The sequence below is a fragment of the Actinorectispora metalli genome (genome assembly GCF_056323685.1).
On sequence record NZ_JBREYE010000001.1, the window covers coordinates 854349 to 1085034 of the forward strand.

General features: G+C 67.7%; 199 protein-coding genes, 6 tRNA genes and 1 pseudogene (1 of these 206 running past the window's edge). 120 read left to right on the top strand and 86 right to left on the bottom strand.

Annotation, left to right across the window (positions count from 1 at the left end; all coding sequences use genetic code 11):
- The first annotated feature begins 153 nt into the window (after window positions 1-153).
- On the top strand, window positions 154-831 hold the full coding sequence (locus ACU6XJ_RS03980; protein WP_476306946.1) for a S1 family peptidase: 678 nt from the start codon (window positions 154-156) through the stop codon (window positions 829-831).
- A 282-nt stretch (window positions 832-1113) separates the two neighbouring features.
- On the top strand, window positions 1114-1797 hold the full coding sequence (locus tag ACU6XJ_RS03985; protein WP_476306948.1) for a S1 family peptidase: 684 nt from the start codon (window positions 1114-1116) through the stop codon (window positions 1795-1797).
- A 57-nt stretch (window positions 1798-1854) separates the two neighbouring features.
- Here ACU6XJ_RS03985 and ACU6XJ_RS03990 read toward each other — a convergent pair whose 3' ends face one another.
- The 7 genes from ACU6XJ_RS03990 to ACU6XJ_RS04020 all read right to left on the bottom strand — a co-directional run bounded on the left by ACU6XJ_RS03990 (window position 1855) and on the right by ACU6XJ_RS04020 (window position 9586).
- On the bottom strand, window positions 1855-2643 hold the full coding sequence (locus ACU6XJ_RS03990; protein ID WP_476306950.1) for an ESX secretion-associated protein EspG: 789 nt from the start codon (window positions 2641-2643) through the stop codon (window positions 1855-1857).
- Between the two features lie 170 nt (window positions 2644-2813).
- Window positions 2814-4079: a PPE domain-containing protein gene (locus tag ACU6XJ_RS03995; protein ID WP_476306952.1), complete on the bottom strand. Its 1266-nt coding sequence runs from the start codon at window positions 4077-4079 to the stop codon at window positions 2814-2816.
- On the bottom strand, window positions 4079-4675 hold the full coding sequence (locus tag ACU6XJ_RS04000) for a DUF3558 domain-containing protein (RefSeq protein WP_476306954.1): 597 nt from the start codon (window positions 4673-4675) through the stop codon (window positions 4079-4081). Before ACU6XJ_RS04000 ends, ACU6XJ_RS03995 begins: the two co-directional genes overlap by 1 nt.
- On the bottom strand, window positions 4672-5031 hold the full coding sequence (locus ACU6XJ_RS04005) for a hypothetical protein (protein ID WP_476306956.1): 360 nt from the start codon (window positions 5029-5031) through the stop codon (window positions 4672-4674). The genes ACU6XJ_RS04000 and ACU6XJ_RS04005 overlap by 4 nt, the downstream gene beginning before the upstream one ends.
- A gap of 192 nt (window positions 5032-5223) precedes the next feature.
- A complete protein-coding gene (locus tag ACU6XJ_RS04010; RefSeq protein ID WP_476306958.1) occupies window positions 5224-5592 on the bottom strand; it encodes a DUF4233 domain-containing protein in 369 nt (122 codons plus the stop codon).
- On the bottom strand, window positions 5589-6947 hold the full coding sequence (gene folC / locus ACU6XJ_RS04015; RefSeq protein ID WP_476306960.1) for a bifunctional tetrahydrofolate synthase/dihydrofolate synthase: 1359 nt from the start codon (window positions 6945-6947) through the stop codon (window positions 5589-5591). Before folC ends, ACU6XJ_RS04010 begins: the two co-directional genes overlap by 4 nt.
- Window positions 6944-9586 carry a valine--tRNA ligase gene (locus ACU6XJ_RS04020; protein WP_476306961.1) on the bottom strand — a complete coding sequence of 881 codons (2643 nt, stop codon included), beginning with the start codon at window positions 9584-9586 and terminating at the stop codon, window positions 6944-6946. Before ACU6XJ_RS04020 ends, folC begins: the two co-directional genes overlap by 4 nt.
- A gap of 286 nt (window positions 9587-9872) precedes the next feature.
- Between ACU6XJ_RS04020 and ACU6XJ_RS04025 the strand changes: the two genes are divergently transcribed.
- Window positions 9873-11258: a hypothetical protein gene (locus tag ACU6XJ_RS04025; protein ID WP_476306962.1), complete on the top strand. Its 1386-nt coding sequence runs from the start codon at window positions 9873-9875 to the stop codon at window positions 11256-11258.
- 5 nt (window positions 11259-11263) lie between these two features.
- Here ACU6XJ_RS04025 and ACU6XJ_RS04030 read toward each other — a convergent pair whose 3' ends face one another.
- Window positions 11264-11758, bottom strand: coding sequence for a GtrA family protein (locus tag ACU6XJ_RS04030; protein WP_476306963.1), 495 nt, complete (start codon window positions 11756-11758; stop codon window positions 11264-11266).
- 386 nt (window positions 11759-12144) lie between these two features.
- Between ACU6XJ_RS04030 and ACU6XJ_RS04035 the strand changes: the two genes are divergently transcribed.
- The 7 genes from ACU6XJ_RS04035 to ACU6XJ_RS04065 all read left to right on the top strand — a co-directional run bounded on the left by ACU6XJ_RS04035 (window position 12145) and on the right by ACU6XJ_RS04065 (window position 18890).
- Window positions 12145-12816 (top strand): hypothetical protein, encoded by a 672-nt coding sequence (locus ACU6XJ_RS04035; RefSeq protein ID WP_476306964.1) that lies wholly within the window; start codon window positions 12145-12147, stop codon window positions 12814-12816.
- Window positions 12817-12846: 30 nt separating this feature from the next.
- Window positions 12847-13365 (top strand): hypothetical protein, encoded by a 519-nt coding sequence (locus tag ACU6XJ_RS04040; protein WP_476306965.1) that lies wholly within the window; start codon window positions 12847-12849, stop codon window positions 13363-13365.
- A gap of 144 nt (window positions 13366-13509) precedes the next feature.
- Entirely contained in the window at window positions 13510-14109 is a 600-nt protein-coding gene (locus ACU6XJ_RS04045; RefSeq protein ID WP_476306967.1) for a hypothetical protein, read from the top strand.
- A 210-nt stretch (window positions 14110-14319) separates the two neighbouring features.
- Window positions 14320-14703, top strand: a complete 384-nt coding sequence (locus tag ACU6XJ_RS04050; RefSeq protein WP_476306968.1) for a hypothetical protein — start codon at window positions 14320-14322, stop codon at window positions 14701-14703.
- A gap of 180 nt (window positions 14704-14883) precedes the next feature.
- Window positions 14884-15582 carry a hypothetical protein gene (locus tag ACU6XJ_RS04055; protein ID WP_476306969.1) on the top strand — a complete coding sequence of 233 codons (699 nt, stop codon included), beginning with the start codon at window positions 14884-14886 and terminating at the stop codon, window positions 15580-15582.
- A gap of 290 nt (window positions 15583-15872) precedes the next feature.
- The gene (locus tag ACU6XJ_RS04060) at window positions 15873-16547 is read left to right on the top strand and encodes a hypothetical protein (protein ID WP_476306970.1); all 675 of its coding nucleotides are present in this window, start codon (window positions 15873-15875) and stop codon (window positions 16545-16547) included.
- Window positions 16548-16595: 48 nt separating this feature from the next.
- Window positions 16596-18890, top strand: coding sequence for an FdhF/YdeP family oxidoreductase (locus ACU6XJ_RS04065; RefSeq protein ID WP_476306971.1), 2295 nt, complete (start codon window positions 16596-16598; stop codon window positions 18888-18890).
- Between the two features lie 4 nt (window positions 18891-18894).
- On the opposite strand, the gene ACU6XJ_RS04070 is transcribed toward ACU6XJ_RS04065, so the two are convergent.
- Together ACU6XJ_RS04070 and ACU6XJ_RS04075 are read right to left on the bottom strand one after the other, a co-directional pair.
- Entirely contained in the window at window positions 18895-19677 is a 783-nt protein-coding gene (locus ACU6XJ_RS04070; RefSeq protein WP_476306972.1) for a lytic polysaccharide monooxygenase auxiliary activity family 9 protein, read from the bottom strand.
- Between the two features lie 19 nt (window positions 19678-19696).
- Window positions 19697-20440: a lytic polysaccharide monooxygenase auxiliary activity family 9 protein gene (locus ACU6XJ_RS04075; protein WP_476306973.1), complete on the bottom strand. Its 744-nt coding sequence runs from the start codon at window positions 20438-20440 to the stop codon at window positions 19697-19699.
- A gap of 320 nt (window positions 20441-20760) precedes the next feature.
- Between ACU6XJ_RS04075 and ACU6XJ_RS04080 the strand changes: the two genes are divergently transcribed.
- Together ACU6XJ_RS04080 and ACU6XJ_RS04085 are read left to right on the top strand one after the other, a co-directional pair.
- Entirely contained in the window at window positions 20761-24759 is a 3999-nt protein-coding gene (locus ACU6XJ_RS04080; RefSeq protein ID WP_476306974.1) for a polymorphic toxin-type HINT domain-containing protein, read from the top strand.
- Window positions 24756-25244, top strand: coding sequence for a hypothetical protein (locus ACU6XJ_RS04085; protein WP_476306975.1), 489 nt, complete (start codon window positions 24756-24758; stop codon window positions 25242-25244). Before ACU6XJ_RS04080 ends, ACU6XJ_RS04085 begins: the two co-directional genes overlap by 4 nt.
- Window positions 25245-25284: 40 nt before the next feature.
- Here ACU6XJ_RS04085 and ACU6XJ_RS04090 read toward each other — a convergent pair whose 3' ends face one another.
- Entirely contained in the window at window positions 25285-26640 is a 1356-nt protein-coding gene (locus tag ACU6XJ_RS04090; protein ID WP_476306977.1) for a cytochrome P450, read from the bottom strand.
- Between the two features lie 79 nt (window positions 26641-26719).
- Between ACU6XJ_RS04090 and ACU6XJ_RS04095 the strand changes: the two genes are divergently transcribed.
- From ACU6XJ_RS04095 to ACU6XJ_RS04110, 4 genes are all read left to right on the top strand, one after another.
- Window positions 26720-27289, top strand: coding sequence for a TetR/AcrR family transcriptional regulator (locus ACU6XJ_RS04095; RefSeq protein WP_476306978.1), 570 nt, complete (start codon window positions 26720-26722; stop codon window positions 27287-27289).
- Between the two features lie 22 nt (window positions 27290-27311).
- A complete protein-coding gene (fdhD, locus tag ACU6XJ_RS04100) occupies window positions 27312-28133 on the top strand; it encodes a formate dehydrogenase accessory sulfurtransferase FdhD (protein WP_476306979.1) in 822 nt (273 codons plus the stop codon).
- Window positions 28134-28137: 4 nt separating this feature from the next.
- A complete protein-coding gene (locus tag ACU6XJ_RS04105) occupies window positions 28138-29307 on the top strand; it encodes a CaiB/BaiF CoA transferase family protein (RefSeq protein ID WP_476313801.1) in 1170 nt (389 codons plus the stop codon).
- Between the two features lie 137 nt (window positions 29308-29444).
- Complete coding sequence (locus ACU6XJ_RS04110; RefSeq protein ID WP_476306980.1) at window positions 29445-30344, top strand: alpha/beta hydrolase; 900 nt, start codon at window positions 29445-29447, stop codon at window positions 30342-30344.
- Here the strand turns inward: ACU6XJ_RS04110 and ACU6XJ_RS04115 are convergent.
- From ACU6XJ_RS04115 to tig, 6 genes are all read right to left on the bottom strand, one after another.
- A complete protein-coding gene (locus tag ACU6XJ_RS04115; protein WP_476306981.1) occupies window positions 30334-30717 on the bottom strand; it encodes a protealysin inhibitor emfourin in 384 nt (127 codons plus the stop codon). The two genes, ACU6XJ_RS04110 and ACU6XJ_RS04115, sit on opposite strands and share 11 nt — an antisense overlap.
- Window positions 30718-30754: 37 nt before the next feature.
- Window positions 30755-31351, bottom strand: coding sequence for an RBBP9/YdeN family alpha/beta hydrolase (locus ACU6XJ_RS04120; RefSeq protein ID WP_476306982.1), 597 nt, complete (start codon window positions 31349-31351; stop codon window positions 30755-30757).
- A 46-nt stretch (window positions 31352-31397) separates the two neighbouring features.
- Complete coding sequence (gene clpX, locus ACU6XJ_RS04125; RefSeq protein ID WP_476306983.1) at window positions 31398-32678, bottom strand: ATP-dependent Clp protease ATP-binding subunit ClpX; 1281 nt, start codon at window positions 32676-32678, stop codon at window positions 31398-31400.
- Between the two features lie 274 nt (window positions 32679-32952).
- A complete protein-coding gene (locus ACU6XJ_RS04130) occupies window positions 32953-33585 on the bottom strand; it encodes an ATP-dependent Clp protease proteolytic subunit (protein ID WP_476306985.1) in 633 nt (210 codons plus the stop codon).
- A 19-nt stretch (window positions 33586-33604) separates the two neighbouring features.
- The gene (locus tag ACU6XJ_RS04135) at window positions 33605-34186 is read right to left on the bottom strand and encodes an ATP-dependent Clp protease proteolytic subunit (RefSeq protein WP_476313803.1); all 582 of its coding nucleotides are present in this window, start codon (window positions 34184-34186) and stop codon (window positions 33605-33607) included.
- Window positions 34187-34403: 217 nt separating this feature from the next.
- Complete coding sequence (tig, locus tag ACU6XJ_RS04140; RefSeq protein ID WP_476306986.1) at window positions 34404-35783, bottom strand: trigger factor; 1380 nt, start codon at window positions 35781-35783, stop codon at window positions 34404-34406.
- Window positions 35784-36051: 268 nt separating this feature from the next.
- Here tig and ACU6XJ_RS04145 point away from each other — a divergent pair, with 268 nt between their 5' ends.
- Complete coding sequence (locus ACU6XJ_RS04145; RefSeq protein ID WP_476306987.1) at window positions 36052-36426, top strand: hypothetical protein; 375 nt, start codon at window positions 36052-36054, stop codon at window positions 36424-36426.
- 58 nt (window positions 36427-36484) lie between these two features.
- Here the strand turns inward: ACU6XJ_RS04145 and ACU6XJ_RS04150 are convergent.
- Window positions 36485-36558: transfer RNA gene (locus tag ACU6XJ_RS04150), tRNA-Pro, on the bottom strand.
- Between the two features lie 80 nt (window positions 36559-36638).
- On the opposite strand from ACU6XJ_RS04150, the gene ACU6XJ_RS04155 reads away from it, so the two are divergent.
- The 4 genes from ACU6XJ_RS04155 (at window position 36639) to ACU6XJ_RS04170 (ending at window position 39317) form a co-directional block, all read left to right on the top strand.
- Window positions 36639-36712, top strand: a tRNA-Gly gene (locus ACU6XJ_RS04155).
- A gap of 270 nt (window positions 36713-36982) precedes the next feature.
- Window positions 36983-38212: a GNAT family N-acetyltransferase gene (locus ACU6XJ_RS04160; protein WP_476306989.1), complete on the top strand. Its 1230-nt coding sequence runs from the start codon at window positions 36983-36985 to the stop codon at window positions 38210-38212.
- Window positions 38213-38239: 27 nt separating this feature from the next.
- Window positions 38240-38500, top strand: coding sequence for a hypothetical protein (locus tag ACU6XJ_RS04165; RefSeq protein ID WP_476306990.1), 261 nt, complete (start codon window positions 38240-38242; stop codon window positions 38498-38500).
- A gap of 82 nt (window positions 38501-38582) precedes the next feature.
- Window positions 38583-39317, top strand: a complete 735-nt coding sequence (locus ACU6XJ_RS04170; protein WP_476306991.1) for a hypothetical protein — start codon at window positions 38583-38585, stop codon at window positions 39315-39317.
- Here ACU6XJ_RS04170 and ACU6XJ_RS04175 read toward each other — a convergent pair.
- The 3 genes from ACU6XJ_RS04175 to ACU6XJ_RS04185 are packed head-to-tail and all read right to left on the bottom strand — an operon-like array spanning window position 39314 to window position 41007.
- Window positions 39314-40123 (bottom strand): Fpg/Nei family DNA glycosylase, encoded by an 810-nt coding sequence (locus ACU6XJ_RS04175; RefSeq protein WP_476306993.1) that lies wholly within the window; start codon window positions 40121-40123, stop codon window positions 39314-39316. The genes ACU6XJ_RS04170 and ACU6XJ_RS04175 overlap by 4 nt on opposite strands.
- 18 nt (window positions 40124-40141) lie before the next feature.
- Complete coding sequence (locus tag ACU6XJ_RS04180; RefSeq protein ID WP_476306994.1) at window positions 40142-40486, bottom strand: hypothetical protein; 345 nt, start codon at window positions 40484-40486, stop codon at window positions 40142-40144.
- Between the two features lie 35 nt (window positions 40487-40521).
- A complete protein-coding gene (locus ACU6XJ_RS04185) occupies window positions 40522-41007 on the bottom strand; it encodes a ribose-5-phosphate isomerase (RefSeq protein ID WP_476306995.1) in 486 nt (161 codons plus the stop codon).
- A 298-nt stretch (window positions 41008-41305) separates the two neighbouring features.
- Between ACU6XJ_RS04185 and ACU6XJ_RS04190 the strand changes: the two genes are divergently transcribed.
- The 4 genes from ACU6XJ_RS04190 to ACU6XJ_RS04205 all read left to right on the top strand — a co-directional run bounded on the left by ACU6XJ_RS04190 (window position 41306) and on the right by ACU6XJ_RS04205 (window position 45213).
- A complete protein-coding gene (locus tag ACU6XJ_RS04190) occupies window positions 41306-42103 on the top strand; it encodes an MBL fold metallo-hydrolase (protein ID WP_476306996.1) in 798 nt (265 codons plus the stop codon).
- Window positions 42104-42485: 382 nt separating this feature from the next.
- A complete protein-coding gene (locus ACU6XJ_RS04195; protein WP_476306998.1) occupies window positions 42486-44183 on the top strand; it encodes an NAD(P)/FAD-dependent oxidoreductase in 1698 nt (565 codons plus the stop codon).
- Window positions 44184-44380: 197 nt separating this feature from the next.
- Entirely contained in the window at window positions 44381-44992 is a 612-nt protein-coding gene (locus ACU6XJ_RS04200; RefSeq protein WP_476307000.1) for a ferric reductase-like transmembrane domain-containing protein, read from the top strand.
- On the top strand, window positions 44989-45213 hold the full coding sequence (locus ACU6XJ_RS04205; RefSeq protein WP_476307001.1) for a ferredoxin: 225 nt from the start codon (window positions 44989-44991) through the stop codon (window positions 45211-45213). The genes ACU6XJ_RS04200 and ACU6XJ_RS04205 overlap by 4 nt, the downstream gene beginning before the upstream one ends.
- A 50-nt stretch (window positions 45214-45263) precedes the next feature.
- Here the strand turns inward: ACU6XJ_RS04205 and ACU6XJ_RS04210 are convergent, their stop codons facing one another.
- Window positions 45264-45884 (bottom strand): mycothiol-dependent nitroreductase Rv2466c family protein, encoded by a 621-nt coding sequence (locus ACU6XJ_RS04210; RefSeq protein ID WP_476307002.1) that lies wholly within the window; start codon window positions 45882-45884, stop codon window positions 45264-45266.
- Between the two features lie 186 nt (window positions 45885-46070).
- Here ACU6XJ_RS04210 and pepN point away from each other — a divergent pair, with 186 nt between their 5' ends.
- Window positions 46071-48635, top strand: coding sequence for an aminopeptidase N (gene pepN, locus ACU6XJ_RS04215; RefSeq protein ID WP_476307003.1), 2565 nt, complete (start codon window positions 46071-46073; stop codon window positions 48633-48635).
- Between the two features lie 82 nt (window positions 48636-48717).
- Here the strand turns inward: pepN and ACU6XJ_RS04220 are convergent, their stop codons facing one another.
- Both ACU6XJ_RS04220 and ctaJ read right to left on the bottom strand, forming a co-directional pair.
- On the bottom strand, window positions 48718-49197 hold the full coding sequence (locus ACU6XJ_RS04220) for a DUF5130 family protein (protein ID WP_476307004.1): 480 nt from the start codon (window positions 49195-49197) through the stop codon (window positions 48718-48720).
- The gene (gene ctaJ / locus ACU6XJ_RS04225) at window positions 49184-49438 is read right to left on the bottom strand and encodes an aa3-type cytochrome oxidase subunit CtaJ (protein WP_476307005.1); all 255 of its coding nucleotides are present in this window, start codon (window positions 49436-49438) and stop codon (window positions 49184-49186) included. Before ctaJ ends, ACU6XJ_RS04220 begins: the two co-directional genes overlap by 14 nt.
- An 859-nt stretch (window positions 49439-50297) precedes the next feature.
- Between ctaJ and ACU6XJ_RS04230 the strand changes: the two genes are divergently transcribed.
- The gene (locus ACU6XJ_RS04230) at window positions 50298-51302 is read left to right on the top strand and encodes a hypothetical protein (protein ID WP_476307006.1); all 1005 of its coding nucleotides are present in this window, start codon (window positions 50298-50300) and stop codon (window positions 51300-51302) included.
- Window positions 51303-51315: 13 nt separating this feature from the next.
- Here ACU6XJ_RS04230 and ACU6XJ_RS04235 read toward each other — a convergent pair whose 3' ends face one another.
- Window positions 51316-51969, bottom strand: coding sequence for an HNH endonuclease (locus ACU6XJ_RS04235; protein WP_476307008.1), 654 nt, complete (start codon window positions 51967-51969; stop codon window positions 51316-51318).
- A gap of 251 nt (window positions 51970-52220) precedes the next feature.
- Between ACU6XJ_RS04235 and ACU6XJ_RS04240 the strand changes: the two genes are divergently transcribed.
- From ACU6XJ_RS04240 to ACU6XJ_RS04265, 6 genes are all read left to right on the top strand, one after another.
- Entirely contained in the window at window positions 52221-54317 is a 2097-nt protein-coding gene (locus tag ACU6XJ_RS04240) for a prolyl oligopeptidase family serine peptidase (RefSeq protein WP_476307009.1), read from the top strand.
- 82 nt (window positions 54318-54399) lie between these two features.
- Window positions 54400-55407, top strand: coding sequence for a mechanosensitive ion channel family protein (locus ACU6XJ_RS04245; RefSeq protein WP_476307010.1), 1008 nt, complete (start codon window positions 54400-54402; stop codon window positions 55405-55407).
- Window positions 55408-55505: 98 nt separating this feature from the next.
- A complete protein-coding gene (locus ACU6XJ_RS04250; protein WP_476307011.1) occupies window positions 55506-56219 on the top strand; it encodes a S1 family peptidase in 714 nt (237 codons plus the stop codon).
- A 115-nt stretch (window positions 56220-56334) separates the two neighbouring features.
- The gene (locus tag ACU6XJ_RS04255) at window positions 56335-56718 is read left to right on the top strand and encodes a globin (RefSeq protein ID WP_476307012.1); all 384 of its coding nucleotides are present in this window, start codon (window positions 56335-56337) and stop codon (window positions 56716-56718) included.
- Window positions 56719-56860: 142 nt separating this feature from the next.
- A complete protein-coding gene (locus ACU6XJ_RS04260; protein WP_476307013.1) occupies window positions 56861-58459 on the top strand; it encodes a glycoside hydrolase family 13 protein in 1599 nt (532 codons plus the stop codon).
- A gap of 121 nt (window positions 58460-58580) precedes the next feature.
- A complete protein-coding gene (locus ACU6XJ_RS04265; RefSeq protein WP_476307015.1) occupies window positions 58581-58949 on the top strand; it encodes a hypothetical protein in 369 nt (122 codons plus the stop codon).
- On the opposite strand, the gene ACU6XJ_RS04270 is transcribed toward ACU6XJ_RS04265, so the two are convergent.
- The 7 genes from ACU6XJ_RS04270 to ACU6XJ_RS04300 form a co-directional block, all read right to left on the bottom strand.
- Window positions 58946-59599 (bottom strand): DUF8185 domain-containing protein, encoded by a 654-nt coding sequence (locus ACU6XJ_RS04270; protein ID WP_476307016.1) that lies wholly within the window; start codon window positions 59597-59599, stop codon window positions 58946-58948. The two genes, ACU6XJ_RS04265 and ACU6XJ_RS04270, sit on opposite strands and share 4 nt — an antisense overlap.
- Window positions 59592-60020, bottom strand: coding sequence for an acyl-CoA thioesterase (locus tag ACU6XJ_RS04275; RefSeq protein ID WP_476307017.1), 429 nt, complete (start codon window positions 60018-60020; stop codon window positions 59592-59594). The genes ACU6XJ_RS04270 and ACU6XJ_RS04275 overlap by 8 nt, the downstream gene beginning before the upstream one ends.
- Window positions 60021-60022: 2 nt before the next feature.
- Window positions 60023-65008, bottom strand: coding sequence for an NAD-glutamate dehydrogenase (locus ACU6XJ_RS04280; RefSeq protein WP_476307018.1), 4986 nt, complete (start codon window positions 65006-65008; stop codon window positions 60023-60025).
- Window positions 65009-65200: 192 nt separating this feature from the next.
- Complete coding sequence (locus tag ACU6XJ_RS04285; RefSeq protein ID WP_476307019.1) at window positions 65201-70483, bottom strand: hypothetical protein; 5283 nt, start codon at window positions 70481-70483, stop codon at window positions 65201-65203.
- A gap of 14 nt (window positions 70484-70497) precedes the next feature.
- Window positions 70498-72174: an energy-dependent translational throttle protein EttA gene (gene ettA / locus ACU6XJ_RS04290; protein ID WP_476307020.1), complete on the bottom strand. Its 1677-nt coding sequence runs from the start codon at window positions 72172-72174 to the stop codon at window positions 70498-70500.
- 325 nt (window positions 72175-72499) lie between these two features.
- Complete coding sequence (locus ACU6XJ_RS04295; protein WP_476307021.1) at window positions 72500-72757, bottom strand: DUF7218 family protein; 258 nt, start codon at window positions 72755-72757, stop codon at window positions 72500-72502.
- Between the two features lie 161 nt (window positions 72758-72918).
- Entirely contained in the window at window positions 72919-73338 is a 420-nt protein-coding gene (locus ACU6XJ_RS04300) for a single-stranded DNA-binding protein (protein WP_476307022.1), read from the bottom strand.
- A 270-nt stretch (window positions 73339-73608) separates the two neighbouring features.
- Between ACU6XJ_RS04300 and ACU6XJ_RS04305 the strand changes: the two genes are divergently transcribed.
- The 3 genes from ACU6XJ_RS04305 to ACU6XJ_RS04315 all read left to right on the top strand — a co-directional run bounded on the left by ACU6XJ_RS04305 (window position 73609) and on the right by ACU6XJ_RS04315 (window position 75976).
- Window positions 73609-74208 carry a TetR/AcrR family transcriptional regulator gene (locus ACU6XJ_RS04305; protein WP_476307023.1) on the top strand — a complete coding sequence of 200 codons (600 nt, stop codon included), beginning with the start codon at window positions 73609-73611 and terminating at the stop codon, window positions 74206-74208.
- Between the two features lie 85 nt (window positions 74209-74293).
- Window positions 74294-75151: an ATP-binding cassette domain-containing protein gene (locus ACU6XJ_RS04310; protein ID WP_476307024.1), complete on the top strand. Its 858-nt coding sequence runs from the start codon at window positions 74294-74296 to the stop codon at window positions 75149-75151.
- A 12-nt stretch (window positions 75152-75163) separates the two neighbouring features.
- A complete protein-coding gene (locus tag ACU6XJ_RS04315) occupies window positions 75164-75976 on the top strand; it encodes an ABC transporter permease (protein WP_476307025.1) in 813 nt (270 codons plus the stop codon).
- A 107-nt stretch (window positions 75977-76083) separates the two neighbouring features.
- On the opposite strand, the gene ACU6XJ_RS04320 is transcribed toward ACU6XJ_RS04315, so the two are convergent.
- On the bottom strand, window positions 76084-78096 hold the full coding sequence (locus ACU6XJ_RS04320) for a bifunctional copper resistance protein CopD/cytochrome c oxidase assembly protein (RefSeq protein WP_476307026.1): 2013 nt from the start codon (window positions 78094-78096) through the stop codon (window positions 76084-76086).
- Between the two features lie 116 nt (window positions 78097-78212).
- Here ACU6XJ_RS04320 and ACU6XJ_RS04325 point away from each other — a divergent pair, with 116 nt between their 5' ends.
- From ACU6XJ_RS04325 to ACU6XJ_RS04345, 5 genes are all read left to right on the top strand, one after another.
- Window positions 78213-78845, top strand: a complete 633-nt coding sequence (locus ACU6XJ_RS04325; protein ID WP_476307027.1) for a DUF3558 family protein — start codon at window positions 78213-78215, stop codon at window positions 78843-78845.
- Between the two features lie 88 nt (window positions 78846-78933).
- Window positions 78934-79010, top strand: a tRNA-Arg gene (locus tag ACU6XJ_RS04330).
- A gap of 629 nt (window positions 79011-79639) precedes the next feature.
- Complete coding sequence (locus ACU6XJ_RS04335; protein WP_476307028.1) at window positions 79640-80539, top strand: hypothetical protein; 900 nt, start codon at window positions 79640-79642, stop codon at window positions 80537-80539.
- A gap of 513 nt (window positions 80540-81052) precedes the next feature.
- Entirely contained in the window at window positions 81053-81958 is a 906-nt protein-coding gene (locus tag ACU6XJ_RS04340; protein ID WP_476307030.1) for a hypothetical protein, read from the top strand.
- A 43-nt stretch (window positions 81959-82001) separates the two neighbouring features.
- Window positions 82002-82487 carry an N-acetyltransferase family protein gene (locus ACU6XJ_RS04345; protein ID WP_476307031.1) on the top strand — a complete coding sequence of 162 codons (486 nt, stop codon included), beginning with the start codon at window positions 82002-82004 and terminating at the stop codon, window positions 82485-82487.
- 1131 nt (window positions 82488-83618) lie between these two features.
- On the opposite strand, the gene ACU6XJ_RS04350 is transcribed toward ACU6XJ_RS04345, so the two are convergent.
- Window positions 83619-85073 (bottom strand): carotenoid oxygenase family protein, encoded by a 1455-nt coding sequence (locus ACU6XJ_RS04350; RefSeq protein WP_476307032.1) that lies wholly within the window; start codon window positions 85071-85073, stop codon window positions 83619-83621.
- 80 nt (window positions 85074-85153) lie between these two features.
- Between ACU6XJ_RS04350 and ACU6XJ_RS04355 the strand changes: the two genes are divergently transcribed.
- Window positions 85154-85333, top strand: a complete 180-nt coding sequence (locus ACU6XJ_RS04355) for a TetR family transcriptional regulator (protein ID WP_476307033.1) — start codon at window positions 85154-85156, stop codon at window positions 85331-85333.
- A 260-nt stretch (window positions 85334-85593) separates the two neighbouring features.
- Here the strand turns inward: ACU6XJ_RS04355 and ACU6XJ_RS04360 are convergent, their stop codons facing one another.
- Entirely contained in the window at window positions 85594-85809 is a 216-nt protein-coding gene (locus ACU6XJ_RS04360; protein WP_476307035.1) for a hypothetical protein, read from the bottom strand.
- A 120-nt stretch (window positions 85810-85929) separates the two neighbouring features.
- Between ACU6XJ_RS04360 and ACU6XJ_RS04365 the strand changes: the two genes are divergently transcribed.
- From ACU6XJ_RS04365 to ACU6XJ_RS04375, 3 genes are all read left to right on the top strand, one after another.
- The gene (locus ACU6XJ_RS04365; protein WP_476307036.1) at window positions 85930-86916 is read left to right on the top strand and encodes a DUF418 domain-containing protein; all 987 of its coding nucleotides are present in this window, start codon (window positions 85930-85932) and stop codon (window positions 86914-86916) included.
- A 150-nt stretch (window positions 86917-87066) separates the two neighbouring features.
- Window positions 87067-87972: a helix-turn-helix domain-containing protein gene (locus tag ACU6XJ_RS04370; RefSeq protein ID WP_476307037.1), complete on the top strand. Its 906-nt coding sequence runs from the start codon at window positions 87067-87069 to the stop codon at window positions 87970-87972.
- A complete protein-coding gene (locus ACU6XJ_RS04375; RefSeq protein WP_476307039.1) occupies window positions 87935-88123 on the top strand; it encodes a DUF397 domain-containing protein in 189 nt (62 codons plus the stop codon). The genes ACU6XJ_RS04370 and ACU6XJ_RS04375 overlap by 38 nt, the downstream gene beginning before the upstream one ends.
- On the opposite strand, the gene ACU6XJ_RS04380 is transcribed toward ACU6XJ_RS04375, so the two are convergent.
- Window positions 88104-89096 carry a LacI family DNA-binding transcriptional regulator gene (locus ACU6XJ_RS04380; RefSeq protein WP_476307041.1) on the bottom strand — a complete coding sequence of 331 codons (993 nt, stop codon included), beginning with the start codon at window positions 89094-89096 and terminating at the stop codon, window positions 88104-88106. The genes ACU6XJ_RS04375 and ACU6XJ_RS04380 overlap by 20 nt on opposite strands.
- A gap of 133 nt (window positions 89097-89229) precedes the next feature.
- Between ACU6XJ_RS04380 and ACU6XJ_RS04385 the strand changes: the two genes are divergently transcribed.
- The 13 genes from ACU6XJ_RS04385 to ACU6XJ_RS04445 all read left to right on the top strand — a co-directional run bounded on the left by ACU6XJ_RS04385 (window position 89230) and on the right by ACU6XJ_RS04445 (window position 102692).
- Entirely contained in the window at window positions 89230-90246 is a 1017-nt protein-coding gene (locus ACU6XJ_RS04385; RefSeq protein ID WP_476307042.1) for a Gfo/Idh/MocA family protein, read from the top strand.
- Window positions 90233-91138: a TIM barrel protein gene (locus ACU6XJ_RS04390; RefSeq protein ID WP_476307044.1), complete on the top strand. Its 906-nt coding sequence runs from the start codon at window positions 90233-90235 to the stop codon at window positions 91136-91138. Before ACU6XJ_RS04385 ends, ACU6XJ_RS04390 begins: the two co-directional genes overlap by 14 nt.
- Window positions 91135-92097, top strand: coding sequence for a sugar ABC transporter substrate-binding protein (locus tag ACU6XJ_RS04395; protein ID WP_476307046.1), 963 nt, complete (start codon window positions 91135-91137; stop codon window positions 92095-92097). Before ACU6XJ_RS04390 ends, ACU6XJ_RS04395 begins: the two co-directional genes overlap by 4 nt.
- Window positions 92094-93128, top strand: coding sequence for an ABC transporter permease (locus ACU6XJ_RS04400; protein ID WP_476307048.1), 1035 nt, complete (start codon window positions 92094-92096; stop codon window positions 93126-93128). The genes ACU6XJ_RS04395 and ACU6XJ_RS04400 overlap by 4 nt, the downstream gene beginning before the upstream one ends.
- Window positions 93125-93895, top strand: coding sequence for an ATP-binding cassette domain-containing protein (locus ACU6XJ_RS04405; protein ID WP_476307049.1), 771 nt, complete (start codon window positions 93125-93127; stop codon window positions 93893-93895). Before ACU6XJ_RS04400 ends, ACU6XJ_RS04405 begins: the two co-directional genes overlap by 4 nt.
- On the top strand, window positions 93895-94833 hold the full coding sequence (gene iolC, locus ACU6XJ_RS04410) for a 5-dehydro-2-deoxygluconokinase (RefSeq protein WP_476307050.1): 939 nt from the start codon (window positions 93895-93897) through the stop codon (window positions 94831-94833). The genes ACU6XJ_RS04405 and iolC overlap by 1 nt, the downstream gene beginning before the upstream one ends.
- A gap of 111 nt (window positions 94834-94944) precedes the next feature.
- The gene (locus tag ACU6XJ_RS04415; RefSeq protein ID WP_476307051.1) at window positions 94945-95892 is read left to right on the top strand and encodes a Cgl0159 family (beta/alpha)8-fold protein; all 948 of its coding nucleotides are present in this window, start codon (window positions 94945-94947) and stop codon (window positions 95890-95892) included.
- Entirely contained in the window at window positions 95889-96776 is an 888-nt protein-coding gene (iolB, locus tag ACU6XJ_RS04420) for a 5-deoxy-glucuronate isomerase (RefSeq protein WP_476307052.1), read from the top strand. Before ACU6XJ_RS04415 ends, iolB begins: the two co-directional genes overlap by 4 nt.
- A complete protein-coding gene (gene iolD / locus ACU6XJ_RS04425; protein ID WP_476307053.1) occupies window positions 96773-98620 on the top strand; it encodes a 3D-(3,5/4)-trihydroxycyclohexane-1,2-dione acylhydrolase (decyclizing) in 1848 nt (615 codons plus the stop codon). Before iolB ends, iolD begins: the two co-directional genes overlap by 4 nt.
- A gap of 103 nt (window positions 98621-98723) precedes the next feature.
- Window positions 98724-99707, top strand: coding sequence for a Bug family tripartite tricarboxylate transporter substrate binding protein (locus ACU6XJ_RS04430; RefSeq protein ID WP_476307054.1), 984 nt, complete (start codon window positions 98724-98726; stop codon window positions 99705-99707).
- Window positions 99704-100195 (top strand): tripartite tricarboxylate transporter TctB family protein, encoded by a 492-nt coding sequence (locus ACU6XJ_RS04435; protein WP_476307055.1) that lies wholly within the window; start codon window positions 99704-99706, stop codon window positions 100193-100195. The genes ACU6XJ_RS04430 and ACU6XJ_RS04435 overlap by 4 nt, the downstream gene beginning before the upstream one ends.
- A complete protein-coding gene (locus ACU6XJ_RS04440) occupies window positions 100196-101698 on the top strand; it encodes a tripartite tricarboxylate transporter permease (RefSeq protein ID WP_476307057.1) in 1503 nt (500 codons plus the stop codon).
- Window positions 101699-101810: 112 nt separating this feature from the next.
- Window positions 101811-102692, top strand: a complete 882-nt coding sequence (locus ACU6XJ_RS04445) for an XRE family transcriptional regulator (RefSeq protein ID WP_476307059.1) — start codon at window positions 101811-101813, stop codon at window positions 102690-102692.
- A 150-nt stretch (window positions 102693-102842) separates the two neighbouring features.
- Here the strand turns inward: ACU6XJ_RS04445 and ACU6XJ_RS04450 are convergent, their stop codons facing one another.
- A complete protein-coding gene (locus ACU6XJ_RS04450) occupies window positions 102843-103061 on the bottom strand; it encodes a hypothetical protein (protein ID WP_476307060.1) in 219 nt (72 codons plus the stop codon).
- 149 nt (window positions 103062-103210) lie between these two features.
- Between ACU6XJ_RS04450 and ACU6XJ_RS04455 the strand changes: the two genes are divergently transcribed.
- On the top strand, window positions 103211-103534 hold the full coding sequence (locus ACU6XJ_RS04455) for a DUF6209 family protein (protein WP_476307061.1): 324 nt from the start codon (window positions 103211-103213) through the stop codon (window positions 103532-103534).
- A gap of 49 nt (window positions 103535-103583) precedes the next feature.
- On the opposite strand, the gene ACU6XJ_RS04460 is transcribed toward ACU6XJ_RS04455, so the two are convergent.
- From ACU6XJ_RS04460 to ACU6XJ_RS04490, 7 genes are all read right to left on the bottom strand, one after another.
- A complete protein-coding gene (locus tag ACU6XJ_RS04460; protein ID WP_476307062.1) occupies window positions 103584-104234 on the bottom strand; it encodes a hypothetical protein in 651 nt (216 codons plus the stop codon).
- A 274-nt stretch (window positions 104235-104508) separates the two neighbouring features.
- A complete protein-coding gene (locus tag ACU6XJ_RS04465; protein WP_476307063.1) occupies window positions 104509-104874 on the bottom strand; it encodes an ArsR/SmtB family transcription factor in 366 nt (121 codons plus the stop codon).
- A 360-nt stretch (window positions 104875-105234) separates the two neighbouring features.
- Window positions 105235-106938: a M14 family zinc carboxypeptidase gene (locus ACU6XJ_RS04470; protein ID WP_476307064.1), complete on the bottom strand. Its 1704-nt coding sequence runs from the start codon at window positions 106936-106938 to the stop codon at window positions 105235-105237.
- 444 nt (window positions 106939-107382) lie between these two features.
- Window positions 107383-108192 carry an SAM-dependent methyltransferase gene (locus ACU6XJ_RS04475; RefSeq protein WP_476307065.1) on the bottom strand — a complete coding sequence of 270 codons (810 nt, stop codon included), beginning with the start codon at window positions 108190-108192 and terminating at the stop codon, window positions 107383-107385.
- Between the two features lie 66 nt (window positions 108193-108258).
- A complete protein-coding gene (locus ACU6XJ_RS04480) occupies window positions 108259-109464 on the bottom strand; it encodes an MFS transporter (protein WP_476307066.1) in 1206 nt (401 codons plus the stop codon).
- The gene (locus tag ACU6XJ_RS04485; RefSeq protein WP_476307067.1) at window positions 109434-110759 is read right to left on the bottom strand and encodes a GH1 family beta-glucosidase; all 1326 of its coding nucleotides are present in this window, start codon (window positions 110757-110759) and stop codon (window positions 109434-109436) included. The genes ACU6XJ_RS04480 and ACU6XJ_RS04485 overlap by 31 nt, the downstream gene beginning before the upstream one ends.
- 12 nt (window positions 110760-110771) lie before the next feature.
- Complete coding sequence (locus tag ACU6XJ_RS04490) at window positions 110772-113468, bottom strand: penicillin acylase family protein (protein WP_476307069.1); 2697 nt, start codon at window positions 113466-113468, stop codon at window positions 110772-110774.
- Between the two features lie 88 nt (window positions 113469-113556).
- On the opposite strand from ACU6XJ_RS04490, the gene ACU6XJ_RS04495 reads away from it, so the two are divergent.
- From ACU6XJ_RS04495 to ACU6XJ_RS04515, 5 genes are all read left to right on the top strand, one after another.
- A complete protein-coding gene (locus ACU6XJ_RS04495) occupies window positions 113557-114171 on the top strand; it encodes a TetR/AcrR family transcriptional regulator (RefSeq protein ID WP_476307070.1) in 615 nt (204 codons plus the stop codon).
- A 64-nt stretch (window positions 114172-114235) separates the two neighbouring features.
- Window positions 114236-115726, top strand: a complete 1491-nt coding sequence (locus ACU6XJ_RS04500; protein WP_476307072.1) for an MDR family MFS transporter — start codon at window positions 114236-114238, stop codon at window positions 115724-115726.
- Window positions 115727-115767: 41 nt separating this feature from the next.
- On the top strand, window positions 115768-116535 hold the full coding sequence (locus tag ACU6XJ_RS04505; RefSeq protein ID WP_476307074.1) for a crotonase/enoyl-CoA hydratase family protein: 768 nt from the start codon (window positions 115768-115770) through the stop codon (window positions 116533-116535).
- A gap of 76 nt (window positions 116536-116611) precedes the next feature.
- The gene (locus tag ACU6XJ_RS04510; RefSeq protein WP_476307076.1) at window positions 116612-117466 is read left to right on the top strand and encodes an SAM-dependent methyltransferase; all 855 of its coding nucleotides are present in this window, start codon (window positions 116612-116614) and stop codon (window positions 117464-117466) included.
- Between the two features lie 107 nt (window positions 117467-117573).
- Entirely contained in the window at window positions 117574-118584 is a 1011-nt protein-coding gene (locus ACU6XJ_RS04515; protein WP_476307077.1) for an SGNH/GDSL hydrolase family protein, read from the top strand.
- Window positions 118585-118908: 324 nt separating this feature from the next.
- Here the strand turns inward: ACU6XJ_RS04515 and ACU6XJ_RS04520 are convergent, their stop codons facing one another.
- Window positions 118909-121080 (bottom strand): diguanylate cyclase domain-containing protein, encoded by a 2172-nt coding sequence (locus ACU6XJ_RS04520; RefSeq protein ID WP_476307078.1) that lies wholly within the window; start codon window positions 121078-121080, stop codon window positions 118909-118911.
- 100 nt (window positions 121081-121180) lie between these two features.
- Window positions 121181-122005 (bottom strand): SAM-dependent methyltransferase, encoded by an 825-nt coding sequence (locus tag ACU6XJ_RS04525; protein ID WP_476307079.1) that lies wholly within the window; start codon window positions 122003-122005, stop codon window positions 121181-121183.
- 477 nt (window positions 122006-122482) lie between these two features.
- Here ACU6XJ_RS04525 and ACU6XJ_RS04530 point away from each other — a divergent pair, with 477 nt between their 5' ends.
- The 3 genes from ACU6XJ_RS04530 to ACU6XJ_RS04540 are packed head-to-tail and all read left to right on the top strand — an operon-like array spanning window position 122483 to window position 125023.
- Window positions 122483-122938 (top strand): flavodoxin family protein, encoded by a 456-nt coding sequence (locus ACU6XJ_RS04530; protein ID WP_476307080.1) that lies wholly within the window; start codon window positions 122483-122485, stop codon window positions 122936-122938.
- A 46-nt stretch (window positions 122939-122984) separates the two neighbouring features.
- Window positions 122985-124382: a fumarylacetoacetate hydrolase family protein gene (locus ACU6XJ_RS04535; protein ID WP_476307081.1), complete on the top strand. Its 1398-nt coding sequence runs from the start codon at window positions 122985-122987 to the stop codon at window positions 124380-124382.
- On the top strand, window positions 124379-125023 hold the full coding sequence (locus ACU6XJ_RS04540; protein ID WP_476307083.1) for a GntR family transcriptional regulator: 645 nt from the start codon (window positions 124379-124381) through the stop codon (window positions 125021-125023). The genes ACU6XJ_RS04535 and ACU6XJ_RS04540 overlap by 4 nt, the downstream gene beginning before the upstream one ends.
- Before the next feature lie 548 nt (window positions 125024-125571).
- On the opposite strand, the gene ACU6XJ_RS04545 is transcribed toward ACU6XJ_RS04540, so the two are convergent.
- From ACU6XJ_RS04545 to ACU6XJ_RS04555, 3 genes are all read right to left on the bottom strand, one after another.
- Window positions 125572-126270: a helix-turn-helix domain-containing protein gene (locus ACU6XJ_RS04545; protein ID WP_476307084.1), complete on the bottom strand. Its 699-nt coding sequence runs from the start codon at window positions 126268-126270 to the stop codon at window positions 125572-125574.
- A 185-nt stretch (window positions 126271-126455) separates the two neighbouring features.
- Window positions 126456-127220, bottom strand: a complete 765-nt coding sequence (locus ACU6XJ_RS04550; protein WP_476307085.1) for a S1 family peptidase — start codon at window positions 127218-127220, stop codon at window positions 126456-126458.
- Between the two features lie 329 nt (window positions 127221-127549).
- The gene (locus tag ACU6XJ_RS04555) at window positions 127550-128560 is read right to left on the bottom strand and encodes a tetratricopeptide repeat protein (protein ID WP_476307086.1); all 1011 of its coding nucleotides are present in this window, start codon (window positions 128558-128560) and stop codon (window positions 127550-127552) included.
- 903 nt (window positions 128561-129463) lie between these two features.
- On the opposite strand from ACU6XJ_RS04555, the gene ACU6XJ_RS04560 reads away from it, so the two are divergent.
- The 9 genes from ACU6XJ_RS04560 to ACU6XJ_RS04600 all read left to right on the top strand — a co-directional run bounded on the left by ACU6XJ_RS04560 (window position 129464) and on the right by ACU6XJ_RS04600 (window position 141838).
- On the top strand, window positions 129464-130681 hold the full coding sequence (locus ACU6XJ_RS04560; protein ID WP_476307087.1) for a S8 family peptidase: 1218 nt from the start codon (window positions 129464-129466) through the stop codon (window positions 130679-130681).
- Window positions 130682-130945: 264 nt separating this feature from the next.
- The gene (locus tag ACU6XJ_RS04565) at window positions 130946-132424 is read left to right on the top strand and encodes a S8 family serine peptidase (RefSeq protein WP_476307088.1); all 1479 of its coding nucleotides are present in this window, start codon (window positions 130946-130948) and stop codon (window positions 132422-132424) included.
- A gap of 225 nt (window positions 132425-132649) precedes the next feature.
- Window positions 132650-134314 carry an AMP-binding protein gene (locus ACU6XJ_RS04570; protein ID WP_476307089.1) on the top strand — a complete coding sequence of 555 codons (1665 nt, stop codon included), beginning with the start codon at window positions 132650-132652 and terminating at the stop codon, window positions 134312-134314.
- Between the two features lie 376 nt (window positions 134315-134690).
- Window positions 134691-134888: a hypothetical protein gene (locus tag ACU6XJ_RS04575; protein WP_476307090.1), complete on the top strand. Its 198-nt coding sequence runs from the start codon at window positions 134691-134693 to the stop codon at window positions 134886-134888.
- Between the two features lie 230 nt (window positions 134889-135118).
- Complete coding sequence (locus ACU6XJ_RS04580) at window positions 135119-137095, top strand: SDR family oxidoreductase (RefSeq protein ID WP_476307091.1); 1977 nt, start codon at window positions 135119-135121, stop codon at window positions 137093-137095.
- A complete protein-coding gene (locus ACU6XJ_RS04585; RefSeq protein WP_476307092.1) occupies window positions 137092-138687 on the top strand; it encodes an AMP-binding protein in 1596 nt (531 codons plus the stop codon). The genes ACU6XJ_RS04580 and ACU6XJ_RS04585 overlap by 4 nt, the downstream gene beginning before the upstream one ends.
- 84 nt (window positions 138688-138771) lie before the next feature.
- A complete protein-coding gene (gene sph / locus ACU6XJ_RS04590; protein WP_476307093.1) occupies window positions 138772-139683 on the top strand; it encodes a sphingomyelin phosphodiesterase in 912 nt (303 codons plus the stop codon).
- Window positions 139684-139823: 140 nt separating this feature from the next.
- Window positions 139824-140327 (top strand): PH domain-containing protein, encoded by a 504-nt coding sequence (locus ACU6XJ_RS04595; RefSeq protein WP_476307094.1) that lies wholly within the window; start codon window positions 139824-139826, stop codon window positions 140325-140327.
- The gene (locus ACU6XJ_RS04600) at window positions 140324-141838 is read left to right on the top strand and encodes a PH domain-containing protein (RefSeq protein WP_476307095.1); all 1515 of its coding nucleotides are present in this window, start codon (window positions 140324-140326) and stop codon (window positions 141836-141838) included. The genes ACU6XJ_RS04595 and ACU6XJ_RS04600 overlap by 4 nt, the downstream gene beginning before the upstream one ends.
- Before the next feature lie 521 nt (window positions 141839-142359).
- Here ACU6XJ_RS04600 and ACU6XJ_RS04605 read toward each other — a convergent pair.
- Entirely contained in the window at window positions 142360-143901 is a 1542-nt protein-coding gene (locus ACU6XJ_RS04605) for a helicase HerA-like domain-containing protein (protein WP_476307096.1), read from the bottom strand.
- A gap of 107 nt (window positions 143902-144008) precedes the next feature.
- On the opposite strand from ACU6XJ_RS04605, the gene orn reads away from it, so the two are divergent.
- Window positions 144009-144659 carry an oligoribonuclease gene (orn, locus tag ACU6XJ_RS04610; RefSeq protein ID WP_476307097.1) on the top strand — a complete coding sequence of 217 codons (651 nt, stop codon included), beginning with the start codon at window positions 144009-144011 and terminating at the stop codon, window positions 144657-144659.
- A gap of 72 nt (window positions 144660-144731) precedes the next feature.
- Window positions 144732-144807 (top strand) — tRNA-His (locus ACU6XJ_RS04615).
- A gap of 211 nt (window positions 144808-145018) precedes the next feature.
- Here the strand turns inward: ACU6XJ_RS04615 and ACU6XJ_RS04620 are convergent.
- A complete protein-coding gene (locus tag ACU6XJ_RS04620; protein WP_476307098.1) occupies window positions 145019-146188 on the bottom strand; it encodes a L,D-transpeptidase in 1170 nt (389 codons plus the stop codon).
- A gap of 348 nt (window positions 146189-146536) precedes the next feature.
- Here ACU6XJ_RS04620 and ACU6XJ_RS04625 point away from each other — a divergent pair.
- The 5 genes from ACU6XJ_RS04625 to ACU6XJ_RS04645 all read left to right on the top strand — a co-directional run bounded on the left by ACU6XJ_RS04625 (window position 146537) and on the right by ACU6XJ_RS04645 (window position 150177).
- A tRNA-Lys gene (locus tag ACU6XJ_RS04625) sits at window positions 146537-146609 on the top strand.
- 509 nt (window positions 146610-147118) lie between these two features.
- Window positions 147119-147454: a PadR family transcriptional regulator gene (locus ACU6XJ_RS04630; protein WP_476307100.1), complete on the top strand. Its 336-nt coding sequence runs from the start codon at window positions 147119-147121 to the stop codon at window positions 147452-147454.
- Window positions 147451-148041 (top strand): hypothetical protein, encoded by a 591-nt coding sequence (locus ACU6XJ_RS04635; RefSeq protein WP_476307101.1) that lies wholly within the window; start codon window positions 147451-147453, stop codon window positions 148039-148041. Before ACU6XJ_RS04630 ends, ACU6XJ_RS04635 begins: the two co-directional genes overlap by 4 nt.
- A gap of 1285 nt (window positions 148042-149326) precedes the next feature.
- Window positions 149327-149824: a hypothetical protein gene (locus tag ACU6XJ_RS04640; RefSeq protein WP_476307102.1), complete on the top strand. Its 498-nt coding sequence runs from the start codon at window positions 149327-149329 to the stop codon at window positions 149822-149824.
- 110 nt (window positions 149825-149934) lie between these two features.
- Window positions 149935-150177 (top strand): hypothetical protein, encoded by a 243-nt coding sequence (locus tag ACU6XJ_RS04645; RefSeq protein ID WP_476307103.1) that lies wholly within the window; start codon window positions 149935-149937, stop codon window positions 150175-150177.
- Window positions 150178-150352: 175 nt separating this feature from the next.
- Here ACU6XJ_RS04645 and ACU6XJ_RS04650 read toward each other — a convergent pair whose 3' ends face one another.
- The 5 genes from ACU6XJ_RS04650 to ACU6XJ_RS04670 form a co-directional block, all read right to left on the bottom strand.
- Complete coding sequence (locus ACU6XJ_RS04650) at window positions 150353-150613, bottom strand: DUF397 domain-containing protein (RefSeq protein ID WP_476307104.1); 261 nt, start codon at window positions 150611-150613, stop codon at window positions 150353-150355.
- 266 nt (window positions 150614-150879) lie between these two features.
- On the bottom strand, window positions 150880-151062 hold the full coding sequence (locus ACU6XJ_RS04655; protein ID WP_476307106.1) for a hypothetical protein: 183 nt from the start codon (window positions 151060-151062) through the stop codon (window positions 150880-150882).
- A 191-nt stretch (window positions 151063-151253) separates the two neighbouring features.
- Window positions 151254-151436, bottom strand: coding sequence for a YegP family protein (locus ACU6XJ_RS04660; RefSeq protein WP_476307107.1), 183 nt, complete (start codon window positions 151434-151436; stop codon window positions 151254-151256).
- Window positions 151437-151871: 435 nt separating this feature from the next.
- The gene (locus ACU6XJ_RS04665) at window positions 151872-152399 is read right to left on the bottom strand and encodes a hypothetical protein (RefSeq protein WP_476307109.1); all 528 of its coding nucleotides are present in this window, start codon (window positions 152397-152399) and stop codon (window positions 151872-151874) included.
- 93 nt (window positions 152400-152492) lie between these two features.
- Window positions 152493-153365: a NucA/NucB deoxyribonuclease domain-containing protein gene (locus ACU6XJ_RS04670; protein ID WP_476307110.1), complete on the bottom strand. Its 873-nt coding sequence runs from the start codon at window positions 153363-153365 to the stop codon at window positions 152493-152495.
- A 2221-nt stretch (window positions 153366-155586) separates the two neighbouring features.
- Here ACU6XJ_RS04670 and ACU6XJ_RS04675 point away from each other — a divergent pair.
- Complete coding sequence (locus tag ACU6XJ_RS04675; protein WP_476307111.1) at window positions 155587-156960, top strand: pentapeptide repeat-containing protein; 1374 nt, start codon at window positions 155587-155589, stop codon at window positions 156958-156960.
- Window positions 156961-157295: 335 nt separating this feature from the next.
- On the opposite strand, the gene ACU6XJ_RS04680 is transcribed toward ACU6XJ_RS04675, so the two are convergent.
- From ACU6XJ_RS04680 to ACU6XJ_RS04710, 7 genes are all read right to left on the bottom strand, one after another.
- Window positions 157296-158237 carry a hypothetical protein gene (locus ACU6XJ_RS04680; RefSeq protein ID WP_476307112.1) on the bottom strand — a complete coding sequence of 314 codons (942 nt, stop codon included), beginning with the start codon at window positions 158235-158237 and terminating at the stop codon, window positions 157296-157298.
- Window positions 158225-158686, bottom strand: a complete 462-nt coding sequence (locus tag ACU6XJ_RS04685) for a hypothetical protein (protein WP_476307113.1) — start codon at window positions 158684-158686, stop codon at window positions 158225-158227. Before ACU6XJ_RS04685 ends, ACU6XJ_RS04680 begins: the two co-directional genes overlap by 13 nt.
- Before the next feature lie 89 nt (window positions 158687-158775).
- Window positions 158776-159312 (bottom strand): DUF3558 family protein, encoded by a 537-nt coding sequence (locus ACU6XJ_RS04690; RefSeq protein WP_476307114.1) that lies wholly within the window; start codon window positions 159310-159312, stop codon window positions 158776-158778.
- A 120-nt stretch (window positions 159313-159432) separates the two neighbouring features.
- Window positions 159433-159903, bottom strand: a complete 471-nt coding sequence (locus ACU6XJ_RS04695; protein WP_476307116.1) for a hypothetical protein — start codon at window positions 159901-159903, stop codon at window positions 159433-159435.
- Window positions 159900-160607 carry a hypothetical protein gene (locus ACU6XJ_RS04700; RefSeq protein WP_476307118.1) on the bottom strand — a complete coding sequence of 236 codons (708 nt, stop codon included), beginning with the start codon at window positions 160605-160607 and terminating at the stop codon, window positions 159900-159902. The genes ACU6XJ_RS04695 and ACU6XJ_RS04700 overlap by 4 nt, the downstream gene beginning before the upstream one ends.
- On the bottom strand, window positions 160604-161116 hold the full coding sequence (locus ACU6XJ_RS04705; protein WP_476307120.1) for a hypothetical protein: 513 nt from the start codon (window positions 161114-161116) through the stop codon (window positions 160604-160606). The genes ACU6XJ_RS04700 and ACU6XJ_RS04705 overlap by 4 nt, the downstream gene beginning before the upstream one ends.
- Before the next feature lie 318 nt (window positions 161117-161434).
- On the bottom strand, window positions 161435-161698 hold the full coding sequence (locus ACU6XJ_RS04710; protein WP_476307122.1) for a hypothetical protein: 264 nt from the start codon (window positions 161696-161698) through the stop codon (window positions 161435-161437).
- Between the two features lie 1108 nt (window positions 161699-162806).
- On the opposite strand from ACU6XJ_RS04710, the gene ACU6XJ_RS04715 reads away from it, so the two are divergent.
- From ACU6XJ_RS04715 to ACU6XJ_RS04730, 4 genes are all read left to right on the top strand, one after another.
- Window positions 162807-163559, top strand: coding sequence for a nuclear transport factor 2 family protein (locus ACU6XJ_RS04715; RefSeq protein ID WP_476307123.1), 753 nt, complete (start codon window positions 162807-162809; stop codon window positions 163557-163559).
- A gap of 249 nt (window positions 163560-163808) precedes the next feature.
- Window positions 163809-165626 (top strand): hypothetical protein, encoded by a 1818-nt coding sequence (locus ACU6XJ_RS04720; protein ID WP_476307124.1) that lies wholly within the window; start codon window positions 163809-163811, stop codon window positions 165624-165626.
- Between the two features lie 824 nt (window positions 165627-166450).
- Window positions 166451-166654: a hypothetical protein gene (locus ACU6XJ_RS04725; RefSeq protein ID WP_476307125.1), complete on the top strand. Its 204-nt coding sequence runs from the start codon at window positions 166451-166453 to the stop codon at window positions 166652-166654.
- 408 nt (window positions 166655-167062) lie between these two features.
- Window positions 167063-168904, top strand: coding sequence for an NACHT domain-containing protein (locus ACU6XJ_RS04730; protein ID WP_476307126.1), 1842 nt, complete (start codon window positions 167063-167065; stop codon window positions 168902-168904).
- 802 nt (window positions 168905-169706) lie between these two features.
- Here the strand turns inward: ACU6XJ_RS04730 and ACU6XJ_RS04735 are convergent.
- Window positions 169707-170402 carry an SDR family NAD(P)-dependent oxidoreductase gene (locus tag ACU6XJ_RS04735; protein WP_476307127.1) on the bottom strand — a complete coding sequence of 232 codons (696 nt, stop codon included), beginning with the start codon at window positions 170400-170402 and terminating at the stop codon, window positions 169707-169709.
- A gap of 108 nt (window positions 170403-170510) precedes the next feature.
- Between ACU6XJ_RS04735 and ACU6XJ_RS04740 the strand changes: the two genes are divergently transcribed.
- A complete protein-coding gene (locus ACU6XJ_RS04740; RefSeq protein WP_476307128.1) occupies window positions 170511-171062 on the top strand; it encodes a TetR/AcrR family transcriptional regulator in 552 nt (183 codons plus the stop codon).
- A gap of 552 nt (window positions 171063-171614) precedes the next feature.
- A complete protein-coding gene (locus ACU6XJ_RS04745; RefSeq protein ID WP_476307129.1) occupies window positions 171615-172550 on the top strand; it encodes a class I SAM-dependent methyltransferase in 936 nt (311 codons plus the stop codon).
- 334 nt (window positions 172551-172884) lie between these two features.
- On the opposite strand, the gene ACU6XJ_RS04750 is transcribed toward ACU6XJ_RS04745, so the two are convergent.
- The 3 genes from ACU6XJ_RS04750 to ACU6XJ_RS04760 are packed head-to-tail and all read right to left on the bottom strand — an operon-like array spanning window position 172885 to window position 180045.
- Complete coding sequence (locus tag ACU6XJ_RS04750) at window positions 172885-175614, bottom strand: RNaseH domain-containing protein (protein ID WP_476307131.1); 2730 nt, start codon at window positions 175612-175614, stop codon at window positions 172885-172887.
- 4 nt (window positions 175615-175618) lie between these two features.
- A complete protein-coding gene (locus ACU6XJ_RS04755) occupies window positions 175619-178984 on the bottom strand; it encodes a pPIWI_RE_Z domain-containing protein (RefSeq protein ID WP_476307132.1) in 3366 nt (1121 codons plus the stop codon).
- The gene (locus tag ACU6XJ_RS04760; protein WP_476307133.1) at window positions 178981-180045 is read right to left on the bottom strand and encodes a restriction endonuclease-related protein; all 1065 of its coding nucleotides are present in this window, start codon (window positions 180043-180045) and stop codon (window positions 178981-178983) included. Before ACU6XJ_RS04760 ends, ACU6XJ_RS04755 begins: the two co-directional genes overlap by 4 nt.
- Before the next feature lie 401 nt (window positions 180046-180446).
- Between ACU6XJ_RS04760 and ACU6XJ_RS04765 the strand changes: the two genes are divergently transcribed.
- Genes ACU6XJ_RS04765 through ACU6XJ_RS04775 form a run of 3 tightly spaced genes read left to right on the top strand, consistent with a single transcriptional unit; the run spans window position 180447 to window position 185945 of the window.
- Window positions 180447-183200: a type I restriction endonuclease subunit R gene (locus ACU6XJ_RS04765; RefSeq protein WP_476307134.1), complete on the top strand. Its 2754-nt coding sequence runs from the start codon at window positions 180447-180449 to the stop codon at window positions 183198-183200.
- Window positions 183197-184465, top strand: coding sequence for a restriction endonuclease subunit S (locus ACU6XJ_RS04770; protein ID WP_476307135.1), 1269 nt, complete (start codon window positions 183197-183199; stop codon window positions 184463-184465). The genes ACU6XJ_RS04765 and ACU6XJ_RS04770 overlap by 4 nt, the downstream gene beginning before the upstream one ends.
- On the top strand, window positions 184458-185945 hold the full coding sequence (locus ACU6XJ_RS04775; RefSeq protein ID WP_476307136.1) for a class I SAM-dependent DNA methyltransferase: 1488 nt from the start codon (window positions 184458-184460) through the stop codon (window positions 185943-185945). Before ACU6XJ_RS04770 ends, ACU6XJ_RS04775 begins: the two co-directional genes overlap by 8 nt.
- 115 nt (window positions 185946-186060) lie before the next feature.
- Here the strand turns inward: ACU6XJ_RS04775 and ACU6XJ_RS04780 are convergent, their stop codons facing one another.
- From ACU6XJ_RS04780 to ACU6XJ_RS04795, 4 genes are all read right to left on the bottom strand, one after another.
- Entirely contained in the window at window positions 186061-186525 is a 465-nt protein-coding gene (locus ACU6XJ_RS04780; RefSeq protein WP_476307137.1) for a hypothetical protein, read from the bottom strand.
- A gap of 232 nt (window positions 186526-186757) precedes the next feature.
- Window positions 186758-187027 carry a hypothetical protein gene (locus ACU6XJ_RS04785; protein ID WP_476307138.1) on the bottom strand — a complete coding sequence of 90 codons (270 nt, stop codon included), beginning with the start codon at window positions 187025-187027 and terminating at the stop codon, window positions 186758-186760.
- A complete protein-coding gene (locus ACU6XJ_RS04790) occupies window positions 187024-188187 on the bottom strand; it encodes a putative T7SS-secreted protein (protein WP_476307139.1) in 1164 nt (387 codons plus the stop codon). Before ACU6XJ_RS04790 ends, ACU6XJ_RS04785 begins: the two co-directional genes overlap by 4 nt.
- Window positions 188180-188509: a hypothetical protein gene (locus ACU6XJ_RS04795; protein WP_476307140.1), complete on the bottom strand. Its 330-nt coding sequence runs from the start codon at window positions 188507-188509 to the stop codon at window positions 188180-188182. The genes ACU6XJ_RS04790 and ACU6XJ_RS04795 overlap by 8 nt, the downstream gene beginning before the upstream one ends.
- Window positions 188510-189488: 979 nt before the next feature.
- Between ACU6XJ_RS04795 and ACU6XJ_RS04800 the strand changes: the two genes are divergently transcribed.
- A complete protein-coding gene (locus tag ACU6XJ_RS04800) occupies window positions 189489-192887 on the top strand; it encodes a pPIWI_RE module domain-containing protein (protein WP_476307141.1) in 3399 nt (1132 codons plus the stop codon).
- Between the two features lie 328 nt (window positions 192888-193215).
- Window positions 193216-193289: transfer RNA gene (locus tag ACU6XJ_RS04805), tRNA-Lys, on the top strand.
- A 638-nt stretch (window positions 193290-193927) separates the two neighbouring features.
- On the opposite strand, the gene ACU6XJ_RS04810 is transcribed toward ACU6XJ_RS04805, so the two are convergent.
- Window positions 193928-194233 (bottom strand): hypothetical protein, encoded by a 306-nt coding sequence (locus ACU6XJ_RS04810; protein ID WP_476307142.1) that lies wholly within the window; start codon window positions 194231-194233, stop codon window positions 193928-193930.
- Window positions 194234-194541: 308 nt separating this feature from the next.
- Between ACU6XJ_RS04810 and ACU6XJ_RS04815 the strand changes: the two are divergent.
- The 3 genes and pseudogenes from ACU6XJ_RS04815 to ACU6XJ_RS04825 form a co-directional block, all read left to right on the top strand.
- Window positions 194542-194931 (top strand): annotated as a pseudogene (locus tag ACU6XJ_RS04815) (IS982 family transposase); the annotation flags it as partial.
- 157 nt (window positions 194932-195088) lie between these two features.
- A complete protein-coding gene (locus ACU6XJ_RS04820; RefSeq protein ID WP_476307143.1) occupies window positions 195089-195646 on the top strand; it encodes an IS110 family transposase in 558 nt (185 codons plus the stop codon).
- On the top strand, window positions 195647-196192 hold the full coding sequence (locus ACU6XJ_RS04825; RefSeq protein ID WP_476307144.1) for a transposase: 546 nt from the start codon (window positions 195647-195649) through the stop codon (window positions 196190-196192).
- A 547-nt stretch (window positions 196193-196739) separates the two neighbouring features.
- Here the strand turns inward: ACU6XJ_RS04825 and ACU6XJ_RS04830 are convergent.
- On the bottom strand, window positions 196740-197507 hold the full coding sequence (locus tag ACU6XJ_RS04830; protein ID WP_476307145.1) for a hypothetical protein: 768 nt from the start codon (window positions 197505-197507) through the stop codon (window positions 196740-196742).
- Between the two features lie 647 nt (window positions 197508-198154).
- On the opposite strand from ACU6XJ_RS04830, the gene ACU6XJ_RS04835 reads away from it, so the two are divergent.
- Entirely contained in the window at window positions 198155-199018 is an 864-nt protein-coding gene (locus ACU6XJ_RS04835; protein WP_476307147.1) for an alpha/beta fold hydrolase, read from the top strand.
- A gap of 365 nt (window positions 199019-199383) precedes the next feature.
- On the opposite strand, the gene ACU6XJ_RS04840 is transcribed toward ACU6XJ_RS04835, so the two are convergent.
- Window positions 199384-200166 (bottom strand): substrate-binding periplasmic protein, encoded by a 783-nt coding sequence (locus ACU6XJ_RS04840; RefSeq protein ID WP_476307148.1) that lies wholly within the window; start codon window positions 200164-200166, stop codon window positions 199384-199386.
- 415 nt (window positions 200167-200581) lie between these two features.
- Between ACU6XJ_RS04840 and ACU6XJ_RS04845 the strand changes: the two genes are divergently transcribed.
- Together ACU6XJ_RS04845 and ACU6XJ_RS04850 are read left to right on the top strand one after the other, a co-directional pair.
- Window positions 200582-201625, top strand: coding sequence for an endonuclease/exonuclease/phosphatase family protein (locus tag ACU6XJ_RS04845; protein ID WP_476307149.1), 1044 nt, complete (start codon window positions 200582-200584; stop codon window positions 201623-201625).
- Window positions 201626-201726: 101 nt separating this feature from the next.
- Window positions 201727-202602 carry a trypsin-like serine peptidase gene (locus ACU6XJ_RS04850; protein WP_476307150.1) on the top strand — a complete coding sequence of 292 codons (876 nt, stop codon included), beginning with the start codon at window positions 201727-201729 and terminating at the stop codon, window positions 202600-202602.
- Between the two features lie 76 nt (window positions 202603-202678).
- Here ACU6XJ_RS04850 and ACU6XJ_RS04855 read toward each other — a convergent pair whose 3' ends face one another.
- Window positions 202679-203056 carry a hypothetical protein gene (locus ACU6XJ_RS04855; RefSeq protein ID WP_476307151.1) on the bottom strand — a complete coding sequence of 126 codons (378 nt, stop codon included), beginning with the start codon at window positions 203054-203056 and terminating at the stop codon, window positions 202679-202681.
- Between the two features lie 161 nt (window positions 203057-203217).
- Window positions 203218-203787, bottom strand: a complete 570-nt coding sequence (locus ACU6XJ_RS04860; protein WP_476307152.1) for a glycosyltransferase — start codon at window positions 203785-203787, stop codon at window positions 203218-203220.
- A 458-nt stretch (window positions 203788-204245) separates the two neighbouring features.
- Between ACU6XJ_RS04860 and ACU6XJ_RS04865 the strand changes: the two genes are divergently transcribed.
- Window positions 204246-204464, top strand: coding sequence for a hypothetical protein (locus ACU6XJ_RS04865; protein WP_476307153.1), 219 nt, complete (start codon window positions 204246-204248; stop codon window positions 204462-204464).
- Here the strand turns inward: ACU6XJ_RS04865 and ACU6XJ_RS04870 are convergent.
- Window positions 204461-204775, bottom strand: a complete 315-nt coding sequence (locus ACU6XJ_RS04870; protein ID WP_476313805.1) for a DUF6192 family protein — start codon at window positions 204773-204775, stop codon at window positions 204461-204463. The two genes, ACU6XJ_RS04865 and ACU6XJ_RS04870, sit on opposite strands and share 4 nt — an antisense overlap.
- Before the next feature lie 576 nt (window positions 204776-205351).
- On the bottom strand, window positions 205352-206602 hold the full coding sequence (gene aroA, locus ACU6XJ_RS04875) for a 3-phosphoshikimate 1-carboxyvinyltransferase (protein ID WP_476307154.1): 1251 nt from the start codon (window positions 206600-206602) through the stop codon (window positions 205352-205354).
- Between the two features lie 598 nt (window positions 206603-207200).
- Here aroA and ACU6XJ_RS04880 point away from each other — a divergent pair.
- The 8 genes from ACU6XJ_RS04880 (at window position 207201) to ACU6XJ_RS04915 (ending at window position 213607) form a co-directional block, all read left to right on the top strand.
- Window positions 207201-207500 carry a hypothetical protein gene (locus ACU6XJ_RS04880; RefSeq protein WP_476307156.1) on the top strand — a complete coding sequence of 100 codons (300 nt, stop codon included), beginning with the start codon at window positions 207201-207203 and terminating at the stop codon, window positions 207498-207500.
- Between the two features lie 94 nt (window positions 207501-207594).
- Window positions 207595-208050 (top strand): hypothetical protein, encoded by a 456-nt coding sequence (locus ACU6XJ_RS04885; RefSeq protein WP_476307157.1) that lies wholly within the window; start codon window positions 207595-207597, stop codon window positions 208048-208050.
- An 85-nt stretch (window positions 208051-208135) separates the two neighbouring features.
- The gene (locus ACU6XJ_RS04890; RefSeq protein ID WP_476307158.1) at window positions 208136-208750 is read left to right on the top strand and encodes a DUF4360 domain-containing protein; all 615 of its coding nucleotides are present in this window, start codon (window positions 208136-208138) and stop codon (window positions 208748-208750) included.
- A gap of 113 nt (window positions 208751-208863) precedes the next feature.
- Window positions 208864-209616, top strand: a complete 753-nt coding sequence (fabG, locus tag ACU6XJ_RS04895; protein ID WP_476307159.1) for a 3-oxoacyl-ACP reductase FabG — start codon at window positions 208864-208866, stop codon at window positions 209614-209616.
- Window position 209617: 1 nt separating this feature from the next.
- A complete protein-coding gene (locus ACU6XJ_RS04900) occupies window positions 209618-210076 on the top strand; it encodes a MaoC family dehydratase (protein ID WP_476307160.1) in 459 nt (152 codons plus the stop codon).
- A gap of 12 nt (window positions 210077-210088) precedes the next feature.
- Window positions 210089-211306 (top strand): acyl-CoA dehydrogenase family protein, encoded by a 1218-nt coding sequence (locus tag ACU6XJ_RS04905; protein ID WP_476307161.1) that lies wholly within the window; start codon window positions 210089-210091, stop codon window positions 211304-211306.
- A gap of 31 nt (window positions 211307-211337) precedes the next feature.
- Complete coding sequence (locus tag ACU6XJ_RS04910; protein WP_476307162.1) at window positions 211338-212516, top strand: acyl-CoA dehydrogenase family protein; 1179 nt, start codon at window positions 211338-211340, stop codon at window positions 212514-212516.
- The gene (locus ACU6XJ_RS04915) at window positions 212513-213607 is read left to right on the top strand and encodes an acyl-CoA dehydrogenase family protein (protein ID WP_476307164.1); all 1095 of its coding nucleotides are present in this window, start codon (window positions 212513-212515) and stop codon (window positions 213605-213607) included. The genes ACU6XJ_RS04910 and ACU6XJ_RS04915 overlap by 4 nt, the downstream gene beginning before the upstream one ends.
- Before the next feature lie 48 nt (window positions 213608-213655).
- Here ACU6XJ_RS04915 and ACU6XJ_RS04920 read toward each other — a convergent pair whose 3' ends face one another.
- The gene (locus ACU6XJ_RS04920; protein ID WP_476307166.1) at window positions 213656-214414 is read right to left on the bottom strand and encodes an SDR family oxidoreductase; all 759 of its coding nucleotides are present in this window, start codon (window positions 214412-214414) and stop codon (window positions 213656-213658) included.
- A 96-nt stretch (window positions 214415-214510) separates the two neighbouring features.
- On the opposite strand from ACU6XJ_RS04920, the gene ACU6XJ_RS04925 reads away from it, so the two are divergent.
- Window positions 214511-215119, top strand: a complete 609-nt coding sequence (locus tag ACU6XJ_RS04925) for a TetR/AcrR family transcriptional regulator (protein WP_476307167.1) — start codon at window positions 214511-214513, stop codon at window positions 215117-215119.
- On the opposite strand, the gene ACU6XJ_RS04930 is transcribed toward ACU6XJ_RS04925, so the two are convergent.
- Window positions 215044-216081 carry a helix-turn-helix transcriptional regulator gene (locus ACU6XJ_RS04930; RefSeq protein WP_476307168.1) on the bottom strand — a complete coding sequence of 346 codons (1038 nt, stop codon included), beginning with the start codon at window positions 216079-216081 and terminating at the stop codon, window positions 215044-215046. The genes ACU6XJ_RS04925 and ACU6XJ_RS04930 overlap by 76 nt on opposite strands.
- Before the next feature lie 55 nt (window positions 216082-216136).
- Between ACU6XJ_RS04930 and ACU6XJ_RS04935 the strand changes: the two genes are divergently transcribed.
- Both ACU6XJ_RS04935 and ACU6XJ_RS04940 read left to right on the top strand, forming a co-directional pair.
- Complete coding sequence (locus tag ACU6XJ_RS04935) at window positions 216137-216457, top strand: NIPSNAP family protein (protein WP_476307169.1); 321 nt, start codon at window positions 216137-216139, stop codon at window positions 216455-216457.
- Between the two features lie 117 nt (window positions 216458-216574).
- Window positions 216575-217522 (top strand): endonuclease/exonuclease/phosphatase family protein, encoded by a 948-nt coding sequence (locus ACU6XJ_RS04940; RefSeq protein ID WP_476307170.1) that lies wholly within the window; start codon window positions 216575-216577, stop codon window positions 217520-217522.
- Window positions 217523-217688: 166 nt separating this feature from the next.
- On the opposite strand, the gene ACU6XJ_RS04945 is transcribed toward ACU6XJ_RS04940, so the two are convergent.
- From ACU6XJ_RS04945 to ACU6XJ_RS04955, 3 genes are all read right to left on the bottom strand, one after another.
- Entirely contained in the window at window positions 217689-217964 is a 276-nt protein-coding gene (locus tag ACU6XJ_RS04945; RefSeq protein WP_476307171.1) for a WhiB family transcriptional regulator, read from the bottom strand.
- Window positions 217965-218056: 92 nt separating this feature from the next.
- On the bottom strand, window positions 218057-218623 hold the full coding sequence (locus ACU6XJ_RS04950) for a flavoprotein (RefSeq protein ID WP_476307172.1): 567 nt from the start codon (window positions 218621-218623) through the stop codon (window positions 218057-218059).
- A 30-nt stretch (window positions 218624-218653) separates the two neighbouring features.
- Complete coding sequence (locus ACU6XJ_RS04955; RefSeq protein WP_476307173.1) at window positions 218654-219718, bottom strand: helix-turn-helix domain-containing protein; 1065 nt, start codon at window positions 219716-219718, stop codon at window positions 218654-218656.
- Window positions 219719-219876: 158 nt separating this feature from the next.
- Here ACU6XJ_RS04955 and ACU6XJ_RS04960 point away from each other — a divergent pair, with 158 nt between their 5' ends.
- From ACU6XJ_RS04960 to ACU6XJ_RS04975, 4 genes are all read left to right on the top strand, one after another.
- Window positions 219877-220092 carry a hypothetical protein gene (locus tag ACU6XJ_RS04960; protein WP_476307174.1) on the top strand — a complete coding sequence of 72 codons (216 nt, stop codon included), beginning with the start codon at window positions 219877-219879 and terminating at the stop codon, window positions 220090-220092.
- Window positions 220070-220327, top strand: a complete 258-nt coding sequence (locus ACU6XJ_RS04965) for a hypothetical protein (protein ID WP_476307175.1) — start codon at window positions 220070-220072, stop codon at window positions 220325-220327. Before ACU6XJ_RS04960 ends, ACU6XJ_RS04965 begins: the two co-directional genes overlap by 23 nt.
- 42 nt (window positions 220328-220369) lie before the next feature.
- Window positions 220370-220807: a DUF6319 family protein gene (locus tag ACU6XJ_RS04970; RefSeq protein ID WP_476307176.1), complete on the top strand. Its 438-nt coding sequence runs from the start codon at window positions 220370-220372 to the stop codon at window positions 220805-220807.
- A 141-nt stretch (window positions 220808-220948) separates the two neighbouring features.
- Window positions 220949-221389: an SRPBCC family protein gene (locus ACU6XJ_RS04975; protein WP_476307177.1), complete on the top strand. Its 441-nt coding sequence runs from the start codon at window positions 220949-220951 to the stop codon at window positions 221387-221389.
- Here the strand turns inward: ACU6XJ_RS04975 and ACU6XJ_RS04980 are convergent, their stop codons facing one another.
- Both ACU6XJ_RS04980 and ACU6XJ_RS04985 read right to left on the bottom strand, forming a co-directional pair.
- A complete protein-coding gene (locus ACU6XJ_RS04980; RefSeq protein ID WP_476307179.1) occupies window positions 221390-223807 on the bottom strand; it encodes a GH92 family glycosyl hydrolase in 2418 nt (805 codons plus the stop codon).
- A 158-nt stretch (window positions 223808-223965) separates the two neighbouring features.
- Window positions 223966-225558, bottom strand: coding sequence for a phytoene desaturase family protein (locus ACU6XJ_RS04985; protein WP_476307180.1), 1593 nt, complete (start codon window positions 225556-225558; stop codon window positions 223966-223968).
- An 821-nt stretch (window positions 225559-226379) separates the two neighbouring features.
- Here ACU6XJ_RS04985 and ACU6XJ_RS04990 point away from each other — a divergent pair.
- The 3 genes from ACU6XJ_RS04990 to ACU6XJ_RS05000 all read left to right on the top strand — a co-directional run bounded on the left by ACU6XJ_RS04990 (window position 226380) and on the right by ACU6XJ_RS05000 (window position 229287).
- Window positions 226380-227351, top strand: a complete 972-nt coding sequence (locus ACU6XJ_RS04990; RefSeq protein WP_476307181.1) for a LuxR C-terminal-related transcriptional regulator — start codon at window positions 226380-226382, stop codon at window positions 227349-227351.
- Window positions 227352-227719: 368 nt separating this feature from the next.
- Window positions 227720-228364 carry a nicotinamide riboside transporter PnuC gene (gene pnuC / locus ACU6XJ_RS04995; protein ID WP_476307182.1) on the top strand — a complete coding sequence of 215 codons (645 nt, stop codon included), beginning with the start codon at window positions 227720-227722 and terminating at the stop codon, window positions 228362-228364.
- A gap of 140 nt (window positions 228365-228504) precedes the next feature.
- Window positions 228505-229287, top strand: coding sequence for a DUF899 family protein (locus tag ACU6XJ_RS05000; RefSeq protein WP_476307183.1), 783 nt, complete (start codon window positions 228505-228507; stop codon window positions 229285-229287).
- Between the two features lie 24 nt (window positions 229288-229311).
- Here ACU6XJ_RS05000 and ACU6XJ_RS05005 read toward each other — a convergent pair whose 3' ends face one another.
- A protein-coding gene (locus tag ACU6XJ_RS05005) for a penicillin acylase family protein (RefSeq protein WP_476307184.1) crosses the window boundary here: on the bottom strand, window positions 229312-230686 show its 3' portion. Its footprint extends 908 nt past the window's final position; the window shows 1375 of its 2283 coding nt (coding positions 909-2283); its start codon lies beyond the right edge, outside the window; the stop codon is at window positions 229312-229314.

Genomic DNA, 230686 nt, shown 5'->3' on the forward strand with positions numbered 1-230686 from the left:
GCTTGTGCCGCAGACGAACTTGTTGTTCCTGACTCGTTATTCCGTGGGTTACGGTTGGCGTGCGTTGTCGTGCTTCCTGCGCGCGTCGACGCTTACCCTGCCGGACGATTTCCGGCCGTCCCGCCATTTGGTCGGCCGGGAAGGGAGTCTCCCTTGCGTCGCAAACTGTTCGCCGCCCTCACGGGCACCGTTCTCGGGCTGTCGCTCGCACTGCCCGCCACTGCCACCGCCACTGACGCCGAGCCCTACATCGTGGGCGGCGAGAAGGTCACCTCCGCGCCGTGGGCCGCGGCCGTCTACATCGGCGGCCGGTTCAGCTGCTCGGGCAGCGTGATCGCCCCGCAGTGGGTGCTCACCGCCCGGCACTGCCTCGGGCAGAACATGACCGTCAAGGTCGGCAACCCCATCCGCGAGCAGGGGACGCAGGCCACCGTCGCGACCCAGCACTCCTACTCCAGCGGCGACCTCGCCTTGCTCAAGCTGTCAGGCTCGGTCAACGCGGGCGCGGTCAAGCTGGCCACCCAGGACCCGCCGGTCGGCTCCACCAACTACATCTACGGCTGGGGCCGGGAAAGCTGCAACGGCACGCCGCCCGCGCAGCTCAAGCGCGCCTCGGTGCGCGCGGACGGCACCACCACCGACGCCTACCGCGGCCCTGCGCTGCGGTCGACCGGGATCAATGGCTACGCGTGGAAGGGCGACTCCGGCGGCCCGCAGATGTACAACGACGAGGTGGTGGGCGTGGCGTCCACCGCGGACTGCGCCAACCACCAGAACTACGCCAGCGTGGCGAAAGGCCGGTCCTGGATCAAGCAGATCTCCGGCGTCTGAACCTGATTCGCGAGGGGGCGGGCTTCGGCTCGTCCCCTTTTTTTCACCGTTTACAGGCTCTATTCAGTTGAATTTCGGGCTTTCCGAATTGATGTGCTGGATTCGGTGTTGATGAGATGTCTGTTCCCTATTTCACATCCTTGAGTTACGGTCGTGCTGCCGTCGCCGCCCGCCACGAATTCCGGTGTTCCCCCCTGCTCACCGGCCCGTCGCGGCGGCGAGGGCATCCCTGCACACCACATTCCGGCCGTCCCCTGCTTTCGGCCGGGAAGGGAGCATTCCTTGCACCGCAAGATCCTGGGCGCCCTCGCGGGCGCCGTCCTCGCCCTGTCGCTGAGCGCAGGCGTGGTTCCCGCCGCATCCGCCACCGTCAGCCCGCTCATCGTGGGCGGCTCGTACGTCAGTTCCGCTCCATGGGCCGCCGCGATCTACATCGGCGGCCAGTTCAACTGCTCCGGCACCGTGATCGGCTCCCGCTGGGTGCTGACCGCGGACCACTGCACCGGCAGCAACGCCACCGTGCGGGTGGGCAGCGCCTACCGCTCACGGGGCACCTCGGTGACCGTGCGCGTCCAGCACTCCTACTCCAACGGCGACCTGGCGCTGATGGAGCTTGCCCAGTCGGTCAGCGCAAGCGCGGTCACCCTGGCCGACAGCGACCCGCCTGTCGGCTCCACCAACTACATCTACGGCTGGGGCCGCACCAGCTGCAACGGCTCGGCCCCCGACCAGATGAAGACCGCGTCGGTGCGTGTCGACAGCACCACCGCTCGCGACTGGGAGGGTGGTCCCGGCATCTACTCCACCGGCATCAACGGCTACGCGTGGAAGGGTGACTCCGGCGGCCCGCAGTTCTACAACGGCAGGCAGGTCGGCGTCGCGTCCTCGGCCAACTGCGACTACAACCAGACCTACGGCAGCGTGGCCAAGGCCCGCTCCTGGATCAGGTCCGTCTCGGGTATCTGACGTTCACCGACCGAGAATCCCCGGGGCAGGCGCTGCGCCCCGGGGATTCTCGGCGTTTCAGACCGGCAGATCGCGCAGACGGCCGGTGATGAGCTGGAAGGTTGCCGGGGCGATGGTGAGCCAGGGCTGGCCATCGGAGCCCTTCTGCCGCTCGGTGAGCCACCGGCCGTTCTCCTGGATGTCCACGTAGGACAGCGGGTCGGCGGTGCGCTGCTTGCGGCCGAGGTGATCGCGGGCGGCCTTGATGAGCTGGCCGCCGCCGGTTCGGGGCTGGCCCATCAGCTGCTTGACCTGCTCCACGAGCCGGGCGTCGCCCTGGGTGCGGCTGCCAACGCTTTGCAGCAGGCCGCTGCTGGCGGTGTTGTCCTGGTAGCGGCTGCTCTGCCCGCCGCCCTTGAGCACGCTCTCCGGCAGCGAGATGACCTGCCCCTTGCCCGGCGGCACATTGGGCAGCACCGACACCGCGGCCTCCACGGCCTGGTCGGCGCGCACCTCGTCGATGGTGAAGTTGTTGGCCTGCTTGACGATGCGCACCGCGTTGCTGCGCCCAACGCCGACGAAGACGGTGTGCTCGTCATCCTCGCTGGTCGGCCAGAAGTATCCGTAGTACTCGACGGCGGGCTTGGCGACCAGCATCAGCACATCGGCGAACTCGACATCGACGCGCCCACGGGCGGCGAGGCCCTTGTTGTCCAGCTCGTCCCAGCCCCTGCGCTCCAACTCGGACACCTCGGCGCCGTGGTTGGGCTCGGCGAGCAGCGCCTGATGCGGCTCCTGGTAGCCCTCGGCCAACCAGGCCGTGTAGAACGCGATCCCCGAGATGGTGACTTTCCCGCCGGGCAGCACAGGTTCCCCCTGTTCCAAAGCCGTGAGTGGTAGGGCTCGTCCTACCACTCACCTGTCGTGCACTGGTATCCCACTCGCCGGACATGCCCGGCACTTCGCCCACCCGAGCGGCCGATCATCGTGGCGTGGCCTGCGCCGCCCGGCGTGGGCGTCGCAGGCCATTGCCGTTGTCAGCCGCCAATGACCGGCGGGACGACCTTGGGCAGGTCGCCGACGATCTCGTTGCCGTGGTCCTCGCTGACCAGGTAGCTGGCGGTGCGGTGTTCCTTGTCGTCGTCACCGCCGCGGCCCGCGCCACCACCGGCGCCCATGCCACCCATACCGCCCGCACCTGCTGCACCGCGGGCACCGGCACCACCCGCACCGCTGCGGGCGCCGCCAGGTCCATCGGGGTCGAGCATGCCGCCCGCGCCGCCGGGGCCGAAGCCCGCGCGACCCGCACCGGCACCGCCGAACCCGCCGCTACCGGCCGGGCCGAAGCGGTTACCCGCACCGCCCGAACCACCGCCGCTGCCTGAGGGGCCGAAGCCACCGGGTCGGCCCATGCCGCCGGGACCGGTTCCGGGGCGATTGCCCTGGCCACCGGGACCGCCGGGTCCATTGCCCGGACCACCCGGCCAACCGGGGCCGATGGGGCCGGGCGGGTACGGACCGGGTCCGGGGCCAGGCCCGGGGCCGGGTCCGATCGGCGGAGGCGTGGGTCCGATCGGTGGGCTGATCGGCGGGATCACGTTCTGCTGGCCCACGCCGCCCGGCTGGTCACCGATACCCGGGATGGAGCCGACGCCGCCAGGCGTGTAGTTCCCGCCGCCATCGGTACCGGTGCCACTCCGCCCCGTGCCGGTGCCCGGCTTGGACGGAATCCTCGGCCGCTTACCCGGCGGCTCCGGCGGAGGCGGCGGGGTGAGCGCCTCGGTGGTCACCTGGGCGGGCGTCTTGAACGCCTGGATTCCACCGATGTTGCTGGCGTTCGAGGCGGAGTACTGGTTGTAGATCCGCGCGTTGTGCTGGTCCGCCTCGGCGTTCTTGCGCTTCGCCTCGTCGTAGTCGGTCTCCCACCACGCGAGCCCGTTGAGCATCGGCTTGTCGGGGACGTCCGGCGGATTCTGGACGTTGTTCTTCGCCCAGGTGAAGTTGGTGGCCTCGAGGCCTATTGCCCCCGAGGTGGAAGTCCCCGTCGAGCGGGTCGCCTCGGCCCACTCCCCCATCGGGGTGATCGCCTGTTTCGAGGCGTCCGCGGCCTTGCCCTCCCACACGGCGTAGGTGTTCATGGCCTTGTCGATGCGGTCCTTGATCTTGATGTAGCCGTTGGCAACGTTCTGCCATTCCCGGCTCGCATTGTTGAGCGCCTCGGATCCGGGGCCCGCGTGGAGTTGGTTGTAGACCTCTTTACCGTTGACCGTGCCGTAGCACTGGTTGCCCGTGTACTCAGTCATCAACTACCCCCCTTTTGGAGATTGGCGATCACGATCGCGGCGACCCTCTCACCGGCCTTGCAGGCCTTGCCGTCGCCGTAGTCCGGTGACTGGCTCTTCGCGAAGATGCTGAAGTCAAGGACAAGCTTCTTGCCGACACCGACCGCGGTGGCGCAGTCGCCCTTCTTGCCGTCAAGGGTGTCGTAGTTCAGTCCGGGGTAGCCGCTCACCGTGGTGGGCTCGGAGAATCCCCAGCGATCCTTCTGCTGGTAGTAGCTCTCCAGGCCATCGCCCTTGGTGATGAACTCAACGTAGATGTCGGTTCCCGTGGAGAACTCGGTTGCATCGAAGATGCACTGGCTTCCATCGTCGCTCGGCCGCTTCTCGCCGGGAGCCTTGAGCTTCAGAGACGCCAACTGCTCAGGAGTGAAGATCGCGCAGGGGTCGCTTTCGTACTTGCCGAAGCTCAGCTCGGGACCGGTGACCGGGGGAGCCAGCCCGCCGCTCGACGAGGTCGGAGCGGTCGAGGAGTTGCCATCGGGCTTCGTGCCGCCATCCCCGCAACCGGCGAGGAGCGCCACGGCGGCGAACAGTACGGCTACCGACTTCAACTTCACTGCTTGCTCCCAAGACCAGACTGGTTGTTCGCTTCGGTCGTTTCGTAGTTCTGCAGCACGGCGTTGAGATTGTTGATCATGTTTTCCAACGCCTGGCGTGCCTGGAGGTTGGCGTGGCCATGCATGCCCGGATCATCCGAACCCAGCTTGACGAGCCGCTCACGGGTGGCCTTGCTGACGCCGTCTTCACCCGCGGGTGGCGGCTGGATCTTCCTCGCGTCCTGATACAGCAACTGAAGCTCGCGGTGAGCCTCTTGCAGCTCGGTAACGAGCTTCTTGGCTTCCGCGGGGTCGACCTGGAAGCTGTGAGTGACGCCGCCTGGCGTCTGGCCGCTGAACGTAAGCTTTTCCGACATGCGAGCGCTCCCCTCCGCACAACTCTGCGGAAAGCATGCCAGATCGCCCGAACGCGTGTGGCGGGAATGGGCCTAATCAGTTAGTCGGATTTGACCACCCGCGAGGCCCGCCATCCGCGCGCGCGAAGGGCATGGCGCTCGCAGGCCGGCGGAATAGGTGTTTTACCCGGTCAAGCACCCAAGCGGGTGGGCTCACTGCTGCTGGCTGGGGAGGCGGCCCTCGGCCATGCGCTTGGCCACATCCTTGCGGAGCCAGAGGAAGTAGATCCACACCAGACCGAACAGGACGCCCAAGCCGCCCAGCGCCGCGGAGAAGATGAAGCAGGCGATCATGAAGACTTGGAGGGCCAGGGCGAAGTGCAGGCCCCAGGGGCGTCGTTGGAGACCGCTCGCGACGATCAGCAAGGCGATCAGGGTCAGTACGGAATAGAACTGCCAGGAGCTGATGCCGCCGCCGAGGCGGACCACCACCGGGAGGGCCAGGCCCGCGACGATCGCCTCCAGGATCAGGGTGCCTGCCTGGACTCCGCGCAAACCCTTCCAGGGATCGGGCGCGGTCATGACGGCTCCTTGCCGAACAGGGTGCGGGCCTCGCCCGCGGTGACCACCGAGCCGGTGATCACCACGCCGCCGCCGGACAGCGGCTCGTCGGGGTCCTCGGTCTGCTCGGCCAGCCGCACGGCGGTCTCGACGGCGTCGACCAGGTGCGGCTCGACCACGACCCGGTCTGGGCCGAAGACCTCGCGGGCCACCGAGCCCAGTTCGTCGGGGTCCATCGCACGCGGTGAGGAGTTGCGGGTGACCACCAGCTCGGTGAGCACCGGCTCCAAGGCCTCGACGATGCCGCTCGCGTCCTTGTCGGCCATCACGCCGAGGACGCCGACGAGCTTGCGGAAGCCGAACTCCTCCTCCAGCGCGGTGGCCAGGGCTACGGCACCCGCGGGGTTGTGGGCGGCGTCGACGAACACCGACGGCGCCGTGCGGACCCGCTCCAAGCGGCCCGGCGAGGACACCGAGGCGAAGCCCTCGCGGATGGCGTCGATGTCCAGTTGGCGCTGGGCGCCCGCGCCGAAGAACGCCTCGACCGCGGCCAGCGCCACCACCGCGTTGCTCGCCTGGTGGGCGCCGTGCAGCGGCAGGAAGACCTCGTCGTAAACCCCGCCGAGGCCCTGCAGGCGCAGCATCTGGCCGCCGACGGCGATGGTGCGTTCGAGGACACCGAACTCCATGCCCTCGCGGGCCACCGTGGCGTCCACCTCAACGGCCCGCTCCAGGACGACCTTCGCTGCTTCGGCCTGCTGGTTGGCCATCACGACGATGGAACCGGGCTTGATGATGCCCGCCTTCTCGCGGGCGATGCCTTCGAGGTCGCCGCCGAGGTACTCGACGTGGTCGATGCCGATGGGGGTGATCACGGCGATCCTGGCGTCGGCCGCGTTGGTGGCGTCCCAACTGCCGCCGAGACCGACCTCCACCACCGCCGCCTCCACGGGGGCGTCGGCGAACGCGGCGAACGCCATGCCGGTGAGCACCTCGAACTTGCTCATCGGCACGTCCGAGCGAGCGTCCACCATGAACACGTACGGCTCGATGTCGCGGTAGGTCTCCACATAGCGCTGCGGGTCGATCGGCGCGCCGTCGGTGTTGATCCGCTCCGTGACCAACTGCAGGTGCGGGCTGGTGTAGCGGCCGGTGCGCAGGCCGATGCGGGTGAGCAACGCGTCGATCATGCGCGCGGTGGACGTCTTGCCGTTGGTGCCCGCCACGTGCAGCACCGGGTAGGAGCGCTGCGGATGCCCGAGGACATCCAGCAGCAGTTCGATGCGTTCCAGCGACGGCGCGATCTTCGTTTCGGGCCACCGCTTGTCCAGGACGGCCTCTACCGCCCTGAGCTCCTCGACAACGGGCTCGGTCAACGCGCCGACTCCGGGAGTGCGGCCAGCCGGGCGGTCAGGCGCTCGATGTCGGCGACGGCGGTGTCGCGGCGGGCGCGGATCTTGTCCACGACCTCGGCCGGGGCCTTGCCCATGAACGCCGGGTTGCCGAGCTTGGCCTCGCAGCCCTTGAGCTCCTTCTCCGCGGCGGCCAGGTCCTTGGCCAGTCGTTTGCGCTCGGCGTCGACGTCGATGGCACCGGACAGGTCCACCTTGACGATCACCTTGCCGGTGGGCAGCGGCACCTCGAAGGACGCGCCGGGGTTGAAGTCCTCGCCCGGCGTCTCGAAGCGCACCAGCGCCCTGATCGCCGCCTCGTGCGGGACCAGGCCTGCGCAGCAGGCGCCGGAGAGCTGGCCCTTCACCTTCTGGCTTGGCTTGATGCCCTGGTCGGAGCGGAACCGGCGGATCTCGGTGACCAGCTTCTGCACCGACTCGATGCGCTGCGCGGCACCGGTGTCGAACTCCGAGGCCTGCCGGGTGACCTTGGGCCATGCGGCGATCACCAGGGACTCACCGCCGGTCAGTGCCTTCCACAGGGTCTCGGTGATGAACGGGATCACCGGGTGCAGCAGGCGCAGCACCACATCGAGCACGTTGCCGAGAACGGCGCGGGTATTGCCTGCGATCTCCGGATCGGCCAGTTGGACCTTCGCCAGCTCCAGGTACCAGTCGCAGAACTCGTCCCAGACGAAGTGGTAGAGGCCCTCGGTGGACTTGGCGAACTGGAAGTCCTCCAGCAGCGCGTCGGTCTCGGCGACCAGGGCGGCGCTGCGGTCCAGGATCCAGCGGTCGGCGTCGGTGAGCAGCGCGGGGTCGATCTCGGCATGCGAATCGGCGCCGTTGAGCATCGCGAAGCGGCTGGCGTTCCACAGCTTCGTGCAGAAGTTCCGGGAGCCCGCGACCCAGTCCTCGCCGATCGGCACGTCGGTGCCGGGGTTGGCACCGCGAGCCATGGTGAAGCGCAGTGCGTCGGTGCCGTAGCGGTCCATCCAGTCCAGCGGGTTGACCACGTTGCCCGCGGACTTGGACATCTTCTTGCCGTGCTCGTCGCGGACCATGCCGTGCAGCGCGATCACGTTGAAGGGCTGCTTGCCGTCCATCGCGTACAGGCCGAACATCATCATCCTGGCGACCCAGAAGAAGAGGATGTCGTAGCCGGTGACCAGCACGCTCGTCGGATAGTACTTCTCGAGATCGGCCGTCCGGTCGGGCCAGCCGAGGGTGGAGAACGGCCACAGGCCCGAGGAGAACCAGGTGTCCAGGACGTCCTCGTCCTGACGCCAGCCGGGACCGGACGGCGGCTGCTCGTCGGGTCCGACGCAGACGACCTCGCCGTTCGGGCCGTACCAGACCGGGATGCGGTGGCCCCACCACAGCTGGCGCGAGATGCACCAGTCGTGCATGTTGTCGACCCAGTCGAAGTAGCGCTTGGCCATCTCCGGCGGGTGCACCGCGACGCGGCCGTCGCGCACGGCGTCGCCCGCCGCCTTGGCCAGCGGGCCGACCTTGACGTACCACTGGAGCGAGAGCATCGGCTCGATCGGCTCCTTGGACCGCGAGCTGTGGCCGACGCTGTGCAGGTAAGGGCGCTTCTCGGCGACGATGCGGCCCTCGGCGGCCAGCGCCTCGCGGACCGCGACGCGGGCTTCGAACCGGTCCATGCCGTCGAACCGGGTGCCGGTGCCGGTGATGCGGCCCTGCTCGTCCATGACCGTCAGCATCGGCAGGTCGTGCCGCTTGCCGAGGTCGAAGTCGTTCGGGTCGTGCGCGGGCGTGATCTTCACGGCGCCCGAGCCGAACTCGGGGTCGACGTAGTCGTCGGCGACGATCGGGATCTTGCGGCCGGTCAGCGGGTGGTCGATCAACGTGCCGATCAGGTGCCGGTACCGCTCGTCGGCGGGGTGCACCGCGACCGCCGTGTCACCCAGCATCGTCTCGACCCGGGTGGTGGCCACGACGATCGAGGTCTCGCCGTCGCCGTAGCGCATGGAGACGAGTTCGCCCTCGACCTCGATGTGCTCGACCTCGATGTCGGAGAGCACCGAGCGCATCTCCGGCGACCAGTTGACCAGCCGCTCGGCGCGGTAGATCAGGCCCTCGTCATAGAGCTTCTTGAAGATCGTCAGGACGGCCTTGTTCAGGCCGTCGTCCATGGTGAAGCGTTCGCGGGACCAGTCGACCGAGTCGCCGAGGCGGCGCATCTGCTCGAGGATCTTGCCGCCGTGCTCGGCCTTCCACGCCCAGACCCGCTCCACGAAGGCCTCGCGGCCGAGGTCGCGGCGGCTGGTGCCCTCGGCGAGCAGCTGCTTCTCCACCAGGGCGTGCACCGCGATGCTCGCGTGGTCCATGCCGGGCAGCCACAGGGCGTCGTAGCCCTGCATGCGGCGGCGCCGGGTCAGCGCGTCCATCAGCGTGTGCTCGAAGGCGTGGCCGATGTGCAGGCTGCCGGTCACGTTCGGCGGCGGGATGACGAGGCTGAACGGCGGCTTGTCTGAGGACGGGTCGGCGGTGAAGTAACCGGCGTCTACCCACTCCTGGTACAGCTTCCCCTCGGCCTCGGCGGGATTCCACGCCGAGGGAAGGTCAAGAGTGTGCTGTTCGGAAAGGGTCTCGGTCACAGCACATCAGTCTAGGGCGGGGATGCGACCCGAAATCGTCACCCCCGGACGCCCCGCTAGTTGTACCCGGAAACCGTGCGCGACCGGGACGGATTGCTGCTCGGTATCACAACTCGGGATAGCAGCGATGGCTTGGAGCGCACACGGATCGGGACTACCATCCACACTTGGTAACCCATCTGGGTGACAAGTGGGACTCGTTCTGCTCAACACGGAGGACGACTTGGGCGCTGAGGGTGGCGACAGACCACAGAGGGGTACCGGACTCTCCTCGGCAACGTCTGAGGTGAAGGCACGGCGGATCGCCCGTCTTCGCAAGCAGATCGCGGCCTTGGAGGCCGCGGGCCACGAGAACCCGCGCGCGGCCCGCGAGCAGTCCCGGAAGCTCCAGGCCGAATTGAACAGGCTGACCCGCGAGGAACAGCCCGCGACGGGCGCGAAGTTCAGCCGGGCGCCGGTGCGCAAGCCGGGTTCGGTGCCGGTGTCGGTGCTGCTGAGCCAGGCCAGGCAGCCGGAGCGGCCACGCAGGCCGCAACCGCGCACGAAGTTCGTCTCCGACGACGACTACGCGGGCTTCGACGAACCGGCGTCGGTCACCGCTCCGGTGGCGGACCCGGCGTTCGCCTCCTACACCCCGCCGCCGCGCAAGCAGCTCAACATCCGGCGGGCGACAGTGCTGACCGTGGTGGTGCTGTCGCTGGCCGCGTTGTCCGTCTACGCGCTGACCCCCGTGGTGGCCCACCTGACCGACGCGGCCAACACCAGGGTGCCCATCACGACCTCCGCCACGCCGACGCCGACGGAGACCCAGCCGCGTCCCTCGGCCCAGGTGAACCTGGCCCGTCCGTTCCTCAAGACCCCCGCGGCGGGCCTGCCCGACGGGCCCGCGGGCCTGACCACCCCGCCGCCCGCGCCGGTCGGTTCGTTCACGCCGGACGACGTGATCAAGGCGACCGAGCAGGTGCGCAAGGCGATCACCGCTGCCCGGATGGACCCCACGGTGCTCGCGGGTGACCGGGAGCCCTATCTGGCGCTGCTGGCGCCGACGGCCCGGAACAAGGTCAGGGAGATCCTGGCCAAGAAGAAGGGCCCGCAAATCGCCAACTACGTCTCGACGTTGGCGCCAGGGCAGCGGCTGCTTGCCATGCCGCCCAAGGTGAACGGGGCGATGACCACGCAGTTGGACCCCAACGGCGCGCTGCTGGTGCGGGCGAACTACGTGATCGGGTACGCGTTCGACCCTGGCAATGCCAAGGTGTCCGATCCGCTGGACATCGTGTTGATCGAGCGGTGGCAGGCCGACTACGTGGTGCTGGACGAACGCTGGCAGGAAGCCGACCGCGGCGTGTGGCCCGGGCCCGCGAAGGCGTTCGGGTACTCGATCTCCTGCGCCGCCTACGCCAAGGGCCTGCTGGCGCCCGCTCTGGCGGAGAAGGGCAGCACGATCGGACTGGACCCGGCGGAGAAGTACTTCGACCTGGACCGTCCGCTGCCCGTGGAGAACGGCTGCGACAAGGCCAACCGGACCGGCACCACGCCTCCCGGCAGTTCGACCGGTGCGCCGCCGTCATCGGGCCCGAAGGACGACGGTGGCCTGCTGCCCGACGACGCCGTGCCGCCGCTGCTGCCCGAGGGTGGCGGCCTCGAACCGCTGGTTCCGCCCAAGAGCTGACCGCGCTACCCCTTGGGCTTGAGGGTGTCGCGGAAAACCCACCAGCGGCTGAGCGTGTAGGTGAGGGTGGCGACGCAGGCGCCCGCGACGAGACGGGCGATGGGGGTGGGCACGCCGATCGCCTTCAGGCCCGTCGTGACCCCGAGGGTGACCGCGAAGTCGGCACCGACCACGACGCTGTAGCGGACCGCCTGCGGGCCGACGGGGGCGTGGGATTTGAAGTTGAGGCGGCGGTTCAGCACGAAGTTGACGCTGAACGCCAAGATGTAGGCGACGCTGACGGCGACCGGAAAGGGCAGTGCCGTCCACCTGTCGAAGATCACCAGCAGGATGACGTCGATGGTGAAGGTGAAGGCGCCCAGAATCGCGAAACCCACCAGCTCGCGGGGCAGCAGACGACGCAGCCGCGGTGGCAACCGATCCACCCAACCGGTCAGCAACTCGGCGATGCGCTCGGCGCGCGAGACGGTGGCGGTGGTGTCGGGAGCCCCTGGATTCACGTTTCCAGCGTGACACACGGCTCTCGAGACCCGCCTGAGAACTTCCTTAACGCGCGCCCTAAACACGCAAAACGGAAACGACAGCCCAACCTCCGGCGTCCGGGAGGTTACGTCGCGGTGGCCCATCCCCGTTGTGCGGAGCGGCGCAACAACGCGGCGGCTCATGGTGCAAATCGGCACCCGGCCTTAAACAAGCCGTGACGCGGTGGCTACAAGCCGTCGATACCGGATAAGGTTTCCTATCATTACGGCGCAAGCAGGCATAGCATTCTCCGCCTATAGGCCCAACACATAGCGACAGTTGACACATCGGGGCGTCAGGTCGCGTCATTCGGAGGTGGCATGTGGGGCGGCCCAGCCAACCTGCCAACCGAAAGCCTGCGGAGTTGCCGGTCGGGGAGGTCTTGGCCCGGCGGATCGCGGAGCTCACCGAACCCGGTGTCCGGGTGGACGAGGTTGTCTGTGACTACGAGCCGCCCACCGAGCCCATTCCCGTCATCGCCCACGACGAACGCCCCGCGCGGGGCGTTCCCAGGCTGCTCACCCTGGCAGGCGTGTTCCTGGTGATCGGCCTCGCGGTGGGGCTGCTGGCGGGTGGCGTGATCCCCGGCGGGCCCCGCCTGCTGGGTGCTTCCTCCGAGCCCGCCGAGACCAAGGCACGCGACCTGCTCGACTTCATCATCAGGGAGACCGGCAGCGGTCAGAGCACCGAGACCGCTCCTGTTCCGGTGCCCGGGCAGCCGGTGCCGATCGACCCGGCCACCGGGCAGCCCGTGCCCGGTACGTCGACCGCACCCGGCAACCCGGTGACCGGCCTGTTCCCCGGCCTGCTGCCCAACCCGGCACCGGGCGCACCGCAGCCGGGCAAGCCGCAGCCACCCCAGCAGCAGCCGCCGCCCAACAACCCACCGCCGCAGCAGCCCCCACCGCAGCAGCCCCCGCCGAACAACCCGCCCCCGGAGACGACCAAGCCGCCGCCTCCACCGCAGCAGCCCCCGCCCAGTCAGCAGCCCCCGCCCTCGGACACCTGGGACTGCTGGGACTGGTGTCCGTGGTGACCGCAGCGCAGACCCACATGGAGGTGAGCCGTGCCTGATCCCGGCAGCTCGAGCGGAAAGCGGTACGGCGATAGTCCCAGCGCCGTCTCGGTGGCCGATTTGATCGCCAAGACCACCGAGGTGCCGCCCAACCGCACCTCGGCCGAGATGCTGGACCGACTGGCAGTGCCCGCGCCCCCGCCTGCCGACCCCCAGCCGGAGGAGCGCGACAGCAAGGTCCGCATCGTGGTCGCCGTACTGGCCGCCAGCACCGTGCTGGGCCTGGTGCTGGGGATCATCCTGTTCTCCCCCGGCCCCGGTGAGCGTCTGGGCCCCGGCGACCCGAGTTGGAACAGCACGCCCGCGGCCACCTCGGAGACCGCGCCGCCCCCGGCGTCCATCATCGAGCCGCCCGTGGTGCCGACCACCGCCCAGCCACTGCCGCCGCCCGTGGTCCGCACCCCCGCGAAGCCGCCGCGCCAGGAGCCGCCGCCGCCCGAGCAGGCGCCTCCTCCGCAGCAGAAACCGACGCCGACGAAGTGGAACTGCTGGGGCTGGTGTCCCTGGTGAGCTCACCCCGCGTTGATGTTGGATCACTCCGCGTCGATTAGGGATATAGCTTGCTTCCCCTATCTGTGGGGTATCACACTAATATTTGTCACCCGATAGTGCCGAGCCATAGCAGCAGTGTTGCTCTCATCTCGGAGGTGGCGTGTGGGACGGCGTGATCAGCCTGCCCGGCAGATGGCGATTACGGAACAAATCACCGTCCGGGAACTGCTGGACCGGCTGGAGGCCGAGAAACCCTCACCCAAGCCCGCGAGGTCGTCGGCGAGGCTGGTGAACACGCTGTGCACGGTGGTCATCGTGCTGTCGGTACTGGTCGGAGCGCTGGCCGCGGGCGTGGTGGTCGGCGGACCGCAGGTACTCGAGCAGATCGGGATGACGACCGGCTTCGGGGAACTCGACGGGCAGGCACCGCGGAAGAAGCCGGTACCGAGCACCGGGCCCATCTCCTCCGCGCCATGGGCATCCGTCCCCGCGACCGTGACCACCGATCCCGTCACCGGCCTGCCGATGGACCCGCTGCCGCCGGGTCTGCTGCCCACCGGGCTGCCTTCGCTGCCGACCTGGCTGCCCACCGTGCCCCCGCTGCCGACCGCCAAGCCGGTGCTGCCGCCGCGGACCACGCCCAAGCCGACTGCCGCCCCGCCTCCGCCGCCGCCCCCACAGCGGCCGCCGCCGACATCGGCTCCGCCCAAGCCCGGCATCGGCTGGTGGAACTGCTTCGGATGGTGCCAATTCCGCCGCTAGCGGGATCGTGTTCGACGGGAACCCGCGGTCTGTCGACTCCGGGAGCTTTGCGGAAAGCGGTGAGATCCGGCCCGGGTTTTCGACACTGTTTATCCTGTGCGTCCAGGTTTTTGCCTGCTGCACCAGAGAAATTCGACTCAACGAACCCAAGGCGAGCCCGGCCCGATACCGTATCCGGCATTCCGCGAGCCGAGCCAGGTGGAGGTGCCAGTGTCCCCCGCGGACGCCGACATGGACTACCAGCCCGACAGCCCCGACGACGGCATCAGTAAGACCCGCATCGTCATCGCCGTGCTCGCCGCGAGCACCGCGCTGGGCATGATCCTTGGCGTCATCCTCTTCGCGCCCGGACCGCGGCCGCCGCAGGAACCCGAGTTGGTGGGCGCGAGCGCCGCGTATCCGCCGCCGGGCTCGATCGTCCCGACCACCACCGCGACCCGCGAGGCCGTTCAGCAACCGCGGCGGGACGAGCCACCGCCGGTGGCACCCACCACCGCCCCGAAGCGGTCTCCGCAGCCCACCTTTCGAATCTGGCCACCGCCGACCCCGGTGGGGCCGGGACCGTGGAACTGCTGGAACCGCTGTCAGTGGTGACCTGCACCTCATTCGGACGAACGATCTGATTACGGTCGGGCACGAAACCGCCCAATCCCTCACCCAACTCAGCTATACGTGACACCGAACGACAAGCCCGGGGCGGCAAGTGCGGAGGTCGCGAAGGTGAACGGTTCCGAGGCGGACAACGGCCGACATCGAGCAGGTGGTGGGGTGCCGGTGAGCGAGGTTCTCGCTCGCTTCGGCAGGGAAACCCCTGCCACCACCACGGCGACCGCCTGGCCCGTCCAGGCACCCACCCGACTGCTGCCGAGGCCGGTGCCCGCTCCGGTGGTGGCCGAGCCGAAGCCCAACCCGCTGCGCAAGCCCGTCGGCAAGCTGCCCGCCTCGATGCTGGCCGCACTTGTCGGCGTCGGCATCCCCGCGGGCCTGATGGCCACCGGCGGCTTCGACGCCCCTTCCGCCGCCAACCTCGGCCTCGAGCTCAACGCACCCACGCAGTCCTCGCCGGTGTACAAGGGCGAGGGTCCGCGTGATCTGGCGGCACCCCAACTCGGCGACGCCGCCGCCGTGGAGTCGCCCGCGGTCACCGATGCCGCGGCGGTCGTGGACCCGCAATCCCGCACCGCGCCCAGCTCCGACCTGCTGGACGCCGCGCTGCCCGGCAGCATCGCGGGCGTGCCGACCGGTCTCGGCGGTTCCTCGGAGAACAGCTGGACGAACCGCCCGCCCGCCGCGTCGGATCCCGCGCCGCCCGCGGCGGCGAAGCCGACGGTCAGCCAGGCACCGGCGCCCGCACCCCCGCCTGCTCCGGCCCCGGCCCCCGCGCCGACAAGCTCGCAGGCACCGGCTCCCACCACGCAGCCAAGCAAGCCCGGCGGCGGATTGTGCCTGCTGGTGCTCTGCCTCGGCGGCTGACACTGGCATATTTGCGCAGCCGGTGAACGCAATTGCATTACCGAATGCCTTTACCTGTCACCAATGCGCAATTATGTTTTGTTGAACACGCTGTTAACGGCGTTGCATTCGACTAGTCTCGGCTCAGCAAAATACAGCAATAGGCTGAATGGACTAGCGGCGATGGAGCAACAATTGCGCATCGCGTTTCGGAGGCTTGTGACGTGCGAAAACAGGAGGCCGACCCTGGTCGGCATGACGTAGACCGCGGTGCGGGTGTTTCCGTGCACGAACTTCTCGCCATGCATGGAATGGGGATTCCCGCTGGTGAAACCACTTTAGGACGCTGCGCCGGACCCGAGGATCTGCCCACGGCGCCGATGCCCGCGCTGTCCGCCGAACTGGAAGAGGCGCTGGCGGCCGACTTCGAACCCGTCGAGCAGTTCGCGGACTACACCGAATTCACCGCGTTCACCACTCCCCCCGAGTTCGACGACGGCACCGAGCAGCACGACACGGTCGTCGCGCCGGTTCCCCGCCGCAACCGCGCGTTGGTCTCCGCGGGTGTGCTGGCCGCGCTGGTCGGCCTCGGTGTGCCGATCGGTCTGGTGGCAGGCGGCTGGAACGACAGCGGGCCCAACAGCGCGGCGGGCGGAGTGAGCCCGATGGGCGACCGGTCCTCCACCACCATCCCGCCCACGAGCGAGGACATCAGCCTCGGCGACGCGGTCGCGTTGCCCCCGCCGCCGCAGCCACCTGCCCGCAAGCCCGTGTCCACCCGGCCCAGCACCACCCCGCCCGGCTCGACGTCGGTGCCCACGCCAAGCACCCCGCCGCGCTCCAGCGCTCCACCCACGAGCAGCGCGCCCCCGACAAGCCAGCCGCCGTCGAGCACGGCGCCGCCCTCCAGCAATACCCCTCCGTCGTCGACACCGGCGCCGCCGTCCACCTCGGCCTGTCTGCTGGTGATCTGCCTGCCGAAGTAGCGGCGAGGCAGTGGTGCGTTCGCCTGTCTGTTGGCGCAGGATGGGGGCATGGTTCGCAAGGCGCCGCGGCGGGATGTAGACGAGTCCGAGCTGGAAGTCGGCACGCCCAAGGACTGGGCGGCGGGCGTCACCGGCGTGAAGGTCGGGTTGGCGCGCGGCCTGTCCCAGATGGGCGCGGTCCGAAGCTGGCAGACGCTGAAGGTGCTCAACCAGCAGGGCGGCTTCGACTGCCCCGGCTGCGCCTGGCCCGAGCCGGAGAACCGGCACCTGGCCGAGTTCTGCGAGAACGGCGCCAAGGCGGTGGCCGAGGAGGCCACCAAGCGCACCGTCGGCGCGGCGTTCTTCGCCAAGCACCCGATCGCGGAACTGGCGGGCAAGAGCGACTACTGGCTCGGCCAGCAGGGCAGGCTCACCCATCCGATGGTGCTGCGGCCCGGCGACACCCACTACCGCCCGATCCCGTGGCCGGAGGCGTTCGAGGTGATCGCCACGCACCTGCGCGGACTGTCCACACCGGACGAGGCGGTGTTCTACACCTCGGGGCGGACCAGCAACGAGGCGGCGTTTCTGTACCAGCTGTTCGCGCGCAGCTACGGCACCAACAACCTGCCGGACTGCTCCAACATGTGCCACGAGTCCTCCGGTGCCGCGCTGGTGCAGACGATCGGCATCGGCAAGGGCTCGGTGAGCCTCGCCGACTTCGACCACGCGGACCTGATCGTGGTGGTGGGCCAGAACCCCGGCACCAACCACCCGCGGATGCTGACCGCGTTGGAACGGGCCAAGGCGCGCGGTGCGGGCATCGTGGCGGTCAACCCGCTGCCCGAGGCGGGCCTGATGAAGTTCAAGAACCCGCAGACCGTGCAGGGTGTGGTGGGCAGTGGAACGCCGCTGGCGGACGAGTTCTGCCAGATCCGCCTCGGCGGCGACCAGGCGCTGTTCCAGGCGATCGGCAACCTGATCCTGGCCACGGGCGCGGAGGACCGGGAGTTCATCACCGAGTACACCCATGGCTTCGACGACTACGCCGCCCACATCCGCACGCTGGACTGGTCCGCGGTGGACACCGCGACGGCGCTGCCGCGCGAACAGGTCGAGGCCGTGGCGCAGCGGTTCGCGAGCGCCGAGCGGATCATCGTGTGCTGGGCGATGGGCCTGACCCAGCACAAGCACGCCGTCGCGGGCATCCGCGAGATCGTCAACGTGCTGCTGCTGCGCGGCATGATCGGCAAGCCGGGCGCGGGCGTGTGCCCGGTGCGCGGCCACTCCAACGTGCAGGGCGACCGGACGATGGGCATCTGGGAGAAGATGCCGGAGCCGTTCATGGCCGCGTTGGAGTCCGAGTTCGGCATCCCCATCCCCCGCGAGCACGGCGTGGACACCGTCGACGCGCTGCGGGCGATGCGGGACGGCCGGGCGAAGGTGTTCTTCGGGATGGGCGGCAACTTCGTCTCGGCCACCCCCGACACCGCGGTCACCGAGGCTGCGCTGCGTTCCTGCGCGCTGACCGTGCAGGTGTCCACCAAGCTGAACCGCTCCCACGTCGTGCACGGCGAGACGGCGCTGATCCTGCCCACGCTGGGCCGAACCGAGCGGGATGTGCGGGCATACGAGGACGGCACCGAGGTCGAGCAGTTCGTCACCGTCGAGGACTCCATGTCGGTGGTGCATTCCTCGCTGGGCAGGCTGCGCCCCACCAGCAACTACCTGCTGTCGGAGGTGCAGATCGTGTGCGCGCTGGCCGAGGCGGTACTGGGCGCCGAGCACCCCGTGCCGTGGGTGTCCTTCGCAGGCGACTACGACCTGATCCGCGACCGCATCGCCAAGGTGGTGCCGGGCTGCGCGGACTACAACAGGCGGGTGCGGGAGCCCAACGGTTTCGTACTGCCACACGGCCCGCGGGATTCCCGGAGCTTCCCCACCTCGACCGGCAAAGCCAACTTCACCGCGAATCCGCTCGTGGTGCTGCGGGTTCCGCCAGGTCGCCTGCTGTTGCAGACGCTGCGCAGCCACGACCAGTTCAACACCACCATCTACGGCCTGGACGACCGCTACCGCGGGGTCTCCGGCGGGCGCCGGGTGGTGTTCGTCAACCCCGACGACCTGGCCGAACTGGGCATCGGGGACGGCGCCCTGGTCAACCTGGTCAGCGAGTGGCCAGGCCGAGCCGGTGTGGACGAACGCCGCGCGGAGGGTTTCCGTGCCGTCGGCTACCCGACGGCACGGGGCTGCGCCGCCGCCTACTTCCCGGAAACCAACGCGCTGGTACCGCTGGATGCCACCGCCGAGGAGTCCAACACCCCCACCTCGAAGTCGATCGTGGTCCGGCTGGAAGTCGTCTAGGTCGTCACCAAGGCCAGAACCAGCGCAGCCAGTTCTGCTGCTCGGCGGGCGGGTGGTGGCCGTGGGAGCGCTGCGCGGCGACCGCGGCGTCGGCCTTGAGCTGCTCCTCGGTCACGGTCGGTGCCTGCTGCATGCCCGCGGGCGCCTTGCCGAACACGACGTCGGAGCAGGCGTAGAACGCCTCGGCGCTGTCGGGCAGTTTGCGCTGCCACACCGTGTAGATCAGGTGCCGCCCGGTCTTGCCCTTGGGCAGGTTCACATCCAGCCGGTAGGCGCGCTGGTTCGATGGCACGTGCGCCTCGCCGAAGGGCTTGTCCTCGAGGTCGGACCACTTCAGCGGCTTGGTCACGTCGTAGCCGTCCTTGGTCACGTAGAACAACCAGTACGAGGGCTGGTGGCCGACGCTGATCACATAGGTCATGGTGCGCTTGCTGCCGTCGGTGGGCAGCACGGTGGTCGCCCAGTCTGTGCGCGGCAGGTCGAGGCCCTTGAACTTGTCACGGCCCGCACTGCACAGCTTGCCGTCGGGAATGATCTCCTTGTGGCGGCCGTTGGCGTCGCCGATGTTGACCTCGTTCCAGTCGTACAGCGGCGCTGAGCCCATTTCGGCGATGGCCGCCTTGCAAGCCGCGGACGTGGGTCGCTCCGGGTTCTCCCGGTAGCAGGCGTAGATGCGGCTGATCGGGTCGCCCATCGTTCCGTGCGCCTGCGCGGGCACGGCGGCGACCATCGTGGACAGGATGAGGAATGTGCCCGTCAGCCCGGCGAGCACGGCAGGGCGCCTCATGAGTTCCTCCAGGGTTGGTCTACAGCGGCCAGAACCAGCGCAGCCAGTTGCGCTGCGGGGCGGGTGCGCCGTGGTGGTGGGAGGCGGCGGGAACCTCGTTCGTGCTGACCGGCTCGGCACTCGCCGACCCGAACACCACGTCGGAGCAGGAGTAGAAGGCCTCGGCGCTGTCGGGAAGCTCGCGCTGCCAGACCACGTAGATGAGGTGGCGGCCGGTCTTGTTGGGCAGGTTCACCTTGAGCTGGAAGCCGCCCGGGCCGCCGGGTGGGTTACGCAGGTAGGCGAACGGCTTGTCCTCCAGGGCGGCCCAGGTCAGCGGCTTGGTGGCGTCGTAGCCGTCCTTGGTCACGTACAGCTCGAACCAGGACGGGATGTGGCCCGCGCTGATCGCGTAGGTGAAGGTGTGCGCACCGCCGCCTGCGGGCAGCCGGGTGGCGGGCCAATCCGCGCGGGGCAGGTCAAGGCCCTTGAACTTGTCGCGGCCCGCACTGCACAGTTTCCCGTCGGGAATGATCTCCTTGTGGCGGCCGTTGGCGTCGCCGATATTGACCTCGTGCCAGTCGTAGAACGGCGCGGTGGTGCCGCTGGCCGCGATCGCGGCCTTGCACGCCGCCGACTTGGGGTATTCCGGATTCTCCTTGTAGCAGTTGTAGATCCGGCTGACCGGATTGCCCATCGAGCCGTGGGCATGCGCCGGAGCGGCGCCCAGCAGGGCGGAGAACGCCAAGAACGCGCTGGTGACCGCGATCGTCCTCGTGATCACGTGAACCTCCGGATGCAGGGGTGCCGGGCGGCGGCCTGAACTCCACGGCCCCGGTGGTTGCATCCGAGAGTAAACGGTTGCGGCTCGGTAACGAACCTCCTCAAGTAGGTTCACATTCCTCAACTTGACGACTAAAGCGCCCCGGACCGCGAGGTGAGAGTTACAGATTCGCCAAATCGATTTCGGTGAGTTCCATCATATTCCGATTTCCTCGGCGCACCCCGGAAAGGGGTTTTCGGGATTGTGAAATAACGCCTGGTCGTTCGTACAATCCGCCCGGAATGCATAGGGGCATCCACGATTCTGGGGGACATATGGACATGGGCGCTCGCGCGCTGAGACCGCGCGCGGTAGCAGGCCGCTTCACGGTGATTCTGCTGGTGATCATGTCGATGGTGCTGGCGACTCTCGGCGAGGCCGTCGAGAACACCGCGGTGCGCACCGTCGCCGAGGTCGGCCAGACCGATCGCGAGAAGGCGGTGGAGCTGCTCAGGACGGGCGGCTCGGCCACCCAGCGGGCCGCGGAGGCCGCGCTGCTCGGCTCGGACGAACAGGTCCGTGACTTCCTGGCCAACGGTGCCCCGGTGGCGCTGGCCCACGACGACCGGATCAGGACCGGCCAGATCATGGCGGTGGCGGGCCGCAACGTGCGCGAGGCCGCGGCCGCCGCGCTGGGCGGGACGCCCGCCGACGTCAAGCGGTTCCTGGCCGAGGGCTGGCAGGAGCCGCACCGCCGCGACCAACGGATCCAGGTCGGGCAGATCATGTCCACCAACGGCTCCGCCACCCAGGCCGCGGGCAACACCGCACTCAACGGCACCCCCGATGACGTGCTGAAGTTCCTCGTCTCCGGTCAGTACGAGCCCGCGGTCCGCGACCGGCGCAAGCAGGTCGGCGTGATCATGGCCGTCGGCGGGCCCGAGGTGAACAAGGCCGCGCAGATCGCGCTCGACGGCGGCGACGAGGACGTCAAGGAGTTCCTGGACAGCGGCCAGCACGCGGCGCGGGCCAGGGACAACGAGCAGGCGAGCATCACCGAGTTGGTGAACCTCGCCAAGGCCGCGGGTGCCGAGGCCGCGCGGGAGACCGAGGCCGCCAAGGAGGCCTCCGCCCGTGCGGTGGCCGCCGCCGAGCAGGCCAAGCAGGCCGCGTTGAAGGCGACCGAGGAAGCCGCCGCGGCCAAGGACGATGCGGCGAAGGCCGCCAGCGCGGCCGGTCGGGCGGCAGACTTCGCCAACCGCGCGGCCCGCGCGGCGCAGGAAGCCATCTCCGCCGCCAACGCCGCGAACCGGGCGGCCAAGGTCGCCTCCGACGCGGCCATGCGCGCCGCTTCCGCGGCTTCCGCCGCGGCGCAGGCGGCATCCACCGCGCGCAACGCGGCGGCCGCGGCCGCTGGCGACGCCGGTCAGGCCCAGGCGGCGAGGGAAGCAGCGCAGCGGGCCCGTGATGTCGCAGCGGGTGCGCAGAAAGCCGCCGACGCCGCGAACGCGGCGGGCAACGCGGCCACCGAGGCGGGCAACGCCGCCCGCGCCGCGGCCAGTGCGGGCGCGAACGCCGACCGGGCGGCATCGGCCGCCGAGGACGCGGCCAACCAGTCCGGGGTCGCGGGCGCCGAGGCCGACCGCGCCCGACGGGCCGCGGCCGACGCGCATCGCTTCGCCGGTCAGGCCAACCGCGCCGCGAACGCCGCGGAGTCGCTGGCCCGCCAGTCCGCGCAAGCGGCGCGGGATGCCCGCGATGCGGCGCTGAGTGCGGCGCAGCACGCGCTGAACGCGGCGCAGGCCGCCGACGAGGCCGCCGCCCACGCCGGTCAGGCGGAGACGGCGGCCCGCGAGTCGGAGAAGCACGCGCAGGCCGCGCTGCAAGCGGCGGAGACCGCCACCAAGGCCGCCGAACTGGCCGCCACCATCGAGAACAACGCCCGCGAGGCCGACAAGAACCGCCTGCAGCAGTTGCAGGACGAGGGCATCGCGGCGGCGGAGAAGGTCAAGGCCGAGCAGGACAACAAGGCTGCCTTCGAGGCGGGCGAGGCCGCCCGCCTCGACGAGGAGACCCGGCAGCTTTTGGAGCGGGCCACCGCGCCTGGCGCCGACACCGCCACCGTGGTCTCCAACGGCCGTCAGGCCGCGCTGCGGTTGCGCAGGGAGGGCGGCTCGTGGAGCCGCGCGGCCGCCGAGCAGGCGCTCGCGGGCGACACCGAGGAGATGCTGTCCTGGCTGGACTTCCGCCGTGAGCGCGCCGCGCAGGCCGACGACCAGACCAGGGCGCTCTACATCGCGCAGTCCACCACCAACGAGCGGAAGAAGGCCGCCGCGATGGCGGTCTACCTCGGCGACGGCGACGGCGTGTCGGAGTTCGTCCGCACCCAGAACTACGACGGCAAGATCACCGATGACCGCAAGCTCGTCGGCGAGATCATGGCGGGCGGCGGTCCGGCCACCCAGCGCGCGGGCCAGAAGGCGCTGGAGGGCACGCCGGAGGACGTGGTCCGGTTCCTGGCGGAGGGCCAGTACACCGCGGCCAACCAGGACGACCGGATCCGGATCGGCCAGATCATGGAGGCAGGCGGCCCCGAGGTGAAGGCCGCCGGTCAGATCGCGCTCGCGGGCCCGCCGTCCTACGCGCGGGACTTCGTGCAGACCGGGCAGCACAAGGCCGCGCAGCGGGACGCGCTGACCGCGTCGCACGTCGCGCAGGTCCGCCGCCTGGTGGCGGAGGCGGCCAGGATCGCCGCGACCGCGCGGGAGAACGCCGCCGAGGCGTCCCGGGTGGCCGCGGTGGCCCGCAAGGCCGCCGACGAGGCCGCGGTGTGGGCGCAGAAGGCACGGGACTGGGCCAACGAGGCGGCCGAGTACGCCAAGCAGGCCAAGGCCTCCGCCGACGCCGCGCAGGAGTCGGCGAACAGGGCGGCCGAATCGGCTCGCACCGCGCGGGCCGCGGCCAACCAGGCACAGGCCGCGGCGGACGCGGCCTCGGTGTCGGCGTCCCGGGCGGCGAACTCGGCAGCGCAGGCCAGGGCGTCGGCGGCGGACGCGGCGCAGTCCGCGAAGGCCGCCCGCGATTCAGCCACCCAGGCGGGCAAGGACGCCGCGCTCGCCCAGCAGGCCGCCGACGAGGCCTACGACATCTCGATGGTCAAGAAGCAGGCCGAGGAGCAGGAGGCACACCGCGGCACGCTGAACCAGGCGGAGTGGGACGAGCTCAAGGCCATGTGCCAGGGCGACATCGCCTGCATCGACAAGTACAAGGCCGCGATGGTCGATGCCAACAAGAGCCTGTTGGACTTCCTCAAGGAGGAAGGCGTCGAGTTCATCCTCGACTTCATCGGCTACAACGACGCCGTCAAATGCTTCAGCCAGGGCGACGTCGAGGCCTGCATCTGGACCGTCGTCAACGCCCTGACCCTGGTCAACCCGTTCGCGTTGATCGGCAAGGGTGCCAAGCTGGTCTCGGCCATCGGCAAGATCGCGGGCAAGGCAGGCAAGTTCCTGCGTCGCTCCGAGGAGGCCAAGAACGAGCTCAAGGCGGGCCGCGAGGCCATGGAGCGGGCCAACTCCAAGGCCTGCCGGATCGTGCCCGGCCGAAGTTTCACCGCCGCCACCCGGGTGCTGATGGCCGACGGCAGCCGCAAGGCGATCAAGGACGTGGTGGTCGGCGATCAGGTGCTCGCCACCGAACCGGAGTCCGGTGCCACCGGCCCGCGTCCGGTGGAGGCGGTCATCGTCGGCAAGGGCACCCGGCAGCTGGTCACGGTCACTGTGGACGGCGGGGACAGCGTCGAGGCCACCGGCAACCACCCGTTCTGGAGCCCGGACCGCCGCCGCTGGGTGGAGGCCTGGGATCTGCGTGACGGGGAGCACGTGCAGACGCCGTCGGGCAGGCTGGTGACCGTCACCGAGGCGCGGCAGCACGCCGAGGAGACCAAGGTCTACAACCTCAGCGTGGCAGGCGTGCACACGTTCTACGTGCTGGCGGGCAATGTCCCGGTGCTGGTGCACAACGACAGCAAGACCACCCGCCAGGAGTTCACGATCGCGGGTGACTACCACGGGCGCGTCGACCGGTTCAAATACCGCGGCGGGCAATACTTCGAGGTGCACGTGTACCACAAGGGCGTCGAGGTCGGGATCTACGGCAGCAACGGGTGGATCGGCAAGCACGGCCACTCCGCCGATATGAAACTCGACGACGTGGTGGAGAACCGGATGAAGGGTGTGGCCATCGGCGAGATGCGGGCCGCGGAGCGGCTGCCCTCGGACGCCGACGTCAAGGGCGACGCGTGGCGGCGTCCGCACGTGGACAAGCCGTGCGGCGGATGAGGTACGTCAAGGTCGATCCGGTCGACGAGGGCTGGGGCGGTTGGTCGCTGGACCCCGAGGAGTACCTGCGGGTGCTGCCGGGGCTCGCGGCCGACCTGCCCCCGGGCGCCCGCGCGTTCGCCGAGGACGCCGAGCACTACAACTTCTTCGGCCTGCGCTGCGTCAAGGACCTCAAGGTCGGCCGGATCTCCCTGACCGACGGCAACGACCGGCTGTCGTTGGAGATGGTGTTCGCGCCCAACCGGTTCAAGCACGACGATGAGCTGGTCATCGCCTACACCGACGTGGTCGAGTTCGCCGTCGAAGTGTCGGCGGCGGCCCGCGACAAGCACATCTATCCCGAGACGCGGCGGCTGGGGGACTTCCAGCTGGACGAGATCCTGCCGCACGAGAAGGGGTGCAGCCACGAGATCGCGTTCACCGGCGGCGCGATCCGTGTCGTGGCCGCCGACCTGCACGCGCACTGGCGGACACCCGAGCAGTGAGGTGAGTGGCCCCCGGTCCGCCGGGGGCCACCCATGCTCGCTAGCGCCGGGTGACGCGCAGCGTGAACCCTTCCGGCTTCATGGTGAGCAGCTCCTGAATGCGCAGCCGGTAGTTCGGGTCGGGACGCAAGTCGTAGCGCTGCAACACCTTTCCGAGCACCAGCACCGCTTCGTGCAGTGCGAACTGGCGACCGATGCAGGCCCGTGGGCCGGACCCGAAGGGCTTGTACACATGGCCGGGGCGGGCCCTGACCTGCTCCGGGGCGAAGCGGTCCGGGTCGAAGCGCTCCGGGTCCTCGCCCCACACGGGGTCGCGGTGCACCATCGGGAGCAGCACGACCATGCCCTGGCCCTTGCGCAACGGATAGCGGTCGCCGAGCACCGTGTCCTCGCGGGCCTCCCGACCGAAGGCGGGGGCGGTCGGCCACAGCCGCAGGCCCTCGTCCAGCACGCGGCGCACGTAGCGGAGCTTGGCGATCTGCCCGAACTCCGGTTCACCGACGCCCCAGACCTCGTCCACCTCCTGCTGCGCCCTGCGCATCACCTCGGGATTGTCGGCCAGGTAGTACAGCGCGAAGGACAGCGCGCCGGAGGTGGTCTCGTGGCCCGCGATCAGGAACGTGATCACCTGGTTGCGGACGTTGACCTCGTCCAGCCTGTTGCCGTCCGCGGCTCCGGTCGCCAGCATCAGGCCAAGCAGGTCCTGGTGTTCGGCGCCGCTGCTGCGGCGGGAGCGAATCACCTCGTCCACGATGCCGGTCATCAGGTCGATGTCGCCGTGGTAGCGGCGGTCGGAGGGGCGGGTGAGGAAGTCGGGCAGCATCACCCTGCGCTGCGACTCGCGCAGCGCACCGAACATGGCTTGCACGAACGGGTGCGGCCGGGTACGGCGGAAGGAGTCGAAGGAGTAGCCGAAGCCGGTGCGGCCGATGGTCTCCAGCGTCACCCTCGTCATGTCGTTGGAGACGTCCACAGTGGACGCCGTATCCCACAGCCGGGTCAGCTCGCCAGCGACGTCGAGCATCGTGTCGTGGTAGGCGCGCATGGCGGCCTGGGTGAAGGCGGGTTGCAGGATCTCGTGCGCACGGCCCCAGTTGGGTTCCTCGTTGTAGGCGGTGAACAGGCCGTCGCCGCCGATGTTGCGCAGCGAGAGGATCGCGGGCGAAACCCATTTGCGGAACCGGTTCTCGTCCATGAGCTCGCCGACGAGGTCGGCCCCGGAGACGAAGACGATGTCGCGGTCGAAGAACTTCCGGCTGTAGATCGGGCCGAGCATCCGGGCGAACTTCATGTTGTCCTGGACCGGGTTTGTGAACCTCGCACCGATCAGATCGCCGATCCCCGGAATCCGCCACCGCGGATGAGGAATGGTCGCCCGGGTCATGGTCGCCGTCATTGCCGCCCCCTTGTTATTGAACCGGCTTTCAATACGAGCTTCCGGACTTGCTGAACCGGTGTCAAGTAAACTGCGAGAAGTGACCAGGCGGCGATTGGATCCTGCGCAGCGGCGTGAGCAGTTGCTGAGCATCGGTGCGGAGTTGTTCGCCGAACGGCCCTACGACGAGGTGTGGATCGAAGAGGTCGCCGACCGCGCGGGCGTCTCCCGCGGCCTGCTGTACCACTACTTCCCCACCAAGCGGGACTTCTTCGCCGCCATCGTGGAGGCCGAGTCCGACCAGTTGCTGCGGCTGACCGACCCGCGGCCCGACCTGCCCACCCCCGAGCGGCTGGCCGCGGGGCTGGAGGTCTACCTGGACTACGCGATCTCCCACGAGCACGGCTACCGCGCCATGCACCGCGGCGGTGCCTCCGTCGACCAGGGTATCCAGCGGCTCGTGCAGAACGGCGTGGACGCGCAGATCCAGCACATCGTGATCGCGTTGAAGCACGAGGGCTTGGAGGGCCCCGTGCTGGAGGTTGCGGTGCGCGGCTGGGTGGCGTTCCTCATCGCGACCTGCCTGGACTGGCTGGACCGGCGGCCGATCACGCGGCAGGAGCTGATGACGCTGTGGACCACCTCCCTGCTGCGGCTCATCGGCTACTGACCTCGCATGTGAGGATGCAGACGTGAGCAGGGTGACGGTGCGGCGCAGGGTGCTGCGAATCTCCGGCGGGCAGCGCGTAACCAGGGAGGACCGGCTGGCGGGCGAGGAGCCGCTGGAGATCCGGGTGAACGGCGCGCCGCTGACGGTCACCATGCGCACGCCCGGCAGCGATGTGGAGTTGGCGCACGGCTTCCTGCTCACCGAGGGCGTGATCGGCTCCCGGGAGGACGTCGCCATCGCCCGCTACTGCGAGGGCACCGACGACGCGGGACGCCAGACCTACAACGTGCTCGACGTCGAACTCGCCGCAGGCGTGCCCGCCCCCGACGTCTCGCTGGCGCGCAACTTCTACACCACGTCCTCCTGCGGCGTCTGCGGCAAGGCCGCGCTGGACGCCGTGCGGCTCAAGACCCGCTTCTCCCCCGCCGCCGACCCCGCCGTCGTCGACGTCGCGGTGCTCAGCGGGCTGCCCGATCGGCTGCGGTCGGCGCAGCGGGTGTTCGAGGCCACCGGCGGCTTGCACGCGGCAGGCCTGTTCACCTGCGACGGGGAGCCGCTCGCGGTCCGTGAGGACGTCGGCAGGCACAACGCGGTGGACAAGCTGCTGGGCTGGGCGCTGCAAGCGGGCCGGGTGCCCGCAGCGGCCACGGTGCTGATGGTGTCCGGGCGCATCTCCTTCGAACTGGTGCAGAAGGCGGCGATGGCGGGCGTACCCGTCCTGGCCGCGGTGTCCGCGCCGTCCTCGCTGGCGGTGGAACTCGGCGAGGAGCAGGGCATGACCCTGGTGGGATTCCTCCGCGGCGAGGAGATGAACGTCTACACCGGAGAGCGGCGCATTGGCTGAACCATTGCACGGCATTGTCGTGGTGAGTCTCGAACACGCGGTTGCGGTGCCCTATGCGAGCAGACTGCTGGCCGATCTCGGCGCACGGGTGATCAAGATCGAGCGACGCGGCGGCGGCGATTTCGCCCGCCATTACGACTCCGCCTGTGGGGATGTCTCGTCGTATTTCGCGTGGACCAACGTGGGCAAGGAATCCGTCACCCTCGATATCAAGCATCCGGACGGGATAGCGGTGCTGCGAAGGCTGGTGGGCCGCGCCGATGTGGTCTTGTGCAACCTTTCTCCCACCGCGGCCCGTCGGTTGGGTATGGACGCCGACACCCTGCGGGCAGCAGACCCGTCGCTGATCGTGGCCGAGCTGTCCGGGTACGGCGGCGATGGGCCGTACCAGACGCGGAAGGCCTACGACGCCCTGGTGCAATCGGAGGCCGGGCTGATCGACCTGACGGGCGATGGCGAGGTGACGGCGCGGACCGGGATCTCCGTCGCCGACATCGCGGGCGGCGTGCAACTGCATGCCGCGGTGCTGGCCGCGCTGCTCCAGCGCGGGCGGACCGGGGAGGGCTCCACTCTGCGGCTGTCCCTGCTGGAGGCGCTGGCCGAGTGGATGCACCAGCCACTGCTGTACGCACTCGGCACCGGGAGCGTGGCGCCGCGTACCGGGGCGCACCACGCCAGCATCGCGCCGTACGGGCCGTTCCGTTGCGGCGACGGCGGCACCGTGCACCTGGCGGTGCAGAACGATGGACAGTGGCGGCGTTTGTGCACGGCGGTGCTCGGCAAGCCCGGCCTGGCCGACGACGAGCGGCTCCGAACGGTGGAGCTGCGGGTGCGGCACCGGGAGGTGCTGCATGCCGAGCTTCAGTCGGTGTTCGATGGGCTGACCGCCGACGGCCTGCTGTCCGCATTGGACGCCGCCGATGTGCCCGCGGCGCGCACCCGGGATGTGCTGGGCCTCGCCGAGCACCCTCAGTTGGCCGCCCGCTCCCGGTGGGACACGATCGGCGCGCCGTCCGGAACGGTGCGGATGCTGCGGCCCCCAGTGGATTCCAGTTCCTGGGAATGGCGGCCGCGTGACGTGCCCGACATCGGCGAGCACACCGAAGGGGTGCTGACCTGGGCCGGGTACTCCATAGAGGAGATCAGGAGACTCAGGGCCGATGAGGTGGTTTAAAGAATCACTCGTTTGAAACCTTTTTGCGCTGGCAGACGTTTGGGGTTTCAGATACAACTCTTTGTAAGCAAGCGGGGGCTGCTACTCACTCGTTCGTCGTAATACACGCGAACGCTGAGTCACGCAGGAGGCAGGGGATGGACGTGGGGGCTGTGCGGCGCAGATTCAGCAGGCGCACGATGCTGCTGGCCACCGCCGCGGGCGTGACCACCGCGGCGGGGACCGCGGTGGCGCTGCAACCGGAGAGCGCGCCGTGGCTGCTCCGGCATGTGCTGGGCACCACAGGGGCGGGCGCCACCCGTCGCACCGTGACCAAGACCGAGCGGGTCCGCTCCAGGGCGCGCGGCGGCAGGCCGGTGGAGATGGTGTCCATCCTGCCCGCGGGCGTGCCCACCAAGGACCTGCCGATCTGCCTGCTGCTGCACGGCCGCAACGGCCGCGCCCGGCACGCCGCGATCGGCGGCCTGCCCGAGGCGCTGTCCGGCATGGTCGCCCGCCAGGCCATCCGGCCCTTCGGCTTCGTCGCGCTCGACGGCGGCGGCAACAACTACTGGCACCGCCACGACACCGACGACCCGATGGGCATGCTGCTCGACGACGTGCCCGCCTGGCTGGCCGAACGCCGCCTCGGTGGCGCCGAGCACCGCCCGTTCGCCATCGCCGGAGTGTCCATGGGCGGCTTCGGCGCCCTGCTCTACGCCCGGCGCTGCGCCGAGCGCCGCGTGCCGCTGAACGCGGTCGCCGCCATCTCCCCCGCGCTGATCACCTCGTGGCCGGAGATGCGCAAGCGCAACGCCTTCCGCGACCAGGCCACCTGGGCCGAACTGGACCCGCTGCGCAACATCCGCGCGCTCGGCGACACCCCCGTCGGCCTCTGGTGCGGCACCGAGGACCGCTTCGTCGACGGCGTCCGCCGCTTCGCCCAGGCCGCCCGCCCGGAAGTCGTCTCGCTGGGCCCCGGCGGCCACAACGACGGCTACTACCGCAAGGCCGTCCCCGAGGTCCTCCGCTTCCTCAGCAAGCACCTCACCCCGTAGCCCCTTCCGGCGCGAGGCGCTGGGTCAGGTCGATGACCTCCCAGACGATCGGTGGGGCGCCGCCCTCGTCCATGGTCTTGACCGACTTCTCGGTATGGCGGTAGCGGACGGTGACCGTGTAGAGGAAGCGGTCGCAGCATTGCTGGGCGGGCAGGTATTCGGGCTTGAGGCGCCGGAAGTCCGGCGAGTCGACCCTGGCGAACAGTTCGGCCGCGGCGGGCTCGGGGCTGGTTCTGGGCACGGTGTAGGTCTCGTGGACGCCCGCGTAGCCGCCGGTCTTGACCAGGGTGACGCTGCGGGCCTCGTTGGACGCGGCGCTCGCTCCGGAGGCGGCCAGCAACAACGTCAACAACGCGACTGCGATGGTGCGCACGGTGATCACTCCCGTTCGGGCTGGGGTTACACCGTTACTACGCTTTCGCCGCCCCGGCGGGAAGTAACTCCAGGCTGCCGCGCCTACCGTGCACCCAATCGAGCACCGGCGGCCACGGCCCGAAGCCCGCGCCCGTGTTGAGGTGGCCGCCGCCGGGGATCACGTCGAGGTCGGTGTCCAGCCGCCCGGCCATCTCCTTGGCCTCGACGTCGGTGCAGTAGCGGTCGCCCTCCCCCGCCACCAGCCGCAGGGCGCCCGCGGCGCGGCGGCGAGCCTGCTCGAAGGGCACCGGGGTGAAACCCGTCCACTCCACCGGGATGAACCGCGTCGCGGGCGGCACCACCAGCAGTGCGCGGTCGGCCTGCCGCGCGTACGGGCGGGACAGGTGGTGCAGCCACAGGTGGCAGCCAAGCGAATGCGCCACCACCACCAACTCGGCGCCGGGCGGGACCAACGCCAGCCGCCTGCGCAGCACCTCCAGCCAGGGCTCCAGGCGCGGGTTGTAGCAGTCGGGCAGCGTCGGGTACTCGATGCTCACCCCGTCGGCGCGCAGCCGATCGGCCAGCCAGGTCTGCCAGTGGCCGGGACCGGAGGCGGTGTAGCCGTGCAGCAGCAGGACGTGGAGGTTGGACACCCGCACATGCCTACGGCAGCGACCTCGGAGGCCGCTGGAGGGAGGATCAGGCCGACTTCTCGCGGCGCTCGCGGCCACCGGGGCGCGGGCGGGCGACGATGGTGGGGTTGACGTTCTCTCGCACGGTCTGCTCGGTGATCACGACCTTGGCCACGTCGGTGCGGCTGGGGATGTCGTACATCACCGACAGCAGCACCTCCTCCATGATCGCGCGCAGGCCGCGGGCGCCGGTGCCACGCAGAATGGCCTGGTCGGCGACCGCCTCCATGGCCTTCTTGGTGAACTCCAGCTCCACGTTGTCCATCTCGAAGAGCTTCTGGTACTGCTTCACCAGCGCGTTCCGCGGCTCGGTGAGGATCTTGACCAGCGATTCCTTGTCCAGGTTGGTCACGCTGGCGACCACCGGGAGACGGCCGATGAACTCCGGGATCAGCCCGAACTTGATCAGGTCCTCCGGCATGACATCGGAGAAGCAGTTGGTGGCGTCGATCTCGGCCTTGGACCGGATCTCGGCGCCGAAGCCGAGGCCGCGGCGGCCGATGCGGTCCTGGATGATCTTCTCCAGCCCCGCGAAGGCGCCCGCCACGATGAACAACACGTTCGTCGTGTCGATCTGGATGAACTCCTGGTGCGGGTGCTTGCGGCCGCCCTGCGGGGGCACGCTCGCGGTGGTGCCCTCCAGGATCTTCAGCAGCGCCTGCTGCACGCCCTCGCCGGAGACATCACGGGTGATCGACGGGTTCTCGCTCTTGCGGGCGATCTTGTCGACCTCGTCGATGTAGATGATGCCGGTCTCGGCGCGCTTGACGTCGTAGTCCGCCGCCTGGATCAGCTTGAGCAGGATGTTCTCGACGTCCTCGCCGACATAGCCCGCCTCGGTGAGCGCGGTGGCGTCGGCGATGGCGAATGGCACGTTGAGCATCTTGGCCAGCGTCTGCGCCAGGTAGGTCTTGCCGCAGCCGGTCGGCCCGAGCATCAGGATGTTGGACTTGGCCAACTCGACGATGTCCTCGCGGCCCTGGCCCTTGTCGCCCGCCTGGATGCGCTTGTAGTGGTTGTAGACCGCGACGGAGAGGTTCTTCTTGGCGTCGTCCTGGCCGATGACGTACTGGTCGAGGAACTCGTGGATCTCCAGCGGCTTGGGCAGGTCGTCAAGCTTGACGTCACCGGCCTCGGCGAGTTCCTCTTCGATGATCTCGTTACAGAGGTCGATGCACTCGTCGCAGATATAGACGCCTGGCCCGGCGATCAGCTTTTTGACCTGCTTCTGGCTCTTTCCGCAGAACGAGCACTTGAGCAGGTCTCCGCCATCACCGATACGAGCCATGACGCTGACCTCTGTCCCCTCCGGCGCGCCAACCCGGCGCACCTGGCTGACTGGCTGAGTGATTCTGCCTGTCTTGACGGTACCTGCCAGACCCCTGGATATGGGAGCACCAGCCTGCCCGACATGACCGAACGGACACGGAAACCCGCGCCACTCGGCGTGTCGAACTCAGCGGTTACCCGGCGTGACCATCTCACAAATCCTGTTCGTTTGCCCAGACCTCAGAGAACCAGGTCGTGCCGAGTTTTCCGGACACGACCTGGATCCTGAAGCGTCAGTTCCTCGACGCGGAAAGCTTCCGGTACGGGAGCACCTCATCGACAATGCCATAAGTCTTGGCCTCGTCGGCGGTCAAAATCTTATCGCGGTCGATGTCATCGCGGACCTGCTCCGGCGTCCGCTTGGTGTGCCTGGCCAGCGTGGTCTCCAGCAGCTTGCGCACCCGCTGGATCTCCCTGGCCTGAATCTCCAGGTCGGAAACCTGGCCATAGACGCCCTCGGTGGCGGGCTGGTGGATCATCACGCGGGCGTTGGGCAGCGCCATCCGCTTGCCGGGCGTGCCCGCCGCCAGCAGCACGGCGGCGGCCGATGCGGCCTGGCCGAGGCAGGCGGTGGTGATGTCCGGACGGACGTACTGCATGGTGTCGTAGATCGCCATCAGCGAGGTGAACGAGCCGCCGGGCGAGTTGATGTACATGGTGATGTCGCGGTCCGGGTCGTCCGACTCCAGGCACAGCAGCTGCGCCATGACGTCGTTGGCCGAAGCGTCGTCGATCTGCACGCCGAGGAAGATGATGCGCTCCTCGAACAGCTTGTTGTACGGGTTGGACTCCTTCATCCCGTAGCTGGTGCGCTCGACGAACGAAGGCAGCACGTAGCGGGACTGGGGAAGGTGCAGCTGGCTCATCGTGACCTCTCCTCGTGCCTCAGCCGCGACGCAGCTGGTTGTTGCGGGCCAGGACGTGGTCCACGAAGCCGTACTCCTTGGCCTCGGCCGCCGTGTACCACTTGTCGCGGTCGAAGTCCTCCTGGATCTTCTCCACGGTCTGCCCGGTGTGCTCGGCGATCAGCTCGGCCATCTCGCGCTTGTGCTTGGCCAGCATGTCGGCCTGGATCTCGATGTCCGCCGCGGTGCCGCCCAGGCCCGCCGAGGGCTGGTGCATCATGATCCGCGCGTGCGGCAGCGCGTAACGCTTGCCGGTGGCGCCCGCGGCCAGCAGGAACTGGCCCATCGACGCGGCCAGACCCATGGCCACGGTGGCGACGTCGGCGTTGATCAGCTGCATGGTGTCGTAGATGGCCATGCCCGCCGTCACCGAGCCGCCCGGCGAGTTGATGTACAGGAAGATGTCGCGCTCGGAGTCCTCGGCATCCAGCAGCAGCAACTGGGCACAGATCTGGTTCGCCATGTTCTCTTCGACCTGGGTGCCCAGGACGATGATGCGCTCGCGAAGCAGACGCTCGTACACCGAGTCATTGAGCGTCAGCCCGTGCGAGTTCCCCCTCATCTCGGGGGCCGGGATCGTCGGTTGCGTCACGTCTGCCTCTTCTCGTGAGCCCGGCGGCTTCTTGTCTCGGGATGTCCGCCGGGTTGCTTGCTGATCTCTGCTAGGACCGACATTAACCAAGGCGAGCAGGTGAAGTGGCGTAAAGGGGCCCTCGTTCGCTCAAAGCGTGGGGAAGCGCCAACCGGTGTGCGCAGCCCCACGCTCCAAGGGTGTGTCCTCAGCCCGCGGCGCCCGCGGGTTCCTCGGTCTTGGCCTCGCCTGCCGGAGCGGCCTGCTGCTGCGGCCCGAACAGCTCGTCCAGGTCAAGAGCGTTGCCCGTGCCGTCGGTGATGGTCGCCTGCCGGACCACGTTGGCCAGCGCCTTGCCGCGGCGCACGTCGGCGTAGATGGCGCCGAGCTGGCCGGAGCGCTGGGCCCGCTGCACGTACTCGTCGGGGCTCACCCCGAAGCGCTGGGCCTGGTACACGACCCGCTCGATGAGCTCGCTGTCCGAGACGCCGATCTGCTCGGCGTCGGCGATGGTGTCCAGCACCAGCTGGGTCTTGACCGCGTTCTCCGCGCCCTCGCGGACCTCGGTGTTGAACTGGTCCAGGGTCTGGCCCTGGGACTCCAGCCACTCGGAGAACTTGGCCTCGTCGTGGTCGAAGGCGTGCACGGCGTCGTGCTTGCGCACGTCGACCTCGGCGGTCACCACGGCCTCGGGCAGCGGCACCTCGGTGGAGTCCAGCAGCGCCTGCAACACCTTGTCGCGGGCCTGCACGCCCTGCTGCATCTTCTTCACCCGGCCCAGCCGGGTGCGCAGGTCGGCCTTGAGCTCGTCGAGGGTGTCGAACTCGCTGGCCAGCTGAGCGAACTCGTCGTCAAGCTCGGGCAGCTGACGCTCCTTGACGGCCTTGACCACGGCGGTCACCTCGGCGTCCTGGCCCGCGTGCTCGCCAGCAACCAGCTTGGCGTTGAAGACCTTGGTCTCGTCGTTGGCGGCGCCGATGAGTGCCTCGTCGATGCCGTCGACCAGCTCACCGGAGCCGATCTGGTACGACAGGCCGCTGGTGCGCGCCTCCTCGACCTCGGCGCCGTCCACGGTGGCCGAGAGGTCGAGCATGACGAAGTCGCCGTCGGCGATCGGGCGGTCGACGCCGACCAGGGTGCCGAAGCGGGCCCGGAGCTCGTCAAGCTGGTCGGCGACCTCCTCGTCGGTCACCTCGACGTCGTCCACGGTGGCGGACAGCTCGCCGAAGGCGGGCACGGTGATCTGGGGGCGGACGTCGACCTCGGCCTGGAACTGCAGGATCTCGTTGTCCTCCAGCTTGGTGACTTCGATCTCCGGGCGGCCCAGGGTCTTGATCTCGCCCGCGTTCACGGCCTCCAGGTACTTGGCCGGGATCGCCTCGTTGACCACCTCGTCGAGCACGGCGCCCCGGCCGATCCGGGACTCGAGAATGCGGGCGGGTGCCTTGCCTGGGCGGAAGCCGGGGATCCGCACCTGCTTGGCGAGCTGCTTGTATGCCCGGTCGAACTCGGGCTTGAGCTCGTCGAACGGCACCTCGACGTTGATCCTGACCCGCGTCGGGCTCAGCTGCTCGACGGTGCTCTTCACGTCATCTCCTCGTGCGGTTTCGATCTTCGCCCGGATACCGGTTCGGGCGGCGCCAAACGGCAGGCAGGCCGGAATTGGTTGTACAGCCAAGCCCACCTCGGCTGAGGTGTTACCGGAGGAGTCTAGGCGAGGCCGGTCACCGCGCCATCGCCACCTGTCACGTACCCCGTCAGGTAAGAGCGCCGTCAGCGCAATCCACACAATCGTGGGTGTTCACCCGTGCGGTTCCTGGGGCTCACGCCGCACGTCACAAGACCAAGGAGACTCGATGTCACGCGTCCTCATTCTCTGTCTGCTGACCGCGGGCCTGGCCGTCACCGGCTGCTCCGCCAAGGCGCCGGACTGCGCGGAGCAGCAGCGACAGGTCCAGTCCGTTGCCGATGACGACCGGGTGCGGGCGGCCGAGGACGCCGTCCGCATCGCGCGGCAGCGCTCCGACGAGCTGGACCGGAAGGCCGACGAGGCGAGCGCCAAAGCCGCCTCGGTCAGATCCGCCGACGTGCAGGCCGAGTCCGCCCGCGTGCTGGCGGAGTCCGCCAAGGCACACGCGGACCTCGCCCAAGCGCGGGAAGACGCCGTCAAGATCAAGGACGAGGTGGTCGGATCGGCGGAGAAGGCCTTGAAGGACTGCCAGGCGGGCTGAACGGTCATCGTTGTGGCCCGCGGGCAGGCCTCGGGCCACAACCAATGAGGGAAGAGGGTCGGGGTGACAGGATTTGAACCTGCGGCCCCCCGCTCCCAAAGCGGGTGCGCTACCAAGCTGCGCTACACCCCGGCGCACCACCGGAGGGGTGGTGCGTGAAGAGCCTAGCGTCTTTGGGTAATCTTGTGCCGCGCGGCCTCCACGGCCCGCATGCGGGCGTAGCTCAATGGTAGAGCCCTAGTCTTCCAAACTAGCTACGCGGGTTCGATTCCCGTCGCCCGCTCCAGATTGGGAGAGGTGTGCCGGGGGAGAGCCCCGGCCCTCATCTTTCGCAATGATTCTGGGGGCCGAGCCCCCAGACCCCAGCCAGGGGGCTCTGCCCCCTGGACCCCCGTCACCTGGTGGCGGTGAGGGTTTTGCCTAGCCACTTCGGCGAATGGGTCTTCGTTGAAGGGGGAGGGCTCGCGCGGGTGAAAGATTGGGTCACGCGTCGCGTCGGCTCGGCTCTGCGGAAACTCGGTCGCGGAATGTCGGGGGTTCCTTGTACTAAGGGCACATGACCGCAGCCGGGCTGACTGTACGGAACCTCACCGTTGAGGACTTCGACGCGCTCTACCACGTCATCAGCAGTGCGTTTCTCACTGATCGCTTTGATGGGCATCGAGACGCCGCGCGGGAGGGGTTTGGTGACCGGGCGGAGACGTACCAGGGCGTGTTTGACGGGGATCGGTTGATCGGGACTGCGGCGATGCCGGTGCGGCAGTTGACGTTGCCGGGTGAGGTGCAGTGCACGGCGGCGGGGGTCACGGCGGTGGCGACAGCGCCTGGTGAGCGGGGTCGGGGTGTGCTGTCCATGCTTATGCGGCATCAGCTCGACTCGCTGCATGAGCGGGACGTGCCAGTGGCGATGCTGTGGGCTTCCGAGGGCGGTATTTACGGGCGATTCGGGTATGGGTTGGCCGCTCAGCAGGGGCCTCTGTCGGTATCCAGCAGCGCTGGGTTTCGGGAGGGCACTGACCTGGGGTCGGAGCGGGTGCGGGAGCTTTCCCGTGAGGCCGCGCTGCCGATCATGAAGGAGATTCACGCCAAGATCGCACCGCGGCGGGTTGGCTGGATGAGTCGCTCCGATACCCACTGGGTCTTCCAGTTGATGGACGACCCGGCTACTCGGGACGGGGCTTCGGCCTTGCGGTTCGCGGTGCTGCCGGATGGTTACGCCATCTACCGGGCTCGGGTGCGCTGGGCTGACCAGGGGAGTCCGAACCACCAGGTCGAACTGGTCGAGTTGTCGGCGTTGTCGGCGGAGAGTTACGCGGGGTTGTGGCGGTATCTGCTGGACATGGCGCTGGTGCGGGAGGTGGGCTTGGCTTGGGCGGCTGCGGACGAGGCCGTGTTACATCTGGTGCGCGAGCCGCGGCTGACCTCGCGGCGGCTCATCGACTCCCTGTGGGTGCGGATCGTCGATGTGCCTGCGGCGCTGGGCGCCCGGCGGTACAGCGCGCCCGCGGAGGTCGTGCTGGGGGTGTCGGACCGGCTTTGTCCGTGGAACGAGGGGAGTTGGCGGGTGCTCGTGGGGGGCGATGGGAACGCCGAGGTGGCGCGGACGGATGCCGAGGCGGACTTCACGTTGGGGGTTGAGGAACTGGGTGCGGTTTACCTGGGCGGAACTACACTGGCTTCGCTGGCTGCCGCGCAGCGGGTGCGGGAGCATCGGCCGGGTGCGGTGGCTGCGGCTTCCAGGGCGTTCGCGGGAACGGTCGCGCCCTACTGCCCGGAGGTGTTCTAAGCGGGAACTCGGCGGGAACGCCGGGCGTTGACGTTGCACAACGGCTCCTGGGAGGTCCTGATGGGCGTATTGCTGGTGATCGGCACCGTGATCGGTCTGCTTGCCGTGTTCTCGGTGATCTCCGTGCAGCGAGCCAGGACCGCACCGGTCCGCGCGCCGCGCAGGCACCACGTCGGGTACGGCTCCGCGGGGGTGTTCCTGGCGGCCGACGCCTCGACCAGCGCGAGCGGTGGCTTCGACGGCTGCGGCGGGGGCTACGACGGTGGTGGCGGCGGCGGTAGCTGCTGACCGGGGTTTTCGCAGGTAACGTGGGCAACAGCGACTCGGAGACGGTTCCGCTGAGGGACCGTCGCTGATTCGGGAGGTCGTCATGACCGGTGTTGTGATTGTGCTGGTTCTCGTCCTGCTCCTCGGCGGTGTGCTGCTGCTCCTCCGACAACGGGCGGGGCGGACCGCGCAGGCGGTCGCCGATGCCAAGGCGGAGGCGCGCCGGTGGGTGGAGCGGCTGGGCGGCCAGGTGCTCAATCTGACGCCAACCGACGACGCGTCCCGTCAGGCGCTGGCGGATGCCGGGGAGCGGTTCAACGCGGCGGGCTCACAGCTGGAGCAGGCGAGCACCGTCCGGCAGTGCGAATTGGTCACCGACACCGCGCTGGAGGGTCTGTACTACGTGCGGGCGGCGCGGACGGCGATGAGCCTGGACCCCGGTCCCGAGTTGCCGCCGCTGCCGGGGCAGCGCCGTGCGGGAAGTGTCAGCGAGGACCGCGAGGTCAATGTGCAAGGGCACGAGTACGCGGCCTCCCCGATGCCGGGGTCGCGCACCCCGCACTACTACCCGGGCGGCACCGTGGCGGGCCGTCCGGTTCCGCAGGGCTGGTACAGCGAGCCGTGGTGGAAGCCCGCGCTGGTGGCGGGCGCCTGGGGTGTGGGCTCGATGCTGCTGTTCAGCACCCTGTTCGCCGGGATGGCGGGTGTCGCCGCGGCGGACGCCGTCGCGGGGGCCGACTTCGACGGCGGCGGCTTCGAGGACAGCGGCTTCGGCGGTGACGGCGGCGGCTGGGATTCGGGCGGCTTCGACGGCGGCTTCGACGTGAGCGGCTTCTAGCGCTGCTGGCAGGTCGGGCACCAATACAGCTTGCGGGTGGCCAGTTCCGTCATCCGCACCGGAGTGCGGCAGATCAGGCACTGCTTGCCGGGGCGGCCGTAGACGTAGGTCTCGCCGCCGTGCCGGTCGGTGCGCGGCGCCCGCATCATCACCTGCGGCTCGTGCTCGGGACGCACCGTGTCGATGCGCCCGGTCCGCACGCCTTCCTTCATCAGCGCGACCAGGTCGGGCCACATCGCGTCCCACTTCTCGCGGGGAAGCTCCTTGCCCGGCAGCATCGGGTCGAGGTTGTGCCGGAACAGCAGTTCGGCGCGGTAGACGTTGCCGACACCTGCCAGCACCGACTGGTCCAGCAGCAGCACCGCGATAGAGGTGCGGGACTGGGAGATGCGGTCCCAGGCGAGGTCGGGGTCGGCGCCGGCACGCAGCGGGTCGGGACCGAGCCTGCGCAGGATGGACTCCACCCCGAACTCGGTGAGCAGCTCGCATTTGGTCGGTCCGCGCAGATCGGCCCAGTGCGTCTCGCCGACGATCCGCAGCCGCACCTGGCCGCGGGGCGGCTGCACCGGCTTGGCCTGGGTGAAGAACACGCCGTACAGGCCGAGGTGGATGTGCACCGTCTTGTCCACCCCGTACCGGTGGAACAGGTGCTTGCCGTAGGCCTCCGCACTGCGCAGCACCAGGCCGTCCACGGTCTGTGCCATGGCCGCCGAGCGGCCCTGCGGGCTGGACACCTCCAGTGGAGCGCCCACGAAGCGCATGCGGTGCAGTTCGGCCAGTCGGTGCAGCGTGTGACCCTCGGGCATCCCCCAAGTCTGCCTGGGTCAGCTCTCGGGCCACCAAGCGACCACGGACATCACCAGGTAGCCGAGCACGCACCAGGCCGCGACGCCGACGCCGCGGCGGGACGCGGTGCCGGGTTCGGTGTCGGGGTGGCCGAGACCGCGGATCACCCCCGCGATCAGGGCGGCCAGCAGCACCACCCCGGCGAAGAAGATCAGCATGACGCCGACGCCGAGACCGCAGTCCGCCGTGCCACACAGCTGGTCGGTGCCGCCGGACAGGCGGGGCACCAGCTTCGCCTGTCCGAAGAACAACGCGACCACGCCGGCGGCGGTGGCCAGCAGCGCCACCAGGGGCGTCAGCAACCAAGTTAATCGAGCGCTCATCGCGGCTCAGTGTGGCAGTTGCGGACGCCCGAAGTTCAGCGAACGGCGAGATGCGCCGGAATCTCCGGGGCGACGCCGGTGTCCTCGTACACGGTCAGCAGCGCGATGCGGCGGGAGTGCCTCGGCTCTCCCGAGAAGGGGGTCTCCACGAAGGTCCGCACGATCTCGGTGGCCTCCTCGACGCTGTGCTGGCGGGCGCCGAGGCCGATGACCTGGGCGTCGTTGTGCTCACGCGCCAGCTTGGCGATCTCCGGGCTCCAGGCCAGCGCGGCGCGACAGCCCTTGACCTTGTTCGCGGCGATCTGCTCGCCATTGCCGGAGCCGCCGAGCACCACGCCGAGGCTGCCGGGGTCGGCGACGACACGTCGCGCCGTCTCGATGCAGAACGGCGGGTAGTCGTCGGCGGCGTCGTAGACGGCGGGGCCGACGTCGATCACCTCGTGGCCAAGCTCGCGGAGAACGTCGAGCAGCTGAGCCTTCAGCTCGAAACCGGCATGGTCGGATCCCAGGTAGACACGCACGTCGGGCAGTCTGCCAAATGCCCTCCGCGTGGCCGTTCACCAGGCCGTGAACAAGGCCATTCGGGCGGGTGAAGTCGGCCGCCGGTTTCGAGTGGGGGCGCGGTGGACGTGTTCGGGCAGAACGGCTTCGGGCTACGGTTGGAGTGGGGAGCCGAGGGGGTCGCGGCGCTGGGCGCGGAGTGCGCGGTGCTGGTGATCGTGGACGGGCGATTCCCGGCCGGCGCGCTGTCGGGCGGTTCATCGCCGTCAGCGGTCTCGGGCCGCACTCGGCCCCGGGTCGTTCTGCCAGGATCAGCTCGTGGGTGATCGGTGGGTAGAGCTCGGGGATCGGGTGTTCGCGCGACGGCACGACGATCTGGATCTCACAACAGGTCTGGTGGTCGGGGACGGCGAGTGCCTGGTGGTGGACACCGGCGGCGATGAGCGGCACGGCGTGGAGCTGGCGGCGGCCGTTCGCGAGATCACCGCGGCGCCGTGGACCGTGGCGCTCACCCACGGCCACTTCGACCACTGCTTCGGGACCGCGGCCTTCCTGCCCGCGCGGGTCATCGCGCACGAGCGGTGCGCGCGGTTCATCGAATCCACCGCCGAGTCAGAGAAAAGCGAATGGGTCGCCTATTACGAAAATCATCACCAAACGGCCAAAGCCGCTTCGCTTGCGAAAACCGTGCCGGTGCCGCCTTCGGAAACGGTCCGTGACCGTCTTGTACTGAACGTCGGCGGACGAGCTGTGATCCTGACCCATCCATGCCATGCCCACACCGATCATGATGTGATCGTTTCGGTGCCGGACGCCACTGTTGTATTCGCCGGAGACCTCGTCGAACAGGGAGCACCACCGGCTTTCGAAGACGCCTTTCCCAGACAGTGGCCGCGGGCGCTCGATAGCGTGATCGCCGCCGCGCCCTCGACCGTCGTGCCTGGTCACGGCAGCCCGGTAAGCCTGGAGTTCGTTCGGGAGCAGCAGGTCGAATTGGCCGCCATCGCACGGCTGCACCAGCTCGTCACCGACGGCGATGTCGATTCGCGGCAGGCCATAGCCGACTCTCCCTATCCCCCGGAGACCACCAGGGCAGCTTTGCGCCGGCCAGCCTGAGGCGCTAATGCGACGTCGCGCAACCGCGGTTTTGAGTTAGCCTTTTCAACGCAATTGAGTTTGCTCCCGGTACTGCCGGCGCAGCGGACGAAATGAGCAAGACTTGGTCGTTCCTCCCCTCCCAGGGGAGGCCAGAGTTTGTCCACTGTGCTACCACGGCGGCCCCAACCGCCCGGCCCGGATCTCGGCGACGTCGCCCCGCTTTCGCGGTGGTCGGCGGCTGCCCGAAATCGGTTGAACCGGACGCGGGTCGCGGCCGTATCCCGCGTCGGGGGGCACGGTGCGCCCGGAACGCTTCGAGGAGGACCTCACAGGTGGGACGCCACTTCGGTCTTGCAGCGCAACGCAGCCCCTTGCCCGTCGTTGTCCGACGGGAGCGCAGATGAACATGCCGGAGAACATCGTGATCGTGGGCGCGGGCCTGGCGGGCCTGCGTGCCGCGGAAAGACTCCGCGAGCTCAACTTCGGCGGCGACATCACCATGATCGGTGACGAGAAGACCCGCCCCTACCACCGGCCCGCGCTGTCCAAGCAGCTGCTGCTGGGCAAGGTCTCGCCGCGTGAGCTGTTCTTCAAGGACTACGTCGACATCGACGCCAACTGGCGGCTGGGCACCCGCGCCCTGCGGCTGGACCCCAAGCGCCACATCGTGCACATGGCGGGCGGCGAGGAACTCAAGTACGACGGCCTGATCATCGCCACCGGCGTCGAGCCGAGGTGGATCCCCGGGCCGCCGATGCACCACCCGAGGGTGCACATCCTGCGCACCCTGGACGAGGCGCTCGCGCTCCAGCAGAGCCTCGCCACCACCAAGGGCCCGGTCGCGGTCGTCGGCGCCGGGTTCGTCGGCGCCGAACTCGCAGGCACCCTGCGCGAGATGGGCCGGGACGTTTACCTGCTCAGCCGCTCCGAGGTGCTGTTCGAGGCGGTGCTCGGCACCGGGACCGGCACGATGCTCACCGACCTGCACCGCCGCAAGGGCGTCCAGCTGATCACCGGAAGCACCGTCAAGCGGTGGCTGCCGCACAACCAGGCCATCGGCCTTGGCATGTCCGACGGCAGGCTGCTCATCGCGAGCGTGGTGGTCATCGCCGCGGGCAGCATCCCCGCCACCGAGTGGCTCAACGGCTCGGGGCTGGTGCTGGAGAACGGCATCCTCTGCGACTCCACCTGCCACGTCGTCGGTGCCGATGACGTGGTCGCCGCGGGCGACGTCGCCCGGTACCCGAACCTGCGTATCGACGACACGCCCCGACGCGTCGAGCACTGGCTGCACGCCGTCGAAATGGGACGGGCCGCCGCGGAGAACCTGCTGGTGGGCCAGTTCGACGCGACCCCGTTCACGCCCATCCCCCGGTTCTGGACCGAGCAGTACGGCGTCCGCATCCAGGGCGCGGGCCTGCCCGCGCTGGCCGACGAGGTGGTCACGCTCGCAGGCCGGGACGGCAGGCTGGAAGGGGTGCGCGGACATCTCCGCGGCGAGGAGATGATCGGCGTCACCGGTATTGAGACCCCGCGGTCGATGATCAACTGGACGACGGCCCTGGAGACGGCGCTGGAGGCGACCCCGTGGTCGCCGCTGACCATGGACGAGCCCGAGGAGACGCCCGCCCCGCCGAGGAACCGACGGCGCAAGGCCGACCCCGCACCTGCCGAACCCACGGCGGTGAAGCCCGCCCGACGGCGTGCCCAGGCGAAACCCGCCGCGGAGCAGCCGACCGAGCAGCGGCCCGCCTACCAGGCGCCCACCCTCCGGCGCCCGGCGGCACCCCAGCCCACCACGAACCGCAACTACCACGCGCCGACGGTGGCCACCGCCCCGTCGGCTGCACCGACGGTGGCGTACGCGGACGTCCCGGCGACCGCGCCGCAGGCCGAGCCCGCGGTGGCGCTCGCGGACGCGCAGCCGACCATCCAGCGCCCCGATCCCGCACCGACGGTCGCGCGCCCTGAGCCGGTGAGCGAAGAGAGCTCACCCGGCAGCAGGCAGCCGCTGACGCCGTGGACCGCTCCGACGGTCACCGGCCGCAACACGATCTCCGACAGCGCCAAGGCCTGGCAGGAATTCGTCAGACGCTGACGTCCCTGGGAAAACGCAGACCCAAAAGACCCCCATCGCCGCCCCGTCCACCCAGGCCGGACCGGGCGGCCCGACAGCTCGCCGCCGTTTCCGGTCAGCGGTGCATAACCCTGAACCGTGCGCCCCGTTTACCCGTTTACGAGGGCGAGCCCTCACAACTGATCAGTTTCAACCCGCTTTCGACAGGTTGGTTATCCATGCCGTCCCTGGTGTCAGTAGCAACACCGCTACTTGCGCAAGCCGTCTCCGACCACGACGTGGGTGTCCGGCAGGTGGCCCAGATCTCGGCCCGGCTCTCCTTCGCGATGATGTGCGCGACCCTCTGGTGGGGCGTGTTCACGGCCACCGGCTGGGTCGCCCGGCTGACCGGCCGCAACGCCCTCCGCAGCTTCCACATGGTGCTGGCGACGCTGACCCTGGCGTTCGGTGGCATGCACGCGGGCTCGTTCCTGTTCCTCCAGGACATCGTGTTCACGCCTGCCCGGCTGATCCTGCCCGTGCACCCCGACGCCGTGTTGCGGCATTCGCTGGGCATCATCGGGTTCGAGCTGATGCTGGCGATCTTCATCTCGGTCGGCGTTGTCAAGTACATGAACTACCGAAGCTGGCTGTGGCTGCACAAGTCGGCCTACCTCGCCGTCGGGCTGATCGCCGTGCACTCGCTGTTCGGCGCGATCGCCAACGGCAACCTGGCCACGCTCTGGGTCGGGGGGATGAGCCTGTTCATGCCGACGGTGATCCTCACCGTGCTCCGCTTCGTGCCCGCCAGGGTGCTGACCCGCATCGGTGTCCTCGAGGAGGTCCCATGAGCCGCCACCGGCCGACCCCGGTCACCACGAAGATCGCCGTCGACAACGTCAAATGCCACCGCTACGGCTACTGCCAGGCCGCGGCCCCCGCGATCTTCGAGTTGGACGTGGACGGCAGGCTGCACTACAAGTCGAAGGTCAGCGTCTTCGAGGCCGCGCAGGCCAGGGACGCCGCCCGACAGTGCCCGATGCAGGCCATCGCGTTAGAGGAGCGGCGATAGGCCTTCGCCACCAGAACCCGGCATGACTCTGGTGGCGAAAGCTCCCGAGGTCAGTCGAAGGACGGTTCCTCGGTGCGGGTGCGCTTGAGTTCGAAGAAGTGCGGATAGCCCGCGAGCAGCCGCGCGCCGTCGAATACGCGACCCGCGTCCTCGCCGCGCGGGATCCTGGACAGCACCGGGCCGAAGAAGGCGACACCGTCGACGTGGATGGTCGGGGTGCCGACATCCATGCCGACCGGGTCCATGCCCTCGTGGTGGCTCTTGCGCAGTTCCTCGTCGTACTCGGTGCTGGTGGCGGCCGCCGCGAGGTCGGCGGGCAGGCCGACCTCGGCCAGCGACTGGACGATGACCTCGTCCCAGTCGCCATTGGCCTCGTTGTGAATGCGGGTGCCCATCGCGGTGTAGAGCGGTTCCAGCACCTTCTCGCCGTGGTGCTTGGCCGCGGCGATGGCGACCCGGACCGGGCCCCAGCCGCGCTCCAGCAGGTCGCGGTACTCCTCGGGGAGGTCCCGACCCGAGTTGAGCACCGACAGACTCATCACGTGGAAACGCAGGTCGATGTCTCGAACCTGGCCGACCTCAAGCATCCAGCGTGAGGTGATCCAGGCCCATGGGCACAGCGGATCGAACCAAAAGTCGACCTTGGTCCGCTGCGGTGCTTCAGCTGTCATGACTCGCCTCTCCCCAGATGATGGTCTCGCCCGCTCCAACATTTCGCGCACCGAGGTTGTTCCCTACGGCGCGGGTTGGCCACACAGTGGGGCCCCGGCGTGATTTGATGCGAGCAGAATCCGCCATTTCATTCCCAGCGTCGCGCCGGGCCGCCCGAGTCCGGATCGAGAACCCCGAGGTGATCAGTGCCCGCCCCGAACCTCACGCAGCAACAGGCCGAGCAGCGCGCGGAACTGTTGGAGGTCGAGTCCTACTCCATCGAGCTCGACCTCACCGACGGCCAGGGCGCCGCGGGCGAGCAGACGTTCCGGTCGACCACGCTGGCGCGGTTCCGTAGCCGGGAGGCAGGCGCGTCGACCTGGGTGGACCTGGTGGCGGCGAAGGTGCACCGCGCGGTGCTCAACGGAGTCGAACTCGACGTCAGCGCCTACCGCGAGGACGACGGCATCCCGCTGACCGGCCTGGCCGAGGACAATGAGCTGCTGGTCGAGGCGGATTGCCGGTACATGAACACCGGTGAGGGTCTGCACCGCTTCGTCGACCCGGTCGACGAGAGCGTCTACCTCTACACGCAGTTCGAGACCGCCGACGCCAAGCGCATGTTCACCTGCTTCGACCAGCCCGACCTCAAGGCACGCTACGACCTCACGGTGCACGCCCCCGCGGACTGGAAGGTCATCTCCAACGCGGCCGCCGCCTCCGTCGAGCCCGGCACCGCGGGCGTGCGGCACGTCTTCGAGACCACCAAGGTGATGTCCACCTATCTGGTGGCGCTGGTCGCGGGACCGTACGCGGAATGGCGCGACACCTACTCGGATGCGGGCGGCGAGGTCCCGCTCGGCCTGTACTGCCGCGCCTCGCTGGCCGAGCACCTTGACGTGGAGCGGCTGTTCACCGAGACCAAGCAGGGCTTCGACTTCTACCACCGCAACTTCGGCGTGCGGTACCCGTTCGGCAAGTACGACCAGTGCTTCGTGCCGGAGTTCAACGCCGGTGCCATGGAGAACGCGGGCTGTGTGACGTTCCTGGAGGACTACGTCTTCCGCAGCAGGGTCACCCGCTACGCCTACGAGCGGCGGTGCGAGACGCTGCTGCACGAGATGGCGCATATGTGGTTCGGCGACCTGGTCACCATGCGCTGGTGGGACGATCTGTGGCTCAACGAGTCCTTCGCGACCTGGGCCAGCGTGCTGGCCCAAGCCGAGGTGACCGAGTACAAGCACGCCTGGACCACGTTCGCCAACGTGGAGAAGTCCTGGGCCTACCGACAGGACCAGCTGCCTTCGACGCACCCGGTGGCCTGCGAGATCCCCGACCTGGAGGCCGTCGAGGTCAACTTCGACGGCATCACCTACGCCAAGGGCGCCAGCGTCCTCAAGCAGCTGGTCGGCTATGTGGGGCTGGACAACTTCCTGGCGGGGCTGCGGGTGTACTTCGCCAAGCACGCCTGGGGCAACGCGACGCTGTCGGACCTGCTCGCGGCGTTGGAGGAGGCGTCAGGGCGCGACCTGTCCTGGTGGAGCGCGCAGTGGTTGCAGACCACCGGCCTGAACCTGCTGCGCCCCAAGTACAGCGTGGACGCCGAGGGCCGCTTCACCGAGTTCGCGGTGCTGCAGGGCCCCGCGCGGCCCGGCAACGGCGAGTTGCGCACCCACCGGCTGGCGATCGGCATCTACGACGACGATCCGGAGCGGCCCGGCAAGCTGGCCCGCGTGCACCGGGTGGAGCTGGACGTCAGCGGTGAGCGCACCGAGGTGCCCGAGCTGGCCGGGGTGTCCCGCGGCAAGCTGGTGCTGGTCAACGACGACGACCTCACCTACTGCGCGCTGCGGCTGGACCCCGACTCGCTGACCACGCTGATCGACCGCGTCGCCGACATCACCGAGCCGCTGCCGCGCACCCTGTGTTGGTCTGCTGCCTGGGAGATGACGCGCGAGGCTGAGTTGAAGGCCCGCGACTTCCTCAACCTGGTGCTCACCGGGCTGCCCGCCGAGACCGAGGTCGGGGTGGTGCAGCGGCTGCTGCTGCAGGCGCAGACCGCGTTGTCCTTCTACGCTGACCAGAGCTTCGCGCCTGCGGGCTGGCGCCGCTTCGCCACCAGGGTGCTAGAGCTGGCGAAGGCCGCCGAGCCGGGGTCGGACCACCAGCTGGCCTACGTCAACTCGCTGGCGGGCTCGGTGCTGGAGGAGCCGCAGCTCACCGAGATCCGCGGCTGGTTCGATGGGACCGCCCCGCTGGACGGTCTGCAGGTGGACACCGACCTGCGGTGGCGGCTGCTGCAGTCGTTGGTCGCGCACGGCGCCGCTGGCGATGCGGAGATCACCGCCGAGCTGGGCAGGGACGACACCGCGACCGGGCGCAGGCAGGCGGAGCGGTCCAGGGCCATGGTCCCCACCGCCGAGTCCAAGCAGCGGGCCTGGCAGCGCGCGGTGCACGACGACGAGGCGCCCAACGCGGTGAACGAGGCGATCATCCAGGGCTTCCCGCACCCCGGCCAGCAGGAGCTGCTGATGCCGTTCGTCGACCGGTACTTCGCCGATATCGCCGGGGTCTGGGAGCGGCGCTCCAGCGAGCGCGCGCAGCCCGCGGTGCAGGGCTTGTTCCCGTCCTGGGCGGTCGACCCGGCCACGGTGACCGCCACCGACGCCTGGCTGTCCGGTGAGTGGCCGCCCGCGCTGCGCAGGCTGGTGATGGAGGGCCGCGCGGGCATCGTCCGCGCCCTGGCCGCCCGCGAGTTCGATCGCTCGTGACCAAAAGCCGTGAGGGGCAACCGACGTTCTCGGTTGCCCCTCACGGGCTATCAGTACAAGTGGGCTCCGCCTGCGTGCCTTGTCAGCGGTGGCTGCTGCCTGCCTGGTCGGAGAGCATCCGCAGGCCGCTGACCAGGCCGCCGATGATGTCGCCTTCCTTGAAGGAGGCGACCATGCTCATCACCGCGAGCTTGCAGGCGCGGTCGGGCAGCCTGCGGGCGGACTCCTCGCCGGTGGCGATCTCCACCAGGCGCTGTCCTGGCGACACCGCGATGACCACGGCGTCGGCGGGCTTGCCGGTCACCGAGTGCAGCTGCTCGACCCTGGCCCTGCTGTGCTCGCCGAGGTCACCGAGGTAGATGCTGAAGTCGACGCCGGTGCTCCGGCTGGCCAGCGTCAGCGCCTCGTCCAGCTGGGCGAGCTGGGCGGGGCTGAAGGGCAGCCGGGGCCGCTCCGGCACGATGCGGCGCGCGATGGAGACGCGGCCGGTCGGGGTGATCGCCTCGCCGAGCGCGAGTTCGCGGTCCTCGGCGTGGCTCGTCGCGAGCTCACCAGCCCCCACGGGCGCCTCCCCTGGCAGTGCCGGAGGCCGCGGCGGTCTCGGCGGGAATGTTGTCCAACGCGGTCGCGGTGCCGGTGGAGCCGGGGTTGGCGCTCCACCACACCGGCTCGAACTCCCAGTCCTGGCCGGAACGGTAGCGCGGGCCCCGCACCCTGGATGGCCACAGGGTCATCGCCGCGACCACGCCGATGAACCCCAGCGGGATCAGCACGAAGACCACGATGGTCTGCACGACAGTCACGCCGAGCACTGTAGAGGGTGCGCCCGGCCGGGGCACGGAGAGGGAGCGGCAAGCCTTCCGGTAACGCATCGTCCGGTGCGCGTTCGCCGCGATTACCACTGTGGGTAACGGCGGCAATGCAGGGTGCTCTCATCCGTTAAAGAAAACAACGCTAATGGCAGAGCAGCCCATCACAACATTCGCGGAAGCAACGGTAAGCGTTTCAACGTTGTTAATCTGTGAAAGGTTCCTTCTGCCCGGTTGGGATGCTCAGGAACTCAACCCGACACGAGCCGGCAACGATTTTCGAAAACGGGCGCCGGACCCACCGCACTGCTCCGATTGCGGCTAACGACTTCACCATGATGAGCGACGATGTCAAGCGGAACGCCTACGATCACTCGTCACACAATGACAGTCCAGATCATCGTCAGCCACTCGACCAGCGTGCTTCGGTTTTGTGAAACCTCCTGTTGGGGCCGTCGTGGGACAACGCTTTGCCGCAGTCGCCACACCACTGGCGAACTGCGAGCGAGTCGTGTCCGGCGCGCTGCGCAAGTGGCATACGAGTGATCATGAAATGACTCACGGCAGATCACTCGACAAGCCCTCAAGAGCCCGCCAAACGGTCCCGGTCCGTACGGGCGCGAATGGCCCTCAGGTTGGCGGCTTGTCTGATCAAGCAGAGCCTCTTAGCTTTTCACCTGTCCGGGTCTTGCAAACCCGACTGGTCCCCCTCCTAGAGCTACCAAAACCCCCAAAACCCCCGGAGGACGACACGATGTATCACTCTACCGCGCTTGTTGATGTCACCCGTACGGATGTCTTTCATTCAGTTTCACAGCAGGGAGTACGCATCTACAACGAGGCGGGACGAGGGGTGCGGATCTACAACACCGACGTCAGGGTGCCGAGCTTCGACAAGATCCACGGCGGGGTGCGGATCTACCGCGAAGGTGTGCGGATCTATGGCGAGTCCGAGCGCGGCGTTCGCATTTACGGACGCGAACAGGGTGTGCGCATCTACGGGAGCCGGGAAGGCGTCCGCATTTACAACAAGGGCGTTCGGATCTACGGGGAGAAGCAGGGCGTGCGCATCTACGGCGAGCAGCAGGGTGTGCGCATTTACGGTGCCGCCGAGCAGGGCGTTCGAATCTATGGACGACACGAAGGCACGCGAATCCAGGGCCGTGACGAGCAAGGTGCGGCTAACTCCGCAGTGCGGGACGGCGTGCGTATTTACGCCGAGGTGGACCGCGGGGTGCGCATTTACGGACGCGAACAGGGCGTGCGCATCTACGGTCGGCGCGAAGGGGTGCGGATTTACGGCAGGCAGGACGGTTCGCGAATCCAAGGCCGCCAGGACGGTGTGCGCATCTACAACCACCGTGACGGTGTGCGCATCTACGGACAGCGCGACGGCGTCCGCATCTACGGACAGCAGAATGGCGTTCGGATCTACGGACAGCAGGACGGTGTCCGCATCTACGGGCAGCGCGACGGCGTGCGGATCTACGGGCAGCGCGACGGCGTGCGGATCTACGGGCGGCAGGACGGCGTTCGGATCTATGGCTGCCGAGAGGGCGTTCGGATCTACGGACAGCGCGAGGGTGTCCGCATCTACGGGCAGCAGGACGGCGTCCGGATCTACGGCAAGCGAGACGGTGTGCGCATCTACGGCCGCCAGGATGGCGTGCGGATCTACGGGCGCCAAGACGGAATTCGGATCTATGGACAGCATGATGGCGTCCGGATCTACGGACAGCGCGACGGTGTACGCATCTACGGCAAGCAGGACGGCGTCCGCATCTACAACCGGCACGAGGGCGTGCGGATCTACGGCAAGCAGCAGCACGACGTGGCCCGGTCGTGCGTGCCCGCCTGACGGGCTATTTCACCTACGCGGCCGACTCTCCCAGGTAGGGCAGCCAGAGCGGGTCGGTGTCGAGCATTCCGCCGAGTAGTCTCCAGTGCGGTCCGCGCGGCACGACCGGCGTGATCCGCAGCCGCCAGCCAAGCTCGCTGAGCAGCTTGTCCGCCTTGCGGTGATTGCACTTCGCGCAGGAGGCCACGCAGTTCTCCCACGTGTGCGGGCCGCCGCGACTGCGCGGCACCACGTGGTCTATCGTCTCCGCGCGCCCGGCGCAGTACGCGCAGCGATATCGGTCTCGGTGCATCAGGCCTGCCCTGGTCAGCGGCACTCGGCCGCGGTAGGGCACCCGAACGTAGTTGCTCAGCCGGATGACCGATGGCACCAGTACCGCGGCTGTCGCCGAGTGCAGTACCAGCCCCGCGGAGTCACCATGCACCACCTCGGCCTTACCGCAGACGACGAGCACCACGGCCCGTCGCAACGGCAGCGCCGTCAGTGGCTCGAACGTCGAGTTGAGCAAGAGAACCCGTTGCCGACCCCATGCCGGGACACCTGTTGCCGTCGCCTTGTCCCGCACGACGGTGGCGGGCTGCATGGGAGACCACGTGCGAGACGAGCACGTCGTCATCCGCGGCACCCCGCCTAGGGCACCGGTGGGGCTCGGTTGTCGGTCAGGCACGCGACCACCTCCACCTTCGTCTGCGGAAAATCCGCATCCGTAGGCGTCTGGCGCCCGTGAAGCCCGCGTCCGCCGACGCCTCCGGTTCAGCACTAGAAGACCACATAGGAGCCCCCGAACGCACGTGTGATACATGACGTGTCGACGAGCCGGTGCCGAAACTTCAGTGAACCTTTTCTTTCCGATGACCACGGAGAGTGGTAGACGAGAGTCTCTAACGACTCACGTTTTCATTTAGCTAGAGTCATGTCATGGCAGACGAGCTGGCTGTGGCCTACCCCGACGCGACCCGCCTCGAGCTGGTCGAGGACCTGCACGGCCGTCCGGTGGCCGATCCGTACCGCTGGTTGGAGGATTCCGCCGACCCGAGCACCCGGGAATGGTCGACCGCGCAAGACACGCTGGCCCGCAGCTGGCTGGACGGCCTGCCTGGCCGGTCGGAGCTGTCGGCGCGGCTGGAGGCGCTGCTGCGCGCCGGTTCGGTTACGCCGCCGGTGTGGCGCGGCGGGCGCGGGTTCTTCACCCGGCGCAAGCCCGGTCAGGAGTACCCGGTGCTGTACCTGCGCGACCGCGACGGCAGCGAGCGCGTGCTGCTCGACGTCAGCACCCTCGACGAGTCCGGTCTGACCACGCTGGACACCTGGTCGCCGAGCCTGGAGGGTGACCGCCTCGCCTACCAGGTCTCCGTCGGCGGCGACGAGCAGTCGCTGCTGCATGTGCTGGACATCGACAGCGGCGAGGTGCTGGACGGCCCCATCGACCGCTGCCGCTATTCCTCGGTCGCCTGGCTGCCCGGCGGCGAGGAGTTCTTCTTCGTCCGCAGGCTGGACCCGGCCACCCTGCCCGATGGCGAGGAGCACTTCCACCGCCGCGTCTACCGCCACCGCGTCGGCACCGATCCGTCCACCGACGTGCTGGTGCACGGCGAAGGCCTGGACCCCACCAACTACTACGGCGTGACCGCCTCGGCGAACGGCCGCTGGCTGGTGATCGACGCCAGCGCGGGCACCGCCCCGCGCGACTCGGTGTGGCTGGCCGACCTGCACGGCGACGGCGCGCCCCGACAGATCCTGGACGCCGAGGAAGGCGCGCGCTGCGCCGCCTGGGTCGAGCGGGACGGCAGGCTCTACCTGCTGACCACCCGCGACGCGCCGCGCTGGCGGCTGTGCGTCGCCGACCCGGAGAACCCCACCGAGTGGACCGAGCTTGTCGCCGAGGAGGCCGACTCGGTGCTCGACGGCGTCCGCTGGCTGGACGCGGGCGACGGCGAGTCCCGGCTGGTGCTGCTGCGCACCAGGCACGCGGTGGCGGAGGTGCACCTGCACGATCCGAGTACCGGTGCCCATGTCGGGGAGATCCCGCTGCCGGGCACCGGCTCGGTGCACGGCCTGACCACGGTGGACCCCCGCACCGAGGCGGGCCGGGGCCGGGTCTGGCTGGGCTGGGCTGACTTCACCACGCCGATCTGCGTGCACGGCTACTCCTTGGAGACCGGCCGCACGGAACTGCTCGAGTCCGCGCCGGGCGAGGTCGACATCCCGGCCGTGCACACCGCGCAGGTCGAGTACACCTCCGCCGACGGCACCACGGTGCGCATGTTCGTCATCTCACCCACCGGGAAGCCTGACCAGACCCGACCCACGCTGCTCAACGGCTACGGCGGCTTCTCCGTCAGCCGCAAACCCGGCTATCAGCCCTCGGCGCTGAGCTGGGTGGCCGCGGGCGGCGTATGGGCCTGGGCCTCGCTGCGCGGCGGCGGCGAGGAGGGCGAGGCCTGGCACCGCGCGGGCATGCGCGAGTCCAAGCAGAACGTCTTCGACGACTTCCACGCCGCCGCCGAGCACCTGATCCGGGAGGGCTGGACCACCCCGGAGCAGCTGGCGATCATGGGCGGCAGCAACGGCGGTCTGCTGGTCGGGGCCGCAGTGACCCAGCGGCCGGAACTGTTCCGGGCGGTGGTCTGCTCGGCTCCGCTGCTGGACATGGTGCGCTATGAACGTTTCCTGCTGGGCAGGACGTGGAACGACGAGTACGGCAGCGCCGACAACCCGGAGGAGCTCGACTGGCTGTTGTCCTACTCGCCCTACCACAAGGTCGTGACCGGCGAGGCCTATCCGTCCGTGCTGTTCACGGTGTTCGAGGCGGACAGCCGGGTAGATCCCAACCACGCCCGCAAGATGTGCGCGGCGCTCCAACACGCCACCGGCAGCGACCCGGCGAAGCTGCCGGTGCTGCTGCGGCGGGAGACCGAGGTCGGGCACGGCGCCCGCTCGGTGAGCCGCAGTATCGCGCTGCTCACCGACGAGCTCACGTTCGCGGCGAACGCCACCGGCCTGGAGTTCCGCTGAATCTCACACCCGCTTGTGCGAAACCGTCCAATGTGGACATCGTTAGAGTGGGTGTCGGCCATCGACAGTCACTCGTTCGGAGTTGATTTTGGACATCGTTTTGCAGCCCTGTGATCCCAACAGCATCTGTGAACAGGTGGCCAAGGCGACCGACCAGCAGTGGCTTGGCGTGCTCTCCCAGTGGATGGTCGACCACCCGCCGAAGATGGCGTTGATCCTGCTCATCGCCATCATCGTGCGCTACTTCGCGCACCGCGCCATCGACAAGATGACGCTGGGTGCCCACACCGGCAAGATGCCGCCGCTGCTGCGCCCGTTCAAGGAGAAGGCGCCGAAGATGGCCGAGGTGTTCGCGGCCCCGGTGCTGTCCGAGCGAAGAGCACAGCGGGCCAAGACCATCGGCTCGGTGCTGAAGTCGCTGACCTCGTTCCTCGTCTACGGCCTGGCGTTCGTGATGATCCTGGACGAGGTGAACATCAAGGTCGGGCCGATCATCGCCTCGGCGGGCATCCTCGGCGTCGCGCTGGGCTTCGGCGCGCAGAACCTGGTCAAGGACTTCCTGTCCGGCATGTTCATGATGCTGGAGGACCAGTACGGCGTCGGCGACATCGTCGACCTCGGCGAGGCCACCGGCACCGTGGAGGCGGTCGGCCTGCGGGTCACCACGCTGCGGGACGTCAACGGCACCGTCTGGTACGTCCGCAACGGCGAGGTGCTGCGCGTCGGCAACTCCAGCCAGGGCTTCGCGGTGGCCGTGGTGGACGTCCCGCTGGCCCACCACGCCAACGTGGACGAGGCGAGCGAACTGGCCAGGCAGGTCATCGGCGCGGCCGTCGAGGAAGAGCCGATGAAGGCCGACACGCTGGAGCCGCCGGAGGTGCTCGGCGTGGAGAAGGTGACGCCGGAGAGCATCACGCTGCGCCTGACCGTGAAGACACGGCCCGGCCGCCAGTGGGCGGTGCAGCGGACCCTGCGCGCCAAGATCAAAGCGGCGTTCGACGATGCGGGCATCGAGCCCCCATACTTCGGCGGCCGCAGCCCCTTCGGCATGCCCGGCTCCGCAGGCAAGGAGACCGGCGGCCCGACCTGAGAAGCATCAGAACCTTCGACTTCCGGCGATTGACGCCGCCGGAAGCGGCGCGTTCTACTGGGTGAAACACCCTGCTCCGGTCGCCTCTGGAGGAATCCATGATGCGGCCCGAGCGCGTCTTCACCCTGGCGGCGGCGCTGATCGCGATCGCGTTGCTCAGCCCGCCCGCCACCGCCGATCCGGTGGACGGCTACATCATCGACGGCACCCCGGCCACCGAGGACTACTCGTTCATCGTGTCGCTCGGCCCCGGAGCGTTCTGCGGCGCGACCCTGATCAAGCCGGAGTGGATCGTGACCGCGACCCACTGCATCCACGGCAGTCACGGCGCCACCGCGCGCGTCGGCAGCAAGCTGCACAACTCCGGTGGGGAGACCGCCACTCTGACCCAGTTCATCGCGGGCCAGGACGACCTGAGCCTGGTGAAGCTGAGCCGGGCGGTGTCGGCCAAGCCGATCGAGATGACCGAGGCGGTGCCCGCGCCGGGCACCCCGATGCGCACCCTCGGCTGGGGCAGCACCTGCAAGAACTCCCAGTGCACGCCCCCCGACCTGCGCGAGCTGGACACGGCGGTCGCGGGCACCGAGGGCTGCACCAACGACGACCCCAGGTGGAACTTCTGCGCCGCGCCCTCGGGCGGCAAGAGCGCCTGCACCGGAGACTCCGGCAGCCCCGCCCTGGTGAAGGTCGACGGCACCTGGCGGTTCGCGGGCGTCACCAGCAGGTTGGGCGGCCAGGGCTGCGGCGGCCACGTCGTCTACGTCAGCACCGCATCCCAGTTGGACTTCATCCGCCGCTACACCGGCGGCTGAACCCTCGGTTGAGCGCGCTGAACCCGGTGGGAAGGGAGTTGCGGATCGGGTTTAGCGGGCTAAACTCGATGACCCCAGGCGTTGGGCGTGCCAGGGCGTAAAGCATCATTGAGGGGTGGGGACCCCGGAGAACTTCTACGAGGCGGTAGGCGGCGAGGCGACCTTCCGTCAGATCGTCCACCGCTTCTACCAAGAGGTCGCCAAGGACGAGCTGCTCCGTCCGCTGTATCCCGAGGAGGACCTCGGGCCCGCCGAGGACCGGCTGCGGATGTTCCTCGAACAGTACTGGGGCGGTCCACACACCTATTCCGACCAGCGCGGACACCCGCGCCTTCGGATGCGGCACGCGCCGTTCTCGATCGGGCCCGCCGAGCGGGATGCCTGGCTGCGGTGCATGCGCGTCGCCGTGGATGAGGCCGACCTCTCCGAGGAGCACCGCACGCAGTTGTGGAACTATTTGTCGATGGCGGCCAACAGCCTGATGAACGCCTGGTTCTGACGGCGGGCGACCCTCGTCGTCTTTCCCCGGACTCGCTGTGCGCCCGGTTGATCACCGTGTGTTCACCGTCTCTGGACGACGAGTCAACTTGATCGCCCAATCGGGGACTAAGCAACAGCTCTGGATGGCAGGATGAATCATCGTGCGACGCTCCGCCGATATCTCCCAGGACTCACCCAAGGTGGCTTCCTGGTGGGAAAACGCCGTCTTCTACCAGGTCTACCTGCGGTCCTTCGCCGACTCCGACGGTGACGGCGTCGGCGATCTCGAGGGCCTGCGGGCCCGCCTGGGATACCTGGAGCTGCTGGGCGTCGACGCGATCTGGCTCACCCCGTTCTACAGCTCCCCGATGATCGACCACGGCTACGACATCGCCGACCACCGCAGCGTCGACCCCGTCTTCGGCGATATCAACATCTTCGCCGCCCTCGTCAGCGAGGCACACGACTGCGGCATCAAGCTGATCATCGACCTGGTGCCCAACCACACCAGCCACGAGCACCCCTGGTTCATCGAGGCGCTGCACGCGGGCCGCGGCAGCCGGGCCCGCGAGCGCTACATCTTCGCCGAGGGCACCGGCCCGGCCCGTTCGCAGCCGCCGAACAACTGGCCCAGCCTGCACGGCGGGCCCGCCTGGACCCAGGTCGCCGACGGCCAGTGGTATCTGCACCTGTTCGACCCCGAGCAGCCGGACCTGAACCTGACCGACCCCGAGGTGCGGGCCGACCTGGAGCGCACCATGCGCTTCTGGCTGGACCTGGGCGTCGACGGCTTCCGGGTGGACGCCGCGCACACCCTGATCAAGCCGCGCGACCTGCCGGACCTGCCCGCGGATCTGCTGCGCCGGGGCCGCGACATCTTCGGCGACGACGGTCGCGACCCGCGTTTCGACGCCGAGGGCGTGCACGAGATCCACCGCCTGATCCGCAAGATCCTCGACGACTATCCCGACCGGCTGGCCGTGGGTGAGCTGTGGGTGCGGGACAACCAGCGCTTCGCGCGCTACCTGCGTCCCGACGAGTTGCACGCGGCGTTCAACTTCCGGCTGGTGACCGCCGAGTTCGGCGCGGGCCCGGTGCGGGCGGCGATCGAGAACTCCATCGACTCGGTGCGCTCGGTGGGCGCCCCGCCCACCTGGACGCTGTCCAACCACGATGTGGTCCGGCATGTGACCCGCTATGGCGGCGGCGACCTCGGCCGCAAGCGCGCCAGGGCGATGGCACTCGTGCAGCTCGCGCTGCCGGGCACCGTGTACCTCTACAACGGCGAGGAGCTGGGCCTGCCCAGCGTGGACCTGCCGGACTGGGCGATCCAGGACCCGATCTACAAGCGTTCCGGCTACACCGACCGCGGCCGCGACTCCGCGCGGGTGCCGATCCCGTGGGAGGGCGCGGAACCGCCGTTCGGCTTCTCCGGCGGGGAGATCACCTGGCTGCCGATGCCCGCCGAGTGGGCGCCGCTCACGGTCGAGGCGCAGTTGGAGGACCCGGACTCGATGTTGTCGCTGTACCGGCAGGCCATCGAGCTGCGCGCCAACCATTCGGCGTTCGCTGGCCAGGAGATCGAGTGGTACGGCGCTCCGGAGGGCTGCTTCGCGTTCCGCCGCAAGGGAAGCGGCCTGATCTGCGCGCTCAACACCACCGGCGAGCTCGTGCCGCTGCCGCCGGGCGAGGTCCTGCTGGCCAGCGCGGAGATCGAGGGCGAGAACCTTCCCACCGACGCGGCCGCCTGGCTGATCTGAGGGCTTTCGCCCGCGCTGCATGGGGTCCGGGGATGCCCTCTGGCGCAGGCGTTTTGGATGTAGGCCCAGTGGGTAGACCTCGCCGTGGAAGAGACCAACTGATCCCTGTCAGGGGGATGCCATGCTCGTTCTCGGGCTTCTGCTCATCGTGGCCAGTGGCGCCTTCGCGGCGTTGCTGCTGACCTACAACGCAACCGGTGGTCCTGCCCAGACGGTGCAGCTGTTCGGCCGCGATCTGTGGGCCGTGACTCCTCTGCACGCCTTCTTGGCAGGCATCGCGCTCACTCTGCTGTTCTGCCTTGGCATGTGGATGATCGGCGCCGCGGAGCGCAAGCGCAGGGCGCTTCGCTCGCAGGTCCGCTCGGCCCGCCGGGACGCCGAGGCCGCGGCCACCGAACGGGACCAACTGGCCGAACAGCTGAATCGACGCCAAGCGGTGTCCCCGGACGCCACGGACGCCGAACGGTCACGGCACGCCAGGGCGACCTAGAACACCAACGGCAGCAGGGCGTGGCGGCGCCGGACGACGGCGCCGTAGCGGGCGTCGATGCGCAGCCAGGAATCGGTGGCGCTGACCCGCACGAACTCGCCCTGCGCCGGGGCGGCGCCGGTGAAGCCCATGCCGGACAGCGCGAACAGACAGCGCATCGGCACCTTCACGTCCAGACCGGCGCCGCTGACGGTGAACACCGACTGGTCCAGCAACGAGGCGGGCGGGGTGCCCTTGGGGCCCAGGTTCTCCTTGGCCACCTCGACCCCGCGGTCGGTGACCTCGGTGAGCACCTCGATGGGCAAGTCGTCCACGTGGTGCCAGCCCTCCCGCGGCGGCAGGGGCGACTGCCACAGCAGGTCCTTGGGCGCGCCGGGGTCCACCCGCTCCCCGCCGACCACGGCCAGCGAGGCCAGCAGGTCGTTGCCGGACACGGTGATATCGGACGGGGTCAGCCTGCCGGGCACCGACCGGGTGGCGAGGGTGTCGAACGGGGTCTGCGTCCAGGCCTCCACGATGCCGTCCGCGCTGCTCTCGGCGCCGCGCACGCGGAGCCGCACCAGCACACCGGCATCGAGCCGGACCGCTCTCGCCACGAACGCACCGAGGTCGTCGCGGTTGTCCCGGTCGGGCACCTGCAATTCAGCCACTCACGCTCCCGCATCGCCAGCTGGCGAGGAAGTCTCGTTCACCGTCGCTCAGCCGCCGTGGCCGCGCCGCTTCCAGGTCGTAGGGCACCATGACCGTCTCCGCCCGCGCCACCACCGCATCCGTCTCCCGTCGTCCACTGTAGACCGAATAGCCCAGCGTGAACGACGCGGCGCGAAGTTCCCGCACCGTGATCTCCACCCGGATCGGCCGCCCGCTGTAGGGCAGCGGCGCGACATAATCCACGACCAAGCGGGACACCACGATGCCACGCATCATGTCGGCGCCCCGCCGCGCACCCTCGCCTGCCAGCAACGCGATCCGGGCGTCCTCCAGCAGCGTGACCGTGTTGGCATGGTTGACATGCCCGAAGGCATCCATGTCCGACCAGCGTGCCTGGACCTCGGTGACGAAACTTCCCACGATCAGCGAACCATGCTCCGTACTTGGCGGGCCGCAACCGACAGCGTCGCCAGATCCAGTTTGCCTGCCTTGGCGATCTCCTGCAGCGAGCTGCGGGCCCGCTCCAGTCGGGAGGCGTTGGCCTGCTCCCAGTTGGCGATCTTTTCCTCGGCGCTCTCATCGGGCTCCGAGGTCCGCAGCACGTCGAGGGTGATCGCGCGCAGCGAAGAGTACAGGTCGTCCCGTAGCGCCAGCCTGGCCAGCGCGTGCCAGCGGTTGCCACGCTCGAGCGCGCTCACCGCCATCAGCATCCGGTCGACGCCGAGATGCTCGGACAACGCGTAGTACAGCTCGGCGGTCTCGGTCGCCGAGCGCTCCTTGCCCTCACCGGCCTCCCGCTCGGCCAGTTCCGCGATCTCGGCCACGTCCAGCAGGCCGTAGGTGTAGAGCAGCGCGGCGACCCGGTTGCCCAGGTCCACCGGCACCCCGGCATCGATCAGGCGCTCCGCGTGTGCCGACACCACCTCGTGCTCGCGGCCCTGAAGCAACTCCATTGCCCGCGGCGCGAGTTCGGAGACCACCGGCGCGAACCGCGCGATCTCCGCGCCAACCGCCAGCGGCTGCGGGCGGTTGGTCAGCAGCCAGCGGGACGCGCGGTCCAGCAGCCTGCGGGTCTCCAGCACCATCGCGTCGGCGACGGCCGTGGGCACCACGGTGTCCAACGCGTCGATCTCCCGCCACAGCGACCGCAGGTCGTACACCCTGGTCACGACGGCGTAGGCGCGCACCGCGTCGGTCTCCGCCGCGCTGATCTCCTCGGCCAGCCGGAAGGCATACGAGATGCCCGCACCGTCCACGACCTCGTTGACCAGCTGCGTCGTGGTGATCTCCCGGCGCAGCGGGTGCGCCGGGATGTGGTCGCCGAAACGCTCCCGCAGCGGCGTCGGGAAGTAGTCCGGCAGGCGGCTCGCGAAGATGTCCATATCGGGCAGTTCGCTGGCCAGCACCCACTGCTTGAGTGCCAGCTTCACATGCGCCAGCAGCGTGCACAGCTCGGGTGAGGTGAGGCCGTCGCCCGCCTTCTCCATGGCGCGGAACTGGCTGGCCGTCGGCAGCGCCTCCAGCTTGCGGTCCAGCCCACAGCGTCGTTCGAGGTACTCCACCAGCCGGGCGTGCACCGACAGCATCGCGGCGTTGTGCGCACGGCTGATGCCCAGCACCGCGTTCTGCCGGTAGTTGTCGGCCAGCACCAGGTCGCTGACCTCGTCGGTCATGCTCAGCAGCAACTCGACGCGATCCTGCTGGTCCAGGCGCCCTTCGGCGACCATCCGGTCCAGCAGGATCTTGATGTTGACCTCGTGGTCGGAGCAGTCAACACCCGCGGAGTTGTCCAGCGCGTCGGTGTTGACCTTGCCGCCGGCACGGGCGAACTCGATGCGGCCGCGCTGGGTCAGCCCCAGGTTGCCGCCCTCACCGAAAACCTTCACGCGCAGCGCATTGCCGTCCACCCGCACCGCGTCGTTGGCCTTGTCGCCGACCTCGGCGTGGGTCTCGGCGGAGGCCTTGACGTAGGTGCCGATGCCGCCGTTCCACAGCAGGTCCACCGGGGCCAGCAGGATCGCCTTGATCAGGTCCAACGGGGAGAGCTTCTCGACGTCCTCGCCGAGGTCCAGCGCGGCGCGGATCTGCGGTGAGATCGGGATCGACTTGGCGCTGCGCGGCCAGATCCCGCCCCCGGCGCTGATCTTGTTGCGGTCGTAGTCGTCCCAGGAGGACCGCGGCAGCGCGAACATCCGCTGCCGCTCGGCGAAGCTCTCCGCCGTGTCCGGGTCGGGGTCGATGAAGATGTGCCGGTGATCGAACGCGGCGATCAGCCGGATGTGCTCGGAGAGCAGCATGCCGTTGCCGAACACGTCGCCGGACATGTCGCCGACGCCGACCACGGTGAAGTCCTCGCTCTGGGTGTCCACGCCCAGTTCGCGGAAGTGCCGCTTGACGCTCTCCCACGCGCCCTTGGCGGTGATGCCCATGGCCTTGTGGTCGTAGCCGACGGAGCCGCCGGAGGCGAAGGCGTCGCCGAGCCAGAAGCCGCGGGACTTCGCCAGGTCGTTGGCGATGTCGGAGAACGTCGCGGTGCCCTTGTCCGCGGCGACCACCAGGTAGGAGTCGTCGCCGTCGTGCCGCACGACCTGCGGGGCGGGCACGACCTCGCCGCCGACCAGGTTGTCGGTGAGGTCGAGCAGGCCGGAGATGAACATCCGGTAGCAGGCGATGCCCTCCGCTAGGAAGGCGTCGCGGTCGATGCCCGCGTCGCCGGTGGGGGCGGGCGGGCGCTTGAGCACGAACCCGCCCTTGGAACCGACCGGCACGATCACCGCGTTCTTCACCGCCTGCGCCTTGACCAGGCCCAGGATCTCGGTGCGGAAGTCCTCACGGCGGTCGGACCAGCGCAGGCCGCCGCGGGCGACCGGCCCGTAACGCAGGTGCACGCCCTCGAACCGCGGCGAGTACACGAAGATCTCGAACTGCGGCCGCGGCTCGGGAAGCTCGGGTACGGCCTTGGGGTCCAGCTTGAACGAGATGTAGGGCTTCGGCCTGCCCTCGCCGTCCCGCCAGAAGTAGTTGGTGCGCAGCACCGCGTTGATCAGGTTGAGGTAGCTGCGCAGGATGCGGTCGGCGTCCAGGCTGGTGACCTCGTCGATGAGGTGGGTGATCTCGGCGCGCAGCGCCTCGACCATGCCCTGGCGGCCCTCGTCGCTGAGCGCGGTGTCGAAGCGCGCCTCGAACAGCCGCACCAGCGCGGCGGCCACCCTGGTGTGGCTGAGTACGGCGTCCTCGATGTAGTTCTGGCTGTACGGGATGCCCGCCTGGCGCAGGTACTTCGCGACGGCGCGCAGCAGCGCGGCCTGCCGCCAGTCGATGCCCGCCCGCAGGATCAGCGAGTTGAACTTGTCCACTTCGGCGGCACCGTTCCAGGCCGCGGCGAAGGCGTCCTGGAACAGCTCACGCAGCGAGTCGACCCGCTCCGGGGTGATCTCCTCCAGCGTCGCGGCGTCGATGCGCAGGCCGAAGTCGTAGATCCAGCACTCGACCCCGTCCTCGCGGCTGACCTCATACGGCCGCTCGTCGACGACCTCGACGCCCATCTTCTGCAACACCGGCAGCACATTGGACAGGCTGACCCGCCCGCCCGCCAGGTACAGCTTGAAGCGCCGTTCCCCCGGCTCGGCGTCGGCGGGCACGTAGAAGGACATGTCCAGGTCGGAGGGGTTCCGCAACGCCTGCAGCCTGCGCAGGTCGGCGAGGCCCTCGACGGCGGCGAAGTCCTCCTTGTAGGCCTCCGGGAAGCAGGCGGCGTAGCGGTGGCCCAGTTCGGTGGCCGACTCCGCGCCCACCGGCACGATCTGCTCGCTGGTGCCGGTCCGCGAGACGTGCTGCTGCTCGGCCAGCACCGCCTCGGTCATCCGGTCCGCCCAGCTGCGCACCACCTCGGTGAGGCGCTGCTGGATGCGCACGGTGTCCGGCTCGATCTGGCGGGCCGGGTCGGTGTGCACGGTGAAGTGCACCCGTGCCAGCTGGGACTCGCCGATGCGGGCGCTGTACTCCAGGCTGGTGCCCTGGAGCTCCTCGAGCAGCACCTCCTGCATGGCCAGCCGGGAGGTGGTGGTGTAGCGGTCGCGCGGCAGGTACACCAGCGCGGAGTAGAAGCGGCCGTAGGTGTCCCGGCGGAGAAACAGCCGCAGTCTGCGTCTCTCCGCCAGCGACAGCACGCCGGTGGTGATGTCGTAGAGGAAGTCGGTGTCGGTGGAGAACAGCTCGCTGCGCGGGTAGTTCTGGATCACGTCCAGCATCCGCTGACCCGAGTAGGACTCCAGCGGGAAGCCCGCGCGGTGGATCACCTCGAGCACCCGGCCCGAGATCACCGGGATGTCCATCACGTCCTCGTGCAGCCCGGTGCTCGTGAACACGCCGAGGAAGCGGTGCTCGCCGGTGACGTCGCCGTCCTCGTCGAAGGTCTTGACGCCGACGAAGTACGGGTACACCGAGCGGTGCACCGTGGACGGCGCGCTGGCCTCGGTGAGCACCAGCAGCTGGCGGGCGAAGACCTGGGAGGCATCCGGTCCGGCGGTGAAACTGCGGGCGGCGAGGCTGTCCTGGCGGAGCACGCCCAGCCCGGAGGCCAGCACCGCGCGCAGCACCGCCTCGTCATGGCCCGCGTCGCGTTTGAGCTCGTAGTGGCGGTAGCCGAGGAACGTGAAGTGGCCGTCGGCGAGCCAGCGCAGCAGCGCGGCGCCATCGGAGACCTCCGCGCCGTCCAACGGCGGCGGCTGCTTCTCCAGCTGGTCGGCGATCTGGCAGGCCACGCCGCGCATCTTCTGCGCATCCTCGACGACCTCGCGGACGTCGTTGAGCACCGAAACCAGCCGCTGCTCCAGCTCCCGGCCGCGTTCACGGTCGGTGATGAGGTCGACCTCGATGTGCATCCAGGATTCGGGCAACGCGTCGGCGGGCGGGGCGCTGGGGTCGGCGTCGAGCAACACATCCTGCAACCGGCCGGTGACGTCGCGGCGCACCACCAGGATGGGGTGCACGACCCGCTGGACCTGCACGCCGCTGCGGGTGAGCTCGGCGTTGACGGAGTCGACCAGGTAGGGCATGTCGTCGGTGACCAGTTGGATCACCGTGGCCGGGCAGTGCCAGCCGTCGTCGCCCCTGGTGGGGTTGAGCACCCTGATCGCGGGGCGTCCCGGCACCCGGTTCTCGGCGAGCTGGTGGTGCGAGCGCAGCGCCCCCACAAGATCGGCCGGGTCATCGTCGATGACTTCCTCGGCCGGAACGTGGCGGTAGTACAGCTGCAGCAGATCGCCGAACTCCGGGGCAAGCCGCGCTGCCTGCGCCAAAAGCTGGTCAACCGCCAGTTCGGGATTGGGGGTGTGCTGGTCGACGGCGGAGGCCGCATCGTGCGGGCCAGTACCGTCCTGCCGGGATATCGCTCCGGTCGAGGTCATGTTCGCATCGACTCCACGCTAGCTGGCACCTCGTCGTGCCCCTAGCCACACTAGTTGGGCACCCAGCGTGTTCGACAACTGGCGGTGAGCTCGGCGGCCCAATGGTTTAGACCAGCTTCCCATTCAGGCTACTCATCAGGACGTAGCGTGATCATTCTACGCTCGGCAAGCCTTTCCCGCCGGAAAATGTCATCACCCGTTCGCTGGAGGCGTCCACACCTGGTCCCGCGGCAGGTCCGTCAGCGACGGCGGTTCCTTGGGCTCCGGAGCGGGCGGGAACAGGTCGTCGAACTTCCAGGGCGGCAACGGCTTCTCGAACGCCGAGAGCAGTTGGCTGTCGGTGTCGGCGTCGTCCGGTGTCTTGGACCGATCCGTGTCGTACCACGAGGGGGCGTTCGAACCAAAGGGCTCCAGTCCGATCGGATCGGTGTCCGCTGTGGACGGCTGCTCCGTTGACTCTTCCGGAGGCAGCGGCGCCAACCGCAGCAGCGGCCTGCGCAGGCGCGGGAGTTCGCCCGTCGCGGGCCGGTCCGCGTCGACCAGGTCACCGGCCTCGTCACTGCTGTCCGGTTCGCTGGTCTCCCAGCGCGGCCATCCACTGTCCACAGGAGACGGGGCAAGCTCGACGGGCTCGGGGTGCTCTTCGGGCTCGGAGCCGCGGTGACGGGAGGGCTGCCCGGTCGCCGTCTCGGCCACCAGCGCTTCGATCCGAGCGACGGGGAACTCCATTAACGGGAACCCCGGCATGCGGAGATCGCCGTGCCGGTCGTCGTTCGCACCCTGTTGCCCGGCGTCGGTGTCCTGGTCCCGCTCGTCTCGCTCCGGTGGCGTGCGCGGGCCGAAGCCCGCCGTATCGGGCTGATCGGCTTCGGACTGCCGACCTGCGGGCTCCAAGGAGTGGCTTCCGGAGTGCCCCACCGGCTCGACCGCCCGCGGCCATGCGTCCTCGGATTGGCGGGCCCAGCGGTCGCTGTCGTCGGCGCGGCTGTGGCCCTCGGTGCTTCCCGCGGCGTCACGCGTCCAGCGGCGTCCGGTGCTCCGCTCGGTTTCGTTCGGCGGGCGGCTTTCGTCAGCCGGTTCGTGCGCAGTGTTGTCGGACCCGTGCGCCCAGCGCCGACCGGTGCTCTGCTCGGTCTGGTTCGGCCGGTGACCTTCGTGGGACGGTTCGGTGTTGTCCGGCCCCTGCGCCCAGCGACGTCCGGTGCTCTGCCCGGTCTGGTTCGGGCGGTCACCTTGGTGGCTCGGTTCGGTGTTGTCGGACCCCTGCGCCCAACGATGTCCGGTGCTTTGCTCGCTCTGGTTCGGCAGGCGATCCTCGTCGAACCGTTCGTGCCCGGTGTTGTCCGATCCATGCGCCCAGCGGCGACCGGTGCTCTGCTCGATCTCGTGCGCCGGGTGACCTTCGTGGGACGGTTCGGTGTTGTCGGGCTCCTGCGCCCACCGCCGTCCGCCGTCCCCGATCCCGCGGTCGTCGGCCTGCGCCGCGTCCTCCGATGCGTCCGGCCAGCCACCCCGCTCGCTCAGTCCGCGGTCCGCCTGCGCCACATCCTCTGCGTGCGCCGGGCGTCGACCGCCGCTCTCGGCCAACCCGTGGTCGTCGTCCTCAGACCCGTGAGCCCAGCCACCACTGCGCTCCCTCAATCCGTCGGCCTGTGCGCCATGGTCGGACCCGTTGGCGTGGCGTCGGCGGCTCCCCTCGGCCTCGGAGTGTCCGCGATCGCCAGCCTCCGCGTGGCCGTCCTGGCCTGGCGGCCGGCCGTGCCCGCCGCCGTGCTTCGGAGAATGGAGTCCCCTGCCATCGGCTTCACGCGCCCGATGGCCACCGCCTTGCTCACCGTTCCCCGGGTCAGGCTCTGCGGCGCGGCGACCGGTGTCAGGTGCCCAGCGCGGGTCTTCGCTTTCCTCCGGCGCTCGGCGGTGGCTGCCCTCGCCCGGCTGCTGAGCCCGTCGCCTGTCACCGGTTGCAGGCACGTCGCCACTCGAATCCGCCGCGGCGGTCCGGTCCGGCGGATCTTGTCTGCGGGTCGCGGGCCGGAACTCGGCGACCGGGTCGGGATTGGCGGGTTGTTCTTCGACCTGGCGGGTCGTCTCGTAGATCACCAGCGCCTCGGCCAGCAGATCGGCGAGCCCGACATCGTTGGCCTTGCGGTCGGCGGCGGCCTGCCTCCGTCGGGCGCGGGCCTCGCTGCTGGTTTCCCCGTCGGCCTCACCGTCGGCCCGGGGCCGCCGGATACGCAGCGTCTTGGGCTCCTCGCCCTCCCGGTCCCCGTCGTCCCTGGCCTGCAGCGCGTCGTCCTCGTCGAAGATGTCGGCAAGCCTGCGCCTGCGGAATCGCGACACCGGCGGCCGTTCGGCCCGTGCGCTGTCGTCCGCGGTCTCGTCGGCCACGGCACCGTCCTTCCGCTGCGATTCCTCGGCGGCGAGTTGCTCGGTGGCGACAATCTCATCAGGCCGCGGTGTTGCCTCGTCCTCCGCATCGGCTTTCGCGGGCCGCGCCGCGTCCGGTGAAGGCCGGACTTCGTCCGGCTCCGCCCCGCCCGCGACCTCATCGGCCGGTTCCGGCACGGTTTCGGGCTCGGGTGCCGGGGTGGCACTCTCCTGCCGATCGGAGGGGAGTTCGGAACGGCGGATCAGCTTGGTGGGCGGATCGACCGCAACCGACTGCTGCGCGACCTCGTCGATGAGCCGCATCGGGATGCGTTTGGTCGGTTCCTCCGTCGCGGCGGTGATCACCGAATCGGGCTCACGAGGAGCGGGAACACCGGCAGGCGGCACATCGGGCGCCGCCTGAACCTCGGTCTGGCCGACGTCCTCCGGCTCATCCGCGCCGGTGTCTCCCGCTTCAGCGTCAGTCCCGACCTCGGGCGTTGCTTCGGCGTGTTCGGGTTCGGCCTGTTGCTTCTCGGCTTTCGCTTGGACCGCCCTGATCACGTTGAGCGGCAGGATGTGGGTTGGTTCAGCGGCCTGCGCGGCTTCCGCTTCGGCGTAGGTGACCGTCTTGGCGGATGGGGCCGCGTCGATCCGCGCCCCGTCGGTGTTCCGGTCGGGCTGCGTCTCTTCGCTGTCCGTCTTCGGTAGGTCCGGGAGCGCTGGTTGGGCGTCACGAACCACGTGGCCGGGTGCTGTTGGTGCGGCGTCCTCGGCCGCTGCGGAGGCGTCAACGCCTGAATCCGGCTTGCCTGCGTGGACGCGCTCGGCGCCAGGTGCGGATGCCGCGACCTGCGTGCCCTCGCCAGGCCCCGGCGCTCCGCTCGTGGCGGCTGTCGGCTCATCGGCAGACAGGGTTGGCCTGCGTGCCTCGTGGGCTCCGTCGGCGGAACCCGCTGAGTCGACGTCGCCGACGTGCGTGCTTCGCCTCGCGGGCTCGGATTCCGGCGCCTCGCGGTCCCCGACCACGGCGGTTGCGGTGTCGTCGGCGAGCCCACTCAACACCGCCTGCGGCTTCGGCCCGCGCTGTGGTTGTTCGCCGAATTCCGCCGCCGGTGATCTGGCACCCGCCTGCGAACTCGGAGTCGGGGGTCCCGGCTGTGCCGCTTCGGGTGCCCGAAACTCCTGCGCCTCGGCGCCACGGCCGGCCGCTGCCTCAGCAGAAGCGGACGGCCGCGCCTCGGCTACGGCGTCGTGTTCCGCGCTCGGTACCGGTGGCGCAACGGAGGGCAGGTCGGCAACGCCGCCTGTCTGCGCGGCGCCTGCGGATTGGCGGAGCGCCGCATCGTCCCCGTCCGCAGGAGAAGCGGGTGGTGCCGCCCCATCGGGCACCTGTTCGGGCTCGGCCTTGCGGTGGTCGACGGCTTCGTGGGAAAGCCTGCGCCGCCGGACCCAGGACGGTTCCTCCTGAGGTTCGGCCTCCACCGGCTCCTCGGCCACGTCCACCTGCGCTGGTGGGGGCGGCGGATCGGCGGCATTCGGCGGTCGCACGTTGCTGGCGTACTTGATCGGGAACAGCCCGCGGCGGGTCTCCGTCTGCTGCGGTTCGACGGTGCTGCCGCACTGGGCCCCGGTCGCGGCGCCTCGCAGACCGGCCGAGACCTCCGCCCAGTTCTCCTCCGCCGCCACCCGCACCATCTGCGCCCACCACTCGGTTTCCGTGGTGTCGTCCTCGGGCGAGTCGGCCAGCCCGGTCAGCTCACCGAGCTTGACCATGACCTCGTCGGCGGACTCCTCCGCAGCGGGCACGGCCTCGGGCTGGATCCACAGCGCCTCCCGCAGCGACGCGGTGGCCTTGGGTTCGGCGGCGGGCTCGGCGGGCGGGATCCGACCCGCCTTGATGAGCAGTTCCGCCAGGTCCAAACCGCGGGGGATCGCGGTTTCATCGGCGTCCCAGAGCGGGAACCGGCGGCTCGGTTGGGTGAGACCCAGCTCGGCCAGTTCGCCGATCTGATGCACACCCGCGAACTCGGTGGCGAGCCGCGCTCTGGCCTCGAAGGACAGCTGGTGACGGCGGCGATCGGCGGTGTAGGCGCCACGCAGGCACAGCAGCGCGGCGGCCAGGTCGCCGTCGGCCTCGTGCAAAGCCGCGAGCACGCTGAGGCTTTCGCTCTGGATGGCGTCCAAGCCTGCCCGCTCGCCGATGGAGGCCGCCTCGACGAGCATGTCCCTGGCCTGCTCGGTGCGCCCCTCCGGCAGGTGCGATCGGCTGGCCAGCGCGAGGTTCACCCACCCGACGGAGGCAGCCATGGGCGCCCGTATCGGTCTGCTCAGCAGCGGTTCGGCGGCCTCGACGGCCTCCCGTGAGTGTCCGGAGTCCAGCAGCGCGCAGACCATTTCGCAGATCAACTGCCCGCTGACATAGCCGGAGTCGGCGGCGGCGACGTGCAGTTCGCCGAGAAGCTGCAACCCCTCGGCGGCAAGCTGGAGCGCGGGGTCGGGCTCCCCCCGCCTGCGGTAGTGCCGGGCGGCCGCCACCCTGATCAGCCCACGCAGCAGCAGGATCGCGTCCGCCTCATCGCCGCGCGAGGGCACCTCGTCCATACCGCTGACGCTGAGCCGTTCGGCCTCGGCGAGGGATTCGGCGACCTCGGCGCGGGCCTGGGGCTGGTTGCGCAGCCCCGCGGCGTGCAGCAGTCCCGCGGCGCGGAGCATCGGTGGACAGTCCGCGGCATCCAGCACGGGACGCAGCAGCCCCATGCCGATGTGGCTGGCATGGCAGGCCTTGGCACCCCTGGCGAGTTCAAGCCGAATCCGCCAGACCAACTCCACTTCGCCGAGGGCCTCGGCGATGCGCAGCGCGTCCATCCCGCGTTCCAGTGACCGCAGGCTGCGGCCGAGGCAGTTGGAGGCGAACAACGCCAACGCCTCGGCCCGCAGCCGCAGCCGTTCGTCACGGTGCGCGATGGCGGCCTGAACCGCCCGATCGGCCAGCATCAGGGTGAGCTCAGGCGCCCGCCACCGCAGCGCCCACGCGGACGCGACGAGTCGCTCGGCGACCTGACCTCCGCCTAGGTGCTCGTCTTCAGGCTCGACATGGGACGCCACCAGCCACGCTCCGGCTAACCACGTGTCAGCTTGCGATACGTGACCCGGTGCGGACGGGCTGCCTCCGCACCCAGCCTGTCGATCTTGTTCTTCTCGTAGCCCTCGAAGTTGCCCTCGAACCAGAACCAGGAGGCCGGGTTCTCGTCGGTGCCTTCCCAGGACAGGATGTGCGTGGCCACCCGGTCGAGGAACCACCGGTCGTGGGAGATGACCACCGCGCAGCCCGGGAACTGCTCCAGCGCGTTCTCCAGCGAGCCCAACGTCTCCACGTCGAGGTCGTTGGTCGGCTCGTCCAGCAGGATCAGGTTGCCACCCTGCTTGAGCGTCATCGCCAGGTTCAGCCGGTTGCGCTCACCACCGGAGAGCACCCCCGCGGGCTTCTGCTGGTCTGCACCCTTGAACCCGAAGGCGCTCACGTAGGCGCGGGACGGCATTTCGACCTGCCCGACGTGGATGTAGTCCAAGCCCTCGGACACGACCTCCCACACGTTCTTCTTGGGGTCGATCCCGGACCGGTTCTGGTCCACGTAGGACAGCTTGACGGTGTCACCGATGCGCACCGTGCCGCTGTCGGCCTCTTCCAGCCCGACGATGGTCTTGAACAGCGTCGTCTTGCCGACCCCGTTGGGCCCGATGACGCCGACGATGCCGTTGCGCGGAAGATCGAAGGACAGTCCGTCGATGAGCACCCGGTCGTCGAAGCCCTTGCGGAGGTTCTCCACCGCGACCACGACGTTGCCCAGCCGAGGGCCCGGCGGGATCTGGATCTCCTCGAAGTCCAGCTTCCGCGTCTTCTCGGCCTCGATGGCCATCTCCTCATACCGGGCAAGACGCGCCTTGGACTTGGCCTGCCGCGCCTTCGGGTTGGACCGCACCCAGGCCAACTCATCCTTCAGCCGCTTGGCCAGCTTGGCGTCCTTCTTGCCCTGGACATCAAGCCGCTCGGCCTTCTTCTCCAGATACATGGAGTAGTTGCCCTCATAGGCATAGGCCCGCCCGCGGTCCAGCTCGAGGATCCACCCCGCCACGTTGTCCAGGAAGTACCGGTCGTGGGTGACGGCCAGCACGGTGCCCGCGTACTGCGCGAGGTGCTGCTCCAGCCACAACACGCTCTCCGCGTCCAAGTGGTTGGTCGGCTCGTCCAGCAGCAGCAGATCGGGCTTGCTCAGCAGCAGCTTGCACAACGCCACCCGACGCCGCTCACCACCGGAGAGCACCGACACCTCGGCGTCACCCGGCGGGCAGCGCAGCGCGTCCATCGCCTGCTCAAGCTGCGAGTCCAGATCCCACGCGTCGGCATGGTCAAGCTGCTCCTGCAGCCTGCCCATCTCCTCCATCAGCTCCTCGGTGTAGTCCACCGCGAGCTTCTCGGCGACCTCGTTGAACCGGTCCAGCTTCGCCTTGATCTCCCCAACGCCCTCCTGGACGTTGCCGAGCACGGTCTTCTCCTCGGTCAGCGGCGGCTCCTGCTGCAGGATGCCGACCGAGTACCCCGGCGAGAGGTAAGCCTCCCCATTGCTGGGCTGGTCAAGTCCGGCCATGATTTTCAATACGCTCGACTTGCCAGCACCGTTCGGGCCGACCACGCCGATTTTCGCTCCCGGCAGGAAATTCAAGGTCACGTCATCCAAGATGACCTTGTCGCCGTGCGCTTTACGCGCTTTGCGCATGGTGTAGATGTACTCGGCCATAAGAGCGATCCTAGGCCCGTAACCGTGCGTACCAGACCCGCCCCTACCCACCCCCACTTCGATCTTCCGCTACCCTCCGACACCAACCCCCTCTCCACGCCCACCCAGTCCAGAACATCTTCGGGGGGGCTCCCCCCCCCGCCCCCTCCCTCCCCCTCGGCGCTGTTTATGGGCAGCGCGATATGAGCCCACATTTCGGGCGATTGCGTTCGTGGTTTCACCGGACGTCGATGCGGCTGCAAGCCCATACATGCTTGGCATGTGAAGGCCCCGGTGGGTGATTTGGGTACAGTAGGCGGCGGTGGCCGCCTACTGCCGGGTGTGATCAGTGGTTCCGGAGCGCACTGATCAGTTCTTTCTTTTTCTTGCTGGAGTAGCCTGACAGGCCGATTTCCTTCGCGCGTTTCTTGAGTTGGTCCACTGTCATGTCGTCGTAGCTGCTCGATTTGCCGCCGCGGCGGCTTACCTTGGAGCTGCCCTCCTTGGCTTGGGCGTTGGAGATGCGTGCGGCCTTCTCCTTGGATTCGCCCTTGTCTCGCAGCTTCTTGTACTTCTTTTCGTCCTTGATGCTGGGGTTGGGCATGCATTCACCTCCGCGGTCGGGATGGCGGTCTCGGCTGTGATCGGCCGTAGCGCCCATCTCACGGGTGAAGCGTTCCCTGGTGGATGCTGCCGCAAACCCGCGTTTGTGCTGGTGAGTGGGCTTCCTCCCGGGCGGAAGCCCACTGCGACCAGTGGTGTCGGTCAGGCTACGGCCGTCAAGGGCACCACCTCCTCACGGCGGACGAAGTCGGACAGCGACGGTTGTGGTGCGCGTGTCGCCACCGCTGTGCATCGGCCGAGGTCGGGGCCGACGGACCTGGCTTCCATCTCCATGGACACCCTCTTCTCTCCCTTGTGGACGTACTCCTCCAGCCATATTCGGCCGGTGGCGATTACCGGGTCACCCTTTTTCAGCGAGCCCACCACGTTGGAAGCCAGTTTCTTCCAGCAGTTGACCCGGACGACCGTCTTCTTTCCGTCGACCCATTCGCCTGCGTCCCTGTCGTATCGGCGTTCCGTGCTGATCAGCACGAATGTGGAGACCTTTGTCCCGTTGTGGGTGGTCCGGTCGTCCGGTGTGGTCGCCACATTCCCGACCACGGTGGTGTAGATCTCGTTCACTTTTCCTCTCCTTTTCATTCACCGGCGCCGGCTGCCGGTGGATCGGCCGATAGGTCAAGCCTTCCGGAGGGGAGGGAGGGGATGGGGAGGAGATTTGGAATCTGTGGATAGAGGGGGGTCCTGTGGATAGATGGCGGTCGGAGGGTGTGGGCGACCTGGGGAAACGCTGGGAAAGGGACAAAACGGGTGGCAATTATTGGGCCTGGCGGGGATTGTGTGAGTGAGGACTCACTCCTGGACTGAGTGAGGGCTCACTCATATGGTGGGGACATGGGTGGATCTGCTGTCAGGCGCCGGGCTGTGCCGATGACCGCCGAGGAGCGGCGGGAGGCGATCGTCTATGCGACGTTGCCCTTGATCGTGGAGAACGGGCGTGAGCCCACGACCAGCGAGATCGCTACGGCCGCGGGGGTTGCCGAGGGGACCGTGTTTCGGGCTTTCACCGACAAGGCGGACCTGCTCACCGCCTGCGCACGGGCCGCCTTCGACTCCGTGCCCACGGTCGGGGCGCTGCGGGAGATCAGTGGGAACGCCGAGATCGCCGAACGGCTTCGATTGGCCGCACAGGTGCTGAGCGGGCATATCCGGCTGGCATTCGCGGTCGGGTCGGTGGTGCGGGCGATGAAGTGCGAGCACAAGGACCGCGACTCCGGGTTCGATCCGGCGGAGCAGGTCGCGGCGATCACCACGGCGTTGGCCGAACTCATGGCGCCGGACGCGCCGCGGTTGCGCAGCACGCCGGAGAAGCTCGCGGGGATCCTCGTCGGGCTGATCTTCGCCAACCGGATGCACCGCCCGAACGTCGAAGGGGTCGGCAGCACCGACGAAGAGCTCATCGACTTCTTCCTCCACGGCGCGCTGGAGCGTTGATCAGAAGAAAGGACTGGGGAATGACCTTGATGATCGAAGCCGAGGGTCTCGTCAAGAGCTTCGGCAAGGTCAAGGCGTTGGACACGTGAGCCTGCGGGTGCCCAAGGGCACCGTGCTCGGGCTGCTCGGTCACAACGGCGCGGGCAAGACGACGCTGGTCAACATCCTGAGCACGATGCTCCCGCCGGACGCGGGCACCGCCACGGTGGCCGAGATCGACGTCGTCCGCCATGGGCCGAAGGTCCGCGCCAAGATCGGTCTCACCGGCCAGTTCGCCAGCGTCGACGAGGACCTGACCGGCAGGCAGAACCTGGTGCTCGTCGCCAGGCTGCTCGGCGCGACACGCAAACAGGCCCAGGTGCGGGCGGAAGAACTGCTCGAGGTGTTCGGGCTGACCGACGCCGCCGACCGCAAAACCCAGAACTACTCCGGTGGCATGCGGCGCAGGCTCGATCTGGCGGCGGGTCTGGTCGGCCACCCCGAGGTGGTGTTCCTCGATGAGCCCACCACCGGTTTGGACCCGGTGAGCAGGCGGGAGCTCTGGTCGATCGTCGAGCAGTTGGTCACCGACGGCACCACCGTCCTGCTGACGACCCAGTATCTGGAGGAGGCCGACCGGCTGGCAGACTCGATCATGGTGTTGGCGAAGGGCTCCGTAGTCGCCGAGGGCACGGCGACCGACTTGAAAGCCGAGCTTGGGCAGCGCACGGCCAGCCTGAGCCTGACCGACGCCGACCACATCCCGGTTGCGATGGCGGTGTTGAGCAAGGCCGGCTTCGCACCGGTCAGGGCGGGCGACACGCAGCTCGCGGTGCCGCTGGAGCGCGGCAACCAACTCGCCGCCGTCGTCCGGGCACTCGATGACGCGGCCTTGGCGCTCGACGAACTCCAGCTTCACGAGCCAACGCTCGATGACGTCTATCTGGCGCTCAACGCGGCCTGACCAGGGGGAACCATGACCATCACGGAAACACCGGCGCGCACCGCCCGAGGGTGGGCGCCGAGTTCGCTGGCCACCCAGATCATCGTGCTCACCGGCCGTTCGGTGCGAGGACTGCGCAATCCCCGCGCGCTGATCATGACTCTGATGCAGCCGCTGATCATGCTGGCGCTGTTCAGCCAGGTGTTTCGCAGCATCGCCAACACTCCGCATTTCCCCGCAGGTGTCAGCTACATCGACTACCTGATGCCCGCGATCCTGATCACGACCGCGGCGCAGGCCGCGGCCTGGGCCGGGGCAGGCCTGGCCACGGAACTGCGCAACGGCGCGCTCAACCGGTTCCGGGCTTTGCCGATCAGCATGGTGTCGGTGCTGGCCGCGCGCAGCATGTACGACCTGCTGCGCAACGCCGTGCAGCTGGTCATTCTGCTGATCACCGCGGCTGCGCTGTTCGGCTTCGCCCCCAGTGGCGGCTTCACCGGGGTGGTCAGCGCGCTGGCCATCTCACTGGTGCTCGGGTGGGGACTCGGGTGGGCGTTCCTCGCGTTGGCGAGTTGGCTGCGCAACTTCGAGCTGATCCAGACGATCACGATGATGGCGCTGTTCCCGATGATGTTCGCTTCCAGCGCCTACGTGCCGGTGGACGCGCTGCCCACCTGGTTGCAGGTCGTCGCGAACGTCAACCCGCTCACCTACGCGATCGACGCTGCCCGCAGCGTGACGCTGGGATCGCCGCATGTCGGCCAGATCTTGGCGACCGTCGCGCTCAGCGCGGTGATCGCGGCTGTCTGCGGGAGGCTGGCGAGCCGGGGAATCCGCAAGCTCTGACGGGGCGATCCACCGGCGCGGATCGATCTCGTCGGAGCAGCGGCGAAAGCCGGCGGACGACCGGCCGTCCCTCGGCAGCCTTGGCCGGGCCGAGGGCCCGCGAGTTGTCAGTCGTTCTTCGGGGTGGTGGAGAGTTTGGAGAGCATGGCGTTGTAGGCGGCCAAGTCCGCGTCGCCGTCGGAGTCGGCTTGGCGGTCTTGGCGGCGGGCGGTGCGTTCGTCGGCTCGTGCCCATTGGATGAGCAGCGCGATGATGACGATGACCATGGGGAGTTCACCGGAGGCCCAGGCGAGGCCGCCGCCTACGCGTTGATCGGCCAACGCGTTTGGGACCCATTCCAGGGAAAGGGCCTGGTAGAAGGCGGCGCCGATGACGGACTGGGAGTTCATCAGGGCAATGCCGAAGAACGCGTGGAAGGGCATGGCGGCGAAGACCAGACCCAGTTTGGCCACCGGGGGGAGGCGGCGGGGGGCGGGATCGATGCCGATCACCGGCCAGAAGAACAGGTAGCCGACCAGCAGGAAGTGGGCGTTCATCGCGAGGTGGGCCCAGTGTTGGGTCAGTGCGACGTCGAACAGGCCCGAGAAGTACAGGCCGTAGAAGGAGCCGACGAACAGGGCCAGCGCGACCAGCGGGTGGGTCAGGACGCGGGACAGCGGGGAGTGCACCAAGGCGAGCAGCCACTCGCGGGGGCCGGGTGGGGACTCCTTGCCGCTGGGTGGCAGCGCGCGCAGAGCCAGGGTGATCGGGCCGCCCAGCACCAGCAGCACGGGCGCCAGCATCGACAGCAGCATGTGGCTTCCCATGTGCACGCTGAACATCGCGGGCGCGTAGCGGCCGATGCCGGAACTCGTCGCGATCAGCACGGTGAGGCAGCCCGCGAACCAGGCGATGGTGCGGCCGACGGGCCAGGCGTCACCGCGGCGGCGGAGACGGATCACGGCAAGCAGGTAGACGATCGCCGCGACCACGGCGAACGTGCCGTAGACGAGGTCGAAACGCCACTCCGACACCAGGTTGGCGAAGGTGGGCGGGCCGTCCAGCTCGTAGCCGAGCATGACCTGCATTCGGCTGGCGGTGGTGGCCTCGCCGGGCGGCGGGGTGCGACCCAGCGCCACCGACAGTCCGATGGTGGCCATCATCAGCAGCACCTCGACGGCGCCCAGCCGAAGCAGTGCGCGGCGGCCTGCACCGTCGGTGACGGAACGCACGGCTCGGCCCCGTTGGAAGTAGCCGATCACGCCCAGCAGCAGCAGGGCCAGGATCTTCAGGGCGATCAGGAAGCCGTAGATGGAGGTGAAGAACCGGTCCAGCGGGAGCCTGACCAAGGCGTTGACCACTCCGGACAGGGCCATGACGGCCCAGGCGAACAGGGCGAGGCGGGAGAAGCGGGTGGTGGCCAGGGACAGGTGCTCGCCGCGGCGGGCGGCGTGGGCGAGCAGTGCGACCAACCCGCCGATCCACAGGCAGGCGCCGATCAGGTGGAAGATGAGGCTGTTGGTGGCCACGTCGTGGGCGCCGCCGGTGGCGGAGTGGCCGGTGACCGCGACCGGCAGCAGCCCCGCCAGCGCCACGCCGAACAACACGACGGTCCAACCCCAGGTCAGCACCGCGCGGCAGCCGGTGAACAGCACCAGCGCGATGCCCGCGGTCAGACCCCAGGCCTTGACCTGCTCGATCACGGCCGCCGCTGCCATGACCTCGCCGAAGGACAGGACCTCCGAGACCGGCACGCCGCGGATGTCGGCGGTGACGAACGGCATCATTGCGGCCGCGCCGAGGAACCAGGCGAACGCGGCGTTGCTGGCGAACCGCAGGGCGGCGTAGCCGTCGGCGGAGACGGTGCCGTTGATCGGGGACGGCGCGAGGAACGCGCCGAAGAGCAGCGAGCCGACACACAGCACGGCACCGATCTCGGCGATCACCCGCGCGATCGGGAGGCCGTAGCGGGTCACCTCCCCCGGATCGGGCAGGCCGAACGCCTCGTAGACGTCGACGCCGGTCAAAGTGGTCAGGGCGGCGGCGGCGACGGCGGCGATGACGACGCCGGGCAACAGAAATCCCCAGATGCCGATGCCGGTGGGACGCCGCGTCTCGGTGGTGCTCGGTTCGGCTGACACAACATGAGCCTAAGGCTCCCGCTGCGGGCGCGGGGACCTTGGGATATAAGCGAAGCCGAAGCGGCATCGGGGTGGGGTGTCCAAGCACACTATGGGCGGCGGCTACGGTAGCGCGCGTGGAGGCACGACGCGTTCTCTCGGTAGGACTGTTGATGCTGCTGGCCGCCGCCCTCGGCGCCGGTTGCAGCCAGGAACAGGCGGGCACTCCGGTGGGTGCCGCGGGGTTCGGCGACACCACGATCGCGCCGTCGAAGGCGGACTGGTCGGCGCCGACAAGCTCGTCCGCGAGACCGACCACCGCGCCGATGGCCACCGTTCCTCCCGGCAGGCCGAAGAAGCTGGACGGGATCGATACGTGTGCCCTGCTCAAGCCGGAGGATCTGCAGTTCCTGGGCGGCACCAGCGGCGATCCGCTGCGTGATGAGGTGATCCCCGCGTCCTGCGGCTACAAGCTGACCGGCGGCGCCGATGAGGACCGCGCGTTGATCGGCTTCTTCAAGCCGCTCGAGCAGGTCCGCAAGCAGCAGCCGGACGGGCAGCAGTTCGACACCAACGGCTACCAGACGTGGCTCACGTGCAAGACCGATGATGGATATGAGACGTGCACCGCATCGCTGGCGGTGCGCAAGGACCGCACGCTGGTCGCGATTCTGTCCAAACGGGACACGCCGAGGGACAACATCCTCGATGCGCTGCACCAACTGACTTTGCAGGCGCTGGGCAGACTCCCGGATGACACTGCAGGCTGAACTCCTTTGCCGGGTGTGAAACGAACAAGGCCGCTTCAACGATCAGATGGTGTGGGGCGGCTAGGGTGGACCTAGCCGGACCATGTAGGCGGTCGTAGCTCAGCTGGATAGAGCAAGAGACTTCTAATCTCTAGGTCGCAGGTTCGAGTCCTGCCGGCCGCGCCATCTCCGGGTCTCCCACCTGCGAAAACACCCTGGTCGGGCGCTGCCTCGGCACGTTGGGGCGCGGGTGGGGTCACGGTCTGTACCGCATGCCACGGGCCGGCATTTGGGTGGGCATGGGTTGGCCGTGCGACGGCCGCGGGCACCGGTTCCACGTCGATCCCGTAGCCGGTTCGTCGTGTCGACCGTCAACCCTGGGCTTGTCGTCGGCGCGGGCCGACTTGAGTTCGTCGCGCAGTGACTGTGGGCACTGCGTTGGGTGGCCTGGGTGGCGGCCAAGCTGGAGGATGCGGGCACCTCCGATGAGTGCTATGACCAGCACACCTGCGGTGGCGGGCCGAACCGGCACCGGCAGCGGATGCATCGCACGCTGACCTGAGCAAGCCCGAGACACCTGGTTGACAGCTGTCGGATGCAGGCACTTGTGAAACCCCTGCGTCGCAGCAGCCCGGTGCGAGCGCACATCACCGACGGGTGGTGGAGGCGCATGACGTGGTGGGCAGACTTTCGTTGAACGGCTGTCAAATAGGGCGGTGTTAGCCTATAGATCAACCCGATGTCGCAGCCCTGTTGAGGCCGACCGCCGATCAGAGCGCGCGGCAACCGCCCGCGAAATGGGACTATTCGACCTCGTGGAGCACGCTGACAATTTTGCCGGGGCGCTGGCCAGGGCCATCGACTCCCGCGGGCTGAGCCTGGACAACATCCAGCGGCGGCTGGCCGCGCGGGGGGTGCAGGTGAGCATTTCCACGCTCAGCTACTGGCGGCGGGGACGCAGCCAGCCGGAGCGGCCGGAGTCGCTGCGGGCGGTGACGGTGCTGGAGGATGTGCTCGACCTGCCGCAGAACTCGCTGTCGGCGCTGCTCGGGCCGCGCAGGCCGCGGGGGCGGTGGATCAAGCGGGACACAGAGGAGATCGTCGGCTTCGACGACCTGTGGGAGACCGGCGGCAACATCGAGGAGTCGTTGGAGCTCGTCAAGCGGCCCATGCTGGAGCGGCTGTCCTATCTGTTCCTGCATGACGAGCTGTTCATCGGGCCGGACCGGCGCGAGCAGAAGCAGCTGATCAAGGGCATCGTGCGGGCCGAAACCGACGGGGTGGACCGGGCGGTGATGGTGCAGCGCGCGGAGCCCGGCGACAAGGAGTTGCCGCGGATCGCCGCGGGGGCGCACTGCCGGATCGGGCGTTACCGCTCGGATGAGGCCAGCGGATTCGTGGTGGCCGAGCTCATCCTGGACCGCAACCTGCGGATCGGCGAGACCGCGGTGGTCAACACACAGGTGGAGATCTTCCCCGGCGCCGAGAGCCACCAGTGCGACCGGCGGTTTCACCGCAGCCTGCGGGAGTACCTGATGCAGGTGACCTTCAGCGAACCCGCGGTGCCCGCCCGTTGCCTGGGGTTCATCCAGCCCGCCGGTGAGACGGGCGAGCCCGCGACGCAGGAGTTGTGGATCGGTACCACGCACAGCGCGCATCAGGCGCTCAGCGATGTGCCCGCCGGGCTGGCGGGCATCCGTTGGGAGTGGGAGTAGGACGACACCCTCCGACCCGGCCGCTCACTGTTTCAGCCGGGCCGGAGGTGTCGCTTCGCGGCGAACTCACCCACAGAGCCGCCGCGTCACCTGCGTTCGCAACGGTGGGAACGCAGGCAGTTCCGGTTCTTCAGTAGCCGTAGGCGGACGGTCGCGGACCGGACGAAAGCACAGTGGCCATCGGAATCATCACCCTCGCTCCCCAGTGTTGTTGAATCACGGCACCGGGTGCATGCAGGGCACCGACCACCGTCGCTCTCAGAAACTAACTCATAAACCGGCGAATGAGGAGTATCTGAAATCCACAGCCGTATTCTGTCAAAACCCCGTATTACAACCACGGGGTCACAGTTGGGTTTGGATAGCCCTCTGAGCAGCGGGTATAGCGGAGTAGAGGATGAGTACCCTACCGCCGATACCGAGATTAATGAATGGTGTGTTACAACTGGCGGCGCAGCCGATTATTTCGCACTTGCTGCCGATTCAGCGTGATTCAGCGATGGGAACGGTTCTATGCGCCCCCTGCAACTGGACGCCGATGACACCTTTGAAGACGCGTTGGCCAAAGCCATCGACGCCAGTGGCTGGAGTTTGGACAGCATTCGGCGGAAGCTGGCCGAGCACGGGGTGCGGCTGAGCATCTCCACGTTGAGCTACTGGCGGCGCGGGCGCAGCCAACCGGAGCGACCCGAGTCGCTGCGCGCGGTGTTCGTGTTGGAGCAGGTGCTGGGCCTGCCGCCGCGGACGTTGTCCTCGCTGCTCGGGCCGCGGCGGCCGCGGGGGCGGTGGGTCAACCGGGCCTCGGCGGTCGTCGGCACCGACGAGTTGTGGGGGACGGAGGGGCTGTGCGGGTCGCTGGAGTTGGTGGGGCCGCGCTGCAACGAGAGGTTCAGTTACCTGAGTCTGCACGACGAGTTGATCATCGGGGCCGATCGGCGGGAACGCAGGCAGCGCATCCACGGCGTGCTGCGGGCCGACGTCGACGGGGTCGATCGGGCGGTGGCGTTGCAGCGGGCGGAGCCGGGTGATCGGGCGATGCCGCGGATCGAGCCGGGGGCGCACAGCCGCATCGGCAGGCAGCGCACCGATATGGAACGCGGCTTCGCCGCGGCCGAGGTGATCCTGGACCGCAAGCTGCGCGCTGGCGAGACGGCGGTGGTGAACTACGAGGTCGCGATCTTCCCCGGCGACACCAGCACGCAGTTCATCCGGCGCTTCAACCGGCCGCAGCGCCAATACATCATGCAGGTGACCTTCGACGACGCGGCGGTGCCCGCCCGTTGCTGGAGTTTCGGGCAGCCGGTGAACGGCCGGGCGGAAGTCGAGCAGGACCTGTGGATCGGCACCACCCACAGCGTGCACCGGCTGATCCTGGATCACCCCGCGGGCGAGGTGGGCATCCGGTGGGAGTGGGCGTGAAATTCGCTTTGCGGGTGGTGGGGGTCGGCGGCAGTCTCTGGGCATGACGGTCATGCCCGACCGGCTCGGGGTGCGTCCGCTCACCGAGCCGGACGCCCGAGCCATCGCGACCTGGACCTATGAGGGTCCGTGGAGCCTGTACGACTCGCAGCCCGACGATGGGCTGCTGACCAGCGAAGAGGGCTATCTCGCGGTGGTCGGTGAACCCGGCGGGGAGTTGGTGGGCTACCTGTGCGTAGGCGAGGAGGCGCGGGTGCCGGGGCTCGCCGGGCGGCCGGGGGTGCTGGATCTCGGTGTGAGCATGCGGCCTGACCTGGTCGGGCGCGGCAACGGCCTGCGTTTCGGGGCGGCGATCCTGGATCACCTTCGGGCGGGCGGCGCCACCAGGTTCCGGGCGGTGGTCCAGTCCTGGAACGCGCGCAGTGTGCGGCTGGTGCACAACCTCGGGTTCGCCGAAACCGATCGGCACACCTGTGAGCAGGAGGGACGCGAGGTCGAATACGTGGTTTTGGAACTTGCCATTGATTAGTACCGCGAGGGCCGGTCGTTGTGGTGGTGAGTCGGCTGGATCGGGTGCACGAGCGGACTTCTGGGTGCTTCAGGTGATCGGAACTACGGGATCGGTCGCGGGAGTCTGTGTCGGAGATGGCCGCGGGGCAAAAGCGGGAGAACGGCTGGACGCCTGCGGAGCAGGCTGCTGAGGTGTCACCGGACGGGGTGCAGCGCCGGTGATCGTGGGCATGCGCTGATCGACCGAGAGCTGTAGCTGCCCAAGCCGTGGATCGCCGACCGGGACTGCTGCCGCCGAGCGGCGATCGCTGATAAATCGAGTGCGAGACGAAGCCGTGGCGGCGACGGGCATGTTGGCGCCGGCATTCGAGGGAAAGTGCCGTTCGCGTGGATCACCGCCGATGAGGCTCACGGGCAGGTCAATTCCTGCGGGCCTGACTGGAGGAACATGATGCCGCGCACGTGCCGGCGACCAAGGTGAACGACACCTTGATGGTGCCCAGCGCCGGGCGGACGAGCTGATCGGGGACCTGCCCGCGCGGGCATGGCGGCGGCTGTCGGTCGGTGCCGGTGCGCACAGCCCCCCCCCCCGCGAGGACGACCGGGCGCAGGGGCCGATCCGAATCGGCCGGCAGTCCGGGCGCGGGCACCGGCTGCTCCCCCACCGCTCAATCACCGACCATGGTTGTTCGGTTGGCGGCGTTGGTCGGCGGTCTCGTGACGGTCGCCGCGGGTACCGTATTCGGCCGAGTTCGCCTACCGCGTCTGCTACGGGCCGCATCGCTCAACCATGCTGGACCTGGCCTGATCGCCAGGCACGCCGGTGGACCGAGGAATGACTACGGCAAGCCAGAACGAAGCCGGCCTCGACCACGACCAGGTCTGATCCTGGCAAGCGTGTATGCCCGCATCACCCTGGCGATGCTCTCTCACGCCTGGCTCGCCCTGTCCCGATCCCTTGCCGCAAAAGGGGAATCGGTATCAGCGAACCAGGCATGATCGCATTCACGCTTCCGAAGACCCGACGCATGCTCACCACACTCGTCCTGCGTGTCGCCGACACCGCCGACGACAACACCAAGCCGCCGTTGCATTACCCCGTCGGGGAACCGGTCAGACCAGCGGTTGTGGCGCGCGGACTTGCCCTGCGTCAGCCGGCATCGGAGATCCAGTTGCCGTGGAAACCGTTCGGGACCCTGGTGGGCAGATGCACGGCGGCGACGGTTTCGAGGGTGGCCGCGTCGAGGATCATCAGGTCGCTGCGGGATTCGGCCTTGTCGTAGACGAATCCCATGAGGACGCCGTCGTCCTCGGCGGCGTCGAGGGCGTTGGGCTCGAAGACGAACTCGCCGGTCTCCTTGCCCCGGCCGAAATCCCGTCTGGTGGTTCGGCCCCGCTGCAGGTCGTGTTTGAGCAGGGCGGAACCCGGGTCGGCTCCGATGCCGAGTTCGGGCGTGTAACCGTACCGATGCCGACGCCCGACGAGGCGCTCGTCGACCCGGGGGAACTCCAGTGGTCGGTCGTCGAGCCGTTCTTCGCGCACCTTTTCGGCGTTGAGGTCCACGGTCCAGCGGTCCAGGGTGGGCGTTCCGTCGCCGGGCCCGTGCGGGTCGGCGTCGAAGCTCCTGGCGTGGCGCACGATGTCGAGCACGATGCTCTCGCCGTCGTCGTAGGCGTTCATGGGGTGGAACACGTAGCAGGGTTCGATCTCGAACCAACGCACGTCGGCGTTGCCGCCTTCGCGCGGCATGACCCCGATCCGCGCGGGGTAGCGCGGGTCCCACCGGTAGGGGAGGCCGGTGTTGGCCTTGACGTTGCCTGCGGCCATCGCGGCGATCGGGTCGGGTATCCGGATTTTGCCGATGATCGCCGAGAGCACCAGTTGCGCCGGGGCGCGCAGCAGCGGTGGCACGATGGCCTTGACGGCCTGGCGGGTGTCGAAGGTGACGGGCAGGTCGTAGAACACGACGTGGTTCTCCGTCAGCGAGAAGTCGTGCATCATCGGCGAGCCGGTGACCTTGATGTCGACGGTGCGCCTGCACCGGCCGTCGACGCCGATGACCGAGTACCGCACGGCGTTGCCGCGGCCGAAGAAGTAGGAGACGGCGTGGAGCTCGCCGGTGGCGGGATCGCGCTTGGGGTGCGCGGTGTAGCCGCCGGGCAGGGTGCCGTCGAAGTCGCAGGGGCCGACGGTGTCCAGGTTGTCGGTGAGTTCGTAGCTGGCAGCTCCACCCTCGACCAGGGCCAAGGTGCGGCCTGCGTGCCCGAGGATGTTGGTGTTGGCCCCCAGCACGTCAAGCCCCGCCCGGTGTGGCCGACCGTTGCGCTGAGGCTCCCCGAGCCCTGCCGCCACGTTCGGTGAGCGCACCCACCGGTTGCGGTACCACTCCGCGCGGCCCTCGCGCAGTCGGACGCCGTGCACCATCCCGTCGCCCATGAACCAGTGATAGGTGGCCGGGTCCACCTCGCCGATCGGGTTGGGGCCGTTGCGTAAGTAGCGTCCGTCCAAGTGCTCGGGGATCGAGCCGGTGACCGCCAGTTCGGTGACGGTCCGTTCCCGCGCCACGGGGGCAAAGTTGTCTTCCAAGTAGGTGTTGCTGCTCATGACCAGGGCTCCGTCCTCGCCGACCTTGCATATAACACCGTTATAAATCAAAGTAACACTGTTACGAAATGCTGGCAAGGGTGAACACGACGGCCGAGAACGGTGAAGGAGTGCGGGGCAGGCTCGGCGAAGCCGCGGTGCGGCTGCCCGCCGAACAGGACCCGGCAGCGCGGACCCGCAGGCTCGCCTATGAGGTCGGCGCATCGACGATGGCCGTCTACCGCTACTTCGGCAGCATGCCCGGTTGCTCGGGGCAGTGATCGAGGAAGGGTTCGGTCGATTCGACGCCGGTCTCGTGGCGGTGCCGGTCACCCCGACAACGGCGATTGGGTGAGTGGGTGGGCTAAACCATCAGGCCGGATTCGCAGGCCCAGGCGGTGATCTCGACTCGGTTGGGGGCGGGGAGCTTGGTCTGGATGGTGGCGAGGTGAGTTTGACGCCATGACCAGCAGGGCGAGCAGGACCCAGGTTTCGGCCATGTCGGACTGCGGAAAGCGCAACCCGAACAGCAGGGTGACCGTTAGAGAGAGCACGGCGATCGCGGTCGCCACGGGGAAACCAGCAGGCTCGACCAGCGGGCCCGGAACTGGAATGCCACCACCGCGGCCAGACCGAAGAGGACCAGCAGAATGCCCGCTAGGGAATCGGACAGCAGCAGGTCGCCGAGCATGAGCAGGCCGAACCCGGCGATTTCCACGCAGCGGCCCAGCAGTGGCAGCAGCCGATGACCATGCACGGTGCGAACCCTAGCGACATCCGGAGGAGCCGCAGATCGGCCGAAAGGCATAGCCCGCCGGTCCGGCGCAGGCATTTCGGCCGAGGTGGGGCCACCAGGTCAACGGGGATCGTCGGATACATGAGCACTGTCGTTTCGCCCGCTCGGCGGATCGGGGCGCTGGACGCCCTTCGTGGGTTCGCGCTGTGCGGGATTCTGCTGGTCAACATTCCGCAGATCACCCGGATGTCGGGGATCTTGGAGCCCGGCATGCCGCATCCGGTGCGGCAGTTGCTGGATCTGACCGTGCAGCAGCGGTTCTTTCCGATCTTCTCCTTCCTGTTCGGGCTGAGTTTCGCGTTGTTCCTGGACAGTGGGGGCAAGCGGACGGAACGGCCGCGGTTGGTGTTGGTGCGCAGGCTGGTGGCGTTGGGGGCGCTTGGGGCGCTGCACCAGTGGGTTCACCCGGGGGAAGCGTTGTTGCCTTATGCGATCGCCGGGCTACTGGTGCTGTTGCCCGCGAGTTGGCTGCCTCGACCGCTGGTGCTGATCGCCGGCATCGCGGGGATCGTGGGTGGGGCGGCGATGGGCGGCGGGATGGCGTTGATTCCCGCCTTGTTCCTGCTGGGGCTGGCGACGGCGCGGTATGGGGTGCCGCAGACGTTGGAGCGCAGGCGGAAGCAACTTGTCGTGGTGTTCGCGGTGGCGGCGGTGCTGAGTGTGGGCGCGGTGTGGTGGCAGCTTGCGACGCCACCTGCGACGGCCGAGGTGATCGCGGCGGTGGCGGGCCTGCTGATGGCGGTGGCGTATTCGACGGGGCTGCTGCTGGCGTTGCAGACGCGGGTGGGTTGGGTGTTGTCGGCGGTACTGGAGCCGTTGGGGCGGATGGCACTCACCAATTACGTGAGCGCGACGCTGCTGGTGGTGGCGTCGACGCTGGTGATGGAGTTGCACGGCACCAACCGGTGGGGGTCGGCATTCGTGCTGACGGCGGTAATCCTGGTGGTGCAGGTGGGGTTCAGCCGCTGGTGGCTGAGCCGCTTTCGGTACGGCCCGCTGGAATGGGCTTGGCGCTGCATCACCTGGTGGCGCCCGGTTCAGCTTTCCCGGGCCGCACAGGTCTCGTGAATGCTTTGCTGAATTCGAACGCATTGCGTTAGTCGAAGCACCACATTGGGGTCTGTCCCCGGGACAGAGTTGAGGCTGCCGTGCTCCTTTTCGGGTCACTTGGCATGGCGATAGCGCGGATTGGACCGTTTGGCCGATAGCGTTCAGAGCATGGAGGATCCGAGAAGGAGCACGGCTCTGCGCCGTGAGGTGGGCGAGATTCTACAAAGCCATCGGAAAGAAGCGAAGCTCTCTCAAGCCAAGCTCGGGCGCATGCTCGGTTGGGGCCGGGCGACCGTGACACGGGTCGAAAACGGCATGCGCGGCATCTCCGAGATCTACCTGACCCAGTACCTGGGCAAGTGCGGAGTGAAGCTTAAAGACATCGAACGGATTCTCGCTCTACACCGCACGGCTGACGACGGCATCCAGGAGCGCACCCACGACGGACGATTGCCGGACGAACTGCATTGCCTAACTCTCCACGAGACTCTAGCGGCTTCCATGCACGCGTTCGAGTTCTTCCACATCCCTGGGCTATTGCAAACCGTGGGATATATGAGTTCCCTGTTTCGACGACGGAAGGAGTACACAGAGGAGCAAATCCAGGTCTGGGTGGACGCCCGACTGGCGCGGCAGGGTGTCTTGAATAGGGGTCAACCTCCGGACTGCCTCTTCCTCATCCATGAGACTGCACTCCGAATGAACGTCGGCGGCCCACGAGTGATGCATGAGCAGATGCTGCACCTGCTGCTCTGGAGCACTCGGAAGCAATGCGAGTTCCGTGTAGTGCCCGGAGCGGCCGGCGCGGTCGACGGAATGTCCGTGCCGTTCATCCTCATGGATTTCCCGGAAGGACATCGCCCGATGGCTTACATCAACGCTGGTGAGACCAGCGTGTTCCTGGAAAAGAAGGCATCGACTGGTCACTTCGCCGAAGCGGCGAAGAAGCTCACAGAGGTCGCCCTGGATGAGAGACAATCCAGGGGCTTGCTTGAAGACCTGGCAAGCGAATTCGACCAGGCAGGAGCACGAGGCGATGACTACACCTGGAGCGGCTGGACACAACTGGCGTAAGAGCAGCCGCAGCGGCGGCAGTGCGAGCGGAACCTGTGTTGAGGTTGCATGGGCGGGTGTCCAGGTGTTGGTTCGTGACTCCAAGAACCCGAGTGGGCCAATACTAGAGTTTTCCGAACAGGCGTGGCGGGCTATGCGGGTGGGGCTGTAGTCGCCCGTACCACCAATGATGGCGTGAGCAGGTGGCGGACCGGGTCCACCCGGTCGCCACGGACCTTCTCTAGCAGCGCCTCCCCCGCCAGCCTGCCCATGTCGTGTCTTGGCTGGTCGATCGTGGTCAGGGAGACGTGTCTTAGAGCCGCGAGCGACGTGTTGTCGTAGCCGATCACCGAGATATCGTCCGGCACCCGCAGGCCCGCCTCTTCCAGGGCCGAGATCGCACCGATCGCGTTGAAGTCGTTCGCGGCGACCAGGGCCGTGGGCATCGAGCCGCGTTCCAGTAGCTCGCGTACCGCCTTCTCCCCCGCGATGTCCGTGTACTCGCTCCGAATGACCTGCGGCTGTAGACCGTGCTTGCGCATCGCTGCCAGGTAGCCGCGCATCCGCGTCGCCGCCTGGGAGCCGTGGCCGCCGTCCAGGTGCGTGATGCGGGTGTGGCCCAGCTCCACCAAGTGGTCCACCGCGATCCCCGACCCGACCTCGCCGTCGTCGTTGATCGTGTCCACCGTCGATACGCGGGTCGAACGCGCGACCAGCACGACCGGGACCTGGTCCGCTGCCAATGCGATTGCCGACGATGGGACGACCGGGCCTAGCAGGGCCAGGCCTGACGGGCGGAAGGACAGCAGGCTCATCAAGGCCTTGCGTTCGCGAGTGGCGCTGCGGCCTCCCGTGTTGATGATCAGGTCAAAGCCGAGTGGGCCTACCGCATCCTCTAAGCCATCGACGATTTCGGCGAAGAACGCGTTGTGCAGGTCCGAGAGCATCACGCCCAGCACCGTCGAGGTGCGGGAGGCCAGTGAGCGCGCCATTGCGTGTGGGGTGTAGCCGAGGGACTCTGCCGCAGCGAGAACCGCTGCCCGGCGTTGTTCGCTGACCTTGGGGGAACCGCGCATGACCAGCGACACCAGCGCTCGGGACACGCCCGCGACGCGGGCCACGTCCTCCATCGTGGGCCGGGCCATGGGCTCACCCCTATGTCATGAGCGGCAACTTGTGCTTGACAGCAGTGTGACGCAGCCTACATGGTTAGAGCGCTCTAACGGTTAGAGCGCTCCAAGAACGCGACCGGTGCCAACAATGGGGAGTGGCGGGCCTATGCGAATCGGAGTAGCGGGCGTCGGCCGGATCGGCGCCATGCACGCCGCGAACGTCGCGGCACTGCCGCAGGTCGATGAAGTGGTGTTGTTCGATCCGCTGCCGGGGCGCGCCGATGAGGTCGCGGCGGGGCTGGGTGCGCGCACCGTCGGCGACTTCGCCGGGTTGCTCGAGGCCAGTGACGGGATCGTGTTGGCGACGCCGACCGATACGCACCCCGCTCTGCTTCGCGCGGCCATCGAGGCTCGGGTGCCGACGCTGTGCGAGAAGCCGGTCGCGAGTGATCTCGGCGAGGTGCGAGCGTTGGCGGCGGAGGCCGAACGCACCGGCACCGAGGTGGTGGTGGCGTTCCAGCGGCGGTTCGATCCGGCGGTCATCGAACTGCACCGGCGCATCCATGCGGGCGAGTTGGGGACGTTGTATCTCGTGCGGGCGGTGCTGTGTGATTCGGTGCCGCCGCCGGTGAGCTACCTGGCCGGGTCGGGCGGGATCTTCCGGGACGCGCTGATCCACGATTTGGACGCCATCCCCTGGCTGGTGGGGGCGCGGCCGGTGCGGGTGTTCGCGGCGGGTGGCATCCGGATGGAGGATTCGCGGGCGGGCTACGAGGCCGCGAACGACGTGGACACGGCCGTCGTGACGGTCACCTTCGACAACGGGGTGCACGCACAGCTCGCGATGACGCGGCACAACCCGGTTGGGTACGACAGCCGGATCGAGGTGCTGGGCAGCCGGGATTCCGTGGTGGTCGGGGTGGATGGGCGGACGCCGCTGCGGTCGCTGGAGCCGGGTGGGCCGAATCCGACCGACGCGTATCCGAGTTTTCAGGTGCGGTTCGACACCGCCTACCGCAACGAGATTGCGACCTTTGTGGACATCGTGGCCGGACAGGCTGCGAACCCCTCGCCGGTCCGGGACAGTGTGATCAGCCTGGTCCTCGCGGACGCGGCCGGTGAGTCGATGCGGACCGGCGCCCCCGTCGATATCGCGGAGAGGGTGAGCCATGTCCCGGCGTGAACCGCGTGTCGCCGCCGCCCCGATCAGCTGGGGTGTGTGCGAGGTGCCCGGCTGGGGTCACGTGCTTGAACCGGACGTCGTGCTGGGCGCGATGGCGGAGCTTGGCATCGGCGCCACCGAACTCGGGCCGCCCGGTTACCTGCCCACCGATCCCGCCGAACTGCGGAACGAGCTCGACCGACACGGGCTGACGCTGGTTGGCGGGTTTCTCGCGACGACGCTGCACGAGGGTGAGGTGGACGAGGCGCAGCGGACCGCGAAGTTGCTCGCGGACTGCGGCGCTCAGGTGTTGGTGCTGGCGGCGGCGACCGGGTTGGACGGGTACGACGAGCGACCCGAGCTCACCGATTCGCAGTGGAGCACGCTGATCGGCACCACCGCGAAGATCCGCGACCTCGCGGCCGGGTATGGGCTGACCACCGTGCTGCACCCGCATGTCGGGACGCATGTGGAGCGGGAGCCGGAGGTGCGGCGGTTCCTGGCCGACTCCGACGTCGCGCTGTGCCTGGACACCGGGCATTTGCTGATCGGCGGGACCGATCCCGTCGACCTGGTGCGCGAGCACGCCGACCGGATCGGGCATGTGCACCTCAAGGACGTGCGGGCCGACCTCGCCGCGCGGGTGCGGGATGGCGCGGTCGGGTATGCGGCGGCGGTGCGGCAGGGGATCTATCCCCCGCTGGGTGATGGCGATGTGGACGTCGACACGGCCGTCGGGCTGCTGCTCGAGGCCGGCTACGACGGCTGGTACGTGCTGGAGCAGGACACGGCGCTGGCCGCCGCCTGCTTCCTGGACCGGCCGCGCATCGACACCGAACGCAGCCTCGGCAAGCTCCACCAGATCTTCGCATCGGCGGAGGGCGCCGGTGTCGAGCGAGGGAGATTCCCATGAGAAGCACAGCTGTTGTCGCTGTCCTTGCGGCGTTGACGCTGACCGCCTGCACCGGACCGAGCGGGGACAAGCCCGCCGCGACCGGCGGGGCGAGTTCGGGTGGTGAGCTGCGGGTGGCGGTGATCTCGCACGGCACCGCGGGTGATGCGTTCTGGAACGTGGTGAAAAACGGTGCGGAAGCGGCGGGGCGCGAGCTGGACGTCAAGGTCGAGTACAACTCCGACGGCGACCCCGGTGGGCAGGCCAAGCTGATCGACAACGCGGTGGCGCAGAAGGTCGGCGGGCTGGTGGTGTCGATGGCCAACCCGGATGCGTTGCGGTCGTCAGTGGAAGCGGCGGTGAAGGCGGGTATCCCGGTGATCACCGTCAACTCCGGGGAGCAGCGCAGCGCCGAGTTCGGGGCGATCGCACACGTTGGGCAGAGCGAGGGCATCGCCGGAGAGGGTGCGGGGCGCCGGTTCGCGGAGGCCGGGCGCAAGAAGCTGCTGTGCGTGATCCACGAGGCGGGCAACATCGGGCTCAACGAGCGTTGCGATGGGGCTCGGCGAAGCTTCGGCAACGTGCAGAACCTTCAGGTGGACATCAACAACCCGACGGATGTGCAGTCGCGGATTCGCGGGGCGTTGCAGTCCGACACCGCCATCGACGGAGTGTTGACGTTGAACGCGCAGGTCGCGGCGCTGGCGGGGCAGGCACGCAGGGGCGCGGGCTCGCAGGCTCAGGTGGCGACGTTCGACCTCAACCCGGATGTGGTGGAGCTGATCCGGGGCGGTGAGGTGGAGTTCGCCGTGGATCAGCAGCAGTACGAGCAGGGGTATCTGCCGGTGGTGTTCCTCAAGCTCTACCGGGACAACGCGAACGTGATAGGCGGTGGGCGGCCGGTGCTCACCGGTCCCGCTTTCGTGGACAAGTCCAACGTGGACAAGGTGGCCGAGTTGACTCGGCGAGGGACGCGATGACCGCGCTGGCGGTGGATGAGCGGGTGGCGCGGCCTGGACTGGTGAACCGGCTGGTGGTGCGGCCGGAGATCGGGGCGCTGCTCGGGGCCGCGGTGGTGTTCGTGTTCTTCTCGCTGGTCACCGAGCAGTTCCTCACCGTGGGTGGGGTGGCGACGTGGCTGGATGACGCGTCGGTGCTGGGGATCATGGCGGTCGCGGTGGCGCTGCTGATGATCGGCGGCGAGTTCGACCTGTCCGCGGGTGTGATGACCGCGTCGACCGCGTTGGTCACGGGCATGCTGGCCACTCAGGCGGGGTGGAACGTGTGGGCGGCGATGGTGGTGTCGCTGGTGTTCGCGTTGGGGGTCGGCGCCGCCAACGGGTGGCTGGTGACGCGGACCGGGCTGCCCAGCTTCATCGTCACGCTCGGCAGTTTCCTGGCGTTGCAGGGGCTCAACCTCGGGGTGACACGGCTGGTCACCGGGACCGTGCAGGTGTCGGGGATGCGGTCGACGGCGGGGTACGAGTCGGCGGGGATGGTGTTCGCCTCGACGATCGAGATCGGCGGGCAGCCGTTTCAGGTGTCGATTCTGTGGTGGCTGGCCTTCGCGGCGCTGGGTGCGTGGGTGTTGGTGCGGACGCGGTTCGGGAACTGGATCTTCGCCGTGGGTGGGGCCGCGGCGAGTGCGCGGGCGGTGGGGGTGCCGGTGAAACGCAGCAAGGTGCTGCTGTTCATGACCACGGCGTTCGCGGGGTGGCTGGTGGGCACGATCAACATCCTGCGGTTCGCGAGTGCGCAGGCCAACCAGGGCATTGGGCTGGAATTGCAGTTCATCATCGCGGCGGTGGTTGGCGGGTGCCTGTTGACCGGTGGGTTCGGGTCGGTGATCGGGGCCGCGATCGGTGCGTTGATCTTCGGCATGGCGCGGCAGGGGATCGTGTTCGCGCGGTGGGACAGCGACTGGTTCCAGCTGTTCCTCGGCGTGATGCTGCTGTCCGCGGTGCTGGTGAACAACACCTTCCGGCGGCGGGCGGAGAGGGTGCGGCGATGAGCCTGATCGAGGTGCGTGACATCGGCAAGACCTACGGCAGCGTGATCGCGTTACGGGAGGTGTCGACCGTGGTCAACGCGGGTGAGGTGACCTGCGTGCTGGGTGACAACGGGGCAGGTAAGTCCACGCTGATCAAGATCCTGGCGGGGGTGCACCGGCATGACACCGGGGAGTTGCGCTTCGAGGGTGAGCCGGTGCGGTTCTCCTCGCCGCGGGAGGCGTTGGACCGCGGGATCGCGACCGTGTACCAGGACCTGGCGGTGGTGCCGCTGTTGTCGGTGTGGCGGAACTTCTTCCTCGGCTCGGAGCCCACGGTGGGGTTCGGGCCGTTCCGGATGATCGACCGCCGCAAGGGGATGCACACGGCGCGGCAGGCGCTGGCGGAGATGGGCATCGACCTGCGGGATGTGGAGCAGCCGGTGGGGACGCTGTCCGGCGGCGAGCGGCAGTGTGTGGCGATCGCGCGGGCCGTTCACTTCGGGGCGAAGGTGTTGATCCTGGACGAGCCGACCGCGGCGTTGGGTGTGAAGCAGGCGGGGGTGGTGCTGCGGTATGTCGCGCAGGCGCGGGACCGGGGGCTGGGCGTCGTGTTGATCACGCACAACCCGCACCACGCGTATCCGGTGGGCGATCGGTTCCTGCTGCTCAAGCGGGGACGCAGCCTCGGCTGCTTCGCGAAGTCGGAGATCGGGATCGACGAGTTGACGCGGCAGATGGCGGGCGGGGCGGAGTTGGACGCGTTGAGTCATGAGCTGAGGGCGACTTGATGGAGTTGGAGGTGCTCACGGTCGGTCGGGTCGGGGTGGACCTGTACCCGGAGCAGAGCGGGGTGCCGCTGGCGGAGGTGCGCAGCTTCGCGAAGTTCCTTGGCGGCACGGCGACCAACGTTGCGGTGGCCGCGGCCAGGCTGGATCGCCGGACCGGGGTGCTGACCAAGGTGGGTGCGGACGGGTTCGGGGACTACGTGCGCGGCGCGTTGAGCGGGTTCGGCGTGTCGCCCGAGTACGTGGGGACCGCGCCCGGACTGCTCACGCCGGTGGTGTTCTGCGCACTGGACCCGCCGGAAGATCCGCCGCTGCTGTTCTACCGGCTGCCGGTGGCGCCCGATCTGACGCTCACGGACTTCGACGTGCCGTGGGATGTGGTGGGCGAGGTGCCGGTGCTGTGGGTGACCGGGACGGGGGTGAGTGCCGAGCCCGCGCGATCCACGCAGCGCAAGTTGTTGCTGCACCGCACGCGGGCCGAGCACACGGTGCTGGATCTGGACTACCGGCCGATGTTCTGGCCGGATGTGGAGACGGCGCGGCGGGAGATCGGCTGGCTGCTCGACCACGTGACGGTGGCGGTGGGCAACCGGACGGAGACGGCGGTCGCGGTGGGGACGTCCAATCCGGAGCTGGCGGCGCGGCGGATGCTGGACCGGGGTGTGCAGCTGGTGATGATCAAGAAAGGTGCGGAGGGGGTGCTGGTGGCGACCCCGGAGAGCATGGACACCGTTGCGCCGCAACCGGTTGAGGTGGTGTGCGGGTTGGGTGCGGGTGATGCGTTCGGCGGGGCGCTGGTGCACGGGTTGCTGGCCGGGTGGGAGCCGGTGCGGATCGCGCGGTACGCCAACGCCGCCGGTGCCCTGGTCGCGGGACGGCTGGCGTGCGCGGACGCGATGCCGACGGCGGCGGAGATCGAGGAGTTGCTCAGTGATGGGTGACGGGCGACCGGAAAGCGGGTTTAGCGACCTGAACCCATTCCACAACGGCGTCACGGAGGGGTTCAGGGCGCTAAACCGGAGCGCGCGGGCCTCGCACCGAGGAGCAGTGCGGTGATCAGTGACGAGCGGTGGTTCGAACTCCTGCACACCCGGGCGACCGATCCGGGTGCGGTGCGGCGGGCGTATACCCAGCGGCGGCGCAGGCCGATGTTGCTGTCCGAGCGGGGCACCTTGTTCCTGGTCGCGGCGGACCACCCGGCGCGAGGGGCATTGGATGTCGGCGCCGATTCGCTGGCGATGGCCGACCGCCGGGTGCTGTTGGAGCGGCTGCTGATCGCGTTGGCCGACCCGGAGGTGGACGGGCTGCTCGGCACGCCCGATGTGGTCGAAGACCTGCTGTTGTTGGGCGCGCTGCACGACAAGGTGGTGATCGGCTCGATGAACCGTGGCGGGGTTGCGGGCGCGTCGTGGGAGATCGACGACCGGTTCACCGCCTACACCGCCCGGTCCATCGCGGACTGCGGGCTGGACGGCGGGAAGATGCTGCTGCGCGTCGTCTACTCCGATCCCGGCACCATCCCGACGCTGGAGGGCTGCGCTCGGGCGGTGTCCGAACTGGCGGCGGCCGGGCTGATGGCGATGGTGGAGCCACTGCCCTACCTGTGGGAGAGCGGCGTGACCCAGTCGTTCGGCGCCGACCCCTACCCCACCCGAACCCCACCTGTTCTCCGCTTGGAGACACACCCCGGGGCGCTGGCCAAGGTGGCTGCCATCGCCGCCGGGTTGGGCAGCACCTCCGCCTACACGTGGCTGAAGCTGCCCGCGGTCGCCCAGCCCGAGGCGATGCTGGCTGCCACCAGCCTGCCGGTGCTGCTGCTGGGTGGGCCGCCGTCGGGCGACACCGAGGACGACATCGCCTCCTGGGGGCGGGCACTGCGGCATCCCGCCGCCCGCGGCCTTGTCGTGGGGCGAACGCTGCTGTATCCGCGCGGCGGTGACGTGTCGGCGGCCGTGAGGTCCGCCGCGCGGCTGCTGCACACTTCGAAGAGGGCACCATGACGCTGCACCGTCCACTCGGGACACTCGCCGCCGACTCCGATCCCGTGCTGCTCACACCGGAAGCGGCGGGCTGGACCTACACGGGGCTGCGGGTGCTGCGCCTGGCCGCCGGGCAGCGGCGGACGGTGGACACCGGCGAGTTCGAGGCGTTCGTGCTGCCGCTGAGCGGCGGCTGTGTGGTAGAGGTCGACGGGGAGCGGTTCGACCTGACGGGCCGGGCGTCGGTGTTCGCGCGGGTCACCGACTTCGCCTACCTGCCACGCGACTCCGTCGCGCACCTGACCAGCGCGGACGGGGCGGAGGTGGCGTTGCCGATGGCACGGTGCACGCGGCGGCTGACACCCAGGTACGGACCCGCCGAGGACGTGCCGGTGGAGGTGCGCGGGGCGGGCAGCGCGACCCGGCAGGTCACCAACTTCGGGGTGCCCGGGGTGTGGGAGCACGCCGACAAGCTGAACGCCTGCGAGCTGATCACGCCGGATGGCAACTGGTCGTCCTATCCCCCGCACAAGCACGACGAGGCAAGCGAGTGCGAGGTGGTGAACGAGGAGATCTACTACTTCCGCATCGCGGGCCGCGACGGGTTCACCCCCTCGCGGGAGGGCTTCGGGCTGCACCGCACCTACACCGCCGACGGCGAGATCGACGTCGCCGTCGCGGTCCGCGACGGCGACGTGTTCCTGATCCCGCGCGGCTACCACGGGCCGTGTGTGGCGGCGCCGGGCTATCCCATGTACTACCTGAATGTGCTGGCCGGGCCTGGCGAGGAGCGGTCGATGGCGTTCTGCGACGACCCTGCGCACTCCTGGGTTCGCGAGACCTGGGCGGATCAGGCGCTCGATCCGCGATGCCCGGTCACCTCGGCGGAAGGACGGCTGTCATGAAGCTGACCACGGCGCAGGCGCTGGTGCGCTGGCTGATCGCGCAGCGCAGCGAACTCCTTGACGGCGGGCAGGCGCCGCTGTTTCCGCACGTGTTCGGCATCTTCGGGCACGGCAACGTGCTCGGGTTGGGCGCCGCCCTGGAGGAGCACCGCGAGCGGCTTCCGCTGTGGCGGGGGCAGAACGAACAGGGCATGGCGCTGGCCGCGGTCGGCTACGCCAAGGCCGTGCACCGCCGACAGGTGGGCGTGGTGACGTCCTCCATCGGGCCGGGGGCGTTGAACCTAGTGACGGCGGCGGGCGTGGCGCACGCCAACCGGCTGCCGCTGCTGCTGTTGCCGGGTGACACGTTCGTCAGCAGGGCACCCGATCCGGTGTTGCAGCAGGTGGAGCATTTTGGCGATGCGACGGCCACCGTCAACGACGCGTTTCGGGCGGTGAGCCGCTACTTCGACCGGATCACCCGGCCCGAGCAGCTGTTGGCGACGCTGCCGCAGGTGGCGCGGGTGCTCACCGATCCGGCCGACTGCGGGCCGGTCACGTTGGCGCTGCCGCAGGATGTGCAGGCGGAGACCTTCGACTTCCCAGCCGCGTTGTTCGAACCGGTGCTGCACCGGGTGCAGCGGCCCCGGCCGTCGCGGCAGGCGGTGGCGGACGCGGCGCGGGTGGTGCGGGCGGCGGAGCGGCCGCTGCTGGTGGTCGGCGGCGGGGTGCGCTACTCCGGTGCGGCGGCCACCGCGGTGGACTTCGCGGAGCGGCACGGTGTGCCGGTTGCCGAGACCACCGCGGGGCGGACGCTGGTGCCGCACGACCACCCGCTGCACGCCGGTCCGCTGGGCGTCACCGGCTCGGCCTCGGCCAACGCGCTCGCCGCGGGCGCGGATGTGGTGCTCGCGGTGGGCACCCGACTCCAGGACTTCACCACCGCGTCGTGGACGGTGTTCTCACCGCACGCCCGGCTGGTCACGGTGAACGCGGCGCGGTTCGACGCGGTCAAGCACGGCGCGCTCTCGGTGGTCGCAGACGCCGAGGAGGGCCTGCGTGAGCTGGGTGAACAGCTCGACGGCTGGCGGGCCGACCCGAAATGGACTGCGCTGGCCGAGAGCGAGCGGCAGCGGTGGGACGCCCACATCGACGCCCTCCGCGCACCCGGTGATGGGCTGCCCACCTATGCGCAGGTGGTCGGTGCGGTCAACGACCTGTGCACGCGGGAGGACTACGTGATGAGCGCGGCGGGCGGTCTGCCTGGCGAGCTGATCGGCGGCTGGCGTTCCCACGGCGAGTCCACAATGGACGTGGAGTACGGGTTCTCCTGCATGGGGTATGAGCTGGCGGGCGCCTGGGGCGCGGCGATGGCCCGCGACCGGGGCGTGGTCACCGCGCTGCTCGGGGACGGCTCGTACCTGATGCTCAACTCCGAGTTGTACTCCGCGGCGTTCGCCGGGCACGGGTTCGTCGCGGTGGTGTGCGACAACGGCGGATACGCCGTGATCGACCGACTGCAACGCGGGCAGGGCGGCGCCGGGTACAACAACATGCTCGCCGACTGCCGCACCGAACTGGGCACTCCCCCACGCGTCGACTTCGCCGCACACGCCGCGGCGCTGGGCGCGGCGGTGTTCAGTGTGGACGGGCTGGACGGCCTGCGGGCGGCCTATGCCAAGGCGCGGGTGATGGCGCACGGCGGGCGGCCCGCGGTGGTGCTGGTCGGCACCCATCCCTCGTCCTGGACCGAGGCCGGTGCCTGGTGGGAGGTCGGCGTGCCCTCGGCTGGGCACCGCGACGACATCCTCGCGGCCCGCGCCCGACACGATGAGGCGAAAGTTCGCCAGGTCCGCTTTTTATGACCACAAGTAACTTAATGCAGCCTTAAGCATGTGACCCGAGGCACCATCCCTCCTGGTCGGGAACCGGCGCGGCTTCCGACCAGGTGAAGCGGGAGGCTGAAGGTTGCGCGTGAAGACTCTGGCGGCGGTGGCCGTCGCGCTGGCGGCGGTGCTGGTCGTGCCGCCGCTGCTGACGCCGACGGCGGGCGGTGAGGCCGGGCAGGTGCGCGGACTGCGCGTGCTGGTGCCCAACACGCCCGGCGGCGGGTACGACACGACGGCGCGGGCGGCGGCCAAGGCCATGGAGGACGCCGACCTGGTGCGCAGGCCGGAGGTGCTCAACCTGCCCGGTGCGGGCGGCACCGTGGGGCTGGGCAGGCTGGTCAACGAGCGCGGCAACGGCAAGCTGGTCATGTCGATGGGGCTCGGGGTGGTCGGCAGCGTCTACACCAACAAGTCGCCGTCCTCGCTGGCCGACACCACGCCGATCGCGCGGCTCACCGAGGAAGCCGAGATCGTGGTGGTCGGCAAGGACTCGCCCTACACCGACATCCGCCAGCTCATCGCGGCCTGGCAGGCCAACCCCGGGGCGGTGCCGGTGGGTGGCGGCTCCTCCCCCGGCGGCCCGGACCACCTGGCGCCCATGCTGTTCGCGGAGGCCATCGGGGTGGCGCCCAAGTCGGTCAACTACGTCGCCTACGACGGCGGCGGCGAACTGCTGTCCGCCGTGCTGGGCGGCAAGGTGGCGTTCGGCGTTTCCGGCATCAGCGAGTACCGCGACCAGATCGAGTCCGGCGACCTCCGCGCGCTGGCGGTGACCAGCGAAAAGCGTCTGCCCGGCGTCAACGCCCCTACCCTGCGCGAGTCCGGTGTTCCGGTCAGCTTCACGAACTGGCGCGGCATCGTCGCGCCTCCCGAGCTGTCCCAGGGCGAGCGGGAGCGGCTGCTCACGCTGCTCCGGGACTTCCACGACAGCCCCGAGTGGGCCGAGACGGTCAAGCGTCACGGTTGGACCGACGCCTACCTGCCCGGTGAGGACTTCGGGCGGTTCCTGGCCGCGGAGAACGACCGCGTCGGCAAGGTGCTGAAAGGGCTGGGGCTGGCATGAACTGGTTGCGGGAGCATTCCGAACTCGGCGTCTCGGCGCTGCTGGCGGCCCTCGGCCTGCTGGTGATCATCGACGCGCTGGCCATCCCCGAGGACGTGTCGCGGCGCAGCCCGGTCGGCCCCGAGGTGGTGCCGCTGGTGATCGGCGGGCTGCTCGTCGTCGTCGCGCTGCTGCTGGCCAGGGACGTGCTGCGCGGCGGGCACGGGCAGGCCGAGGGCGGCGAGGACATCGACCTCAGCGTGGCGTCGGACTGGAAGACGGTGCTGCTGCTGTGCGGGGCGTTCCTGGCCAACATCGCGCTGCTGGAGACCGCCGGGTTCCCGGTGGCGGGCGCGGTGTTGTTCTGGGGCGCGGCCTACGCGCTGGGCAGCCGCAACCCCGTGCGCAACCCGCTGATCGCGGCCGCGTTGTCGATCCTGACGTTCCTGCTGTTCAACAACCTGCTGGGCGTCGCACTCCCAGGCGGTCCGCTGATGGGAGTGCTGTAGATGGACACCCTCAACCAGCTCATCGAGGGCTTCGGCACCGCGCTGACCCCGACGCACCTGCTGCTCGCGGCGATCGGCGTGCTGCTGGGCACCGCGATCGGCGTGCTGCCCGGCATCGGGCCCGCGATGGCGGTGGCGCTGCTGCTGCCCGTCACCTACGGCGTGGAGCCGACGGGTGCGTTCATCATGTTCGCGGGCATCTACTACGGCGGGATGTACGGCGGGTCCACCACCTCCATCCTGCTCAACACCCCCGGTGAGTCGTTCTCGGTGGTGGCCGCCATCGACGGCAACCCGATGGCCCGCGCCGGGCGCGGTTCGCAGGCGCTCGCCGCGGCGGCCATCGGGCACTTCATCGGCGGGCTGATCGGCACCACGCTGCTCGTCCTGCTCGCACCCACCGTCGCGAGGCTGGCCGTGAACATCGGCGCACCCGACTTCTTCGCGATCATGGTGTTGGCGTTCATCGCGGTGACCTCGGTGCTGGGGTCCTCCCGTATCCGCGGCTACGCCTCCCTGCTGATCGGCCTGACCATCGGGCTGATCGGGCTGGACGAGTTGACCGGTCAGCAGCGGCTCACCTTCGGGGTGCCGCAGTTGGCCGACGGTGTCGACCTGGTGGTGATCGCGGTTGGCCTGTTCGCCGTCGGCGAGGCCCTGTGGATCGCCGCCCACCTGCGGCGCACGCCTTCCGTCGCCCTGCGAGCCGGCCGTCCCTGGCTTGCGCGGGAGGACGTGCGTCGCTCCTGGCGTCCGTGGCTGCGGGGCCCGTTCATCGGATTCCCGTTCGGCGCGGTGCCCGCGGGTGGCGCCGAGATCCCCACGTTCCTGTCCTATGTGCTGGAGAAACGGCTGTCCAAGCACCGCGCGCAGTTCGGCAAGGGCGCGATCGAGGGCGTGGCGGGCCCGGAGGCGGCGGCCAGCGCCTCGGCGGCGGGCACACTGGTCTCGATGCTGACCCTGGGCCTGCCCACCACGGCGACCGCGGCGGTCATGCTGGCGGCGTTCCAGCAGTACGGCATCCAGCCGGGACCGCTGCTGTTCGAGCGGGAGTCGGCGCTGGTGTGGGGCCTGATCGCCAGCCTGTTCATCGGCACCGTGCTGCTGCTGGTGCTGAACCTGCCGCTGGCGCCGCTGTGGGCGAAGCTGCTGCGCATTCCCCGGCCCTACCTGTACGCGGGCATCCTGTTCTTCGCCAGCGTCGGCGCCTACGCCGCCAGCGGTGAGTCGTTCGAGTTGATCGTGCTGCTGGTGATCGGCCTGATCGGGTTCGCGATGCGCCGCTACGGTTTGCCCGTGCTGCCCGCCATCATCGGGGTGATCCTCGGGCCGAACGCCGAGCAGCAGATGCGGCGGGCCTTGCAGATCAGCGACGGCGACATCGGCGGCCTGGTGAACACGCCGCTGTCGATCGCCGTGTACGTGATCGTCGCATTGTTGATCGCGTTCCCCGTGGTGAAGAAGCTGCTCGGCCGTTCGAAAACCCATTCGGATTCGAGCTGATGGTTTCGGATTGATGACAACGTATTGATTACCGATTGATCACACGTAGGATCGCGTTCTCTCTCCTCACCTCGATGGGATTTGCGTTGTGATCTCCAGCGAAGCAGATCATGTGTACGCGACCTTCGACCGGCGATTGGCGCAGGCCATCACCGACCGCGGGCTGAGCCTGGACAGCATCAAACGCAAGCTCGCCGCCCGCGGCATCGAGGTCAGCATCGCGACGCTGTCCAATTGGCAGCGCGGGCGCAGCCAGCCGGAACGGGCGAAGTCACTGCACGCGGTCGCCGAGTTGGAGAGCGTGCTGCGACTGGACCGGGACTCACTGTCGGGGCTGCTGGGTCCGCGGCGGCCGCGGGGCCGCTGGGTGAACCGCGTCGAGGAGGTCATCCCCTACGACCGGCTGTGGGAGTCCGACGGGCTCGCCGACACGCTGGAACTTGTTGATCCGCAGGGTGACCAGCGGCTCGGCTACGTGAGCCTGCACGACGAGGTGTTCATCGACTCCGAGCGGCGCGAGGTGCGGATGGTCTCGCACGGGGTGACGCGGGCCGCGGTCGACGGCGCCGACCGCTTCGTGGTGACCCACTGCGGGGAGACCGACCACGTCGCGCTGCCCCGACTGGAAGCGGGCGCGCACACCAGGCTCGGCAGGCGGCGCTGCGATCCCAGCCGGGGATTCTGCGCCACCGAGATCGTGCTGGACCGCAACCTGCGGGTGGGCGAGACCGCGATGTTCAACTACTCGGTCGTCATGTTCCCCACCGAGGAGAGCAGTCGGTACTTCCGGCTTTTCCAGCGCAGGATCAGGGAGTACGTGCTGCAGGTGACCTTCGACGAGACCGCGATCCCGGTCCGCTGCTACGCGGTGCACCGGCCCGCGGCGGGCGAGGAGACCAGCCGGGAACTGTGGCCGGGAACCTCGCACAGCGTCCACCACGTCGCGCTGGACTTCGGTCCGGGAGAGCTCAGCATCAACTGGGAGTGGAATTGAGAAAGCCCGGCTCCGGGCCACTGGAGCCGGGCTTCGCCGCGGCCGGAACCGCGGCCCGCCGCACTCGGAGGGTGCGGCGGATCCGCCGGAAAAAAGAATTCTCCGGCGGAGCTGAATTTCTTTTCATCACCTAATACACAGATGAATTTGTTACGCGTCTTCCATTGCCTCGCCGACTTCGTGCGCGACCCGTGAGTAGTGTTGATCGGCCAACAGGTGACCTCCCGCGATCACCCGTGCCAGCGGCCACTCGATCAACTCCAGGGCGGCCGGCACGCCGAGCGCGGCGTAGTAGGCCAGTCGCTCGGGTGGCGGTACGCCGACGTGGCCTAGCACCGGAACGTCCACACTGCGCGTCGCTGCCGTCATCACGAGCCTCCCTACCTAATGCTTTCCGCACAGGCTGTCCAGTAAACGCACTCGAAACGGGGAAGTTCACCGATTCCGGCGGGCCGGGTGACTCGGGCCGTGGGCAAAATGCCTCGTAGGCGGTGGTCCGTGAGCGAGGAGTCCCCACCATGGCGAAGCTGCGTTTTCTGCCCGATTGGTCGCATGAGCAGAACGGTGATATTCGGCCGGGCGACGAACTGGTCATCGAGTACGACTCGAAACGGCTGGTGCCGCAGCAGCGCGGCAAACGCAAGGCACACGTCTCGGCGCATCTGCGTTTCCATCCAGGGGGCGAGGAACACAGCAGGCGGGTGGTGCCGGGGCCGCTGAGCGTGATCGTGCCGCAGGGCGTCACGGATATCGAGGTGTGGTTCGACCGCACCGACGGTGCGGGCAAGACCAGTTGGGACAGCCGGTTCGGCGAGAACTACTGGCTGCCGGTGCGGGACTGACCGGCTCCGGGCGAGCGCGGCGGCTGGTCGGTGCCGCGCTCGCCCGGTCTCACCTTCCCGAGCCGGGGTGCCCGGGAAGCTTCCTCGGCCGGTCCGCCTGTTCGTGGCGCTCCTCCGCACGCGGCTCCCGCTTTCCTTCCTTGTCCGGCTTCTTTTCGCCGGGCTTGGGCTTGGGTTTGGCGCCCGGCCGGTCCGGCCGCGGTCCCGGCTTGCCAGCCGGGCCGGGCTTTCCGCCCGGACCGGGCTTCGTCGTGGGACCGGGCTTGCCGCCCGGCGTCTGCGGTGACTGCGTCGGCGACTGGGTCGGCGCCTGCGTGCTCGGCTGGGTCGGCGAATGCGACGGCGGGTTGGGCTTGGTCGCGGTCGGCATCGGCGGCACACTCGGCGACCGCGTGGGCTGCGGCGACCCGATATGGCCTGGTGGAGCAGGCTCGCCCGGCGCGGCCGAAACGGTATGGGCGGGCAGGGCGAGGGCCTGGTCCCCGACCGCGCGGGAGGGGCGGTCGGGGTCGGGGCGTAGGGGTTGGGTGGACGTGGCCATCGTCAGCACGCCCGGGTTCTCCGAGGTCGGCGGCTGCCCGACGTAGTTGCCGACGCTGTTCGGACCGAACAGGCCCATCACCCTCCCCGCCACCCAGCCTCCGCCGAACAACAACGCGATCACGAGTGCTTGCGCGGACAACCTCGCCGCCGTGCTCATTGCCGGATGCCTCCCCCGCATGGGCTTCGTTGCCTGGTCAAGCGTGCCGGGTGCCGCCCTTCGGGGGTCAAGGCGGAGTCACTCGATAGATCGGGAACGTGATCAACCCGCAGCCGGGATGAGGGCCCCGCCGTGACCTTGTTCAGGCCACCGGGTGAGCACAACACGGTCCGTGTTCAGCGCCGAGCGATCTTCTTCGCCGCTCGCGAACGCCCCGATCGATGCCCTCACAGGGCCGGCGTTGATCTCCGTTGGAGGGAAACCCGGGACGCGGTCAGCAGGGCGTGGGGGTGCCGTTGGGGCTCGAGGCGGTCAGGTCGTGCAACAGCGCCTTGAGGGTCTCGAGTGGGGCGCGGTCCACGCTGTACCAGCTCCAGGTGCCGCGGCGCTCGCGGCGCAGGATGCCCGCCTGGACGAGGATCTTCAGGTGGTGGCTCAGCGAGGGCTGCGGCATGTCGAAGTCGGCGGCGAGGTCACAGAAGCAGACCTCACCGGCCGCGGCCGCGTGCACCAGCGATACCAGCTTGACCCGCACCGGGTCGGCCAAGGCCTTGAACAGCCTGGCATTCCGCGCAATGGCGTCGTTCCGCTCGTCGAGCAGTGCCACGCCGTTGGTGTTTTCCCGCCCCCTGGTCTCCACGGTTACATCATGACGGGATCGGATAAATATTGGGTGAACCGATGTGAGATTACTACGTACGGGGGTATGCAACTTCAAGTAATTGCCGCAATCGGGAACAAAATTCCCAGTTCAGAATGGGACTAGGCCATTCGACCCGTGAATGCGGCCGTTCGTTCCCTGTTCCTGCATATTCAATTTGGGTAATCTGATGATCAGATTCCACGGTACCGGGTTTTGGGCGGGGTTGCGGGTTACAGGGGCACCCGCAACCCCGCGGCAATGGGCCTGGAGGCCCGGTAGGGAGTCCGCACAGCATCGCGAGTGCGGGGCCGCGGACGAACTCGGCTCCGCACTCGCGAATCCATCTCTATCGCTGTGTCAGACGGTGATCCAGGCGGTGCTCACCGGTCCGTAGTTGCCCGCGCGGTCCTTGGCCCGCACGTAGACCAGGTGCTTGCCCTTGGCGAGCCCGGCGACCGGCACCGTGGCGGTGGCCGTCGCGGTGTCATCCGCCATGGTCAGCGCCATCGGAGCGGCCTTGGTGAAACCGGCGTCCAGCGAGTACTCGACGGTTGCCACGTCGCCGCCGACGGCGGGCGCACCCTTGGCCAGCGCCTCGTACTGCTTGGCGTCGACCTTGACGCTCAGCGCGTTGCCCGCACCGGAGCGGGTGGCGCCGACGCTGTCCGCCGCGAGCACGTTCGGGCCCAGCGCCGAGGCGTAGGGCGCCTTGGCCTGCTTGGCCAGGTACATCAGCGCGCCCTTGTTGGCGTTCCAGTAGCCGTTCACGCAGGAGTAGGCGGGGGTGAAGCTGTTGCCGCAGCCCGCGCCGCCCAACTCGATGGTGAACGAGGCGACGCCCAGCTTGTCGTAGATCCAGTCGTCGTGACCGCCGGAGGCCGCGTACAGGACCTCGGGCGCCTGGCCTGCGCGGTAGCCGTTGTAGCGGGTCAGCTGGTTGGCCATCGCCCGAAGCTGGGCGTCGTTGCCGGACTTGACGTTCTGGTACTGCCACGGGAACAAGTTCAGGCCGACCACCGAGTGGATGGACAGCATGGTGCCCTTGGCGGTGGTGGGCGCCGGGACGTTGCCGTCGCCGCGCTGGTCGGGGAACAGCTTGCGCCACAGGTTCTGCAACGCGGTGTTCTCCGGCTCGCTGTCGGCACGCGGCCCGAGGTAGGTCTCACCGCAGGGGTTGGTCGTGGTGCCCGCGCCGCCCCAGTGGGTGCTGTTGTTGCGGTTGAGGTCGACGCCGACGCCGGTGCCCGAGCAGGAGCCGTTGGTGGCGTTGCGGTTCTTGCGGTGCAGGATCGGCTGGTTGCCGCCCTGCTGCACGTAGTCCACGCCGTCCGGGTTGGCCATCGGCACGACCCAGACCTCGGTGGTGTCCAGCAGCGAGGTGACCTCGGCATCGCTGCCGTAGCCGCCGACGAGGTGGTCGATGAACTTGTAGGCCATCTCGCCGGTGGCGATCTCCCGCGAGTGGGTCTGCGTCATCAGGAAGAACCGCGGCTTCTTGGCGTCCGTGCGCTGCTCGCAGTCGCCCGCGGCCAGCTTCGTGATGCACATGGCCTTCATGTCGTACTTGCCGAGGAACGACTTGCCGATGGTGAACAGCTTCGTCAGGTCCGGCTTGGCCCCGGCCACCTGGTCGAGGTGGTTGTAGTGGCCGGTCACGGTGTGATAGCCGCCGTAGTAGGTGTCGGCGATCTTCGCGTTGGCCGGGTCGGGGTTGCCGACGAGTCCGCCGGGGCTCTGCCACAGCGGCTTGAGGGTCTCGTCGACGGAGATCTTGTACCCGTCCTTGCGCAGCTTCTCGCCGACCTCGGCGGTGCCCGCGACGAACAGGTCGTCGCCCTCACGGCGCTCGGTGACGTCGTAGGACGCCACCAGCTTCTGGGCCTGTGCCTCGCCGGGCACGGTGACGCGGTAGATGAACGCCTGGGTGTTGTCGCGCTGCTGGTGCTCGGCGACATCGGAGGGGGTGGGGGTCTGGCCCGCTCCCGCGGGGAGGCTTATCGCGGTCGCGACCGCGGCGGCCGCTGCCACCGCGATGGCCCACTTCTTGCGTTGCTGGCTCATAGCCACCTCTGGTGTAGGCGTGAGAGCACCGAGAGGTGCCACGGAGTCCGAGGGATGAACTCCGGTGCCGCCTCGCTGGGCCGGGCTCTCAGCAGGGGTTTCGCCGTTACAGCCTGGTCTGCCGTGATCGGTTCGTGAACGCGGCGTTATACGCCGGATCCGAATCGGTCGCTGGGTGCCAATAGAGCTGCAATCTTCACCCATTGTCAAGACAAACTGCGAAGTTATGGATGTAGACAATAGGCCTGCCCACCGCCGGTCTCATACCGCGATATGCGATATTTTCGCTGTTCAGCCGCATGATCGCCGATCTTGACGAGCTTTGGCGGATCTGAACAAATTGGACAGAGATAGTGCGGTTATCGGGACAGGCACTGTCGGTCGACAACAAAACGGGCCCGCGGCGAGGAGAATTCCCGCCGCGGGCCCGTGGGGCGTGCAGGGCTACCGGAGCTTGCCGACGCCCGCGTAGAGGTTGGAGTGCTCGGGGTTGGGCGGTACGTCCTGCGGGGAGCGCGGCTTCCACTGGGGCGTGAACACCAGGCCCGGCTCGACCAGGTCGAAGCCCTCGAACATGCGCAGCACCTCAGCACGGGTGCGCGGGTGCGCGGGCTCCTGGGTCTTGGCGAAGACCTCGACGGCCTTGGCCATCGCCTCGGGCATCCCGTCCGGCGTGAAGTGCGACAGCGCCAGGTAGCTGCCTGCTGCCAGCGCCTCGCGGTAGCGCTGGACGATCGTCCACGGGTCGCGGGTCTCCGGGATGAACTGCATGACGCCGACGATCAGCAGACCCACCGGTTGGCTGAGGTCGAGCAGTTCGCGGACGGGCGCGGAGCCCAGCACCGACTCCGGCTCGCACAGGTCCGCCTGGATCGCGGCGGCGTTGGCGTTGTCGGCGAGCAGCAGTTCGGCGTGCGCGACCGCCACCGGCTCGATGTCGACGTAGACGATCTTGCATGACGGGTCGATCTCCTGCGCGACCTCGTGCACGTTGCCCACGGTCGGGATGCCCGAGCCGAGGTCGAGGAACTGCCGGATACCGGCCTCCTGCACCAGGAATTTCACGGCGCGACGCAGGAAGTCCCTGTTCATCGCGGCCATCCGGTTGGCGGGCACCACCTTCAGCAGGTTGTCCGCCGCGTTCCGGTCGATCTCGAAGTTGTGCGCTCCGCCCAGCAGATAGTCGTAGATCCTTGCCGAGCTCGGGAGCTTCGTGTTGATTTCCTTGGGAACCCAGCTCAACTGGTCGACCACAAGCCACCGCCCTTTACAGTCCGTGCGCAACACACTACTAATGCGCACCAGACCCACTCGCACGTGTCACGGCACCGAGCGGACCCGCGTGACCAGCGGGCCTGCACTCAGTGCGAGCACCGCAACGACCACGTAGAGCAGCGAATAACCCCCGAAAGTGTTCAACAGTGTTCCCGCCAGTACCGGCGCGAGCACCTGCGGCAACGCACTGGCGATGTTGAACAGGCCGAGATCCTTCGCCCGATCTTCGTCTCGCGGCAAGACCTGCGTCACCAACGCCAACTCGACCGCGGTGTACCCGCCGAAAGCCACCCCCAGCAGTACCGCTGCCCCGACCACGACCGGCCAACTCGGCCACGCCGCCAGGATGATCGCCGCCGCCGCGGTCAGCACGCTGCCCGCGATCACGAACGGTCTGCGCCGCTGTATCCGGTCGGACCACAGCCCGACGAGCACGACCGCGGCCATCAGCAGTCCACTGTAGACAGCGGTCAGCACCAGCACGCCGGTCGGCGGATCGGGGTGCCGCACCTCGTCGGTCAGGTAGTACAGCAGGTACAGCAGCACCAGCGCGTTCGCCAGCTGCATCGCGAACCGGGTGGCCCACATCCACCGGAAGTCCCGGCTCCGGGCTCGTGAGTGAGCTGTCGGGTTGGAACCGAACAACGCACTCACGACCCCGGGTGATGGGTTCAGGGCGAAGACGAGTGCCGTGGTCACGAGCAGGGCGGCGCAGGCGGTGTACCCGGCGGAGAGGGTTGGGGTGGCGGCAGCCAGGGCGGTGCCGGTGAGGGCGCCAAGGGTCTGGCCGAGGCCGACCCAGCCGCAAACGGCGCCGCGCTGGTGTTCGGGCACCTCGTCGGGGATCACGGCGGTCAGCGCGGCCAGTGCGGCGTTGAGGCCTGCCTGGGCGAGGCACCAGCCTGCGATGACCGTTGCGGTGTCGGGGGCATACGCCAGCACCAGCAGACCCGCGGCGCCGATGACGGCACCTGCCAGCACCCAGGTTCGGCGGCCGAGGCGGGTGCGGGTGCGGTCGGAGAGGGCACCGAACAGAGGATTGGCGACCACCGCGACCGCTGCCCCGGCGCCCGCGACCATGCCCAGCAGGAACTCCTTGCGGGACGGGTCGATCAGCGCAAGCTGCGAGCCGAGCAGTACCTGGAGGGGGCCGAAGAAGCCTGCCCAGATCCCGGCGGAGGCCTGCACCAGCAGCGCCACCCGCCGGGCGGGCAGTGCGGTCAGGCCCGGCGCATCAGGGCGCGCATCCAATGGTAGGAGTCCTTGGGTGTGCGCACCTGCGTCTGGTAGTCCACGTGCACCAGCCCGAACCGCTGCTGGTAGCCCTGCGCCCACTCGAAGTTGTCCAGCAGCGACCAGACGAAGTAGCCGCGCACATCGACCTGGGCGCTCATCGCGGTGCGCACCGACCGCAGGTGGCCCGCAAGGTAGTTGATGCGCTCGACGTCGCGCACCCGGCCCTCGGCGTCGGGACCGGTGCCGTAGCTGCACCCGTTCTCGGTGATCATCACGGGCGGCAGGGCGCCGTTGTAGCGGGCCTTGAGGTTGACCAGCAGCTCGTACAGGCCGTCCGGCACAACGGGCCAGCCGAAGTCGGTCCGCGGGTAGCCCTCGATCGGCGCCATCCGGAACGGCAGCGGCGCGTCCGGCTCGGGGGTGTCGATGCGGGTGGGCATGTAGTAGTTGACGCCGTAGAAGTCGAGCGGCTGTCTGATCACCGCCAGGTCCTCGGCAGCGTTCGCGGGCAGCCGGGCCGCGATGGACGCCGGGTAGGTGCCCAGCAGGATCGGATCGGCGAACGACCAGTTGAACAGGTCGTCGAACGCCGCGACCGCGGTGGCAGCCTCGGGCCGGGCCTGCCAGACCGGCGTGTGGTTGTTCGCGGTGCCGACGCGGGTGGCGCCCGCGGCGCGCAGAGCGCGCACCGCCAGGCCGTGGGCAAGGAGCTGATGATGGACGGTGGGCAGGGCCGCCATCATCAGCTCCTTGCCAGGCGCCAGATTGCCCATGCCGTACCCGAGCAGCGTCGTGATCACGGGTTCGTTCAACGGGATCCAGCTGTGCACCCGGTCGCCGAGCGCGTCAGCGACCAGCGCCGCGTACTCGCCGAAGCGCTCCGCGGTGTCCCGGTGCAGCCAGCCACCCGCGTCCTCCAGCGCCTGCGGGGTGTCCCAGTGGTAGAGGGTGGCCATCGGCGCGATGCCCGCCGCGCACAGTTCGTCCACCAACCGGTCGTAGAAGGCGATACCCGCCGCGTTGGCCGGACCCTTGCCGGCTGGCTGGATGCGGGGCCAGGCGATGGAGAACCGGTAGGCCTTCGCGCCGAGATCGCGGATCAACGCGACGTCCTCGGCGTAGCGGTGGTAGTGGTCGCAGGCGGGATCACCGCTGCTGCCGTCGGCGATCCGGCCGGGCTCCGCGCAGAAGGTGTCCCACACCGAGCGGCCGCGGCCGTCGGCGTCGACCGCGCCCTCGATCTGGTAGGCCGATGTGGACACTCCCCACAGGAAGTCCGACGGGAAGTCGGGCACAACGTGACTGTTCATCGTGAAGGAACCTCATCGACCGGTCGGGAACTCGATGACCTGCTGGTAGGTGGGCCTGTTGACGTAGTGCGTGCGGTCCTGGGTGATCGCCCCGATGGGCTGGTGGACGTGCTGGTCACGACAGAACTGATCGCCCGCGCGACAACCCTGCGCGGCCGGGTAGACCTCGGTGAACGGCTTGGCGATGGCTTGCCTCAGAGTGTCCAGCAGGGTCGCGCGGCAAACCGCCTTGTCCCCGCAGTAACTCAACGGTAATCCGGCGGGCTGCGGCTCACCGAGGGTTCGGCGCAGATCCTTGAGCAGATAGCCGTACCAGCCGTACTGCCAACCGTGCATGGCCGTGTCGTCGATGGGCAGGTTCGCCAGCACACTGTTGTACAGCTGCTCCCCCATGCCCGGCTTGAACACCGCGGGCACCAGCAGCGGCCACCAGGCATCCATGATCTTGACAGCGGCCTCGTGGTCGTAGTGGTAGTTGCCGGTGATGTTGGGGTCCTTGCTCGCCAGCCGGTGTGCCCCGGTGCGCTGCCATTCACGCAGCAGGTCGACGCCGCGTTGGGTCTCCGGGTCAAGCTGTGCGCCGTCGAGCACCTTGAGCAGGTGCGGCAGCAGCTTATCGCCGCGCAGGTCGACGGTGGCGGCGTCCTCCATGGCCGAGGTGAGCTCGGCACGGCTGAACTTCCCGCCCGCGCCGATCACCGCGCGGATGCGGTCGTCCAAAAGCTGCACGCGCTGCACCGGGCCCCAGGAATAGTTGCCGTCCGCGGCCGAATACCCGTTGGCCTGCTTGTTGTTCCAGCTCGTCAGGAAGTCCTGGTCGACCGCCTGCGGATGCTGCTCGAACGGGGTGAGGTCGGCGGTGTTGGTCTGCGGGTTCCAGCCCCGCCATTCGTTCCGCTGCTCGGCGGCGACCGGCAGGTTGGGGTCGACGCCGGGCGCGCGGACCGGGTTGTCGCCGGAGTTGTAGTAGGCGATGTGCTCGTCGTCGGCGTAGAACCAGTTGAAGGTGAAGCCGATTTTGGACACCGCGCGTTGGAAGTCCTGCGGTGAGCGGACCGCCGCCGGGTCGTTGAGCAGCAGCCAGCCGAAGGACGCGCTGGCCTCGCGGTGGTAGGTGCTGCGGAGCCGCGTGAACGCCACCGGTTTGCCGTCGACCAGCGCGCGGTGGGTGACCAAGCCGAGCCTGGTGCGCTGGGTGGTCAGGGTGTAGGCGCCCGCGGGTGTGGAGTCGGCGAGCGAGGGCTGCCAGGCGTTGCGGCGTTGCAGCAGTTCGATGGGCAGGCACTGACCGCGGAAGAGGTAGGACGCGGACTCCAGTGTGGGCGGTGCGCCGGACGGTTCGCACAGCGGCACCGCGTAGGTGTCGGTGATGTCCTGGCCCGCCGAGGTGGGGCTCCACGCGTAGTCCTGGCCGCGGCCGACCAGGACGAGGAAGTTCAGGCCCGCGAACGCGGCACCTCGGGCGCTGATGCCGGGGCCTTGGAGTTCCTGCACCATCCACAGCTGCGGTGCGAAATAGCCGGTCTGCGGCCCGAACACGGCGACCGGGTGGCCGCTTTCGCTGTGCCTGCCCGCAACCAACAGCGCGTTGGACATCGACTTGAACGGGCCGTCCAGGAAACCCGGGGGCAGCAGACCGCGCTGCGCGGGTGTGCTGCTCGCCGAGCCGGTCTCCTCGCTCACCAGCGGCTGCTGCCGCACCGTTCCCCGGTCGGGCAGCGCCACTCCGGTGGGGTTGGGCGGGCTGCCCGCGTAGGGGAACTGTCCGGTGTGGACGGTCAGCGGGGTCTCTGGGTCGTTCTGGGCGCGCAGGGTTTCCCAGAGCTTGCGGCCCTGCTCCGCGCCGTGGCGGACCTGCGCCTCGACCAGCGCGACCGCGGAGGCGACCTCGCCGCCACCGCCCGCGCCGAAGATGCCGCCCACCAGCGCGGCGGTGGCCATCACATCCGTGACCCGCCACGGGTCGGGGCCCGCGAGCCTGCCGATGGCGGTGTACTCGCCGGGCAGGCTGAGCGTGATGCGGGCCCGCTGGATGTAGGCGTTCACACCGTCCACATAGGCCCGGAGCTCGGCCTGCATGCGCGTACCCGCGTCGCCGAAGTCGACGGCGAGGCGGTCGAACATGGCCTGTAGGTCGGCCTCGGTGTAGGGCGCCTTGCGCCACTGGTCCTGCTCGAACTCGCGGTTGCCCTGTGCGCCACCCGCGAACGGGGTGAGCTGACCGCGGCCGACGTGGCGCAGCACGTCCATCAGGAACAGGCGGTCCTGGGCGCCCGCGTAGCCCGCGCCGAACACAGTGCCCTCGCGGGTCGTGCCGGTGATGTGCGGGGTGCCGGTGGCCTTGTCGCGCACGATCGTGACATCGGCGCGCGGTTTCACGGTGCTTTCGACCTGATCCGGTGCCACGCCGAAGGACGCGTCGTTGAAGAACTGGCGGAGCGTGGTGTTGTCCAGGCCGCGGTAGTTCCACACCAGCCGTTCGTACTTGGCGCGCTGGTCGCTGGAGTGCGGCGGGCGGACGCCCAGCGTTTTGAAGGCCAGCACCTCGGCCAGCGTGGCGTTGCCGTTCTGGCCGGGCGGCAGAATGTCGGCGCACTGCCCGACGCAGTAGTCGACCGGCGGCGGCTGCGGTTCCGCCCAAGCGGTCAGCTGAGCGGCGCCCAGAACCGCGACGAGACCGAAGATCGCAACACCGTGTCGCAGGCCCACGGAACACCTCCTGTGGCGCAGCTCACCGACTGCAGGGGTAGGCTACTTGGACAGGCGTCCAAGTCAAGACTGTGAACAGGTGTCGAACATGGCGCGAGTAGCAGCACCGGAACGCCGCAGACAACTCGTCGAGGCCGCGATCAGCATCGCGACCAGGGACGGGATCGAGGCGGCCACCGTGCGTCGGATCGCGGCCGAGGCGGGCGTGTCACTGGGGATCGTGCATTACTGCTTCGAGTCCAAAGAGCAGTTGCTCGGCGAGGTGGTGCGCAGCATCTCGGACGCGACAGCGCTGTCGGTGTTGCGCTCGGTGGAGGCCATCCCCGTCGGCGCCACCGACCTGGTCACCGCGATCCGGGCGGCGGTGCGCGGGTATCTCGGTGACCTGCAGGACAATCCGGGCTGGCACCAGCTCACCTACGAGGTGGCGAGCTTCGCGCTGCGGCAGCCCGGACTGTCCGATGTGGCCAGAGCGCAGCAGGAGCGCGACCTGCACTCCGCCGAGCACGTCTGCACCCGGCTGGCCGCCATCGCGGGCGTGCGCTGGCGCATCCCGCTGCGCGAACTGGCGCACATGATCACGTCCATCGTCGCCGGTGCCACCCTGGCCTGGCTGGTGGACCACGACGACCGGGCGATGCTGCGCACGCTGGACAGCTTCGCGGAGCTGATCGCGACCTACGCCGAGCCCGACGGGGGCTAACCTGCTGTTACGCCCGACACTGGGGCATTGACCTCGACTTCACTTGAGGTTGTCAGCTGGCGACATGACCACCACCTCCCTGCCGGACGCGCCACCGCTGCCCAGCCGCCGGACGATCCTGGCGGTGCTGGCCGGGCTCATGCTCGGCATGTTCCTCGCCGCCCTGGACACCATGATCGTCAGCTCCGCCATCAAGACCATCGCCGATCAGCTACACGGGCTGACCCTGCAGGCGTGGGCGACCACCTCGTACATGATGACCGCGGTCATCTCGACCGCGCTCTACGGCAAGCTGTCCGACATCTACGGCCGCAAGCGGCTCTACCTGGTGGCCATCTCGATCTTCCTGGTCGGCTCCGCGCTGTGCGGGCTGGCCTCCTCGATGTACGAGCTTGCGGTGTACCGAGCCGTTCAGGGCCTCGGCGCGGGCGGGCTGATGTCGTTGGCGCTGGCCATCATCGCCGACCTGCTGCCGCCCGCCGAGCGGGTGCGCTACCAGGCGTGGTTCAGCTCGGTGTTCGGGGTGGCCAGCGTGGCCGGGCCGGTGCTCGGCGGCTTCTTCGCGGGCGCTCCCGAACTGCTGGGCATCGCGGGCTGGCGGTGGGCGTTCCTGATCAACGTGCCGTTGGGCATCGGTGCGCTGGTGCTGATCGGCAGGCTGCGGCTGCCGCATGAACCGCGACCCAGCCGGATCGACTACTGCGGCGCGGCGGCGCTGGTGCTGTGGCTGGTGCCGCTGCTGCTGGTGTCCGAACGGGCCGTGGAGTGGGGGTGGACCTCGGCCCGTTCACTGGGGCTGCTCGTTCTCGGACTGGCCGGTATGGCGTTGTTCGCCTTCACCCAGCACCGGGCGGGCGAGCATGCCCTGCTGCCGGTACGCCTATTCCGAGACCGGGTGTTCTCGCTGGTCAACGCCGTGAATGTGGTGATCTGCACCGCGGTGTTCGGCACCAGCGCGGTGCTGCCGCTGTATCTGCAAATCGTCAAGGGCCTCGCACCCACTGCGGCCGGGCTGATGATGATCCCGCAGACCGCCGGGATCATCCTGGGCAGCCGGTTCAGCGGCGCGGTCAGCATTCGCACTGGGCGCTACAAGCCGTTCCTGCTGGTGGGCACCGCGGTGATGGCCGCGGCGAGCCTGCTGCTCGGACAGATCGGTGTGGACACTCCCCTGTGGCTGACCGGCGCCTTGATGCTGCTGCTGGGGCTGGGCATCGGCCTGGCCTGGCAGGTCATGCTGACCGTCGTGCAGAACGGCGCGAGCCGCCGGGACATGGGCACCGTGACCTCGGGTTTCTCCTTCTTCCGCCAGCTTGGCGGCATCGCGGGCGCCGCGGTTTTCCTGTCCGTGCTGTTCAGCACGGCGGGCAGCAGGCTGCCCGGCGTCGACCTCAACGACACCTCGTTCCTCGGGCGGCTCAGCCCAACCGAGGCCCGGCCGATCCTCGAGGCCATGGCGGACTCGGTGAACACGGTCTTCCTCGCGGCCTGTTGCCTCCTGCTGATCACTCTCGGCTTGGCTACGCTTCTCCGAGAACCCAAGAACCCGGTTTAGCGACCTGAATCCCCGGTCGCCAACTCGTGCAGGAGGTCGCGGTGACTGTTCGCATCGAGCGGAAGGGGCCGGTGTGGACGATCGTGCTGTCCCGGCCGGACGTGCGCAATGCGGTGGACGGGCCGACCGCGAGGGAACTCGCGGCGGCGTTTCGGGAGTTCGACGCCGATCCGCAGGCGGCGGTGGCGGTGCTCTGGGGTGAGGGCGGCACGTTCTGCGCGGGCGCTGACCTGAAGTCCATGGGCGACGAGCGGAGCAACTCGCTGGACTCCGATATGGACTCCGACGGGCCGATGGGACCGACCCGGATGAAGCTGACCAAGCCGGTGATCGCGGCCGTGTCGGGGTATGCGGTGGCAGGCGGGTTCGAGCTGGCGCTGTGGTGTGACCTGCGGGTGGCTGAGGAGGACGCCGTGTTCGGCGTGTACTGCCGCCGCTGGGGGGTGCCGCTCATCGACGGCGGCACGGTGCGGCTGCCGCGGCTGATCGGCGCGTCCAGGGCGATGGACCTGCTCCTGACCGGTCGCGGGGTCAGCGCGCAGGAGGCCCTGGACATCGGGCTGGCCAACCGGGTGGTGCCGCCGGGCCAGGCACGGGCGGCTGCCGAGGAACTCGCGGCGGAACTGGCCGCGCTGCCGCAGGCGTGCATGCGCAACGACCGGCTGTCGATGCTCGAATCCGAGGGCCTTTCCGAGGAAGAGGCCCTCGCGGTCGAGTTCCAGTATGGGATCGACACCATCGCCGACGGCAGCCTGGTCGGAGTGGAACGGTTCATTGCGGGTGCCGGAAGGCACGGCGAACCCGGCTGACAATTCCGCGGTACGCGCCTACAGTGGTTGTATTCGTTACAAATACAACCACTGTTTCGGGTATCCGGAGGCAGGCGTGGGCGAACTGGCTCTTCCCAAGGGCGTCGGATTGACCGCCATTGGCGTGGCACTGGCGCGGAGCAGGGAAAACGACCGATCAGACCGGCTATTCCACGACCCGCTCGCGACCAGGTTCATCGAGGTCGCGATGGCCGCGCCGGACCAAGAGGTCGGACTGCTGCCCAGCTTCGCCGACGGGGAAACGGACACCGCGCGTGCGATGACCACGTATATCCCGCTTCGGACGGTCTTCTTCGATCGCTATTTCTCCGACGCGACGACAGGCGGCTGCACCCAGGTCGTCATTCTGGCCGCCGGGCTCGACTCACGGGCGTTTCGCCTGGATTGGCCGGATGGCACCCGGCTGTTCGAATTGGATATGCCGGAGATGCACGAATTCAAGACCGCGGTGCTCGCCGCCGACGGCGCCGCACCCCGGTGTGAACGCCTGGCCGTCTCCGTCGACCTGCGGGAGGACTGGGTCGGCGTCCTGCTCGCGGCGGGCTTCGACCCGCGGCGGCCGACCGCCTGGCTCGCGGAGGGCCTGCTCCCCTACCTCGACGACGCCGGGCTGACGCACCTGTTCACCGGCATCGACAAGCTGTCGGCGCCGGGCAGCCGGATCGCCACCGAGCACATGACCAGCGACCTCCGCTCCGGGGCGGTCTTCGGCGAGATCGACAGCCTGCTCAAGCAGATCAACGCGCCGATGAAGTCGGTGCTGGACGATCCGGTGGGCTTCCTGGCCGGACACGGCTGGCGGGCGAGGGTCACGACGCTGGACGAGGTCGCCGACCAGGTCGGCCGACCGATGCCCGAGGGTCTGCGCGAATGGTCCGGCGTCGGGGTGCTGATCAGCGGAGAACGCTGATGGCCGATTGACCTGGACAGACGTCCAACTCTAGGGTCCTGCGTCGGGAGTACGGCTTCCGGCGCAGGACAACTTTGGTCGTGCGTCACCCCTGAGCCAGTGGTGAGGTGCGCATGTTCCGGACCCTGCTGACCACCGCGCTGACGGCCGCCGCCGTGGCCACCATGACCGTGCCCGCCGCGGCAGCCCCCGCGACGTACTCGCGTTATGTCGCGCTCGGCGATTCCTACACCTCGGGCCCGCTGATCCCGTTGATGCGGCTGGACCCGCTGGGCTGTGGGCGGTCGACGAACAACTACCCGTCGTGGCTGGCGCACAACCTCCGCGTGAAGTCCTTCACCGACGTGAGCTGCGGCGGTGCGGACACCACCCACATGACGACCGCCCAGTCGGTGCTGTTGGGCCGCAACCGCCCGCAGTTCGACGCGTTGAAGCCCGACACCGACCTGGTGACGGTGGGCATCGGCGGCAACGACTTCGGCGTCTTCGGCTCGGTGATCTCCACCTGCCCCGGCCTGCGGGCCTCCGACCCGACGGGCGCGCCCTGCCGCGAGCACTTCACCGTGAACGGCACGGACACCCTGTTGGCGAAGATCACCGAGACGGGCAAGCGGGTGGAGGCGGTGCTGGCGGGCATCCACCAGCGCTCCCCCAAGGCCAAGGTGCTGCTGATCGGCTACCCGCGCATCGCCCCCGCCACCGGCACCTGCCCCAACGTGCTGCCCTTCGCCGACGGGGACTACCGCTACCTGGACAGCATCGAGCAGGCGCTCAACTCCGCACTGTCCAGCGCTGCCCGCCGCGACGGCCGCACGCGCTATGTCGACACCTACACCCCGTCGCTGGGCCACGATGCCTGCGCAGGCCGCGACGCCTGGATCCAGGGCAAGGACATCGACCTGCTGGGCGCCGCCAACTACCACCCGCGCAAGTCCGGCATGGTCGGCGTCGCCGCCATCACCGAGTCGGCACTCCGCGGCACCAAGCTCAACCCGGCCACCCTGGACCACAAGATCACCAAGGCGGCCCGAACCCAGGTTCCCGCAACGCCCTACACCGGCCCCCTGGCAGCCCAGGCCACCGCCCGAGAACTGGCCAGGCACCTGCCCCACAACTGACCACCCACAGCGATCCATCCGATCGTGGCGGCGGCCATTCGGGCATCTCCGCCCTGGGACGACATCACGCCGACCTGCGGGCGCATGATGTTCCCCTGCGGGCGCATCTTGACGCCCCAGGGCGGATTGTGAGCGCGCTCCCCCCGAATCGAGCCTAGCCGCGTCCGGTCCATCGTTTTCGTTGGTCTGCCCGGAAATCTCCGCACGTCAGTCGTGGTGAAGTTGCGATCACCGACAAATGACGAGCGGGTTTCCTGAACTCCACAGTGGACACGCGGTGAACGAGAGGTTTCCGGCGAGTCGTTATCCGATGGGTATCGGGCGCTAGTCGAGCGCCGGTTCCTCTTCGACCTCGATGCCGAGAATTTCGGCCATCTCCTCAGCGGAGCAGGTGCCGCCGAACAGCTCGCCTTGGCCCACGGTGGCGCCCGCCGTCGACCAGAACGTGGCCTGCTCAGCGGTGTCGATCTGCCCGACCAGCGTGTCAGCGCCGTAGTCCGCCAGCATCTTCGGCAGTCCGCCGACCACCGCCCGCAGCTTGGACCGGGTGCCGCCGCCCGCACAGTCCACGACCTCGTCGGCCAGCCGCACGCAGGCGATGCTGTGGTCCTGCACCGGCAGGAGCTCGGTCGGTGAGCCGTGGAAGTCGTAGAGGTAGAACGGGATGCCCGCGCCTTCCCAGTTCAACACGATCGACCAGATGCTGTTCAGGTCGAACGCGCCGACCGGCAGCCCGATGCGCAGCGCGGAGGCGGGCAGCGCGGTCTCCTCCAGCACCTTGAGCACCTGCCCGCCAAGATCAGGGTCGACGAGCTGCGAACGGGCCAGGTTGAACACCACCGGCGGCACGTCATCGCCCAGCACGGCCCGCCAGCGCGCCGCCTGAGTGCAGACTTCACGCAGTGTGTCGCGGCCGATCCTGAGCAGGAAGCCGGTTTCGTCGGCCAGCGCGGTCGTCTCCGCGGGAGACAGCAGGCCGCGCTCGGGATGCCGCCAGCTCAACATCGCCTCGATGCCCACCAGCGTGTGGTCGGAGAAGCGGCGGTGCTGGGCGAAGATCAGCTCGAGCTGCCCGAAGAGCTCCGCGCCGGGCATGCCCGCGGCCAGCCGGTACTGCGCCCGCCGCTCGTTGTCGGCGCGCTGGTTGTAGATGTCCCACTGGCCCTTGCCACCCGCCTTGGTACGGCGCAAGGTGGCGTCCGCGCGGCGCATCGCCTCCTGCGGGCTGGTGCGGCGGTGGAGGTTCTCCACCACGGCGATGGTCGCGCCGAGGCCGATGCCGTGGTCGGCGATGAAGTCGACCTCGGCAAGCTCGGTGCGGATGCTGTTGATGAAGGTCGCAACGTCGGGCGAGGCCGGGGTGTTCTCGTGGACGATCGCGAACTCGTCGCCCGCGATGCGCCCGATGGCCGCGTGCTCCAGCGGGTGCACGAGCTGTTCCAGGCGGTGCGCGGCCATCCGCAGCACGTTGTCGCCCGCCTCGATGCCGAGGCCGTCGTTGATCACGGTGAAGGCGTCGATGTCGAGTTGGTAGAGCGTCGCGGTGGCGCCCGGCCCCAGTTCGGCCAGCAGACGGGTGAGCCGGGAGAGGAAGTTGCCTCGGTTGTCCAGGCCGGTGAGCACGTCCTTGACGGCCTGCATGTTCATCCGGTCGGTGAGCAGCTTCTGGTCGGTCTGGTCCTCGACCAGCGTCACGAAATACGCGGGCTCGCCGGTGCTGCTGCTGTGCAGCATGGACACCGCCAGCCGCACCCAGATCGGCTCGCCGTCGTCCTGCCGGGTCAGCTGGCCGTTGGTGGAGAAGCGGGGCGAGGCCTCCTCGTCGTCGCGCAGCGCCCGGTACTTGGCCCGCAGACCCTCCCGCAGCGGCTCGGCCTCGCCGGGGTAGAAAAGCTCCACAATGGACATCTCGCGCAGCCGGGAGGGTTCGGAGACGCCCAGCAGTTCGATCAGCGCCTGGTTGGCCTGCACGATCTGGCCGCCGAGATCACTGATCAGGATGCCGTGCGGGGAGGACTCGAAGACCTCCCGGAACCGGGACTCGGACTCCTCAAGGGCCTTCATCATGGCCTGCTTGACGTCTTCCTGCTGCGCGAAGGTGCGTTTGCGCATGGCCTCGGTGTAGCCGGAGGCCAGTGCGCCGAGTAAGGCCACCGCCTTGGCGACCGGCTCGGCCAGCCGCAGCGAGGACGGTTCGGCCAGCAGCGCCTTGCCCAGCACCTCCAGCGTCCGCGCCAGGCTGGCCTGGCCGACGATGTGGTTGCCGACCAGCCGCGCGCCGACCTCCGCGGCGACCCGGTCGGGAAAGGCATCGCGGTCGAAGGCGTCCAGCAGTCGGTCCAGCAGACCGAGCAGGTACTGCTCGATCTCGTCCAGCGACATCGGGATGTAGGCCGTCGCGGCGACCGCGGTGGCCCAGTCCCGCGCGAGCTCAACCCGATGCGCGCCGCCGAACGGCCGCTTTCCGGGCTGGTCAGGACCGTTGGGCGGGGCCATCACCACTCCCAGCACGGAAACGACCGGGAAAGCCGGCCGCCAGCAGTCGCACGAGACACCTCATCACTGGAGTTATCGCCTGGCGGGTCCGCGCCGCTACTCAGTCGGCGGACCGCACGCCGACACCGGCGTAGATCTGGGACCGGTGCGCCGCGCTGCCAACGCTTTCATCCGCGGACGCGCCTTCCGGCCGCCACAGCGCGGTGCCCACAATGCCCGGTTCGACCAGTTCGAAGCCGGTGAACAGGTCCGTGATCTCCTGCCTGGTACGAGGATAGATCGGATCCTGGCTCTTCGACATGACCTGCACCACGCCCGCCATCTCTTCGGGCATGGTGTCGGCGGTGAAGTGGGAGATCGCGAGCAGGCTGCCGGGGAGCAGCCGCTGCCGATACCTGCCGAGTAGCCCGACAGGGTCGTCGTCGGGCGAGATGAAGTGGAAGACCCCGACCATGAGCAGCCCGACCGGCTTGCTGAAGTCCAGCAGCGCCTGGGTCTTCTCGTGGTCGATGATGGCCTCGGGGTTCTTGAGGTTCTCCTGGATCACGGCGGCGTTGCCGTTGTCCCGCAGGATGAGTTCGCTGTGCGCCACCGCGACCGGCTCACTGTCCACATAGACCACCCGGGCGTCCGGGTCGGCGCCCTGGGCGATCTCGTGCACGTTGCCGACGGTGGGGATGCCGGACCCGATGTCCAGGAACTGCCGGATGCCCTGGTCGATCATGAACAGCACCGCGCGGCGCAGGAAGTCCCGGTTGAGCCGCGCGACATCCCGCGCGCTGGGCATCGCGGCGAGGAACTTCTCGCCGAGTGCCCGATCCGCCGCGAAGTTGTGCCCACCGCCGAGCAGGAAGTCATACACTCGAGCCGAACTCGGCCGTTCCGTGTCGACTCCCGGTGGTGCCCAGCTCACTTCTGCGGACACGGCGCACTCTCCCATGAGGTCTCGGTCGGTAGGCATCAGACTACTGATCGTGGCTAGCCCCAACATGATGGTTAGCGCTCAGAATTAGACCATTCAGCCGCCGGCCCGCTGCCTCGGGTGAGGCTAATGGATCATCGATCAGGCAACTGCACGACGCCGTTGTGGCAGCGGTGCCGCAAGCGACCCTGCCGCACCTTTACGACTGTCGACCAGTCAAAACAACCGTGGATCACTCGATAGGTGACAGCCCGCCCCCGTCTTGGGGGGCAAGTTGGCCCGCGCTCGATCGCTCTGCGCGATCATCCCCGCCGCCGACCGCGACGCGCCTCACTGTGTGACTGTTAACGGAAGCCAACTGTTATCTCTGGAGCCCTGAGTGATCACGGACGGTTTTCACGTCCGCCCCCGAAAATCGCGGTGTGAGATCGGTGACTGACTGATTTGCCGGGCGGTGCCGCCACTGCGATGGTGGGCTCGATGGCCACCTTGCTGATCGTGCACCACACGCCCTCCCCCGCCACGCAGGCGCTGCTGGAAGCCGCCAGGGACGGGGCGAGCACCGACGAGATCGAGGGCGTCGACGTCGTGGTGAAGGCCGCCCTGGCGGCCACTGCCGTGGATGTCATGGCGGCTGACGGGTATCTGCTCGGCACACCCGCGAACATCGGCTACATGTCGGGTGCGCTCAAGCACTTCTTCGACACCGTCTACTACCCCTGCCTCGAGGAAACCGCGCGCCGCCCGTTCGGCTGCTACGTCCACGGCAACAACGACGTCAGCGGCGCCGTGCGCGGGATCGAGGCGATCACCACCGGCATGAAGTGGGAGCGCGTCCGCCCGCCGGTGGAAGTCATCGGGGAGCCGAAGAAATCCGACCTGGAAGCCTGCTGGGAGCTGGGCGCCATTCTCGCCGCGGAGCTTGCCGAAGCCTGACGCCAGATCATGTACGATTTCGCATCCGATCCTGCACGGAGGCGATGTGGACGGGCATCCGCTGGGGCTGCGGCCTTCCAAGATCATTGCGGTACACCTCAACTACCGCGAGCGGGCGGCCGAGCGGGGGCGGGTGCCCGAGGTGCCCTCCTACTTCCTCAAGCCGCCGTCCTCGCTGTCCTGGAACGGGCGTCCGGTGGTGCGGCCGCGAGGCTGTGAGCTGCTGACCTACGAGGGCGAGATCGCCGTCGTCATCGGGCGCCGCGGGCGCGAGGTGAGCGTCGAGAACGCGTTGTCCTATGTGGAGGGATACGCGGCGGCGAACGACTTCGGCGTGTACGACCTGCGCAAGGTCGACCGCGGCTCCAACCTGCGATCCAAGGGCCAGGACGGGTTCACGCCGGTCGGGCCGGTGCTGGTGCGCGACGCCGACCCGGCGAAGCTGCGGCTGCGGACCTGGGTCAACGGGGAACTGCGGCAGGACGCCCGCACCGACGACCTGCTGTTCGGGATCCCGCAGCTCATCGCCGACCTGTCGCGGCTGAGCACGCTGGAGCCCGGCGATCTCATCCTGGTCGGCACCCCGGCGGGCACCGGGGTGGTGCGGCCGGGCGATGTGGTCGAGGTGGAACTCGACGACACGGGCAGGCTGCGCAATGTGATCACCGAGGCCGACCGCGACCTCGCGCCCTGCGGTGCGATGCCCGCCGCCGATGACGAGGAGTGGGCGGCAGCCACCGGCACGCCGCGGGAGCTTGCCGAGGCGACCAGGGCGGCGCTGAGCACGGTGGCCACCGCGACGCTGTCCAGCCAACTGCGGGCGCGAGGCATCGAGCACCACGTGATCGAGGGCGTGCGGTCGACCCGGCCGGAGCTGCGGCTGCTGGGCAAGGCGAAGACGCTGCGGTACGTGGCCCTGCGCGAGGACGTCTTCGCGCGGCTGGGCGGCGGGATGAACCGGCAGAAGCAGGCCGTGGACACCATCCGGCCCGGCGAGGTGCTGGTCGTCGAGGCACGCGGCGATCTGGGGGCGGGCACCATCGGAGACATCCTGGCGCTGCGCGCGCTGTGCCGCGGCGCGACCGGCGTGATCACCGACGGCGGTCTGCGGGACTCGGCGGCCGTCGCCGAGCTCGACCTGCCGGTGTACTACGGCACCGCGCACGCCGCGGTACTGGGGCGACGGCATGTGCCGATGGATATCGGGCTGCCGGTCACCTGCGGGAACGTACTGGTCATGCCGGGTGACGTGCTGGTCGGCGACTCCGACGGCGTGGTGGTCGTGCCGTCGGAGATCGCCGACGAGGTGGCCGCGGCCGCCGTCGAGCAGGAGCGGCAGGAGCGGTTCATCGCTGAACAGGTCAGGGCGGGGGCCTCGATCGACGGGCTGTACCCGATGAACGAGCGGTGGCGCCTGCGCTACCGGAACTGGCGGTCGTCGTGAGCGGTTCCAAGCTGGAGCTGGCCTACCAGACGATCAAGGGCCGCATCCTGGACGGCAGCTACGGCCCGGGCTACCGGCTGGTGCTCGACCAGCTGGCCAGGGAGCTGCGGGTGAGCACGGTGCCGGTGCGCGAAGCGGTGCGGCGGTTGCAGGCCGAGGGCCTGGTGGAGTTCCAGCACAACGTGGGCGCCAGGGTGAGCAGCCTGGACGCCGCCGAGTACGAGCACGCCATGCAGGCGCTCGCGCTGCTGGAGGGCTATGCCACCGCCACCGCCGCACCCGCGATGTCCGCCGAGGACCTGGCGGCGGCGCGGGGGCTGAACAAGCGGATGCGCCAAGCCCTGGCGGACTTCGACCCGGTGGGATTCACCGAGCTGAACCGGGAATTTCACCTGGCGCTGTGCGCGCGCTGCCCCAACGGGCACATCCGGACCATGGTGCGGGCCGAGTGGGCCCGGCTGGACGCGATCCGCCGGTCCAGCTTCATCCAGGTGCCGGGCCGGGCCAGGGAGTCGGTCGCCGAACACGATGAGCTGCTGGCGCTGATCGAACAGGGCGCTGATCAGCAGCTCATCGAACAGGCGGCCCGCAGGCACAAGCTCCGCACCACGGCCGCGCTGACAACACATTTATTGGGCTGACTGCTCCGAACGCGCGGCATTTTCACAAACCCGCTCCGCAAACGGTGCAGACATGTTAACCGTTGACCCGACACGGCGATGCAAATAGACAAAATAGTGCGTTATCAGACTGTGATCAGTGCCATTCCCGACTCATCACAGAGCGTTAAAAGGCCTGCTCCGAAGGGCGTATTGGCGCCTGAACAGCATTCACCCTATGTCGCTGAATCGGAGTAATCCGTCTACAAACTGCAACCAGGGCGCGGTGACGTGCGTTTGTATAAGTGAGGAATCGGCGAGAGCCGGATCCGAAAGGGGGAGGAGCGGATCATGTCTGATCCGCTGATATGTCAGGGGGGTTTGACAATGTTCGACATTTCCAAGATCACCAGTGTCGTCTCGGGCAACGACGGCAGGGTGGACTGATCGCACCGCTGGCGCGCAGGCGTCGTGATGACGCCGTGATCCGCGCACGATTTCAGTCAGTACATCGAACACGCAAACCGTGACAATGCGCGACAGGGCGCGGTGGGTGCGTCAAAGGGAGGGCACCCACCGCACCAGTCCCGTCAGCGCATGGCCAGTTCCGGCTGCCGCTGTGCCGGTCGAATCGAATTCAACGCGCCTGCGAATTCGGATTCGGCCGCGCTGGCAACGTCCAGCAGCCGCCTGGCGGTCGGGGTGAGTTTCGTACCCCGGTGCCCACGCAGCAGCAGGACCATGCCGAGCCGGTTCTCCAGGCGCCGGATGCGCCTGGTGAGTGCAGGCTGGGTGATCAGCAGGATGGGAGCGGCCCGGTTCAGGCTGCCGCATTCGGCGACAACCCGGAGCAACCGGAGATCCTCGGGCTCGACGCCCGCCGAGCGACGGCGCCCCTGCACGGGCACGCTCGGCACGAGTCCGAAGTTGCTGTGTTCCTGCGATGTTTCCAGCGGAGGCTCGGCGGCCAGCCTGCGAAGGGCGTGCCCCAGAGCTTCCAGATATCTCAGGCCTGCGCTGAGCAGGGCCTGACCGGGCTCGGTCAGCCGAAGGCCGAGCCGATCCCGCTGAACCAACCGGTATCCGACAAAGCGTTCCAACCTCGCCAATCGCCTACTGGCGACGGACTGGGTGAGGCCGGCACTCTTGGCGGCACCGCGGACGGTTCCTGTGTTCGCGACTCCCTGTAGCAGATTAAAGTCGTCACTGCCGGGTATCTGTGGCGTCGAAGCCCCCAGTGAGCTTCCCCCATCGGCGCCCGGCACCTGCGACTCGCGCATGGTGCTCATGTCTTGCAATTTACATCAGTTGAGACCGGCCTGTTACCACCTTTACGGTGGTTAATCCGTAACCATTTCGGGTACCTGCCAGTTGCCGTCGACCATGATCACCGCCGGGAACGTTGTCGCAGGTCAGACAAGCAAGAGGCGGGCAACCCTATAGGCTGCCCGCCGCTCACGGATCGCTGACAAGATCAGCTACTGCCGCCGGTGACCTCGTCGATGAAGGCCTTGTTGGCGGGCACACTGGCGTAGATGGCGGGCTCCTCGGCGCAGGTTGGGTTGTTCTTGCCCGCCCTGCTGGTGGCGCCGGTGAGCACCCAGCCCGCGGTCCCCTTGGCCAGTGCGGGGCCGCCGGAGTCCCCGTAGCAGGCACCCGCGCCGCTCGGGCTGCCCACGCAGATCTCACTCGACTCGATCTCCCCGCAGCCCGCCGGGTCGACCAGCTTGGTGTCCAGTTCCTGAAGCTCCGCGGGAGCGCTGCCGCAGCCGCGGGTCGGACAGGTCTGCCCCCAGCCGATGATGCGGGTCTCGGTGCCGACCTTGGTCAGCGACTCGTCCGCGATCTCGATGGGCGTGGCCTTCGCGGGCGAGGCCAGTTTGACCAGGGCGAAGTCGCCCTCACCCGCCTTCACGCTCGCGACCTTGACCACCTCGCCGCCGGAGGCGTGGGTCTTGGTGCCGATACGGACCTGCGCGGGCGGCGAGTCCACACAGTGCGCCGCGGTGACGACCCACTCCGGCTTGATCAGCGAGCCGCCGCAGAAGTGCCTGCCCTGCGCGTTCTGCAGGGACACCATGAACGAGTAGGTTTCGCTGGCGGGTTTGCCGCCGACGATATAAGGGGTGACGTCGTCGCTTCCGGACTGGGCAGCCCCAGCCGACGGCACAACGCCCATGGTCGCGAGGGAGACCACGGCGAGACCCGCCAGGCCGAGGACGGCTTTCCGAAGCCGCATAGGGCTTCTCCTTCCGTTGGTGTGCAGGGATTTCCAGCGGCAGAAGGTGACCGCTTCCAGCAAGGGCGAGGGTGACTGTCTGCTGCTGTGGCAACGATCAGACCATTCCGTTACCGGTTTTCCCATGCCGTTCTCGTATAGCTCGGGGCCTATACGAGACGGTGGCCCACGTCGCGTGTTCCCAACACTTCGGCGCCGATTCGCAGGTCCGGTGTCACAATCGCGCCAACCCGCGGCGTGTGAAATCTCTGTTAGTTAACACAGTCATGCCAGAAAAATTGCTGCCGTGATCGCTGTTTGGCGCAAGAAATGCCGGGAATACGACAGCTTCAGTCGTGACGCGTCTTCCGCAGGCTTCCCCACCGGCCCGCGTAGGTGCCGAGAGCGGCCAATACCGACCAGAACAACGCGAGTGAGAGCGGCGCCATACTGCCTGGTCGGGCCGCGAGCAGCACCATCCAGCAGAGCATGAGCAGCACGCCGACGAAGAACATCGCGCCCGCGGCCCGCGGCAGTCGGCGCCGCAGCAGGGTGGCCAGCACGGCATCCCGGTCGGGGGTGGGGAGCCGGTAGAGCGTCCAGCCCGCCGGTCCGAACACCGCGATCAGGGCGAGCACCCCGACCCAGGCGTAGCCGCTCTCCGGCCGGGTGCCCGCGCCGAGCAACACGATCAACACCGCGACGGCCTGGGTGATCGCCGCCTTGTGCAGCAGCCGCCATCCGGTCGCGATGGCATACGGCCCGGGTTCGGGCAGGTCGCGGCGGGCGGCCGGGGCGCCCTGCCGCGTGAGAGCCGTGAGCTTCCGGCGCAGGTGCTCGTCGTTCGGGTCGAGGCGCTGCGCCTCCCGATAGGCCCGCTCGGCCGAGGCCAGGTCCTGTCGGACGATCATCAGATCGCCGAGCAGTTCATAGGGCCGGGTCTCGTTCGGTGCCAGCGCGATGGCGCGCCGGGCCGCGTCAAGTCCCTCGGCAAGCTCGGCGTCCGGGGAGGGAACGGCGACGGCGCCCGCCAGCGCGACATGGCAGCGCCACTCCATCGGCGCGCTGCGCACCGCCTCCCGCCCGGCGGCGATCGCCTCGTCGCGGCGCCCGAGTTCGGCCAGCGCGGTGGCCGCGACCCGCCAGGCCCATTCCTGGCCGGAGTCCACAGTGGTCGCCCGGCCCGCGGAGTTCACCGCGTACTCGGCCTGACCGGCGTCCAACTGCACGGCGGCCAGCGCCGCCCAGGCCTTGGCGTTGTTCGGCTGCTCGGTGAGCACCGGCCGCAGCAGCGCGACGGCTTCCTGATGGCGGCCCGCCGCACTGAGCACCGTCGCCCGCTGTAATACCGATTCCAGCACGGCGCCAGTCTGGCAAGTCGTGCAAACGGCGATAAATCGGGGCGGGTTTGGCAACCCGCATCACCGCTTGTTTCGCGGCCGGTCCGCTGATCACGGCGGTCGCCCGCCGCGATTCCCGTTCTGCCGCCGCGGATTCCCGGCAATTGCCGCGATCGTCGGGGTCATCGGCCAAGGTGGCGACACCGTCCGCCGCCTGCCGGGAACAATCCCGGCCACACGAGGGCGGTGATCCCGGCGGCTATCCGACGCCCGCGCCAAACGCATTCGGTCCGAAACGGTCGAATCACTCACCCGATATCCGCTGACCCACCTGCGGCGCTCCAACGCAGTGCCACCGCCATGGCCGAGCGAACAACCTGGCGATCCTGCGGGGGCTTGCGTCGGGCGGTGGGACCGCCACGGTGTCGCCGAGCGCGACCCACTGGTCGCTCGCTGATCCGAACAGTCACAGACCAGACTCGGATCGGTAACGGCGGGGCCGTATGAGCGCCGGGGGCCCTGCGAGTCCTCGCCTGCCTGCGGTCGCGGGAGGACGCCACCTCGGCGAGTGAGACAACGACCATGCCGCGCACCGGAACCGCATGCCCTGCCGCCGACCGGGTGGCCCACCCCGGCACCACGTCGGCGAATCCCCTGGTGCGGCAAGCGTTATCCGGCGGAAACCGCACCGAAAGAACCAAGCGCTACAACTTTGGTCGGTATTCGGAGTCTTAAAGATCTTAAGTCCGGTGATCAATCGATCATTCGTCGCGCTCCCCCAAATCGCTCTTTCGCGAGGCACCGGTTTTCGATTATGGTCCCGAATCACAACTGAATAACTGCTTCATCTCATCCGTCCCTGCAGTCTTCCGGCCCTCGCTTCCCTGCGCAGATGCTGGAGACCGAATGAGAGAAGGAAACGCGATGTCATCCCTGCACACGCGCAAGATGACCAGGGCCGTGGTCGGCCTTGCCGCCGCGACCGTCACGACGGCGGGCACGCTGATGCTGGCCGCACCGGTGTCGGCGGCGGCCGAGAAGGCCGTCATCACCAGCGGTGGCGAACTCATTCCCAACAGCTACATCGTGAAGTTCAAGGACAGCGGCGCGAAGTCCGGCACCGCGACCTATGACACCGCGAACCGGCTGAGCAGCCGCTACCAGGCGAAGAACAACTACACCTTCACCGCGGCGCTCCAGGGCTTCGTGGCCACCATGGACGCCAAGGCCGCCAAGCGGCTGGCCCAGGACCCGGCCGTCGAGTACGTGGAGCAGGACTCCGTCGTCCGACTGCTGGACGAGCAGAACAACCCGCCGTCATGGGGCCTGGACCGCGTCGACCAGAAGGCGCTGCCGCTGAACTCCAAGTACGTCTACCCGAACAAGGGTGAGGGTGTCACCGCCTACATCCTCGACACCGGGATCCGCAAGTCGCACCAGGACTTCGGCACCCGCGCGTCGGTGGGCACCGACACCATCGGCGACGGGCAGAACGGCAACGACTGCCAGGGTCACGGCACCCACGTGGCGGGCACCGTCGGTGGCACCGCCCACGGTGTCGCCAAGGCTGTCAACCTGGTGGCCGTCCGCGTGCTGAACTGCCAGGGCTCCGGTAGCTCGTCCGGCATCGCGCGCGGCATCGACTGGGTCACCGCCAACGCCAAGAAGCCCGCGGTCGCCAACATGAGCCTCGGCGGCAGCGGTGACAGCCCGGCCATGAACGACGCGGTGCGCAGGTCCATCACCGCGGGCATCACTTACGCGCTGGCCTCCGGCAACAGCAACTCCGACGCCTGCAACTTCTCCCCCGCCCGCGTCACCGAGGCGATCACCGTGAACGCCTCCAGCCGCAACGACGCCCGCGCCAGCTTCTCCAACTACGGCCGCTGCTCGGACATCTTCGCCCCCGGTGACGGCATCATGTCCGCCTCCAACACCAGCGACACCGCGACGAAGTCGCTGTCGGGCACCTCGATGGCCGCCCCGCACGTCGCGGGTGCCGCCGCGGTCTACCTGTCCGCCAACACCGGTGCCACGCCAGCACAGGTGGCCACCGCGCTGACCAACGGTGCCTCCAACGGCGTCGTGACCAACCCGGGTGCGAGCTCGCCCAACAAGCTGCTGAACATCGTGACGCAGTAAGCACCGCGCAGTCCGGCCGTGGGTGTCCACGCGGGTTCTCCCCCGCGTGGACACCCACGGTTTTTCGTTGCCCCGCACCGGATGCGATGGCCGGTCATTCCGTCTTTGTCCTATGGCGGGCCGGGACGTCCATTTCCCTTCCACGCCGCCGGTTTGTGGATTATGGTCCAGACCACCAAAACCAAATATGTGTGTGGCCGCCTCGCCTCTCACCCCTGCTTCGCTCCGCGCGATCCGCGGAGCGAGAGAACGAAGGGCACAGCCATGCCTACCCTGCACAGACGCAAGACCAACCGGTCCGCCACGGCCGCGCTGGGAGTGGCCACCGCGGTGGTCACGGTCGCGGGCACCCTGCTGCTCGCGGGTCAGTCCGGTGCCGCCGCGCCGCAGAAGGAGATCATCACCCCCGCAGGCGAGTTGATCGCCGACAGCTACATCGTGGTGTTCAAGGACGGCGCCCGCGGCGCCTCCGCCGTCCAGGACCAGGCCCGTGGCCTGTCCGAGCGGTACGACGTGCGCAACAACTACACCTACACCGCCGCGCTCCAGGGCTTCGCGGGCACCATGAACCGCGACAAGGCGCTCAAGATCGCCCAGGACCCGGCCGTCGCCTACGTCCAGCAGGACCGCGTGGTCCGCCTGGCCGACACCCAGACCAACCCGCCGTCCTGGGGGCTGGACCGCATCGACCAGCAGTCGCTGCCACTGGACCAGCGCTACACCTATCCCACCAAGGCCGAGAACGTCACCGCCTACATCCTCGACACCGGCATCCGGCGCACCCACTCCGACTTCGGCGGCCGCGCCTCGGTCGGCACCGACGCGATCGGCGACGGGCAGAACGGCAACGACTGCCAGGGCCACGGCACGCACGTGGCGGGCACCGTCGGCGGCAACAGCTACGGCGTCGCCAAGGGCGTCAAGCTGGTCGCCGTCCGGGTGCTCAACTGCCAGGGCTCGGGAAGCTCATCGCAGATCGCCCGCGGTGTGGACTGGGTGACCCAGAACGCGGTCAAGCCCGCGGTCGCCAACATGAGCCTCGGCGGCAACGGCGACGACCCGACCATGAACAACGCGGTCCGCAACTCCATCCGCGCGGGCATCACCTACGCGCTGGCCTCCGGCAACAGCAACACCGACGCCTGCAACTTCTCGCCCGCCGGGCGGGTGGCGGAGGCGATCACGGTGAACGCCTCGGAGCGCAGCGACGCGCGGGCCAGCTTCTCCAACTACGGCACCTGCACCGACATCTTCGCGCCCGGTGCGCAGATCGTGTCCGCGGGCCACTCCAGCGACTCGGGCAGCGCCACCATGTCGGGCACCTCGATGGCCGCCCCGCACGCCGCGGGCGTGGCCGCGCTGTACCTGTCGCAGAACCCGGGCGCGACGCCCGCTCAGGTGGGCGATGCCCTGTACCGGGCGGCGGTGCCGAACAAGGTGACCAACCCGGGCAGCGGTTCGCCGAACCGGCTGCTGTTCGTGAGCAACGACAGCCCGACGACCACGCCCACCACGACACCCACGTCGACGACCTCGCCGACCGGACCGACCACCACCTCGCCGACCACGACGACCAACCCGCCGGGATGCACTCGGGAGCCGTGGGATTCGGGCCGCTCCTACGCGCCTGGGGATGCGGTCTCGCACAACAACCGCGAGTACGAGTCCACTTGGTGGTCGCAGGGCGCCGAGCCCGGACTGCCCGAATCGTGGGCCGTGTGGCGGGAAATCGGCACCTGCTGACCCCGCCGATGGGCTGAATTAACAAGACTTTAGCGGGCTGAAAACCGGTACGAAACTGCGCAAACCGGTGGTCAGCCCGCTAAAGTTCCTGACAGTTTGCATCACAATGAATGCGGTACCGATGGATTGATTCGCGCATCTGCGCCAAAATTCGGCGGCCTCCATGGCGATCCGGGGGTGAATCGTCACGCACGGGCAGGCTGGCGAGCGGATCAAGGAGCAGACATGCCGGGTATTGCGCGAACCCTGCGTACAAGCTTTTCGATCCTGTACAGCATCTGGGTGCTGTTCAGGGCCGGATTGGTCCGTCCGCTGCGACCTGATCGCGACATCCGGGCACTGGTGGAGGTCCGGGACTGGGGGCCGATCGTCGGCGCCACCACCCGGGCCGCGCGGATCACACCCGATGCACCGGCAATTGTCGACGATCGCGGCCGGGTCACCTACCACCAGCTGGACGAACGTTCAACTTCGATCGCCTGCGCCATGCGGCGGCACGGTCTCCGATCGCATCACATCGTCGCGGTGCTCTGCCGGGACCACCGCGGTCCGATCGAGACGATGATCGCCTGCGGCAAGCTCGGGGTGCGGGTCGTGCTGCTCAACACGGGTTTCGCCGGGCCGCAGCTGGCGGATGTGCTGGAGCGGGAGAAGATCGCGCTGCTGGTGCACGACCAGGAGTTCACCCCGCTGATCAACGAGGCCGCTCCGCGCATCCCCCGCCTGCTGGCGTGGGTGGACTCGCCGGTTTTCGCCGATGTGCCCACTTTGGACGATCTGGCCGGGACGAAGCCCGAGGAGAAGCTCACCAGGCCCGCCAAGCCGGGCACGGTGCTGCTGCTGACCAGCGGCACCACCGGTGCCCCCAAGGGCGCGGTGCGCGAGATCCGCTCGGCGCTGTCCGCGGCGGACTTCCTGGCCAGAATCCCGTTCAGGCGGGGCGACTGCACGCTGCTGGCCTCGCCGCTGTTCCACGGCATCGGATACGCGTTCATGGTGATCGGCCTCGGCCGCGGCGCCACGCTGGTGGTACGGCGGCGGTTCGACGCCGAGCGGACGCTGGCCTCCGTCGTGGCCAACAAGTGTTCCGGGCTGGTGCTCGTGCCGACCATGTTGCAGCGCATCCTGGAACTGGGTGAGCCCACGCTGAAGCGCTACGACACCAGTTGCCTCAAGGTCATCGTGAGCTCGGGCTCGGCGCTGTCGCCGGACCTGTCCAAGCGGACGATGGACGCTTTCGGCGACGTGCTCTACAACTTCTACGGCTCCACCGAGGTCGCCATGGCGACCGTGGCCCAGCCACGGCAGCTTCGGGAGGCGCCGGGCACGATCGGCAACCCGCCGCGGACCTGCCAGGTGCGGCTGTACGACCGGTACAACCAGCGGATCACCCAGCCCGGCCTGGTCGGCCGGATCTTCGTCGGCGGCAGCCTGAAGTTCCACGGCTACACCGGAGGCGGGCAGAAGGACGCCATCGGCGACCTGATCAGCACCGGCGACCTCGGCCACTTCGACGAGAAGGGCAGGCTCTTCCTCGACGGCCGGGAGGACGACATGATTATCTCCGGCGGCGAGAACGTGTTCCCGTTCGAGGTGGAGCACCTGCTGGAGACCCACTACCGGGTGCGCGAGGCGGCGGTGATCGGCGTCCCCGACGAGGAGTTCGGCCAGCGCCTGGCCGCCTACGTCGCCCCGATCCCCGGCGCCTACCTCCATGCCGACGAGATCAAGGACTTCATCAGGGCCAACCTCGCCCGCCACAAGGTGCCCCGCGAGGTGATCGTGGTGCCGCTGCTGCCCCGCAACGCCACCGGCAAGATCCTCCGCCGCGAACTCCTCCTGCTCCGCCGCGGCACCCGAGCCCTCCCCGGCGGCCGCCCCGGAGCCTGACCTCTCGGGTTTAGCGCCCAAACCCCGGCTGTAACACCGTCACGAGATGGGTTTAGGGCACTAAACCGGGGTTCGCCGACCCCTGGAGGCCGGGACAGCCCACTGCACAGGACGTCCGCCCGGCGGGTTCGCCGGGACTCGACTCGCTGTGAAACCCCGGGCATCCTCGTCGACGCAGGGCGTTGACCAGGCATTTCGCGCGGAAGGCGATCAGTGCCCATTTCGGGCGTTCCGCAACCCATTGCGGCCATTAATCGCCAATCCGTGTGAACCGGCGTCACGGCCCACAGGTGCCTCCGTCTCAGGAGTGCGTACCAGCCGGTAACTCGCCGGTACGTGCAAGCGCATCACAAGCACGGTCGGGAGGTCGGGGAAAGTGGCCCGCAAAGAGTGGTTGGTCAGTTGTCGAGACGTTGCCGGCCGCCGACGGGATCTCACGGTGTTCGTGAGTGAAGGAGACGTGGTCATGGTGGCCCCGCCGGGCGAGACCGCCGTGCTCGCGCCGCTGGAGGTCGGGCGCCTGCGCGCCGTCCTCCGCGACGCGGTCGTCACCTCCGCGGTCGACGAGGACTGACGAGCACCGAGTGCGTTCAACCGGGGCGTTCCGGTCACCGAACGCACTGATTGTGGCCCAAGTCACAAGTGCTCACTCGGCGGCCAGATAGGCCACGGGGCTTGCGAAGCAGGTCACAAAAGCGTCCTCGGGAAGCTACTGCCGCGTTAACTACACAGCCTCGAACTCTTCCTACTTACCAGTAGGTAATGCGAGGATTGTGAACGGCGGAGCTCCTCTGGGAGGTAGCGGTGACGACGTACTTCGTGACTGGCGGCACGGGTTTCCTTGGCCGGAACCTGATCTCGCGGCTGCTCGCACGGCCCGAGTGCGAGACCGTCTTCGTGCTGGTGCGCGCGGCGTCGCAAGACCGGTTGTCGCAGGTCCGCGAGGGATGGCCCGCGGCGCAGCGGGTCACTCCGGTGATCGGCGACCTGACCGCGGCGGACTTCGGGCTGCCCCCGGCCCGGCTGGACGAATTGAACGGCAAGGTCGACCACTTCGTGCACCTCGGCGCGGTCTACGACCTGACCGCGAGCGACGAGGCCAACCGCGCGGCGAACGTGGACGGCACCCGCAACGCCGTCGAGGTCGCGGGCAAGATCAAGGCCAAGTGGCTGCACCACGTCTCCTCCATCGCCGTCGCCGGTGACCACCGCGGCCGCTTCACCGAGTACGACTTCGACCTCGGCCAGCGGCACACCTCCCCGTACCACGCCACCAAGTTCGCCGCCGAGCGCATCGTGCGCGAGCAGGATCTCCTGCCGTGGCGGGTCTACCGGCCCGCCGCCGTGGTCGGCGACTCCCGCACCGGCGAGATCGACAAGGTCGACGGCCCCTACTACGTGATGTCGGCGCTGGCCTCACTGTCGCGGCTACCCGCGGCGCTGCGGCTGCCCACCCCCGACATCGGCGCCACCAACATCGTCCCGGTGGACTACGTGGTCGACGCGATGGCACACCTGATCCACCAGCCCGCCGACGTCGGCGCCACCTACCACCTGGTGTCCCCCCGGCCGCAGCCGCTGACCGAGGTGCACAACGCGCTGGCCAAGGCAGCGGGCGCACCGGGTCTGATCCCGCTGCCGATCAAGGCCGAGGGCGCGCTGCACTCCCTCGCCGGTCGCCTGCCGAGCAGGGTGGCGGGCGCGGCCGGGGCGGCGCTGAAGGCGGCGGGCATTCCTCCGCAGGTGCTGCCCTACTTCAGCCTGCCCACCGTGTTCAGCTCGGCCACCACCCGCAACGCCTTGGCGGGCAGCGGCATCTCGGTACCGGAGTTCGCCGACTACGCGGGCGTGATCTACCGCTACTGGGCCGAGCACCTCGACCCGCTGCGGGCTCGCCGCCCGCGTGGCAGGCGGGCCCCGCTGGCCAACCGGCGGGTGGTGATCACGGGCGCGTCCTCCGGGATCGGCCGGGCCACCGCGCTGGCCGTCGCCGAGCACGGCGGGATCCCGCTGCTGGTGGCGCGCCGGGGCGACGAGTTGGAGAAGGTGCGGTTGGAGATCCGCGGCGCGGGCGGCGAGGCGCATGTCTACCCGGCGGACCTGACCGACGACGAGGCGGTCAAGGCGCTGATCAAGCAGTTGCTGTCCGACCACGACGGCATCGACATGCTGGTGAACAACGCGGGCCGGTCCATCCGCCGCTCGCTGACGCTGTCGGTGGACCGGATGCACGACTTCGAGCGCACCATGGCCATCAACTACTTCGCGCCGGTGCGACTCATCCTCGGCCTGCTGCCGCACTTCAAGCGGCGCGGCTTCGGCCACATCGTGAACATCTCCAGCCAGGGCACCCAGACGCACACCCCGCGGTTCGCCGCGTACCTGGCGTCCAAGGCCGCGCTGGACGAGTTCAGCACGGTGGCCAGGGCGGAGGGTCTCGGCGACGGGATCACCTTCACCAGCGTGCGGATGCCGTTGGTGGAGACGCCGATGATCGCGCCGACCTCCCTGTACTCCGCGTTCCCCACTCACACCCCGGAGCAGGCCGCGGAGCTGGTGATCAAGGCGCTGGTGCGCAGACCCCGGCGGGTCAGCCTGCCCTTCGGCACCTTCGCCGACATCGTCGACTTCACCGTGCCCAAGACGTTCGACGTCGTGCTCAACACGATCTACCAGATCGCACCGGAGACCGCTCCGGAAGCCAGGACCAAGCTGCGGCGGATCACCCCGTCCCGGGTGGCCGGCGCGTTCAGCAAAGCCGTTCGAGGAGCCCTGTCGTGACCTCTGTTGCCCAACGAGTCCTCGGACTCGGCACTCTCATCAAGGCCGGGGTGGTTCGGCCGATGCTGCCGCACAAGCTGGTGAAGCTTGTCGGCGGCTACCTGCAGTGGGGCGTGACCCTGCCGCTCGGCTACGTCTTCTCCGGCGCCCGCAACCCGCGGCGGGCGGCGTTGATCGACGATCTCGGCGCACTGACCTTCACCGAGATCGAGGAGCGCACCACCAAGCTGGCCGCCGCGTTCATCCAGCGCGGCATCGATCAGAAGTCCAAGGTCGCGGTGCTGTGCCGCAACCACCGCGGCATCGTCGAGTCCATCATCGCGTTGAACAAGATCGGCGCGGACGTGGTGCTGCTCAACACCGGGATGAGCCCGGCGCAGGCGGCCACCGTGGTCGCCGAGCAGGAGGTCTCGCTGCTCGTCGTCGACTCCGAGTTCCTGCCGCTGATCACCGCCGCCGAGGTCGAGCGGATCATCGCCTGGGCGGACGAGCCGACCGGCCTGCCCACCCTGGAGCACCTGATCGCGAACACGGCCGCGACCCCGCTGCCGAAGCGGCCGCGGCACAGCAGGCTGATCGTGATGACCTCGGGCACCACCGGTGCCCCCAAGGGCGCCAAGCGCCCCGACCCCGGCGGCCTCGGTCCGGTGGCGGTCATGTGCTCGCGCATCCCGCTGCGCTTCGGCGAGCCCTGGCTGATCTCCGGTCCGCTGTTCCACACCTGGGGTCTCGGTGGCTTCCAGCTGGCCATCGCCTGCGGCGCGACGGTGGTGCTGCAACGCCGGTTCGACCCGGAGGCGACGCTCAAGGCCCTGGCCGAGCACCGCTGTACCACGTTCTACGCGATTCCCGTGATGCTCCAGCGCATCCTGGAGCTGCCCGCGGAGGTGCGCAAGCAGTACGACACCTCGGCCCTGCGCATCGTCGCCGCCAGCGGCTCGGCCATCCAGGGCGATATGGCCGCCGACTTCCAGCGCGAGTTCGGCCCGGTCCTCTACAACACTTACGGCACCACCGAGGTGTCCTGGGCGTCCATCGCCGACCCGGTCGACCTGAGCACCGACCCGCGCACGGCGGGCCGCCCGCCGCGCGGCACCGTGGTGGCCATCCTCGACGAGGAGGGCAGGCCGGTGGAGGCGGGCAAGACCGGCCGCATCTTCGTCGGCAACGACATGCTCTTCGAGGGCTACACCAACGGCAAGGTCAAGGAGGTCCGCGACGGCCTCATGTCCACCGGCGATGTCGGCTACGTCGACGCCAACGGCCTGCTGTTCATCGCGGGCCGGGACGACGAGATGATCGTCTCCGGCGGTGAGAACGTCTACCCCAAGGAGGTCGAGGACCTCCTGGCCACGCTCCCGCAGGTGCGCGAGGTGGCGGTGGTGGGCGTGCCCGACAAGGAGTTCGGCCAGCGGCTGGCGGCCTATGTGGTGCTCAACGACGGAGCGAAGCTGGACGTCGAGCTGATCAAGGCCTACGTCAAGGAGCACCTGGCCCGGTTCTCGGTGCCCAGGGACATCACCTTCCTGGACACGCTGCCCCGCAACCCGACCGGAAAGATCCTGAAGCGGGAGCTGGTCAAGAACCCGTAGCCCCCCGGCCACCGGCGCTTGAGCTGATCTCCATCTTCGGCGCAGACTATTCGCGCCATGCTAATGCGAACCATCCTCGCGTCCGTGCTGATCGCCGCCACGGCGATCGGCACGCCGCAGGCTGCTGCCGCCGCCGGTCCGAAGATCGCCACCTTCAACGTCTTCCTGTTCTCCAAGAACATCTATCCGAACTGGGGCCAGGACACCCGCGCCGACCTGATCCGGGATCAGCGCGTCGTGTCCGGCCAGGACGTGGTGGTGTTCCAGGAGGCGCTGGACAACTCCGCTTCGGACCGGCTGGTCGGCAACCTGAGCTCGGAGTACCCGCACCGCACGCCGGTGGTCGGGCGCACCCGCAGCGGCTGGGACGCCACCGAGGGCTCATACTCGGACTCGGTGCCGGAGGACGGCGGCGTGGTGATCGTGTCCCGGCACCCGATCAGCAAGCGCGTCCAACACGTGTTCGCCAAGGGCTGCGGCGGCGAGCAGCTGTCCAACAAGGGCTTCGCCTACGCGCGGGTCGCCGCGCCGTCCGGGGTGCTGCACGTGATCGGCACGCACCTGCAGTCGGAGAACGGCGACTGCTCCGACAGCCCCGCCTCGGTGCGCCGGACCCAGCTTGCGGAGATCGCCGCGTTCATCAAGGCGCAGGCCTTCCCCGCTGGCGAGAAGGTGTTCGTCGCGGGCGACCTGAACGTCGTCCGCACCAGCCCGGAATACGGCACGATGCTGGACACCCTGGGCGCCCGCGGTCCGAAGTTCACCGGCCACGAGTTCTCCTTCGACCCGGCCACGAACTCCATCACCGCCGACCGCTACCCCGGTGACCCGCGCGAACAGCTCGACTACGTGCTGCCCATCCAGGGCGCGGCCACGGGCTGGACCAATGAGACCCGCCTGGTGCACTCGCCGAAGTGGACCGTCAGCTCCTGGGGCAAGCAGTACACCTACACCGACTACTCCGACCACTACCCGGTGTTCGGCTCCGCGGGCTGAACCAGTGGCGGTGCCGCTGCCTTTCGACGGTGGCGGCACCGCCTTTGGTATCGAGTAGCCGATCTTTAGGTGTTGCCGGAACCGCACCGGGTGTGATGGGCGTTTACGGTGGGGACGCGAACCGGGACGGGAGCCTTTACATGACCGATCTTCAGTTGCGTCCGCCGCGCAACCAGGTGGACCGCAGGAGCATCCTGCTGTGGACGCTCAGCGCGGCGATCGGCTGGCTGGTGCTGCTGGGCATGGCGGTCGTCGCGATGGTCATCTTCGCGGCCAACGACGAGCCGGTGCCCGGCTGGCTGTGGCTGGTGTTCTGGGTGCTGCTGGTGGTCGCCGTGCTGCACACCGCCGCGATGCCCCGCATCCGCTACCGGGTGCACCGCTGGGAGGTCACCGACCAGGCCGTCTACACGCTGTCCGGCTGGCTGTCACGGCAATGGCGGGTCGCGCCCATCTCGCGCATCCAGACCGTGGACACCGCCCGCGGCCCGCTCCAGCAGCTACTCGGCCTGTCCAGCGTCACGGTGACGACCGCGTCGGCCGCGGGCTCGCTGTCCATCGACGGCCTGGCCGCCGGGGACGCCGCCACGCTGGCCGAACAGCTCACCGCCGTCACCCACGCCACCCCCGGCGACGCGACATGACCGCGCCCGTTCAGGACTGGCACCGCCTCGACGTCCGCATGCTGGCGGTCGGTCCGATCACCATGCTCGGCAAGGCCATCATCCCGATCGCGATCTTCCTGGTGATCGGTGGTTTCGACCGGCAGCGCCTGCTGTGGGCCACCGCGGGCGCGGGCGCGGTGATCGGCTTCGCGATCCTGCGCTGGCTGACCACCAAGTACCGCGTCGGACCGACCCACATCGAACTGCACACCGGCTGGCTGTCCCGCAAGCAGACCTCCATCCCGCGCGACCGGGTGCGCACCGTGGACCTCACCTCGGAGTTGGCGCACCGCCTGTTCGGGCTGTCCGTGGTGAAGGTCGGCACCGGCGAGTCCACCGAATCGGACCTGGCGCTGGACGCCGTGGACAACGCCGAGGCCGAACGGCTGCGCCGCGTCCTGCTCGAACGCGCCGCCCCGGAGGCCGTGCACGCCGCCGAGCAGCCCGAAGCCCCGCCGCTGGCCGCGTTCCAGTGGGCCTGGCTGCGTTTCGCCCCGCTCACGCTGGCGGGCCTGGCCGCGATCGGTGCCCTGCTCGGCGCAAGCTGGCAGTTCCTGGACGACCTCGGCCTGCGCGTCGAGGACGTGGTCAAACGCCTGCTGGGTTTCGCCGAGGGCGCGAGCCAAGCCGACACCATCGCCATCGCGGTGCTCGCCGCCATCGTCGCGGTGGTCGTGCTCAACGTGCTCGGCTCGCTGCTGATCTACCTGGTGCAGTACTGGGGCTTCACCCTGTCCCGCCAGCCCGACGGCACGCTGCGGATCACCCGCGGCCTGCTCACCACCCGCTCGGTGTCCATCGAGGAACGCCGCCTGCGCGGTGTGGAGGTCAACGAGCCGTACCTGCTCCGCCTGGGCCGCGGCGCCAAGGCCAACGCGGTCAGCACCGGCCAGACCGGCGAGGGCAGCGCCCTGCTGATGCCACCGGCCCCCGCCTCCTTCGTGCACGACATCGCAGCCGAAGTCCTCCACGCCACTCCCCCGCCCACCACGGTCCCCCTGCGCAGACACCCGATCGCAGCGCTGCGCCGCATGCTGTTCGAGGACATCGTGATCACCCCGCTGGTCACCGTCGTGCTGGCCACCCTCGCCTACTACGACGTCTTCCCCAACTGGCCGTGGATGGTGACCGCCGCCATCATCCCGCTGGGCGTGCTGAACAGCATCGCCGCCTACCGCAACCTGGGCCACACCCTGACCCCGGCGTACCTGGTCAGCCGCCACGGCGCCCTACTCCGCAAAACGGTGGCCCTCCAACGCACCGGCATCATCGGCTGGAGCCTCACCCAAACCCTTTTCCAGCGCCGCGCCAACCTCATCACCGTCACCGCCATCACCGCCGCGGGCGAAGGCCACTACGACATCACCGACGTAGCAACCCCCGACGGCATAGCCCTCGCCGACGCCGCCGTCCCCGACCTCCTCCGCCCCTTCCTGGTCCCGGCCCCCGCGCCCCTTGCTGCCCAAGCGGACAGCAGCCGAGCGAAGTAGGCAGCGCTGGCATCTCCCCACCCCAGCCCAGCACCTCCACTCGTCCTGATCAGGCGAACGCCAGCGAATCAGGCGAGCGGCAGGTACAGCGGTACGGGCAACCGCTGACTGTTGATCAACGGGTTCGGGTTCGAGTCCGTGGTGGCGTACAGCCACGCATGTCAACAGCCCAGCCAACTGGTCTTCGAGATCAACAGGGACGGTTTGGGGACGTTGTCAACTGGGACGGTTTGGGGACGCTTTCACAGCGCAGGGCCGGCCTGGCCGTCGCATGCCCTCCGCGGGCACCGAGCACCGAGCACCGAGCACCGAGCACCGAGCACCGAGCACCGAGCACCGAGCACCGAGCACCGAGCACCGAGCACCGATGATCCTGGACCGCTACCCGAAGTTTGTCGGTACCCCTCGCTAGATTGGGATTCGGGGGCATCTCACACCGATCCCGCCCTGGGGGCGCATGATGTCGCCCCAGGGCGTCATGATGCGCCCCCAGGACAACATCATGCGCCCCCAGGGGGACATCAGCGTCGGCGGCGGGCGGTGCCGAAAACTCCCCGGGTGATTTCGCGGCCGAGGGCGCTGGCGGCCGAGCGGAAGAAAGACTTCACCGCGGAGTTGCCCATCACCTGCTCCACGAAGCCCGGTTCGGGCTTCTCCTCGCGACGCGGTGCGGGCTCCCCCGCCGGCTGCTCGGCGGGCGCCGAGGGCTCGGCGCCAACCTTGGCCATCAGCTTCTCGTAGGCCGATTCCCGGTCGATGCTCTCCGCGTACTTGCCGTGCAGCCCGCTGCCCCGCGCCGCCTGCCGGATGGCCTCGTCGCCGATGGTGTCCATCAGCGAACGCGGCGCCCGCAGCCGGGTCCACGCCACGGGAGTGGGCGCGCCCTTCTCCGACAGCACCGTCACGATGGCCTCGCCGATGCCCAGCGAGGTCAGGGCGTTCTCCAGGTCGTAGTGCGCCGTCTTCGGGTAGGTCTTCACCGTCTGCGACAACGCCTTCTGGTCATCGGGCGTGAACGCGCGCAACGCGTGCTGCACTCGGGCGCCAAGCTGCGAGAGCACCGCGTTCGGCACATCGGTCGGAAGCTGCGTGCAGAAGAACACCCCGACGCCCTTCGAGCGGATCAGCTTCACCGTCTGCTCGATCTGGTCGAGGAACGCCTTGGACGCGTCGGCGAACAACAGGTGTGCCTCGTCGAAGACGAACACCAGCTTCGGCTTGTCCAGGTCGCCTTCCTCCGGAAGCTCGTGGAACAACTCCGCGAGCAGCCACATCAAAAAGGTGGAGAACAACGCGGGCTTGTTCCGCAGGTTGCCGACCTCCAGCAGGCTGATCACGCCCTTCCCGTCGGCCGCCGACAGCAGGTCCGCGGTCTCCAACTCGGGTTCGCCGAAGAACGCGTCACCGCCCTGCCCCTCCAGGTTGACCAGCGCACGCAGGATCACGCCCGCGGTGGCGGGCGAGACCCCGCCGATGCCTTTGAGGTCGGCCTTGCCCTCGTCGCTGGTCAGGTGCTGGATCACCGAACGCAGATCCTTGGTGTCCAGCAGCGGAAGGCCCTTGCTGTCGGCCCAGTGGAAGATCAGTCCGAGGGTGGATTCCTGCGTCTCGTTGAAGCCGAGCACCTTGGACAGCAGGATCGGCCCGAAGCTGGTGATCGTGGCCCGGACGGGGACGCCGATGCCGTCGGTGCCCAGGGAGAGGAACTGCACCGGGTAGGCCGTGGGCGCCCAGTCGTCCCCGGTCTCCTGGGCCCGCTGGGTGAGCTTGTCGTTGGCAGCGCCCTGGCTGGACAGCCCGGAGAGGTCGCCCTTCATATCCGCCATCAGCACCGGCACACCGTGGTTGGACAGCTGCTCGGCGATGAGCTGGAGCGTTTTGGTCTTGCCGGTGCCGGTGGCACCCGCGACCAGCCCGTGCCGGTTGATCATCGCCAGCGGGAGCCGCACACCCGCCTGTGGATCGACGGTCCCGTCGAGCAGTACCGTGCCGAGTTCGACCGCGCCGCCGTCGGTGGCATAACCCGCGGCGATCTCCTGGGCCGCCGAAGCCTGTTCCGCCATGGGTGTCCTCCCTAAGTCGGTCCCCGTTGCGCTAACCCTAGTGACGTTGTTCGGCCGACCGGAGTATTGAGCGGGATGAATGCGCCCATCAGGTTAGGCTGGCCGGCGTGAACGACCGTCTGGTGTGGATCGACTGCGAGATGACCGGGCTCGAGCTCGGCAAAGACGCCCTGATCGAGATCGCCGCCCTGGTGACCGATGCCGAGCTGAACGTGTTGGGTGACGGCGTCGACATCGTCATCCACGCCGACGACGCGGTGCTCGCGGACATGCCCGACGTGGTCCGGGACATGCACGCCAAGTCCGGTCTGACCGAACAGTGCAGACAGTCGACGGTGAGCCTGGCCGAGGCGGAGCAGAAGGTGCTGGACTACATCCGCCAGTACGTTCCGGAGCCGAGGACAGCGCCGCTGGCGGGCAACTCGATCGCCACCGACCGCGGTTTCATCGCCCGCGACATGCCCGCACTGGACGCCCACCTGCACTACCGCATGGTCGACGTGTCCTCCATCAAGGAGCTGTGCAGGCGCTGGTATCCGCGCATCTACTACGCGCAGCCCGCCAAGGGCCTGGCGCACCGGGCGCTGGCCGACATCCAGGAGTCGATCCTGGAACTGGCCTACTACCGCCGCACCGCGTTCGTGTCCCAGCCCGGCCCGACCACCGAGCAGGCCCAGGCCGCCGCTGCCGAGTTGCTCGCCTCCTCCGCCGCCGCGACAGCAGCCAAAATCGCTGGTCAGGTGGCCGAAAAGGGCTGAAGGTGGAACCGATTTCAGACCGCGGCCGATGATTCGGTAGCATTACCCTGGTCGCCGCGACAGCGGCGCATGGTGGGTGTAGCTCAGCTGGTAGAGCACTGGGTTGTGGTCTCAGATGTCGCGGGTTCGAGCCCCGTCACTCACCCCAGAGACGCAGAACGCCCCCGCACCATCTCCGGTGCGGGGGCGTTCTGCTGTTCAGCATTGGTCCCGTTCGAACGGTCCGCCTTACGGGTGCACTGTCGCGGAGAGGTCAGGCTGCCTGTTGGTCGCCAACCCGACCTGAACGTGGGCACTTCACGACCGATCAAGGAGATCGATCCGGCGCGCTCGGACGGCCGATCAGGGGTAAGGCCGCTTTACTGGCGGTTGCCCTTGACCCATTCCTCCCACGGGATCTGCCAGTCGCCGAAGCCATCCCAGACCCGCAGCGGCGGCCCTCCCGAGTTGGTGATGACCACCACATCACCCTTCTTGACCAGCCCGAAAACCCACGCGGCGTTCGCCGTCGACATGTTCACGCAGCCGTGACTGACGTTGCGGCGACCCTGATCCCCCACCGACCACGGCGCCGCGTGCAGGAACTCGCCGCCGTTGGAGATACGGACGGCGTACTCCACCTCGGTCTGATAGCCACCCTGATCGAGCGGCAGGCCATAGGTGGTGGAATCCATCAGCTTGTTGCGGTGCTTGTCGGTGACCACGTGCACCCCGGTGTTCGAGGCGAAGGTGGGGCGCCCGAGCGAGACCGGGATGGTGCGGGCGATCTGCCCGTTGATCTCCACGGTCATCTGGTGGGTCTGCCCGTCCGCCCGCATGATCACCGAGTCACCGATGGTGATGGTGGCCTTGCGGTCCTCCTTGCCGTACATCCCGTTGCCGAGGTCGCGCCCGTAGACATTGACGGCGACGTTGACCTTGGTGCCCGGCTTCCAGAACTCCCGCGGCCGCCAGTGCACCTCTTTGTTGGAGAACCAGTGGAACGCGCCCGCAACCCTGGGCTCGGTGTTCACCGAGATCGCCGCCTCCGCGGCCTCCTTGTTCGGCACCGCGCGATCGAAATAGAAGGCCAGCGGCTGACCGACGCCGACGGTTTGCCCGTCCAGCGGGTTCATCGACACGAAGACCTGCGAAGCGGGCTTGACCGTGGAGAAGGTCGACTGCGACAGGCTCTCCTTGCCATCGGACCCGAGCCCCTTGGCCGTGAGCGTGTACGTCTTGCCGTATCCCAGCGGAACCGTCGAGATCCACCGCGTGGCATCGGCCATGAGCTGCCCCGCGACCGGCTGCCCCTCCGGATTGGTGAGCGTGACCTCGGTCAGCCTGACGTTCGCGACGTTCACCACGACCGGCGAAACAGGCGAGACCCCGGCCGAGCCGTTGGCAGGCGTGACCGCGAACGAGGCACCCGAGTTCGAGGAGGCGGGCTCAACGTTGGCCGCGTTGTCGACATGCGCGGAGCGCGGTGCGTAAACGCTGCCCACGTACACGCCAAGCGCCCCAACCAGCCCGGCCAGCGCAAGCAGCACACACGCCAGCGTGCGCCGCTCCGTCCAACCGGCCCCTCCACTCGGAGGTGTCCCCTTCACCTGCATGGGCGATAAGTCCGTCCGCTCATGTGACGCCGATTACCACTCTAAGTTTGCACTAGCCCCCAGCGATAGCTCGTCCAGGTGTCCCATAGTTACGCCGGGCGTGGCAAACCCTCTCACTACGTAAGACCCACCAGTCCCGTATCGGGTTGCTCCCCCGACGCGATCCGAACGCCGAGATCACCTGAACGGAGGCACACCCCCCGGATTTCAACCCGCCAACATCCCTGTGCTACGGTTTCCCAGCCCGCACGGGAGAGGGAAACTCCCCGGCTGGGCAGCCAGGCGCCAATAGCTCAACTGGCAGAGCAGCTGACTCTTAATCAGCGGGTTCGGGGTTCGAGTCCCTGTTGGCGCACATTTCTGAAACGATCCCACCTGCGGGTTCAGGTGGGATTTTTCTTTGCGACTGTCCATATTGGTCGTGTGGGTGCTCGATGTGTGCTCGCGGGCAGGAGCCCCGCAGCTCGCAAGATCAGGTGCCAGCGGAAACGACGCTACAGCGGACCCGCGCACTGCGCCCCGGCGAACCGGCGCTGGCGGCGAACATGGGAAGTTCAAGGGCCTGGGCGCGGTCGCCTGCTGGGGCGGCGGTTGAGAGCAGCGCGGCCGGGATCGAGCGTTCGGACCGCCGTCGCGGTCGAGCCGGTTCGCGGCGTGGAGGATGAGGTCCTGCGCGTCGGCCGGGTTGCCGCCTGTGGCGCACGACAATCGCGGACATCCGCGCTTGCGGCCTCCACGCAGGCGGACGTGAGGAAACCAGGACATCGAGCGAGTGAAAGCCGCGGTTCACACAGGTCAGGGCGACTCAACATCCCGGCGAGGCAGCATCTTGCATCGCTATCTCTACATATCTAGAGTTGAAGGGTGGGCGAGCTGCGGATTACCGATGCAACACTGGACGTGTTGCAGGTTCTGCTTGGCCCTGATGACGAGCTGTACGGCCTGAAGATCGCCAAGGAGATCAACCGCCCGACCGGGAGTGTGTTTCCGATTCTGGCCCGGCTGGAGCAGGCTGGATGGGTCACCAGTGAGTGGGAAACCGACGATTCGAGCGTTCGAGGGCCTCGGCGGCGGTTCTATCGGCTCAGTCCCGACGGCCTCACGGCGACGCGGGCCGTCCTCGCCGAGCGACGACCTGCAGGGCGCCGGGCCAACAGCCAAAAGCGAGGCATCGTTCCCGGAATGGGGGGAGCGATATGAGTGCGGGCATAGCGGCGCTACTGCTGACCGCCATTCTCCTGCCGCTCGCCTTGGACGAGCTCCGAGATTGGAGCCCACGGCTTGCAGTCATGCTGGTACGTTGGGCCGCTCGTCGGCTGGGACAGCCGGAGGCGCGAACGCGATATGAAGAGGAGTGGGCGGCCAATGTCGAGGCCGTTCCGGGCAAGCTCTCCGCCTTGGTCGCCGCATTCGGATACCTGCTTGTCATTCCACGCATGCGCTGGACCCTCAAACGAGGCCTGAAAGTTCAAACCCCGGAGAAAATCCCGGCGGACGCAGTTTGGAAAGTATTCGACTGGTCCTACGAGGCACTGTCACCAGAAGCGCAGCAACTCTACAAACGCCTGGGCGTCCTTGACTGGGAGGCCACCTTCAGCCGCTCTGACGCGAAGCAGCTGGCGGGAACCGACTCAGACCAGACACTCGACGGGCTCGTCAGCGCCCACATGCTTGAGGTACTTCCTGAAACTGGCGAGTATCGGCTGCACGACCTGCTGAAGGTTTATGCACGCAAACGCCTGCTCGATGAGGAGCCATCGTTTTCTCCGGGCCAGGCTGCCGACTGACCCCGCATCGTGAACCCCTTTTCTCGGCCGCTGCCCCGCTTGATCCCGGCTAATTGTTTCGTTCGTCCAATGCTCATGCAGGACCGAAAGATGAAACTAGCAAATCCCGGATCGACAGGTGGTCCGCACCCGTCCGACGGAATTAAAGGGCCAGCCTCGCCCGCGCAACGACCTCGTCACGGCGCGATGACGATCTACCAGCGCACCTGAGTGCGCCATCATAGCCTGCGGAAATGGACGTTCGGAACGCCGTGGACAACCTCGCGAACGCGATGAGGCACTGCGACAACCTCATCGAGGTCCACACGAATTCAGGCGGCAAAGAGCCCGGCTACTCCACCCCTCATCGCCATCGCCGCACACAAGGTTGATCTCGAAGCACAACTGCGGTTGATCTCCTCCGGTCACGTTGACCCGTTCCAGCAATGGGGTGGGTGTCAGCAGGAAAAGCGGGGTGAGGACGACCACGACGGCGAGCAGCACCAGCAGATTGGGCCACTGCTGGCCCTACACGACCGGCTCGGTCCGGAAACCCAGTCCTGCAATGAGGAATCGGATGGCAGAACGCCCGCGCCGCCTGCCTGCACTCGTCCCGTCACCCACGCGGTTTCTCCTGCTCAGCAGGTCACCGAAACGACCGGAAACACCCCTACCCCTCGACGCTCCCACACGGCGCAGGTCTGATGAAGACACCGCCGGCGCATCCCGCTCGGCGGCCTCGACGGGCAACGTCCAGCCAGGCGACCCGTACGAAGGCGATGCTCTCGTCCCTCGGTAGGGACGGCGTCATCACTGGGCTTCGGCTGGGATGCGAAACCCGGCTGGGCTGGGCCAAGTGCCGCCGCCGAGTTACGTCCGCGTTCTCATATCCCGAGTGTCACCGGCCGGATCACCGAACGGAACCCGCTGGCGATGCGCTTGTCCTGCCGGGGACCTCGGTTTCGGCGTCGGCGAGCGCCCGATACAGCGAGGCCGCCGAGGGGTGTTGTCGGGCACCGGGGTGCCTTTCGCGCGCAGGGCCTGGGCGAAGAGCAGCATGCCCTCGTCGATGTTCGGGATAACTTTCACCCGGCCGACAGAGTTCGAATGCACTCAATAATGCGGGGCCTGTCCAAATTATCGGAAATGCTTGTCCAAGAAGAGTTGTACTCCTACACTCTGGAGGCGACAGGGGACGATCACGATATCAAAACCAGTCATCGAAAACGTCCATTTCGATGACTTCCCATGTGCTTTGAGAGCAGGGGGAATCTTGTCATTCGAAAACATGCGGCGGCGTGTTGCCGTGGCCATGGTCGGGCTGGCAACGGTGCTGGCAGTGCTACCCGCAGGTTCAGCCGTAGCCGGGGCGCCGGAGGCGCCACGGGGCCAGGTGCAGGCGGGATCGCAGGTCTTGCCCCAGGGCAACTACGTCATCGACGCCATGACCGGCGAGTATCGGGACGCCGCCACCGGCAAGATCGTCGCCAAGGCGGAAAAGGTGGCCGAGCTACCCGAGGGCCAGAGCCGGATCAACGAGGTGCCGTGGTCGGTCTGCGAAGGTCGCAATGACTTCTTCAGACTGAATCCTCAACCGGTTCCGTTCCTTCCTTCCTGTTTCGAGAACTCCGGAACAATAAGGGTGGACAAGCCATACATCATCTCCTACGACACCGGAAGGTGGGCGGGCTCTGTGGCCTGGCGCGACTCCTCCGGTGGCAATCACGTGGGACCGGTCCAGGCACCGTGGAGCCACGCCGGTTTCACTGAGATGGTGAACATCAGGGTCGTCGGAATCGTCTGACCCGTGTTGCTTCTCGACCCGGCGAGGGAAATCGACGCCCTCGCCGGGTCGATACCGTCCGCAACAGTTCGGTGAGGTTATGATCAGAATCCACCTACAGGGAGGTCGAGATGCGGCTGGTGGAGCACGGCATGACGCTCGTGGCGCTGCTGATCGCCACGACGGGGAGCATGGCGGTCGCACAGCCGACCCGGGCCATGGAGCCGTCGAGGGTTTCGATCGACGCTCGTACGGGAGTGGTCACGAACTCGGACAGCGGCGAGATCGTCGCACCGCCGGTGGCGGCCGACTCGGCGCTTCCACAGGGCAGCTACATGATTGATGCCCGAACGGGCCGCATCATCAAGATCTGATCCTTACGGTCCGGAGCGCAGTCCGCGGGGCGGGCGCGTCGGGTTGCGACGAGCGGGAGCGCCCGCATGGTTCCCGGAGATCAGCCGGGGACGAGTTGTTCCGGTCGTCGCCGACCGCCCGACGAGACGCCTGTCAGGCGACTCAATGCGTTGACCGGCATCGGGCTCTAGCCCTTCAGCGGACGGCAAAGCAACGCCGGGATGTCGCCTGCGATAAGCGGTCCTCGGTACGCACACCTCGGAGGAAGCATCGCCACACCCCGCAGGTGAAGACCAAGTGTCCCGAAGCAGGGTTCTTCGAATCGCGCACCGCGACCCTCCCGCAACTTCGCCGGTGATCACCTCGACCGGTCGGGCCCGTCGACCAACCGACTTCGACACAGCTCCCGTTGGGGCCGCTGAAGGTGCTCTTGCGCCAGACGCCGTTGTCCCTCACACCGCACCGCCTCTCCCACGAGGCAAGGACATCACCGAATCCTGTTGCGGCAGCCCCTGCTCCGCTCCTACTGGAACCGCGGGGCTACCCGATGTGATCTTTCTTCATGTGCTCGGACTGTGGTCGACGCAGTCCGTGGACCAAGGGCCGACAACGTCCTGGACGCATCGGGCTGCGACATCCGGTGATGCGGCTTCGCCAGCCGGGTGTGGGGCGACCCGATCGGGTATGTCCGGTGCATGGGAGAGACCATGGCGGCCGAGGGATCAGCCTTCACCGGTCCCGCTCCCACCGAGGTCGGTGAGGTGGTCGGGTTGGTGGTCGCTCGCCTGCGGCACCAACTGACGCGTGTAACCAATCACGACCTCGCCGCAGACCTGGTCGCGAACGCCCGGGACGCCCATCGCGAGCTCCGATATGCGCCGCCGGCCGTACACCAGCGTGACCATGACAGGCTAGACGAAGCCGCCGCCCCGTGAGCAGACAGGTGACGCCCGGCCGGTCATCCTTCGATCACGGGATAGACGAACGAAGGCTGGCTGCCTGTTCTTCTGGGTGGCTAGTGATCCGACCCAGCAGTCGGGTCCGCCTGCAGACAAACGGCGGCCTTCCCGAAGGGGAGGAGCCGCCGTTTCGTTCTCTACGAGGAAGCCTCGACCGTCGCAGCATCGGCGGCGGCCTTCTTCACCGCCTCGATTCCTCTCAGCACCCCCGACTTGGACTCGTAGGCCTCACCGCTGGCCACCGGCTCCCCGTTGGCGGCCTTAAGCCGCCAACGCCACTTGCCCGCCCGGTCCCCGTAGTACTCGAACTTCGCCGCCATGGTCATCTCCTCGCGGCTGGGGGACGTCGGACCTGTTGAGTGTCGACCGAGGCGGCCCGGCCTGCAGCACGGCAGGGGCTCTCGGGTTCCAGCACCGTAAGCGGAGCGAAGGCGCCGATAAGGCAACACCGCCTGTCCTATCGGCGCCTCACGTATGGATCGTCCCGGCCCAACGGAACCTCCGTCCGTCCGGCTCAGCCACGTGAGGCCCACCCGGGTATCGGTGCCGCTGTCGTCAGAGCGGCAACCTGTGGGCAGTAGGAGGCCACCCAGGAAAGCCACGAAGACCGCCGAGTGAGTGCCAACGAAGCCCGTTCATCGGCAAACCGGTGCTTCGAGCAAAAGGCCGCGGCCGGGTTGAGCACGAACGCAGTTGGCGGTGGCGCTATGCCCTCCACGCGGCGCACAAGCAGTTTTCTGTGGTAGTCCCTTTGGTCACGAGCGGTAGTGGCGCAGTCTCTGCCCGGTTTTGTCTGTGGTCTTGAGCAACGCAGGGTCTGCGGTTGGTTCGGGCCAGATTTGGATGAGGTGGGTTTCGACGGGATCGGTGTCGGTGCGGTCCTCGCCCGCGTCGCGGTTTCTGACGGAGGCTCGCACCCGAATGGGGTGGCCCTGCCGGTGGGGCAGGGAGACACGGATGCTCTCGGGTTGGTTGACGTCTGCTCCCCAGATCGCAGCCTCGGCCCCGGTCCAGGGAACCGAGACTTCGACAACATCGTCCCACTCATCGAGGGTGACCCCGGGTGCATGATCCCACGTTTCACAGGTGACCTGTATTTTACCGAGATGTAGTCCGCAGCTCACGGCGATGAAGTTAGGTACGGCGGCGACAAGTCCGGTGCTGTCGGGTGTGGGGAATTCACCGGTGAAGTAGGGACTGTCGTTGTCCTCGGGGTTGAGGACATAAAAGAGATTGTCCTCGATGAACACCTCGGCCCGCACACTCACCAGGTTCGCGTCCAATCGGTCAACCTCCATCAAACAGCCAGATGACAAGCTTTCATGCGTTGGAAGGGACCAGCGCTGACGGCACCAGCCCCTTCCACAGTCACGATGTTACCTTCCGCAACCGGCGTTCACCGGCAGGGATTCGCGGGAGACCCCTGGTGGCAACACGACATTGACCCAGAATTGATCTCCGTCGAGAACGCGATTTGCGTTGTACCAGGGCCTGCGGTAGCGGCTCCCCTCAAGACTGTTGGTTCTTTCCGGGACGAACTGACAGGAGTAGTCGCTGTTCCTCGAAGCTCCCTGGTAAGTACTGGCGAACGGGTATTCGTCACACGACTTGCCCTCGGGCCTGGGAAGACTGCTGGGGCAGGCGGTATTGCGGTTGGCCTGGATGAGGGCTTGATCAGTCGTCCTCGTCAGCGCCGGACCACGCCCTTTCCAACCCCACTGGTTCTTGAGGTTTCGTTGAGCCCACTGGATATGCCAGGCGACCTGATCGGTATCCTTGTTCAGGGTCGAGACATCGTAGGTCGGAGTGAATTTCGGGTGGACGCAGCCACCTGTCGCCGGACCCACGCCGCGGGTGGAATCGCAGCGCACCGTTGCCGGCGGTCCGGTCTCGAACCGCAGAGGGTTCACCGCAGGCGCGACGGCTCCGATGGTGATCGCAGGCTGCAGGTCACCGGTTACGGTCTGGTTTCCGGAAGATCGGATTTCATAGTCTAGGTCGACCTTCTCGTTCAATTTCACGATGGTTTTGATCTCGGAGGCAGTGGAGGTGAAATTTCCGTTTGACGGGGTGGCGGTTGAGAAGGCCACCACGCCGAGCTTGGCGGCTTCCTCGGCTTGAAGAAGGGTGGCTTCCTGCTTCTGCCCCCACGCCCGGTCCCGCCCGTTCAAGGTTGCCCTGGAAACCACACCCAGTAATCCTCTGCCAACCTCTCGGCCGGTCTGAAGTTCGATCAGCTTGAAGGCCACCGCACTCAACGAACATGATTCGAAACGGTTGGTATCCAGCTTGTCCTGAATGCAGGCAGGGGAGGGATCAGCTACCCTGCCTGGCGTTTTTTTTGCGAACTCCGCTATCTTATCCCGGGCTCCGGGGAGCTCCCGCGGGTCAATGGAACACATCACCGTGCCTTGCCCACCGGGACTGGCCAAGACGCGATCGCAGGTCCGCGAACTCGCCTCGACCGGAGTTCCGACAAGGCTCGGCAGGGGCCTGCTGGTGGTCATATCCCCGGCAGAGGCACCGGAAAGCGCGGCACCCCCTGACAGCGTCAAACAGACCGCCGCTAATACCGAAATACGTTTCCCTAAGAGCATAGATTTTCCCCCTTCATCACGGCCTCCGTAGTGGCATGCGGAAGGCCTCCAGGCGATCTTAACTATCCGCACCCAGTCTAGGTCTTGACGCACTTATCCTTACCTCATCGGAGTAGTCCGCCAGAGCTTTTGGGATCCACTGGCCCGTCCCGATAGGGAAAACAGCCTACGGAATTGAGAACCATCCGGGCTATTACATTTTCACGACAATACACCCAATCCTGCCACCGACACCCGTCGCCAGCCTGATGCCTGGCCGGTTTCCGGTACCGTGTCGTCCGTTCTGTCGATGAACCGGCTGCCGAGCCCGAGCTGAATATCTCCCAGCTGCACGCATTCTCACGGCCCTGTGCGCTGTTCGGCGTCGATCTCCCGCTGATCCGCCCACCGGTCTCGCTTGTCAACGCGTCTCCGGCCCCGCAAGCGGCGAATCGTCGGGCTGTTCACCCTCATCCGAGACACCATTCCGGGCAGCACATCGGGGCCGACGAAATCAGGTATGCGACCCTCATACCTGGCACGCTGGTGGCTGCCCCGCCTGGACCTCGAGAAGCCCGAAGCGCTGAAGAACGCTGCTGCGGCAGCACCGAGGCTTGAACGGCACTCTGATGATCAACAGGCCATCGGACAAGGTACCGGTGGCGCCACCCTAAGAGCCGTGGCGCCATTCATCTCGGTGGACGTGCCCCACTGACTCGCCGAATCCGACGCCCTCACCCACTACGTCCATTCCGCGCGGCGCGACTACCGACTCCCCGACAACCTGCTCTACCTCGGCATATTCGGCGGCGTCGCCATCCACCACACCGGACGTCCCGCAATCAATCTCTATTCACACGACTGCGGGTTCGGGCCGACGCGAGAGTACAGATCACGATCAGTCAGGTGCGCACTTCGCCGGAACTGTCCAAGGAGTCTGGGATGACGGGTGGCCGAATTCACGGCGTTCCCTTTGCCGCGCCACCAGTCGGGGTGCATCGATTCGCAGCCCCCGGCACTCCGACGCCGTGGAAGCGGTTCGCGACGCTACCGCATCCGGCTACCCGTCTCTTTCTCCCAAGCAGTTGCGCGAGGCGGCCCTGGCGGACTGGCTGTTCCGCATACCCCCTGCACCTCGCCGAGGCAGCACGCACCGGCGGAGCGCGGGTGGGTTCTACGAGCCTGCTGAGATTCGGATCAGCAGGCCCCCCATGCCCTGGACACCCTGCGCGCCGCCCACAATCAACACCTCACGGAACAGGCCCGGACGAATAGGGGCGTCCTGGTGGTCAACGGGTGCGTGATGCCGCAGCCGACCGTTATGAGGGTTTGGGGGGCAGCCCGGCCAACACGGCTGGCGCCGAGTGAAAGAAACGCATGCTCGATGTCGCTCAGTCGTGGCCGATGCCGATACCGACCATACCCGGCGGTGAAGTTGCTGCATCGGAGCAGGCCACCAGATCGGGGGCCGATAAAGACACGGGGACGTGGGAGCGTCGCGCTACACGATCCCGGCCTTCGCCATGAAATCCTACTGCCGCAATCGCTGCGAGGCTGGATCCGGCTTGTGGGCGAGCTCCACGAGAACGGCACGCAAAGCCTTGCATACCTCCGGCGTCAAGACCGGCAACTCGTCAGGAACGGTTACATGTAAGGGCCGTCGACTACCTACGCCGCGAATGGGCTTAGCCCCGATCAGGACGTCACCGTTATCGGGATCTCGATTCGCCTTGGACATGACTGCACTGTGCACGCTTAAGCGGGGTCCCGCCTGATAGCTCCTCAATCAGGTGACGCGTCTTGTGGCCAGCGGAGGAAGAGAACGCCTCGGTGCGTTCGTCTTCTGGAGATCCTTTCGGTCGTCAGCGATCAACCTTCGCGGCAAACTGATCAGATGGACAACGGCAGAGCCATCCCTCAGGGTCAGGTACGTAGCGGGTCGTGGTGGCGGGCTACCCTCCTGATCGTCGCGCCCGTGGTCATGGTGACCGCTGTCGCCGCATTCGTGCTCACGCATCTGCTCGACACCAGCACTTCCACAGGGCGGTTGAACCTGGTACGTACCGTACTTACAGTGGGGGCGGGTGCTGGCGCGATCATGACGTTGATATTGGCGTGGCGGCGGCAGTGGGCTACCGAGCACGATGCCGCCGAACGTCGTCTGACTGAGTTGTATGTCAAGGCCGTGGAGCAACTCGGGTCGGACCGGGCCGCAGTCCGCACCGGGGCGTTGTATGCGCTGGAACGGGTCGCGCAAAACAACCCCGAGCAGCGCCAGACCGTAGTCGATGTCATATGTTCCTACCTCCGTGCTCCCTATGCCTTACCCGCCGAGAAGTTCAGCGTCCGGCGGTTGGGAGTACGCCGCCCCTTGCTGCGTTCGTCCAAGGCCCGCGTCACGGCGCCAGAAGCTACCCGCACTTCAACGCCCGATGTCTCCAGCCCGATCGACGAGGAACGGCTTCAGGAACGAGAGGTCCGACTCACCGCACAACGTATTCTCGGCCGACACCTGCGGCCTGGCCGCAATCTCAAGCGCCCGGTTGCTACGTTTTGGGCCGGTATCGACCTCGATCTCACCAATGCAATTGTGGTCGACCTGGATTTCGCAAACTGCCAGGTCCATAGCGCGGACTTCTCGCAGGTGAGCTTCATCGGGCACGCCTGGTTCGGCGGGGCAAGCTTCACTGGGAACGCCTCGTTCGGCGGGGCAAGATTCGCCGGAGACACCTTGTTCGATGGGGCGAGCTTCGCCAGGACCGTCGTGTTCGACGGGGTAACCTTCACCGAAGACGCCGTATTCGATGGGGCGAATTTCGCCGGAGACGCCTTATTCGACCGGGCGAGCTTCACCGCGAAAGGCAGGTTCAGCGGGGCGAGCTTCATCGGGACCGCCTGGTTCAAAGGGGCGAGCTTCGCCAGGAACGCAGTGTTCAGCGGAGCGAGCTTCGCGAGGACCGCTTGGTTCAGCGGAGTGAGATTCACCCGGGACACGTTCTTCCATGAGGGGAGATTCACCCAGGAGGCCCTCTTCGACGAGGCGACCTTCGCCGGGCTCGTGTGGTTCGGCGGGGCTACCTTTTATGAGGGCGTATCGTTCGACAGGGCGAGGTTCACCCTAGACGTTTTCTTTGACGAGGTGACTTTCGCAGGAGATACCTCGTTCGCCGGGACGATGTTTGAAGGTGGCATCCCCACGGAGCTGAAGTCCTCCTATGTCCGTGACCAGGCTGATGCCCCGGAATGTCACGGCAGCGAGCGGAATTGACCCAGGCCAGACGCAACCTATTCGGCTTAACCGGAACCTGGAACCCGCCACTGACGGGATTCGCGCCGCGGTGTCACCTGGTCCAGGATAACGACCATTGCGGTGTGCCCAAGGACGCTGTCTGTGCTGAACTCCCATCGGCAGAGGCGCAAGCCGACAGGCTTGCTCCCCAACGAACACTCCTGATTTCGCTGTCTATGGGAGCGGCGCTGTGGGAGCAGAATGGGAGCGTGGTGGCCGAAGTCCGTTCACCCTGCCGGGTGACTGCTGGAGGTTCGATGACGGCACCCTCCATTTCCTCAGGCACCGTAACGTGAAGGCACAGATCGTGCTATCTAGCCCACCAGCCCGAACTCTTTCAGAATCTCAGGTTTTCTGCGGAGGAATGCTTCAAGGTCATTTGATGACCAAACGGCGATTCTGATCGCGTGGTGGTCTTGGTTGTACTTTTCCACCCATTTGGCTGCGGATTGTGTCAACGACCCGGTAGCGGCAATGACAAGGCGATCAATAGGGTCATCGCCACCGCGGTCATGGCGGTCGGCGGTCGGATCCTGCGCGGCGCCGAACGGGTGGGCCCGTGTCGCCAGATACGCGCGGTAGGGGATGTGGTTTCCGAACCGGAGGTGGCCGAAGTGCAGGAACGCCAGGACATCCGCGGCGCCGTGTTCGAACACCCCGGGCTTCCCGGTGGGCTGGCGCTGTGTCCCGTACTCCACCAGCAGGTGCACCAGTTCGCGCACCGCCAGCAGGGGCGACACGAACGGCTCGAGCTCTGTCTCGCGGGCGTAGACGCCGGGGCGGAGTCCGTGCTCGGCCTGATCGTCGTCACCCACCCCGATCACCGCTTCGGTCCGCCCCGCGTAGGGGCCGGGGAAGTCGCTCACGATGTGCAGCGCGACGTCGAGATTCGCGGGCGTGGACGCCGGGGCGAACAAGGCAACGGCCGCGTCGATGGCCTTGCGGATGGCCAAGGCGGGCTCGAGCACATCGGCGAACCGCCGGTCAGGGTAGGTCAGGAACCTGCGGGCCTGGTGTAGCGCCTCGTAGATCAAGCTGCGCTGGGCGGTGTCCTGGGAATCGACAGTGCCCGGCCACAGCCGCTGTTGGGCATGCACCAGAACGCCGTCGAGCTCATCCACGCCAGAGCAGCGCTCGGAAACGCCGTCCACCGCCATGACATGGTCAAGGACCGGCGTGCAGAGGACGAAGGAGGGATTCGTCAGATGCAACAGACCTGAAAGGCAGCGCCTGACACTCAACATCATGATCGGCATTTCGTGTTCGTCAGGTCGCGACCGGCCGGGTCGCTTTCCCGGGTGTCCCAAGACGAGGTGCTGACCACGGGAAGAGGAGGGCAATCGCCGCCGCCACTCGCGCAGATCATGCTGCCTTTCTCTTGGCGTTGGCGGCCGTGAGAGGTGATCACCGCGGTGACGAGGACTCTGTTGGCGGGATCGCAGCGGACGAGGGTCGCCAGGTTGTCGTCTAGGAGACGCGCCAAGACGGTGCTGACGGTGCTTTCCTGAAGGCCCATCCGAGTCATCAGCTCGCGGCGCGAGATCCGGCCACCGGAGTCGACCAGGATCGTCAGCGCGCACCACAGGTAGACCGACATGCCGGCCCCGGCCCTCATGGCGTACTCGAGTTCCCGCATCCACCGCTCTGCCCGGACCATCAGCTGGTCTACGTTCAGCGCGGCGATCGCGGGGTGTTCACGATCCACGGGCGGAGGCGAGCTCATCGCCGACCCGACCGCGGCGGCGCGCCGGTCCTCGGTGGATGGTGGGGTGTCGGGCACGGTGTTCCCCGAGGTCACTGCGGAAGCTCCAACTCCACGATCCGGGCGGCCGCCATCGTCATCAGGCAGGACTCCTCCTGCTGGACAGGGGTCGACGTGCTGAAGGTGAGGGAGACGCTGGAGCTGCGGCCCACGGTGAGAATCACCCCGCACGAGCGTGCTCCGAGCGGACCGCCTTCGATCCGCTTGCCGCTGTGCCGACCGATCGTGATGTCCGACAGCGTGCGGCCCGGGAACTGCATGGTGTCGGCATTGTGCTGGTCGCGGATCGTCACCGAGATCGCCTGTCCCGGAACCTCCCAGGTGCAGACGCGGTTGCCGTTGGAGTCGGCCCGCTTGCCCTGCGGCAGGTTCAGGGAGGTCACACCTTCGGGCCCGATCAGCGCACACGGGTCCAGACCGGCCGTGGTCGGCTGTGCTGGGGACTGTGTGCCGGCGTCGCGCGATGCTGTCGCCGGTGGGGTCTGTGGAGTGCTGGCCGTTCCACAGCCGGTCGCCAGCAGGGCGGTCCCGGCGTACATGATCGCGGCGACGGTCTTGGAAATGATCAACGTGGTGCCTTTCTTGGTGGTCCTTCAGTTGCACTGCATGAGTCCTCGTCGGGCGCAGGCGGTGGTTCGGCACGAACGGGTCCGCCTGCCCTCCCCGGGCGGGGTGGATGTCGTGGCTTCTCAGGGATACGGCGGCGGTTGGTGGGCGAGCAGGTCGTCGAGAAATGCGGCCGCGACATCCACGGCTGGTGGTGTGTTCAGGCCCTCGGGGTGGAAGCAGGCCAGGGCGGCGTCCATCAGCACCGCCCTGGCCTGGGCCAAGGTGACGCGGCCGCGGTCGGTGATGACGTGGCCCTCGTCGGTCCCGCGCAGCGCGATGGCGGTCAACCCGGCCCGGTGCGCCTCGTACAGGCACGCCGCCGTGTCCTGCTCGGCCAGTCCCAAGGCTTTGCCCAGGTCGGCGGGCAGCCATACCGCGTGGGCGGGGTCGGAGAGCAGGTGCAACGCCTCCAGCGTCCGCAATGACCAGCCGGTGTGGTCACGGCAGTAGGTCTCCAACCATCGGTCGCGGTTGTTCAGCTCCGCCCGGACGCGGCGCCGGGCCCAGAACGCGGTCATCACGCGCTCGGGAACGAGCTTGTCGGCGGTCACGAGGACACCACCTCCCCGGCGTGGCGCCGAGGTAGCACGAGCATCCGGGCGAGGGGGTGGTGGGGCGCCTGCGTCGTTGCGGGCGCCCCACCACCGCCGGACACCCTGCCAGCGCCGGCGGCCGTCGGGGGACGCTGCTCCGGCCGGAGTGGTGCTGCCTGACGTGTGATCAGCGCGGCGATGTCGGGAGCGGGGCGCAGCGTGCTGGGGCGGGGCGGGAGGTGTCCGTGCAGCAGGACCGTCTCCGGCCCGCCCTCTCGACGCAGGGCCCGCAACAGGTAATACCGGCGGGCACAGGCTTGGCAGGTGGTCCTGAACCAGCCGCCTGGGTCGCGGAAGGCGTTCAACAGCACCGTGTCGGCCAGTTGGGCGTCGACCATTGCGTCCAGATCGACCGCGGTCCGGAGGTCGGCCACCCGCACGGGTTCCCGCGCGCACAGGATGCGCACGGTGTCGCCGACCGGCTCACCCGGTCCCAGCCGGACGAGGTGATCCACGACGTGATCACCCTGCGGCCGGGCGTGGAGGAACACCTCTGTCGTGGCCGCCCACCAAAACCGCGGCGGTATCTGCCACCGTCCTCGCTTGATGACGAGGTCGAGGACACCGACAAGATGTTCGGCCGTGGAGAAGGTTTTGCGGTGCACTGCGGGCGTGCCCACCATGCACAGCACGAACCGCGCCTGGTCCTGCCCGGTGCTCATGCCGCCGCCCCGGCCCACTCCGGCACCACGTCATCCGCTGTCGTGCCGGCCGAGAACACCAGGCGCAGCGAAGGGCGGCCGGGCGTGGCACTGGCCAGGAACAGCGGCTCGGTCCACACCAACGGCGGTGCTACCTGGGTACTCGGGTCCAGCAGCGCCCATCGACTGACCGCGCAGGAACCGCAACAGCGACCCGAGGCCAGTTCCGGCACCAGCAGATGCAGGTCGAACGGCTCACGGCACAGGCTGCTCACCGTGCCGCCTACCAGGCCGCAGCGGCGGCCGGGCACGAGCAGCGCCCAGTGCACGAACGCGTCGTGGCCGGCACGCAGGGGCATGATCAGCATCCCGTCCAACGCGCTGGTGACACCCCAGCCGATTGCCTCCGGCACTACCTGCGGGAACTGGAGCCACAGCGTTATCTCGGCATCCAGATCCGGCATAGTGTGCACGTAGATCGGCGAGTCGACATCGGCGATCGACAAGGCCAGCGGTGGTACCTGGGTCATGATGGCTCCACCTCGGTAGCACGACCGGAGGCGATACCGGGGTAGCCATAGCCTCTCCGGCCGCCGTTCGACCGGGTGGTGACGATTCGGGTGTGGTCTGCCATCCTGATTTCCGTTCGTTGGTGGGCAGCCCGAAGCCTTTTGCCGAGGAGGGCTGCCCGCTTCCTATGTGGTCGGGGGTCGAAGCCACTCCGCCGGAGCCAGTACCTGGCACTGTGGACAGAGCGGGCGGGCGATGCGCCGGAACGCGGCCCGCCCGATGGACGAGCGCCGGACGAAGAGGCGGCACACGGCCCTCGCGTCATCCACGGGCCGCGACTACTGTTGCCACCGCGCCTCGTGCGGCTGGCCTCGGGTGATCTCCAGCAGGTGGTCGAGGTCGGTCAACTGGCCGGCGCCCAGCAACACTGAACGCTGGACGAGGTCTCGGGCAGCGGTCCTGGGCCCGGCCACCGCGATGCCCTGGATTCGGGCAGAGGGCATTGTGGTCCGCGGTGGCCGGGTGAATGGGCGCTCGTCGGCGATGACGATCAGCGCCTGGTCGGTGCGATCAGCGGGATGGTGCCGATCAACGCGTGCCATACGGGCAGTTCGGGCTGCGTGTACGGGAATTCGATCGGCAGGCTGCTGCGCTATGTGGGTGCCAGTTTTCTTGGCTGCCGTACAGCGGTATGAGCAGCGTGTTCCCATTCGGCGGACATGTCCGCGCCCTCAGCTTTCGCATTGGTCTATTGCGGTGCGGAAAGTCTGGGCCTGGAAACGTCGGGCCGGTTTACACGTTGTAAACCGGCCCGGATGCCGCCGCCGTCGCGCTGGTCAACATCGGCCTGTTCTACATCATCAAGACCGGCGCCAACGCGCTCGACGTCCGCACCGGCCTCAACCGCTGCTTCCTCGCCGCCGAACGGCTGCGTTACGAGGCCGACGCGCAGGCGGGCAGGTCTACCTCGTAGCGCGGTGGCCTATCCGCGCACCCCGGCCGCGATGTCGGGCGCGGCTGACGCGGTCGTCGCTGTTGTCGGCGAGGGACAGCCATCTGCTCTCGCGCGAGAAGCCGCTGCCACTGCGGGGAACCGGTCCGCGGGGGCCGAGGCGGGCCGGGGCGCCGGCGGTGACGGCCAGCGCGTCGGCTCCCATAACAGCAGAACGCCTGTCGATGAAGATCAACCGCTATCTGAGCTGCGTATATAGCTGGTGGACGATACTTGGATTGAACCAGTGACCCCTACCGTGTCAAAGTAGATCGACAACTGCCTTGACCTGCGCAAACAGTGCTTCTGCTGGTTTTGTGGGTGCAGTTGAATGCCGTTGGGAGCCGTTTGGTGCGGTCGACGGCGACCGCGTCGGAAGGACCTGATCCCGGTGTCCGCGCCGACGGCGGAGACGGTAGTGCACCGTGCACCGCGCCGGGGACGGCTGTGGCGGGTGGTGTGGACGGCCTCCCGGCGCGACCGGAGGCCCGTCAACCCTGGGTTGGCTGGTCATGTCGCTTGCTCAGGGGCGCCCCCGTGGCGGAGGTCGAGGGTCGAGGAGAGTGACCCAGCCGGGGACGAGGTTCGGTGTCTGGATTCTCAGGTGGCGGGGTGCGTGAGGCGGATCGAGAATGTGTGTCTCACGTCGAACGCGGTCATCCGACCGCCGCCGAACAGGAAGTTCATCGCCGCCGAACGGGAGGTTCACTGTGATGGACGTGAAGCAGACAGTGATGGAGGCTGCCAGGGAGCTGTTCGGGGAGAAGGACCCGTCGGCGGTGGACCGGTGGGTCGCCGCGGGTTACACGCAGCACAGCGCGCTGGCCGGTGATGGTCCGCAGGCGCTGCGGGAACTGGTGGCCGGGCTGCCGGACGGCTTCCGCTACGAGAACTCGCGTGTGATCGCGGACGGCGACCTGGTCGCCCTGCACGGCACGTACTTCGGCTTCGGCCCGGACCCGTTGGTCGCCTTCGACGTCTTCCGCGTCGATGGCGACAGCAAGCTCGCCGAGCACTGGGACGCGCTGACCCCCGTGGTGTCCCCGACGGCGTCGGGACGGTCGCAGACCGACGGGCCGACCGAGGTCACCGAACCGGACAAGACCGAAGCCAACCGGAGGCTGGTGTCCGATTTCGCCGAGAGGGTCCTCAAGGGCGCCGACTATTCGGTGCTGACCGACTTCATCTCCACCGAGACCTACTACCAGCACAACCCCGAGGCGGCCGACGGCCTGGACGGGTTCGGGGCGGCGGTGGCGAAGTGGGCAGAGCAGGGTAAGCACCTCGACTACACGACCGTGCACAAGGTCATCGCGGAGGGCGAGTTCGTCCTGGTGCAGTCCGAGGGCTCCTTCGGTGTCCCGTCGGCCTACTACGACCTGTTCCGCGTGCAGGACGGGAAGATCGTCGAACATTGGGACATCGTCGCCCCGATCCCGGCCAAACTCCCTCACGGCAACGGCCTGTTCTGACGGTATCTTCCAGGAACGCGGCCACACCCCACACCCGCGGCCCGCCTGATCCCGCCACCGCCGACACAAATACGGCCCGATTATCGGCCTCGGTCGCCTCCCGTCGCGACCGGCCCTCCCGCGCCAACCCGAGAGGTCAGGAACGCCGCCAGAGCCCGCGTACCAGCCTCCACTGTCAGGGCCCGCACAGCTCAGCGAGCTGGCGATGGTGATGGCGTCGGCGATCCGTCGGGTGAGGTCCTCGGTGGTGTGCCGTCGGCGGTCGAGCAGGCGGACGTGGTGGGGGTCGAGGTCGGCGAGGTGTTCGAACAGCGCGGCGGCGCGGCGGTGCATCGTCCACTGGTCTTCGGTGAAGGCCCGGTTGTCGCGGGTTTCGGCGCGGTGGACGGCGTTGGTGACGTCGTCGGTGACGACGATGGTGAGGTCGGGCAGGGGCCGCCAGGCCGCGGCGGTGTCGAGGAGGCGCTGACCACCGCGCGCTCCGTCGACGAGAACGGCTTGCGGACCGACGTGCTCCACGATCTCACGGTGGCACTGGCCGAAACCGGACGGCTGGAGGAGGCGCTCGCCAATGCCCGCTCCATCCCTTTCTCGTACGGGCAGGCCGAGGCGTTGGGGGAGGTCGCCAGAACAGTGGCCAACACCGGAGACAACGGGCGGGCCACGGCGATACTCGAGGAGGCCCTCACTCTCGCCCGCACCGCTGCCTACCCATTCCACGAAGGTGACGTGGTCACCAGCGTCGCTGCGGCGCTGGCGAAAGCAGGCAAGATCGAGGAAGGATTTGTCGCCGCCTACTCGACCACCAACGCAAACCAGCGGGCCGAGGCAGTGAGTGGAATCGCCCTGGCGCTGGCCAGGGCCGGAAAAGCCGAAGAGGCGCTCGCCGCCGCACACCCCATTACGAATCCAGCCGTGCGAACCCAGACACTGTGCTGGATAGCAGCGGCACTGGCCGAGGCCGGACAGGTCGATGACGCCATGGAGATCCTGGACGAAGCACTCGTCGCCGCACATGCCATCACCGACTCCAACCTGCGGGCCAGGGAGCTTGACGCGATCACCAGGGCACTGGCCGAGGTGCGACAACTCGTTAAGGCGCTCGCCACTACCCAGCTCATCAACGACCTCGACCTGCGTGCCCGAGCCAAGCGCCGAATCGAGGACTCGTGGGCCAGGTTCGAGCCCTTTCAGGGCGTGCTCGCAACCACCTACCTGGAACGACGAGCCCAGGCGCTGGGGGAGATCGCTGGTGTGCTGGCGGAGAACGGTCACGCCGACCAAGCCACTCAGATCCTCGGCAAGGCGCTCATTGCGGCCCACTCCATCAGCAACTCCTACCAGCAGGTTGAAGCGCTGAACGGGATAGCCATGGCACAGGCCAGGGCCGGCAATGGCGACAAAGCCATGGAGATTCTGGACGAGGCACTCACCGTGCGGCCCATCACCAACTCCTACCAGCAGGATCAGGCACAGTGCCGAGCAGCGGCAGCGCTGGCCGCGGCCGGACAGTTCGATAAGGCACTCGCTGCGGCCCACTCTGTCACCGACTCCTACCACCAGGCACAAGCTCTCCACCCCGTCACCGCAGCCATGGCAGGGACTGGGCTCGTCGATGAGGCGCTCACCACCGCACTCAACATGGACCTTGTCGAGCGCGCTGAGGCGCTGGTTGCTGTAGCCGAGGCCCTGACAACCCAACGGCATTCAGATTCCGCAAGCGTCGAAGAATCTCTCAACCGCGTTCTCGCCGCACTGTCGGATATTCCCAACCCGGAACTCAGAAGCCGGGCCCAAGGACGGGTCGCCGAGATCGTCACGGCAACAGACGCGCGCATGGGTGCTGCCCTGACAGCCGCAAGCTTGCAATCAGGGCCATGGATCTACACCCTCGACGCGCTGGCGCAGATATGTCCACCTGCGCTACTCGCCCTCAACCAAGACATGCTCACCCTGATGCCACAACCGGCCCCGTCGATCACAAATGACCGCGGTAGCCGAATGAGCTGCAGCCGCACCTCGGTATTGCCGAAGGCGTGCCTCGGAGAAACTGACCGCAGGACGTGAAGCGAACATCCGCTGCCGCGCGGCAAACGCTATGACCGCGCATGTGGCGTCAGGAGTTCATCCGCAAGTGGACTTGGCTGGCGAGCTGGCCGTTACAGTTCGGTGCTGCGTGTTCCGAGAGTGCAACGGTGTTCAGTCTGCCGGATCCGAGCACACATCGCTGGCCTTCGTTCCTGGCAGCATGAGCGCGTCGCCACTACGGGAGACGGGGCTGCGCCCCGGTGGAACTTGAGCGTCGAGGCGTGGCTGGCTTCCGCGCATCGGACGGCCGAACAAGAGCTGCATCGCGCAGCTTCGTAGGCACCGAACCCCCAGTGGCACGCCCGCCATTCATAAACACCAACCAGACGCAGCGCAACGTCTCATGCCAAGAACTGCGCGCCTGTCAGCGGCATGAGCGGACGCGACTCGGGTAGATCATGGGCTCGCGTCGAGCACCCGATACCCGACTTGCGGATCACATCTCAATAGGGTTGATCTTCGAGTGCAGGTCGATATCCCGGTCATCGCCGCCGATATGGTGCGGCGGTGACCGCCGGGGACCGCCGGAATCCCCGTGTTGAGGAGGTGTGAGGGTGGCATGTCCAGCTCAGCATCGGTTGCTCGGAGCCTCGTCGGCGCTCGTGCTGGCGGTGTTGGCCGGGTGCGCCGAACCGGAAGCGCCCGATGGCCCGTACAGCCGAGTGGTCGGGTATGGGTGGTCGGACACCCACCTCCGCGGGGAGCGTCATGAGTTGCGGGATACCTGCAGTGGGCAGGCGCTGTTGGCCAAGAAGGGATCGAGGTACAACAGCTGGGAATCGTTGCGGGGCAGGAAGGTCGGTGTGGAGAAGAGCAACAAGGCTCTGATCGATCAAGCCAACGCAAGGAGCGGGAACACGTTCACTGTGGTGACTTTCGACAGTGTCGACGAGCAGGGCCGTGCCGTCGAGCAGGGGCAGGTTGCCGCCGCCATCAACACCAAGAAGCGATTGCTGAACTACGCCATGGATCACCTCGGAACCGAGGTCACCGTGGAGTTGTGCTGAGCGGTCTCGACTGTCGTGTCTTTTCCTGGCGGCTCATCACGCGCAGTGGCAACCGCGGTATCCGTCCTGGTCTCCGTGCTGCTTGCCTTGGTCACCAATCTGGCGGCGGACACCCTGCCTGAGACGTGGCAACCGTGGAGTTGGCCACTGCTTGCCCTGCTCGTGGTGATGACGTTCGTCCTGACCCCGCATGCGGTTGGGCCGAGGTCCGCAGGCGCAGCGGACCTGGGAGACGCAGCCGATCAACTCGCGCAGACGGTTCGTGTCCAGTGGCGGCGTGAGGAGGAACTCCGCCGGGTGCACCAGCCCTTGCCCCTATCGGTGCGGTGGCAGGCGGTTCCTGAGCACCAGATCGACCATTGGTCCAACATCAGCCGCGTGCCGATAGGAAGCCGCGAGGATCCGGTCGTGGTAACCGGCCGGCTGGACCAGATCGTCCAAATCTACCGCCGGATACCCTCGGGACGCTTGGTGGTCCTCGGCCGGGCAGGCTCCGGGAAGTCGGTCCTTGCCCTGCGGTTCGTCTTGGACCGGCTCGACACGCGCACCAACTCCGACCCAATTCCGGTGATCTTCGGCCTTGGCTCGTGGAATCCGACGACCAGGTCACTACGGGACTGGCTGACCCACCAGTTGCTCCAGGACCATCCCGCACTGGCTCGGCTCGGCCCCACCGGCGTGAGCCAGGCCGCCCTGCTGGTCGACACCCGACGCATCCTGCCCGTCCTGGACGGGTTCGACGAAATCGCCCCCGGACTGCACCAATCCGCGCTCAAGCGACTGAACGCCACCGGCATCCCGCTGTTGCTGACCAGCCGCCCCGAGGAGTACGCGTCGGCGGTCGCGGCCGCAGGCACCCTCACCGACGCGGCCGGTATCGCATTGGACGCCCTCACCGTGAACGACCTGGCAGGCTACTTGCCGCGCACCACCGGCAAGATCACCACAACCGACTGCGGCACGACCACCAAGTGGGACTCGGTGCTGATCCGCCTGCGCGAGCAGCCGGACGCACCGGAGGCGGCCAACCTCATCAAGGCGCTGTCCACCCCACTGGCGGTCAGCCTTGCTCGCACCATCTACAGCGACACCCCCCACCGCGACCCCGCCGAACTACTCGACAGCGACCGGTTCGCCACCCGGCAGGCCATCGAAGACCATCTGATGGACGCATTCATCACAGCTGCATACGAGCGGCCGCCTGCCGACGGAAACTCCACCCGCCGAAAGCCGCCGACCCCCGAGCAGGCCCAACGCTGGTTGGGTTATCTCGCCTGGCACCTGGGGCGGTTGCGAACCCGAGACCTGGGGTGGTGGCGTCTGGGCGACACCGTCCCCCGAGCGGCAACGCTACTCACCAGCGGGATTCTGTTCGGGTTGAGCAGCGCAGCCGTGATCGGAATCGTGCACGGACTCGGGACCGGGCTCGCGTTCGGGTTCAGCTACGCCCTGACCTCGATTCTCCGCGGAGACGGACACCAACCCTCCTACCTGCGGATAAAACTCCATCGCCTGGAAGCACGAACGCTGAGCAAAGTTCTGCTCGGGTGTGTCGGCGGATTCGCCAGAGGTGCGTCGATCGGATTCCTCATCGGGTTCTCACTGAGCTTCCTGGATGACTTCTCACTGGGGACCACGGCCCGCCTCCTCGACCAATTCGGCTTCGTGGATCAGCTCATCTTCGAGCTCAGCGACAAGCTGGGGCTCGCACTCGGACTCCGGCACGAGATCGCACGGGAGATCGGACTCAGCTTGCAGAGCGGACTCATGGGCTCGCTGATGTTCGGACTCGGGTTCGCGGTAGTCGGCGGACTCCTCAACGGGTTCACCGTGCCCATTGACCTCAGCACCGCGGTCAGCCCGTCCGCGCTGTTGGCGGCCAACCGCAAAGACGTACTCACGCGGGCGCTCGCGTTTGGGTTGGTGGGCACACTGGTCAGCGCCACGGTCTTCGGACTCGATGCCGAGCCTCTGCACGTACTCACGACCGGGCTCATGGGCGGACTCTCGATCCTGCTCATCAGCGGACTCGGCGGCAACGCTTGGAGCCGATGGCTGATCCTTGCTCGGGTGTGGCTGCCACTGACAGGAAGGCTGCCGCGGACAGTGCTGGACTTCCTCGACGACGCCCACCGGCGGGGTGTGCTGCGCCAAGCCGGTGCGGCCTACCAATTCCGCCACGCCCGTCTCCAAGACCGCCTCGCCCGTGTTTACGCGACTTCACGATCTGGTGCCGCCACCAAGGGCTGATCAGATTAACAAAGGCGGCAAGAACTGCGGTGCCATAATGATCATTCGCCAGAAACCAGCGACGAAGTGCTCAGACAGCCTCCGCGTGTCTGCACATGCGCACTCCCAGCCGGACACCGGTCATCGGAATCGGCGTGCAGCAGCCGCCACGCGGTCAGCGGCATGAGCGGCCGGGTCTGATGCCGGGACTGGGGGTGTGGAAGTGTCGAACCGTCGATGATCGACGGGTGGTGTGCCGTCGTGAACCGTGACATGGGCGAGATCATGATCTGCTGGCGCCGCCAGGGTTCTCACGGTGGATTTTCGTTCGCACCTCTGCTGTGTCTGGCGCTTTCGGGCGGATGGCGAGTGTCGCAAATGAGTATCGCTCTGGATGTGGCTCTACCACGGTGGAGGGCAAGGCGAGTCGGTATGACGAGTGGACGTGGTCTCCGTGTCGGTGGATGCGTGGGATGCCATGATCAGAGGTCGGTCTGCAGGTGTTCGCGGACCATGTGGTCGCCGCGGTGGGGGGGGCGATGACTATCAGGCGCGGTTGACGGGCGCCGACGGCCGGCTGATCGGCGAGTGTTCCTGCCCGGTAGGGCGCGGTGGTGTCTTCTGTGAGCACTGCGTGGCTGCTGCGGTGATGGCGGTGGACGTGACTCGCCCCGGATGCCGCGGCGCTGCTTTCCCGGGTGGACGCGGTCGGCGGGGCGGGGCTGAGCAGCCGAACCTGGAACGCTGGGCGAAGGAGGCAGACGATCTCCTGCCCACCTTGGAACAAGTCACCATTGATCATCCTCCGTGGTGACCGGAGAGATTAGCCTCCGATGGCGTTGAACACCTCCTCCGCGCGATCGCGCATGCGGTACATGCTCCAGGCCGTTTCGGCGAGCCGATCGGGATTGAGTGTGTGCCCGTCGGCGACGCCGTATTTCCCGGGGTCGGCACTGACCATGGCATGGATGTCGCCACGCTCCACCACACCACCGATGGTCAGAGTTCCGGCGTAAACGCCCTGGTCTGCCAAGGCGGTGTTGAGGGTGACCGCGTAGTTCCGCAGGGCGGCTGAGGCCAGGGCGAGTTGGCCGAGCATGGGCATCGGTAGCACGCTTGAAAGCCCGCCCGCGAAGATCAGCCCGCCAGCTCCCCTCTGCCTCATGCCGGGCAGCACGGCGTTGGTGGCCTGCACGGCAGGCCATACACAGTTGAACGCCGATTGCGCAGTGGGAACATCGATGTCGGTGATCGGAATCGGCTGTATCGTCGGGCCCGGGCCGTAGTAGAGCATCTCCACGTCCCCGACCGTGCCGATCGCCTCCAACACAGCGGCCAAGCGATCCGGGTCGGTGACGTCAGCGACGTGTGCGGTGGCATCGATGCCATGTGCGGCGAGATCAGCCAGGTACACGCCGTGTCGGACGTCGTTGCGCGACACCAAAGCCACTTGGAAGCCCTCCCTGCGGAACCGGCGGGCCATCGACATGCCCAGCCCAGGTCCCACACCGATGATCACGGCCGTCCGCCCTGTTGCCATGGTTTCCTGCAATATTGAGGCTCCCCTCATCTTCTTTCGAAGCCTAGCCGCAACTGAGGCTGCCCTCAACTTTGTACGATGGTCAGCGTGGGCAAGGCACTGCGCCGCGACGCGGCCCGGAACCGTGACAGGTTGCTGTGTGCGGCCGCCGCGGTCTTCTCCGAGCAGGGGCTCGCCGGGTCGCTGGAGGAGATCGCGCGGCGTGCCGGAGTCAGCATCGGCACCCTCTACAACCACTTCCCGAGCCGCGACGCCCTCATCGACGCGCTGCTGCCACCTCGCCTGGCCGCAGCAGACCAATTCGCAGCCCAGGCGGCGGCCGAGCCGGACGCATGGCGCGCCTTCACCCAGTTCGTCGACAACCTGCTGACCCAGCTCACCACCGACAGGGGCTTGCTGGAGGCATTCACGGGTGATCACCCTGCGGCCGCGCAAGTAGCGCAGGCGTGCCAGCGCGGCATGGCACACCTGACAACGGTCCTCGACCGCGTCCGCCACGCACGGGCGATCCGCACCGACGTCAGCGACCAGGACGTGGTGAACCTGATTTGGGCACTGTCACTTCTCGGCGAAAACGCAGGCGCACCGGCATGGCAACGCTCGCTCCGCGTCGTACTCGACGGTCTACGAGCGAAGTGACACGAGCGGGTTTCTCAGCACCGCGTCCTGGCGAGCTGATCTTCAGGAACTATCCGACCATCGGCATGAGCGGATACTCGCTGGGGTGGAACGACCGGTCTGCGGCATGACAGGACGTTGGCTTCAGCAGGCTGCTTAGGTGTTCCGCCGGGAGCGGAACCGTAGCCTTGGGCACCACAAGGGTGACGCAGTGGCCGCTACCGGAGGGCGCCGTCGCCGGTTCAACAAGATCCGGGGTTATCGCTGGCGACGAGCCCACGAGGGGGACGACCAGGCAATAGCTGTTTGATCAAGCTCCGCGAAGCGAGATTCCTATCCGGTAACGTTCGACAGCTCTTGGTAGCAGACCGCTAGCATCCGGTGACGAATCCCGGCATTTCGATCGATCCGGTCCATGGTCGGCCATGACGGAAGAGAATCATCAGTGGAGAAAGAATCGGTCTTGTTCGGATGTGACGTCGACGCTCTGGCTTCGATGCCACGCGAGGCCAGATTCCGGGTCGAGGGGCAGGGCGCAGATCTGGAGTCCCTTACGGATTGGCGAGGAGCCTGTTGCGTTCCTGGTTGCGGTTTTGGCGGTCGGACCACGGCCAGATACTTCCGGGCGCCCAGCACGACGCCGCCCTGCTGTCCGGCCTCGTCGGCCCCGACGGCAGCGTCACCACCATCGATATCGACCCCGACGTCACCGACCACGCCCGCCGCGCCCTCACCGACACCGGCTACGACCGAGTCCAGGTGATCACCGGCGACGGCGCCCTCGGCGCCGCGGACCACGCCCCCTACAACAAGATCATCGTCACCGTCGGGCCCTGGGACCTGCCCCCGGCCTGGTTCGACCAACTCGCCCCCGGCGGCACGCTCGTGGTCCCCCTGCACTGGCGCGGCCAAGCCCGCAGCATCGCCTTCCGCCGTCAGAACGACGGCCACCTACGCGCCACCGACAGCAGGCAGTGCGGATTCATCCCCATGATCGGCATCGTGCCCACCGGAGAAAAGACCGGCAGCATCGCCGAGAACATCGCCCTGTACTGGGACACCGACCAGAACATCGACCCCTCCGCTCTGCACGAGGTGTTCACCGAACTCAAGACCACCGTCTGGTCCGGCGTGACCGTGGGCAGCAACGAGCCGTTCGACCACATCTGGCTCTGGCTCACCGCCACCGAGCCCAGTACCTGCCGATTCGCCGCCGACCCCGCCGCAATCAAAGCCCGCATCTGCACACCCGCGTTCGCCCACCACACCCCATGCCTCGTCGAAGGCGGTTCCCTGGCCTACCTCACCAACCCCCGCAGGATCGACGGCCCCGACGGACAACGTCGTTACGAACTCGGAGCCACAGGCCACGGCCGCGCCGCCGCCCAACTCGCCGAACGACTGGTCCAACAGATCCGCCGCTTCGACCACGACCGCACCGCCCAACCCTCATCACCGCCCACCCCGCCACGACAGCCGACGACGACAACTCGCTCTCAACCGGAGTGATCATCGACAAGCACCACATCCGCATGGCCCTCACACCCTGACCAGGCACCCCGATCCGCAACATCGACACCGCGAGCGAACCCGGCCACTCACCTCACCGGGCAGATCTCCGCTACTGCTGGCGGCGGCCCACCCAGAGGAGCCGTGGTCGTCGGTGGCCCCAGCCGGGGAGTAACGGCGGCAGGTCCGTCAGGTTCGGGTTCGGCGCTGGAGAGCCTTCCTCGTCGTCGCCGTTCCAGCGGCGGCTGTACTGATCGGGAAGGTTGCCCCAGCCCCAGTACGGTTTCGGGCGGTCGGGGACGGTGCCGAGTTCGGCGGTCGGGTCGATGAGCTGCTAATTGTCGTTCTCTACGGGCGACGTCGCGTCTGCCTCGACTTCCTCAACGTCCTCGAGGAGATCGAGAGGCATAATGTATTCGGCGAGTTTCCTGGCTATGGCGAGTGGCCAAGGCAAGGTGACTGCATACTCGTAGTGGGGAGTGGCCCAGCGGAGGTTATGTGCGAGCGTGGCCCAGTCTTCCGGGTTGTCGCCGGGTTGGATTGCCGCGACGGTAAGTTCGAGGGCGCGGGCATTCCATACCATCGATTTGGTGGATGGGTCGACGAGTTTCCCTTTCCTCCACCGGGGCACGACCTTCGACGCGCTTTTGACAGCGTTGCTGGCGCTGCGTGGCTTCTCGCCGGTGCTGAAGAAGATCCGGTCCTCGGCGAGCCAGTAGCCCGGCGGGTGGCCCTCCTCCTTGCTGTTGACCCCCCAGACTTCGGGCACTTCGTCGCGTTCGGTCGTGCGTAGCCGGACGTGACGCAGTGCGGGGTAGCGGGTGATGCCCTGGGGTTGTTGGCCGAACTTGATGGTGTCGATGGCCATGTCGGGGTTGTTGAGGTGCGGCCATCCCCACCTGAGGTTTTGGGCGCTGGTGAGCAACAGCAGGGATGGGTGCTGGCGGGCGACGCTGCGGAGGACTTGCTCGAAGAAGCGGGTGATCTCCTCGGGTGTGCGCTTCTGGTCGGTGAGCATGTGGTGTCGGCTGATCTCGTGCTGGGCGCGGTGCAGGGGCATCCAGCGGACGTTGGGCGCGCAAGCCTGGATGTTTCGCCCCGAGGGGTCGATGAGCACGGCTACTGGGACTTGCCGAGTGATGCCTTCCCAGCGGCTGCGCTGGTTTTGGCGGATCAGCCAGAAGGCCAGGTAAGCCGGTGCTTCCTGGATGGTGCTTCCTTCCACCTGGATGGGCAGATCGGCTGCGCGGACTCCCAGTTGGCGTAGAAGGTCGTACCAACTGAACCGCATTTTTTCCAGGCTGGAGTCTGAAGTGGGCATTTCTTGGTCGCCTTCGGACGGTGTCGGCTCAGGGGCTTCGGTGACACATTGAGACAGTCGACCGGTCCGGGACAAGCCTGCCTTGATGGCGAACTTCGGATCGGAAGTTCGCTGCTTGCCGGTGTAGGACTTTCGACCCTTGATTTCAACCAGGGAGATTGTGGGCACTTCGGCGTCGCCGAGTTCCTCACCGATCTTGTCGATGCGGTTGCCGACCGCGGCTTGAAAACGATCCTTGTCCGTGATGGCGGTGTCGCCGGCCAAGCCGCTGCCCCAGGCGCCGACGGGGCGCACGGTGATGAGGATGGTGAGTTCCTCGGTGGTGATGGTCTCGGGTTTGCCGGTGAGGCGATCGGTGTCCTCGGGCACCTCGATGCCGAGAAGCTGGGACAAGGTCTTACGGGCGTAGTTCTTCGTGTGCGTGGTGTCGTAAAAAATGTCGATGCCCAGGGTGCTCCCGATCGTGTCGGCGATGGCTTGCCGCAATTGGGCCGCCTCCGAGGCGGCGTACTTGGTCTCCTTGAGCTTCTTGGAGTCCAGCACGGCCTTGGTCCCTTTGCGCAGAGGTTCGATCGGGACCAGTCGGTCGGCGAGGGTGTTGGTGACCCAGTCGACGATGGGGACTTTGTCCGCGAGCGACGTCCCAGGAGCCACCGGATGGTCGAACGGGTACATGCCGTTGCTGAAGACGAGTGCCGCGGCATTGGGTGCCGCAAGATACTTGGCGGGCGTTTTCTTCAGCACCTCGGGATCGGGTAGCTTGCCTTCCTCGGTCAGTCCGAGTTCCCGGAGAATCTTCCCGATCTTGCCGCCAGCCCAGCGGGCCGAGTACTCGAAGCCTTCGTCGGTGCCGGGTGCTTCTTTCTTCCAGGATTCGATGGATGCGACGAGGAAGCTGTGGGATCGGTTGAGTCCAGGTAGCCACGGCAGGGACGGCAGCATGTAGACGCTGTGCCCGTGGCTGAAGCTGAGCTTGGCTTCCTTGTGGGCCCATCTGCGCGTTCCCACCGAGAGGTGGACCAGCGGCTGGGCGTCGAATGCCCGGCTCTGCGCCGTGATGTTGATCATGTAGGACAGTGGACGCTGGGGCATGCGGTGTGGGGGCCAGCTCATGACGCATGCGCCCTCCTCGGAGGGCGTGCGGTGGAACCGTGAGATCACCTGCTCGACTTCGGTCGACTCGTCGTCGGGATCCGCGTCGGGGTTCTTCGGTATCAGGTGGACGTGGTGGAGATCCGGTGCGCTGAGCTCGGCGGCGATGACGTGGGGCAGGAGGCGGTAAAGCTCGTCGGAGCGGATCCGGTCGTCGGTGTCGGAGGTCAACGTGGTGAAGTCGATGTCCAGCGCGGTCCAGACCAGGTCGGAGTGATGCAGCTTGCCCAGGATTGCGTCGGCCTTGCGCGGATCGGTTGCCGTGGCACGAACCCAGGTGGTGATGATGAGGAACAACGACTCGGTGTCCACCTCGACGTCGCTGTAGATCCACGGCGCGTTCTCGCCGATCGTCGCGCGCGTGGCGACGGTGATGACGTCGGGTACGAGGGCGGCGATGACGTTGTTGAGCAACGCGATCGGGATGGAGCGAATCTCCTCGCCGTTGCGACGCGGCCTGGCCAGGGTGGTCAGCGGCTTCTTCCAGGACTCGGGGAAGCGCAGCAGGTACAGGCGGCGTTCCCAAGGGACGTCGGTCCGCAGCCGGAACGCGGCGAGCCGGAGCTCTTCGTACTTGGGCTTGGCTGGCATGGGGTCACAGTCCTTCGAGCTGGGCGAGCGCCTCGTATAGGCAGCCGTAGAGGGTTTCGACGAGGTAGGTGTCGGGGTCGGTGCAGCCGTCGGCGAAGTAGGGTGCCAGAACGTCGCGCAGGCCGATGAGCAGGCTCAGCGAGGCGTCGTCGCTGCTGTTCTCTGAGCGGCGGGCCGCGTTGGGGGCGAAGGCCGCGTCGCAGAAGTAGACCTCGGCGGGTACTCCGCCCCGGACCAGTCGGCCGATCACCTGCCAGATGGTGACCAGTTGTGTCCAGGCCAGGGCTTCCCGCTCACGTACCGGGAGGTTGCTGTAGGCGAGCTTGAGGTTCAGCAGCCACCTCCATTGGCGGTGGCCTGCGGACCGGAACGTGGTGGCGCACCGGCCCAGGACGGCGCGGTCGGCAGCTTCGACGGCGGGGAATTTGTTACGAATCTGGTGGGTGGCCCACCGGTTGACGCGCTGGATGACGTAGCTGAGGTCGTCGGGGCGGGGGTGCGGGCGGACCAGGAAGTACGCGGCCCCGATCGCGGCCTGGCTGTCGTCGTTGAGGATGTTGTGCCCGCGCTCGACGGCCAGCAAGGGTGCCACCAGGATCCAGGCGGATGTCCGGGCCAGGGTGTGCACGTCGCCGCGTCGGAGGCCGTTGGCGCCGTCCCAGGAGTCGGTGAACTCTTCGTCGTCGGCCACCAGGTGCAGTACCTGGTCCTGCCAGCTGGTGCGCAACGAGACCAGGTATTGGGCGACCATGCGGGCTTCGGCGTAGCTGCCGACCAGCAGCAGCAGTCGTTGCCGGTTTGCAGGCAAGGAGTCCCGGTGCTGTTCCAGGATGCTTTTGCCCGCGCCGGGGTTGGCCAGCTCGGCGATCATCTGCCGCAACGCCAGCTCACGTTGCTCGCCGGACTTGCCCGATACTTTGATCGGGGCTGTAGCGTCGCCGGCGAAAAGCGGGAAGAACTCGAAGCGGCTGGCCCGGACCGCGGCCAGTTCCTTCTTCGGAGGCGTCAAGATCGCTGACACGGGGATGTCGATGTGGTAGCGGGCCGAGGTTCCGGCCCAACTGGTGCCCGACAGCAGCAACACGTTGGGGCCTTGGTCGGAGTCGGTGCGGAACAACTCGTGTAGGCGAAGCAACACCCAGCGGCCGATGCCACTGCAGCGGAAGAACCGCAGCCGCCCCATCTTGGAGCGCCTCTTGCGCTGATCGTGGTTCTCGTCGAGGTACTGGAAGCCCAGCACGTTGCCCATCGGCGAGTCCGGGACCACGGGCTGATAGTCGGCTGGGGCCCGGTGGAACAACGCGGAGCTGGTGCCTTCCAGCCCCAGTTCCATCTCCACCGCCCGGAACAGGTCCATCGCCTGGTCCAGCGACTTGGCCAGTACCGCGACCGCGAGCATGAACTCAAGGCGGACGGCCTGGCGCTCCAGATCGTCGATGGTCAGCGCCAAGCCCTGCTCGCTGAGTTCCTTGGCGGTGGCTTCCAGCCAGTCACCGACACGGCGAAGACGAACGGATTCGTTGGCGTCCCGCAGGATCTGCGCGGTGAGCACGATCATCCGCTGGGTGAGCTCGTTGTCGGTGTCCTTCGCACCGAGAGGGTCGTCGATTACGCCATCGAAGGCACGGCGCAACCTGCGGTAGACCGGGTTGTCCTCCCAGCCGTCCACGGGGCGGTGACTGTTGCTCTTGGCCGGGCCGAATCCGGCCCAGGACTGGGCCAGCTGCTGTGACAGTGTCCACTCGGTGAAGTACGCCTTGTCCAGCCATCGTCGGGATAGCGCCGGTTGTGGTCGCGCGCTGTCGCGTGACAGCGCCGAGTAGATGATGTCCACCGCGATGTTGGCGTTGTCGAGGTTGACCAACCAGTGCCGCACCAGCAGTTCATGCATGGGCTCACGACCGGCTTGGCGGATCGTTTTCTTGGTGCGTTCGATGACCTCGTCGAGCCAGGCGTCGTAGTCCTCTCCGATGAGTTGCTGCTCGGGGCTGAACACCGAATCCAACTGGGCCTGAACCTGGTCGGCCTCGTCAACGATGATCAGGTCGCTGCGGCGCCACGCGAGTTCGAGATAGCGCAGCCGCTCCTCGTTGAGCTGCTTGGGCACCGGGGTGTGGATGAGGCTCGCCGTGGTCGCAATCCAGACCGTTGCGTCCACCAGGTCGCGCGAGGGCTCGTGCCGTTGGCAGGTGTGCCACGCCGGACATGACTGGGCCTTCGGCTTGTCGTCCGAGCCGTCACCGCCAGCCTCGGGGATCAGACCCGAGCAGGGGCAATGCCGCAGTTCCCAGGGCGTCGCGGCGTGGTCGCGCAACCCGTCCAAGGAGCATGCGGTGCTGGTCAGGTCAAACATCCGGTCCCCGACGGGCATGATGCGACCGTTGCGAGGGTTGGTCAACCGGTGCAGGCGCGTAAGGTGTTGGACGCGGTTGGACTGTCCCAGTACGGGAGCCGCGCGTACGCCGAGAGCCTGTAGGTGCACCGTCTTACGCAGCACCGATGTCACATTGTCGGCGACCACGCACACGCGCTTGTCGTTGAGGTGGCACCACAAAAGCAACACTTCCACCAGCGTGCTTTTGCCGGCCCCGACCATGCCGATCATGTGCATGATCCCGGCGATCGTCAACTCTTTCGATGCGGAGAAGCTGTCGTCGACTTGACGGACTTCGAGAGTCACCCGAGTCAGCCTCTCCACCCAGTTCGACCGCAGCTTCTCAGGCCACTTCAGCTCGGCCTCGCGATCGTCGCCCCACATGGCCGCGCCGACCAATTCCAGCCACTTCAGCTTGATCGGCCCGCGGTCGCGTCGGGCCAGCACATCGTGGCCACGGCCACGGGCGCGGCTCGGGAACCAGTCCGGGATTGTCACACTGGTTGCTGGCTCGGCCTGGTTGAAATAACGCCCGGGACCGGCAGTCGTGATCTTGCTCGTCAGATCCGGTGGCGCGTTGGACAAGACGTCCTCGTAGTAGTCGAAGCGGTCCTCCAGCACCGTGGGCTCACGCTGGGCGGCCGTACCGGCGAGCAGGTCCACTTCGTAGCCCCGGATGCTTTCCGGGTAGACGACGTACTCCTCCAGCGCGGTGCGCCAGTCCTCACGGTCTTTGAACCACAACACCAGGTGCCGGGCCACGCCGATCATGGACTCGTGTTCGGCAGGGATGGATGCGCGGCCGACGTTCAGGAAGGGGTATCCGCCCAGCAAAGCCCAGGCATCGAGGACCGATTGATCTGGAGCAACCCGCTGGACCAGGTACAACACCAACTCGATGTCGATCAGCCGAACTGCCGCTCGCCCCTCGGGAGCATCCGGCTCACGCCGCAGGGTCCTGGCGATGTCCTTCTTCCACGTGCTGCTGTCCCTCACGCCTGCGCCTTCCGGAACTCACGGACCACCCGCTCGATGAACGTCTTTTCCGACACCGCCTCAACTCGGGACTGCCCCTTCAACCAACTGCAGTGGTTCCGCAGGGCACGCAGGTACTCGGGCCGACCTGTCGTCTGCTCCTTCGCGATCACGATGAAGCCGCGAGCCGCGCCCCGCGGGATCACAAAGGGACGCTCGGTCAACCGCCAGGCCAACCGAACCGGGTTCGTCCATGACTTGACGTCGGCCGCCCACGGCACCTCCACCGGCAGGACGTCACAGGCGTCGAAATCGGGCCACAACCGCACGGTGACCCCCGCACGCTCCAGCGCCTTAGCGATCCGCAGCTCCGCACGCCCAGGACCGGACACGAACATGCGCAGCTCACGATTCAGCCACACCACACCCTCCGAGGCGGGCAGACGCTTCCTGACGGTCGTCGGCGCCGGACAGTCCCATTCACCACACCGACGGACACCATCAACCTGCACTGTCCACAGGTGTCCGCAACCTCCACACACCACCGCCTCGCCATCGACCAAGGCTTCCGCTGGGGCCGAGCGGTAGGCGCCGCGCAGGTGTTGAGCGAGTACCGCGTATCCGGGTTGGGCCATCGTGACCAGCAAATCCCGCTCCGACATAGCCGGCTTCTCCACCAACAACCGTCGAAAGCGCACGTAGCCGTCAGGATCGTCGTTCGCCTTGCACACATCCAGCACGCCGTGGATCAGCAGGCGTTCACGGATCTCGCCCTCGACGTCTCCACTCACCACCGCCCATTCCAAGCACGCCTTGCTGGGCTTGCCGTCCACGAGAAGCGACTCGTCGTCGTTCAACCCCTCCACGTCAGGACGGAAGGGCCACTCCGAGAACGGGCGGTGTGCCCACGCCGCCAGGTCCATAACGCTGCGTGGTACTTCTGCGTCGGCCACGACGCCCATCGCCGTCAACCGGTCCAGGCCACGTTGCAAGGCTGGCGGATAGGGCACAGGGAAGGATCCCTGCCGGTCCAATTTCTGTGAAAGTTCAACAAACCCGCTGGCCAGCAGACCGATGGCCACGGTGTTCCACTCGGCAGGCCACGGCCGAGCCAGCCGTGTCGTTCCCTCAGTCGATGACGTGCGTCGCGGCATGCGCGGCAACATAGACCTCGGTACCGACAAAAACGGGCCTGGGGAAGCCACCGACCACGAAAGCGTCGCCCAAGCAGCCCATTCGGACCACGCTGCTACTTTGAGTTTCAGTTGGACAGTCCTTGTCCGCCGTGCAGTGATCCGGCGAGGGGGCAGCAGACGACGGAACGTAACCAGACTGTCGTTTGTAACTGGAAAGAACTACGAGACGATCTTCATGTCAGCGCCATCGGCGGCTGTACTGCTTAGGCGTGCATTCAGCGCTGAAGGCTGCTGTACCCATGGTGGAAGATGCTCGTATGGGTCGACGCGACGGGGGAGGCAGCGAGGTGCCTGACGATCCGAGGCTGGCCGCTGAGCAGCGGGCGCGGGTGCTCATAGACCAACAGCTGACTGACGCCGGGTGGTTGGTTCAGGATCGGAAGCACATCAATTTGTTCGCCGGTCTGGGCATCGCGGTCCGCGAAATGATCATGGCCATGGGGCATGGCCGTGTGGACTACCTGCTCTACGTCGACAAGCGGGTTGTGGGGGTGGTTGAGGCTAAGCCGGTGGGCACCACCCTATCCGGCGTCGAGTGGCAGTCCGCCATGTACGCCGAAGGGCTGCCGCCCGAGGTACGACTCAAGGCCTTGACCGTGGACGGGCGCCTGCCGTTCGTCTTCGAGGCCAGCGGCACGGAGACCCACTTCACGAACGGCTACGACCCCCAACCGCGGGCCCGGCGGCTATTCAACGTCCCCAAGCCGGAAACGCTCGCCCGTATCCTGCGGGACGCGGAGCGCGACCCGGCCCGACCGACCTGGCGAGCCAAGGTCCGAGCCTTGCCAGCGTTGGACGAGGGCCCGATGCGCAAGGCTCAGGTTGCCGCGATCCGCGGGATCGAGCAGTCGCTGGTTGAGCAGCGGTTCGACCGCTCGCTGGTGCAGATGGCCACTGGCGCCGGTAAGACCTACACGGCGGTGACCGAGTCCTACCGGCTGCTGAAGTTCGGCGGCTTCAACCGAGTGTTGTTCCTTGTCGATCGCAACAACCTCGGCGATCAGACGCTGGCGGAGTTCCAGAATTACCGTACGCCCGACGATGGGCGCCGCTTCACCGAGATCTACAACGTCGACAAGCTCACCGGCGCGGGGATGCTTGGTTCCACCCAGGTCGTGATCTCCACTATCCAGCGGGTGTTCAAGACCCTCAAGAACGAGGATGTGGCCGAGGGCGACGACCCCGGCCTGGACGGCTACGTCCCCGCCGCTCCCGTCACCGTCGCCTACAACCCGCTGCTGCCCCCGGAGACCTTCGACCTGGTCATCGTCGACGAGGCGCACCGCTCCATCTACGGCGTCTGGCGAGGGGTGCTGGAATACTTCGACGCCCACATCATCGGCCTGACCGCCACGCCGGGCAAGCAGACCTTTGGATTCTTCCGGCAGAACCTTGTTTCCGAGTACACCTATCCCGAATCGGTGGCCGATCTGGTCAACGTCGACTTCGACCTATACCGGATCAAAACCCAGATCACCGCCGACGGCTCCTCGATCGAGGCGGGCACCGTCGTGCCGATGGTGGACCGCCGCACCCGCGCACAGCGTCTGGAAGCACTGGACGAGGACCTCGTCTACACCAGCAGGCAGCTGGACCGTGCGGTGACCTCCACCAGCCAGATCCGCCTGGTGTTGGAGACATTCCGCGACAAGCTGCCCGAGATCTTCCCCGGCCGTTCGACCGTGCCCAAGACACTGATCTTCTGCAAGGACGACAACCACGCCGAAGAGGTCGTCACCACGGTGCGGGAGGTGTTCGGCAAGGGCAACGACTTCGCCGCCAAGATCACCTATAACACAAAGGACCCCAAGGGCCAGCTCCAGGCATTTCGGACCTCGGCGGTCCTGCGGATCGCGGTCACCGTCGACATGATCGCCACCGGCACCGACGTCAAGGCGCTGGAGTGCGTGTTCTTCATGCGCGACGTCCGCTCGGCCCAGTACTTCGAGCAGATGAAGGGCCGCGGAGCGCGCACCATCTCCTCAGCCGACTTCCGCGCCGTCACCCCGGACGCCACCGAGAAGACCCGGTTCGTCATCGTCGACGCGATCGGCGTCACCGAGCACGACTTCGTCGACCCACCCCTGAACCGACAGAAAGGCATCAGCCTGAAGAAGCTGCTCGACAAGGCAGCCACGCTCACCCTCATCGAGGACGAAACCGCCACCCTCGCCTCGCGCCTGACGGCCTTGGAGTTGCAGCTCACGCCAGCCGAGCGGGCCGAGTTGGACCAGGTCGCCGGGACCTCCGTCCAGGCGATCGTTCGTGGCCTCGTGGACGCGGTCGACCCGGACAAACAGGCCCACGCTGTCCAAGGAGCCGCCGACCCGGCTGCCGCCGTCCAGCAGCTCCTCGACCAGGCGATCCAACCGCTCGCGGCCAACCCGGAACTGCGTAACCGGATCCTCGAACTCCGGCGCGCTCACGACCAAATCATTGACGAGGTCAGCGTGGACGTGCTCCTGGACGCGCACGGCGTGGTCGACACCGACCGGGCCCGGTCCGTCGTCGAAAGCTGGTCGCAATACCTCGCCGAGCACCGCGACGAGATCAGCGCCATCCAACTGATGACCGAGGCCCGCGAACGCCGCATCTCCTTCGATGACATCCAGGAACTCGCCGATCGGATCAGCCGGCCGCCCTACAACTGGACCCCCGAGGTGATCTGGGCCGCCTACGAGGCCCTTGAGACGGGCCGAGTCCGGCGCAGCACCCGGCACACCCTCACCGACCTGGTGTCCCTCATGCGTTTCGCCATCGGTGAAGACGATGAACTGGTCCCTTACGCCGACCGAGTGCGCGAGCGCTACGCTGCGTGGCTCGTCCAGCAAGATCAGGCGGGCGCCAAGTTCAGCGAGACCGAGAGGTGGTGGCTCGATCGCATGGTTGAGGTAATCGCATCCTCAGCAGGCATCACCCCCGAGGACCTTGACCGAGCCCCCTTCACCCACCGTGGTGGTGCCGACGGCGCCCTCCGTGACCTGGGCGAGGGCCGTACGGCGGAGCTACTGGACGAGCTGAACAAGGAACTGCCCGCATGACGCCGATCCTTCCCATCCCGAACGGTTGGACGTGGGCACCTCTCGGAGAAATCGCCGACGTCGTCGGCGGCGTCACCAAGGACACGAAGAAGCAGTCTGATCCAGCCCTTCCCCTCGTGCCCTACCTGCGGGTCGCCAACGTTCAACGCGGCCGTATTGACCTGTCATCGATAGCCGAAATTCGCGTACCCGAAGCAACTGCCAAACGGCTTCAGCTCCTGCCCGGTGATGTCCTCTTGAACGAGGGTGGCGACCGGGACAAGTTGGGTCGAGGATGGGTATGGGAAGGACAGATTCCCGACTGTATCCACCAGAACCACGTGTTTCGGGCGCGGATTCGCGACCAGGCGTTGCATCCCAAGCTGCTCGCCTGGTTTGCCAACGAGTGTGCGAAGGACTGGTTCGAGAAGTACGGCCGGCAAACGACAAATCTGGCATCGATAAGCCTCTCGCAGATCAAGCAGCTTCCGGTGCCAATACCACCCGCCTCGGCGCAGAACCGACTGGTGGAACTGCTGGAGGACCATCTCTCCCGACTCGATTTGGTACTGGCCACATGCGCGGCGACAGCACAACGCCTTAACCGTCTGCGACAGGCGGAGCTTAACGCGAAGTTCGGCCTGAGCAATGACGACTCCATTGCCCTCGGTGACCTCCTGACAGGAATCCAAGCCGGGCGGTCTGTCGGCGGTTCCGCACCCCCAGCTCGGGACGACGAGTGGGGGATTATCAAGGTCAGTGCAATGACCTGGGGCGAGTTTCGTCCGCAAGAAAACAAGGCGGTCACCGAATCGCTGGTCAACCCGAACTTCGAGATCATGCCCGGTGATCTGCTCGTCAGCCGCGCCAACACGAGCGAGTATGTAGGTGCGCCGGTCCTCGTGGGCGAAGTGCGTCGACGTCTACTTCTCAGCGACAAGAGCCTGAGACTCTTGCCGAGGGGGGACGTCCACCCCGAGTGGCTCTGGAGGGCACTCCAAGCGCCGAGCGCAAGGCGGCAAATCTCAGCCGCAGCCACCGGCACCAAAGACTCCATGCGCAACATCTCGCAAAAATCCCTGATGAGCATCCGGTTGCCGCGAGTTGAGCCAGACAAACAACGCTGGCTGGCGAAGGCTTACGCCGAGCGAGACGCCGAACTCAAGCGCATCGGCCAAGCCGCAACGTCCGGAACTCTGCGTGTAAATGTCCTTCGGCGCGCCCTGTTGATTGCCGCATACTCGGGGACTTTGAACGACAACATCGAGGAGCTTGCTGGTGTCTGATGCGCGCAGGTTGGTCGACAAGCTGTGGTCCTACTGCAATGTGTTGCGCGACGACGGCGTTGGCACGATCGAGTACGTCGAGCAGCTCACCTATCTACTTTTTCTCAAGATGGCGCACGAACGTGCCACCCGCAAGTTCAATCCCCAGCAGATCGTTCCGACGGAGTACTCCTGGCAGACACTGCTGGATGCCAAAGGTGACGCACTCGAAACGCAGTACCGGCATATCCTTGAAGAGCTCGGGAAGCGACCCGGTGTATTGGGAACGATCTTCCGCAAGGCGCAGAACCGAATCCAAGATCCCGCGAAGCTGAAGCGGCTCATCGTCGACCTCATCGACAAGGAGAACTGGTCGGCCACTGGTACCGATATCAAGGGCGACGCCTACGAAGCGCTCCTGTCCAAGGGGGCCGAAGACATCAAGTCCGGCGCCGGGCAGTACTTCACTCCACGAGCGGTGATCCAGGCGATGGTCGATTGCATCCGGCCGACGGTAAAGGACACCGTAGTCGATCCGGCTGCAGGGACCGCGGGTTTCCTGCTCGCCGCGCACGAGTACGCATCTCGCGGGTCGGAGTCGATGACCCGCACCGAGAGGGATCACCTCCAGCACGACTTCGCCTACGGCTACGAGCTTGTCGACGGCACAGCCCGCCTTGCCGCGATGAACATGCTCCTGCACGGCATCGGAAACCCGGCCGGTGACTCGTTGATCGAGGTGCGCGACGCGCTGATCGCAGATCCCGGCCAACGGTGGTCTGTTGTTCTGTCCAATCCGCCATTTGGTCGCAAATCTTCATTGGCGATGGTAGGAGCGGATGGGCTGGAGGTCCGCGAAGACCGCGAAATCGAACGCCAGGACTTCGTCGTCACCACGTCGAACAAACAGCTCAACTTCCTTCAGCACATCGCCACTATTCTGGACATTAACGGCCGGGCCGCCGTCGTGCTCCCGGACAACGTGCTTTTCGAGGGCGGCGCAGGCGAGACGCTGCGGCGCAAGTTGCTCCGTGACTTCGACCTACACACCATGCTGCGCCTGCCGACCGGCATCTTCTATGCCCAAGGCGTCAAGGCGAACGTGTTGTTCTTCGACAAGAAGCCTGCGGCCGAGCACCCCTGGACTGGCAGGCTCTGGATCTATGACCTGCGCACCAACCAACATTTCACACTCAAGCAGAACCCGCTTCGCCGTCAACACCTAGACGATTTCGTAGACTGCTATGCACCCGGAAAGCAGTACTCCGAGCGGATCGAGTCCGAACGATTCAGGTCCTTCACCTACGACGAACTTATCGCACGCGACAAGGTCAATCTCGATATCACGTGGCTCCGTGATGAGTCACTCGAAGATACCGACAATCTCCCGGCCCCACACCTCATCGCCCGCGAGATCATCGAGGATCTCACTGCCGCGCTGGTCGAGCTCGAAGCCGTCGCCGCGGCGCTCGAGCCGTCATCTGCTGGCACATCGGACTGAACATCGATTCGACATCTGGCTCTTCGACCATACGGTTGACCCGGTGGCGTCGACCTACCGACGCAGAATGAGATCGCCGTAGGGTTCGTCGTCAAGTTCGGCACAGGTGACCTGATTAATCCAACCCGCCGCCGAGCATGATCTGCAACTCCTTCCTCACAGCTTCGTTGAGGACCTCCCGAGACTCGTTGGCATTCGTCGGATCGGTACCCTCCGGAGGTTGCATACTTGGAATCGCATCATGCAGGCCGAGGGTGTAATGGAGCTCATGAATGCGGCGAAGCGCTGATTGCGTGAGCCTCGTTACTTCACTGGAGCCGACCAATTGCACCGCAGCAGCCGCCTGCCGTGCCCGATCTTCCAGTTGCGCGCCAGTACGGAAGATGCCAGGTTCTGGACCGTCTCCGACGAGGTTGTACCGACCATACGCGCACAACTCGTCATACCAGTGATTGATGGCCGCAACCAGCTCTCCGTACACCTCAAGTCGGCGGTCCAGCAGGCGTTGCTGCCGCTCCCAATTCCAGGCTTCACTCACAGCGTCGCGATCACGCCGCCAACGGAGTTCCTCGCGTTGCATTTCACGACTCCATCTGCGGTCCTCCCTCCAAGCATTCACTAGTTGGCCAGCGACCACGCCCAGGATGCCAAGACCGGCCACGCTAAGTGTTACCCAAATGGGGATGCTCCCTGACTGCATGTCGCAGCACGATAGCTCCCAGTGCAGCAGACGATTTCGTTGGTAGATGCCGAGGCTAAGTGCGCAGCCATCGACGGTTCCCTATCTCGCCGGTTGCAGTGACCGAATCAGACTATCGAGGTGATAGCTTCTCGGTAGGCCAGTGCGTGAGGAAGTCGCCCAACGCGTTGTCGATCAGAACGCCTCGCTCGGTAGGGATCTGGCCAGGGCCGAGGTTCTCGCTGAAGGCGTCGGCGAGGATGTCGGTGATTTGTTCCTGTTCGTCGAGTGTCGGGCGTTCGTGCGAGCGGAGCGAATCGAGCAGAGCAGGGTCTTGCTCAGCGAGAATGGCGATGATCACTTCTCGATGTTGATCCGAAATAACGTCGAGAGCGTTTGTCATGGGTGTCTCCATCCTGCGCTGGACTTGGGCCACGCGGTGATGATCTTGCCATCCTTGTTGAGGTTGACGACCGCATCCTCACCGGTGTACCGGTAATGGCCGCCGTATTTGTCCGGTCGGTACTGTGGGTCCTTCACCGGGTTGCTGACAGCATCCTGGATTGCTTTGTCACTGACGCCGTGGCCGTTTCGAGTTTCGATTTGTTGCTGTCCGTGCTCGGTCGCGCCGGTTACCTCCTGCGGCGGCGGGAAGGTGGGTTCCGCGGCTGCTGCTTCCGCTGCGGCGTCAGTTTGGTGGTTGGTGTCCAGGGGCGTGATTTCATCGTCGCCTGCCGCGTTGGCGATGATGCCCATGAGCGCCGCGCCGGTCATGGTCGCGCCTGTCGCCATGCCGGCAGCGGAGATGATATTCAGGGGGACACCAGCTACTGCACCTACGCCCGTGGCGTCCAGCGCGACACCCGCGACCTGCCCTGCGGTACTGACTGCGAAGAGCCCGACGCCTGCGGCTGCCGCGAGGACGAGCTCAGGGTGGTGGATCGCGGCGTTGCCCAAGGAGGCCAAGCCGTTCACCAGGTGCGCCCCGGCGTTGGCCAAGGTGGCACCGAGTTCGTCCATCCAATCAGATTTCTCCGGTGCCGATTCGGCCTCACCGCTCAGGATTCCGGCGGCAACGTCGCCAGCGTCGCTGAGCTGTTGTCTGGCTCGGTTCAAGATCTCGCGGGCGGCTTGTCGGTTCGCCTCGCCGGGATCTGTGAACGGAGGGATGGGTTGATTCTGCGCCTGGGCTTGTGCGGCCGCCGTGTCATGGGCGGTTTTGGCTTGTTGTGTAGCCGCTTGGCCTTGGTCCCACAGGTGGATGGCTTCGGTGGCTTGTGACTGTGCCCATCGAAGCGTGCTTGCGTAGTTCTCCAGCGCTTCGGCGCCCGCGAGTAGCGACTCCGCCGCGTTGAACCACTTCCGCGGCTCATAGGTGAACTTGTCGCGGAATGCGTCGGAGGCGGGTCCCTTCCAAGCGCCGGTATCAATGGCGCGTAGTCCGTCTCCGGCATGCTCAGCCGCTGTGGCCCGGCCGCGGAGTACGCGCGCGTTTTCCTCAATGGCTTCGGGATTGCCCGGAACGAGTTCGCGGGGGTCCTGGGTCTGGCCGAGCTCAGCCATCCACGGCCCCCATTCCAGGGTCATTCGGCATGCTCTGAGCTGCCGCTTGGTCCACGGCCCGATACACCTTGGCTACCTTGGTGAGGGTTTCGCCGATGGCTTCGGCATCTCCGGTGAGGGTGTCCAGGCCGTCGCTCCAGCGGGAGCAGTAGTCGGCGAGCGCGGCATGTAACCCGTCGTGGCCGTAGAGGACCGGTTCGCCGCACAACCTGCGCAGCTCGAAGCTGTCCTGATCATGGACGCTCTGCACAACGCCTTGAGCAGCCTCCTCGACCGCATCCACATTGACATCGAACCCCGGTCCGTGGAGCTCGGTCGCCACCTGCGTCACCTCCTCCGCGCCAGGCGCGGCCCTCCTCCCGTTGTGGAGAGACCGCTTAACACTCACCGCGTCTCATCGTGGCGAACCACAAGGCTGTGCACATCCGGATCGGAGAAAGTTCCGCGTCATGAACATGTGAGCTTTTCCTCTGCCCCGGCAAAGGCACCTTTTCCGAACAGTGTCCGGCCTTAGCGCGGTGGTTTCCGCGTGGGGTAAACCACCGCCGTCAGGCGGGGCCATACCGGCGCCTACGCCACCGGCCCGCTGTCGGGGTGGGCGTGTCAAATAACCGGTCCGGCGCAGCACCATCTGCCCGGCGCGCGCCAGCAGTGACGTAGCCTGCTGGCGGTGAACATCTCGTCGAGGAGGGGCCGCCGCATCAACCTCTACGAGAGCCGCGCAGCGTCGAAAGCACGTCGCATGCAGTCCGCCGGTCAGACTCGGTTGGGGTCAGGCCGTGTAATTATATCCGCGCACCACCCAAATGGGTGAAAGGCGCGTGTGTGGGGCGTACCTGCGCCGAGAGATCGGCGTTCAGGCGCGCACCCATTTATGTCGCGTGGCAGCTGGATTGACTCGTTTGGTACCTTCACTGTGGGCCAGTGCGAAGGCCTTGCCGTCGTGGAACTCCCGGACTTGGTTCCCGCTAGGGCGGTTGAAGGGGTTCACGCTCCCGCAGCTCGAAACAGCAATCACATGAGTGGTATCAGCTGATCTCGATTACCGCTGGCCGGGTGGCGGAACGGGAGATGACTGTGCCCTCCGGTGGCCTTCCGGCCCTATCTGGTATCGCCGTGCGCCCTCTGGTGGTGGCGATTGCCCACCTGCCGATCCTCATTGTGGCGTTGTTCGCCATTCCAGTGTGGATGACAGCTGTCCTGCGCCCAGGAACGCACAGCGAGTTGGCGTTGCGCCTGTTGCGGGAGCTACGTACCTGGAGTCGAGAGGTGATCGTCGCGGTGTATGGAGCCCGGCGGCGATGAACAGGAAGAAGCGGAGGAACACCGCGCGTCGCCGAGCGCACTACACCGGCGAGAAGCACTGGAGGGCTCTCCGGGAGATGCCGCAGCCCGGCGATGGACCGCCGTGGATTCCTGCCGCGCAGAGCCTCGCTCAACAGTTCCTGGAGTCATCCGTGCTGCATCGCCTGTTGCACGGAGCTCGAGCACTGTGGCGAGACGGCGCGCGGCCGGAGTTTCCCTTATTCGTCGAGTCGGTGAGTCCGACTGTGAACAGCTTGCGGGTGGTCGTACCCGTGGGCGATGCGCGGGCTTTTGGCGCGGCGTTGGTCCTGCGACAGACCGGTGCCGTTCGGCCTCCTGCCGACGAGGTCGAAATCCTCTCAGTGGGCGGCAACGTCTTGCACGTGAAGAGCACGAGTTCGGGGTCAGGCCTGGTCGAGGTGCTCTGCTCGTGGAACGAGATATATGAGGCAGTCCACGATGATTCGCCTGTTTCGTCCTCCGCCGTCCTTCGCCTGCACGCCAGGTCGGGCCCTCGCTTGCCCGCAAGTGAGCGCGCGGTCTTCAGCGGTCTGCTGCGGAGGATCGCACTGTTCGATGATCCAATGGCCCTCGACTGGTTGTTCGGGTGGCACCGGTGGTTGCTGTTCGGTCGCGTTGGGGCACGGCCACCTCTGCCCAAGAGTCTGGTCTGCGACCTGACCGACGAGAGCTTTGGTCTAGGACCGGAGCAGCTTCGAACCCTGGGCATCGACAGCTCGCCAAGCTCATCGCCTGCCGCCGGTGCCTCAGCTGCCGAGCACACGCTGACCACCACGGCCGGACCTCCCGCGCGGGCCACCGCAGAAGTTCCCGAGGCGACAAAAACGCTTTCCGCACCTGCCGAATCCGTTGTGCACGCGGGCAATGAACAGGACAACAGGCCAGCGCAGACCTCGGCCCACTACCGCCATCTCGCCGTCACCGCCTTGCGCTTGGTCTCGGAGAATCTCAGTCGGCACGACTACTACGCGTTGGAGTTTCCGGAGCGCTGGCGGAAACCCCTGCTGGCGCTCACCGATGTCCGCGGGGGCGGACGTCTCCCGATTGCCGCGCTGAACGAAGCGGTTACCGCTGTGCTCGCCGACTGCGTGGTGACTCGGTCTTGGGGTGGCGATGGCGAGGATTGGCTCTTGGGTTACCACCCGGTGCCCACCGAGCTGATCTTCCGACTGGTCGCCGGTTGGGTTCTAGCGCAGGACGCCGATCCGGAACTGATCCAATCAACATTGACGCAGCTCAGCCCCTCCGACCTAGTTTGGAAGAGGGTCAACGTCACCCTGGACCAGCCCTTCGGAAGGCTCGCGCGGTTAATCTCGATGGACGTGGCGGCCAGGCTGTCACGTCCCGATGCTCGGGCGCCGTTCGGAGGTCTGTGCTTCCTCCGCTGCCCGAGTGCACGCGGCGCCGAAGTTATGTCCTGGCCGCCAGAGCAGACGGACTCGATGGCGTTCTCCATCACCATCTCAATCACGGTGCATTCCCGGCCGTTCAGCGACGAGCCCATCGTTCATCTTGCCTTCGGGGTACGCCGGTGGATGCCGGTACGCGGAAAGGTCACGGCCGGACAAAAACGCACTGTCTATCTCGCGGCCGTTGATCCTGACCTGACAGGACGGGATGTGGCGCGGCATTTCGGCACCGCCAACATCAAGCTCGTTCGCGAGCTGCAGGCCAGCGGCGACGCTGTGAGCTGGAAACCCCAATGGTCCGGAGCAATGACGCGAGTGCTCGACAACGCCGGCTTGCTTCACCAACTACCCGATCCTGCGGACCTCGTCGACAACCCGCGAATGTGGTTGCAACGACCTGTTGCCGCAGCGGTGCCCTACCGCGCTGGCATGCTGGACTGGGTGAACGTGAGCGGTGGCCTGTCAGCGATTGACCGGGCTCCGTTGATGGACTGGGCCGTCAAGGAACTCGCCCCGCATCTGCGCCCGATGGAGCCGTTGCCCCGCGCGCTGGGCACGGTGTACAAGGGCCTGACCCGCGTGGCTGCCAACGCGATTGAGCCGAACGTCCTCGCCGACGTGGTCGGCCGGCGGTTGAGCATCGAACTGTTCACCGAGACCGACACGGCCGTCCAGCAGACCCTCGACCGGATTGGTCACTTGCTTGGCGTGGAGTTCCCACGCGCCCACGACCTGTCCAACAACGAGATGCTCGTGAACTTGGGATCGGTGACGGTCGGCGTACGACGCATCGACACCTCGGACGCATCCCCCGACCTTGTTGTCGATCGACCTGCGTCAGAGTCTGCGACCAGGGCGTTTGCGGACCGCATCACGCGCTCGCTCAACCGCGCCACACACCCAACGATCGCTCTGGTGGAAACGGCACTAGCCGACGGCTATGGGAGTCGCACCAACGAGACGAAAGCGGCCCTCCGGCACGCGTTGGCCAAGACGGGTCGACTTAGCCAGTTCTTGGCCCCGGTTCGAACGCAGAACCAGCCTGACGCCATGAATGGACCAGCAGCCCCGGACTCGGGCAGGTCCGCCCGCGCCGTCGACGATCTATTTGGCCAGCTCGGTGTGCGACCCGCCGAGCTCCCGTCACCAGCGCGCAACACGCTGACCCGCCGTCCGGCAATGTTGGCGCTCAGGATGATCCGCCACGGCGACCGCGGTGCTCGAAGCGTTCGGCGGCAGTTGCCCATCGCCGTTCTCATCGACCCCACCGGCCAACAAATACGCGTCCGGACGCCCGATACCACCTGGGAGCCGCTGCACACCGCACTGCTCACCATCGCCGAACATCATGCCCTCACCGACCCGTACGTATCGTCCGGCCCCGAACAGTTCATCAAGGAAGTCATCGAGGACACCGTCGCGGAGTACACCGACACACTTCTACTCACCCACGCGCAGAATTTCCGTATCGCGTGGCCCTTCCTCATGAATAGCCGACTGGACATCGACACGATGGACTTCGGTGAGGGCCCGCAGCCGATCGCCACGCTGCGCGGCCTTCGACACGTACTATTGCGCACATCCGAATCCGGCGAAGTACCGGACTGCTACGGCATCAACGGCGACACCATCGGGCAACCCAAGGCGCTATGGCGGTCGCCCGAACCGCGATCGTTCGTCAGCACCACCGGCAAGCCGGCAATAGCAGTAGACGCGACGCTGTACAACTCGAAGATCGATGCCGGATGGCGCCACGGCAAGTCGACCAGGCTCAACCACCGGGCGCAGGTGTGGAACGAGCAACTCGTCGAACTGCTCGTCGCTGGCATCCAAGAAGGCGACCAACCCGAACACTGGGCCACGCTCGTTCACAACCTCCGGGACGCAGCCCCATACATCCGTTGGCCCACCCGGTTACCTTGGCCGCTACACGTCGCCCAACAGATCGAGGAATACCTCCCCTGAGTGCGTGGCGTGGGTCGGCCTGGCCGACCAAGAGGTCTGACCGGTCGAACCACTGGTAAATGACACCGTCTGGAACTCGGCGGTCGACCTCGACTTCGACATCCACGAAAGGCCGCTTGTTGAACCGCGCACTTCTGCACCATGCTGGCAGAACCGTGCACCGACCGGTCCGCACACATGCTGGCTCACGGGCACCTCTTTGGTGGCGAATTTTTGGACCCGGTGTGCTCGGTGGGTGCTCGGCGGCAGAAAGCCAACCCGGCATACGTTGGCGGATAGCGACACCCTGGAATAGTGATTACCTGCGGAAACGTCACACGGCGACATTGCGGGACATCTGGCGACACGGGGTCCAGTTGACTCTTAATCAGCGGGTTCGGGGTTCGAGTCCCTGCTGGCGCACATTTCTGAAACGATCCCACCTGCGAGTTCGGGTGGGATTTTTCTTTGCGACTGTCCACATCGGTCGTTTGGGTGCTCGATGTGTGCTCGCGGGCAGGAGCCCCGCAGCTCGCAAGATCAGGTGCCAGCGGGAACGACGCTAGAGCGGACCCGCGCACTGTGCCCCGGCGACTTGGCGCTGGCGGCGAACATGGGACTCTTTGTCGGCCGCTGACGTGACGATCCCCGTTTGCGGCATGGTCCCCACCCGCCGCTGTCCGCCGCCGAGCGCCCCGCTGGTGGTCCCGAATGCACATGGCATCCCGATGCGACATCGGGACGTCGCGCGGGACCAGACCGCCGAGATCGCGATCTGGTTGCTCGAATCGCCGCCGAGATCCGCAGCGACTGAGCGGCGACGCAGGGGCGGAGTTCGCGGAAGTCCACTGTGGGGTGCCCACGGGGAATATCGCGACGTGAGCATGGGCCCGGCCAGGCGAGTCGGGCGACCCGCTCCTCGATCTGGCCACGGTCCAGGCGGGATCGGGCGGCCAGCGTCGGCATCATCGCGCTGAACCAGGGACCCTCGGCGGGCCGTCCGTTCGGCAGCCGGTCGGCGGTGAGCAGGGTGACGGTGCGGCTGTCGTAGCACGGTCTGCTCAGCGGCCGGGAGCCGAACGCGTCGAAGTACAGCTTGCGCCGGCCTGGCGGGTGCGGACGTATCGCGTCTGGTGCTGGACCGATCGCATGCCCAGCTCCGTGAGCGTCCATCGGCCACCCGCGAAGTGGAGGTGACCGATGGCGGCAAGAGCGCGCAAGGCCCGGTCCACCAGTTCCCGCTCCAGTGCGAAGCACTCGGCCGGCTCCGCAGTGGTTGTCAGCTCGGTTTCGGCGATGCCACGGGAGAGATAGCGGTCAATCAGCTCGTAGTCCCCGGCCTCGGTGACCTCGGCCTGGATAGTCACCGACCACATCGGCGGCAGCAGGGCAAAGATCCGGTTCGGGACGATGCCCCTGGTGAACGCGGTGTCCTCCCGACGCGCTGCTCGGGATAGGAGAGCGGCTGAATGAGGATTGGAAACTCCCGAATACCGCAGACGGTTGTCACGAGGCCGGCAGGTTCATCTGGCGCGATGTCCCTGTCAGCGCACCCCGGTGATGAACGCCTTCACGACTGCCACCACAGTGGCGTAGCGGGCGGGACGAGAACCAGATAGCAACGCGTGCACCGTCGAGGCTGCAATCCGACGGTCGTGGTCATCAACCGGGGCATGCTGACGAACGAGAAACCCTGCTGGGCGTCCTGACAGCCCATCCAGACCTGACCGGCCAGCGGCCGGGTCAAACGTTGATCGCCGACCGGCAGTACTACGGCACACACTTCGAGCACGCCCTGGCCCAAGCCGGGATCACGCTGCTGCGCCAGGCCCGCAAGGGCGAACCGGTCAGGCCTGGCGCAGCGTTGTTCAAGCCGCTGCGTCAGACCATCGAGTCGATCAACCAGACCTTCAAGGCACAGCTTGACCTGGAACGCCACGCCGGGTGCACACCAGCCGGGGTGATCATCCGGGTCCTGCAACACATCCTCACGTTGACCGCCGCGATCTGGCACAACGACAAGACCGGCCAGCCCATCAAACGATCATTAACCGCTTGCGACCACTGGACCCTTGGAATCAATCACCAAGTCAAACTGGCTGGAGGCCGCAGGTGTTCGCGGACGAGTGAAGCGAGGAGCCGAAGACGTTGAGTTCTGATGTGATCGGCGTGGATCCGCACAAGCGATCGGCGCCATCGAGATCCTGGACAACCGGGAACGGGTGCTGGGCCGAGGCCGGTTTGGCACCGACGCCGAAAGCTATCGAGAGATGCTCGGGGTCGGTCGTCGCTTCTCGGATCAGGTGTGGGCGGTGGGGCTGCGGCGGGATCGGCAAGCACCTCGCCCAACGCCTGGTCGCCGACGGCGAAACCGTCCTCGACGTGCCAGCAAGCTGTCGGCCAGGCCGCGGGTGTTCTCCACTCGCCAGGGCCGTAAGACCGATGCCACCGACGCGCACTCGATCGTCGTGGTCGCAGTGCGAACGCCGGGGTTGGCCCAGGCCCGGGCGGATGATCATCCGGTCGCGTTGCGGCCGCTGGTCGACAGACGTGACGAACTCGGATTCACCCGCACGCAGACCGTGAACCGCCTGCATCGCCTCCTGCTGGAACTACTTCCCGGTGGAGCGAAACGGTTTCTGTCCGCCACCCAGGCTCGTGCACTGCTGGCCGGAGTGCGGCCTCGTGACCTGGCGGGCAAGACCCGGCGGCAGCTAGCGAGTGAGCTGATCACGGAACTGGCGGACATCGACCGGAAGATCAAGGCAGCCGACAAGTAGTTGACCGAGTTGCTCGCAGCGACCGGGACCGGGCTGCCAGGCCTTTACGGGATCGGCCCGTCCGGCGCCGCTAGGATCCTCGGCGATGTCGGTGACATCGGTCGGTCCACCGACCGCGGCCGGTTCGCGTCCTGGAACGGCACCGCACCGATCGACGCCTCCAGCGGCGACCAGCGACGCCACCGGCTCTCGAGGGCGGGCAACCGGCGGATCAACCGCGTCCTGCACATCATGGCGATCGTCCAATTGCGCAACGACACCCCGGGACGTACCTATTACCGGCGCAAACTCGCCGCCGCGAAGACCCCTATGAAGCCCTTGCGTTGTCTGAAACGACGACTGTCCGATGTGGTCTACAAACAACTCGTCAACGACACCCGTGCGGCCCGAACAACACCGCTTGACGCGGGGCCCGGGAGGACACTCGGGAGCGACTCTGACATCCAGCGCGGCCAATCCGACCCCGACGATCGGCTCTTCGGAGAAGTCACTTCCCGAACCCGCACCGCCCAGCCTGCGCCACTCTCCAACTCCGCCTTGACATAGAGGGGTGCCATTGCAGGTGTCAACGACAACAGGATGTTGCCCTGGTAATCATCTCGCCTCGCACTGCTCGAAGTACCAGGCTGCCCAGTGCCAGCCCGTGGCCCAACCGACCAGGCCCACGGGCCCACGGGCCCACGACCGAGCCAGTCGACCACTCGCTCCAGGTCCCGCACCACCTGTTCACCCGTGACAGGTTCGCCGTCGGTGGCGCGTTCATCTGTGGAGGCCGTGTCGACCCACCGCGCCCGCGCACGTCCACGACATACACGCGATGCCCGGCCCGCGCCAGGCCGTCGGCCAGCGACCCCCCGCCACAGGCACGTCGAACGACGCTACTCAAGGCACCCGCGCGCATTGTGAAGCAACACCACTGGCCGGCCGGACGCGTCCTGGTCTTCCCGCATCGCGCACCGTCAGCCGGGTCGCCGCCACCCGTGGGCACCATGTGGTCCAGCCGCACGAGCGGTCACCCGTTGCCTTGTTCGACCGCACCCGCCCGGCAGGTCGAGCCGATGCGTTCGGATGCCTGCCAGCGTGTTGATCGAGCTCAGCAGACCTGTACCCGGAACTGTGTGGTCAGTCCGTGCAGGGCGAGTGGTCTGCCGTCCGGTCCCGGTTCGAAGCTGACCAGGGTGTATGTACCCGGTCGCAGCGCGACCAGGGACATGACGTCGGCGCCGTTGTCCTGCCCGATGGTGACGATCTGGTTTGGCGTGAGCTTTCCGCTGAGCATGTCCTCGGCGGTGGCTCCCTCGGGGAGTTGGAACAGGATCGCCTCGTGGCGCTTGGCGCCGGTCTGGTGGAACCGCAGCACCAGCTTGCCGTTGGGCGCGCGCACGGTGGAGGTGTTCGGCCGGTAGAAGAAGTCGCCCACCTCGATGCTGATGGTGGCCGCGTTCGGTGGGATGGGTGAGTCCAGCGGCTCGAGCTTGTTGACCTTCAGGTAGCCGTCGGTGTCCGGCCACCAGTACCAGCGTTCGTGTGCCAACTTGTGGCCGTATGCGAGGAAGGTGGCTTCGGTGCTGGAGCTGCCGTCCGGGTAGGCGATGACGTCGTGGATGCGCAGGTGCTCGATGCGCAGGCCGCCGAGCACCCAGGGCACTTCCGCGTAGCTGTCCTGATGCATGAACGACTCGATGAAATGCACGGTGAACAGCGTGGCCACCGGGTTGGCACTGAGGTCATCCGGCTTGGCAGGGTCGCCGACATTGACGCACGCGACGAAGTTGTCGATCCCGGCGCGGACCCGCTGGGCGGTGACCGGGTCCGCCGGGCTCCCGGGCCCGACAGGCGCGACGGTCGTTGCCGGATCCACCCTCCACGGGCCCGGCGCCGGCGCCGTGCACGCCGGTGCCGTCACGGCCGCGGCGCTCGGCGCCACGGCGGCTGCTGTGGAGATTCCCAACATCGCGGCTGAAAGTATGCGGGCTAAACGCATGTTCATACTCCTTGCGGTAGGTGTCAATCAGGTACCGACAGGCTAGGAACGGCAGGCACGTCCGCACATCCGGGACGGCGTCAGGGATTTCCACCGAGATCCACACGGGGAAAGCACCCGCCGGGCGGCGACTCATCGGCCGGGGACGAGTTTCTCGATGCAGAGCCCGAACGGAATCAAGCAAGGCGCCCGCATCGCCTCCACGGAGCAACAGGAAGCTGGGCACGTTCACCCGTACACCACTGGGCAACTAACTCAGTACGCCGACAGCCGCCCAGCGGGGGGCGATCACACCCGGTGACAAAAGGCTGAAAACGACGGGCATTCAGACGGTTCGAATATCTGGTGGTCGCCAGCAAAAAGGGCCATATCGCATCCGGTGCGAGATTCGCACCGGTGAAATAAGCACCTACCGAGCCGTCATCAGCGGCATGAGAGTGCGTTCGCGCCGCCCGCGATCGCGCATTGGTCGCACGACGGTCGGCGGTTGAGCGGTTGTTCCTGGCCGGTGGGACAGTAGTGCCGTGTTCGACAGCTTTGAAGAGTGGGACGTCGCCATCAGCGACTTGGTGACTCTCCATGGGAGAAGTGGGGGTGAGGGGCAGGCCGTCGTGTTGCTGCACGGACACCCGCGAACCCACACGACCTGGTACCGGGTGGCCCCCCGGCTTGCCGAAAACGGTTTCAGTGTTGTCTGTCCTGACCTGCGCGGGTATGGCCGGTCGTCCAAACCTCCACCTGACGAGGGGCACGAGGTCTACTGCGACCGCACGATGGCAGGCGACATCGTCGCCCTGATGCGCGAGCTGGGACACCAACGGTTCGCTGTTGTCGGCCATGACCGCGGCAGCTACGTCGCCTACCGGGCCGCACTCGACCATCCCGACTTGGTGACACGGCTTGCCGTCCTGGACAGTGTGCCGATCCTTGAGGCACTGGAACGTGCCGACGCCCGGTTCGCGACGATGTGGTGGCACTGGTTCTTCTTCGGCACCGCCCCGCACGCCGAGCGGGTGATCACGGCCGACCCCCTCGCCTGGTATCGCCCCGATGAGAGCGCCATGGGGCACGAGAACTACACCGACATGACGCGGGCAGTCAGCGATCCGGCAACCGTGCGGGCGATGCTGGAGGACTACCGCGCGGGCCTGACCGTGGATCGCGTACACGATGCGGCAGACCGGGCGGCGGGCCGCACCATCACCTGCGACACCTTGGTCGCCTGGTCCACCAGGGACGACATGGAGGATCTCTACGGCGACCCCGCCGGCATCTGGCGATCCTGGGTGAGTGGAGAGCTGACCTCCGCCCGGATCGAATCCGGTCATCATATGGCCGAGGAAAACCCATCCCAACTGGCCGAAACCTTGGCCCGATTCCTCCGGTAGCGGTGGCGGAAAATCTTCCCTCATCAGCATGAGCGCGCACTCAGCCTGACACGCGGTCTGTGGCATGAGCGGATGTCTGCTGGCGGCCAGAGATTCAAAGCAGCCGTGCAGGCGCGGCGGCGCGACGAAACAATCCTCGGCCTTCGCTTGCGCCACCCCAGGGGCCATCTTGTCACCGGGTCTCGTGGCGACACCCTGGTCGGCAACACCTGCGTTGTCGCCATCATCCGGCGGATGAACCGGAGCGGATGGGCGGCAAGGTGATGTCGGCGTTGATCGGGGTGCAGGCGGCGCAGGACGATGTAGCCGTGCTGATGGTCCGGCGCCGCGCCACCGACATGGGCACCTGAGGTTCCTTACCTCGGCTATGAGGCAGGCTCCAACCATTTCTCGTGAAGTTTGGTCAACGTACCGTTCTGCTTGATCTTGCTGATCAGTGCGTTGACGCGCTCGGTCAACTGCTTGTTTCCCTTGCGCATCGCGATGCCGAAATGGTCGCCCGTCACGATTTCCTGGACCTTGAGTTTCGGGTTCTTCTTGGCCTGTGACCGCAGCACATTATAGAGGCAGATCGCGGCGTCTGCTTTGTCCGCCGAAACCGCGTTGAGCTGGGCGGTGACGGTATCGAATCGGAGCAGGCGTACCCCGTCGCCCCGGAGGGCGGCATATTCCTCGTTGGCCGTTTCGGCCCGGACAGCGAGTGTTTTTCCGGTCAGGTCATCGAAATCCTCGATACCGGATTCCCGAGCGGCGGCCAGCCCGAAATTCGCCGGCAGATAGGGCTCGGAAAAATCCATGAGGTCTTTGCGGAGGTCAGTGTTCGTCAATGGTGCGGACACCAGGTCACAGGCGCCCGCCTCCAGCGCCTCACCGGAGTCGATGAACTCGAAGGGGGTTTCCACCATCTTCTCCTCGACCCCGAGCTCACGGGCGATCAGCTGGGTCAGATCGGCGCTGAAACCGGCGATCTCCTCGCCTTGACGGAACATGAACGGCTCGCTGTCGACGAAAATGCAGCTGGTGAGCTGATCGTCCCGCAACAGACCTGTTGTCGGGCGCTCGGATTCGGCCGAGGAGGATCCGCCGCAGCTGGTGATGGTGATGATCAGAACGATGAAGGCGAAGGCCCAGGCTTGGCGAGTGCGCATTGCGTCCTCTTGTGTACAGGGTGATTCGACATGCGGCCAACCGCGCCTTGTGGGCGTGGGTGTCCGGATATCGAGCGTGTCGAGTTGGCGCCGAGCCTGCCAGTTCTAACAACTTGGACACAATGCGATGACGCGGCCTAAATGGGAAGCCTTCCGAGTTGTGACACGGTGGAAGAATCCGCATACGGCGGCGCCCGAATAGCCTAACGTGGTCACATCCCGGGGCGGCCTGGACGCTGATCTGTTTGGATGCAGGATTGGATCCTGAAAACGGGCGAAAGTAACGCAGAGGCTGTTATGGCGGCTTTCGGTGACTTTCTTCCACCAAATTAGGTATCGATGTTCATCCAGTGCTTTCCTGTCGTTTCCACGGAGAGCTCGCAAGTTGTCACATTTCCATCTAGCTTCTGGCGCCGTGACGATCACAAACACACGACACGGGTTCAGGCGACTGACCCGCGCGATTCTTGCCCTTGGCTTGCTTGCGGGGGTCACCGCCGGCGGGGTGCCCGCCGCGGCCGAGGGCGATGCGGAGGCCTTTGGCCTCGGTGGCAATCGGGTTCGGGTGATGGCCTGGAACATCTGGTTGGGCGGCAAGGGCGGTGGCAGCGACAACCTGCCCAAACTGCTTGATCAGGTGGCGCTGCTCCGGCCGGACGTGTTCTTTGCGGTGGAGACCTATGGCTCGGGGGAGCAGATCAAGGAGACCCTGACCCGGCGCGCAGGCAAGGGCAGGTATGAGGGCATCAAAATCACAGACTTTGAATCCGGACGCGACAATCTGTGGCTGTTCACCCATTATCCGGTTACTCAAGTGTTTCCCAAGCCGACGGGCGGGCAGATCAGCCATTTCAACCTCGGCGGTGTCCGGGTGAAGTTGCCGAATGGACGGCAGGCCAACCTGTTCAGTACCTGGATCACCTACACCAACCCGTGGGACGGCTACCTCATCGACGAAAACGCCGCGGGTACCCGTGCCGGTTTGGCTCCGCGGCACAGCGCCGAAGAGGTCGTGCAGGCCCAGCGAATCCAAACCGTTTATTTGAACGAGATCGTCGGCAAGCAGCTTCCGGCGATGCTGGCGGGCAATACCGATCCGGTGCTGATGGGTGGTGACTTCAATGCGGTCGCGGCCTCGGACTGGACGGCCGAATGGGCGAAGTGTCCCAATCACCTCGGCCTGAGTTATCTGCTGCCCGCCACCAAGGTGATGACCGACGCGGGCTTTGTCGACACCTACCGCGCGGCGAATCCCGATGTCTGTGCCAAAGAGGGTCGGACCTGGTCGCCGCAGCCGACCGAACGTCTCATCACCCCGGCCCGCATCGACTTCATCTTCGCCAAGGGCGATGTGCGCGTAAACCGCTCCTTCACCGTCGATGAACGACTGCCCTTCCACGGAGCGGGCAATTTCTATTCCGACCACGCCGCGGTCGTCAGTGACCTACGAATTCGTTGATCACTTCTACAACACATCAATCCCACCCTGCGGAGAAACAACTCATGATGAACAACGCCCTTGTCCGCCTGCTCACCACCGTCCTCTTAGGATGTTCAGCGTTGACTGTCGCGGTCCCCGCCCAGGCGGCACCCGACTCCACGTCCGGAATGTCATCCCATCGGTTCAGCCAGACCGAAACTGATGCGGCGGCGGCCTACTGGACGCCGGAGCGGATGGCCGCCGCGGTGCCGCTGGATGTCGACCCCGCCCAGCGAGGCAAAACCGGTGCCGCCGGCCGCAGCGCGCAGGCCGTCGAGAAACTCACCGCGGTGCCCCGGCCCTACACCACGACGACCCTGCGCACCCACGGCAAGATGTTCCTCACCCTGAACGGGTCGGACTACGTGTGCTCGGCGGCCGCGATGGCCAGCGCCAACCGTCATCTGGTGTGGACGGCGGGTCACTGCATCATGGACACCGTCACGGACTCCTGGGCCAGCAAGATCGTGTTCGTGCCCGCCTACAACTCCTCCGGTAACGGCGATCGGCCCTACGGCACCTGGACGAGCTTCAACGCCGGTGTCACCACCCAATACCAGAAGTACTCGGCCTGGGCCGTGCCGGGCGATCACGGTGCCTTCGAGGTGTCGCCGCTCAACGGCCGCAAGCTGCACGATGTAGTTGGTGCGCTGCAGCCCTGGTTCGATGCCGGTGCCGCGCAGAGCAGCACCACCATCGGCTACCCCGGTGCTGCCGGCTGGGACGGCAACACCCTCGCCCAGTGCAGCGACACCTCCTACGCCTCCGGGGAAATGGTCCTCATGGACTGCCCCACCCAGGTTGGCATGAGCGGCGGTGCATGGACCACCGGCAAGGACTCCAACGGCTTGCCGTACCTGTGGGCCAACCTTTCCGGTGGAGATGCCGCCAGCTACGTCTCGGGCGCACCACTACGGGCAGAGGCCAAGGCTCTCTATAACTGGATGCAGGACTAACCATCAACCCCGCCGGTTTGGAAGAGCGCGGAGGCTGGGCCCACCCCCCGTAGCTGCGCCGACGATTCGCCGGTTTTCACTTTCGCGCGGAGTGGGGGGCGTCGCTGTCGCGGGCGGTCCGGATCAGGTCGTTGGACTCCTCGATCGCGGTGAACATGGCATTGAGGTGCGCCACACGCAGCCGATCGACGCGCACCGGTCCCAGGTGCGGCACGAGATAGAGGCGGAGGTGCGATTCATAGGATCGGACGGTGTTGGCGCGCAGCGCGCGTCGACTGGCTAGCCACTCGGTGAGCAACTGTTCCATCGTGGGGGTCTCGGTCACTGCTGCCCCGACGACCAAGCGGCGGCGGACCGTCTCGGTGTCGGGCAGTTCGGCCTTTGCTTTGAAGGTGGTGTGAATCAACTCGGTGATCTGCTCACGGGCATCGAGGTCATCGGAGTCGGGCAGCACCAATAGCTCACGGACCCGATCAAGCGTGCGCTCGGCCTCACGTTGGGTATCGAACGGCCCGTGACGCAGTGGCCGCCGTGTGCCGTCCGGGGCGGCGGGTAGGTCCGATTCTGTCGGTGCGGGCTGTTACGTTCCGAACCCTGTTGAAGACCGGCGGCGCGTCAGGCGGATGAGCGAACTGCCGCGGTGATGAGGGCTTCCGCGGCGTGGTCCCAGGTGCGGGTGGCGAGGTGGGAGCGGAGGGCGGCGGTGGCGGCGGTGTGTTCGGCCATGTTGTCCACGACGTTGCCGATGGCCGTCGCCCAGGCGGCGGGTCGCCGGTCGGTGTCGAGGTGTCCGTCGGGGACCATCCGGGGCAGGCCGAGGTGGGCGGGTACTCGGCTGTCGTCGGTGAGGAACTGGGCGGCGCCGCTGTCCTGGTTGACCAGAGTGGGCACGCCGTGGCCGATCGCCTCGAAGGCGGCGAGGCCGAAGCCCTCGTGGCGGGAGGGCATGATGAGCAGGTCGGCGGATGCCAGGTCGGTGTTGATCTCGGCGGGGTCGGTGGTGAAGGGCAGCAGCAGCGCCGCGCCTTTGCCCGCGAGGGTGTCGGCCCAGCGCTGCATGTCGTCGCGGAGGTGCTCTGGTACGCCTCGGACGCGCAGCAGCACGTCGCGTCCCGTCTCGCGTAGCAGGCGGATGGTGTGCAGCGCGACGTCCAGGCTGCTGGCCAGGGCCGACGACCGAATCAAAGGCGCCGAAGCGAACCGTGAGTGGCAAACGAGCTCTCTCTCGTCTTGCCGCTCACGATCATCTTTACCAGTGCCGCTATGCACCGCGGTGATCACCTCAGCGAACCCCGCCCAATTCGGCGTAACCGTCGGACCGTCCCCCACATCTACGGGGCTGGCATCCGCGCTGAACCTGCACACCACGCTCCGTATGAAACTTCAGAGGCGGTTGTCCGAACTCACCCAGCTCACCGTCGACCGACAACCCGAGCCACGCCCCGATCAGCGCTCTGCCGGAGCGGACGTTCAGTCTGGATTTCTCCAACTGTATTAAGCGCAGCCACTAAGAGGCTGTTCCGAACCCCGACCTGCGAGTCCTAAGAGGAGCGTGCGCGCTCGATCGGGGGTCCCACAGACCGGTAGGACGACGGCCACCGACCTGTTCAGCCAGTGCCGCGTCGTTGAAGACTGGGGTGGGAGTGGTCGAGCGTAAGAAGCCGACCATGCCGGACGAACCGATCGGACAGGCGACCAAAGCCGTTGGAGACGTTGCTGCGGGCGTCGGAGAAAGCCTGGGCAAGCCTGCGAAGGCCGCGGACGAGGAGGATCTGGCGACCGGGGAATCGACCGAGAGGCCACCGACCGAGGAGGGGTCACCGACGGACCAGTTGCCGACGAAGAGTTTGCCGCTGGGCTAGGAATGCACCGCTAAGGGTCGATCGCCGGGGTCCGCTGCCGGGCGATCTGCCCTGGCCTGCTGCGCGTGGTCGATCTGCGCCCGGTTGACCATGTGCCGCGCGGTGTTGACCGTCATCGCCTGGCTGGCCACCTCCGGGCGCCGCAGGAAGTCCGTGGCCACCACCGCGGCCACCTCGTCGCTGGCCGCCAGGTCGTGAATCTTCTCGACCCTCTCCTGCACCGACGCCGGGGTCTGCACCTGCCACCCGACCACGCGCTTGGCCGCATCGCTGATCCACCGGTACTCACCGTTGCGCTCCAGCGGAAACATCACGTCATGGCACGCTGCGGCACCCGGCGATACCGGGTCCAGTTGACTCTTAGCCAGCGGGTTCGGGGTTCGAGTCCCTGTTGGCGCACGACCGCAGACCGACCCTGCTCGTCGCTTCGCGACTTCGCCGGGTCGGTCGTCTTTATTCGGGGGGCCGAGCCCCCCAAACCCCCCCACGGTGCGAGCTTCTCGCCTCCCAGCCTAGTCCCCATTGGCGTTGACCAGCACGGGTTCTCCGTGTCATACCGAGCTCTCCGTGTCATACCGGGTTCTCTGTGTCACACGGGTTCTGTCGTGTCACTTGGATTCTGGTGTGCGCGGCTTGGGGATTGGGTCGGCCTCGGCAGGCAGTGCGAATTCAGCGGTGGGCCGAGAATGCGCGGGCCGCTTGTGGTGCTCGGGGTCATCGGGCGCCTTGGACGGTGTTGTTCGGTGTGTTGTCCACAGCCGACCGAGTTATCCACAGGCAGGGCTTTCTCGGCTGCGGAGCGCCCATTGACCTCGATAGGCTCGCCCAGGGGTCGCCCCCCGGGCGGGCGGGGGTGTATCTCGGTGGCGGTGGTGCAGGGGGGCGTTTTAGCGTGGCCGGGTGTGGAGGGAGTCGAGGAGTTCCCAGAAGGTGGGGAAGGACTTGGTTACGCAGGTTGGGTTTTTGATCACTACGTTGGGGGTGCGTAGGCCTGCGATGGCGAAGCTCATGGCGATGCGGTGGTCGTTGTAGGTTTCGATCGTCGCGCCGTGGGGGGTGCCGCCGGTGATGGTCAGGGCTTCGGCGTATTCCTCGACTTGGACGCCCATTCTGCGTAGTTCGGTGGTCAGGGCCGTGATGCGGTCGGATTCCTTGAAGCGCAGGGTGCCGATGCCGGTGATGGACGTTCGGCCCTTGGCATAGGCCGCGACGGTGGCGAGGGTGGGCACCGAGTCGGGCATGTTCTCCATGTCGACGTCGACGGCGGTGAGGTTCCCGCCTTCTACGGTGATGCCTTCCTCGGTCGCGGAGACGCGGCAGCCCATGCGTTCGAGCACGCCGAGCAGGGCCAGGTCGCCTTGCATCGAGGTGGGGGTTAGGTCCGGCACGGTGATTCGGCCGCCGAGGATCGCGGCGGCCGCCAGGAAGTGGTTCATGGCGGTGGCGTCGGGCTCTACGAGGACCCGGCCGCCGCGCACCACGGGGCCTGCCGGGACGCGGAAGAGACGGTAGCCGTCGCGCTCGATCTCGACGCCGCGCTCGGCGAGCGCCGCGATGGTCATGTTCACGTAGGGCTTGGACACCAGGTCGTCCACAACGGACAGTTCGACGTCCTTGTCGGCGCGGATGGCGCTGAGCAGCAGGCTTGAGGTGAACTGGCTGCTCACCGCACCGCTCACGGAGGTGGCGCCGCCGCGGAAACCGCCGCCGCCGATCTCGATGGGCGGGCAGCCGTTGGCGTAGACGCTGACCGCGGCCACGCCCAGTGGTGGGAGCGCGGCCAGGAGGTCGGCGACGGGTCGGCGCTGCATGCGGGAATTCCCGGTGATGACCGTGGTGCCCTCGGCCAGGCCTGCCATGGAGACCAGGAAGCGCAGCGGGGTGCCCGCGCCGCCGAGGTAGATCTCGCGGTCCGGTGCGGTCATCAGTCTGCCGGTGGGCTCGACCTCGATCAGGTCGGCGGTGCGGTCGATCCGCACGCGCACATGGCCGAACTTCTCGATGGCGCGGGCGAAGTACACGGTGTCGTCGGCGAGCAGCGCGTTGCGGATCGTCGTCTCGGTGCCCGCCAACGAGGCCAACGCCAGATAGCGGTGGGTGTAGCTCTTCGAACCGAGCACCTCCACGGTTGCGTCCACAGTGGACAGTGGATTTACGGCGCGGTGTTCCGGTAACCGTGACACGTTCACGACATCGACCTCCTGGCTGAGGGATCGAGACCTGCGGGCGCGTCGGGGCCTCGCCGCGGAAGAAGGGCCGGGCGGCCGGCGTCGGTGGGGGGTGCACCAACGCCGGCCTGGTGATTCCCGGCCGAGGAAAGTTTGGCGGCGGCTCACCCGGTTCGGTAGGCATTCGGCCGGCAGGAAGCGTCCATGGCAGGTCGCTGCCAGCGGATGCCGTTGTGACGCACCGAGACGCCTGCGATCAGCTTTGTCACTGAGTCGCGCGATATTCTCGGCGGATTGCAAGAGGCGAGATCCCTACTGGCCCCGACATGCAGGAACATGGGGAGTTGCTGGAAACGTTGGGATCGATTCGGGAACCGAGGTGGTTTACCGGCTGCTGCTTACCCGCAGGCGTCTCGGCGTCGCCGAAATAGCACATGAGCTCGGAATTTCGCGGCGGCGGCGCAGGTTCGCGTTGATCGGCTGGTCGAACTGACTTTGCTGCGGAGGTCACTCAACCGGCCGGGTGAGTTGCGGGAGGTCAGCCCGGACCTGGCGATGGAGTTGTTTGTTGCGTCGTCAGCATGTGGACCTGGTGCGGCGCAACGACTTCACCCAGTCGCAGCTGCGCACGACCCAGCTTGCGGCCGAGTACGCCGCCCTCCAGCCGCCGAGCGAGCGGCACCAGGTGGAATGCCCGTCGGAAATCGACGCGATTCAATGCAGGCTGGAGGAACTCGCCATGCGGGCGCGGCGCGAATGCCTTTCGCCAATGCCCGGCGGCGCCCAGTCCGCGGCGAGTCTGGCGGCGAGCGAGCCGCTGGGCCGCGCATTACTGGGTCGCGGCGTCTCGGTATTGACGGGTATTTGACAGCATCCGCAACGACCTGCCGACACTGCAATACGCATATTGGCTGGCGGAACACGGCGGTGAGGTCCAGACCGCGCCGAGCCTCCCGCCGCGCATGGTGTTGTTCGACCGTGAAACCGTGCTGGTTTCTATTGATCCGGAAAACACCAGGGCGGGTGCCGTTCAATTGCACGGGCCTGGATTCGTGACCGCGATGGTGGCGTTGTTCGACCAGGTGTGGGCCGCGGCGGCGCCGCTGGACCGTAGCGAGCTGTTGCACCTGCTCGCCAGGGCTCGCACCGACGAGGTGGTCGCCAAGCGGCTTGGTGTCTCGCCGCGCACCGTGCGGCGAATGATGGCGGAGCTGACCGCGCGGCTGGGGGAGCAGCCGCTTCGAGGCGGGCGTGCGGGCCTGCGAGCGGTGCCGGCTGGGCGGCGCGGGCAAGACCGCATTCTTGTGAATGAAAGCGTTAGCCTCCCGGCTGCCGCTTTTCTATTTGCGTATTCACGAAATTCACAATGTGCAGTCGATACTCCAAATGTCCCAGGCAGGTCGTCCTTTTCACATTGAGAGTGCCGTTTTCTTGGCGGCGACGTATATTGCTCGAGTCCCTTCCGCCTCTTGGGTGAAAAACACACTCCCCAAGGAGAAGATCATGCTGAAATTGCTCACCGCGGGGGCCCTTGCGCTGGCGCTTGCCTCGTCAGCCCCCGCGGTCGCCGCACCGGACGCCCAGCCCGCCGAGCCCAGAGTCGAGCTCGTGGCGGCGAACGGCAGCGGCTGCCCCCGGCAGGACGAGCCTGCTCCGGAGCTTGGCCTTTCCCTGCAAGACGGCGACTTCTGGGTCGCCGTCGGACCTCGGACCAAGCCGACGGACAACCGGCGAAACTGCCAGCTCAGCCTGCGCGTGCACGTTCCAGAGGGCCACACCTACGGGCTTGTCGAGGCCAGCTATTCCGGCTTCGGCAGAGTGGCTGCGGGCGCGGTGGCCACCCAGCTCGCGCATTACTACGTCCAGGGCGAATCCTCCACCGACCGGTTCAGCCGTCAGTTCCCCGGGCCGTTCAGCGGCCGGTGGGCGACGGTGGACCGAAAAGACCCGAGTGATGTCATTTACGCGCCCTGCGGCACGGTCCGGCTTTTCAACATCAATACCGAACTGCGCATTTCCGCGGGCACGTCGAGCCCCGATGAACACAGTTTCATGGCCATGAACGATCCGCGTCAAAACGTGCAGTCCAAGTACCGCTTCGTCACCAAGAAGTGCTGATCTGATCCGCTGACCCTGCTCACGGCCCGGGTGTGCGCCCGCCACAGCGCACATCCGGGCCTGCGCGTGTCCGGGCATTGCGTGCTTTCTAAGCGCTTGCTTAGGATGCGGGTATGACCTCTCGTGTTGCGATCGTGACGGGGGCTGCCCGCGGAATCGGGGCGGCCGTGGCGGAGCGGCTGGCGGCGGACGGTTTCGCGGTGGCGTTGCTCGACCTGGACGAGTCGGCCTGTCAGCCCGGAGCCAAGGCCATCACCGACAAGGGCGGCCGGGCACTGGCCGTCGGCGTTGACGTCGGGAACGCCGAGGCCGTGCAGGCGGCCGTGGACCGGGTGGCCGCCGAACTCGGCCCGCCCGTGGTGCTGATCAACAACGCAGGCATCACCAGGGACAACCTGCTGTTCAAGATGACCGAGAACGACTGGGACTCGGTGATGAACGTGCACCTGCGCGGCTCGTTCCTGATGAGCCGGGCGGTTCAGGCACACATGACCAAGCAGGGCTGGGGGCGGATCGTGAACCTGTCCTCCACCTCGGCGCTGGGCAACCGCGGCCAGGCCAACTACTCCGCCGCCAAGGCCGGTTTGCAGGGCTTCACCAAGACGCTGGCCATCGAGCTGGGCAAGTTCAACGTCACGGTGAACGCCATCGCGCCGGGCTTCATCGCCACCGAGATGACCGCGGCCACCGCGGAGCGCGTCGGCATGTCGTTCGAGGACTTCAAGGCCGCCGCCGCCGAGCAGATCCCGGTGCGCAGGGTCGGCGAGCCCGCCGACATCGCACACCTGGCCTCGTTCCTGGCCAGTGATGGCGCCGGGTTCGTCTCCGGCCAGGTCATCTACGTCGCGGGCGGACCGAAGGACTGACATGCGGACTTTCGCAGACCTCGAGGAGTTCACGGCGGCCAAGGGCGAGCCGATCGGCCCGACGGACTGGCTGACGGTCACCCAGGAGCAGGTGGACACCTTCGCCGAGGCCACCGGCGACCACCAGTGGATCCACGTCGCCCCGGAACGCGCGGCCAAGGGCCCGTTCGGCACCACCATCGCGCACGGCTACCTCACGCTGTCGCTGGTGCCGCGGTTCGGCGCCGAGCTGTACCGCATCGGCAAGCTCGCGATGGGCATCAACTACGGCGTGAACAAGGTCCGCTTCCCCTCCCCCGTCCGGGTGGGATCGCGGCTGCGGGCTGTCGCCGAACTGGTCGACATCGTGGACTTCCAGCAGGGCAAGCAGGCGGTCCTGAAGTACACGGTGGAGATCGAGGGCCAGGACAAGCCCGCCTGCGTCGCGGAGACCGTCGTGGTCTTCATCCCTGCGGTCTAGCGAGGAGGATCCGTGGATTTCGCCTACGACGCGCGCACCGAGGCGCTGCGCGGGGAGTTGCAGTCCTTCCTGGACGAGCACATCTACCCCGCGGAGGCGCGGCACGATGAGGAGTTGGCGGCCTCCGCGGGTACCTGGCAGGTGCCGCCGGTCATCGAGGACCTGAAGGCGGAGGCCCGCAAGCGCGGACTGTGGAATCTGTTCCTGCCCGGTGAGCACGGCGCGGGGCTGACCAATCTCCAGTACGCGCCGCTGGCCGAACTCACAGGTCGCAGCCCACGGTTGGCGCCACCCGCGCTCAACTGCGCGGCACCTGACACCGGCAACATGGAGCTGCTCACCGAGTTCGGCAGCGCCGAGCAGAAGCAACGCTGGCTCACGCCGCTGCTGAACGGCGAGATCCGGTCGGCGTTCGCGATGACCGAGCCGGAGGTGGCGTCCTCGGATGCCACCAACATCGGCACCCGCATCGAACGCCGCGGCGACAGCTACGTCGTCAACGGCCGGAAGTGGTTCATCTCCGGCGCGATGAACCCACGCTGCGAGATCTTCATCGTGATGGGCAAGACCGATCCCGACGCCGAGATCCGCAGGCAGCAGAGCATGATCCTGGTGCCCAGGGACACCCCGGGCGTGGAGATCCGCCGCGGTATGACCGTGTTCGGCTACGACGACGCCGACCACGGCGGCCACGCCGAGATCGTGTTCACCGACGTCACGGTGCCCGCGGCGAACCTGGTCGGCGAGGAGGGCGCGGGCTTCGCCATCGCCCAGGCTCGCCTTGGTCCTGGCCGCATCCACCACTGCATGCGGCTGATCGGGATGGCCGAGCGGGCCGTCGAGCTGATGTGCAGGCGTGCGGTCGGCCGGACGGCGTTCGGCAAGCCGCTGGCGGGCCAGGGCGTGGTGCAGGACTGGATCGCCGAGTCGCGGGTGCGCATCGAGCAGCTTCGGCTGCTGGTGCTCAAGACCGCGTGGCTGATGGACACCGTCGGCAACCGGGGTGCGCACACCGAGATCCAGGCGATCAAGATCGCGACGCCGCGGGAGGTGGAGCAGATCATCGACAAGGCGATCCAGCTGCACGGGGCCGGTGGCGTCAGCCAGGACTTCCCGCTGGCCGCGCTGTGGGCCTCGGCCCGCTCGCTGCGGCTGGCGGACGGTCCGGACGAAGTGCACAAGCGGTCGCTGGCTCGGCGCGAGCTCAAGAAATACGCGGAGACGACGTGAGCGGCGTGGCCCGCAAAACACAGGAGACGACGTGAACGCAGACGACCTGCGTGACCGGGTCCGGCAACTGCTGACCGATCACGACCCCACGACCACCCCGCGGCCGGAGTTCCTCCGAGCCCGGTTCGACGCCGGGCTGGCCTGGGTGCACTTCCCCGAGGGCCTCGGCGGACTCGGCGCTCCCCGCGCGTTGCAGTCCGTTGTGGACGCCGAACTGGAGAAGGTGGGCGCGCCGGACAACGACCCGCGGCGCATCTCCATCGGTCTTGGCATGGCCGCCCCGACGATCCTGCACTTCGGCACCTTGGAGCAGCAGCGCCGCTTCCTGCGTCCACTGTGGACCGGCGAGGAGGTGTGGTGCCAGCTGTTCAGCGAGCCCGGCGCGGGCTCCGACCTCGCCGCGCTGGCCACCAAAGCCGAACGCGACGGCGACGACTGGATCCTCAACGGGCAGAAGGTGTGGACCTCCAGCGCGCACAACGCGCGGTTCGCGATCCTCATCGCCCGTACCGATCCCGACCTGCCCAAACACCAGGGCATCACGTACTTCATCTGCGATATGAGCGACCCCGGCGTCGAAGTTCGGCCGCTGCGCCAGCTGACGGGTGAGGCCGAGTTCAACGAGGTGTTCCTCAACGACGCGCGCATCCCCGACGCGCACCGCCTCGGCGCGGTCGGCGAGGGCTGGCGGGTCGCGCAGACCACCCTGATGAACGAGCGCGTCGCGATCGGCGGCGGCGCCAACCCGCGCGAGGCAGGCCACATCGGCCTGCTGGCGCAGACCTGGCGCGAGCACCCCGAGCTGCGCACCCCCGATCTGCACGAGCGGCTGCTGCGCGGCTGGGCGGCCTCCGAGGCGTTCCGGCTGACCGGGCTGCGGCTGCGTCAGCAGCTCACCCAGGGCCAGCCCGGTCCGGAGGGCTCGGCCATGAAGCTGGGCTTCGCCACGCTGGCCCAGCAGCTCACCGGCCTCCAGTTGGAGTTGCTCGGCGAGCAGGGCCTGCACTACGACGACTGGTCGATGCGGCGCCCCGAGGTGGTGGACTTCCTCGGCCGCGAGGCGGGCTACCGCTACCTGCGGGCCAAGGGCAACTCCATCGAGGGCGGCACCTCGGAGATCCTGCGCAACATCATCGCCGAGCGGGTGCTCGGCCTGCCCGCCGAACCCCGCGTCGACAAGGACGTGCCCTGGAAGGAACTGCGGCGATGACCGACCTGCTGTACTCCGAGGTGGAAGAGGACCTGCGGGGCAGCGTCCGCGACCTGCTCACCGACCACTGCACGCCCGCTGCGGTGCTGGGCCGGGTTGAGGGTGACAAGCCCTACGACATGGACCTGTGGCGGCGGCTCGCGGTCGATCTGGGCGTCGCCGGGTTGGCGATCCCGGAGGAGTTGGGCGGGCACGGCGCCTCGGTCCGTGAGGTCGCGGTCGTGTTGGAGGAGCTGGGCCGCTCAGTGGCACCGGTGCCGTTCCTGGGCAGCACGGTGCTGGCCACCGCCACGCTGGTCGGCATCGAAGGCGAGGCCGCGACCGACCTGCTGCGCCGCCTGGCTTCCGGTGAGACCACCGCGACGCTGGCGTTGCCACTGTCGCTGTCCGAGCACCAGCTGGGGTCCCACACCGGTCCTTCGGTGGCAGCGGGCACCGTGCGGGCCGAGGTCACCAGCGTGGTCGACGCCGAGGCCGCCGACGTCTTCCTGGTTCCGACCCCCGACGGTCTATACGCGGTGGAGGCCGCGGGCGCCACGGTCACGCCGAGCACCTCGCTCGACCTCACCCGGCGGTTGGCGACGGTGCGCTTCGACGGCGCGGGGACGCTGCTGGCCGGGGGTGCCGAGGCGGACGCGGCGGTGCGCCGAGGCTTGCGGACCGCGGCGGGCCTGCTGGCCTCCGAGCAGCTCGGGGTGGCCGAGTGGTGCCTGGAGACGACGGTCGCGTACCTGAAGGAGCGCTACCAGTTCGGCCGCCCGGTCGGCTCGTTCCAGGCGCTGAAGCACCGGCTGGCGGACCTGTGGCTGCAACTCGTGCAGGCCCGCGCGGTCGCCCGCTACGCCGCCGACACGCTGGCCACCGGCGACCCGGACGCCGAGGTGGCGGTCGCGCTGGCCCAGTCGGTGTGCTCCGACGTCGCGGTGCTCGCGGCGGAGGAATGCGTTCAGCTGCACGGCGGCATCGGCATGACATGGGAGCACCCGGCGCACCTGTACCTCAAGCGCGCCAAGAGCAGCCAACTCGCCCTCGGCACCCCCGGTCGCCACCGCGCCGCCCTCGCAGGCCTGATCGACCTACCGCCCGCGTAGGAGACAACCCCCGGTTCAGCGCCCTAAGCAGGGCGCTGAACCGGGTGGTCAGAGACCGCTTTGGAGGGTGACGCCGCCGTCGACGATGAGCGTTTGGCCGGTGATCCAGGCCGCGTCGTCGGAGAGCAGGAACGCGACGGCGCCCGCGATGTCGGCGGGCACGCCGAGGCGTCCCATCGGGTAGGTGGCGGCGACCTCGTCCTCCTTGCCCTCGAACAGGGCGGTGGCGAACTTGGTCTTGACCACGGCGGGGGCGACGGCGTTCACGCGGATCTTCGGGGCGAGTTCGGCGCCGAGTTCGATGGTGAGGCGGATCAACGCGGCCTTGCTGACGCCGTACATGCCGATGCCGGGGGTGGCGCCGAGGCCCGCGATCGAGGCGACGTTGACCACCGCGCCGCCGTGCTCGCCCATCCAGGCGTCGCGGACGGCGCGGGTCCAGCCCAGCGGGGCGAGTGCGTTCACGCCGAGGATCTTGGCCGCCGCCGAGGGTTCGATATCCAGCATCGGGCCGTAGACGGGGTTGATGCCGGTGTTGTTGACCAGCAGGTGGGCGCCGCCGAAGGCTTCGATCGTCTTGGCGACGGCGTCGACCTGGTGCTCGGGGTCGTCGGCCTTGCCGGGAACGCCGATAGCGTGCTCGGGCCCGCCGAGCGCCGCCACGGCCTCGGCCAGCGGTTCCGGCTTGCGCGCGGTGATGCACACCTTCGCGCCGCGCTGGACCAGCGATTCGGCGATGCCGAAGCCGATACCCCGGCTCGCTCCGGTGATGATGGCGACGCGACCCGCGAACTCGGCCACCTGCATGCCTCCCTTGTTTGGCGTTGACTAAGCGCTCGCTTAGCATGATGACACCGCGGACGTCGTGTCAACCCGCCCTCGGATCAGGGAGGATCTGCACCCATGAGCGAGACGTTGTCCACCGAGTTGTGGCCGGACGTGCAGTCCGATGCCGCGCGGCGACTGCTTCTCGCCGGTGTGAAGTCCTTCGCCGAGCGGGGCTACCACGCGACCACCACCAGGCACATCGCGCTCGGCGCGGGCATGAGCCCGGCGGCGCTGTACGTGCACTTCCCGTCGAAGGCGGCGCTGCTGTTCGCGATCAGCCGCAGCGGTCACGCCCAAGCCCTGGCCATGGTGGACGCCGCGCTGGAACGCTCCGACGACGTGGTCGATCGGGTGCGGTTCGTGGTGGCGGACTTCGTGTCCTGGCACGCGCGGCGGCACACCATCGCCCGCATCGTGCAGTACGAGTTGGAGGCCTTGGAGGAAGCGGACTACGCGGTGATCGCCGGGCTGCGCCGCAAGATCGAGGACCGCATCCGCTCGGTGATCACCGAGGGCGTGCGCGCCGGGAAGTTCGAGGTCGGCGACATCAAGACCACCGCCCGCGCGGTGCTGTCGCTGGGAATCGACGTGGCCCGCTGGTACACCGATCAAGCACGCACCTCCCCGGAGGAGCTTGGCGAGAAGTACGCCGCGCTGGTGCTGCGCATGCTCGGCGTGCGGTAGCGCTCGGCCAGCGCCGCGGTCGTCTCCGCGAACCGCTGCCGCAACTCGGGCGGGTCGAGCACTTCGACATCGGTGCCGAGCCTGAGCAGCTCCCCCAGCGCGTGATCGATCGACTCGGTGGGGATGATCGCCTCCACCCAGCCGTCGGCGTCCGGCTCACCCGCTGTGCGGGCCGCTTCCTGCGCCACGACGGCGGCGACGTTGTCGGGCAGCCGTCGCATTCCGAAGCGCGAGAGCCTGATGCGTGCCTGGCCGGTGTATCGCGCGGCGTCCCATTCGTCCACGGCGGACTGCCAGTGGCCTGCCAGGTCGAAGTCCGGTGGTCGTTGGAAGGTTTCGCCGGTTGGTTCCAGGTGCGAAATCTGGGAGACGCGGTAGGTGCCGACGCCGCGATCGGACCGGGCGACGAGGTACCAGCGTCCCGCCTTGAGGACGAGGCCGTAGGGCCGCAGCGTGCGGGTCACCTCCTGCGGCGCCTTCCAGCGGCGATAGCGGATGCGGATGACGCGTTCCCGCCACACGGCGTCGGCGGTCTCGGTGAGCAGCGGTGTCTCGACTTTGTCGGCGTACCAGCCCGGTGCGTCGAGGTGGAAGCGCGCGGCGATGCGTTCGGCCCGGTCGCGGAGTTCGGCGGGCAGCGCGGCGCGGAGTTTGAGTTGGGCGGCGGCCACCACCTGGCTGAGGCCCAGCTCGGCGGCCGGCCCCGGTAGGCCGGTCAGGAAGAGGGAGTCGGCTTCCTCGCCGGTGAGGCCGGTCAGCCGGGTGCGGTAGCCGTCGACGAGCCGGTAGCCGCCGGTCCGGCCGGATTCGCCGTAGATCGGGACGCCCGCGGCGATGAGGGAGTCCGCGTCCCGGTAGACGGTCCGGACCGACACCTCCAACTCGTCGGCGAGTTCCTGTGCGGACATGCGGCCGCGCGCCTGGAGCAGGAGCAGCAGGGAGACCAGCCGGGAAGCACGCATGTCGTCAGTAAACACTGACAGAAGATGTCAGGGAAACGCTCTTACGCTGCGCCGCATGTCTGTGATCGAACTGCGCATCTACACCATTCACGAGGGCAAGCGGGCGGAATTCGTAAAGCTTTACGACGAGGTGCTGCTGCCCGCGCAGCGGGAGTTCGGGCTGGACGTGATCGGCCAGTTCACCTCGCTGGACGACGAGAACACGTTCGTCTGGCTGCGGCGCTTCGAGAGTCAGGAGGCCCGCGAGCGCGGCTGGGCGGAGTTCTACGGCAGCGACCTGTGGCGCGACAAGCTGGGCCCGGTCGCGAACGCGTTGATGAAGGACTCCAGCAACGTGATCGCGATCCAGCCCACGCCAGGGTCGGGGATTCAGTAAATTCAGTGCCCAGCCACCTGATGGCCACCTCTCACGCATAGTTTCCGCAGGATCTCGACAGGAATCGATCTTTGTGGGGAAAACATGCGGCCGAAAGCGGCATTTCTGGCAGTTTTGTTGTTGTGTACCAGTCTGATCGGTGCCGGTGGCGCGGCCGCGGGCACCGATCAGCCGGTGCGGGTGCTGACCTGGAACATCTGGAAGGGCGGCCACGGCGCGGGCGAGGGGAACCTGCCCAAGCTGCTGGACCAGGTGGTTGCCATCCGGCCGGATGTGTTCTTCGCGGTGGAGACCTACGGCGCGGGCGACGCCATCCGCGAGGCGTTGAGCAAGCGCGTCGGCAAGGGCTTCTACTCCGGCACGAAGATCACCGACCGCGCGGCGGGCTCGGACAATCTGTGGGTCTTCACCCGGTATGCCGTCACGAAGGTGTTCCCGAAGCCCAGCGGGACCACGGTGAGTGACTTCAACTTCGGCGGCGTCCGGGTGAGGCTGCCCGGCGGCAAGGAGTTGAACGTCTTCGACATCTGGCTGACTTACACGGACCCGTGGGTCGGGTACCTGATCGACGAGAACGCGGCGGATGTGCGGGCGGGCAAGCCGCCGCGGCACTCCGCGGCGGCGGTCGCGGAGGCCGAGCGGGCGCAGACGCGGCAGTTGTCCGACATCGTGGCCACTCAGTTGCCCGCGATGCTCGGCGGGAGCACGGCACCGGTGCTCATCGGGGGCGATTTCAACACGAACCCCGCTGCGGACTGGGAGGCCCGGTGGGCGTCGTGCCATGACGGGATGTCGTACGACCTGCGCACGACGGAGTTGTTGACGGAGCAGGGCTTCGTGGACACCTACCGCGCGGCGCACCCCGATGCGTGTGCCAACCCGGGGAGGACGTGGAGCCCGCAGCCCACCGGGAAGATGATCACGCCGTCCAGGATCGACTTCACGTTCGCCCGAGGCTCGGTGCGGGTGACCTGTTCACGGGTGGTTGACCAGCGGCTGCGCCAACATGGACCGGGCGTGTTCTATTCGGATCACGCCGCGGTGGTGACGGACCTGCGGGTCTGAAGCTGCCTCGCGGGGGCGACCGGCACAGGGCTCGCGATCGCCCCCGCGGGAGGAAGTCATGTCCGGCTGGCAGCCTCCGGACCGACTGGGCCTAGGCGAGCGCCCACGGGGCGCTCGATGTCTAGATCACCAGTTGGTCAACGGGCCAAACCTGATGTGATCGGAGTCATGCGGTGCTGAACATGGTGCGCAACTCGGCTTCACCGAGTCCGCCCCAGATGCCGTAGGTCTCGTGCACGGCGATCGCGTGCTCGCGGCACTGGACCTGGACGGGGCAGCGGGCGCAGACGGCTTTAGCGCGGGCTTCGCGAGCTTGCCGCTTGGGACCGCGTTCGTTTTCCGGGTGGAAGAACAGACGGCTGTCCAGGCCACGGCAGGCGCCCTCGGCCTGCCAGTCCCAGTTCTCCGTGACCGGCGTGGGTAGCCGGCTGAGCTCGGCCATGACGTTCCTCCCGTCTCCAGACCGCGGGCGCGGTGCACACGAAGAGGAAGTGACCCGGAAGCACGGACCCCAAACATCCGCAACCCGAGAATTCAACTAGTGGCTGACGGGCGCTCTCCAGCACCCGGGCTGTCCAGCGCATTTAAAGCGAGGCGCCAGGGGAAGGTTGGAATAGCGGACACCCCCGTTCGTGGCGCGTGCGCGAGAACGGCGCCAGGCCCGAAAAGCACGGTTACACCGGAAAGCCGGAGTTCACGGAGGCTGCGGTTGAACACCCGGTTGGCCGCCAACGCGCTGTTGACGAACGGCAGGACGACGATCGGCACCCGGAGACCGGTGAGCTCGGCAAGCATGTTCAGGGCGTAGGTGTCGCTGATGCCTGCGGCCCACTTGTTGATCGTGTTGTAGGTGGCCGGGGCGACGATCACGGCGTCCGCGCGGGGGAAGGACTCGTCCCCGGGGCGCCGGTAGTGGACCCGGACTTGGTGGCCGCTCTCTTCGGCCAAGGCGGCTGGGTCGAGGAAGTGCTCCACTGCGGCGGGGGTCGCGATGACACAAACATCCCAGCCCCGCTCCCGCCCGAGCCGGACCAGTTTGGCCGCATCGACGGCTGGGCCTGCCCCGCAAACGACGAGGTACAGCACTCCGCGAGTACTCACACGGAAATTCTGCCCCGGTAGCAGCCCGAGTCAGACCTTGCGGTGGTACTCGCGGACAGAGCGCTTGCTGGTTGAACCTTCGACCCAGGTCAGGGTCCATTCTCCCGAATTGACGGTCGAATCCTTGCCGAAGCCCACCCAAGCGCCGCGCATAGACCTGCCCATCGGATCGATGATGAACTGGACCGCGCCGTGGTAGACCAGGCCTCGGTAGTAGCCGGTGGGCGAGGTGTGCTCGCGCCAAGTGCCGGTCGCGAAATTGCCATCCACGCTGAGGTTGAAGACCAGCCTGGAGCCCACCGAATTCGGCACGCTCTCCCCAGAGAGCACATTGCCGTCCTGGCGGAACACCACATGGTGCTGCCCAACCAGATCCTGCCCACGACTGCTGCTCGGATAGACATACTGGCTGTGCCAGATGCCTTCGAGCGGCCCCTTGCTCACATCGGGCACCGGCATCGAATCGTCCTCCTGCGGGTCCGCTGCGGCGGGCGACGCGGCGGCCAACGTCAATGCGGCGCTCAACTTCAGCAGCAGGGCACGCCTGGGTAATCCCGCATCGAGTTTCGGCAGCTGCTGTGACAACACATGAGCGAGCCTCGGAACCGAGAGCTCATCCACTTGCCTGGCGAAGTCCGGAAGCCCCGCTACCGAAACAGAAGTCGGTGCGACCGGGTGCGAATCTTCCTCAGCATCGAAGGCCGAAAGCATTGCGTGGTGGCCGCTGTTTCGGCGCACATCATCGAATGAGCCGAAGTCGGGGCAGTCCGCGACCAGCTCGGCCACGCTGCATTCGTAGAGCCGCGCGAGCCGCGCGAGTGTTTCCAGGGATGGCGCATGACCGGTCGGCGCGGGCCATTGCTCCCAGTAGGAGAAGTTCTTGGAGGTCTTCTGATCCGCAGGCCAACTCTGATTCCAGGCATCAGCGGCATCACGCTGGCTCCATCCGCGAGCCAGACGCAGCGCCACCCTCATATTGATCTTGTACCGCTGGCGGAACGCCTCGCCCACCTGTACCCAGGTGCGGCCCTGAGCACGGAGTTCGGCGGACAGTAGGCGTTGCTCCTGGCGCAGGCTTCGGACCTTCGTCGACATCACGCCCCCTCACTCACTGGTGGAAGCGTAATCGTCACGACTCGTATAACAGAAGCTCCCTTTTTGACCGGGAAGATCCGTACACAAGATCATCAGTCTGCGGGGTGTTTTGGGCGGGAAAAGTAGGTTTTGCTGATGCTGTGCTGCCAGAAGAGCGTGTGCTGCTGGCCGAGTTGGCCAGTCTCAACAAGGAAATCGTCCTGTTCGCCTGCGGAGTGCTCGATGAGGTCGAGCTGCCATCCCAGCGCCAGCGCGATCTTGGCGAGCGGCTGATGCTGGCAGGCCGAGCTATCCAGAACCGGAGCCGCCGACAATTGGCCGCTGGGTGGGTTGAGGGCGAGGTGATCAGCGATGTGGACTCAACTCGCCAATGACTACGTCGGCCTTCTCCTCTTCTTCCTCTGGCTCGCGCTTCCTCCCCTCTACACCGTCGTCATCGCCCGCTCCTACCTCGAACAGTGCCGCGCGATCCTGCACGAAATCCGCTGCGAGCAGGACGAGATGCGGCGACTCTTCCGCACCGGATTCGCTCGACTCGATTCCGCCGAGGACGACATCCCTTCGCAAACCGGAAAGCACCGACTCCGCCGAGACCAGCACATCAACTGATCGGGTCACCCCGATTCCCTCCGCTCGAACAGGCGTTCTAGGATGTGCGCGCGCCAACACCCGGCATTGAAGGGACCGACATTGAGCTCGGACGAAGTCAGCAACCAGGACGTGGCGGAGCAGACCCCGGTGGAAGCGCCGGAAACCCCCGAGATTTCCGAGGACAAGCCCAAGCGTGGGCGTCCGAAGAAGGCCAGCACCGCCCGCAAAACCCGCACCGTCGAGCTGAACCTGACCATCACCGGCACCATGGACGGTGACTGGCAGGCCGAGCTCACCCACGCGGGCGACCGTGTCGTGCAGGGCATGCCGATCCCGGCCGCCGCCGTCGCACGCGCCGCCCGGGAGCTCAACACCGAAATCTCCCAGCACATCGACAGCGTCATCACCGCTGCCAAGGAGAAGCACCTGGCCCGGGTCGCCGAACTCGAGGCCGAGCTCGAGCTGGCCAAGAAGGCTCTGGCGGAACTCGCCGAATAACCACCCCGCGTTCGGGCCCGCCTGCTGTCAGGCGGGCCCGTCGCATTTCTCCTACCGCGCGCAACCGCCGGAACGGCCCGATGATTGGGGCTGCCCGCCGTGGGGCATCTCCCCACAGCAGGCCCGAGCCGGAGGTGAGGCGTGATCGAGATCAGCCAGACGATTCCCGCGAGCGCGGACAAGGTCTTCTCCGTGCTCTCCGACGGGTGGTCCTACGCCAGCTGGGTGGTCGGCGCCGCCCACATCCGCCGCGTCGACGACCACTGGCCCGCCGCGGGCGCGCGCATCCACCACAGCATCGGGCCATGGCCCCTCCAGATCCAGGACCACACCGAGGTCCTCGACATTCGCCAAGGCGAGATGCTCGAACTTCACGCCCGCCTCTGGCCCGTGGGCGCCGCCAAGATCAGGTTCACCCTCTCCCCGACCACGCCCACCCAGACCAGGGTGACCATGGCCGAGGAGCTCACCGACGGGATCGGCAACCTCATCCCGTCCGTGGTCCAGTCCCTGGCCCTGAAACCGCGCAACCACGAATCCCTGCGCCGCCTCACCGACCTGGCGGCCCACCGGCCCACGTGATCAAGTGCAGGGCGATTTGGGGGCGGCTTCGGGAGCGGTGCCCCACTGCGATGGCTTGTCGGCGAGGGTGAAGGTCAGGGTTTTGCCTCTCAGCTTGGTCCAGGGGATGAAGACCTGGTTCTGTGCCGCCGTGCCCAACTCCGCCTGCTGGACGTACTGAAGCTTGCGGCCGTCGGCGGCGGGGGCCTTGATGGTCACGCTCGGGCCGCCCTGGATGTCGAGTTCCACCGACTCGAAGCGCGGGGCGTGCAGCACCAGCTCGCCGGTGCCGTTCACGGCCGGGTAGAGGCCGATCGCACTGAACACGTACCAGGCCGACATGGTGCCGAGGTCGTCGTTGCCGGTGACGCCGTTGGGCTCGTTGGTGAACAGCGACTGCGCGGCGCGCATGACCGTCGCGGTCTTCCACGGCTGGCCGATCAGCGTGTACATCCACGGGCTGTGCAGGTCGGGCTCGTTGTTGGGGTTGTAGCGGTACTGGTTGTAGTAGTTGGTGGGGCCGACCACCCACTCCTTGCGCGGCGCCGCCACATGGTCGGCGAGCAGCTTGTCGTAGGCGAAGAAGGTGTCCAGGCGCTTGGCCGCGTTCTCCTGGCCACCCAGTTTCTGCACCAGCGTCGGCACGTCCTGCTGGGCCAGCCACTGGTACTGCCACGCGGTGCCCTCGTGGAAACCGTGCTCCGAGGTCGGGCTGTAGGGCTTGTCCGGCGGCGTGAACCACGAGCCGTCGCGCACCTTCGGCCGCGGGAAGCCCTGGTAGCCGCGTTCGGAGTCGACCACCGAGTCGTCCCAGACGTTGCGCCAGGAGCGGCCGCGCTCGCGGAACACAGCGGCGTCCTCGGTCTTCCCCAGCGCCTCGGCCATGATCGACAGTGAGCAGTCGGCCAGCGCGTACTCCATGGTGGCCGAGCCGCCGTGGTGCGGGTCGACGTCCATGCCCTTGGTCGGGAACTTCTTGTCGTAGTGGACGAAGCCCTTGGCCAGGTAGGTGTCGTTGCCCGCGCGACCGGAGTACGGCGAGCCCGCGGGCGGGATGCCCGAGGCGTTCTGGTGCAGCGCGGCGTAGGCCTGCTGTTCGCGGCCCTTCAGCGCGCCGAAGCGCCACAGATCGACCAGGAACGGGGTGACCGGGTCGCCGGTCATCACGTTGGTCTCGAAGTTGGCGTAGGCCCACCTCGGCAGCCAGCCGCCCTCCTCCTGGATCTTCAGCACCGACAGCGCGATATCGCGGGCGCGTTGCGGGCGGAGCATGGCCAGTAGCTGGTTCTGCGTGCGGTAGGTGTCCCAGAGCGAGAAGAACTCGTAGTACGTCCACCCCGCCGATTTGTGGATCTTGTTGTCGAAGCCGCGGTAGCGGTCGTCGACGTCCTCGCCAACCAGCGGCTGCAGCAGCACGTGGTACAGCGCGGTGTAGAAGACGCGCTGGTCATCGAGGCTCGCGCCGCCAACTCGCACCGAGCCGAGCTCCGCGCGCCACGCATTCTGGCTCGTGGCCTTGAGTTCGTCGAAGTCGCGGAGGCGGTTGCCCTGGCGGGCTTCGGAGGCGTGGTTGAGCCGCGCGCCGATCGCGTCGACGTGCGAAATCGAGGTGACCGCGGAGACCGACTTGGAGTCCTTCAGGTCGAAGGTGAGCCAGGCTCCGCGCAGGCCTTGGCCGCCGCTGCTGGTGCGGGTGTCGGGCTGGCCGCCGGTGGGGCTCCAGGTGCCGAAGGAGGCGAAGGGGCGGTCGAAGGTCATGGTAAACCAGGTGGTGTAGCGCTTGCCGCCGCAGAAGCTCAGCGTCTCGACCGCGCCCTCCACCGTGTGGTCGTCGATCACGTTGACGGAGCTGGACATCACGCGGTGGGTCTCGCGGCCGACGCCGTTGGCCTGGCCGACGTTGACGAAGACGTTGCCGCGCTCGCCCGCGGAGAAGGTGTAGCGCTCGCCGCCTGCCCTGGTGGTGGCGGTGGTCTCGGCGTCGATGCCGCCGTAGTCGGTGAGCCGGACCCGGTAGTACCCGGCCTCGCCGACCTCGCCCTGGTGGGTGTAGCGGGCGCCGTAGTTGGTGTGGTCGAACCTGGTCGGGTCCTTGGTGTCGAAGTCGCCGCCCGGCGCGACGGTGCCGGTCGTGGGCAGCACCGAGATCTGGCCGCCCTGTTCCCAGCAGCCCGCGCCGGAGATGAAGGAGTGGCCGAAGCCGCGGATCTTGGCATCGTCGTAGCGCCAGCCCGCGTAGTGCGTGCCGATGGGGCTGACCTGCGTCATCCCGAACGGAGCCGAGGCGCCGGGGAAGGTGTTGCCGTCGTCCTTGGTGCCGATGAACGTGTTCACCAGCCCCACCGGGTCGGCCGGGGCCGCGGTGACGGCGGGCGCCACCGCGCTCAGGCCGCCCAGCATCAGCGCCGTAGCCAGCAGCATCCGGACTGTCTTCGCCATGAGATCCCCTTCATGACAACGTTGTCTGGCTCACAACCTAGGCAACGAAGAGATCTCGCGATACGGCCATCCGTACGGATTCCGCCCTCGGTTTAGCGGCCTACACCAGGCCGACGCACCCCTCCACCGGAGTTTTGGTCGCTAAACCGGGGGCGGAGTCAGGTATAGAGGATGCGATGGGCCGTTTTGATGGCGCCCGCGTAGAGGGGGCCTGCGGCGCCCGCGCGGGTGAGGGCGGCGCGGGCGGCGTTGGCGCCGGGGGCGCCGTGGACCGCGCCACCGGGGTGAGCCGACGCGCTGGCCAGGTAGAGGCGGTCGACCGGGGTGTCGGCGCGGGCCAGGCCAGGCACCGGGCGGAAGATCAGCTGCTGGTGGATGGAGGCGGTGCCGGAGTTGATCGCCCCCTCGTCCAGGCTGGGGTTGATGCGCTGGAGGTCTCCGGGGCCCAGGACGTGGCGGGCCTTGATGCGGGAGGTGAATCCGGGGGCGTGCCGTTCGATGATCTGCTGGATCTTGTCGGCGAACCGCTCCAGCCGCGCCTGGTCCCAGCGCAGGCCGCGGGGCACGTGGGTGTAGGCCCAGGCCGATTCGGTGCCCTCGGGGGAACGGGTCGGGTCGGTGGTGGTCATCTGCCCGAGCAGTAGGAACGGGTTGCGCGGCACGGTGCGGCGGGCGAGGTCGGCGGCGAAGGTGGTGAGGCCGTCGACGTCGGCGTCCAGGTGCAGCGTGCCCGCGCGGCGGGCGGGTTCGGCCTCCCACGGGATCGGTTGGCGCAGCGCCCAGTCCACCTTGATCGTGGCGTTGTCCCACTGGAAGCGGTCCAGGTCGGTGAGCAGCCGGGGCGGCAGGTGCTCTGCTCCGACCAGGTCGCGGTACAGCATGGGTGCGGGGACGTCGGCGAGCACGGCGCGGCGGGCGCGGACGGGGTTGCCGTCGGCGTCGCGCACGCCGAGTGCCTTGCCTTCGCGGACGATGACCTCGCGGACCGGGCGCCCGCAGTCGACGCGGCCGCCCAAGGAGGTCAGCCTGCGCACCAGTGCCGCGGAGAGTTCGCCCGCGCCGCCCTCGGGTGCCGGGAAGCCGACGTCCTGGGCGAGCATGCCGAGCATCCAGCCGAAGATGCCGCTGCCCACGTTGTCGGGGCCGAGGTCGGCGTGCAGGGCGTTGCCCGCCAGCAGCGCCTGCGGGCCGCGGCCGGTGAAGCGTTCCTCGGCGAGCCTGCGGACGGGAAGCGCCAGCATGCGTGCCAGGCGAAGCGCGTCGGCGGGGCCGAGGGCGGCGGCGAGCCGGAGCCCGTTGCGCACCGGGGGGAACGGGAGCAGCAGGCTGTTGATGAGGGGTTCGCGGATGCGATTCCACTGTGTCGCAAGGTCATGCCATGACTCGGCGTCCTCGGCGGAGAACGTCGCCACGGTCTCGGCGATATCGCGGGAGATCACGTGGCACTCGCCATCGCCGAGCACGTGGGCCAACACGAGCGGGGCATGGCACCAGCGGAGTCCGTGCTCTTCCAGGTTCAAGCCGTTGAGCACCGGGGAGACCCGGCCCAGCGGGTAGAAGGCGCTGCCGAGATCGTTGCGGAAACCGGGAGCGGTGAACTCCACTGTGCGCACCGCTCCACCGGGTTCCTCGGCGGCCTCCAGGACCAGGACGCTCCAACCGGCGTCTGCCAGCAGGTTTGCCGCCGCGAGTCCGTTGGGTCCGGCGCCGACGATCACCGCGTCGGCGGCCTCACTGCCCGCGTTGCTCACCTGCGCCCCTCGCCACGACTGAATTCTGTGAAGAAATTGTGTGGCACATATGGGCTAAGCAGTCTCGCGACCGGATCGACACCCGTCTCCGCCATCCTCCACATGGGTGAGGCGTTCCCACCCAGGTGTCGGACTAACCCGCAAGGGCGGCAGGAGCCCTCGAATCGAGCAATGCCCGGCCTGCAGGCGTGATCTCCACGGCGACCATCTGGCCTACCGCCGACGGTCCGACGGGGCGGATCAAGCCGGCCTGCAACAGGTGCTGGGCCGCGAAGTGATCGCACCACGCTCCGTCAATCGCCAGGTCACAGCCGCATCCGGCCATCATTTGGGCCCGGCCTGCGGCAACCGCACGCAGCATGGCCCTTTCCCGGTAACTGATATCCCCGGGGGGTTCCTCAGCCATTTCCCACTCCTTCGCGCTGCGTCCCATAGTGAGACGGAACACGCCGTATGCCCTGACGCGACACGCGTACAACGAACGAATCAGATCCCCAGTAACGCGCAGATGGTGACTAAACGCCATCTCGCAGTACACAGCCTACTCCATTTGTGCATCCGCGTAACTGAAATCACGGTGCTATGGCTGATTGGCATAACAGATCGTGACCGGCCTGCGGTCATGGCGTTACTGCATGACTCAACGGCTAACCATCCAGGCGGATCGTCGTTGAATCTCGCAGACCCCGAGCCGGACGTTGAACGCTCCGGTGGGGCCGCACGTTTCTATCGGAGAACAGAGTTTGCGATGGCGCACGCGAGCTGATGTCTCAGTTGAGCCACCACGTTGTGGTAGCTCACACCTTGTGGAGGTACCGCTCATGCTCGAAGCGCTTCAGCCCGACACCCTCGAAGGGCGGGTTTATGAAGCCATGGTCCGCCTGCCCAAAGCCAGCATCGAGGAGTTGGCGGGGGCGACCAACTTGGAGGAGCACACCGTCCGGGCCACCCTCACCAAGCTCGTCGCGAACCATGTCGTCACGAACCTCGGATCGGACAGCGCCGGACCGTGGGAGCCCCAGCCACCGGAGTTGATCACGGAGACCGCGTTGCGCGCACACGAACGCCACAGCGCGGCCATGCGCGCCGCCGGGGGCCAGCTCGCCCAGCTGTTCCGGTTCGCCCGGCGGGCCGCCGGGCAGTATCCCGGCCTTGAGGTGGTCTCCGACAACCAGCTGCTCAAGTCGCACTTCGAGCAGCTTCAGCTGGATGCCCGCGTGCAGATCCGGCTGATCGACCGGCCGCCCTATGTGGCGGGCAGCGCGGAGGAGTACGGCGAGCAGTGCGCGCGGCAGCAGGCGCGGATGGGCGAGGGAATCCGCTACCGAACGATCTACCACGAGAGCATCTACGACGACCCGGTGCGCTGCGGCGCGCTGATGTCGCTGATGGCCTCCGGCGAGCAGGCGCGCGTGCTGCGGGAGCCGCCGATCAAGGTGGCGATCCGGGACGAGAGCTGCGCGCTGCTTCCGCTGGACCCGGACGGGCTCGCCGACGGTGCCACGCTGCTGGTGCACCCCTCCGGGCTGCTCACGGCGATCATCGACGTGTTCGAGACGCTGTGGATGCTCGCGGTGCCGATGTCGACCGGCCAGGGCGCCGACCCGCTGGACGGCCGGGACCGTCAGATCCTCACCCTGATGGCCGCGGGCGCCACCGACGAGACCATCGCCCGCCGCCTCGGCCTCTCCCGGCGCACCGTCGTCCGCCGCACGGCGGTACTCCTGGAACGGCTGGGCGCCACCACCCGCTTCCAAGCGGGCGTCCAGGCCACCCGCCGCGGCTGGCTCTGACCCCGGCGCTCGCCCGGAGCGGCATGTCACCCGAAAGTGGCATGCCGCATCAGGGCAGGCAATGCCGATGCGCCGCCGCGTGTCTCCTGGGCGGTCATGATGTCGACCTGCGGGCGCATGATGCTCCCCTGGGGCGACACCATGACGCCCTGGGTGGTCGACCGGGTTGAGCTCCCCCCAAATCGAGCCTAGGGGTGGGGTCTGACGTTCTTGGGGTCTGACGCTCGTCGGGCATGCGCTCGTCGTGCCTGGCGCCCGTCGGACCTGACGCTCGTCGGACCTGGCGCTCTTGGGGCATGGCGGTTGGGAGCCAGGCGGTCGGAGGCCAGGCATACTCGGCTGGACGTCAGGCTGGGGTGGGGGTTGCGGTGTTGGAGTTGCTGGGGAGTTCGGTGTTCACGTTGTTCGGGGCGCCGGTTTCGGTGGCCGAGTTCGTGGGGTTCGTCGCCGGGGTGCTCAACGTGTATCTCGTTGCGCGGCAGCGGGTGTTGAGCTGGCCGATCGGGATCTTCAACACGCTGATGTACCTGGTGGTGTTCACCGGGTCGGGGCTGTACGCGGATGCGGGCTTGCAGGTCGTGTACACCCTGCTGGCGGTGTACGGGTGGTGGCAGTGGCTTTACGGCGGGGAGCGGCATAGCGGGCTGCTGGTGCGGCGGACCCGGGCCGCCGAGTGGGCGTGGTTGATCGGCGCCGGTGCGGCCACCACCGTGGGGCTTTGGTTGCTGCTGGACCGGGCCACCGACTCGACGGTGCCGTTCCTGGACGCGGTGACGACCGCGATCTCGCTGATGGCCATGTATGGGCAGGCGCGAAAGCTGCTGGAGTGTTGGTGGCTGTGGATCCTGGTGGACGTGATCTATGTGCCGCTCTACATCTACAAGGATCTGTGGCTGACCGCGCTGCTGTACACGGTCTTCCTGCTGCTGTGCATTGTCGGGCTGCGGGACTGGGGTGGCGACCTGCGTAGGCGGAAGGTCGCCGCGCTCGTGGGCGGCGCCGAACGGCAGTAAGCGGGTCTCGGCGGGACGCGGTCCGTCCAGGCTCGGCCGAGGGCGGGCCCGCCACGATGAGTTTCGGCCGCGCCGCTGGTCTGTCTTGGTGTTGAACGGCGTCGTATGACGCTGCCCGGCACGACACCACGGAGCGCACCATGACCATCACGCCGAATGACCCGCCGACCGCGCTGCCCGGTCGCCCGCCCATTGTCGACCTGGCCACCTGGCAGGCCGCCCGTGACGAGCTTCTGGTCCGGGAGAAGGCCCATACCCGCGAGGGCGATGCCATCGCCGCGGCCCGCCGCAGGCTGCCGATGGTGGAGTTCGACGGGACGGTCGAGGTCATCGGGCCTGACGGACCGGTTCCGTTCCTGGAGCTGTTCCAGGGTCGTGACGAGCTTGTGGTCTACAAGCACATGTGGCACGACGGGGCGCCGCACCAGGGGCAGTGCGAGGGCTGCACCACCTTGGCCTGGCAACTCAAGGACGCCGTCTACCTCAACGCCCGCGGCGTCTCGTTCGCCTTCCTGACCTCGGGCCGGTGGGATGAGGTGGCCTCCTACGTCGAGTTCATGGGCTACACCCAGCCCTGGTACTCGGTGCGCGATGTTCCGGGGCCGGTCGGCGAAGACATGGGGCACCTCACCTGCTTCCTGCGCGACGGCGACCGCGTGTTCCTCACCTACTCCACGACGTCCCGCGGCATCGAGCCCGCAGGCGGGTCCTTCTACCTGCTCGACCTGACGCCCTACGGCCGCGGCGAGAGGTGGGAGGACAAGCCCGATGGTCGGCCCGAGGGGCGCGACGCGTGCTGGTACTGGCGTTCGGACGCGGACGGGAACGCCACCTGGGGCCCGACCAGCCGCCCTGTGCCGCAGTGGACTCGCCCCGGCGCGACCCCGGTGGAGACACTCGGCAGGAACGACTCCCACCACTGACGGGCCGCGTCGGCGGCGTGGGTCTCAGCGGAGGATTGTCCTGGTCAGGGCGGGGCTGGCGTTGATCTCGCGCTGGGTGAAGCGTTCGGTGACCCAGTCGCCTCGACCGAAGAGCCTGGTCTGGTCCCAGTGGTGGGGCGAGGCGGGGTTGGTGGACTGGGCGTAGGTCAGCAGCGAGCGGACGCGGGGGCCGGACGGGGTGAAGTGCATGGCCGCCACGTAGCTGCTGCCGTGGATGATCGGGCCGAAGGTGCCGTCGGGGCCGGGCGCGGCGAGTGGGGGCTCGATGACGTTGTAGCAGCCGTCCCGGCTGGGGCAGCCGGGGATGCCGATCGGCGCGTTCTTGGCGGCCTGCTGCACGGTGCCGAGTGGGGCGTCGAAGGGCACCTTGGCGGCGGTGAACGCGGCGACGGCGTCGGTGAACGCCGCGCGGACCGCGGGCTTGTCGATGGCGAGGCCGCGCGGGGTGGTGAGCGGCTGGGCGGGGTCGAAGGGCACCGTCCAGCGGTCCGGGGGCAGCTTGGACCAGAACGTGCGCCACAGTGCGGCGCCCCTGCTGTCGGCTCTGGACCGGTTGTCCCAGGCGGACAATGCGGCGCAGGCCGCCTTGGCCTCCGGTGTGGACAGTTGCGCGCACAGGCGGAGCAGGTCGGGTTTGGCCAGTTCGGCGCTGAGGACGCGTTCGGAGTTGAACATGCCGGTGAGGCTCGGCAGGTCGAACTTGGGCTTGCCGAGGCCGTCCGTGCCCGCCTTGCGCTGCTCGGCGAGGTCGATGGCGACCTTGGTGCGCAGCGACCGCGGGGTGCCGGTGTCGCCGAAGATGCGCGGATAGCTCAGCGGCTGCGCGGGGTTGGTCAGCCAGGGGCTGTCGTTGGAGTTGGAGACGTAGTCGCCGCGGACCAGCAGCGGCCAGCGGGACGGGCCGAAGATTCCGGGCTCAACGGCATCCGGGTCGGTGCCCAACGCGCACTCGGGCCGGGCGCCGTCGAGGACGGCGATGCCGCGGGTGGCGAAGAGTGCGCGGTCCGCCTCGGTGTTCAGGCAGCGGGCGGCGTGCTCATCGGTCAGGTGCGGCACCACCGAGGCATCGGCGTAGCCCGCGTTGCCGTGCCGGTCGGCGGCGATGGTGTTGACGAACGGCATGCCCTGCACTGACTTGAGCGCGCCGTGCAGAGCGTTCAGGTCGCGGGCACCGGCCATGGCGAGCGCCTGGTCGATGCCGCGCACATTGGCGGCGTTGATATCGCGCAGGGCGTAGGCGAACTGCGTGGTCCACGGCATCGCGTCGGTGGCGACGATGGGTCCGAACTCGCTGCGGTAGAGGGTCCGGCCGCGGTCGCCGACGGTCACCGTCTCGGCCCGCATCTTCACCGGCTTGCCGTCGACCAGGTAGCTGGTC

Excerpts from the sequence above, each read along its gene's own strand:
- ACU6XJ_RS04680 (WP_476307112.1), bottom strand. The coding sequence starts at position 158,237 with ATGCCGATCATGATGTTGAGTGTCAGGCGCTGCCTTTCAGGTCTGTTG.
- ACU6XJ_RS04965 (WP_476307175.1), top strand. The coding sequence starts at position 220,070 with ATGTGGACTCAACTCGCCAATGACTACGTCGGCCTTCTCCTCTTCTTC.
- ACU6XJ_RS04380 (WP_476307041.1), bottom strand. The coding sequence starts at position 89,096 with ATGGCCCGGCCCACGATGGAGGACGTGGCCCGCGTCGCGGGCGTGTCC.
- ACU6XJ_RS04955 (WP_476307173.1), bottom strand. The coding sequence starts at position 219,718 with ATGTCGACGAAGGTCCGAAGCCTGCGCCAGGAGCAACGCCTACTGTCC.
- ACU6XJ_RS04405 (WP_476307049.1), top strand. The coding sequence starts at position 93,125 with ATGAGCCTGATCGAGGTGCGTGACATCGGCAAGACCTACGGCAGCGTG.
- ACU6XJ_RS04800 (WP_476307141.1), top strand. The coding sequence starts at position 189,489 with ATGAACAGGAAGAAGCGGAGGAACACCGCGCGTCGCCGAGCGCACTAC.
- ACU6XJ_RS04945 (WP_476307171.1), bottom strand. The coding sequence starts at position 217,964 with ATGGCCGAGCTCAGCCGGCTACCCACGCCGGTCACGGAGAACTGGGAC.
- ACU6XJ_RS04750 (WP_476307131.1), bottom strand. The coding sequence starts at position 175,614 with ATGCCAGCCAAGCCCAAGTACGAAGAGCTCCGGCTCGCCGCGTTCCGG.
- ACU6XJ_RS04470 (WP_476307064.1), bottom strand. The coding sequence starts at position 106,938 with ATGAGCCAGCAACGCAAGAAGTGGGCCATCGCGGTGGCAGCGGCCGCC.
- ACU6XJ_RS04065 (WP_476306971.1), top strand. The coding sequence starts at position 16,596 with ATGGTTCGCAAGGCGCCGCGGCGGGATGTAGACGAGTCCGAGCTGGAA.
- ACU6XJ_RS04920 (WP_476307166.1), bottom strand. The coding sequence starts at position 214,414 with ATGCAGGTGGCCGAGTTCGCGGGTCGCGTCGCCATCATCACCGGAGCG.
- ACU6XJ_RS04550 (WP_476307085.1), bottom strand. The coding sequence starts at position 127,220 with ATGCGGCTTCGGAAAGCCGTCCTCGGCCTGGCGGGTCTCGCCGTGGTC.
- ACU6XJ_RS04770 (WP_476307135.1), top strand. The coding sequence starts at position 183,197 with ATGACGCCGATCCTTCCCATCCCGAACGGTTGGACGTGGGCACCTCTC.
- ACU6XJ_RS04500 (WP_476307072.1), top strand. The coding sequence starts at position 114,236 with ATGACCACCACCTCCCTGCCGGACGCGCCACCGCTGCCCAGCCGCCGG.
- ACU6XJ_RS04250 (WP_476307011.1), top strand. The coding sequence starts at position 55,506 with ATGATGCGGCCCGAGCGCGTCTTCACCCTGGCGGCGGCGCTGATCGCG.
- ACU6XJ_RS04195 (WP_476306998.1), top strand. The coding sequence starts at position 42,486 with ATGAACATGCCGGAGAACATCGTGATCGTGGGCGCGGGCCTGGCGGGC.
- ACU6XJ_RS04265 (WP_476307015.1), top strand. The coding sequence starts at position 58,581 with ATGCTCGTTCTCGGGCTTCTGCTCATCGTGGCCAGTGGCGCCTTCGCG.
- ACU6XJ_RS04645 (WP_476307103.1), top strand. The coding sequence starts at position 149,935 with ATGCGGCTGGTGGAGCACGGCATGACGCTCGTGGCGCTGCTGATCGCC.
- ACU6XJ_RS04280 (WP_476307018.1), bottom strand. The coding sequence starts at position 65,008 with ATGACCTCGACCGGAGCGATATCCCGGCAGGACGGTACTGGCCCGCAC.
- ACU6XJ_RS04785 (WP_476307138.1), bottom strand. The coding sequence starts at position 187,027 with ATGACAAACGCTCTCGACGTTATTTCGGATCAACATCGAGAAGTGATC.
- ACU6XJ_RS04560 (WP_476307087.1), top strand. The coding sequence starts at position 129,464 with ATGTCATCCCTGCACACGCGCAAGATGACCAGGGCCGTGGTCGGCCTT.
- ACU6XJ_RS04900 (WP_476307160.1), top strand. The coding sequence starts at position 209,618 with ATGCGGACTTTCGCAGACCTCGAGGAGTTCACGGCGGCCAAGGGCGAG.
- ACU6XJ_RS04705 (WP_476307120.1), bottom strand. The coding sequence starts at position 161,116 with ATGACCCAGGTACCACCGCTGGCCTTGTCGATCGCCGATGTCGACTCG.
- ACU6XJ_RS04315 (WP_476307025.1), top strand. The coding sequence starts at position 75,164 with ATGACCATCACGGAAACACCGGCGCGCACCGCCCGAGGGTGGGCGCCG.
- ACU6XJ_RS04305 (WP_476307023.1), top strand. The coding sequence starts at position 73,609 with ATGGGTGGATCTGCTGTCAGGCGCCGGGCTGTGCCGATGACCGCCGAG.
- ACU6XJ_RS04870 (WP_476313805.1), bottom strand. The coding sequence starts at position 204,775 with ATGTTTCCGCTGGAGCGCAACGGTGAGTACCGGTGGATCAGCGATGCG.
- ACU6XJ_RS04990 (WP_476307181.1), top strand. The coding sequence starts at position 226,380 with ATGCTCGAAGCGCTTCAGCCCGACACCCTCGAAGGGCGGGTTTATGAA.
- ACU6XJ_RS04080 (WP_476306974.1), top strand. The coding sequence starts at position 20,761 with ATGGGCGCTCGCGCGCTGAGACCGCGCGCGGTAGCAGGCCGCTTCACG.
- ACU6XJ_RS04460 (WP_476307062.1), bottom strand. The coding sequence starts at position 104,234 with ATGAGCACGGCGGCGAGGTTGTCCGCGCAAGCACTCGTGATCGCGTTG.
- ACU6XJ_RS04110 (WP_476306980.1), top strand. The coding sequence starts at position 29,445 with ATGGACGTGGGGGCTGTGCGGCGCAGATTCAGCAGGCGCACGATGCTG.
- ACU6XJ_RS04455 (WP_476307061.1), top strand. The coding sequence starts at position 103,211 with ATGGCGAAGCTGCGTTTTCTGCCCGATTGGTCGCATGAGCAGAACGGT.
- ACU6XJ_RS04070 (WP_476306972.1), bottom strand. The coding sequence starts at position 19,677 with ATGAGGCGCCCTGCCGTGCTCGCCGGGCTGACGGGCACATTCCTCATC.
- ACU6XJ_RS04180 (WP_476306994.1), bottom strand. The coding sequence starts at position 40,486 with ATGAGCGCTCGATTAACTTGGTTGCTGACGCCCCTGGTGGCGCTGCTG.
- ACU6XJ_RS04435 (WP_476307055.1), top strand. The coding sequence starts at position 99,704 with ATGAACTGGTTGCGGGAGCATTCCGAACTCGGCGTCTCGGCGCTGCTG.
- ACU6XJ_RS04790 (WP_476307139.1), bottom strand. The coding sequence starts at position 188,187 with ATGGCTGAGCTCGGCCAGACCCAGGACCCCCGCGAACTCGTTCCGGGC.
- clpX (WP_476306983.1), bottom strand. The coding sequence starts at position 32,678 with ATGGCTCGTATCGGTGATGGCGGAGACCTGCTCAAGTGCTCGTTCTGC.
- fabG (WP_476307159.1), top strand. The coding sequence starts at position 208,864 with ATGACCTCTCGTGTTGCGATCGTGACGGGGGCTGCCCGCGGAATCGGG.
- ACU6XJ_RS04385 (WP_476307042.1), top strand. The coding sequence starts at position 89,230 with ATGCGAATCGGAGTAGCGGGCGTCGGCCGGATCGGCGCCATGCACGCC.
- ACU6XJ_RS04375 (WP_476307039.1), top strand. The coding sequence starts at position 87,935 with ATGACTACACCTGGAGCGGCTGGACACAACTGGCGTAAGAGCAGCCGC.
- ACU6XJ_RS04980 (WP_476307179.1), bottom strand. The coding sequence starts at position 223,807 with ATGGCGAAGACAGTCCGGATGCTGCTGGCTACGGCGCTGATGCTGGGC.
- ACU6XJ_RS04635 (WP_476307101.1), top strand. The coding sequence starts at position 147,451 with ATGAGTGCGGGCATAGCGGCGCTACTGCTGACCGCCATTCTCCTGCCG.
- ACU6XJ_RS04710 (WP_476307122.1), bottom strand. The coding sequence starts at position 161,698 with ATGGCACGCGTTGATCGGCACCATCCCGCTGATCGCACCGACCAGGCG.
- iolB (WP_476307052.1), top strand. The coding sequence starts at position 95,889 with ATGACGCTGCACCGTCCACTCGGGACACTCGCCGCCGACTCCGATCCC.
- ACU6XJ_RS04565 (WP_476307088.1), top strand. The coding sequence starts at position 130,946 with ATGCCTACCCTGCACAGACGCAAGACCAACCGGTCCGCCACGGCCGCG.
- ACU6XJ_RS04005 (WP_476306956.1), bottom strand. The coding sequence starts at position 5,031 with ATGTCGGAAAAGCTTACGTTCAGCGGCCAGACGCCAGGCGGCGTCACT.
- ACU6XJ_RS04205 (WP_476307001.1), top strand. The coding sequence starts at position 44,989 with ATGAGCCGCCACCGGCCGACCCCGGTCACCACGAAGATCGCCGTCGAC.
- ACU6XJ_RS04915 (WP_476307164.1), top strand. The coding sequence starts at position 212,513 with ATGACCGACCTGCTGTACTCCGAGGTGGAAGAGGACCTGCGGGGCAGC.
- ACU6XJ_RS04840 (WP_476307148.1), bottom strand. The coding sequence starts at position 200,166 with ATGCGCACTCGCCAAGCCTGGGCCTTCGCCTTCATCGTTCTGATCATC.
- ACU6XJ_RS04010 (WP_476306958.1), bottom strand. The coding sequence starts at position 5,592 with ATGACCGCGCCCGATCCCTGGAAGGGTTTGCGCGGAGTCCAGGCAGGC.
- ACU6XJ_RS03995 (WP_476306952.1), bottom strand. The coding sequence starts at position 4,079 with ATGACTGAGTACACGGGCAACCAGTGCTACGGCACGGTCAACGGTAAA.
- ACU6XJ_RS04520 (WP_476307078.1), bottom strand. The coding sequence starts at position 121,080 with ATGGCCCCGCCCAACGGTCCTGACCAGCCCGGAAAGCGGCCGTTCGGC.
- ACU6XJ_RS04495 (WP_476307070.1), top strand. The coding sequence starts at position 113,557 with ATGGCGCGAGTAGCAGCACCGGAACGCCGCAGACAACTCGTCGAGGCC.
- ACU6XJ_RS04655 (WP_476307106.1), bottom strand. The coding sequence starts at position 151,062 with ATGGTCACGCTGGTGTACGGCCGGCGGCGCATATCGGAGCTCGCGATG.
- ACU6XJ_RS04160 (WP_476306989.1), top strand. The coding sequence starts at position 36,983 with ATGACCGCAGCCGGGCTGACTGTACGGAACCTCACCGTTGAGGACTTC.
- ACU6XJ_RS04295 (WP_476307021.1), bottom strand. The coding sequence starts at position 72,757 with ATGCCCAACCCCAGCATCAAGGACGAAAAGAAGTACAAGAAGCTGCGA.
- ACU6XJ_RS04660 (WP_476307107.1), bottom strand. The coding sequence starts at position 151,436 with ATGGCGGCGAAGTTCGAGTACTACGGGGACCGGGCGGGCAAGTGGCGT.
- ACU6XJ_RS04485 (WP_476307067.1), bottom strand. The coding sequence starts at position 110,759 with ATGAACAGTCACGTTGTGCCCGACTTCCCGTCGGACTTCCTGTGGGGA.
- ACU6XJ_RS04145 (WP_476306987.1), top strand. The coding sequence starts at position 36,052 with ATGTCACGCGTCCTCATTCTCTGTCTGCTGACCGCGGGCCTGGCCGTC.
- ACU6XJ_RS04060 (WP_476306970.1), top strand. The coding sequence starts at position 15,873 with ATGGGGATTCCCGCTGGTGAAACCACTTTAGGACGCTGCGCCGGACCC.
- ACU6XJ_RS04530 (WP_476307080.1), top strand. The coding sequence starts at position 122,483 with ATGGCCACCTTGCTGATCGTGCACCACACGCCCTCCCCCGCCACGCAG.
- ACU6XJ_RS04240 (WP_476307009.1), top strand. The coding sequence starts at position 52,221 with ATGGCAGACGAGCTGGCTGTGGCCTACCCCGACGCGACCCGCCTCGAG.
- ACU6XJ_RS04930 (WP_476307168.1), bottom strand. The coding sequence starts at position 216,081 with ATGCGTGCTTCCCGGCTGGTCTCCCTGCTGCTCCTGCTCCAGGCGCGC.
- ACU6XJ_RS04885 (WP_476307157.1), top strand. The coding sequence starts at position 207,595 with ATGGTGTTGTTCGACCGTGAAACCGTGCTGGTTTCTATTGATCCGGAA.
- ACU6XJ_RS04085 (WP_476306975.1), top strand. The coding sequence starts at position 24,756 with ATGAGGTACGTCAAGGTCGATCCGGTCGACGAGGGCTGGGGCGGTTGG.
- ACU6XJ_RS04365 (WP_476307036.1), top strand. The coding sequence starts at position 85,930 with ATGAGCACTGTCGTTTCGCCCGCTCGGCGGATCGGGGCGCTGGACGCC.
- ACU6XJ_RS04340 (WP_476307030.1), top strand. The coding sequence starts at position 81,053 with ATGCGCCCCCTGCAACTGGACGCCGATGACACCTTTGAAGACGCGTTG.
- ACU6XJ_RS04890 (WP_476307158.1), top strand. The coding sequence starts at position 208,136 with ATGCTGAAATTGCTCACCGCGGGGGCCCTTGCGCTGGCGCTTGCCTCG.
- ACU6XJ_RS04450 (WP_476307060.1), bottom strand. The coding sequence starts at position 103,061 with ATGACGGCAGCGACGCGCAGTGTGGACGTTCCGGTGCTAGGCCACGTC.
- iolC (WP_476307050.1), top strand. The coding sequence starts at position 93,895 with ATGGAGTTGGAGGTGCTCACGGTCGGTCGGGTCGGGGTGGACCTGTAC.
- ACU6XJ_RS04605 (WP_476307096.1), bottom strand. The coding sequence starts at position 143,901 with ATGGCGGAACAGGCTTCGGCGGCCCAGGAGATCGCCGCGGGTTATGCC.
- ACU6XJ_RS04390 (WP_476307044.1), top strand. The coding sequence starts at position 90,233 with ATGTCCCGGCGTGAACCGCGTGTCGCCGCCGCCCCGATCAGCTGGGGT.
- ACU6XJ_RS04200 (WP_476307000.1), top strand. The coding sequence starts at position 44,381 with ATGCCGTCCCTGGTGTCAGTAGCAACACCGCTACTTGCGCAAGCCGTC.
- ettA (WP_476307020.1), bottom strand. The coding sequence starts at position 72,174 with ATGGCCGAGTACATCTACACCATGCGCAAAGCGCGTAAAGCGCACGGC.
- ACU6XJ_RS05000 (WP_476307183.1), top strand. The coding sequence starts at position 228,505 with ATGACCATCACGCCGAATGACCCGCCGACCGCGCTGCCCGGTCGCCCG.
- ACU6XJ_RS04595 (WP_476307094.1), top strand. The coding sequence starts at position 139,824 with ATGACCGATCTTCAGTTGCGTCCGCCGCGCAACCAGGTGGACCGCAGG.
- ACU6XJ_RS04175 (WP_476306993.1), bottom strand. The coding sequence starts at position 40,123 with ATGCCCGAGGGTCACACGCTGCACCGACTGGCCGAACTGCACCGCATG.
- ACU6XJ_RS04395 (WP_476307046.1), top strand. The coding sequence starts at position 91,135 with ATGAGAAGCACAGCTGTTGTCGCTGTCCTTGCGGCGTTGACGCTGACC.
- ACU6XJ_RS04090 (WP_476306977.1), bottom strand. The coding sequence starts at position 26,640 with ATGACGGCGACCATGACCCGGGCGACCATTCCTCATCCGCGGTGGCGG.
- ACU6XJ_RS04345 (WP_476307031.1), top strand. The coding sequence starts at position 82,002 with ATGACGGTCATGCCCGACCGGCTCGGGGTGCGTCCGCTCACCGAGCCG.
- ACU6XJ_RS04780 (WP_476307137.1), bottom strand. The coding sequence starts at position 186,525 with ATGCAACGCGAGGAACTCCGTTGGCGGCGTGATCGCGACGCTGTGAGT.
- ACU6XJ_RS04170 (WP_476306991.1), top strand. The coding sequence starts at position 38,583 with ATGACCGGTGTTGTGATTGTGCTGGTTCTCGTCCTGCTCCTCGGCGGT.
- ACU6XJ_RS04700 (WP_476307118.1), bottom strand. The coding sequence starts at position 160,607 with ATGAGCACCGGGCAGGACCAGGCGCGGTTCGTGCTGTGCATGGTGGGC.
- ACU6XJ_RS04440 (WP_476307057.1), top strand. The coding sequence starts at position 100,196 with ATGGACACCCTCAACCAGCTCATCGAGGGCTTCGGCACCGCGCTGACC.
- ACU6XJ_RS04400 (WP_476307048.1), top strand. The coding sequence starts at position 92,094 with ATGACCGCGCTGGCGGTGGATGAGCGGGTGGCGCGGCCTGGACTGGTG.
- ACU6XJ_RS04970 (WP_476307176.1), top strand. The coding sequence starts at position 220,370 with ATGTGCGCGCGCCAACACCCGGCATTGAAGGGACCGACATTGAGCTCG.
- iolD (WP_476307053.1), top strand. The coding sequence starts at position 96,773 with ATGAAGCTGACCACGGCGCAGGCGCTGGTGCGCTGGCTGATCGCGCAG.
- ACU6XJ_RS04545 (WP_476307084.1), bottom strand. The coding sequence starts at position 126,270 with ATGAGCACCATGCGCGAGTCGCAGGTGCCGGGCGCCGATGGGGGAAGC.
- ACU6XJ_RS04210 (WP_476307002.1), bottom strand. The coding sequence starts at position 45,884 with ATGACAGCTGAAGCACCGCAGCGGACCAAGGTCGACTTTTGGTTCGAT.
- ACU6XJ_RS04570 (WP_476307089.1), top strand. The coding sequence starts at position 132,650 with ATGCCGGGTATTGCGCGAACCCTGCGTACAAGCTTTTCGATCCTGTAC.
- ACU6XJ_RS04675 (WP_476307111.1), top strand. The coding sequence starts at position 155,587 with ATGGACAACGGCAGAGCCATCCCTCAGGGTCAGGTACGTAGCGGGTCG.
- ACU6XJ_RS04130 (WP_476306985.1), bottom strand. The coding sequence starts at position 33,585 with ATGAGCCAGCTGCACCTTCCCCAGTCCCGCTACGTGCTGCCTTCGTTC.
- ACU6XJ_RS04600 (WP_476307095.1), top strand. The coding sequence starts at position 140,324 with ATGACCGCGCCCGTTCAGGACTGGCACCGCCTCGACGTCCGCATGCTG.
- ACU6XJ_RS04935 (WP_476307169.1), top strand. The coding sequence starts at position 216,137 with ATGTCTGTGATCGAACTGCGCATCTACACCATTCACGAGGGCAAGCGG.
- ACU6XJ_RS04135 (WP_476313803.1), bottom strand. The coding sequence starts at position 34,186 with ATGAGGGGGAACTCGCACGGGCTGACGCTCAATGACTCGGTGTACGAG.
- ACU6XJ_RS04370 (WP_476307037.1), top strand. The coding sequence starts at position 87,067 with ATGGAGGATCCGAGAAGGAGCACGGCTCTGCGCCGTGAGGTGGGCGAG.
- ACU6XJ_RS04925 (WP_476307167.1), top strand. The coding sequence starts at position 214,511 with ATGAGCGAGACGTTGTCCACCGAGTTGTGGCCGGACGTGCAGTCCGAT.
- ACU6XJ_RS04350 (WP_476307032.1), bottom strand. The coding sequence starts at position 85,073 with ATGAGCAGCAACACCTACTTGGAAGACAACTTTGCCCCCGTGGCGCGG.